The organism is Streptosporangium sp. NPDC002721 (genome assembly GCF_042888905.1).
Lineage (GTDB): Bacteria > Actinomycetota > Actinomycetes > Streptosporangiales > Streptosporangiaceae > Streptosporangium.
In genome coordinates, this window is sequence record NZ_JBIAQI010000010.1 from 57672 (window position 1) to 288357 (window position 230686).

Here is a 230686-nt window from a genome sequence, read left to right on the forward strand (position 1 = left end):
ACGAACCGCCTCTACGAGGAGGGCCTGTACTTCACCGACTTCCTCGACTTCTGCGCCGAGGCGGAGGGCAGGCTGCCCGCCGGACGCCCGGCCAGGGCACCGAAGCGCTTCGAGCGGATCACCGCCGAGGACGTCGTCTTCACCTACCCGGGTTCCACCGGCCCGGCGCTCCAGGGGCTCACGGTGACCATCGGCAGGGGCGAGGTGATCGCCCTCGTCGGGGAGAACGGCTCGGGCAAGACCACGCTGGCCAAGATCCTGTCCGGGCTGTACGAGCCGGACGGCGGCCGGGTCAGCTGGGACGACACGGACCTGGCGGACGTCGACCCCGACGACCTGCGCGACCGCATCGCGGTCATCGCCCAGGACCACACGCGCTGGCCGCTGACCGCCCGCTACAACATCAACATGGGCACCGACAAGGGGGAGGCCGCGCTCGTGTCGGCGGCCGAGGTCGCGGGCGCCGACCAGGTGGTGGCCGAGCTGCCGAACGGTTACAACACCCTGCTCGACCGGCGTTTCAAGGACGGCCACGAGCTGTCCGGCGGCCAGTGGCAGAGAATCGCGGTGGCCCGCGGTTTCCACCGCGACGCCCCGCTGCTGATCTGCGACGAGCCCACCGCGGCCCTGGACGCCCGCGCCGAGCACGCCCTGTTCGAACGCATCCGGCGGCACGCCGACGGACGCACCGTGCTGCTGATCACCCACCGGCTGGCGAGCGTCCGCTACGCCGACCGGATCTACGTCCTCGACCACGGCAAGGTCGTCGAGCACGGCACCCACGACGAGCTCATGACCCTCGGCGGCCTCTACGCCGACCTCTACGGCCTCCAGGCCAGGGCCTACTCGACCTGACCCCGGGGAGACCTCTGCAGTCCGGTCCGACCATCGAGGCGACCGCGACAGGTTTTTCAGGGCGGGCTCCGTTCGGTCTGGCCATCAGGGCGACCGCGACGCCCTTCCGAGGCCGGGCGCCACTCGGTCTGACCGCCCAGGAACACGGCGCCACTCGGTCTGACCGCCCAGAAACGTGGCGCACTCGGTCTGACCACCCAGGAACGCGGCGCCACTCGGTCTGACCGCCCAGGAACGCGCTGCTACTCGGTCTGGCCGCCCGGGAACGCGCTGCTACTCGGTCTGGCCGCCCAGGAACGCCTCGATGACGGACCTGGCGATGGGGGCCGCCACCCGTCCGCCCGGCCCGCCGCCCTCGACCAGGACCCCGACGGCGATCCGGGGGGAGACGGCCGGGGCGAAGCCGGTGAAGATCGCGTGGTCCTCGCCCGAGACGGCGTTCTCCGCCGTGCCGGTCTTCCCCGCGACCTTCACCCCCCGTACGGCCGCGGCGGCACCGGTCCCTCCCCTCCCGGTGACGGCGATCATCATCTCGGTGAGCCGTTCCGCCTCCTCGGCGCCGAGCGCGCGACGGTACGGCGAGGGCTCGGTCACGTCGATCACCGTGCCGTCGGCGAGGCGGACCTCGTCCACGAGGTGGGGGCGCATCAGCGAGCCGTCGTTGGCCACCGCCGCCGCGATCATCGCGATCATGAGCGGGGTGGCCCGGACGTCGAACTGGCCCAGCGCCGACAGCGCGGTCTGCGCGTCGTCCAGCGCGGGGGGATAGACGCTCCTGGCCACCGGCATGGGCACCTGCAGGTCGTCGGTGTCGAACCCGAAGGCCTCGGCCTGCTCGCGCAGCGCGTCCTGGCCGAGGTCGACGCCCATCTTCGCGAAGGGGGTGTTGCACGAGAGCCTGAACGCCTGGAGCAGCGGAAGCGCGCCGCCACCGCAGGCGCCGCCCCCGAAGTTGCGCAGGTAGGTGGAGGTGCCGGGGAGGCGGAAGGCCTTCGGGGCGCTGACGCGGGTGTCGAGGTCGTAGCGCCCCGAGCCGAGCGCCGCCGCACCGGTAATGATCTTGAAGGTGGAACCCGGCGGGTAGTTCCGCTGGATCGCCCGGTTCAGCAGCGGGTCCTCGGGGTCGCCCTGCAGCCGCTTGTCCACCCGGTCGAGCTTGGCCGCGTCGAAGCTCGTGTAGAGGTTCGGATCGTACGAGGGCAACGAGACCATGGCCAGGATCGCGCCGGTGCGAGGGTCGATCGCGACGACGGCGCCGGGCCTGCCCGTGGCGCGCAGCCCGTCGTAGGCGGCCCGCTGGGCGCCGCGGTCGACGGTGAGCCTGAGCGTGGCGCCGCCCCGGGTGCCGTCGACCAGCCCGCGCACCTTCACCCGGGGGTCGTTCCCGGACAGCAGGGCCTCCTCGGCCTGCTCGACGCCACCGGTGCCGTAGAGCGAGAAATGCCCGGTGACCGCCGCGTAGAGCGGGCCGCCGGGGTAGACCCTGCGGTACCGGTACGTGGCGCTCCTGGCCTTGCGGCTGGCCGCGACGACCGTGCCGTCGCGGAGCAGGATCCTGCCCCGGGGGCTCTCGAAGCGCGCGATCATGGTCCGCTTGTTGCGCGGGTCCTCGTTGAGCCGCTCGGAGTCGAGTGCCTGGATGTAGGTCACGCCGGCGAGAAGGGCGAACAGCATTCCCCCGCACATCAGTGCGACGTGGCGCAGCGGAACGTTGATCCGGCGCGCGCGCGGTGCGACCATGGCCCCTCCCCGGACACCCGACCTCGGTATCCGGTTTAACAGCCGGACCGAAAAGGGCACCTCGACCAGGGGCAAAGCCGCCGTACGGCTTCCGAACGACCATAAGCCTCAGGGCTCACCGGGGCACGAACCGCGCACCCGTCCAGCCTCACACCGACACGAGTCACACGGTTTCCGGCCTCACACCGACGCGGACCGTGTGGTTTCCGGCTTCACACCGACGCGGACCGTGTGGTTTCCGGCTTCACTCCGGCGCGGGCCGCGCGGTCGCTAGTCGACCACCGAGTGGTAATACGCGATCTTGTTACGGATCGCCACCTGCTTCTCGCGCAGGTTCTCGATCTGCTCCTCCACCCGCCGGTCATGGGCTTCGAGCAGCGCGATGCGGTCGCGTACCGTGTGGTCGCCCGCCCTGGTCATCTCCGCGAAGCGGAGCATCTGCGCGATCGGCATGCCGGTGTCGCGCAGGCAGCGGATCATGCCGAGCCAGCCGACGTCCTCCTGGGTGAACCTGCGCTGCCCGGCCGCGTTGCGGCCGATCGACTCAAGCAGCCCGATCCGCTCGTAGTAACGAAGCGTGTCGAGGCTGAAGCCGGTCTCCTCCACCACCTGTCCCGGTGTGTACACACTCACATCGAGCAGCATTTCACCTGGAGCCCGCTCAAGGTCAAATCCCTTGTTTTCCGGCGGCCCGCTTGCCCTGGAGTCCACTCCAGCATCCAGGGTGGTCTTCATGACACGCATCCCCCTCGCCCTGGGCACCATCCCCTTCGGCACCGTCCTCGACGACAGGACCGGCTTCGCGATCCTCGACCGGTTCGCCGACGCCGGGGGAGCCCTGCTGGACACCGCGAACAACTATCCGTTCTGGAACGAGGGCGCCACCGGCGACGAGAGCGAGCTGGCCATCGGGCGCTGGCTCGCCGCCCGGGGCAACCGTGACCGGATGGTGCTGAGCACCAAGTGCGGCGGGCGGCCGACCGTCCCCGGCGACCGGACCCTGGACTCCGCCGAGGGCCTGTCCGCCACGGCGATCGCCGCCGCCGCCGAGGGCAGCCTGCGGAGGCTGGGCACCGACCACGTCGACGTGTACTGGGCGCACATCGAGGATCGCTCCGTCCCCCTGGAGGAGACCCTGGGCGCCTTCGCCGAACTCGCCCAAGCGGGCAAGGTGCGTGAGATCGGCGCGAGCAACGTCCCGGCCTGGCGGCTGGAGCGCGCCCGCGCCACCTCGCGGGCGAACGGCTGGCCGCTCTACACCAACGTCCAGCTGCGCCACACCTACCTGAGGCCCCGGCCGGGGGTGCGGCTGCCGGAGGCGGGTCACGTCCTGGTCCAGGACGACATGCTCGACTATCTGCGCTCGGAGCCCGGCCTGACGCTGTGGGCGTACAACACGCTGATGTTCGGCGCCTACACCCGCGAGGACCGGCCGATCCAGGACATCTACCGTCACCCGGGCACCGAGCGGGGGCTGGCCGTGCTGCGGGAGATCGCGGGCGAGCTGGGCGCGACCGTGAACCAGGTGGTGCTGGCCTGGCTGATCGGCGGTGACGTGATGACGGTCCCGATCGTCGGCGTGAGCTCCCTGGCCCAGCTGGAGGAGGCCCTGGGCGCCCTGGACCTCAAACTCGACGACGAGCACCGCGCCCGCCTGGACGCCGCCCGCTGACGGCCCGCCTCCGCACGGACGCCGCCCGCCGCTCGCCGTCGACGGGCGGTATCCAGGCGGCGGGCGGCGCCGTCACTCCTGCGGCAGGTGCGCCGACAGGTAGCGGCGGACCAGGTGCTTGCACTCGGCGATCAGCTCGGGATCCCCGTCGGGCATGGAGCGGAAGGCGAGTTTGAGCACCGCGTCGGCGGCCTCGACCGCGACGAAGAGCACCCGGTCCAGCTCGGGGCCGAGCGGGGCGCCGAGCAACTCGACGACGATCGTGCGGAGCCGGTCGGCCACGATGGCGTTGTTCTCCAGGGCGGCGTCGAGCATGCGGCGGGTCCCCACGAGCAGGGGACCGCCGGGCGAGGCGAGCACTCCCCCGAAGTCGACGACCGCGAACCCCGGCGTGGACCGTTTCATCGCGACGAACTCGTCGATCGCGAGGTCGACCATCTCCGTCCACTCGGACAGCTGCACCTCGGAGAGCCTGGCCGTGACCCTGTCGAGGAACGCCTCCAGATTGCGTAGCGCCAGCGCGCGTACAAGCCCCTGTTTGTCGGGAAAGAACTGGTAGAAAGTGCCGATCGGAACCTCCGCGCGGCGCGCGACCTCCTTGGTGGTCAGTGCCTCGTAGCCGACCTCGTCCAGTAACCGCGCACACTCGTCCAGCATGCGCTCCACCCGTTCCAGGCTGCGGCGCTGAGCGGGTTGGCGGCGAAGCGTTCCCCCGGAGACGTTCGTCATCTCCCCATCATCCCCCACGACAAGCCCGGGGGATTAACATGAGCCAGACTCACGCTAATTGGAGGCCGGGATGTTCCTCTGGGGTACGGCGACCGCGTCCTATCAGATCGAAGGCGCCGTCGCCGAGGGCGGGCGGGGCGCCTCGATCTGGGACACCTTCACCCGCGAGCCCGGCCGCGTCCGCGACGGCGACACCGGCGACGTGACCTGCGACCACTACCACCGCTGGCCGGAGGACGTCGCGCTGATGTCCGGCCTCGGGGTGAACTCCTACCGCTTCTCCATCGCCTGGCCGCGCGTCCAGCCCGACGGGAAGGGCGCGATCAACCGGGCGGGTCTCGACTTCTACGACCGGCTGACCGACGCGCTCCACGAGAGGGACATCGTCCCGGCCGCCACGCTCTTCCACTGGGACCTGCCCCAGCCCCTGGAGGACGAGGGCGGCTGGCTGAACCGCGACACGGCGTACCGTTTCGCCGAGTACGCCGCGGCCGTGGCCGACAGGCTCGCCGACCGGATCCCCCTGTGGATCACCCTGAACGAGCCCTTCATCCACATGGTGTTCGGCTACGCCCTGGGCACCCACGCCCCCGGCAGGACCCTGATCCTGGACGCGCTCCCGGCCGCCCACCACCAGCTGCTCGGGCACGGCCTGGCCGTACGGGAGCTCAGGGCGCGCGGCGCGGAGAAGGTCCTGATCACCAACAACTGCACGCCGGTCTGGCCCGCCTCGCAGGACCCCGCCGACCTGGCCGCCGCCGACGCCTACGACATCCTGCACAACCGCCTGTTCAACGACCCCGTGCTCCTCGGCGCCTATCCCGACCTGTCCGCGTACGGGGTGAGCCTCGACTGCGTGCGCGACGGCGACCTGGAGCTGATCGGCGCCCCCCTCGACGGCCTCGGGATCAACTACTACAACCCCACCCGGATCGTCGCGCCCACCGGCGAGGGGCTGCCCTTCGAGGACGCGGGCGTCACCGGCTACCCCACCACCGCCTTCGGCTGGCCCGTCGTCCCCGACGGCCTGCGCGAGCTCCTCACCGGCCTCAGGGCCCGGTACGGCGACGCCCTCCCCCCGGTCTACGTCACCGAGAACGGCTGCTCCCAGCCCGACGGGCCCGGCCCCGGCGGGACCGTGGACGACCAGGCCAGGATCGCCTTCCTGGACGGCCACATCGAGGCCGTCGAGCGGGCGCGGGCCGAGGGGGTGGACGTGCGCGGTTACTACGTCTGGTCCCTGCTGGACAACTTCGAGTGGGCCGAGGGCTTCAGCCAGCGCTTCGGGCTCGTGCACGTCGACTTCCCCACCGGGACGCGCACCCCGAAGGCCTCCTACCACTGGCTGCGCGACCGCATCTCGCGGGGTCTGGACGGCGCGCCCTCCCGGCCGTAGTCCGAAAGGTGTACGGCGGCTTCGGCGTCACGCAGGAGGCCGGGCGGGGTCCGGCGCCGGATGATCGGAGGCGAGGAAAGAGGAAACCGGAACCCAGCCGACCATCCCCCGTACCCCCGCCTCCACGGTCGCGGCCGAAAGCAGCCGAAAGCGGCTGGAAACGATCGAGAACGGCGCCGGGCGCGGGCGTGCGGGGCCACCGCGCCCCCGGCGTCACCGACGGAGAACGAAGTTGACCACCGAACTGGTACTGACCCTGGCGGCCCTGGCGCTCGTCGACAGCACGAGCTTCGGGACCCTCGGCATCCCCGCCTACCTGCTGCTCGCCTCGGACCGGTCACCGGCCGGACGCCTGCTGGTCTACCTCGCCACGGTCGCCGTCTTCTACTTCGCCGTCGGGGCCGGGCTGATGCTCGGGCTGGCCGCGGCCCTCGACGCCTTCGAGGAGGCCCTGTACAGCCGTACCGCCTACTGGATCCAGCTGGTGATCGGCGTGGGGCTGTTCCTGCTCAGCTTCCGTTTCGACTCCAAGCGGCAGAAGGAGAAGGAGGGGCCGAGCCGCTGGGAGCCCCGCCTCGGCGGGCCGGGGGCGATGGTCCTCCTGGGGCTGACCGCCGCCCTGCTGGAGGTCGCGACGATGATCCCCTATCTCGGCGCGATCGGTTTCATGACCGGCGCGGACCTGCCCGCCGTCCAGTGGGTGCCGCTGCTCGCGTGCTACGTGCTCGTGATGATCCTGCCGCCGCTCGTACTGCTCGGCCTCAAGATCGTCGCCGGAAGCTGGCTGGACCCGAAGCTGGAACGGCTTCGCGCCTGGATGCGCAAGCACTCGGCCTCCGCGATCGGCTGGACCCTCGCCATCGTCGGCTTCCTCATCGCCCGCGACGCGGCCGGGCGCCTGTTCTCGGGCTGAGCCCGGCACACGACGGCCCGCCTCGTCTCACCTGACGGGAGCCGGTGGAAAACCCGTTGCGAGGCGGCGAGACGGGTCGTACCGTCTAGGGCCATGTGCTTGTACTTCGCCTGCCACATGGTCGGCTACGTGATCCGTCCCCGCGACAGCCGGGCTCTGGCCCGCTAGGGACGCGTCACCCCCTTCTCCGTTCCCACGCGTCCCCGATGCGCGCCCAGGGCCTCCGAGACCTTCCTTCACCTCGGACCCGAAAGGGCGAAAGCTGTGGCGCACTCCTTCGCGCACGGAAACCATTCACACACCCAGAGAAAGGTCAGGAACGGCGGTGGCCGCGGTGACCGCGACCGGGCCAGGCGCGCCCTCTCGCAGAACTTCCTCGTCGATCCGCACGCCGTCCGGCGGATGGCGGACGCGGCCGGACCGCACGAGCTGGTCCTGGAGCCGGGCGCGGGCGAGGGCGCTCTCACCCTCGCCCTCGCGGGAAGCTGCGCCAGGGTCGTGGCGTACGAGATCGACCCGCTGTACGCGGGCAGGCTCGCCGCCCGCACCCGCGACGACGGGCGGATCGAGGTGGTCAGGGGTGACTTCCTGACCGCGCGGGTCCCGCGCGAGCCGTTCGCGGTCGCCGGGAACATCCCGTACTCGATCACCTCCAGGATCGTCGACTGGTGCCTGCGCGCGCCCGCGCTCACCTCGGCGACCCTGCTCACCCAGCTGGAGTACGCGCGCAAGCGGTCCGGCGACTTCGGCCGCTGGAGCAAGCTGACCGTGCTGACGTGGCCCGGCCACTCCTGGGAGCTGGCCGGGCGCGTCGGGCGCGAGAGCTTCCGGCCGGTGCCCGCCGTCGACTCGGCGATCCTGCGGATCACGTCGCGCCCCGTCCCGCTGCTGCCCGGCGGCCGGGACGCGGCCTGGCGGGAGTGGCGGGAGTTCGTCGAGTACGGCTTCACCGGGCTGGGCGGTTCGCTGCACGCCTCGCTGCGGATGCGGTACGCCCCCCACCGGGTCGACGCCGCGTTCGCGGAGGCGCGGGTGGACCGTGACACCGTGGTGGCGTTCGTCCACCCCGACCGGTGGCTGACGCTCTTCGAGCTGCTCCACTGAGACACCCGTCCGGTTCCACCCGGTACCACCCGGGTCCGGCCCGCCCCCTCGGCCGGACCCGGGCTTCCGTCTTCACGACGAGCGGGAACTACCCCTCGGTGACGTACGGGCGGTCGCGCCGGGCGTCGCGCAGGACCGAGCCCCACCACAGGAGCTGGTCGAGCAGCACCTTCGCGGCGCGGTCGGGGCCCTCGGGATCCTTGAGGGTCCCGTCGGGGCCGAACAGCTCGTAGTAGCGGGGGAAGCTGACATAGTCGCGGACCGTGTGGGCCTGCAGCTCGCCGAAGACCTGGCGCAGGTGCTCCACCGCCAGGATGCCCCCGCTCCCCCCGCTGTAGCCGACGAAGCCGATCGCCTTGGCCCGCCACTCGGTGTAGTGCCAGTCGATGGCGGCCTTCAGCGAGGCGGGGAAGCTCCGGTTGTAATCCGGCGTCACCACGACGATCACGTCGGCCGCCCCGATCCGCCGGGTGAGGCCGGCCATCTCCGCCGGACGGGCCATGTCGGGTTGGAGCGCCGGTGGCAGGGGCGGCAGTTCGAGCGGCAGCGGCGTGTCCGCCAGGTCGACGAGGTCCACCGCGAAGCCGCCGTGCCGCTCGGCCCGTTCGGTGAACCAGTTCGCGACCACCGGGCCGAACCTGCCCTCCCTGACGCTGCCGATGATCACTGCGAGGTTGAGGGTCTCACTGGGCATGACTGTGCTCCTGGTGGAGAGGCGGGATCCGGGGGCGACCGCGAAGGTCGCGTTCCCCAACCTGCCGGGCGGGGCGGAGACCAGGAAGACCGGGCCGAGACTGGTAGTGACAGAGCCACGACCCCGGCGGCCACGGCTGTTACGTTCGGAACGTGAGCGACAACGAGCTGGGCATGTTCCTGCGCATCCGCCGCGAAGCCGTCACCCCCGCCGAGGTGGGGCTGCCCACCGGCCCCCGCCGCCGCACACCGGGCCTGCGCAGGGCCGAGCTGGCCACGCTCGCCGGGGTCAGCGTCGAGTACCTGACCAGGCTCGAACAGGGACGCGACCGCCACCCGTCCGCGCCCGTCCTCTCGGCCCTGGCCTCCGCGCTACGGCTGACCACGAGCGAGCGCGTCCACCTGCACCGGCTCGCCAAGTCGGCCGACGGCGCCTTCACCTGCATGGGCGCCGCGACGCCGGCCCGCGAGGTCCGTCCCACCGTGCGGGCGCTGCTCGACCGGCTGGAGCCCGCCCCCGCCCTGCTGCTCAACCGGCTGAGCGAGATCCTCGCCTGGACGGCGGGGTACGAACGGCTGGCCCGGCCGATCGGCCTGCTGGACGGCGACCCGCCGAACCTGGCCCGCTTCGTGTTCACCGACAGCCGGGCACGGACCGTCTACCCCGACTGGGACCATGTCGCCGACGAGCAGGTCGCCGCCCTCAAGCAGGGGCCGTTCCGGGCTGACTGGCACATCGCCACCATGGCCGACGAGCTGGCCGTCACCGCCGGGGTGGCCTTCACCCGGCGGGTGGACACCCTGCCCGGCCTCCCGAAGGCCGGCGGCGTCACGCGGCTGGTCCACCCCGACGCGGGCGAGCTGTGCCTGGCGTACGAGACCCTCGAACTGCCCGCCGACGACGACCAGCGTCTCATCGTCCATCTCCCCGCCGACAGCGCCACCTCCGCCGCGCTCGACCGCCTCGCCGGCCGCCACCCGGGCGCCCTGCGCGCGGTCTCCAGCTGACCCGGAACACGCCGTACGCGGGCACGGGCCGGGTCCGCGGGCCTGTCAGCTCTGTCAGCCCTCTCAGCGCTGTCAGCGTGGCTCCCTCCGTTGTGCGCCCCAACCGGCATAATCGAGACGATCAGCCTGGTCAGGCCGCACATGTGACGTCCCCATCCGGGGCGTCCCCGGGCAGGTCCCCTCCACCGACATTCATGTCACGCCATGCGACGGCCCTGCAGCGACCCGGGCGTCCGGCAGGAGGGCAGGAGGAACGTATGCGTCTCGCCGTACGAGTCGGAATGGCCGCCGCCCTCCTGGCGGCCCCGAGCGGCCCGGCCGGGCCATCCGGACCGGCCGAACCGGCGGGACCGGCGGGACCGGCCGCGCCCACGCCCTCACCCGCACCGGCGTCCGCCCCGTCCACCCCCAAGCCCGCGCCCGCCCCTGCGACCAAGCCCGCACTCGCCCCCGCCCTCAAGCCCACCCCCAAGCCCGCGCTCGCGCGCCTCCCCGGGCCCGCACGCGTCTCCGCGGTCAAGGTCACCGCGACTCCCACCCCTGCCCCCACCCCCACGCCCGCCGCGGCCGACGCCACCCCCACTCCCACCCCCGTGGTCAGCGCCAGTTCCAGTGCCGCCGCGACCGCGACCGCGACCCTCACCACCAGGACCGACCACACGGTCTCGCTGCCTCCCTTCGGGGGCAGGAACACCATCCCCCCGTGGCTGAAGAAGGTCCCGTCGCTCCGCGTCCTCCCCCTGTGGCCCCGCCAGGCCAGCCACGTCCGGATATTCGTGCACTGCCCCCCGAAGTCGAACCACGCGCTCATCGGCTCCACCGCGTTCAACCTGAAGGGGTCGAGACGCATCTACCGGGAGGTGGGGCTGGGACTCTCCGACCGGGGGCTGGGGCACCGCGCCGCGTCCATCTCCTACTACGCCCTGCCGGGATTCCACGAGGCGTGCCTGAAGTGCGTGAAGGTCACGATGAACCAGCAGACCCGCATCAGGCGGATCCGGGTGCTCGGCCAGGACTCCACCCCCCTCTACGTGCGAAGGTTCAGCATCTGGCAGTTCTTCGACTAGCGCGTGCCCCGCCCCCCGCCCGGCGTGCGTGGCCGGCCGGGAATCGGACGGGCCGGGTCACGATCCGCCGGTCGGGCCGGTGTCCGGCCGCCAGATCCAGTTCTGCCGGTCGTACAGCGGCCGCAGCCCGGCCGCGAGCATGTTGTTCAGCGACGGGTTGGCCGAGCCCTCCGCGGGCAGCCCGGCTTCGGCGACGAGCCGGCGGCAGCCCGCTTTCGCGGCCTCCTCGGCGCGGGCCGCCAGCAGGGCCGACTGCGCGCCCCGGTTGCGGTGGCCGGGCAGCGTCGAGGCGGCGTTCAGGGAGCCGATCTCCCCGTGGACGAAAAGGTTGGCGCCGGCGACCATGTCGTCGCCGTCCCAGGCCGCGAACGGCCGGAAGGCCGGGTGCCCGGCGCTGGCCGCCATCATCTCGCCGAGCCCCTCCTCCGGCATGCCGAACCCCCGCAGGACGACCGAGGCCCACTCCTCGGCCTCGCCGGGACCGACCGGCCCGACGCGCAGCGCGGTCCGGCCCGGCCGGAAGTCGTCGATCGGGCACGTCAGCTTCACCCAGGCCGATCCCGGGACGATGCCGTGCCCGGCGCGGATGTCGTCCCAGTCCGGCGGCAGCGCGGACGGGGCGATCTGGATCACCGCGCCCTCGCTGTCCTCCGCGCGGTAGAAGTCCACCACGCGGTCGATCAGGTCGCGGGTGACCGGCTCCTCCACCCCGAACCCGAGCGCCTTGCTCCAGTAGCCCGTCACGTCGTGCCGCATCGACAGGGCGACACCGCCGCCGATGCGCGTGGTGGCGATCCCGAGCGTGGACCTGGCGGACGGCGGCGCGGACGATTCGTACTGGTACATGAACTCCGCCTCGGCGCCTTCGGCGAGAGCGGTCAACCGGTCCTGCGACATGCTGTCTCTCCTCGGATAGATCGGGTGCCCGGTACGCCCCGTGGCCGCGTCTCGCGTCCCGGGGCCCGACACCCACGAGACGCAAGATGCGGCGGTCACACCGGAAGTTCGATCCGTTCGCGAATTCGCCAGGATTCGCCAGGATTCGCTGGAATTCGGCGGAACCGGCCCGACGCCGTACTCCGCCGTACTCCGCCCTGGAGGATCAGTGCGACGCGCCCGGGACACCGGTGTCACGCGGGAGGTGGAACAGCCGGAACCGCCGCACCCGGCCCGCCTCCAGGAACTGCACCCACGCGGCCGCCGGCGGGCAGTGGAAGGGGTCCTCGGGCGGGTTCTTCAGGTCGGTCTCCCAGATGACCACCTCGCGACCGGCCACGACGTTGGTCAGGCTCTGGCGCACGCCGTCGTCGAGATCGCGCTCCATCGCCCGTACGAGATAGTCGAAGCCCTTCGTGCGCTTGCCCCGGGACCAGGTGACCTCCACCTCGGGGGACCAGTGCGCCGCCAGGGCCTCGGCGAACGAGCCTTGGCGCGCGGCCCGCAGCGTCTCCTCGGCCTCCCTGCGGCGCGCCTCGGTCAGCACCGCCACGTCGTCGTGCGCCAGGTTCGCGGTCGCCAGCAGGGCCTCGGACAGTTTGGCGCGTGCCTGGCTGAGGCGGCTGCGCACCGTGCCGACCGGCACCCCGCACAGCTCCGCGATGTGCTCGTAGGCCGTCACCTCGGTGAAGTAGCGCAGCATCGTCACCAGCCGCAGGTTCGGGGACAGCTCCTCCATCGCGCGCCAGACCCAGTCCCGCGTGGCGTGTCGGTCCAGGATCTCCCCGGGGTCGGGCTCGCCGCGCGGCGGCACCAGCGGCTCGAGATCGGCGACCGGCACCGCCTTCCTGGTACGAAGGTGCATCCGGCAGGCGTTGCGGACGACCGTCCGTAGCCAGGGCGCCACCGCGTGTGGATCCCGGACGTCCCCGATGCGGCGCAACGCGATCAGGGCGGCCTCCTGGACGACGTCGTCGACCTCGGGGCAGTAGCCCAGGATGCCCAGCGCCACCGCGCGCATGTCCGACCGGTGCCGGGCCAGCAGCAGCCCGAGAGAGGCGACATCGCCGGACTGCGCCTCTCGGACCAGATCGACTTCGGCCGGTGCCGCTTCCCCCATGCCCTCAAGACTACAGAAAGCCGTCCCACCTGCGACGATCGGTGCCGGTACGCCCTGCGGACGGGGCGTTCGCCCGCGTACGAAAGAAGGATTTCACCTCACCGAAACCTAAGGCGACATCACGCTGGGTAGATTTCCGCCATCCTCGACAACGTTGACCCCTTCATCGGCACAGCGGCCACCGACCTGCCCCGGGCACGCGGTCTGGCCGCCACCTGGTGGTGGCCGAAACCGCAGGTGGGCAACACCCACCCGGGCGCCACGTCGCCGCTGGGCATGGTGTCGGCCTGCGCCTACTCCGGCGCGTACCCGACCGGCTACGGCAGGTACACCAAGAACACCGAGGGCGTGCCCGAGGAGATGTTCGGGCGGTCGCAGGCGTCGGGGTTCAGCCATTTCCAGCAGTCCGGCACCGGCGCGATCCGCAAGTACTACAACTACGTCCGGGTCACCCCGATGGTGCAGCCGCTGGACGCGCTGGGAGAGGCCTGGCCGCTGCGCGACGAGGTGGCGGAGGCGGGCTACTACGCGGCGACCCTGGGCACCGGCGTCCGCTGCGAGCTCACCGTGGGCGCCAAGGTCGCCGTCCACCGCTACACCTTCCCCGAGCACGGCAGCGCCCGGGTGGTGGTCGACCTGTCCTGCGGCGGCCTGGCCATCGAGCACGGCCGCACGGTGCCGTTGCGGGCGCAGGTGGAGAGCATGGGCCACGGCCGGGCCCAGGGCACGGTGGTGATGGAGGGCGTCCCGCTCTCGGTGTACCTGGAGGTCGACAGCCCGGCCTGGCGGCAGATGCTCTGGTACGACCGGCGGCTCATCGACGGCGGCACCCGCCTGGACTTCGACAGCATCCGGCACACCACGCTGCGGCCCTTCGGCATGCTCTTCATGGGCCCGGCCGAGCCCGGGCAGACGATCGAGGTGCGGCTGGGGTTCTCGCTGCGCGGCTGCGAGCAGGCACGGCGGAACCTGGAGCGCGAGTGCGGGGACGCGCGGCCGGCGTTCGACGCGGTGCGCTCCGGGACTAGGGCCCGCTGGGGCGACCACCTCGGACGTGTCCAGGTCGAGGGCGGCACGCCCGCCCGCCGCACCGTGTTCGCGACGGCGCTCTACCACTCGCTGGTCAAGCCGTGCTTCGCCGACGACGAGAGCCCCTTCTGGCCGACCTCCGGGCCGTTCGCGTTCGACGTGTGCACCATGTGGGACATCTACAAGACGCAGCTGCCGCTGCTCGCGGCCATCGTCCCGGAACGGATCGCGGACCTGCTGGAGTCGCTGATCCGGGTGTGCGAGGAGGAGGGCAACTTCCCCGTCGGGTACCGGATGGCCCGCGGCGCCGACCGGTTCCACCGCCAGGCCAGCGCGCTCGCGCACACCGCGCTGGCGGACGCCCACGCCCTCGGCCGCACGCGCCTGGACTGGAACTGGGCGCTGGTGCACATGGTCGACGACCTGCGCCGCCTGTACGGCGAGGAGTTCTTCGAGCACGGGGTGGTGCACCCGATCACCCACACCCTCGACCTCGCCTACGGCCACCACTGCACGGCACAGGTCGCGCGGGCGCTGAACGACCGGCGCCTGGCCGACGACCTGGAGGACCGGGGCCGCCGGTGGGTCAACGCCTTCGACCCGGGTACGGGCCTGCTGCGCGACTCGGAGTTCTACGAGGGCGGCAAGTGGAACTACTCGTTCCGGCTGCTGCACGACATGGCCGCGCGGATCGCGCTGGCCGGTGGTGACCACGCCTTCGTCGGCATGCTGGACAGGTTCTTCGGCTTCGGCGCCGCCCCGGTGAGGCAACCCGGCCTGCGCCCCCCGGCGGCGGAGATGGCGGCCGGATACGCCCTGAACCGGTTCGAGGGGCTGAACAACGAGCCGGACATGGAGGCGCCGTGGGCGTACCACTACGCGGGACGGCCCGACCGCACGGCCGAGGTGGTCCAGGCGGCGCTGACCTGGCAGTTCGGCACCGGCCCCGGTGGACTGCCCGGCAACGACGACTCCGGCGGCCTGAGCTCCTGGTACGTCTGGGCGTCGCTGGGGCTGTTCCCGATCGCCGGGCAGAACCTGTTCCTGGTCAACGCGCCCGCGTTCGCCAGGTCCGTACTCAGGACCGGTGACGGCGAGTTCGTCATCGAGACCAGCGGGCACCGCGAGACGCCGATCGGTGTCGACGGCATCGATCGCGACCCGCCGGCGCAGTACGTCCAGTCGGCGACCCTCGACGGCGAGCCCCTGCACGCGACGCACCTGAGCGCCGCCACCGTGCACCGGGGCGGCGTGCTGCACCTGCGGCTGGGCCCGGAGCCGTCGGGGTGGGGGCGGGAGGCCCGCCCGCCGTCCCTTTCCGATCCACCCGCCAGACAGAAGGAAACACGATGACCAACCCCCGCCGCCGTCTCGTCATCGTGGTCAGGGCCGACCCGGTCGTCTGCGGCCACTCCGGCGAGGCCCGCAACCTCGCCGAGGTGGCGCTGACCCGCGGCTTCGACGACGTACGTCTGCTGACCTGGCCGATCCCGACGCTGCAGGCGGCCGGGCTGCCGCTCAAGCCGCTCGACCGGCTGCTGCCGTACAGCCCGGGGATCACCGTGGAGCGCCCGGAGGCGGTCGGTGACTACCGGGTGCCGGACGGGCGCCACCAGGCCGGTCTCACCGGCCGTCTCGTCGAGCTGCTCGCCGAGCCGGTGCCCACGACCTGCCTGTCCATGTACCTCGTCCCGCACACCTCGGTGGTCATGGACGCGGTCGGGGCCGCGCGCGCGGCCGGGTTCGCGCCCGACGTGCGCACGGTCGCGAAGGCGGTCGGCTCCGACGTGACCAACGTGATCCGGTCGTGCCTGCGCGAGGGCCGGTTCGGCGCGGCGACCGTGCTGTTCACCACGTTCCTGGCCAACGACGAGGTCGTCGCGGTCTCCGAGTACACCCGCGAGGAGATCGTCGCCTCGGCCGAGCAGGTGGATGCCCGCTGCGGCACCCGGTTCGCCGAGCAGTGCCGGCGCCGCGTGACCGTCAGCTACCCGCCGATCGACTCCGCCGCCTTCCTCGACCCGGATCCGGCGCGGGTGGACGCCGCCCTCGCGAGGCGCGGCCTGGAGCGTGACGGGTACGTCCTCTTCCTGTCCCGGGTGACCCCGGCCAAGGGCGTCGACGACCTGCTGGCCGCCTACGGCCGGACGCGCTGCCGGTCACGCGTGAAACTGGTCGTCGCCGGCACCGGGACCTCGCTGGAGCAGGTACGGGCGATGGCCGAGAAGGACGACCGGGTGGTGCTCCTCACCGACGTCGACGACACCGAGAAGCCGCTGCTCATGCGCGGCTGCGCGGCCTACGTCCTGCCGACCAGGCCCGAGCCCGACTTCGTCGAGACGTTCGGCATCGCCCTGGCCGAGAAGATGCTGGCCGGCGGCGGGCCGATCGTCACCACCGCGACGGGCGGGACCCTGGAGGCGGTCGGCGACACCGCCGTCATCGTCGAGCCCAGGGACATCGGCGGCCTGGCCGCGGCCGTGGACCGGGTGGTCCTGGAGATGCCCGCCGCCGAGCGGCGGCACCTGGAACTCCGCGCCCGCACCCGTGCGATGGCGTTCGACCGGGCCGCGGTGTTCGACGGCCTGTTCCCCCGGGAGGCCCTCACCGCCGGGGATCCCCTGCCCGCCGCGGCCCGCTGACCGCTGGGGTCCACTGACCACCGGAGTTCGCTGCTCGCTGCGGCCCGCTGACCACCGGGGTCCACCAACCAGCGCAGCCCGCAGGCCGCCGGGATCCGCTGACCGCCGAGGCCCGCCGACCTCGGACAGGACCCCGGCGGCCTGCGGTTCTCCGACCTCGGCCTCGCTACTCGCCGGGCAGCAGGTACCGCCAGGAGAGCACGAAGAGTTCCCCCGAGCCGGTCTTGAACAGCGACCGGCTGTGGCCCTGCCAGGCGGGCACCGCCTTGGTGATCGCGCTCACCGCCGCCCCCTCGACGTCCTTCTGCCAGACCGGGTCCACCGTGCCGGAGGGCTCCGGAGCCCCCGCGGGCCACGGCTCCGGCTTCTCCGTCGCCGACGCGGCCCCTTCGGCGACCACCCGGACGCGGGTGGCGACGTAGTCGGTGCCCGTCTCGGCGGCCTTGGCCGCCAGGCCGTCCATCAGCTTCTTCGCCTCCAGGAGCTGCTTCGGGTAGAAGCCCGCGACCTGGTCCAGGGCCGGGACCCGGACCTCCAGCATCTTGCCGTCCTTGCCCCGTACGCCGAGGACGGTGGCCGGCACGTCCGTCACCATCGGCGCGCCCGGCCTGGGTGTCGCGGTCGGCGACTGCCCGGTCAGGTACGTCTCCATCGACACGACCGTCTTGTCCCTCTCGGCGTCGGTGAGCTTGAGCTGCTTGCTCGCGTCGACGATCACCAGGCCGTCGCTGTACAGCACCACCCTCGGCGGGCGCAGCACGTTCGTGGTCGCGGTCACGAACCCGCCCTCGGCGCCCCACAGGGCGACCGGCTTCGCCGGCCCGTCGTCGGCTGGGGTCGCGGATATATCGGGTTCAGCCCCTCCGCAGGCCGCCGCCAGGGACAGCAGCGCCACGAGCAGGGTCATTCGTAGTCTCATGCCCCAGAAACGTCCCCTTCCTCCCAATGGTTCACCCAGCACGGCTCCCCGGACGTGAACTTCTGTGGTGGCCCCCATCTCCGAAGATTCATCTTCTATGGGCGAATTGCGCCACATAGGGACGGTTTACTCCCGGGTGATCGATTCATCGGACAACCGGAGGAAACCCTGTCCAGGAAGCACGCGAACCGGGGACACAGGACGGCGCTGGCGGCGCTCGTACCCGCGTTGGTCCTCGGGCTCGCCGGAACAGCGAACGGGGCACCGGCGTCCCCCGCCGATCCCACCCCCGTCGCCGACGCCGCGCTGCGGGCGTCTCTCGCCTCGTCCTACCCGCCGGCGTTCACCCCGCTGCTCGACGCCCCGAACACCCCGGCCGCTCGGTCACAGGGGACGCCGGGCAGCCCGATCGAGACGTACAGCACCGGCCGCCCCGTGGCCCCCGGCGTGCGGCTCGACTCGCTCGACACGCTGGACGCCCGCGGCTGGCAGCGGTCCGACGCGCTGTCCATCGACCTCACCAAGGGGTCCACCGTCGGATACCTCGACAGCGGCGCGGTGGCCAAGACCGGCCTGATCTCTCAGCTGGCCGACGCCAAGGGCGCGGTCGCCGCCGTCAACGGCGACTTCTTCGACATCAACAACTCCGGCGCCCCCGTCGGCGCCGCCGTCGCCGACGGCAAGCTGGTCAAGTCGTCGTCGGGCCGCGACATCGCCGCCGGGTTCGACACCTCGGGCGCCGGCCGCATTCTCGACATCCTCTTCGAGGGCAGCGTGCGCGTACCGGGCGAGGAGCGGCCGATACCGCTCGCCCGCCTCAACAGCCACGACCTGCCCGCGGACGGCATCGGCGCCTACACCTCCCTGTGGGGCCCCTACACGCGTACCCGCGCCGTACAGGGCGTGAGCAAGGTGACCGAGGTACTGGTCGCCGACGGCAAGGTGCGGAGCGTCACCCAGGGCGCGGGCGAGGGCCGGATCCCGGCCGGCGCGACCGTGCTGCTCGGCCGGGACGCCGGGGCGGACCGGCTGGCGAAGCTCGTCCCGGGCGACGCCGTCCAGGTCGACCACCGGCCCAGGACATCGGACGGCTCCGAGCTCGCCACCGCGATCGGCGGCGGCACCCTGCTGGTCAAGGACGGCGTCGCGCAGAACGTCGACGACTCCACCATGGCCGCGCGCATGGCGATCGGCTTCAGCGCCGACGGCCGCAGGATGTTCCTCGTCACCGTGGACAACCGGACGATCGACAGCCGGGGCGCCACGCTGAGGGAGATGGCCGGCCGGCTCGTCAAGATGGGCGCCCACGCCGGGCTGGAGATCGACGGCGGCGGCTCGGCGACGATGGTCACCCGCAAGCCCGGCGCGGACAAGGTACGGATCGACAACGAGCCGAGCGACGGCGAGGAGCGGCTGGTCGCCAACGGCCTCGGCGTCTACCGCGAGCAGGGCAGCGGCAAGGTGAACGGCGTGTGGGTCGAACCCGCCGTCGACCCGGCCGCCGCCGCCGGGACCGGCCCGGTGCCCGGCGGCCGTCCCGATCGCGTGTTCCTCGGCCTCACCCGCACGGTGACCGCCACCCCGCACGACGAGGTGTACGGCCCGGTGCGCGGCGAGCCCGCGGTGCGCTGGACCGCGACCCACGGCGACGCGAAGAACGGCGTCTTCCGCGCCAAGCTGCCCGGCACGGCCACGGTCACCGCCTTCTCCGGCTCCAAGCACGGCAGCACGAAGATCGAGGTGCTCGGTCCCGCGGTACGGCTCGACGCCACCAACCCCTCGGTGAACGTCGCCAACGCGACGGCCACCGCGAGCTTCGGCATCGTGGGCTACGACCGGCACGGCAACTCCGCGCCGATCGAGCCGTCCGACCTGCGGCTGGAGTACGACGAGACGCTGCTGAAGGTGACCCCCGGCGCGGCCGGCGGCTTCACGGTCGCGGCCGCCAGGGAGTCCGGCGCGGGCCTGATCACGGTCCGGGCCGGCGAGCTCACCACCGTCGTGGCCGTCACGGTCGGCGTGGAGAAGAAGGTCCTCGCCGACTTCGACGACGCCGCGAAGTGGACCGCGGGATCGGCGCGCGGCACCGCCAAGGTCACCCCCGTGGCCGAGGGCGTCAACGGGCAGGGCATGAGACTGGAGTACGACTTCACCCAGTCCACCGCCACCCGCACCGCCTACGCCAACGCCCCGCAGCGCCTCGGCGTGAGCGGGCAGTCGCGGGCGTTCGGCGTCTCGGTGTACGGCCACGGCCAGGGCGAGTGGACGGCCTTCACGATGATCGACGGCCTCGGCAGGTCGACGTCGGTGTACGGCCCCTACGTCACCTGGGAGGGCTGGCGCGAGGTCGAGATCCCCGTACCGGCCGGGCTGACCCAGCCGGTCAGCGTCAGCCGCTTCTACACGATCGAGATCAAGGCCGACCGGAGCTACCGGTCCGAGGTCCTGCTCGACGACCTGTACGTCAAGGCCGCGCCCTCGATCGAGGCGCCGCCCGCACCGCGCGTCCAGGACCGGCTCGTCGTCACCGACGGCACCGTGGACGGCGAGCCCTGGCGGTTCGCGGTCATGTCGGACGCCCAGTTCGTGGGCCGCAGCCCGGACTCCCCGATCGTGGCCACGGCGCGCCGGACCATGCGGGAGATCAGGGCGGCCAGGCCCGACTTCATGATCATCGCCGGTGACCTGGTCGACGAGGCCTCGGAGGCGGACTTCCAGCTCGCCAAGCGGATCCTGGACGAGGAGATCGGCGACGCCCTGCCGTACTACTACGTACCGGGCAACCACGAGGTCATGGGCGCGAGCATCGAGAACTTCACGAAGTACTTCGGTGCGACGAACCAGACCTTCGACCACAAGGGCACCCGGTTCGTGACCCTCAACACCTCGCTGGGCACGCTCAACGGGAGCGGGTTCGACCAGCTCGAACGGCTCCGCCAGGCGCTGGACGACGCGGCGGGGAACGACCGGGTCAACTCCCTCGTCCTGGTGGAGCATCACCCGCCGCGCGACCCCACCCCGGCCAAGACCAGCCAGCTGGGCGACCGCAAGGAGGCGGCGCTGATCGAGAGGTGGCTGGCCGACTTCCAGCACGAGACCGGCAAGGGCGCGGCGTTCATCGGCGGCCACGTGGGCACGTTCGACGCCTCGCGGGTGGACGGCGTGCCGTACCTGGTCAACGGCAACTCCGGCAAGGCCCCGTCCACCGAGGCGGCGAACGGCGGCTTCACCGGCTGGTCCATGCTCGGCGTCGACCCGGTCTCCCGCGCGGAGCGGCTGCTGGCCCGGCTGCTGCCGTTCGGCGGCGGCCCGACCTGGCTCACCGCCCAGATCCGCCCGCACGTGGACGCCCTCGCCGTCACCGCACCGGCGCGACTCGCGCCGGGCACCTCGGCGAAGGTCACCGCGACCGTCACCCAGGGCGACCGCCAGGTCCCGGTGGCCTACCCGGTGAGCGCCGACTGGAACGCCGGCTCGAACGTCCACGTCGGCGACCCCGGCAGGGCCCGCCCCTCCCACATCGCGACCTTCGACCCCACCACGGGAACGCTGACCGCCCGCCGCGCGGGTGAGATCGTCCTGTCCGTGACGGTCAACGGCACCAGGCAGGAGGCGACGATCCGCATCGCTCCCTGACCGTCCCGGCGAGCGACACGGGAACGGGTGGGGGCCAAGCGCCTCCGCCCGTTCCACCTGCTTCCAGGCACCGAGCCCGTCACCAGACGCCGAAACCGCCTCCAAACGCTGAGCCCGTCGCCAGATACCGAACACCGTGTCCCGGCTCCGGGGATCTCCGGCGAGCCTTCCGCGACGGGATACCCACCTCGGCGATAGTTGTACGTCGTCCCTCGCCCCGTATCGTCCCCACCAGTGGTCCCGGCCGCGCGAGGAAGGATCGGCATGACCGACGACGTGGCGCGACGCGTCTTCCACATAGTCGACTCGTTCGACCCCGACGAGTTCGTACGGTTGCTGGCCGAGGACGCCACGCTGGTGTTCGGCAACGCCGAGCCGATGGCGGGCCGCGAGGCCATCGCCGCCGGGCTGCGGGCGTTCTTCTCCACCATCGCCGGCCTGCGGCACCGGATCGTCAGGAGCTGGCAGGTGGACGCCGACGTCATCGCCGAGACCGAGGTGACCTACCGGCGGCTCGACGGCAAGGAGGCGAGCGTCGTGGCCGTGTCGATCTGGCGCACCCGCGACGACGGCCTGATCACGGACTACCGCATATTCGTCGACCTCGCCCCGGTCTACGCCCCCTGAGGCCCCAGCGGGAGCACGTGGACCGGCTCGTGGTGCCCGCCTACGCGCCCCAAGGCTCCAGCGAGACGACATTCACCGGCGCGGCATCCGGCTTCTTTCGTGAGGCCGCCCGGAGACGAGCCGCCCGCCGGGGACCACCACCGTCGCCCGCGGAACCGTGCGAAAATCGCCCGACCACACCTCCGAGCGAGAACCACACCCGCGAACTCCCCACCGGTTCCCGCGCTCTCCCGGGACAGGAACGGAGACCGTTCAATGGCGATTCCCAAGAAGGGCTCGCGGCTCATCACGGTCGACGGCGTCGCCTACCGCTGGCGGGTCCGCCACAAACCCACCTACTCCCAGGGGAACGCCTGGGGCCCGCTGACCTTCGCGGTGGAGCCGGCCGACGGATCGGGACGCGTTCTCCTGGTGTCGCTTCCCTGCTCCCGGCCGGACGCGTGGCTCGGGGAGCGGTCGATGACCATACGGCCGGCGCTCGTGACGGCGACCATACGTAGAGCCCTCGATCACGGCTGGGATCCACGGCGAACAGGGAGCGCCTTCCTCCTCGGTATCACCGAGGAGGAGCTGACCGGGCCGATGGACAACGAACCCCCCTCCCACAGGGTCACCCTCATGGGCAGGTGACCGGTTCCGAAGGTCTCACAACGAGAGCACTTCATCGCCCGAGTTCCAGGCCGTGTCGAAGGAGTGGCGGTGGCTCTCCCACTCCGGACTCAGGATGGCCTCCAGCACCGCCATGGACCGGCACAGATCACGGAGCACCGGGACATCAGGGAGCAGACGGGCCACGTCATGAGCGGTCATACGCCCATTCAACCGACGAATCGCCCCAGGCACATCAAAACCGGGGCGGTTCAGCTGCGGGAACCGGTTCCCAGAGAGTTCTCAGGCGAAGTTTGTAGCACTTTCAACTTAAATTTACGACTATGGGACGATGGAGCGCGTGCCGCAGGAGGCCGACGCGGCCGAGGCTCGGGGAGCCGCGGCCGGGAGGGTCCGGCGGTTCGCCGCCGGGGGTGGCGCGCTCGTCGTCGTGGCGCTGCTCGCGTACTGGCTGGGAGGCGGCGGCGGGAACGGCGGGGAGGCCGCGCCCGGGCCGCGCGTGACGCCGACGCCCAGCGCGACGCTCACGGTCCCCGACGTCTTCAGGAGGGTCGGGCCGTCGGTGGTGGTCATCCAGGCCGGGAAGTCGCTCGGAACCGGGGTGATCGCGGCCGAGGACGGGACGATCCTGACGGCGTACCACGTCGTCGAGGACACCTCGAACAAGGGCGGTTCTGACAAGAACGCCGCGAACGTCACCGTCACGTTCGCCGACGGCACCAGGACGAAGGCCGTCGTCGCCTCGTCGAACCCCAAGCTCGACGTCGCGACCCTCAAACCCGCGAAGCTGCCGGAGATCGTCGTCCCGGCGACGCTCGGCGGCGCGGCGACCGTGGGCGCGCCCGTCGTGGCGATCGGCAACCCGCTGGGCCTGACCTACAGCGTCTCCACCGGCGTCGTGTCGGGCCTGAACCGGACCTCCAAGGAGGGCGCCCTGAACGGGCTCATCCAGTTCGACGCCTCCGCGAACCCGGGCAGCTCCGGCGGTCCCCTCCTGGACGCCCGCGGCCTGGTCATCGGGATCGTCGTCTCGATCGCCGACCCGGGAGGCGACGAGGCGTTCGCCGGCATCGCGTTCGCGGTGCCGATCGGCGCGGCCCTGGGCGGAGGCGAAGGCGACGGGCCGCCGGGCGGGCCGCAGATCTGACCGAAGCGTCACGAGAAGGAACACATATGACCTCGACCAATTCCTCCGAGTCGGCCCATCCGCTCGAACATGTGCTGTTCGAGGTCAAACGCACGATCGTCGGGCAGGACGTCCTGCTGGAGCGCATGGCCGTCGCGCTGATCGCCGACGGCCACCTGCTCGTCGAGGGCGTGCCGGGCCTGGCCAAGACGCTCGCGGTGAGGTCGCTCGCCGCCGCGATCGCCGGGAGCTTCCAGCGCGTCCAGTTCACCCCCGACCTGGTGCCCGCCGACCTCGTGGGCACGCGGGTCTACCACCAGCACTCCGGGGAGTTCAGAACCGAGCTCGGCCCGGTCTTCGCGAACCTGCTGCTGGCCGACGAGATCAACCGCGCCCCCGCCAAGGTGCAGAGCGCCCTGCTGGAGGTGATGCAGGAGCACCAGGTGACGATCGGCCGCGAGACGTTCCGGGTGCCCGAGCCGTTCCTGGTCATGGCGACGGAGAACCCGATCGAGTCGGAGGGCACCTACCCGCTGCCCGAGGCGCAGGTCGACCGTTTCATGATGAAGGTCATCGTCGACTATCCGACGCAGGCCGAGGAACAGGCGATCGTCGTACGGGCGCTGCGTCCGCCCGAGCCGCCGCGGCCGATGGTGACGGCCGAGGACCTGGTCGCGATGCGAGCCCGCGCCCGGCAGGTGTACGTCGACCCGGCGATCGTCGACTACGCGGTACGGCTGGTCTCCGTGACGCGTTCACCGGCGATGGCCGGGCTCGGCGAGCTGGAACGGTACGTCACCTACGGGGCGAGCCCCCGGGCCTCCATCGCGCTCGTCACGGGCGCCCGGGCGCTGGCGTTCCTGCGCGGCCGCACCTACGTCCTGCCGCACGACCTGTCCGAGCTCGCCCTCGACGTGCTGCGCCACCGCGTCGTGCTGTCGTACGAGGCCCTCGCGGACGACATCGACGCCGACACGATCATCAACAGGGTGCTCGGGGCCGTCCGGACGCCCGACGTCGTCCTGCAGAACCGCTGAGCCGTCATGGCCACCGCCCCCGAGAGGCTCCTGCTCCGCCTGGAGTGGAAGGTCGTCCGCAGGCTCGACGGCCGGCTCCAGGGCGCCCACCGCACCGCGCACCGCGGCTCCGGGATCGACTTCACCGGGTTGCGCCCCTACGGTGACGGCGACGACGCCCGGCACATCGACTGGAACGTGACCGCCCGGCTGGACGAGCCGCACCTGCGGGTGTTCACCGAGGACCGCGAACTGACGGTGTGGCTCGTCCTCGACCGGTCGGCGTCGATGACGGCCGGCCGTCCGGGGCGCGGCAAGCACGACGTACTCGCCGAACTCACGCTCGTCCTCGCCCGGCTGTTCGGCCGGGGCGGCAACCGCGTCGGCGCCCTGCTGTTCGACACCGGGACGCCGCGCGTCGTGCCGCCCGGCACCTCCCGGCGGCACGCGCTGCGGATCGGCGCCGAGCTGGAACGCACCTCCAGTACGCGCGGCGACACCCCCGAGGCACGCGGCGGCACCACCAAGGCGCGTGGCGGCATCTTCAAGCCGCGCAGTGGCACCTCCAAGGCGCGCGGCGGCATCTTCAAGAGGCGCGGCGGCACCTCCGAGGCGCGCGGCGGCACCACCGACCTGGCGGAGATGCTCGACGCGGCCGGACGGCTCGCGCGCCGCCGCGCGCTCATCGTCGTGCTGTCGGACTTCATCGGCGACGGCGACTGGGAGCGCTCGCTCCAGCGCCTGGCCCGGCGGCACGAGGTGGTCGCCCTGCGGATCGTGGACACGGCCGACGACGTGTTGCCCGAGGCCGGTCTGATCGTGGTCGAGGACGCCGAGACCGGCGAGCAGCTCGTCGTCGACTCCGCCGACCCGCTGCTGCGGGTCCGCCTCCGCGCCGCCGTCGACGCCCGCGACGCCCGGCTCCAGGCGGGCATGCGCCGGGCCGGGGTGCCCGTCCACCGCATCGACACCGACCGCGACCTGGCCGAGGCACTCGTCGAGGTCGTCGCCCGGACCGGGGACCGATCGCCATGACCGAACTCGCCCCCCGGACCGGAAACCGACCCAAACCCCACCCCACCGAGACCGCCCCCCAGGCCGAGAGCCGGCCCACAACCCATCCCGCCAAGGCCGTCACCCGGACCGGAAACCGACCCAAACCCCACCCCACCGAGACCATCACCCGGACCGGAAGCCGACCCAAGCCCCGGTCCACCAAGACCGCCCCCCAGGCCGGGCGCCGATCCACAACCCAGCGGCTCACCCACGCCGTCAACGGACACACGAGGCCGGCGAAGGAGGCCTCATGACCCTGTCCTCCTCGCTGCCGCTGGTCGTCGGGCTGCTCGTCACGGCGGCGCTCGCCTGGGCGGCCGTCGTCTCGGCGCGCCGCCGTACGGCCGCCCTCACCGCGGCCGGGGTCGCCGTACCGGGCGGGCGCCGGGCGTACCTCGGCACCGGCCTGACGATCGCCGGCGTCGGGGTGCTCGCGGTCGCCACCGCCGGACCGACGGCCATGGTCCCGGTCCCGCGGACCGCGGGCACCGTCATCCTCGCCATCGACGTCTCCAACAGCATGGGCGCCGACGACGTCACGCCCACCCGGCTGGCGGGCGCGCAGCGGGCGGCCCGCGCGTTCGTGGCGGCCCAGCCCGACAGCGTCGACATCGGGGTCGTCGCGTTCGAGCGGGGCGCGCTCACCACCGCCCGGCCCGACGCCGACCACTCCGTCGCGCTCAAGGCCATCGACCGGCTGAAGATCACCGGTGGCACCTCGCTGGGGACGGCCATCACGGCCTCCCTGTCGGCGATCACCGGCAAGCAGGTGGCCCTCGGCCGCGACGGCGCCCCGCCCGACATCGGCTACTGGCCGTCGGCGACGATCGTGATGTTCTCCGACGGCCAGAACCAGGGCCCGGACGTCGAGGAGGCCGCCACCCTGGCTCAGGGCGCGGGTGTCCACATCCACACCGTCGGGGTCGGCACCACGGCCGGGGCGACGGTGAAGGTCGACGGCTACCACCTGCAGACCTCGCTCGAAGAGGACACCCTCACCTCGATCGCGCAGACCACCGGCGGCGCCTACCACCTCGCCTCCGACACCGCGCGGCTCGACGGGATCGCCGACACGATCGACCTGCGGCTCACCGTCTCCGACGAGCCGCTCCCCCTCGCCGGCGGGCTGATCGGGCTCGCCCTCGCGCTGCTCACCGCGGGCGCGGCGCTCACCGTGCTCCGGTCCGGACGGGTGATCTGAATGTCCTTCTCATGGCCGTGGGCACTGCTGTCCCTCCTGGTCATCCCGCTGATCCTCGCCATCCGCGAGTGGTCGCGGCGCCGCCGCCGACGGGCCACCGTGCGCGTCACCTCGATCGCGCTCGTACGCGGCGCCCTGCCCGGCCGTACGCTCTGGACGCGGAAGATCCCCGTGGTGCTGTTCATAACCGGACTCGCGCTGCTCGCGGTCGGGGCCGCGCGACCGCAGGCGTCGGTCCCGGTGCCGCAGACGGCGGTGACGATCCTGCTCGCGCTCGACACCTCCGGCTCCATGTGCTCCACGGACGTCGACCCCAACCGCCTCACCGCCGCGAGGAAGGCCGCCACCGAGTTCATCGAGTCGCAGCGAGGCGGGCCGCGCATCGGCCTGGTCACCTTCGCGGGCACCGCGGGCCTGCTCGTCCCGCCCACCGACGACACCGACTCGCTGATCGAGGCGCTGGACGGCCTCACCGTGTCCCGCGGCACCGCGATCGGGCAGGCCGTGCTCACCTCGATCGACGCTATCGCGGAGGTCGACCCGTCGGTCGCCTCCACCGGCGCGGACCCCGTCGGCGGCGGATCGGGCTACGCCGGTGCCGCGATCGTCGTGCTCACCGACGGCGCCAACACCCAGGGCGTCGACCCGCAGCTCGCCGCCCAGGAGGCGGCCCAGCGCCGCGTCCGCGTCTTCCCCATCGGCTTCGGCACCACGAACCCGGCCCCGATGGTCTGCGACAACTCACAGTTCGACGGCCGCGGATTCGGCCGCTGGGGCGGCGGCTCCGGCGGCCGGGGCGGATTCGACAGGGGCCGCAGCCCCCGTGTCATCGACGAGCCCTCACTCAAGCGGATAGCCCAGACCACCGGCGGCTCCTACCACCGCGCCGAGAACGCCGACCAGCTCCAGAGCGCCCTCGACGCCCTCCCCGGCAGCTTCACCGTCATCCACCAACGAGTCGACACAGCCCCCGCCTTCGCCGCCGGCGGCGCCCTCCTCATCACCACGGCCCTGTCCCTCTCCCTGTGGTGGAACCGCCCCCGGCCCCCGACCCGCTGACGTACCCGTGGCCGCGACGCCTTCGAGGGCAGGCCGCGGGCGGTGCGCGTACGACCGCCCGCGGCCCGGTGGGGCTCACGTCAGCCGCGCAGGCTCCACTGCTGGTTCGTGCCGCCGTTGCACGACCACAGGATGAGCCTCGTACCGTTGGCGGTGCCGCCGCCGAAGGCGTCCAGGCACAACCCGGACTGCACACCGGTGATGGTGCCGTTGGCGTTGAGGTTCCACTGCTGGTTGGCCTGTCCGTTGCAGTCCCAGATCACCACCTGGGTGCCGTTCGAGGTGCCCTGGTTGTTGGCGTCCAGGCACTTGTTGCCGAACACCTGCAACTGCTTGCCCGACGTGTACGTCCACCGCTGGTTGGTGCCGCCGCCGCAGTCCCACAGCTGCGCCTGGGCGCCGTTGGTCGCCGTGCCGCCGGTGACGTCCGCGCATCGGCTCGACTGGCCGCCCACGATCGTGACGTTCTGCTGGCCGCCCCCGCTGTTCCCCTGCCTGACGAGCGACTTCGACTCGGCCGACCGGTTCCCCTGGGCGTCCACGACATAGAGCCGGTACTCACCGGCCGACGCCGGGACGGCGATGGAGGTCGCGGTCCCGCCTGCCCTGGTCATCGTGTTACCGGCGACGAAGGACGTCGTACCCGAGGGAGCCAGCCAGACCGTCCTGCTCGCGTCGCCGGCGCCCCGGATGGGGATCGACGTCACACCGGCGCCGACGAAAGTGCTGGCGGGCAGGACGTAGTCCGGCAGGGAAAGATTGCCCTGAGGAATGATGTTCCTGTACGCGTCCTCCAGTCCGGAGTTCACCGCGATGCCGTAGGCCTGCGACGGCCAGACGTAGTCGGAGGACACGAGGATGTCCTGGACCGTGCTATTCGGCAGGTTCTTGTTGGAGACCTTGTTTATAGGACCGTATGTCTGCGTGATGCTCAGATCATGCTTACGCCCGAAGTCGTCGGAGTTGATGAGCCACGTGATGTTCTTGTCCACGCTCAGGAGGTTGTCGCGGAAAGTGATGTTCCCCGAGCCCTCGTCCGGGTGGAGTCCGTACTTGTGGCCGGACGGGACGCCCTGCATGTAGTTGTTGGTGATCGTCGTTCCCGGCTGGTTGCCCAGCGTGTAAACGGGGGCCGTGTCGCTCAGGCGCTGCACCGTGTCGATGAAGTGGTTGTAACCGATGGTGTTGTTCTTCGCCGTGGTGGTCGGCCGGTTGGGCGCGATCGAGCCTGACGATCCGTCGAAGTTCCACCACCCCCAGCCGAGCGTCACACCGGACCACGGGGTCTTCTCGATGCGGTTGCGCTGAATGGACAGGCCGTCGGCGAAGTACGCCGAGATGGGGCTGTGCCCGTTGAACAACACGGCACTGTCGTAGATGTAGTTGTTCTTTATCTCGATGTTCCTGGGCGCCCCTTCGACCTGGGCGGAGTACTTCTCACGATTCGTCGCGGTGTGGTCCCCGATGTAGACATGCTGGGGATGCCCCACGGCGATGGCGGATCCGGCGATGTCGTTCGTGTAGTTCCCGATCAACTTCGTGTTCACCACGTCGTTGACCATGTTGATCCCGTCGACGCCGGTGTGCTGCACCCGGTTGTTCTGCAGGACGAGCCCGTCGGCGTTCTCGATCTGGATGATGCCGGGCGCCATGTCGACGTTGCGGTAGTAGTAGACGTGGAAGTTCTGCTTGGCGTACGCCTGCGCACCGAGGTTGCCCTGCTGGGCCTGCTTGAGCACCGAGCCGGCCACGTTGAACAGGTTCCAGTCGGAGTGCTGCACCGTGAGGCCGGAGAACGTGATGTTCCGGGCGCGGGCGCTCGTGGAGGTGCCGGCGACCCTGATGAGGGTGGAGACGTTGTTCGGCGCGAAGACCGTCGCGGTCGCCATGTTCTCGGAGCTCGCCTTGTAGTAGTACAGCGTCCGGCTCGTCTTGTCGAAGAAGAACTCGCCCGGTGTGTCCAGGAACTCATAGGCGTTCATGACCTTGTGGGTGCCGCCGACCTGGGCGTTCCCGTTGAAGGCGCCCTGGGCGATGGCCGCTCCCGGCTGCTGGAACCGGGCTATACGGTTCGTGCCGTCAGAGGTGACCTGCTGGACTCCCACGATGGCCGTGGTCCAGGTCGTCCCCGTCTCTATCTCGATGTCGTCCTGATTGCCGGCGATGGCGGGAAAGTCATTCAGACCGTACTTCGCCGCCGCGCACTGCGAACCCGACTCCCACGCCCAGGACGCCTGCCCCGCGGTGACGTTGTAGGTTCCGGAGCACCCCGCCGAGCTTATTGTCTTCGACGCCATGTACGCCCGCTTGTCGTTGACGTAGAGCGTACGCAGCTTGTTGCCGCGATTCAGCGGGGCTTTCCAGATGTTGCCGCTGTGCTGCGCCCATCCGGTCACCTGAACGCCTCCGCTGAGGATCGGCGTCTCGTTCTGGTACGCGGCGTATATGACCCGGTAACCATTCGTCCCGGAGTCGGCCGGCGTGAAGTCGATCGTGCCGCCGACCGAATAGTTGCCCCCGCGAAGATACACATTGATGTCGTCCGTCATGTTGGCGTTCACCGTACGGACGACGTCCCTCGCGCGCTGCAGGGTTCTGAACGGTGACGTGAGCGTTCCGGGGTTGGCGTCGTTGCCGTCGGGGGCGACGTAGTAGGTCGCCTGAGCCGCCGAGGCCGAGGCACCACCCGCGAAGGCCGGCGGCGACACGGCGGCGACGAACACCGCGAGCGCCGCCAACACCTTCCCGGTGGTGGACGAGGCTGACTTCACGCTCTGTTCCTTTCGCTGGTTCCGAGCAGAGTGTTCGCCGCGCGATCACCTCGCCGTGGCAGAACCCGTCGGGGTGTGCCGTCGCGCGGACGTGGCGCCTGTCTGGCAGTCGGGGACATCGATCGGAGGGCCACGCACGTTTACGTGCCGAGGGGCCGGCCGCCCTCACGCCGTGCGCGGCGATCGCCGGTGGAGCGTGGCCCTCGGCAGACTCGTCGCCGGTGAGGCCGGATGTCCATGCCGCAAGACGGACGGTGCCGGCCGACCTTGCGCACCGGGCGTTCGCCACCGGCGGCTCATGCGTCCTCCGGTACGCGAAGGACGAGCTCGCCGACGCCGAAGGAGCCCCGGTCGTCCGCCCCGGCGCCTCGCTGACGAGGGTCACCGCCGCCGGGGCACGAGAGGTCTTCTCATGACACGCCCCAAGGATCCGTGGCAGACATGGCGTTACCATTTTGTAACGTATGACGTATGCCGAATGACGTCTGGGAGTAATGTCGCATTAACAGGGGTTTCCCGCAATAGTTGATAGAGCAGAGGAAAGCGCGCCTTCGCCCCCCAGCGCCGTGACGCCGGGCGATCTCCCGCGACATGGCGGGCTTCCCGCGGGTCGCGACGGGTCGCCGCCGGTCACGCGTACAGTGCGACCCGACAGCTCACGAGCCCGATCCGCCAGGTCACGGGCCGACGCTCCCGTCACCGCACCGGTCGCCGGCGGCTCGGCGCGACCCTCCACCCGGCGCCCGCGGCGCACCGAACTCCCGCCGGACCGTCCCGCGTTCCGGACAGGCCGAGGAAGGGAATCGATTGCATCAGCAGTGATGGATCACCTCTGTCGATGTAACTTTCATCAGCGAACGTGATCACACTCGCCGGTTCACTCAGTCGCCACCGGTCACGGAAATGATCGGCGGCGCCGGACGGCCCACAGCAGCGCGCCTACGAGGCGGCGCAGCCACAGGTACGAAGTCACCAAGGTCACGGTGACGAAAGCTTGAAGATCAGCAGCGCTCTTCCGGCTTCTCAGTCGACGGCGAACGAATACCGGCACGCCGCGAGGTCCTCGGCGAGATCCTTCAACGTGAGGTCGGCGTTCAGCACGGTGACCACCGCCTGCGTCAACGGACGCAGGGCATGGACGTGCCGCACCGCGTCAAGGTCCACCGGCACTTCGTAGTAGTCCTCGGCGAACCGCCGGAACGCCTCCGCGGACGGATCCACGAGCAGCTCGAACAAGTGCGCCGCCCCGTTGGGATCGCGCTCACCATCCGGATACTCGATCTCACCCACCCGCCAGCGATCGTCGCCGGCCTCACGCCACAGGCAGGCGGTCACGGCCGGCATGCCGTCCTCCTGGCAGAACGCGGGCTCCTCGACGCAGTGGCGGAAAACAGCGGGGACCGAGTCGAGCACCCCCGGCCACGGCCCGTCGTTGGCGTACGGACTCATCACCGCCTCGTGATCGAAGCCGCGGATGTACGCGCCCGCCGCCGAGAAGACGATGGCGTATTCGTCTCCCGAGCCGTTGCGCATCGAGGCCATCTCCTCCCCCGGCCTCCAAGCCGCGTCGAAAGAGTGGTAACGGCTCTCCCACTCCGGATTCAGGACGGCCTCCAACACCGCCATGGACCGGCACAGATCACGAAGCACCGGGACACCAGGCAGCAGACGGGCCACATTATGAGCAGTCATACCCCCCAGCGAACGCCGGCGACTGGATCGTCCCAGGTTTCCGGGGGGCTTCGATGTGCCCCGAGAGAGGCTTATATCGAGGTCGCCGCAGGTCAGAAGCTTGGCAGCTCAGAACATCGAGATATGCACGTGGTCGATGTGGTTCGCTGTGTTGCCGCCTCGGTTGGACATCATCTTCCAGCCGGCGCCGGTGCGGACGTCGTAGTACTTCTGCTGCCAGATGATGTACATGACCCCCAAGCGGTTGCCGTTGTCGATGGCCCACTGGGCGAGGCGGTTGCCGCGGTCCAGGGCGTCCGACGCGGGGACGCTGCCGCCGGAGCTCATCATGAAGTCGCAGGCCCGGCCGCTGCCGTGTTCGCCGGGGTCGCCGGGGCGCAGGCAGCCGTAGCCGTACGGCATGGGGAAGTTCTGCAGCACGAGGTTGCGCATGGTGACCGTGCGGGGGGTGAGGCCGCCGTTGCCCGTGGGGGTCTGGAAGCCGTACTTGGCCAGGAGCCTCTCGATCCTGACCCGCTGCCGCTTGAGATCGGCGATGTCCTTCTTGAGCTTGACGATCTTCGTGTCGGCGGACCTCTCCGCGGCCTTGGCCTTCTTGATGAGGTCCTTGACCCGGTTGAGCTGGGTGGCGCGGCGGCTGGCCAGGTAGGACATGGTGGCGGCCTGGCCGAGGGCCAGGTTGGCGTCGCCCTGGAAGCTCAGCAGGTTGCCGTCGTCGAGGGCGCCACCCATGTAGGCGGTCTGGGCGAAGCGCACGACGTCGGTCTCGGCATTGGCCAGGGCGCGTCTGAGGCTCTTGGCGTTGGTCGTGGCCTTGCCCGCCTGGACCCGGGTCTCCTCCAGGCTCTGCACCTGGCCGCGGTAGCTCTTGTTGATCTCGGCGGCCTCTTTGGTCAGCTTCTTGAGCTCGGCCTCGGGGCTGGGCCTGGCGGTCTGGAGGGGGGTGGCGCCGGCGACGGCGGGCGACAGGAGCAGCACGGTGAGTACGGCAGCCAATGCGGCTGCGCGAGTCGGCCTCACGCTTCGCTCACCTCCGGAGCCCCCTCATGGACGGAGCGAAACTATAGAAGACGATCTTGAGGCTCGCCACCGGAACGGAGGAACTCGCGCACCATTGGTGAACTATCTACCCCTTTAGGGTGATTTAAGCAGGTACTGCAAGACATGTCACTCCGGCCACTCCGGCAAATCCTCGCACAGAACGCACCACTCCACTTGCGTGGCGAAGACATCTCAAATCTGGAGTGCAAGGACATCTCACCCCAGGCTTCGACCCAGAACACCAGGGCATCTCCACCTACGGAGCGAAGACGTCCCGACCCGGGACACGAAGACACCGGCGACCCTTGTCATCTGCGACAGAACATGATTCGGTCTCAAGCAGCGGTGGGGCGCGTGGCGCCCTTCCTCGCCGAATGAAACGGATGAAACCGTCCGAGATTCGAGACTCTGGCCCGCCCACCAGGAGGCAACACATCATGCGCCAGCACGACACGCTCTTCATCGGAGGCGACTGGGTGGCCCCCGCCGGGACCGGCATCATCGACGTCGTCTCCCCTCATACCGAGGAGGTCGTCGGCCGGGTACCCGACGGCACCCCCGCCGACATGGACCGGGCGGTGGCCGCCGCCCGCCAGGCGTTCGACCACGGTCCCTGGCCCCGGATGACGATGGCCGAGCGCTCGGCCGTCGTCGGCAGGCTCGCCGAGATCTACGCGGCCCGCCAGGGCGAGATGGCCGAGCTCATCACCCTGGAGATGGGCTCCCCCATCACCTTCTCCCAGATGGCGCAGGCCCCGCAGCCGCTCGGCATGCTCCAGTACTACGCCGAGCTGGGCAAGACCTTCCCCGTCGAGGAGGAGCGCCCCGGCACCTTCGGCACCGTGACCGTCCGCCGCGAGCCGGTGGGCGTGGTCGCCGCCGTGGTCCCGTGGAACGTCCCGCAGTTCGTCATCATGATCAAGCTGGCCCCCGCCCTCGTCGCGGGATGCACGATCGTGATCAAGCCCGCGCCCGAGACCCCGCTCGACTCCTACCTGCTGGCCGAGATGGTCAAGGAGGCGGGCATCCCCGACGGCGTCGTCAACATCGTCGCCGCCGGGCGCGAGACCAGCGAGTACCTGATCTCCCACCCGGACGTGGACAAGGTCGCCTTCACCGGTTCCACCGCCGCCGGGCGCCGCATCGCGGCGATCTGCGGCGAGCAGCTCAAGCGGTGCACCCTGGAGCTGGGCGGCAAGTCCGCGGCGATCATCCTCGACGACTGCGACCTGCCCTCCGCGATGGGCTTCCTGTCGATCGCCTCGCTGATGAACAACGGCCAGGCCTGCGTCGCCCAGACCCGCATCCTCGCCTCGCGCAACCGCTATGACGAGGTCGTCGACGCGGTCTCGGCGATGGTACGGGGCATGCAGGTCGGCGACCCGTCCGACCCGGCGACCGGCATCGGCCCAATGGTCGCCCAGCGGCAGCAGGAGCGGGTCGAGAGCTACATCAAGATCGGCATCGACGAGGGCGCGAAGCCGGTCGTCGGCGGCCTGGAGCGCCCCCACGACCGCGGCTGGTACGTGGCCCCGACCGTCTTCGCGGGCGCCACCAACGAGATGCGCATCGCCCGCGAGGAGATCTTCGGCCCGGTCCTGGCGGTGATCCCGTACGAGGACGAGAAGGACGCGATCCGGATCGCCAACGACAGCGACTACGGCCTGGCCGGGACGGTGTGGACCGCCGACACCGAGCACGGCATGGACATCGCCCGCCAGGTGCGCACCGGCACCTACGGCGTCAACCTCTTCATGATCGAGAACAGCTCGCCCTTCGGCGGCTTCAAGGGCAGCGGTCTCGGCCGCGAGCTGGGCCCCGAGGGACTGTCGTCCTATCTGGAGTACAAGTCGATCGCCCGCCTGGGCTGAGACCGGTCTCGTGGGGGACCCCAGGTGTGCCCGTACGGTTCGTACGGGCACACCGCCGGGCGGACCGCCCAGCGCACCCCCGCGACGCTGGGCGACCGCCCGACCACAAGAAGTATGTCCCACGACGATCGCCGAGCGATGATTCGGGCCTCGCGGACTTCTCCCGGCGGATCGCATTCATCCGCTGCCGTAGTAGACGTCTTTCATCCGCGATTGGTTCGGGAAACGACGGAAAGAGTCTGGCGGGCGATCTCGAACTCCTCGTCCGTGGGGATCACCGCGACCTTCACGGCCCCGCCGTCGGCGGAGACGAGCGTGTCGCCGCGCGCGTTGCGCGCCGGGTCCACGGTGACGCCGAGCGCCCCGAGACCGGCGAGCGCCCGCTCCCTGATCAGGGCGGAGTTCTCCCCGACGCCGCCGGTGAAGGCGATGACGTCGACCGTGCCGAGAACGGCGTAGTAGGCGCCGACGTACTTGCGAAGCCGGTGGCAGTAGACCGACACGGCCAGCTCGGCCTCCGGGTCGCCCTCGGCCAGCCGTTCCGTCACCGTGCGCATGTCGTTGTCGCCGCTGAGACCGAGCATGCCGCTGCGGCGGTTGAGCAGCGTGTCGACCTCGTCGAGGGACATGCCTCCCGCGCGCGCCAGGTGGAGGACCACCGCCGGGTCCAGGTCACCGCTGCGGGTCCCCATGACGAGGCCTTCGAGTGGGGTCATGCCCATGGAGGTGTCCACGCACCGCCCGGCGGACACCGCCGAGGCGCTGGCCCCGTTGCCGAGGTGCAGGACGATCACGTTGGCCTCCGGCCCGCCCGCGAGGAGGGCGGCCTCGCGGGAGACGTACGCGTGTGAGGTTCCGTGGAAGCCGTAGCGCCGCACCCCCAGCCGCGCGGCCACCTCGCGGTCGATCGCGTACGTCGAGGCGGCCGGGGGGATCGTGGCGTGGAAGGCGGTGTCGAAGACGGCGACCTGCGGCAGGTCGGGGCGGAGCCTCCGGGCGACCTCGATGCCCGCCAGGTTGGCGGGGTTGTGCAGGGGCGCGAGCGGGACGAGCTCCTCGATCCCCCTGACCACCTCGTCGGTGATTAACGTGGGCCGGGTGAAGGCCGTGCCTCCGTGCACCACCCGGTGCCCGATCGCGGTGAGCTCGGGGGAGTCGAGCCCCAGGCCGTCGGCGGCGAGCCGGGCGGCGACGGCCTCCAGTGCCGCCCGCTGGTCGGGTACCGGGGAGCCGGGCTCGCCGATGCGCTCCACCGTCCCCGAGGCGAGGCGCTCGGCGCCGGACAGGAGCCGGTACTTCAGCGAGGAGGACCCCGAGTTGAGGACCAGCACCCGGCCGGGAAGACTCCCGCGACCCGGCTCCCGGCCCGGATTCCCACCCGGCTCCCCCGCCCGGCCCGAACCACTCCCCCCGGAGGTCCCGGCCACCACCGAGCCGGCCACTTCGAAGGCCCCCTCGGAGGTCCCGGCCGTCCGCGCGTCTCGCTCGTCGCTCACGGGGTGACCTCCTGTGCCTGTACGGCGGTGATGGCGACGGTGCTCACGATGTCGGTGACCAGGGCCCCGCGCGACAGGTCGTTGACCGGCCTGCGCAGCCCCTGCAGGACCGGCCCGACCGCGACGGCTCCGGCCGAGCGCTGCACGGCCTTGTAGGTGTTGTTGCCGGTGTTCAGGTCCGGGAAGATCAGCACGGTCGCCCGCCCCGCGACCTGCGATCCGGGCAGCTTGGCGGCCGCGACCCTGGCGTCCACCGCCGCGTCGTACTGGATGGGCCCCTCGACCAGCAGGTCGGGCGCCCGCTCGGCGACCAGGGCGGTGGCGGCGCGGACCTTGTCGACGTCGGCGCCGCTGCCCGACTCGCCGGTGGAGTAGGACAGCATCGCGATCCTCGGCTCGACGCCGAACCGCCTCGCCGTACGGGCCGAGGAGATCGCGATGTCGGCGAGCGTCTCGGCTCCGGGATCGGGGTTGATCGCGCAGTCGCCGTAGACGAGCACTCGGTCGGCCAGGCACATGAAGAACACCGAGGAGACGACCGAGGTGTCGGGAACCGTCCTGATGATCTGGAAGGCGGGCAGGATCGTGGCCGCCGTGGTGTGCGCGGCCCCGGAGACCATGCCGTGCACCAGGCCCCGGTGCAGCATCATCGTGCCGAAGAAGTTGACGTCGGCGACCACGTCCAGGGCCAGCTCGGCGGTCATCCCCTTGTGCGCCCTCAGCTCGGCGTACTCCTCGGCGAACGACTCCCGCAGCGGCGAGGTGAGCGGGTCGGCGACGGCCGCCCCCGACAGGTCGAGGCCGAGGTCGCCGATCCGCCGCCGCACCACGTCCTCCCTGCCGAGGAGGGTGATGTCGACGATGCCGCGCCGCAGCAGGATGTCGGCCGCCCGCAGGATGCGGTCGTCCTCGCCCTCCGGCAGCACGATGTGCCGCCGGTCGGCCCGCGCCCGCTCCAGCAGGGTGTGCTCGAACATCATCGGGGTGACCCGCTCGGAGCGGGTCAGCTCGATCCTGTCGGCCAGGCCGGCCGCGTCCACGTGCGCCTCGAAGTGGCCGAGGGCCGTCTCGATCTTGCGCGGGTTGTCGGCGGTGAGCCGCCCCTCCAGCCCGGCCAGCGTGGTCGCCACGGTGAAGCTGTCGTCCTTGGCCGCGAGCACCGGCACACCGGGCGCCAGACGGGCTGTGAGCTCCCGTACGGCCTCGCTGGGCCTCTCCCCCACCGTGAGGACGACCCCGGCCGGTCTCGCCGTACCGGCCGCCTCGACCGCCAGCGAGACCAGCAGCAGGTCCGCGCGGTCACCCGGCGTGATCACGAGCGCGCCGTCGACGAGGTGCTCCAGGAACAGCGGGAGCGTGGCCCCGCCGAACACGAACCCGAGCACGTCGCGCGGCAGGCCGTCCTCGCCCTGGATCAGCTCGGCGTCCACGGCCCGCATGACCTGCCCGACGGTCGGCGCCGACAGCGACGGATGCTCGGGCACGGCGTAGCAGGGCACCGGCAGGTCGCACTCGATGACCGTGCCCTCGGGCACCCGGTTGGCGATCACCGCGAGCACCGTGCAGCCCAGGTCGGAGAAGACCTGGTAGCCGGTACGCATCTCCGTCGCGATCTCCTCGGCGTCGTCGCCGTGCGCGCCCACCACCACGATCACCGGGGCGCCGAACTCGGCGGCCAGGCGGGCGTTGAAGGCCAGCTCGCGCGGCAGGTCGTCGGTGTCGAAGGAGCTGCCGAGCACCAGCAGGGCGTCGCACTCGCGCTCCAGGGTGTGGAAGCGGGCGACCAGGTGGCCGATGAGCTCCTCGGCGCCTCGCTCGGCGTAGATCTCCGCGGCGTCCTCGGCGGTCACCCCGGTCGCCGAGGCGGCGGGGCGGTATCTGGCCCTGAGCAGCTCCAGGGTCCGGTCCTCGCCACCCCTCGTGATCGGCCGGAAGACCCCCGTGCGATCTACCCGCCCGGTCAGCAGCTCCATCAGGCCCAGCTCGACGATCTGCCTGCCGTCTCCCCGCCCGAGACCCGCAACGTAGATGCTCCGCATGCGTCCCTTTTCCTCGCCTCTGCCCGCCGCCGTCACATCGACATCAGGTCAATCTTCATGAGGATAGACATCTCCCGAGGAGCCGGGACGGGCCGCGGCCCATCTCCCGATGCGACGGACCAGATCCGGGGTGGCCGCCGACTCCGCGTGGCCGAAGCCGGGCTCGATCCACAGCTCCCTCGGCTCGTTCGCGGCCTCGTAGATCTGGTACGCGTGGTCGAGGGGGAAGAACCGGTCCGCGTCGCCGTGCACGACCAGGAGCGGCACCGGCGAGATCTTCGCGGCCGCCTCGTACGGCGCCAGCGGCAGCGGGTCCCACACGCCCTTCATGATCCGGGTGCGCTTGCCCAGCCGCGCGGCCAGCCGTCCCATCGGCCTCTCGATCGCCCAGTGCACCTGGCGCATCGGCCTGGTCCCCCGGTAGTACCAGCGCGCGGGCGCGCTCACCGACACCACCGCGTCCACACCGCCGAGCACCCCCGCGTGCCGTACGGCCACCGCCCCGCCCATGGAGAACCCGACGGTCACGACCCTGCGGTAGCCGACCGTCCGCGCGTGCCGCACCGCCGCCTCCACGTCGAGGATCTCCAGATCGCCCACGGTCGACCGGCCTCCCGAACGGCCGTGTCCCCTGAAGTCGAACGCCACCACCCCGCCGAACCCGCTGAGCACGTGGGCGATGCGGCGCGTCGGGCGCTGCCTGAACGACCCGGTGAAGCCGTGGGCCAGGACGATCCCGAGGTCGTCCGCGCCGCGGGAGGGGGTGTGGGCGGCGTCTATCCGCAGGTTGTCACGGGTTCTGAGCATCACGGGAAACGATGGTGCGAGAGGCATGGATCCGAGCTTAGGGAGTGCCCGCGACCTGGCCGCGCCCCGCCCCGCGCGCCCTGCCCGCGCCCCTTTCGCGATACACGCCATGTGCCCCCGGAAGGGGGGCACGAAGGTGTCCGGAGGGTGAATTGGCGCACTTCATCTGCCGGAGGCGTGAGAGCGATTGTCCGGATCAACTAAAATGGGAAGGCCGCACAGTCCGCGGCCAGCCTCCACGATCACAGAGTGAGACTCCATCATGCCTTTGAACAGCCGCGACGACCTGCGGAACATCGCGATCATCGCGCACGTCGACCACGGCAAGACCACTCTCGTGGATGCCATGCTCTGGCAGTCGGGCGCCTTCCGCGTCAACCAGGACGTGGACGACCGCGTCATGGACTCCAACGACCTCGAACGCGAGAAGGGGATCACCATTCTCGCGAAGAACACCGCCGTCAAGCACGGCGGCATGACGCTCAACATCATCGACACCCCCGGCCACGCCGACTTCGGCGGTGAGGTCGAGCGGGGCCTGTCCATGGTCGACGGCGTCGTGCTCCTGGTCGACGCCTCCGAGGGGCCGCTGCCGCAGACCCGCTTCGTGCTGCGCAAGGCGTTCGCCGCCAAGATGCCGGTCATCCTGTGCATCAACAAGGTCGACCGTCCCGACGCCCGGATCAAGGAGGTCGTGGACGAGGTCTACGAGCTCTTCATCGACCTGGACGCCACCGAGGAGCAGATCGACTTCCCGATCGTCTACGCCTCGGCCAAGGCCGGGCGCGCCTCGCTCAACCGTCCCGAGGACGCCGGGATGCCGGACTCCGAGGACCTGGAGCCTTTGTTCGAGGTCATCAAGAACACGATCCCGGCCCCGCTGTACGACCCGACGGCCCCCCTGCAGGCGCACGTCACCAACCTGGACGCCTCGTCCTACCTGGGCCGGATCGCGCTCTGCCGCGTCCACCAGGGCACCATCAAGAAGGGCCAGCAGGTCGCCTGGTGCCGCACCGACGGCACCATCCAGCGGGTGAAGATCACCGAGCTGCTGATGACCGACGCGCTGGAGCGCAAGCCCGCCGAGGAGGCGGGTCCCGGCGACATCATCGCGATCGCCGGAATCCCGGACATCATGATCGGTGAGACCCTCGCCGACCCCGAGGACCCGCGCCCGCTGCCCCTCATCACGGTCGACGAGCCCGCGATCTCCATGACCATCGGCACCAACACCTCGCCGATGGTCGGCAGGGTCAAGGGCTCCAAGGTCACCGCCCGCATGGTCAAGGACCGGCTCGACAAGGAGCTCGTCGGCAACGTGTCGCTGCGCGTCCTGCCGACCGACCGCCCCGACGCGTGGGAGGTGCAGGGCCGTGGCGAGCTGGCGCTGGCCATCCTGGTCGAGCAGATGCGCCGCGAGGGCTACGAGCTGACCGTCGGCAAGCCCCAGGTCGTCACCAAGCTCATCGACGGCAAGGTCCACGAGCCGGTCGAGCGGGTGACCATCGACTGCCCCGAGGAGTACCTCGGGGCGATCACCCAGCTGCTCGCCGTCCGCAAGGGCCGCATGGAGCACATGACCAACCACGGCACCGGCTGGATCCGCATGGAGTTCGTGGTCCCGGCCCGCGGCCTGATCGGCTTCCGTACCGAGTTCCTGACCGAGACCCGCGGCACCGGCATCGTGAACCACGTGTTCGAGGACTACGAGCCGTGGTTCGGCGAGCTGCGCACCCGCAACAACGGCTCGCTGGTCGCCGACCGGCCCGGCCCGGTGACCCCGTTCGCCATGCTGAACCTGCAGGAGCGCGGCGTCCTGTTCGTCCAGCCGACCACCGAGGTCTACGAGGGCATGATCGTCGGTGAGAACTCGCGCTCCGACGACATGGACGTGAACATCACCAAGGAGAAGAAGCTCACCAACATGCGCTCCTCGACGAGCGACACGACGGAGACGCTGATCCCGCCGCGCCAGCTCTCGCTGGAGCAGGCGCTGGAGTTCATCCGCGAGGACGAGTGCGTGGAGATCACTCCGGAGAACGTACGCATCCGCAAGGTCGTCCTCGACGCCTCGACCCGCGCCCGGACCACCGCCCGCGCCAAGCGGGCCAACTGATCGCTCCACCCCGCGCCGAGCGGATCGGCTGACCGCACCGCGCCGTACCACCGTGTCACCGCTCCACCCCGTCCCGCCGGGCACACCCGGCGGGACGGTTCCGTCTTCACCCGGCCCGGCCCGGCCCGGTCCCGTCCGGCCCGGTCCCGCGTTGAGACGGCCGCGCGTGAAAGGCCCCTTCTCGCGGTCCGGCCTCGTGTGAGGCAGCCCCGTACACCGCGCTTTCCCCCGGTCAGCCCCCGTGCCGGACGCCCCCTCCCCGCACGACTTCGCGAGGTGAGACGGCGTGGCACCCCAGGTTCCCTCCCCCTCCTGGGGTAGGAACCCTGTGCTGGCCGCTCCCCGTCACGGCAGGGGAGCCCAGGACTCGTACGGGGGATATCTCATGCTTCACAGGACCTTTCTCGCCCTGACCGTCGCGTTCGGCACGGTGACGGCCGGAGCGGGCACCGTGCCGGCCGCCCAGGCGGCCTCGCGGGCGCCGCAGATCTCACAGGGCTCGGAGTCGGCGCCGTCGGCCAGGGCCGTCATCAAGAACACGGCCGGGACGAACATCGGCTTTCTGCGCATCGACCAACAGGCGGGCGACAAGACCAGGCTGACCGTCACCGTCACCGGCCTGCGCGCCGGTTACCACGGCTTCCACGTCCACGCGAAGGGCGTCTGCGACCCCAGGGCGATCGACCCGGTCACCCGCAGCCCCTTCGCCAGCGCGGGCCCGCACTTCACCATCCCGCCGACCACGCACAGCGGGCACTCCGGCGACCTGCCCAACCTGCTCGTCGCCGCCGACGGCACCGGCGAGGCGACCGTCGTGACCGACCGCTTCCGGGTGGGACAGCTGTTCGACAGTGACGGCAGCTCCATCGTCATCCACGCGCTACCGGACAACCACTCCAACATTCCCGACCGCTACAGCCACCAGGGACCCCCGAGCGGCGTCGGCCCGGACGCGGAGACCCTCAAGGCGGGAGACTCCGGCGGGCGCGTCGCCTGCGGTGTGATCACCAGGAACCGGTGATTCCCGGCCATCCCGGGGGCGGCTCGGCACCCCGTCCGCCGGCACCTCGCCCGGCGACACCCTGTCCGCCGGCACCCTGTCCGCCGGTCCCGTGCCGCCCCCGATCACCGTCCCGCCTCGGCCTCCGTCCCAATCGCCCTTTCACCCTCTCGCCCTCTCGCCCTCCCATCCCGATCACCGTTTCGCCTCGTGTTCACCTTGTGACGGCCCTCAGCCGCCGAGCTCGCGCTTGCGCCGCAGCAGGGCCGCGCGTTCGGCGCGGGCCCTGAGCAGGACGGCCACCGCGAGCACGACCAGCGTCGCGGCCACGGCGACCCCCGCCGTACCCGCCCAGGTGCCCCTCGTGGCCGCGACCGCGGCCGTTCCCGCCGTCAGCAGGCCCGTCGCGGTCACCGCCAGCCAGGCGGCGATCACCCGGTCGAGAGCGAACAGCGGCGTCCTGCGGGTCAGCGCCCAGGCCCCGTAACCGGCCCAGGCCAGGCCGAGCGCGACCAGCGCGCCGAAGGCCAGGTGTGTACGGCCCGGCAGGGCGGGCTCCGTGGCCCACAGCAGGCCGACGAACAGTGCCCCGCCCAGGCCGCCGAGCAGTGCCACGACGTTGCCGATCCGGCGGCGCAGCGACAGCGGCCCCGACAGCCTGCCGATCATGTCATCGGAGTTCATCCTCGGTATCCCTTCTCCGTGAGCCGATCGCGCAGCATGCGCCGCGCGCGGGACAGGCGTGACTTGACCGTGCCGACGGGGACGGCGCAGACCTGCGCGCAGTCCTCCAGGGAGAGGTCTCGCAGGTAGAACAGCACCAGGACCTCCCGTTCCCTGACCGGCAGCTCCGACAGGCCCGCGAGCAGGCCGGCGCGGTCCACGAGGGCGTCGGCGGGGTCGCCGGACGCCCGCTCCTCCTCCATCGGTATTTCCGGCCTGGCGTACTCCTCGCGGAGCCGGTCGGCCACCGCGCGCCTGGCGATCGTGAACAGCCAGGGCGCGAACCTGCCCGGCTCCTTCAGGCGCGGCAGCCCGCGCACCACGGCCACCCAGACCTCCTGGGCCACGTCGTCGGCCCGCGAGGGCCCCAGCATGCGCCGCACGTAGTCCCGTACCGGATCGTGCCAGGTCCTCACCAGCTCGGCGAACGCCTCACGCTCACCGAGCCGGCACCGGACCACCAGCAGTTCGTCAGTCACCCTGCCTCCTCACCCGGGACAGTCGGGAAACGGACGCGGCGGGTTCACGCCTCTTCCGGACAGGTTCACGCCTTTTCCGGAAGGTTCACGCCTCTTCCAGGCAGGTCCCACGCCTCTGCCAGGCAAGGTCCACGCCCCTCCTGGGCAGGTCCACGCCTCTTCCGCCCTCAGGGGCCGCCGTAGTATCTCCTCCCCGGCGCGGGACGCCCACCGTACAGCTCGGACAGCGTCACGAACCGGTAGCCCCTGTCCGCGAGCTCGTCCAGCAGCCTGGGGACGGCCTGGACCGTGGAGTGGTGGATGTCGTGCATCAGCACGATGGAACCCGGCCCGGCCCCGGCCGCGCGCCGGGCGACGACCGAGGGGTCCTGGTCACGCCAGTCGAGCGTGTCGACGTCCCACAGGATCTGGGCGAGCCCCAGCTGGCGGCTCTCCGCGGCGACCCTGGCGTCGGTCAACCCGTACGGCGGGCGCATGAGGATCATCGTGACCCCGGTCGCCCGCTTGACGAGCCACTGGGTACGGCCCAGTTCCTCCCTGATCGCGGCCTGTGACAGCAGGGGCAGCTGCGGGTGGTCCCAGGTGTGGTTGCCCAGCTCGTGCCCCTCGGCCACCATCCTGCGAAGCGTGCTCTCGCCGCCCCCGAAGGCCATGCGCCCGACGACGAAGAAGGTCGCCCTGGCCCGGTGCCCGGCGAGGATGTCGAGCAGCGGCTCGGTGTAGGTCCCCGGCCCGTCGTCGAAGGTCAGCGCCACGCACCTGGTCCGCTCGCAGTCGATCCGGCGCGCCCGGGGGGAGACGGGAAGGTCGTCCCGCGCCCAGTGCGACCGTACCGAGCCGGGCCCGAACCCCGGGGTCCCGGCGGCAGAGCCGGGGACAGGAGCGGGAACGGGGACGGGCGGCGAGGGCTCGGCGGCGACGGGAGGCCCCAGGGTCGCCGGTTCCACCGATCCGACCAGGGTGATCGGCGAGGTGCAGCCCCAGATCGCGAACAGCAACGCCACCGGCACCGCCCACACCCGCCACACCCGCATGCTTCCCCCCGAAAGCGTCACGGGGACGGCGAGCGGCCCGGCCGGGTCCCCCCGCAAGATCATGACCAGGTGTTCCACCAGGATGGGACATCAACGGCCGATTGCCCGTACCGACGCGCCACTTCACGCCACATCCGGTGAGATGCGCACCCGGGTGGTCATGTCTCATCCGATGCGGCCAGTTAAAGCCCCAAAACCCTCGGAGGAGGATCAGGAACGGTCGGGCGTCTCCCGGGGCTCGGTCACGACCATCATGAACCGCAGCGGGGTGTCCCCCTCGTTGGCGTACTTGTGCGGCCTGTCGGCGCTGAACACGACCGCGTCGCCCACCTCCGCGACATGGCTCTTGCCGTACACCGAGAGGGTGAGCCGCCCCTCCAGGACGGTCAGCATCTCGCGCGTGCCCGGGGGATGGGCGTCGCCGTCGTGGTGGTCGCCGGGGGCGAGCCGCCAGTCCCACAGCTCCAGGATGGCGGGCGCGTCGGTGCCGACCAGCAGCCGCGCGGTGCTGGAACTCCCGTGCGGGAAGGTGACGACGTCGGCGCCGCTGACCACCCGCACCACGGGCGTGTCGGAGACCTCCACCATCCGCGCGACGGTCACCCCGAGCGCGTCGGCGATGCGGGTGAGCGTGCTGATGCTCGGGTTCGTCCTGCCCTGCTCGACCTGGACGAGCATGCCCCGGCTCACTCCCGAGCGCGCGGCGAGCTCGTCGAGGGTCATCTGCCGGTGCGCCCGCTGTGCCCGCACGTTGTTGGCGACCGCGGCGGTGATCGTCTCTGGATCCATGAGTCCAGTGTAGTGAACTCACTTGGCACTCCATTGCACTTCATATATTGTCCTGTCAGTACACTCCATTGAACTGAGGTGAGTCATGACAGCTGTGGTGCTGGCGACGGCCTGCGCGCTGGTGTACGGCACCGCGGACTTCCTCGGCGGCCTGGCCACCCGCCGGTCGCGGGTGCTCGCGGTGGTGGTCCTCTCCCAGGCCGCCGGGCTGGTCGTGATCGTCGCGCTGCTGCCCTTCCTCCCGGCGGCCCCCACGCCCGCGGCCCTCGCCTGGGGCGCGGTCTCCGGCCTCTGCGGCACCGCGGGGATCGTGCTGTTCTACCGGGCGCTGGCCACCGGCGTAATGTCGGTGGTCGCGCCGATCACCGCGACCGTCTCGGCGGCGCTGCCCGTGCTGTTCGGGCTCGCCGTAGGGGAGCGCCCCGAGCCGGTCGCGCTGGGCGGGGTGGTCCTCGCGCTGCTGGCGGTCCTGCTGGTGAGCCGCGGCTCCCCGGACAGGAAGGCCACCCGGGGGTACGGCCCGGTCCTGGCCTCGCTCGCCGCGGGCGCGGGTTTCGGCGGCTTCTTCGTCATCATCGCCCAGGCTCCGGCGGACGGCGGCATGTGGCCGCTGCTCGGAGCGCGCCTGGTCTCGGTCGGCTCCATCGCCCTGCTGGCCCTGGCCACCGGCCGCGCCCTGCGCCCCGGCCCCGGCACGCTGCGCGTCATCTTCGCGGCCGGGACGCTCGACATGGCCGCCAACGTGCTCTTCGTGCTCGCCCAGCAGCGCGGGATGCTCAGCCTCGTCGCCGTCCTGGTCTCGCTCTATCCGGCGAGCACCCTGCTGCTCGCCCGCCACTTCCTGGGAGAGCGGCTCAACAGGGTGCAGGTGGTGGGAATCGGCTTCACCCTCGCCGCGGTCGCGCTGATCGCCTCCGGCTGACACGACGTCGCCGGCTGACTCTGTTGTGTTGGGACCGGACGCTTGTTACGGTCATCCCCGTGCAGCCCGAGCGGGCGTTCCTCGACTCCGGCGGGCCGTTCGCGCACACGGCTGTCGCGTACGGCTCCGAATCCGGTTTCCTGCGACGCGTCCAGCCCCTGATCGCCGGTGCCCTCCGCGAGAGCCGGCGGGTCCTGGTCGTCACGAGCGAGCGCGGGCTCGACCTGGTCGGTGACGCCTTCGGCTCGGACGCCCGTCTCATCGACCGCCACCCCGCCGAGAAGTGGTACGCCCACCCGACACGGACCCTCGCCGCCTTCCACGACTACGTCCGGCAGCGGGAGCGGCCACTGGTCATCGGGGAGCCGGTGTGGTCGGGCTGGACCGAGCGGCAGGCCCGCGAGTGGGTCCGCTACGAGTCGGTGCTCAACGCCGCCTTCGCCGGGGTCCCGGTCAGCCTGTGGTGCCTGTACGACGAGAGCCTCGCGCTCGACCACGTCCCGCGCACCCATCCCACGGAGCTGACCGGCGCCGGTCTGCGGCGCAGCGACCGCTACGTCTCCCCGGAGCGGTTCGAGCTGCCGGGAGACGACCTCCCCCTCCCCGACCCGCCCCCGGCCGCGGTGGTCACCGACTTCACCCTGGAGGAGCTGGGACGGCTGCGCGCGCTCGTCACCGACCACGCGCGCCGGGTCGGCATGCGGCGCGACCTGGTCGCCTCGCTCGTGCTGAGCGTCTCGGAGATGGCCGCCAACAGCGTGGAGCACGGTGCGGGACACGGCCGGGCGACCATCTGGACGAGCGGCGGCGAGATCGTGTGCGAGATCTCCGACTCCGGCGGCGGCGAGCTGGACGTCCCGCTGCCCGGCTACCTGCCGCCCGAGCCCGGGTCGCCGCGCGGCTACGGGCTCTGGATCAGCCGCCAGCTCTGCGACCTGGTGCAGGTGCGCGGCGTGGACGGCGAGCTGCGGGTCAGGCTCCACATGGCGCTCGACTGACCCTCCCGGTCCCCGGTACACGAAAACGGCCCGCGTCCGGAGCGGACACGGGCCGTACACGAAGCCATGAGGGGGAAGGGAGAGGCCTCAGGCGGCCTGGACCTCCTCGGGCACGCGGAGGCCGCCCTCCTCGCGGGCGTAGTCCTCGAGCATGGTGCGGAGCTGGCGCCGGCCCCGGTGGAGGCGGGACATGACCGTGCCGATGGGGGTGCCCATCCGCTCGGCGATCTCCTTGTAGGCGAAGCCCTCGACGTCGGCCAGGTAGACGGCCACCCGGAAGTCCTCGGGCAGGGCGCGCAGGGCGTTCATCACCGCGCTGTCGGGCAGCTGCTCCAGCGCCTCGGTCTCGGCGGACTTGAGACCGCTGGACATGTGGGACTCGGCGGCGGCGAGCTGCCAGTCCTCGATCTCCTCGGTGGCCGAGAGCTTGGGCGAGCGCTGCTTCTTGCGGTAGTCGTTGATGAAGTTGTTGGTCAGGATGCGGTGCAGCCACGCCTTGAGGTTGGTGCCCTCGCGGAACTGGTGGTACGAGGTGAAGGCCTTGGTGACGGTCTCCTGAACCAGGTCCTCGGCGTCGGCGGTGTTGCGGGTCAGACGCATCGCGGACGCGTAAAGCTGGCTGGTGACCGGCACGACATCACGCTCGAACCAGTCCTGGCGCTGCTCTTCCGTCATCGTGATCATTGGACCCCCCTCGTGCTCTTCCCCCCACTACCGCCCGGCAAAGGTACGACGCACCCTTTCTGACGGCGTACTTGATGCTCGCAGGCACCTTGTAAGGGGGCCGTTAAAAGCTCTACGTGGTCAGGGGACTGATCTATGGCTGTGCCAACAGCGGGTGCGACACGCTCTACAGCCGAACAAGTCTCAGTATCGTAACATCGTTCTCCAGATTCGGTAGAAGGTGTGTCCATCATCACATATCCCCAGGTAGGGGCCGCTTTGGGGTCGTGAAAAACGTCGATCACCACGCCTCCGAAACCCGCCGCCGGACGACCGAGACCGGTTGCCGGACCGAGGCCCGCACCCTGAGAAACTCCGGCACCCATCTCCACGTCTCCCCGCTTCCCGCGTGTTGGGGACTTAATCTCCTCTTCAAGAGACGGCCCGGCACCCCCCCGCGGTTCACCCGGGCATCACCGTCCGGCCCCTTTCGCATATGGGCCGGTAGACGGCGAAAGCAGACCGCCGGTCACGGTCGTGAAGATTTTTCGACGGCACAGTCGCGACAGGCGACGCTCGTCGCCGGGCTCGCGAGCCCGGCGCCGATCACGCACCGGGCGATCGCGGGCGGCACCGCCCTCGACGGCCGGGGCGCACGACGCCGCCGCACGGGGCCGCCCCCCTGACGGCCGGGCAGCCGCCCAGGGCGGCGTCCGAACACCGTCCGGACGCCGCAGGAAGACCCCCGCGAGCCCGTACGTCCGCCCGCGGCGGCAGCAAGCCGGGACGAGATGGGACAGGACGGGCTCAGTCTCCGAGGAGCGCGTCCACGAAGACCTCGGGGTCGAACGGCGCCAGGTCGTCGGGCCCCTCGCCGAGACCCACCAGCTTGACCGGGACACCCAGCTCGCGCTGGACGGAGATGATGATGCCGCCCTTGGCGGTGCCGTCGAGCTTGGTCAGGGCGATACCGGTGATGTTGACGACCTCGGCGAACACCTGGGCCTGGCGCATGCCGTTCTGGCCCGTGGTGGCGTCGAGGACGAGCAGGACCTCGTCGACCGTGGCCTTCTTCTCGATGACTCTCTTGACCTTGCCGAGCTCGTCCATCAGGCCGGTCTTGGTGTGCAGCCGCCCCGCGGTGTCGACGATCACCACGTCGGCCTTCTCGCTGATGCCCTCGGCGACGGCGTCGAAGGCCACCGAGGCGGGGTCGCCGCCCTCGGGCCCGCGTACGACCGCGGCCCCGACGCGGTCCCCCCACGTCTGCAGCTGGTCGGCGGCGGCGGCGCGGAAGGTGTCGGCGGCGCCCAGCACGACCTTGCCGCCGTCGCCGATGAGGACGCGCGCCAGCTTGCCGGTGGTGGTGGTCTTGCCGGTGCCGTTGACGCCGACCACGAGGACCACCGCGGGACGCTCGCCGTGCGGCGTGACGTGCAGCGTACGGTCCAGGTCGACACCGATCTGGGCGAGCAGCTGCTCCCTGAGCAGGGCGCGCGCCTCCTCGGGCGTCCGGCTGCCCAGCACCTTCACCCGGGTGCGCAGCTCCTCGACCATCGCCCGGGTCGGCGTCACACCGACGTCGGCGGTGATCAGGGTCTCCTCGATCTCGTCCCAGGCGTCGTCGTCCAGGCGGTCACGGGAGAGCAGCTCCAGGAGCCCCTTGCCCAGCGTGCTCTGCGACCGGGCCAGCCGGGCGCGGAGCCGCACCATCCGCCCGGCGGACGGCGGAGGAACCTCGATCACCGGGGCGACGACGGTGACCTCCGCGGGCTCCACCGGCCTGGCCGGCGGCGGCACGGTGGTCGTCGTCGCGTCGTCGTCCACGACCGAGCCCCGGCCGGGGGCCTTCGTCTCCTCGGGGATCGACGGCGCCTGGGGCGGCTCGACCCGCGGCGGCGCGGCCTTGCCCCCCGACCTGAACAGCAGGAGCATGCCGCCCGCCGCCAACAGGGCGATGACGACGATGATCGCGATTATGCCGAGATAGGCTTCCACAAGAGCACAGTTTTCCAGACGCCCCGGGATGCTCCGACACCCCGGTGCTCCGGACCGGCTCGCGATCCCTCACCGGCGGTCACCGCCCGGCCCCGCGCCCCCGCGATCCCCTGAGAAACCGCTTCCCGGACTCGCGCCCCGGCGCTCCCCCGAGGTCCCAGAAGCCGCGCCCCCGCGCTCTCCCGGGAACCGCCTCCCGAACCCGCACCCCGCGCACCCTCAGGAACCGCCCCCAAACCCGCGTCCCGCGCTCCTCCGGGAACCGCCCCCTCGAACTCGCGCTTTCACCGTCTCGTCCGGGGAACCGGCTCCTCCACGGGAAGCGCCCCGAGCCCCCGGCGGCTCAGACGGACTCGTGTTCCCTCAGGCGCTGGCTGATGACCTGGGTGACGCCGTCCCCGCGCATCGAGACGCCGTACAGCGCGTCGGCGATCTCCATGGTGCGCTTCTGGTGGGTGATGATGATGATCTGCGAGGTCTGCCGGAGCTCCTCGAAGAGGGTCAGCAGGCGCTGGGTGTTGGTGTCGTCCAGCGCGGCCTCGACCTCGTCCATCACGTAGAACGGCGAGGGACGCGCCTTGAAGATCGACACCAGGAAGGCCACCGCGGTCAGCGACCGCTCGCCGCCCGACAGCAGCGACAGGCGCTTGACCTTCTTGCCCGGCGGCCGGGCCTCGACCTCGACGCCGGTGGTCAGCATGTTCTCGGGGTCGGTGAGCAGCAGCCTGCCCTCGCCGCCGGGGAACACCCGCGTGAAGATCGTCTCGAACTCGCGGGCCACGTCCGCGAAGGCGGCGCCGAAGACCTGCTCGACCCGGTCGTCGACCTCCTTGACCACCAGCAGCAGGTCGCGGCGGGTCTTCTTGAGGTCCTCCAGCTGCGAGGTGAGGAACGAGTGCCGCTCCTCCAGCGCCGCGAACTCCTCCAGCGCGAGCGGGTTGACCTTGCCGAGCTGGGCCATCTGGCGGTCGGCCGCCCTGGCCCGCTTGAGCTGCTCGTCACGGTCGTAGGGGACGGGGTCGCCGTCGGCCGTCGGGATCGGCTCGTCGGGGCCGTACTCGGCGACGAGGGTGTCGGCCTCGACGCCGTACTCCTCCACCGCGCGGCTCTCCAGCTGCTCCAGGCGCAGCCGCTGCTCGGTGCGGGCCACCTCGCTGCCGTGCGCCCGGTTGACCAGCTTGTCCAGCTCGCCGGTGAGCTCCCGGACGCGGATCCTGACGGCCTTGAGGGAGGCGTCGATCTGCCCGCGCGCCAGATCGGCCTCGTCGCGCTCGCCCGCGGCGGCCTCCAGGGAGGTCTCCAGCGTGCGCAGCGCCAGTTCGGCACCCCGGACGACCGCCTGGGCCGTACGAGCCTGCCTGCGCCGCCACTCGCGCCGCTCGGCCGCTCTGGAACGCTCCTCGCGCTCGCGCTCGGCGGCGCGCGTCAGCTCGTCGGCCCGCCCCTCGATGCCCCTGACCCGCTCCTCCGCCGTCCGTACGGCGAGGCGGACCTCCATCTCGTCCTGCCTGGCCGTCGCGCAGATCTCGGCGAGCTCGTCGCGCAGGTCGGTGGTGGGCTCGGTCTCCAGCTCCTCGGCTCCGACGGCCGCGGCGAGCCGCTCCTCCAGCTCAACAAGACCGGCCGCGTCACGGTCGCGCGCCTCTTCGGCGGCCCGTACACCCCCGGCCAGGCGCTCGCACTCGTCGCGGGCCGCCTTGGCCGCGGCACCCAGCTGGGCGAGCCGCTTGGCCACCGCGGCGACCCGCTGGTCGGCGTCGCGCTGCCTGGCCCTGACCCGGTCCAGGGCGGCCTGCGCCGCGTTCACCCCGGCCTGCGCGTTCTGCACGCCCGTCTGCGCCTCGGCGACCCGCGCCTGGGCGGTCTCGACCGCGAGCTGCGCCTCCGCCTCGGCCTCGGCGCTCTCCTCCAGCTCCGTCGCGGCCAGCTCGGCGGCGACCCTCGCCTCGGCCAGGTCCGCGGCGGCCTCGTCGAGGGCGGCCCGCATCTGGAGCGCGGAGGTGCCGCCCGCCGAACCTCCCTTGGCGGTGTGGGCGCCCAGGAGGTCGCCTGCCCGGGTGACGGCCCGCAGCTCGGGGCGCTGCTCGACCGCCTTCCTCGCGGTCGCGAGGTCGTCCACGACCAGCACGTCCGCGAGCAGGTGGGAGGCGGCGGCCCGCAGCTCGGCGGAGACCGTGACCAGGTCGATCGCCCACTCGGCCCCGGCCAGCGGCACCCGCCCCGGCGAGCCCGGCGCGCCCGCCGCCCCGCCCGAGGCGATGACGAGGGTGGCGTGGCCGCCGTCGTGGCCCCTGAGGAACTCGATCGCGTCGGCGGCGCTCTGCAGCGACTCCACGGCGACGGCCTCCGCGGCGGCCCCGAGCACGGCCGCGACGGCCACCTCCGCACCGGGCCGCACGGACAGCATGGTCGCCACCGGGCCGAGCACCCCGGCCAGGTCGGCGGCGAGCAGCGCGGCGCCGCCGTCGGCGCCACCGGCCAGGCCCAGCTCCAGCGCCTCGAACCTGGCCTCCAGCGCGGCCACCTGGCGCTGCGCCTGCTGGTCGGTCTTGCGGGCGGCGGCGAGGGCGGCCCTGGCGGCGCCGAGCGCGGAGTTGGGGGCCGCGACGGCCGCCTTGGCCTCCTCGACCCCGGCCCTGGCCGACTCGACGGACTCCCTGGCCTGCTCGACCGTCTCCAGGGCGATCTCCAGCTCCTCGGCGAGGGCGGGGTCGGCGGACGGCTCGGCGCGCTCCTGCCCGTCGTGCTCGGCCCTGGCCTCCTCGGCGCGCTGCTCGGCCTCCCGCAGCGATCGCCGCAGCCTGCCGATCTCCTCCTCGGCGGCCCCCGCCCGGCTGCGCGCGGCCCCGACCTGGCCCCTCAGCCTGGCCAGGCCCTCGCGCCGGTCCGCCGCGGCCCTGGCCTCCGCGGCCAGTCTCCGCTCCTCGGCGGCGAGCGCGGCCTCGGTCTCGGCGCGCCGGGCCACCGCTCCGGCGAGCGACTCCCGCTCCCCTTCGAGCAGCTCGGCCAGGACCCGCTCCTGCTCGCGTACCTCCTCGGCCTCGCGCTCGAAGTCCTCGGGGTCGCGCCCGCGCCGCTCCACGGCGGTGTCGGTGGCGTGCCGGTGCCGCTCGGCGGCGAGCCCGGCCAGGCCCCTGAGGCGCTCGCGGAGGGAGGAGAGGCGGAAGAACGTCTCCTGCGCGGCTGCCAGCCGGGGCTGGGCCTCGGCCTCGGCGGCCTCCAGCTCGGACTCGGCGACCTGGCCCTGCTCCAGCTCGACCTCCACCGCGGCCCTGCGGGTCAGGACGGCGGCCTCGTCGGCCATCTCCCGTTCCAGGGTGGTCCGCAGGGTGAGCACGTCGTCGGCGAGCAGCCGGAGCCTGGCGTCACGCAGGTCGGCCTGGATGACGGCGGCCTGGCGGGCGATCTCGGCCTGGCGGCCCAGCGGCTTGAGCTGGCGGCGCAGCTCGGTGGTGAGGTCCTGGACCCGGGTCATGTTGGCCTGCATGGCGTCGAGCTTCCGCAGCGCCTTCTCCTTGCGCTTGCGGTGCTTCAGGACGCCCGCGGCCTCCTCGATGAACGCCCTGCGCTCCTCGGGGCCGGCGTGCAGCACCTGGTCGAGCTGGCCCTGCCCGACGATGACGTGCATCTCGCGGCCGATGCCGGAGTCGGACAGCAGCTCCTGGATGTCGAGCAGGCGGCAGGTGTCACCGTTGATGGCGTACTCGCTCTGGCCGGCCCGGAACATCAGGCGGCTGATCGTCACCTCGGTGTAGTCGATCGGGAGCATGCCGTCGGTGTTGTCGATGGTCAGCGTGACCTCGGCGCGTCCCAGCGGGGCCCGCGAGGAGGTGCCGGCGAAGATGACGTCCTCCATCTTGCCGCCGCGCAGCGACTTGGCGCTGTGCTCGCCCATCACCCAGGCCAGGGCGTCGACCACGTTGGACTTGCCGGACCCGTTGGGGCCGACGACGGCGGTGATGCCCGGCTCGAACCGGAGCGTGGTGGCGGAGGCGAAGGACTTGAACCCGCGCAGGGTAAGGGTCTTGAGATACAAAGAAACCCCCCATCCACGGCGCCGCCGCGCCGACCGGCGTCTCACGCGCCGTGTCCCGGGCGCCGGTGAACGCGTCTTGCCTTGTCAGCCCACGGTCAGCCCACGGTCAGCCCACGGCTTCGGTCACGCGGGAAGACTACCGTTCTTCACCCGCGCCCGCCCGCGCACCGCCTATCGTGCCCTGCATGGACGCGGAACGCGGTGGGGGCGAGGCTCCATCACACCCATCGGGCGGCGGGGGGCTCCTCAGGCGACGCGCCTTCCTCGTGGGCGGCGGGCTGGCCGTGCTCGGCCTCGGCGGCGCCGCCCTGGCGGCCGGTCCCGAGGGCTTCAGGGACGCGTACGCCCAGATCGTCTGCGGCGCGATCCCCGAGCCTCCGGTGACCTCGCCTGGAACGCTCCAGCGCAGCCGGGTCGACCGGCGGCGGGTGATCGTCGGGCTGCCGCCGGGAGCGGAGGACGGGCTCCCCGTGGTGATCATGCTTCACGGCGCCGCGGGTGACGCGCGCACGCCGTTCGACGTCTACGCGATCGACCGCTATCTGGCCGCGGGCGGCGGGCGCTTCGCGCTGGCCTCCATCGACGACTGGCCCTCCGCCGACATCCCGGGCGCGCTGCTGCCGTACCTGAGCATGAACGGGATGGACACCGCGAAGATCGGGCTGATGGGCTGGTCCTCCGGCGGCGCCGGGGCGCTGAGGCTGGCCGCGGAGCTGGGCCCCGAGCAGGTGGGGGCGGTGGTCGCGGCCTCACCCACGGTGAGCGCGGCTCAGGCGCCGCTGCGCGAGCTCGTGGACATCCCGGTCTGGCTGGGGTGCGGGGAGCGCGACGCGTGGGCCCGGCAGACCCAGACCATGCTGAAGGGTCTGAAAGCGCTGGGCGCCACGGCCGAAGGAGGGATTACCGAAGGGTGCCAGGACACGGCCTACCGCCGCAGGGTGTTACCCGAGCAGCTGGCCTTCCTGGCACGGCATATAGGACGCACGTGACGGTTGTGACGTGCGTATCGATATGACAAGGGACGCCCCGATGAGGCGTCCCTGGACAGTGTTCCGCCCCGGCCCCCGTTAGGTGAGGGCCGGCTCACGATCCTGCAGACGGTTGAACTCCTCGTCGCGGGTGCCGGCCGCGAGTTCGTCGTTCTGGGCCTGGAGCCGGGTGAGCTCTCCCTCGAGATCACGGATGCGCTGCTGAAGACGACGCATTTCCGAGACCATACGAGGGTCGGGACCGCCGACGTGGCCGAGTAGAGCCTTCGCCATAGTAAAGGGTCCTCCACGCTGAGTGACCAGACTGGTTCGCGCACTTCTTTGCCGCGGGAGGGGTGCGCGTGGTTCTTTATCAAGAGTCGCACCGGTGAGGGAGACGGTCAAGTTGAACGCTCCGGATGGATGCACCAGTAGGCACTCTCGACGGTCAACTATACCTTATTTTGGGCGGTTTGGGGAAGTGGTCAGCGCTCGACAAAACCCCGGAGACCACCTTTGGTCTCGCTCCAGCGCTCGACGACCGCGTCGACCCGTCCCGGTGTGTTCCCGCCCCTGAGCAGGCCGAGCAGCTCGGCGCAGGAGGTCTCCGGGCCCTGCGCGACCACCTCCACCCGGCCGTCGTCCGTGTTGCGCGCCCAGCCGGCCAGGCCGAGCTCGAGGGCCCTGGCACGCGTCCACCAGCGGAAACCCACACCCTGCACCCGGCCCCTGACCCACGCCGTCAGCCGTACGTCCGTCATGCCGGGACCCCTCTCGGCCTGGGCTGGCAGCGAGGGCAGCTGTAGGACGAACGGTTCATGAACGACTCACGAACGATCGGGGTGCCGCATCGGGGGCAGGGCTCGTCGCGCCGACCGTAAACCGCGAGGGAACGGTCGAAGTAGCCGCTCTCCCCATTGACATTCACGTAAAGACTGTCGAAGGATGTGCCGCCCTCGGACAGGGCGGCGGCCATCACCTCCCGGGCCGCGGCCAGCAGCTCGGCCACCTTCGGCCGGGTCAGCGTCGCGGTCGCGCGGGCGCCGTGCAGCCCGGCCCGCCAGAGCGCCTCGTCGGCGTAGATGTTGCCGACCCCGCTGATCAGCGACTGGTCCAGGAGCGCCCGCTTGACCTCGGTCTGCCGGGCGCGCAGCCGGTGGGCGAAGCCGTCGTCGTCGAAGTTCTCCTCGAACGGGTCGGCCGCGATGTGCGCGATCGGCTCGGGCACCGCGCGGCCACCGGCCTGCGTCATTGCGGTCACCAGCACATGGCCGAAGGTCCGCTGGTCGACGAAGCGCAGCTCGGGGCCGCCGTCGGTGAAGCCGATCCGGACGCGAAGGTGCTTCTCCGGTGCCGTGTCCGGCTCCACGACCAGCAGCTGGCCGCTCATCCCGAGGTGGGCCAGGATCGCGTCGGAGCCGCCCAGGGGCAGCCAGAGGTACTTGCCCCTGCGCTCGGCGGGGCCGACCGTGCGGCCCGCCATCCGGGCGGAGAACTCCACGGCGCCGGGGACGTGCCGCCTGATCGCCCTCGGGTGGAGCACCTCGGCTCGGGCGACGACTCGGCCGGAGACCCATCGCTCCAGGCCGCGGCGTACCACCTCGACCTCGGGCAGCTCGGGCATGCGTCTCTCCTAGAACGACTCGGGTGACCTGGGCGGCGAGGCCCGGCGCGCCGGCCGGATCCGCCGTGGCCCCGCGCGGGCAGCGGTCGCCGGTCAGCAGGTTAGCCAACCACGCGCCCGCCGCGGTCCCTTTCGGGGGCGGGCCGGCCGGTCAGCTGGCCTCGCGCCTCTCGCGGTCCTCGCGGATGCGGTTCCAGGCGGCCTCGGCGGCCTGCTGCTCGGCCTCCTTCTTCGAGCGGCCCGACCCCGAGCCGTACGCCTCGCCGCCGACGCGGACGACCGCGGTGAAGGACTTGGCGTGGTCGGGGCCGCTCTCCTCGACATGGTATTCGGGCACGCCGAGCGACTCGGACGCGGTGAGCTCCTGCAGGGAGGTCTTCCAGTCGAGCCCGGCACCGAGCGAGGCGGAGCGGGTGATGAGCGGGTCGAAGAGCAGGTGGACGACGCGGAACGCCTCGTCCAGGCCCCTGTTCACGTAGACCGCACCGATGAGCGCCTCAAGGGTGTCGGCGAGGATCGAGGACTTGTCGCGGCCTCCCGTGCCCTCCTCGCCCCGGCCGAGCCGCAGGAAGCGGCCCAGGCCCAGCGAGCGGGCCACGTCGGCCAGGGCGCGCATGTTGACCACCGCGGCCCTGAGCTTGGCCAGCTGCCCCTCGGGCAGGTCCGGGTGGTTGCGGTAGAGGGTGTCGGTGACGACCAGGCCCAGCACCGAGTCGCCGAGGAACTCCAGGCGCTCGTTGGTCGGCAGGCCGCCGTTCTCGTAGGCGTAGGAGCGGTGCGTCAGCGCCCGCTCCAGGATGGCGACGTCGAGGCGCACCAGGAGGAGGCGCTCCAGCTCTTCCTTGACGAACTCGACGGCGACCGGCTTGACGCTCGTACCCACGGCTTCTCCTCGCACGTTCTCTCAGCGAATGCGCGATGGCGAAGGAAGGAACGAGAGATGCCCGAAGATGTGGTGGGCGCCGGGAGGGCACGCGTTCTACCGCGAACCCCGGCGTCCACCACAGCCGCGGGCGGACCGCCATCGCAGGGGGTGCAGACGGTGACGCCGGCCGGGGCCCGTGGAGGACCCGGCCGGCATCCGTCGGTCAGAATGCGATCAGGCGGAGGGCTCGATCACCTGACGGCGGTTGTAAGTGCCGCAGGTCGGACACGCCACGTGCGGACGCTTCGGCGAGCGGCACTGGGGGCAGCTCACGAGCGAAACCGCGGCGGCCTTCCACTGCGACCTGCGGGAGCGAGTATTGCTCCGCGACATCTTGCGCTTGGGGACAGCCACGTCAGCTCTCCTGATCGTTGTTATGTTCCGGAATCAGACCTTGCAGCTTCGCCCAGCGGGCGTCGATCACCTCGTGGCCGTGGTCAGGCTCGGCATCGGCCAGCCTGACGCCGCACTCCACGCAGAGCCCGGCGCAGTCTTCACTGCAGACCGGGCTCAACGGCAGTGTGAGCACGACCGCGTCGCGAAACGCGGGTTCGAGATCGAGCAGCTCTCCGTCGAGAAGCGAGTCACTCTCGGCAGCATCCTCTGCCGAGTAGAAGAACAGCTCCTGGAAGTCCACCTCGGTTCGCGAGATGACCGGCTCCAGGCAGCGTGCGCACTCCCCCCGCAGCGGGGCTTGCGCAGTGCCCGTGACGAGCACACCCTCCATGACCGCCTCAAGCCGGATGTCCAGCTCGACGTCGGCGTCCTTGGGGACGCCGATCATGTCGACGCCGATGTCCGCCGGTGCCGGGAGGGCGAGATTCATCCGGCGCATCGACCCGGGTCGCCGCCCCAGATCATGGGTGGAGATCACCCATGGGGCGCGGGGGTCAAGGTGCTGAGTCATTTCGCTCTCGTTAGGCATGGCGCATCATCGCCGTCGTGCAAGGCCGAAATAAGAGAATAGCAGGGCCTAGCCCCTGAGCCGTTCGACCAGGAGTTCCTGCACAAGATCAGGCACCAGCCCGGCCACGTTCCCGCCGTACTTGACGATCTCCTTGATGCGGCTGGACGACAGGAAGGAGACCTCGGGGCCGGTGGCCATGAACAGGGTCTCCACCCCGGACATCCGGTAGTTGAGCTGCGCCATCTGGAGCTCGTAGTCGAAGTCGCTGACCGCGCGCAGGCCCTTCACGATGGCGGGGATCTCCTGCTGCTTGCAGTAGTCGACCAGGAGGCCGTGGAACTTGTCCACGCGGACGTTCCCGTACTCCTTGGTGACCGTCTGGAGCGTCTGGATGCGCTCCTCCACCGTGAACAGGCTCTTCTTCTCGATATTGATCAGTACGGCCACGACGACCTCGTCGTACTGCCGGGAAGCCCGGCCGATGATGTCCAGATGACCGTTCGTGACGGGATCGAACGATCCCGGACAGACAACGCGACGCAAGGTGGACCCCCTGCTCTAAGGATTCCCGGCGGCGCGACCGTACCAAACGGACGCTTCGCCGTAACGACGGACCCTCTCCTCTTCGTACCCCGGGGGCCAGACCAGATCCTTCCCCCTGCTCTCCCGCTCCACCGCGACCAGCGCGTCCTCGGCCAGCCAGCCCCGGTCGCGCAGCAGCCCGAGCACCGCGTCCACCTCCTCGGCGCCCAGCGCGTACGGCGGGTCGGCGAGGACGAGGTCGTACGGCCTCCCGGCGGTCCCGGTGTCTCCGGTGTCCCCCGTGCCGCCGGGGCCCCTGGCCAGCAGTCGCTCCACCCGGTCGGCGGCGAGCTCGGCCCCCGGAAGGCCCAGCGAGGCGATGTTCTGCCTGATCGTCCGGATCGCCCTGGCGTCCGACTCCACGAGGAGCGCGTGATCGGCCCCCCGGGAGAGCGCCTCCAGCCCGAGCGCCCCGGAGCCCGCGTAGAGGTCGAGCACTCTGCACCCCTCCAGCGGGCCGATCAGCGACCCCACGGTGGAGAAGATCGCCTCCCTGGCCCGGTCGCTGGTGGGGCGTGTCCCCCGTCCCGGCGGCACGGCCAGCCGCCGTCCTCCTGCGCTTCCCGCGATGACTCGGCTCACCCGGCCATCCTCTCAGTGCCTCCCGGCGCGGCTCCCGCCGCCGTTCACGCTCCCGCCCCGGGACGCGCCGCAGGCAGCACCGGCGTGTCGCGACGCATCACATAACCGCAGGCCAAAAGGGTCCTGGTAGGTGATCTAGGTCAAGAGTGGGCAAGGAGTGGCGACGAAAGCGTAAGGGTCGTTCCGTCCGGTGCCGGTCCCTTGCATGATGATTCCTGCGGCCTCCAAGTGACCCAGGGGGAGGCCGACCGGCGTGATCGTGAGCCCTTCCGCACGCCGGTGCTCTCGGCACCTGACCCGGGAGTGGGCCCAAGCGGGGACGGCATTCGGGGGGAGGCCGTCCCCGCAGTTGGGCCCGGGGGACGACGCCCCCGCTCCGTCAGGTCCTCCGTGGATACCGGAGGACGACGATCCCGCCCCATCAGCTCCTCCGCGGGTATCGGAGGACGACGCCCCCGCTCCGTCAGCCCCTCCGCGGGTGTCGCGGGACGACGGTCCCGCTCCGTCAGGTCTTCTCCAGGTATTCGGCGCGCTCGTCCGCGAGAAGCCTGTCGATCTCCGCGCGGAGCACGGGATGGCCCGCCAGCTCGGGATCGGCCTCCAGCATCGCCTCGGCGTCCAGGCGCGCGGCGTGGATGACGTCCTCGTCGCGGAGGAGCCTGAGCATCTTCAGCGACGATCTGCGCCCCGACTGGGCCACACCGAGCACATCACCCTCCCTGCGCTGCTCCAGGTCGACACGGGACAGCTCGAAGCCGTCCAGGGTGGCCGCCACCGCGTCGAGCCGGGCCCTGGCGGGCGTGCCGCCCGGGGAGTCACTCACCAGCAGGCACAGGCCGGGCAGCCCGCCGCGCCCGACCCGGCCGCGGAGCTGGTGCAGCTGGGAGACGCCGAACCGGTCGGCGTCCATGATGACCATGACCGAGGAGTTGGGGACGTCGACGCCGACCTCGATGACCGTGGTCGCCACCAGCACGTCGATCTCCCCCCTGGTGAAGGCCTTCATCACCGCCTCCTTCTCCTCCGGCGGGAGCTTGCCGTGCAGCACCTCCGTACGGAGCCCGTGCAGCGGCCCCTGCGCGAGCGTCTCGGCCACGTCGAGCACCGCCAGCGGCGGCCTGCGCTCGTCGTCCGCCTTCGACATGTCGCCCTCGTCGCCCTCCAGGTCGCCGATGCGCGGGCACACGACGTAGGCCTGGCGGCCCAGCTCGATCTCCTCGCGCAGCCGCGTCCAGGCCCGGTCGAGGAAGTGCGGCTTCTCCGCGGCGGGGACCACGTGCGTGGTGATCGGGGCGCGGCCCGAGGGCAGCTGGGAGAGCGTGGAGACCGTGAGGTCGCCGAAGACCGTCATCGCGACGGTGCGGGGGATGGGCGTGGCGGTCATGACGAGCACGTGCGGGCGGCCGCCCCCGGCCTTCTCGCGGAGCGCGTCGCGCTGCTCCACGCCGAACCGGTGCTGCTCGTCGACCACGACCAGGCCGAGGTCGGCGAACTGGACGCGCTCCTGCAGGACCGCGTGGGTGCCGACGACGATGCCCGCCGCGCCCGAGGCCGCGTCGAGCATGGCCGAGCGGCGGGCCGCGGCGCCCAGCGAGCCGGTCAGCAGGGCGACCGCGGTGCCGCCGAACATGCCGCCGGTGGCCAGGTCTCCGAGCATCGCCGAGATCGACCGGTGGTGCTGCTGGGCGAGCACCTCGGTGGGGGCGAGCAGCACGGCCTGCCCCCCGGCGTCGACCACCTGGAGCATCGCCCGCAGCGCGACGATGGTCTTGCCCGCGCCGACCTCGCCCTGGAGCAGCCGGTGCATGGGGTGGGGCAGCGCCAGGTCCGCCGCGATCTCCTCGCCCACGTCGCGCTGCCCCTCGGTGAGCTCGAACGGCAATCGCCCGTCGAAGTCGGCGAGCAGCCCCCCGGAGATCGCGGGCCGGGGCATGGCGGGCCAGGAGGCCGCGGCCATCCGGCGCTGCAGCAGCACCGCCTGGAGCAGGAACGCCTCGTCGAACCTGAGCCGCTTGCGCGCCCTGGCCACGTCGGCGTGGTCGCGGGGGCGGTGGATCGCCAGCAGGGCCTCCGCCAGGCCGGGGAGCCGGTGGCGGGCGCGCAGCTCCGCGGGGAGCGGGTCGTCGAGCTCGCCCATCGTGTCGAGGACGACGCCCAGCGCCCTGCGGATCGCCCAGGGCGTCACGTCCTTGCCCGCCGGGTAGATCGGCACGAGCGCGGCGGCGAACTCCTCGGCGCCCGTCTCGCTCTCCTCGATCATCTCGAACTCGGGGTGGGAGAGCTGCCACTTGCGTTTCTCGCCCTGGCCGAAGGCGCCGACCTTCCCGGCGAACATGCCGCGCCTGCCCGGCTTCAGCCGCGTCTCGGCGATGTGGGACGTCTTCCCGAAGAACGACAGGTAGATCTTGCTGCCCCGGGCGTCGACGACCTCGACCTCCAGCCAGGTGCCGCCCTTGTTGCGCATCGGCCTGCGCATCGCCCTGGTGACCTCGCCCACCACGGTGACGTGGTCGTCCACCTGAAGGTCGTCGAGGTCGGTCAGCTCGCCCCGCTCGGCGTAGCGCCGCGGGTAGTGCCGCAGCAGGTCGCCGACGGTGCGCAGGTCGAGAACGCTCTCCAGCAGCTTGGCCGTCTTGGGGTCAAGCGCCTTCGCCAGCGGCTCGTCGAAGCTCGTCACCCCCGTTTTCTACCGTGCCCGGGCGACAGATTTCACCAGCCGCGGCGTGTCCGGCCGCCCGGCACCGGCTCACTCCACGCCGATCAGCAGCGGGTAGCCGCCCTGCCCACCCTCGTACGTGACCACCTCGATGTCCGGCCTGGTGCCGGCCAGGTGGTCCTGTACGACGTGGGCGAGCCCCTCGGGGGCGTCGGCGCCCTCCAAGAGGGTCACCAGCTCGCTGCTGGAGGAGATCATGCGGCGTACGACCTCCAGCGCGGTCGCCGCCAGATCCGTGTCGATCAGCGCGGCGTCGCCGTCGACCACGCCCAGGACATCGCCGGGGGCGGTCAGGCCCGCGCTCGTCATGACCTCGCGGTCGGCCACCCAGACGTGCCCGTGGCGGGTGTGCGCGGCGGCCTCGGTCATGGCCACCACGTCGTCGTCGAAACGGCGTAGCGGGTCGTGGACGGCCAGCGCCGACAGGCCCTGCACCGAGGCCCTGGTCGGGATGACGCCGACCACCAGGCCCTGCTCCCTCGCGATCTCGGCGGCGGCGGCCGCGACCTCGCGCGTGTCGCTGTCGTTGGGCAGGACCACGACCTCGGACCCGGCCTCGCGGACGGCGGCGAGCACCGCCGCCAGCGGGGGGCTGGAGCCGGGCTCGCGCCGGACGACCACGGCTCCCGCCTCCTCGAACACCGCCGCCAGCGCGGGCCCCGCGGCCACGGCCACCACGCCCCTCCCCCGCGCGACCGGGTGGGTCCTGCCTGAGCCGACCAGGTACGTCACCCTGATCCGGTGGGGGCGGCCCAGCCTCATGGCCGCCTCGATCGCCGCGCCCGCGTCGTCCACATGGACGTGGACGTTCCACAGGTCGTCCCCGCCCACGATCACCAGCGAGTCGCCGAGCGCGTCGAGCTCCTCGCGCAGCGCGGCGACCTCCCGCGCCCCGGCGTCCAGCAGGTACATGACCTCGTATCCGGGACCTTCCCCGCGCCCCCCTGCCTCTCCGGGAGGCTCGGGGACGACCCGGTGGGCCGGGGCGGGGATGTCCACCCGGCCGGTGTAGGAGTCGGTGACGACGGCGGCGAGGCTCTCCAGGATGATCGTCAGGCCCGCTCCGCCCGCGTCGACCACCCCACCGCGGGCCAGCACGTCGAGCTGTTCCGTGGTGCGGCGGAGCGCGGAGCGCGCCTCCCCCGCGGCCTTCCTCGCGACCGAGGCGAGATCCTCCCGCCCGTCGCACACCGCCGCGGCCACGGCCGCCAGGACGCTCAGGATCGTGCCCTCGACCGGCCTGGACACCGCGGCGCGGGCCAGCTCGGCGGCTCTGACCAGGCCGCGCCCGAGGTCGGCGCCGCGTCCCTCGGCCTCCCTGAGCACCTCGGCGAGGCCGCGCAGCGCCTGGCTGACGATCACTCCCGAGTTGCCCCGGGCGCCGAGCAGCGCCCCCTGGGCGAGTGCCCGCCAGGTGGCCTCGGCCCCGGCGTCGGCGGGCAGCCCGTCGAGCGCCTCGGCGGCGGAGAGCATGGTCAGGTGCAGGTTGGTGCCGGTGTCGCCGTCGGGCACGGGGAAGACGTTGAGCGCGTCGATCTCCTCGCGTGCCCTCCCCAGCGTCTCGGCGGCCAGCCGCGACCATCTGCGCACCGCGAGCGGGTCGAGAACCTGCAGCATTCCTGCCCTCCTGCTCCCCAGCTCCTGCTCCAGGTCCTGATTCAGTGCCCGGTCCGGGCCCTGCTCGCGTCCGCCGGACGCCCTCACCGGCCTCCGGACGGCTCCGGTTCCGTTCTCCGGTCCGGTTCCCCGGTGCCGCGCTCGGGGTTCGGTCCCGCGGAGGAGAGCCGCCGTGGCGTGTCCTGGAATGCGCTACGGTTGCCTCCGGAGATTATCCCCGTTCGACCGTTCACGGCGGCTCGCGTTCGCCGCGGGGCCGGACATCGGATATCCTCGTGTGGCCAGCCGGTCGTCCCGGCGTGCCCGATGACCGCCGCCAGTGCGGCGGATCGAGCCTCTCGACTGATTAAAGGAGCGAACCGTGGCTTCCGTCTGCGACGTTTGCGCTAAGAAGCCGACCTTCGGCAACAACGTCTCCCACTCGCACCGCCGCACCCGCCGCCGCTGGAACCCGAACATCCAGCCCGTGCGCGCAGTGGTGAACGGCACGCCGAAGCGGCTGAACGTGTGCACCTCCTGCATCAAGGCCGGCAAGGTCACCCGCTAGCCAGACCTTCGCGAAGCCCGCCGTCCCCTCGAAGGGGCGGCGGGCTTCGTCGTTTCCCGCGGGCTTTCGTCCTGTCCGGGAAACCGTCCCGTCTGGGAAACCGTCCCTTTCGGGAGGTCGCCCTGTTCGGAAGCCTTTCCCGTCCGGGAAGGCCGTCTCGTTCGGAGAGCCGTCCCGTTGGGGCGCGGTTCAGGGAACGCGCAGGCGCCAGGCGTGGTCCACGGGGCCGATACCCGCTCCCAGGGGGAAGCCGTGCGCGATCGCGCCGGTGACGTACGCCTTCGCCTTCTCCACGGCGGACGGGACGTCCTCGCCGAGGGCGAGGTGGGAGGCGATCGCGGAGGCGAGGGTGCAGCCCGTGCCGTGGGTGTGCCGGTTGTCGTGGCGCTCCGCGGTGAAGCGGAACTCCCGCGTGCCGTCGGTCAGCAGGTCGACCGGGGCGCCCGGCAGGTGACCGCCCTTGACCAGCGCCCACGCGGGCCCGAGCTCCAGGATCGCGTCGGCGGCCCGGCGCAGGTCGGGCTCGTCCTCGACCTTCACCCCGGTGAGCTGCAGGACCTCCCACAGGTTGGGGGTGACCACCGTGGCGGTGGGCAGCAGGCGCGTCTTCACCGTCTCCACCGCCTCGGGGGCGAGGAGCGCGTCGCCGTGCTTGGAGACCCCGACGGGATCGACCACGACGGGCACGTCCAGCCCCGCCAGGACCTCGGCCACCGTCTCCACCAGCGCCGGTGAGGCGAGCATCCCGGTCTTGACCGCCTGGGCCCCGATGTCACCGAGCACCGAGTCGAGCTGGGCCCGTACCGCCTCCGGGGGGAGCTCCCAGTAGCCCTGCACGCCGACCGAGTTCTGGGCGGTCACCGCGGCGATCACGCTCATGCCGTGCACGCCGAGGGCGAGCATTGTCTTCAGGTCGGCCTGGATACCGGCGCCGCCTCCGGAGTCGGAGCCGGCGACGGTCAGCACGCGAGGGGGGGTCGAAACGGTCATGTTCCCCATCCAACCAGCCCCCCCGGCCCGCGAGGCACTCCCCCGGCTTCCCGGCCTCCACCCGCGTCCGGAGACCGGAACGGCCTCTCGACCGGCTTCCGGCCACCCTTTCAGGGCCTGGACGCGGCCCGGGCGGTTCGGATCAGTGCCGGATCGGTGCGGATCGGTGCGGATCAGTGCCGGATCGGTGCGGATCGGTGCGGATCAGTGCGGATCGGTGCGGATCGGGCCGGTTCTGTCGCGGCGACGCGCACCGGGTCAGGCGACGGCGCATTCTCCCTGGTCGCTCCGGCAGCTCCGCGGGATCTCCGCGTCGCCGCTCGCGGTGAAGGTGACGACGAGTTCCTCGTCGGCGCCCAGACCCTCCGGCGACTCGATCAGCAGGTTGTCGCCGACCTGCTCCCAGTCGGCCCCGCTGACCGAGGTGACCTCACTGCTGACCGGCACGCTCACCTTGAGGCGCTCGACGCTCTCGTCCGCGGCGACCACGAGCTCGACGGTGTAGGTCCGCGCCCTGTCGCTCACGATGTCGGCGCCGACCGTGATCGCGGCGCCCCCGGCGAGCGGGGGCGTGCTGGAGGTCGTCTCGCTCGGCACGGGATCGGGCTCGGCGCTGCCCAGGGGCTGCTCGGGAGCGGGCGTCCGCTCACCGACGACGAGAGGCTCCTGGGTGGGGGTGGGGGCGGGCTCGTCGGCGGCCTCGTCGGAAGCCGACGACTCGTCGGTGTCCGACGGCGCGCGGGTGGGCTTCCGCGTCGGGGTGGGCCGGGGGGTGGAGGCATTCTCGCCTCCGCCACGGGTGGAGGGGCGGTCGGGGACCGGCGTGGACCTCGCCCTCTCGTCACCCGGCCGCGGCGTCTCGTCGCCCGTCTCCGAGGGCTCGTCGTCGGACGCCGGTTCCTCCGCCGGCTCCTCCGTCACGGGCTCGTCGGCGGTGTCGGCCTCCGGCGCCGGCTGGTTCGACGCCGCCGCGACGCAACCGGAGGGCGGGCAGTCGGCGGGGGTATCCGAGCCGGCGAGGGAGCGGACACCGACCACGGTCCCGCCGAGCACCACGGCCACCGCCGCGACGATCAGCACCGTCTTCCTGATCCGCCCGCCGGACCGCTCCTCGTCCTCGGGCCATGGGTCGTACGTGGTGGACGTCCTGGACGGGCCGGATGAGTCGGACAGCTCGGACTCCGAGCTCCATCCCGATCCCAGGAAACCCGTCCGGGTCTCGGTGCTCACCGACTCCTCGGGACGGAGCCGGCGCCCGATCGGCTCGTCACCCCAACCCGCTTCCGGAGCGGACTCCGGCTCGCGTTTACCCCGGTTCGGGGAAACCTCTTCCCCGTTTCCACCGTGGCGGCCCATATGGCCCCTTTCTCGAAGGGAATCTCGACCGCCCATCTTCATACCAGTTAGGTAAACGTTTGTCGCAATTTTCACAGATGTCGCAGGAAGTGGTAAGGATCACTCCCGGAAGTGGTCCCAGCCCCCGCGGTCGAGCGAGAAGCCCTTGACCTGCACACCCTCCCCCTCAACGACGTGACCCACCACGTTCCAGCCCTCCGGGAGCCGTACGTGGGCCGGGAAAGTGGCGGCGAGCGCGTGGTCCTCGCCGCCGGAGAGCACCCACTCCAGCGGCTCGGCGCCGAGCAGCCGGGCGGCCTCACGCATCGCGGGCGGGAGGGGGAACGCCTCGGGGTCCAGGACGAGCGCGACCCCGGCCGCCTCGGCCACGTGGCCGAGGTCCTGGAGCAGGCCGTCGCTCACGTCGAGCATGGCCGTCGCGCCGAGTCCGGCCGCCTCGGGGCCGCGCGCGTAGGGAGGGCACGGGCGGCGGTGGGCGTCGATCAGCTCCACCGGCCCGTCCAGGCCCGCGCGGAGCAGCGCGAGACCGGCGGCGGAGTGCCCGAGGCGACCGGCGAAGGCGACCACGTCGCCGGGGCGGGCCCCCGACCGCGTGACGGGCGCCCGGCCGCCCAGGTCGCCCAGGGCGGTGACCGCGATCATGACGAGGTCGCAGCGGGTGATGTCGCCACCGACCACGCTGGCGCCGACGAGGTCGCACTCGTCGCGGAAGCCGTCGGTGAGGTCGTCCAGCCATCCGGTGGCGGCGTCCGCGGGCATCCCCAGGCCGACCACGATGCCGGTGGGGCGGGCTCCCATCGCCGCGACGTCGGAGAGATTCTGCGCCGCGGCCTTGCGGCCGATGTCGTAGCCACTGGACCAATCGCGCCGGAAGTGCCTACCCTCAATCAACAGGTCAGTCGTCACGACGACCCGCCCGTCGGGAGCGCTCACCACCGCGGCGTCGTCCCCGGGGCCCAGTAACACGGTCCCACCTTGTGGCAAACGTCCGGCAATACGTGCAACAACCCCGAATTCGCCGAGATCTCCGACTGTGATGACACACCTCCCGTTCATCACAGGGTACGGTGGCCCTTCGGCACTGATCCAATCGCCCGGGAGGTCGTTATGGTGCAGGCCTATATCCTCATCCAGACCGAGGTCGGCAAGGCCGCGAGTGTGGCTTCGGCGATCTCCGGCATCGCGGGTGTCACGCAGGCCGAGGACGTCACCGGACCGTACGACGTCATCGTGCGCGCCGAGGCCCGCAACGTCGACGAGCTGGGGAAGCTCGTGGTGGCGCAGATCCAGGGTGTGGAGGGGATCACGCGCACGCTGACGTGCCCCATCGTCCATATCTGAGATCTCGTCCGAGCCCGGATCCGGGCGTGACAGTCGCGCCCGGACTCGTGTTCGGGTCCTCACCCGAACGTCTGGAACGTGACATGCCACTGCGGTTCGCCCGCCTGGCGGGGTGCGCCTGCGCCCTGCTGATCCTGGTGGGGTGCGGAGGCGCCGTCCGGGTCGAGCCCCCGGTCCCCGATGCGCCCGCCGCCGCCGCGTGCCGGGTGCTCGCCGAGCGGCTCCCGGCGAAGCTAGACGGCGCCGACCGGACGGAGTCGACCCCCGCCTCCCCCTACGTCGCCGTATGGGGGGAGGCGCGCATCGCCCTGCGCTGCGGGGTGCCGCGGCCGGTGACGATGTCACCGACCGACCAGGTGCCCGAGATCGACGGGGTGGCGTGGTACGCCGACCCGGCCAGGCCGACGCTGTTCACCGCGATCGGCAGGGAGGCCTACGTCGAGGTGACGATCGCGCGGGAGCACGTCCCGCAGAACGTGCTGATCGACCTCGCGGCCCCCATCAAGAGCGCCCTTCCCCAGACCGGCTGAGCGTCTACCTCAGGAGCGCCTCACCGCAGGCCGGGTGAGCGTCCGAGCGCGAGCTGGATCAGCCGGTCGACCAGCTCGGCGTAGGGCACGCCGGTGGCGGCCCACAGCTGCGGCGCCACCGACATCGCGGTGAAGCCCGGCATGGTGTTGATCTCGTTGACGATCAGCCGTCCGTCGGGGGTGTAGAAGAAGTCGACCCGCGACAGGCCCTCGCAGCCCAGCGCCTCGAAGGCGCGGACGGCCATCGCCCGCAGCTGCTCGACCGTCTCCTGGGGGATGTCGGCGGGCACCGACAGGGACATGTCGTCCCCGATGTACTTGGCCTCGAAGTCGAAGAACTCGTGGTCGCCGTGGACCAGCACCTCGCCGGGCAGGCTCGCCCTGGGCGCCTCGTCGCCCGGCGACTCCAGCACCGCGCACTCGATCTCGCGGCCCGTGATGGCGGCCTCGACGAGCACCTTGGGGTCGTGCTCGCGGGCGAACTCGATGGCCCGCTCCAGCTCCTCCAGGTCGGCGGCCCTGGAGATGCCCTGGCTGGACCCGGCGCGCGCGGGCTTGACGAAGACCGGCCAGCCGAGCTCCTGGACCTCCTTGAGGACCCGGCCGCGGTCGGTCCGCCAGTCGCGGTCGCGGATCACGACGTACGGGCCGACGGGCAGGCCGGCGGCGGCGAGGACCAGCTTCATGTACGCCTTGTCCATGCCGACCGAGCTGGCCAGCACCCCGGAGCCGACGTAGCGGACCCCGGCCATCTCCAGCAGTCCCTGGATCGTGCCGTCCTCGGCGAAGGGGCCGTGCATCACCGGAAAGACGACGTCGACCTGGCCGAGCTCGACGGGGATGCTGCCGGGGTCGTACGCCACCAGCGAGCCTCCTCCGGAGGCCAGCGCCAGCGTCGCGCCCGCCGCGTCGACGGCGGGCAGGTCGCCGCTCTCGATCTCGTAGCGCTGCTCCCCCGAGGCGAGCACCCACCGGCCGTCCGTGGCGATTCCGATGGGGATCACGTCGTACTTGGATCTGTCGATGGCCCCCAGCACGCTTCCCGCCCCGAGAATGGAGACGGCGTGCTCGGAATTGCGACCGCCGAAGACGACGGCGACCCTCGGTAGAGGTTCGTGCTGCTCACTCATGATGACCGAATGTACCCCCTGTTAGGGGGCAATCCGGCTGTTAGACGCGCCTACCTACCCGATGCGGGTAGTGAGTCGAGTGCCTGGGTGACGTCCATGATGAGGTCCTCGGCGTCCTCCAGCCCGATGGAGAACCTGACCGCCGCCGCGTCGATCCCCGGTTCCTCACCGGTCCGCCGATGGGCGGCCGAGGCCACGTGGGCGGCCTTGGTGCGGGTCCCCCCGGCGGAGGTGGCGATCGAGACGAGCTTGAGCGCGTCGGCCAGGGCCACGCCCGCGTCGTAGCCGCCGCGCGGGGTGATCGTCACACCGGCGCCGTATCTCGTGCCCTCGGGACCGGAGTCGAACAGGTGCCTGGCGAGCTGGTGGCCGGGGTGACCCGGCAGCCCCGGGTAGTCGACCCGGCGTACGGCGGGATGCTTGGCCACGGCGGCGGCGAAGACCATCGCGGTGGAGCACATCCGGCGGACCCGCAGCGGCAGGGTCTCCAGCCCGCGGCGGAGCAGGAACGCGTCGTCGGGGGAGAGCGTGCCCCCGGTGTCGATCCGGACCTCGCGCAGCTGGGCGATCAGGTCGGGGCGGCCCACCGCCACGCCCCCGGCGCAGTCGTCGTGGCCGCCGAGGTACTTGGTCGCGGAGTGGATCACCAGGTCGGCGCCGTGTTCGAGGGGGCGGCACACGATCGGGGTGGCGAAGGTCGAGTCGACCACCAGGAGCGCCCCCGCGGCGCGGGCGATCCGGTAGAGGCCCCGGATGTCGGAGACGGCCATGGTGGGGTCGGCCAGCGTCTCCGCGTAAATGATCTTCGTGTTGGGCTTGATCGCCGCCTGCACCCCGGCCAGCTCGCCATAGCCGACGAAGTCCGCGTCGACCCCGAACCTGGCCAGCACGTTCGTGATCAGCGAGTGGGTCCCGCCGTGCATCGGGGCGGGGGCCACGATGTGCGCGCCCGCGCGCAGGAACGTCATCAGGACCGCGTTGACGGCGGCCATCCCCGAGGCGAACGCCTGCCCCGCCACGTCCTCGGGCGCCGCGGCGCCCTCCAGGGAGGCCACCGCCGCGGCGAAGGCGGCGGTGGTGGGGTTGTCGATCCGGCCGTAGGCGTGTCCGGAGCCCTTCTCGTCGAACACCTCGGCGTACTCCGCGGAGTCGCCGAAACCCCACGCGGAACTGCGCCACACGGCAAGGCCGAGGGGAGGTAACCGGGGCGTCTCGGGAGCCGGCAGGTGCACCGACCGGGTGTTCTCGCCCTTACGCCTGCGTATCCGTCTGTTCATCGACCACGCTGTCCGTTCACAGGCCGTACCGTTCCGGCTTGGGGGTCCGCGACATCAGGAGCACCCCGGCCTCGCTGGGGGGCATCGCGTCGTGGACGACGGCGACGACCACCTCGGTGATCGGCATCTCCACGTCGTGCTTTCTGGCCAGTTCGAGCACCGACTCGCAGGATTTGACCCCCTCGGCGGTCTGTTTCGTCGCGGCGATGACCTCGTCCAGCGTCATACCTCGCCCGAGATTCTCCCCGAAAGTACGGTTCCGCGACAATGGGGACACACAGGTCGCCACAAGATCGCCCATGCCCGCGAGGCCCGCGAAGGTGTGCGGGTCGGCGCCGAGCACCGTGCCGAGCCGGGTGATCTCGGCCAGCCCGCGCGTCATCAGCATCGCCCCGACGTTGTCGCCGAGCCCCATGCCCGCCGAGATGCCGACCGCCAGGGCGATCACGTTCTTGACGGCCCCGCCGAGCTCGACCCCGATGACGTCGGGGTTGGTGTACGGGCGGAACCAGGGCGGCAGGTAGCAGGCCGCCTGGAGGCGTTCCATCGCCCGCTCGTCGGTGCAGGCGACCACGGTGGCGGCCGGCTGGCCCCGGACGATCTCGCCGGCCAGGTTGGGGCCCGACACCACCGCGACCCGCTCCTGGGGCACCTCGGCGACCTCGCAGATCACCTCGCTCATCCGCTTGGTGGTGCCCAGCTCGATGCCCTTCATCAGGCTGACCAGCACCGCCTCGGACGGCAGGTGCGGCTTCCAGCGGGTCAGGTTCTCCCTCAGGGTCTGGGAGGGCACCGCGAGCACCACGAAGTCGGCGCCTTCGAGGGCCTCGGCGGGGTCGGTGGTGGCGCGCAGCGTCTCGGGCAGCACCGCGCCCGGCAGGTAGTCGGGGTTCTCGTGCCGCTTGTCGATCGCCTCGACGACCTCCGGCTTGCGTCCCCACAGCGTCGTCCGGGTGCCCGCCCCGGCGAGGATCATGCCGAAGGTCGTCCCCCACGAGCCCGTGCCGAACACGGCCGCCTTGGTCATCGGTTCTCCTCGGACGTGGGGACCCCTGCCCGAGGGCTGGGGAGGGAACACGGCGCGGCGCCGCCTCCGGCGGTGACGGCGACGCCCCCGCCGCCTGGCCGGCGGAGGGGCGGGACGCCTGTGGAACTGGTGTGGAACCTCAAGGGATTTCTCCTGGCGGGCGACCGGCGGTGAATCGGGAACTCTCACGGGCGACCGTGGGAATCCCCTTCCATCGGGAAGGGGAGGATGTCAACACCGTACGCCGAAGTCAGTTGTCCGACGGTCGCCTGAACGGCGTCACGGGAGCCTTCTCCCCGCGGATCTCGGCCAGCTGGGCCGTGATGGCCGCCATGATGTCGGCGGTCGCCTCGCGCAGGACCTCGGCCGAGAGCGGCTCGCCCTCGCGCCCGGCGTACTTCGACAGGTCGACCGGCGGGCCCGTCTGCACGTGGAAGGTCTTGCGCGGCAGCAGGCGGGGCCTCCTGGCGCCGTACGGCAGGATCGCCTGGGCTCCCCAGTGGGCGACGGGGATCACCGTCGCGCCGGTGGCCAGCGCGAGCCTGGCCGCGCCGGTCTTGCCCTCCATCGGCCAGAAGTGCGGGTCGCGGGTGCAGGTGCCCTCCGGGTAGAACATCACGCACGCCCCGGCGGCGAGCCTTCGCCGCGACTCCTCCAGCGAGCGCGCCGCGTCGGCGCTCCCCCGGTAGACCGGGATGGCCTGCAGCGCCCTCACCAGGGAACCGACCAGCGGCACCGAGAACAGGCCCGACTTGGCGAGGATCACCGGCCAGCGGCCGTGGTTGTAGAGGAAGTGCGCGACGAGGATGGGATCCAGCCACGACAGGTGGTTGGTCACCATGATGATCCCGCCCGTCCTGGGAAGGCGGTCGCCGCGACGCCAGTCCTTCTTGACCAGGAGCCACGAGATCGGCTTGACGATCACGACGGCGAAGGCCACCCAGAATCGCGAAGGCCATCCGGGGCGTCTCATGGGCTCCTCCATATGAGCGGTATGCGCCCCAAGTCTCCCGGTTGGCTCCCGGGGATGTCGAGGCGGGATGCTTAAGGCTATGTCTGCTTCGGAAAGCTCCGGCTGGACCCTCGTCGTCCCGGTCAAGACGCTGGTCGCCGCCAAGACCCGCCTGTCGGCCGCGGCGGGCCCGCACCGGGCGGAGCTGGCCGTGGCGATCGCCTGCGACACCGTCGAGGCGGCGCTGAGCTGCGCGCTCGTCGCGCGGGTGGTCGTGGTGACGGGCGACCCGGTGGCCGCGAAGGCGCTCGGCGAGGTCGGCGCGCACGTGGTCGGCGACCCGGAGCGGGGGCTGAACGCCGCCCTGCGGCACGGCGCCCTCGAAGCGGTGCGGCTGGCGCCCGGCGACCCCGTCGGCGCCCTCCAGGCCGACCTCCCCGCCCTCCGTCCCGCGGAACTGGCCCGCGTGCTGGCCGCCGCCGCGGAGTTCGGCCAGATGTTCCTGCCCGACGCCGCCGAGATCGGCACGACCTTCTACGGCGTACGGCCGGGGGTGCCGTTCACGCCGGGCTTCGGCGGCGAGTCGCGGGACCGGCACCTGCGGGGCGGCGCCAAGGAGCTCTTCGTGGAAGGGGTGGAGTCGGTCCGCCACGACGTGGACACCCCGGACGACCTGCGCCTGGCCCTGGCCCTCGGCGTCGGCCCCCGCACGCTGGCGATGGCGAGGCGGATCTCGGCGTCGAGCCCGGAGGGCGGAACGGGAACCGCGGACGGGGCGAGGGCCCCGCGGGAGCCGGATCTCGGGTGAGGCATCTCGGGTGAGGCATCTCGGGTGAGGCATCTCGGGTGAGGCGAGGGCCTCGGGCGCGGGACGGGCGGCCGGACGGGGGTTAGGCTGGGCGGGTGCAGGCGACGGTACGGAACTTCGACCCGGCGACCCGGTCGGGGTCGGTCTTCCTGGACGACGGGACCGAGATCCCGTTCGACGCGGCGGCGTTCGACGCGGGGCCGCTGCGGCTGCTCAGGTCGGGCCAGCGGGTCAACATCGTCATGAACGGCGACGACGTCACCTACGTCACCCTCTCGACCTTCCCCGTTCCCGGATAGACGGCTCCGGGCGGTCGGCCCCCTGGTCGGGCGGCCCGGACGGACGGCCCCGTTCGGATGGCTCCGACGGTCCGGACAGGCGACTCCGGATAGACGGTCCGGACAGGCGGCTTCGTACGGAAGGTCCGGTGAGCGGTCCCGGCACGATCCGGGGAAATCCGCGGGCGGGTGTCCTCACCTGGCGAAGGCGCCGGAAAAGCCGGACGCCCGGCCTCCCCTCGCGGGAGTCCGGGCGCCTGTGCCCGAGGCCTACTTCTTCTTGGACGCCTTCTTCCCGCCGGTGTTGACGAGTTCCTTGAAGTCGGAGCCCGGCCGGAACTTCGGCCCCCAGCTCTCGGCGACGCGAATCTCGGCACCCGTCGAGGGGTTGCGGGCGGTGCGGGCCGGCTTGTGCACCATCTCGAAAGCGCCGAACCCCGTGATCGAGACCTTGTCGCCATTCGCGACGGCGGTCTGGATGGCGTCGAGCACCGCGTTCACGGCCTCGGTGGCCGTCTTCTTGTCGCCCACCCGATCCGCGATGGCGTCGACGAGTTCCTTTTTGTTCATAAGGTTGCTCCCCCTGCTTACCGATGTCCGGGAGTGGGTCACGAGGCAGAAAACCCGTCTCACCCGATTTGTCACGGCGAGGGGTCTCATCACAGATCTCTCATCAACGATCACGATGAGAAACCCCTTGCCCGCTTGAAATTAGGGGACGGAGCCGTATGACTCAATCACCTTCCGCAATGTTTCCAGTGCTTGGCGTATCTGAAACCACGACATCAATACTGAGAAGGAACAAATCAAGACGCCCGGCGGCGTGTTCGAGGTCGCGTTTGGCCATATCGCAGATGGCCACCAGACGCCGGGCGAGACGTTTTCTCTCCTCGGCGGGGACGGGCAGGGACCGGACGCGGCGGTGCGCCTCGCGCAACCGCCACGCCAGCTCGTGTTCTGAACTCGTCAGACGGTCGTCGGCAGCCATGGCTGCCGACCATTCTCGTATGCCCCTATGGCGTCGGCGTTGCGCAGGGTCAGCCCGATGTCGTCCAGGCCCTCCGTGAGCCGCCAGCGCGTGTAGTCGTCGATCTCGAAAGCGACGGCCTCGCCGCCCCAGCGGACCTGGCGTTCTCCCAGGTCAACGGTGATCTCCAGGGCGGGGTCGGCCTCCACCGCGCTCTGCAGGGCCTCGACGGTCTCGCCCGGCAGGACGACCGGGAGCAGTCCCATCTTGGTGGAGTTATTACGGAAGATGTCCCCGAAGCGGGCCGCGATCACGACGCGGAAGCCGTACTGCTGCAGGGCCCAGACCGCGTGCTCGCGGGAGGAGCCGGTGCCGAAGTCGGGTCCGGCGAGCAGGATCGTGGCGCCCTCGTGGGCGGGGTTGTTCAGGACGAAATCGGGGTCCTCGCGCCAGGCGGAGAACAGCCCCTTCTCGAAACCGGTCCGGCTGACCTGCTTGAGCCAGACGGCGGGGATGATCTGGTCGGTGTCGACGTTGCTGCGGCGCAACGGCACGGCCCGGCCGGTGTGGGTGACGAACGCTTCCATGGCGGGGACTCCTTACAGGTCGGCGGGCGCGGTGAGTTTGCCGGTGACGGCGGTCGCGGCGGCGACCTGCGGGGACACGAGGTGCGTACGGCCGCCCTTGCCCTGGCGTCCCTCGAAGTTGCGGTTGGAGGTCGAGGCGCTGCGCTCGCCGGGGGCGAGGGTGTCGGGGTTCATGCCCAGGCACATGGAGCAGCCGGCCTCGCGCCACTCGGCGCCCGCGTCCTTGAACACCTCGTGCAGGCCCTCCTGCTCGGCCTGGAGCTTGACCAGCATCGAGCCGGGCACGATCAGCGTGCGCGTGACGACCTGGCGCCCGCGCAGCACGTCGGCCACGGCGCGCAGGTCCTCAAGGCGCCCGTTGGTGCAGGAGCCCACGAAGACCGTGTCGACCTGGACCTCGCGGAGCGGGGTGCCCGCGGTCAGGCCCATGTACTCCAGGGCGCGGGCGGCGGCGGCCGGGTCGTCGGTGTCCTCCGGGCGCGGCACGGCCGTCCCCAGCGGGGCGCCCTGGCCGGGGTTGGTGCCCCAGGTGACGAACGGAGTCAGCGTCGAGGCGTCGATCTCCACGACCGTGTCGAAGACGGCGTCCTCGTCGGTCACCAGCGACTTCCAGTACGCGACCGCGGCGTCCCAGTCGGCGCCGGACGGCGCGTGGGGGCGGCCCTTGAGGTACTCGAAGGTGGTCTCGTCCGGGGCGATCATGCCCGCGCGGGCACCCGCCTCGATGGACATGTTGCAGATGGTCATCCGGCCCTCCATGGAGAGCTTGCGGACGGCCTCGCCCCGGTACTCGACGATGTAGCCCTGGCCGCCGCCGGTGCCGATCTTGGCGATGATCGCCAGGATCAGGTCCTTGGCCGTGACGCCGGGCGGCAGCTCGCCGGAGACCTCGATGGCCATCGTCTTCGGCCGGTAGGCGGGCAGCGTCTGGGTGGCCAGCACGTGCTCGACCTCGGAGGTGCCGATGCCGAACGCGATGCCGCCGAAGGCGCCGTGGGTGGAGGTGTGAGAATCACCACACACGATCGTCATGCCGGGCTGGGTGAGGCCGAACTGCGGGCCGATGATGTGGACCACGCCCTGCCCCGCGTCGCCCATCGGGTGGAGCCGGACGCCGAACTCCGCGCAGTTCTTGCGCAGCGTCTCGACCTGCACCCGCGACACCGGGTCGTCGATGGGACCGCGTACGGTCGGGACGTTGTGGTCCTCGGTGGCGATGGTGAGCTCGGGCCGCCGGATCGGGCGATTGGCCAGGCGCAGGCCGTCGAACGCCTGCGGGCTGGTGACCTCGTGAATGAGGTGCAGGTCGATGTAGAGCAGGTCGGGCTCTCCGTCGGCGCGTCGCACGACGTGCTGCTCCCATACCTTCTCCGCGAGTGTGCGGCCCATGTCGCCTCCTTGCGATCGGCTGTCCCACTCCCACTTGCTTTCTCATATGTCGAGACGGCAGTATCGGTGTATGGACAACTCTAGCGGAGTCGGCGTACTCGACAAGGCCGTCCTCGTGCTCAATGCCCTCGAAGCAGGTCCGGCGTCCCTCGCCCAGCTCGTCCAGGCCACCGGCCTGGCACGGCCCACCGCCCACCGGCTGGCCGTCGCGCTGGAGCATCACCGGATCGTCTCCCGCGACACACAGGGCCGGTTCGTGCTGGGCCCACGCCTGTCGGAGTTGTCCACGGCCGCCGGCGAGGACCGCCTGCTGGCCGTCGCCTCCCCGGTCCTCACCCAGCTCAGGGACCTGACCGGGGAGAGCGCCCAGCTCTACCGCCGCCAGGGCGACGAGCGGGTCTGCGTGGCCGCCGCCGAGCGCGCCAGCGGGCTGCGCGACACCGTGCCGGTCGGCTCGGCGCTGCCGATGCTCGCCGGTTCCGCGGCGCAGATCCTGCTCGCCTGGGAGGAGCCCGACCGCCTGCACCGGGGCCTGCGCGGGGCCAAGTTCACCGCCGCCACGCTGGCGAGCGTACGGCGCAGGGGCTGGGCGCACAGCGTCGGCGAGCGCGAGCAGGGCGTGGCCAGCGTCTCGGCGCCGATCAGGGGCGCGGGCGGCAAGGTGGTGGCCGCGGTGTCGGTCTCCGGCCCGATCGAGCGCCTGACCCGCACCCCCGGCCGCCTGCACGCCGCCCCCGTGGTCACCGCCGCCGAGCGGATCACCGAATCGATGCGCCGCGCCAACTGAGAGCTGACCGAGGTCCGGCCTGGGGCCACCGGGAGCGGGCCGGGGCAGGCCGGGAGCCGCTCCGGGCCCGGTCGGCGTCCGGCCGGTGGCGGGCGGACGCCACGCGCCGGTTGACACCGGCCGACCTGAGGGCGATATGGGGAGGCGAGCACCCCTGCGGCCCCCTAGGCTGGGAAGGTGACAGATCGCATCGAGGCAGCCGCGGCTGAACTGCGTCCCCTGCTCCAAGACTTCATCCTCTGGGCGCGTGAGAACGCACCCGGCAGCGATTCCAACCTGGTCGGCTCTGTCGCCCTGTGGCACCGTCTGATCGCCTCCGACGACGTCGGCCGGTGGAAGCAGTCCGACCTGCGCACGGTGCTCCTCGACCGGATGCCGCAGGTCGTCGAGGACCCCGACGCCGCCGCCGACGGCATGGTGCCCGCGATCCGCGCCTACCTGACCTTCCTGTCGGAGTCCGACCGGCTGGCCAAGGGCTCCGCCTCGCTGGGCGACCTGCTCGCCGAGCTCGACCGCCTCGAGGACGACTTCGTCGACGCCATGGAGGACCTCGTCGTCGAGGACGACGACGAGGACGAGGAGTACGACGAGGAGGAGTCCGAGGGGCTCGGCGACTTCGAGCCGTTCGCCGACGAGCTCTCCGAGCTGCCGACGATCCGGCTCCGCCCCGACAGCGAGCTGGCCGCGGCCACCCGCGGGGCGACCCTGATCGCCAAGGCCCGCGACCTCGCGGTCTGGGTCGGCTCCGAGCGCCGGGTGGGCGAGACGAGCCTGCTCGACGACACCGAGATCGTCGAGGCCCTGGGGGTCCTGGGGTTCCCGGTCCCCGAGAAGGACGGCGCGTCGCTGGCCGACTCCGTCCCCGCCCTCTGGAACATCTGGAACCTCGCGATCGACCTCGACTTCCTCCAGCCCGAGGGGGAAGACACCGTCAGCGTCGACGCCGACACCGCGGAGTGGCCCTTCGAGGAGGACGACGACGCCCTCGACGCGTGGATGGCGGGCCTGCACTCCATCGACTACGGCGACCCCGAGCTGGAGGACGAGGAGGCCACGATCGCCCTGTCCGGGCTGACCAGGGCGCTGCTGGTCCGGGTGCTGCTCGCGACGGGTTCCAAGCCGCTGGCCGAGCTCCGCGCCGAGCTGGCCGAGGCCGCCGCCGAGTACGACGACCTGGGCGCCGAGGCCTGGGCCGCCGCCACCGCGCAGTACGGCGACCCGCTCAACCCCGTGCTCGACTGGCTGGCCGGATACGGCATGGTCGAGGTGGAGCACGAGCAGGTGCGGCTCACGCCGCTCGGCATGGAGGGCGTGGTCCACCTCGTGGACGACGCCGACATCGAGCTGGACGCCCGCCCCGCCATCGACGCGATGACGGCCCTCGACCTGCTCTCGTTCGGCGCCGAGCTTCCCGAGGAGGAGGCGGACGCCGAGTTCGCGGCCTGGATGGAGCTGCGCGCCCCCGAGCAGGCCGCCAGGGACCTGCTGGAGGCCGCCGCCGAGGACGACGCGGACGCGCTGATCCGGGTCCAGGCGGCCAGCATGGTCGGCTCTCTCGGCGACGTGGCCGTGCCCGCGTGGCGGGAGGCCCTCGACGAGCCGTCCCTGCGCCCGTACGCGGCCACCCACCTGGCCCAGCTGGGCGTCGAGGACGCCCCCACGCCCACCCAGGCCGACACCCACTGGCTCATCCTCGACATGCTGACCATCTCCGCCGGTCTCGGCCGCCCGGAGTTCGTCAGCAGCCTCGACGACATCGGCAACGTGCCGAACCTGGTCAGCCTGCTCGAAGTGATCTGGAAGGTGCCGCACCCGCACCTCGAGGAGCTGCTGGAGGCGATCGGCAAGGCCCACCCCGACAAGCAGGTGGGCAAGGCCGCCAAGCGGGCCCTGTTCAAGGCCCGCTCGGGACAGAACTAGCCTTCCGGTCCCGCTCCGGAGCCCGGGCCGACCGGCTCCGGAGCGGGAAGCGGCCGGATACGGATCAGCGCATCGGGAAGACCGCGCAGGTCGTGGTGGCGTGAGCGTACAGCTTGCCGTTTTCCTCGCCCACGACCCGCGCCTCCGAGGTGGCGACGGTCCTGCCGACGTGCAGGGTCCTGGCCTCGCAGCGCAGCGGCCCGGTGCTCGCGTGGACCGGCCGGACCATGTTCACCCCGAGCTGGACGGTCGTGTACGCCGTACCGGCCGGAAGCTCCGTCATGACCGCGCACCCGAGGGCCGAGTCGAGCAGGGTGGCGAGATAGCCGCCGTGCACGCTTCCGAGCGGGTTGTAGAGGTGTTCGCCGGTCTCCCCCACGAAGACCGCCACGCCGCGCTCGACGTGGGTTATCCGGAAGCCGAGCGTGCTCGCGATCGGCGGCGGCGGGATGCGGCCGTCGACCAGCCGCTCCAGGAACTCCAGGCCCGACAGTTCCGCCACGTCGGCTGGGACCACGGGCGGCGACCACGAGTGGGTCCGCGAGGTCGTCGGCTGGGTCTGGGGCGTCGTCGACATGGGCTCCACCATCGTGAGGGGACATACCTGAGTACGGATTTCGTACTCAGCAGGGTATTGGATGGACCCGCCCGCCGGGGAGGGGGCCCGCTCCCCGAGGTCCGTCCGGGCGCGGAGCGTGACCCGCGCCGAAACGTGAGGGGGAAACATCGGGAAGGGCCGGGAACAGGCGGGAACGATCTGGAAGGGGAGCGCGGGAATTTCCCGGAACCCGGAAATGCGAAAACCCCGGAAGCGATCGCTTCCGGGGTTTCGCGATGTAGCCCCGACCGGATTCGAACCGGCGCTACCGCCTTGAGAGGGCGGCGTCCTAGGCCACTAGACGACGGAGCCTTGCGAGAGACAGTGGTAGTCCCGACCGGATTCGAACCGGCGCTACCGCCTTGAGAGGGCGGCGTCCTGGGCCACTAGACGACGGGACCCTACACACTGTCATCAGATTCGGAGGGGACCGAATCTGCGGCATCTTCCGAAGAAGATGCAGCTGGGGTACCAGGACTCGAACCTAGAACAACTGAACCAGAATCAGCCGTGTTGCCAATTACACCATACCCCACCGCGCTGGACCCCCTTGCGGGACTCGCTGGCGACTCCGAAAGAATAGCCCAGGTTGGGGGTCAAGACCAAAACGATTGCCGTAGGCCGAATCGCGGTATCACCCGGCCGCCGCCACGAAGGTCCACTGTGTAACGCTGCTGGAGAGATCCAGCCGCATGTGAGGAGTTCCCATCTTGATCGACAACCCGTTCTTCACCCCCAGCGAGCTGCCCTACGGGCTGCCGCCGTTCGCCCGGGTCAGGGAGGAGCACTACCTTCCCGCCTTCGAGCGGGGCATGGCCGACCAGCTGCGTGAGGTGCGGGAGATCACCAACGACCCGGAGCCCGCGACGTTCGCCAACACGATCGAGGCCCTGGAGCGCTCGGGACAGATTCTCAAGCGAACCGTGACCGTCTTCTCCACCATCTCCGCCTCCGACTCGACCGACGGCATCCGGGAGATCGAGACCCAGGTCTCCCCCAGGCTGACCCAGCACGCCGACTCCATCCGCCTGGACCGCGCCCTGTACGCCCGGATCAAGCAGGTGGCCACCGACGACGCCGAGGAGGCGTGGCTGCTGGAGAAGTACCGCGTCGACTTCGTCAGGGCCGGGGCCGACCTGTCGGAGACCGACCAGGAGCGTCTCAGGGGGCTCAACGAGGAGCTGAGCAGGCTCTCCACGACCTTCTCCCAGAACCTGCTGGCGGCCTCCACCGCCTCCGCGCTGGTCGTCGAGGACGTCAGGCTGCTGGACGGGCTCTCCGAGAGCACGATCAAGGCGATCGAGAAGGACGGCTCGTACGTCCTGGCGCTGTTCAACCACACCAACCAGCCCGCCCTGGCCGAGCTGACCGACCGGGAGACCCGCAGGAGGCTGTACGAGCTGTCCACGGGCCGGGCGCCGGAGAACTTCGAGCTGGCGGCCAGGATGGCGACGCTGCGCGCCGAGCGGGCGGCGCTGCTCGGCTACCCCAGCCACGCCGCCTACTCCGTCGCCGACCAGACGGCCAAGACCACCGACGCCGTCGAGGAGATGCTCGGCAAGCTGGTGGGCCCGGCGGTGGCCAACGCCCGCCGGGAGGCCGAGGCGCTGAGCGAGGAGGCCGGTTTCCCCATCGAGCCGTGGGACTGGTCCTTCTACGCGGAGCGGGTGCGCAAGGCCCGGTACGACTTCGACGGCGCCGACCTGCGCCCGTACTTCGAGCTGGGCCGGGTGCTGCGCGACGGGGTCTTCCACGCGGCGGGCGAGCTGTACGGGATCACCTTCTCCGAGCGCGACGACCTGGAGGGCTACCACCCGGACGTGCGGGTCTTCGAGGTTTTCGACGCCGACGGCTCGCCGCTCGGGCTGTTCCTGTTCGACGCGTACGCCCGGCCCTCCAAGCGTGGCGGCGCCTGGATGAACAACCTGGTCGACCAGTCGCACCTGTTCGACGAGCGGCCTGTGGTGATGAACAACCTCAACATCACCAAGCCCGCCGAGGGGCCGACTCTGCTCACCTTCGACGAGGTCAACACCGCCTTCCACGAGTTCGGCCACGCCCTGCACGGCCTGTTCTCCGACGTGCGCTTCCCCCGGGTCTCCGGCACGGCGGTGCCGCGCGACTTCGTGGAGTACCCCTCGCAGGTCAACGAGATGTGGGCCACCTGGCCGTCGATCCTCGCCAACTTCGCCAGGCACCACGAGACCGGCGAGCCCGTGCCCGCGGAGCTCCTGGAGAAGATGAGGGCCGCCGAGAAGTTCAACCAGGGCTTCGGCACCGTCGAGTACCTCGCGGCGGCGCTGCTCGACTGGTCCTGGCACAAGCTGGCGGCGGGCGAGACCGTCCAGGACGCCGAGGCGTTCGAGAACGCGGCCCTGGAGCGCGCGGGGATCGCCTTCGACCTCGTCCGCACCCGCTACCGGACCAACTACTTCGCGCACATCTTCTTCAGCGGGGTGGGCGGCTACAGCGCCGGCTACTACTCGTACATCTGGAGCGAGGTGCTCGACGCTGAGAGCGTCGACTGGTTCGAGGAGAACGGCGGGCTCGGGCGCGGGAACGGCGACCACTTCCGCTCCACCCTGCTGTCGGTGGGCGGCTCGCGGGACGTGATGGACGCCTTCCGCGACTTCCGCGGGCGCGACCCGCGCATCGAGCCCCTGCTGAAGCGCCGCGGCCTGCTGGCCCAGTAGCCCCGCGGGACGACCCGCCCGGTGATCCCGCGCGGCGCCGCGTCCGCCGGGGTTCTCCGGGGTTCGCTGGGGTTCGCCCGGGTTCTCTGGGGTTCGCCCGGGTTATCCGGAAAACTTTTCGAGGGGTCTCGGAGGGTACCCGGAAGGTCTGCGGGGGGTGTGGCCTGCCGGTGTACGCCTCGGCGCACCGCCGGGGTGTGGTTTCCCGCACCCCGGCCGGGGACGCAGAGCCAGTGCGCCCGGCTCGGCCGCAGGGCATCGTAGAGATCATGAGACGACCACGGAACACGACGGGCGCCGCGCTCGTCGCCGGTCTGGCCGGCGCCCTGCTGCTGGCGACGGCGAGCCCCGCGACGGCACAACGAGAGACGGCCCAGGCGCGGCAGGCCGCCCCCGTCGCGACCTCCCCGGCCTCCCCGACCCCCCTGACCTCTCCGGCCTCCCCCGCCTCCTCTGCCGCGGGCGACAGGGACGTGACGGTACGTACCGACGCCGGATGGGTGAAGGGCGTGCGGGCCGGCGGGAACCGGCTCTTCCACGGCATCCCGTACGCCGCGCCGCCCGTCGGGGAGCTGCGCTGGCGGTCGCCGCAGGCCGTCACCCCGTGGCAGGGAGTACGCGACGCCGGGACGCCCGGCAGCCGGTGCGCGCAGACCGCCGACAACTGGGGACTGCCGGGGAGCGAGGCGGAGGACTGCCTCTACCTCGACGTGACCACGCCCGCGCGAAGCGCGGGGAACCGCCCCAGGCCGGTCATGGTGTGGCTGCACGGCGGGGGCCTGATGAGGGGCGCGGGCAGCGACTACGACGCCCGCAGGCTCGCCGAGCGGGGCGACGTCGTGGTGGTGAAGGTCAACTACCGGCTGGGGATCTTCGGGTTCTTCGGCCACCCCGGGCTGGAGAACGCCGGGGCCTTCGGGATCGAGGACCAGCAGGCGGCGCTGCGCTGGGTGCGGCGCAACGCGGCGGCGTTCGGCGGCGACCCGCGCAACGTCACCCTGGCCGGCGAGTCCGCGGGGTCGCACTCGGTGTGCGCGCAGCTCGCCTCCCCCTCGGCGGCGGGGCTGTTCCACCGGGCGATCACCCAGAGCAGCCCGTGCGGGGCGGGGAGCTTCGAGGGCACCCCGCTGAAGCCGGTCCTGAAGGTGCCCCTGTGGCTGCCCAAGGCCTCCCACGAGGGCTACGGGCAGTATTTCGCCACCCTGGTGGGGTGCGCCGACCCGGAGACCGCGCTCGCCTGCCTGTACGGCAAGCCGGTGGCCGAACTGCTCGCCCAGGACCCCCTCCCGCTGCCGGGGTACGGCAACGCGGTGCTGCCCGAGGATCCGGCGAAGGTGCTCCAGGAGGGCCGCTTCCACCGGGTGCCGGTGCTGACGGGCATCACCCGGGACGAGGGCACCTTGTTCGCTCCGGCGCTCTTCGAGGAGCCGCTGACGGCGGAGGACTACGAACGCGAGGTCAACGACGAGTTCGGCGCCGCGGGGCCCGAGGTCCTGGCTCGGTACCCGGTGGGCACCCACGACGGCCCGCCCCTCCAGGCGGTGGCGGCCATCATGAGCGACCTGGACTGGGCCTGGGTGGCGCGCGACACCGACCTGCTGCTCGCCCGGTACGTACCGACCTACTCCTACGAGTTCACCGACCGTACGGCACCCCCGCTCTTCCCGCTGGCCCACGGGGTCAAGCCGCTCGCCGCGCACGGCTCGGAGCTGTCGTTCCTCTTCGGGGTCGGCTGGGAGTCCGCCCCGCTCACCGCCGAGCAGCGGAGGCTCGGGGACAGGATGATCGACTACTGGACCGCGTTCGCCGCCACCGGCGACCCGAACCGGCCGGGCCTGCCCGCCTGGAAGCGCGTGCGCCCCGGCGACGGCACGCCGTACGTGCAGGGGCTGGCCCCGGGGCGGGGCGGCGTCGGGCCCTTCGACCGGGCCTCGGCTCACAACCTGGCCTTCTGGGACGGGCTCGCCACGCGGGGGACGGAAGCCGCCTCCTCGTCCTGAGGCCCTCCCCGGCCCTCGGGAAGCGATGAGAGAACGCGACGGCCCGCCCCCGGCGAAGACCCGGGGGCGGGCCGTCGTGCTGGAGGCCCGTCCGGAGCCGGAGCTCCGGACGGGCCTCGTCGCCTTGTGAATTCCCGGCGAAGCGCTCGGGCAGGCGTGGTGGCCTCCCGGCGCGCGGGGGCCGGTCGCTCCTCGGCCCGCCAGCGCGAGGCCTACGCCCGGTGGCCTCCCGCGCGTGGGGGCCGGTCAGGCCTGGAGCTTGGCGAGGGCGGCGCGCAGGCGCTCGACGGAGCGCTCGCGGCCGAGGACCTCGATCGACTCGAACAGCGGCAGGCCCACGGTCCGGCCGGTGACGGCCACGCGCACGGGGGCCTGGGCCTTGCCGAGCTTGAGGCCCTGCTCGACGCCGACCTCCTCCAGCGCGGTCTTCAGCGACTCGGGGTCCATGTCGACCGTCTCCAGGCGGGCGAGGTAGCCGCTGAGGATCTCCGCCGCGGAGTTCTTCATCGCCTTGTCCCAGGACGCCTGGTCGAAGACGGGCTCGTCCAGGAAGAGGAAGTCGACGTTCGCCGTGATCTCGGACAGGACCGCGATGCGGGTCTGGGCGAGCTCGGCGACCCTGGCGAAGGTCGCGCGGTCCCAGCCGGGCTCCAGCCACGGCTCGCAGCGGGCGACGAACTCCTCCAGGGGCAGCGCCCTGATGTACTCGCCGTTGAACGCGCGGAGCTTCTTCTCGTCGAAGAACGCCGAGGAGGGGTTGACGTTCTCCAGCTTGAACAGCGGCACCATCTCCGACCAGGGCATGATCTCCCGGTCGTCGCCGGGACCCCAGCCGAGCAGCATCAGGTAGTTGACCATCGCCTCGGCCAGGTAGCCCTCCTCGCGGTAGGACTCCAGGGCGACCTTGTCGCGGCGCTTGGACAGCTTCTGGCGCTTCTCGTTGACGATCACCGGCACGTGCGCCCAGGTGGGCGGGGTGAGGCCGAGCGCCTCCCAGAGCAGCTGCTGCTTGGGCGTGTTGGACAGGTGCTCCTCGGCCCTGACCACGTGGCTGATCCGCATCTCGACGTCGTCGACGACGTTGGCCAGCACGAACAGCGGGGAGCCGTCGCCGCGCGCGACGACGAAGTCCTCCATCGCGTTGTTGGGGAACTCGACGACGCCGCGGACCAGGTCCTGGACCACGGTGACGCCCTCGTCCGGGGTGCGGAAGCGGACCGCGCCCTCGGTCAGGCCGCGGTCGCGGCAGAAGCCGTCGTAGCCCTGGTGCTCGGAGCCGGTGCGCGCCTTGACCTCGTCGCGGGTGCACGTGCAGTAGTAGGCCCGGCCGCCGGCGACGAGCCCGGCCACGGCCTCGCGGTGCTGCTTCTCGTACGACGACTGGAAGTGGGGGCCCTCGAAGAGCGGGCTGTCGCCGTTGATGCCGATCCAGGCGAGCGCCGAGAGGATGCCGTCGGTCCATTCCGGCCGGTTGCGCGCGGCGTCGGTGTCCTCGATGCGCAGCACGAACCTTCCGCCGGCCTGCTCGGCCAGGGCCCAGTTGAACAGCGCGGAGCGGGCGCCGCCGACGTGGAACATGCCGGTCGGCGAGGGGGCGAAACGAACCCTAATCACGGGAGACCACCCGGTTGCTGAGAGTGCCGATTCCTTCGATGAAGACGCTGACCTCATCGCCGATGGTAAGCGGGCCGACCCCTTCGGGGGTCCCGGTGAGGATGACGTCACCGGGGATCAGGGTCATGACCGCGCTCACGTGGGCGATCAGCGCGGGGATGTCGTACATGAGCTTGGAGGTGCGCGAGTCCTGCTTGACCTCGCCGTTTACCGACGTGACGATGCCGACGTCGCCCGGGTCGAGCTCGGTCTGGATCCACGGGCCGAGCGGGCAGAAGGTGTCGAAGCCCTTGGCCCGGGTGAACTGGACGTCCTTCTTCTGCAGGTCCCGTGCCGTGACGTCGTTGGCGCAGGTGTAGCCGAAGATGACCTCGTGGGCCCGCTCGCGGGGCACCTCTCGGCAGAGCCTGCCGATCACCACCGCCAGCTCCCCCTCGAAGTCGACCCGCTGGGAGAGCGTCGTCGGGTAGGCGATGGCCTCGCCCGAGCCGATCACCGAGGTCGACGGCTTGAGGAAGACCAGCGGCTCGTCGGGGACCTCACCGCCCATCTCCTTCGCGTGGTCGGCGTAGTTCTTGCCGATCGCGACGACCTTGCTGGGCAGCATGGGCGCGACCAGCCTGACCTGGGAGAGCGAGAACCGCTCGCCGGTGAACTGGATCGGCCCGAACGGATGTCCGGAGATCCCGGAGATGAACTCCTCCCCCGGGCCTCCCTCGACCACCCCGAACCCGACACCGTCTCCTGTGGAGAACCTCGCTATACGCACATGACAAGGCTAGTCGCGCTCGGGGTCCCGCCGGACCGTGCCCGCGTCTCCTCACTCCACCGCTCGGAGCTATCGCACCATATATAGCCAAAAATGTCGGTAAATCCGTTTTTATCGATAGCGCCATGTTTGCTTCAAGAAAAGCTATGTCCTGATTTAGAGGCATATGGGGGGTATGACCGCCTCAGAAGCATCGGGGAGGCCAGAAGGCCTTTCTGCGGGGGAAGGAACGGACGTGACTGAAGCCAGCACGGTGAACAGGCCCCAGGGCGACGAGGCCACGGTGCCCCGGGCACGCACCGACAGTCCCGGCTCCCAGAGTGGCCTGATCACTCCCAAGGGGACCACCACCATCGACAGCGGGGTCGTATCGAAGATCGCGGGCCTCGCGGCCAGGGAGATCCCTGGCGTATACAACATGGGCGCGGGCGCGGCACGCGCTCTCGGCGCGGTACGCGGCATGGTGGGCGCCGACAAGAGCGCCACCCAGGGGGTCTCGGTCGAGGTGGGCGAGCGGCAGGCCGCCGCCGACCTGGAAGTGATCGTCGAGTACGGGATCGCCATCCCCGACCTGGCCGCCGCCGTACGCCGCAACGTGATCACGGCCGTCGAGCGCATGACCGGGCTGGAGGTCACCGAGGTCAACATCAAGGTCTCCGACGTCCACATGCCCGGCCAGGACAGGGACAGGTCGGAGGAGTCGTCCGAGTCGGGGCCTCGCGTCCAGTGAAGGGCCCGGCAGGCGGTGCGGCGGGAGCGGGCCGCGAACCGAGAGACCCGGCCCGCGAGACCGTGACGCCCCCGGCACCGGCCGCGACGCCCCCGGCACCGGGAGAGTCCGGCGGACGTGGGCCTGGAGAGTCCGGCGGACGTGGGCCGGAGGAACCCGCGAGGAGGGCCGTCCCGACACCGGCGACGGCCATACCCGCGCACCGGCCGGACGATCCGTCCCGCAGACCGGCCGCCGTACCCCGGCAGAAGGCCGCGCCCGCACCGGCGGGCACCGCCCGCGGACCGGCCGGTCAGAGCCGGGAGGCGAGCCGCGGGCAGGGTGGCCAGGGTGGGCAGGGGAGCGGACAGGGAACGGGCCGTGGCCGGGAAGCGGGCCGTGGCGGGGAGACCGGGGAGACAGCGGGACCACCGCGCGAGCCGGGGGACCCGGCCCGGGGGGCGGCAACCGCGACCCGGACGGCGCCGGGACCCGCACGCGAGACGGCCGTCGTCACCCGCGGACCGGAGGACCCGGCCCTCGGACAGGCCGGCCTCGCGCACAGGATCGCCGACGCCGTACTGCGCTGCCCCGACGTCGCGGACCTGTCGGGCGGGCCGTTCGGGACCGTGGCGACCTACCTGCCCGGCGAGCGGTTGCCCGGTGTCGCGCTGCGCGAGGACGAGGTGGAGGTCTCGATCGTCGTCAGGCTGGGACGGCCGCTACCGGAGATCGCCGACGAAGTGCGAGCGGCGGTCGTCCCGATGGTGGGTGACCGGCCGGTGAACGTCCATATCGGAGGTTTGACATGAGTAATTTCCCAGTGTGGTCCGTGGTCGGCACGATCGTCGGTGTCCTTCTGGGCTTCGCGGCTGCCTTCGGCGGCCTCGGCGCGTTCCTGCTGGTGCTCGTACTGGGCGCCGTCGGATTCCTGCTCGGCCGCTTCGCGGAGACCGGAGAGGTCGACCTGTCCCGGCTGGCGGCGAAACGCCGATGAACACTCCCGTCGAGCACCGTCCCGCGTCCTCCGGGGCGACCGGGGATCCGGACCCTCCGCCCTCGCGGCAGGCGGGTTCCCTTCCCGCGGAAACCGGGCGATCCACGCGGTCCGCCGTCCCCGCCCAGCCGTCACGGCAGGCCGTACCGGCCGAACGACGTGGCAGGACCGACATATCCGACCGGGTGGTGTCGCGCATCGCGGCCCGCGCGGCCGGGGAGGTGGCACGGGTACGGGAGGTCGGCGAGCGGGGGCCGCTGTCCTTTCGCGGTGGCACCCGCGCCACCCTCGACGGTGAGCTCGCGACACTCCGGCTGGACGTGACGGTGGAGTACCCGACCCCGATCCGCGAGGTGGCCGAGGAGGTCAGGCGGCACGTCGCCGAACGGGTCATGGTCCTCACCGGCCTGGACGTCGGCCACATCGACGTCCTCGTCACCAACGTGACCCCCGCCGACGACGATCACGGCGGTCACGGGGCCTCGCGGGCCGGGGACGTCGTGCCGGCCGGAGGAGAACTCGCGGGCGGCGCCGGACGGACCGGCGCGGGTGCCCGGGACCGGGCCGCGACGCCCGTCGACGACCCCGCCGACAATCCCACCGAGGACATCGTCCCGCTACGTGAGGAGCGATGATGGCCAGGCAGGTACCCGACCCGGCGGAACCGGTCCCCAGCCCGGAACCGACCGGCGAGACGACGAACGCGCCCCGCGCGCAACCGCCGGAACCGGCCGCGCCACCGGCGTACGGCACGACGGAACCGGCTCCTGCGTACAGCGCACCGGCCCCTGCGTACGGCACGGCGGAGCCCTCTCCGTCGGCGTACGGAACGGCCGGCCCATCCTCCCCGCCGCCGATGTACGGCACGGTGGCGAAGGACGCCTCCGCGGACCGCGCGGCGGTGAGGGCGTTCCGCCCGCGCCGGGTGCTCCCCTCGGTGATCACGGCCGTCCTGATGACCCTGCTCGGCCTCCTCGTCGCGCTGGAGGTCATCTCCGCGCTGCTGGGCCGCCCGCTCCGCCTGGTGCCGTACGACCGGATCCTGTCCTGGGCCACGTCGACGCCGTGGAACGACCCGCGGGTGATGGCGGGCGCGGGCCTGGTCGGCCTGCTGGGCCTGCTGCTGGTGCTGCTCTCGCTCGTTCCCGGCCGGCCCACGCTGATCCCGGTGAGGACGGGCGACAGGGACCTGGCCATCGGCATGCAGCGCCGGGGCTTCACCCGGTCGCTGGCCCACGCGGCCGAGCAGGTGCAGGGCGTCGAGCATGCCCGGGTGCGGCTGCGCGGCAAGGCCGTGCACGTCGCGGCCGACAGCGGCATGCGCGACGTCCGCGGGCTGGCCGACGCCGTACGGGAGGCCGTGAACCTGCGGATCACCGCCCTCTCCCCCGTCGGGAAGTACCCCGTCAGCGTGTCCCTGCGAGAGAAGTGAGTGCCATGGACGACAAGACCGCCCGGGGCAACCGGCTGGGGTTGCTGATCGTGGGACTGGCGCTGATGGTCCTCAGCGCCCTGGCCCTCGCGCGCGGCGCGGGGGCGTTCCGGCAGCAGGCGCCCGCGCGCAGCCCTCTCGTGGACGGCACGGTACGCCAGCCGTTCGCCACCTACGACCCGTGGCTGTGGTGGGTGATCGCGGCGGCGGGCATCGTGCTCGCGCTGTTCGGCCTGCGCTGGCTGCTGGCCCAGGGACGCCGCGGCAAGCTGGGCGGCATGCGCCTGGACAGCGGCCCCGACGGGGTCACCGAGGTCGACACCGGCAGCGTCACCAACGCGGCGGCCGCCGAGGCGGGCACGCACCCCGCGATCATCAACGCCACCGCCGACATGATCGGCACGAGCCGGCACCCGGCCGTGCGGATGAAGGTCGTGGTCGCCGAGGACGCGCCGATGAGCGCGGTCCGCGAACAACTGGGCGGGGTGGTCATCCCGCACATGCGCCAGGCCCTGGAGACCGAACGCATACCCGCCGTCGCCCGGGTGAGCCTGGAGGACGCGCCACGCCGCCCGAGGACCGTCGCCTGACCCGCGTGACGGAGCGCCGATCATAGAGTGATCAGGGAAACCAACGCTTCGAGGAGACGATGTGCCTTCGGTCGTGAAGATAAACGCGCTGACGGTGTCCAAGGAGATGCGCGAGCAGCTGGAAAGCCGCTTCTCCAGTCGTGCGGGGATCGTCGAGTCCGCGGACGGGTTCGAGTGGTTCGAACTGCTCCGCCCCGTGGACGGCACCGACCGGTACCTGGTCTACACCCGCTGGCGCTCGGAGGAGGACTTCAGGCGCTGGACCGAGAGCCAGGCCTTCCAGCGGGGCCACGCCCAGGCCGCCGCCGAGGCCGGCCGGGGACCGGGACACGACAACCCCCACAGCGCGGCCCAGGGCCACGGGCACGGCCAGGGCGGCCCCGCTCAGGGCCCCGCCCAGGGACACGGCCACGGGCAGGGGCCCGCCGCCACCGGGGCCGAGCTGTGGTCCTTCGAGGTCGTCCAGAGCACCGGCCCCGCACCGGGAGCCTGACCCGCGAGAGGCCAGGGCCCCTCAGCGGTCCAGGGGGTTGGCGGCGATGCGCTCGGCGGCCCCCGCGCGGACGAAGCGCGCGGCTATGCTGTCCGGCTTGCGTTCGGCCTGGTCGACGAAGCACGCGGTGAACTCCGGGCCGATCCCCAGGCGGGGGTAGTGACGCAACACCTCGGCGCGGAGTTCCGCCGGGAAGTCCTCCGGCCGCCGCCCGGAGATGTCGAGCGCGGTGGACAGTTCGAGGAGGAACCCCTCGGGGTCCTCCTCGGGGTCGACCCTGTCCCACATGTGGCGTACGACGATCTCCGACGCGCGCACGCGGCGCTCGACCGGCCATCCGGCCCCGGCGGCGAAGACCCACGCGACGTGGCCGCCCGCCTCCTCGAACGGCACGGTGTGGCTGTCGAACTCCTTGACCAGGCCGATGTCGTGCATCATCGACGCGACGTACAGCAGCTCGTCGTCGAAGGCGACTCCGTTCATCGCGCCGTAGGCCGCCGCGAACAGGTAGGCGCGGACGGAGTGGTTGAGCAGGGCGGGCGAGCAGTATGCGGTCGCCACCTCCAGCGCGCCTCGGGCGGCCGGTGTGTCAGGGATGACGATGTCGGCGAATCTCATGCCGTCCAGCCTGCCGAAGCGCGACGGCGCCCGCGAGTGTCAGGAGGGACATCCGTCGACGAAATCCCGCCACGGGCGGGATAGACGAGCACCCGCAGGCGTACGGGAGGGACGGAAAGCTGCGAGAACGGTGTGCGTCCCGAGAACAGCGCGAGCAGCGCGAACGCCGTGAACGCCGTGAACGCTGTGAGCAAACTGGGAGACCCGCATCTAGTTGCTAACGATGTTTCAGAAGAGACCATCCCAGCTTGACCGGTTTGTTGGGATTCGGACAGCATGATCCGCCCCCCTCGTTCGGCCCGGAAGGAACTGGCGTGCGCCGCCGCACAAAAGCACTCGCTCTCTCCCTCATCCTCCTGATGACCTGCGGCGTCACGGTCGGTACGGCGGAGGCGAGGGAGGCGAGACGTACCGCCGAGTGCCAGGGCGACTGGCTGCCCGCCACGCCGACGGCGACGGACATCATGAACGGCCAGGTCGACTTCCTCGACCTCGCCCCGGTGAAGGTCGGCAAGGACGTCGACTGGCGCACCGACCCCTACCGGAACCGTTCGTGGAGCATGGTCTTCCACTCGCTGCGCTGGATGGGCCGTCTCGTCGCCGACTACGAGACGAACGGCAACGAGGCGTACCTGGCGAGGGCCGTCGAGATCGCGAAGGACTGGGTGGCCGACAACCCCCGCGGTGGCGCCAGGACCAGCCCGTACGCCTGGCAGGAGCACCCGATCGCGCTGCGCGCCCCCGCGCTGGTCTGCCTCAGCAAGCACGTCAGCGGCTCGTGGCTCTCCGGCAGCCTGGCCGAGCACGCGAAGATGCTCTCCGACCCGAGGCTGTACGAGAAGGGCCACAACCACGGCATCGACCAGGACATCGCGCTGCTCGGCATCGGCTGCCGCTACGGCCGCGACCAGTGGTCCAGCCTCGCGATCAGGCGGCTCACCGAGACCGTGAGGCTCGACGTCGACTCCCAGGGCGCGCTGCGCGAGCAGGCACCGCGCTACGCGCTCTACGTCTACGAGCGGCTGAAGGTCGCGATGGACAACATCAGGGCGTGCAAGCGGAAGGTGCCCGGCGACATCTCCCGGCGGTGGGAGTCGCTGGAGGGCTTCATCTCCCACTCCACCCAGCCCGACGGGTTCATGGTCCCCATCGGCGACGGCGGCGCGGACGTGCGCCCGGTCGGCTACGACCACCCGAAGAAGACCGTACGGGTGTTCGGCGGCGGCTACGTCTACGGGCGCACCGCCTGGGACAAGCCCGAGTCGGCGTTCTACTCCATCCGCTTCGGGCCCGGCATGAAGTATCACGGCCACGAGGACCACCTGGGCGTGACCTACTACGCCCAGGGCCGTGACGTCCTGGTCGACTCCGGCTTCGACTCGTACGAGAACAGCGCCTACCGCGACTGGACGATGTCCCCCGAGGCGCACAACACGTCGATGGTGGCCGGGAGGAAGTTCCGCGGCAAGACCGCCACCGCGCTGAGCAGGTCCTCGATCGGGCAGGACCGGCAGAGCTACCGGCTGACCGACAGGGCCTACGGCACGCCCAGGACCCGCTCGGTGCTCGTCAACCACCGCCAGGACGTGATGGCCGTGCTGGACACGGTCCCCAAGGGCTCCAAGGTACGCAACGTCTGGCACTTCTCCCGCGACCTGTCCACCGTCTCCAGCGGTGGCGGCCAGGTCGTGGTGAAGGACAAGGCGGGCTGGAAGGCGACGCTCGTCCAGGTCTCGATGCCCTCCTGCCGGCCGGTCGCCGGGCTGAAGGTGGTCCGGGGCCAGAAGAACCCGTACCAGGGCTGGGTCTCCTCCGCCTACCTGCAGAGACACCCCGCCCCCGCGGTCGTCGCCCCCGCCTCGGGCGCCTCCGTGCTGACCGTGGTGGTGCCCGGCAGCGGGAAGCCGTCGCTCTCCTGCTCCGGCGGCAAGGTCAGCCTGGAGACCTCCGAGGGCCCGGTGAGCTTCCGCGTCGGCGGCGCCGACCTCTCCTGACGGGTCTCTCCGGCCGTTTCCCGCTGCTTTCCGGCTGGGAAACGGCCGGTGACCTGACCACGGGCCGGGGCAGGCGCGTCAGGCCCGCGTACAGGAGTACAGGAGACCGCAGGCGCGTCAGGCGGTGTGGCCCGCGCGCAGGAGGCCGTAGGTGACGGCCTGCTCCAGCGCCTGCCAGGAGGCCTCGATGATGTTCTCGTCGACGCCGACCGTGGACCACTCCCCGGCCGCGTCGCTGGAGGTGATCAGTACGCGCGTGACGGCGTCGGTGCCGTGCGTACCCTCCAGGATGCGCACCTTGTAGTCGATCAGCTCGACCGCCGCCAGCTCGGGGTAGAGCCGCTCCAGCCCCAGCCGCACGGCCCGGTCGAGGGCGTTGACCGGGCCGTTGCCCTCGCCGGTGGCGACGATCCGCTCCCCCTTGGCGTGCAGCTTCACGGTGGCCTCGCTGACGACCTCGCCGCCCCGGGCCTGCTCGACGATCACCCTCCAGGACTCGACCTGGAAGTGACGCCTGCGCTCGCCCGCGACCGTGTCGCGGAGCAGGAGTTCGAAGGAGGCGTCGGCGGCCTCGAAGGTGTAGCCCTTCGACTCCATCTCCTTGACCCGGTTCACCAGCTCCCGCGAGGTGTCGGAGGCCAGCTCGTAGCCCAGCTCGCGGCCCTTGAGCTCCACCGAGGCGCGTCCGGCCATGTCGGAGACGAGCATCCGCATGTCGTTGCCGACCTCGGCGGGGTCGATGTGCTGGTAGAGGTTGGGGTCGACCTTGATCGCGCTGGCGTGCAGCCCGGCCTTGTGCGCGAAGGCGGAGACGCCCACGTAGGGGGCGTGGGAGTTGGGGGTGACGTTGGTGACCTCGGTGATCGCGTGGGCGATCCTGGTCATGTCGGCCAGCGCCTCCCTCGGTACGAGGTCGAACCCCCGCTTGAGCTGCAGGTTGGCCACCACGGTGAACAGGTTGGCGTTGCCCGAGCGCTCGCCGTAGCCGTTGGCGCAGCCCTGCACGTGGGTGGCCCCGGCCTTCACCGCGGCGAGGGAGTTGGCGACCGCGCAGCCGGTGTCGTCGTGGCAGTGGATGCCGATCCTGGCCGACGTCCCGACGGCCGCGTGCACGACCTCGGCCAGCTCGTCGGGGAGCATGCCCCCGTTGGTGTCGCACAGCGCGATGACCGAGGCTCCCGCCTCGGCGGCGGTGCGCAGCACCTCCAGCGCGTAATCGGGGTTGGACTTGTAGCCGTCGAAGAAGTGCTCGGCGTCGAGGAAGACCCTCTGGCCCTCCGCACGAAGGTGGGAGACCGTGTCGCGGATCATCGCGAGGTTCTCCTGGAGGGTCGTGCGGAGGGCCAGCTCCACGTGCCGGTCGTGACTCTTGGCGACAAGGGTCACGACCGGCGCTCCGGATTCGCGCAGTGCGGCCACCAACGGGTCGTCGGCTGCCTTCGCACCTGCCCGGCGGGTCGCGCCGAACGCGGCGAGCTGCGCGTGCTTCAGGTCGAGCTCTGTTTGGGCGCGCCTGAAGAATTCCGTGTCCTTGGGGTTGGCGCCGGGCCAGCCTCCCTCGATGAAGCCGACGCCCAGACCGTCCAGGTGACGCGCGATGGTCAGCTTGTCGGCCACCGTGAGGTTGAGCCCCTCCTGCTGGGCACCGTCACGCAGAGTCGTGTCGTACACGTGGAAGCGATCGTCGGCCATGTCGTTCGTTCTCCTTCGCGGGTTCGATGATTCGCCGCGCGCTCATCCGGCTTCTGGAAACAAAAATGACCCCTCACGGACGTGAGAGGTCTGCGCGCTGGCGGTGTCCCTTTTCAGCCAGCGCGCCTGCCGATAATGAGCAGACCGTAGAACATGATGGTTCGGAGTCTGCCATACGCCGACACCATCTGACACATCGATCTCAGGATCCGAGACCCGCGGCGTGTCGGCGCACCCCGAGGACAGGCCCTGATCAGGACCGGAGCAGGACCGGGAACAGGCCCGGAGCAGGGCCTGATTCAAGCTTGGAACCGGGTTCGGACGGGACTGCGGAACGGTCCGAAAAGATCTACCGGCGTGATTCCGGGTACGGGCCGGACCCGAGCCCGGACAGGTCCCGGACACGGGCCGGACCAGAACCACGCAGGCCCGGACCCGGACCATGCGGGCTCAGGCACGAACCACGACGCATGCCCGGACCCGAACCACCCGGGCTCGGGCACGAGCCGCGCGCCGACGCGACAAGATCTGAACAAAACCCGAGCGAGATCCGAACAGGATTCAAACAGGACCCCGACGAGTCCCGGACACGACCCGAATCACCCCCCGCGGCCGTCCGGCACGGGCGAGAATGGGCCCCATGAAGGCGACTTATCTCGACCCCACCGTGGGGCAGTATCTGCTCGCGCACACCACCCAGCCCGACGACGTCCTCGACGCGCTCGCCCTCGAGACCCGCGAGCTGACCGGCAACAACGCGTCGATGCAGATCTCCCCCGACCAGGGGCGCTTCCTCACCATGATCGCCCAGCTCGGCGGCGCCAGGAACGCGGTGGAGGTGGGCACCTTCACCGGCTACTCCTCCATCTGCCTGGCCCGCGGGCTCGCCCCCGGCGGCGGGCTCACCTGCTTCGACGTGAGCGAGGAGTGGACGGCGATCGCCAGGAACTACTGGGCCAAGGCGGAGGTCGCCGACCGCATCGAGCTGAGGATCGGCCCAGCGGCCGAGCGGCTGCGCGAGCTTCCCGAGCACCCGGCCGTCGACCTGGCGTTCATCGACGCCGACAAGGTCAACTATCCCGTCTACTACGAGATCCTCATGTCGCGCCTGGCTCCCGGCGGGGTGATCCTCGTCGACAACACCCTGTGGAGCGGCCACGTCGCCGACCCCAGCAGGGACGACGAGGCCGTCAGGAACATCCGCGAGTTCAACGACATGGTCAGCGCCGACGAGCGGGTCACCTCGATCATGCTCCCCATCGCCGACGGCCTCACCATGATTCGAAAGCACTGACGAGAACTTTCCCGAATCGCGAGCACCCGGAAATCTTTTCGATTACTTTGGGTGACGTGACAAACACGTTGCGCCCGCTCGCGCGGAGGGAAGGATGACCTCATGGCCAAGACCCTGGACCGTCGCGAGGCGAAGCCCATGTCCACCAACCACCAGGAGCTCGAACGGCACTACCAGAAGACCTGCGATCAGTGGCCCGACCGTAAGGTCGAGCTCATCAACGGCCGGATCGTGGTGAGGGAGTTGCCGACGCTCAACCACGCCAAGATCATTTTGCAGCTGCTGATCCAGCTCATCCCGTTCGCCACGGCCCAGGGCTGGCACCCCGTTTACGACGTCAAACTCTTCCTGGGCGTCCAGAAAGATCGCTATCGGCCCGATCTCCTCGTCGTGCCCAAGTTCCCCCGCATGTGGGACGACGAGAACGTCCACGCCGAAGAGACGCTGCTCGTCGTGGAGGTGGTCTCCCCCAGCAGCCGGGACGACGACCACGTCACCAAGCCCGAGAACTGCGCGATCGCGGGCGTCCCGCTCTATCTAGTGATCGACGCCTCCCAGAATCTCGCCCGGCTCCTCAGCCACCCCGGGGAGCGGGGATACCAGCAGCAACTCCAGGTGACCCTCGGAGAGACCCTTGAGCTCCCCGCGCCCTGGGACCTCACGATCGACACCGGCAAGCTGATCGAGGGATAGCCCCGCCCGGAAGAAGGCCCCGCACAGGGGCACGGGATGGCGGACCGGGTCTCCTCCGCGTGGGGACCGGCCGGCACTCCGGCCGACCGGCCCCCACGGACCTCCTCCTTCGTACGGGACCCACGAATCCCGTACGGGTCTGATTCGGCACAGGGGCGACGGACCCCGTGCGCGACTAGCAGATCTTGTGGACCCAGCTGTGCGGGTCGGGGCGAGACCCGTACTGGATGCCCACGAGTTCCTCGCGGATCTTCGAGGTGACGGGACCCTGGGTGCCGTCGCCGATCGTCCAGGCACGGTCGGCGCCCTTGACCGAGCCGACCGGGGTGACCACCGCGGCGGTGCCGCAGGCGAAGACCTCGGTGAGCTCACCCGTCTCGCAGCCGCGCTGCCACTCCTCGACCGACAGGCGCCCCTCCTCGGCGTGCAGGCCGAGGTCGGAGGCGAAGGAGAGGATCGAGTCGCGGGTGATGCCGGGCAGGAGCGTTCCGGTGAGCGCCGGGGTCAGCAGGCGGTCGCCGTAGACGAAGAACAGGTTCATCCCGCCCATCTCCTCGACGTAGCGGTGCTCGCTCGCGTCGAGCCAGACCACCTGGTCGCAGCCCTGCTCGACGGCCTGGCGCTGGGCCACGAAGGCCGCCGCGTAGTTGCCGCCGCACTTGGCGAAGCCGGTCCCGCCGGGGGCCGCGCGGGTGTACTCGGTGGAGAGCCAGACGGTGACGGCCTTGCCCCCGCCGAAGTAGGCCGCCGCCGGAGAGGCGATGACCATGTACTTGTAGGTCCTGGACGGGTAGTTCACGCCGAGCGCCGGCTGCGTCGCGATCATGAAGGGGCGCAGGTAGAGGCTGTGTCCCGGCGTGGTCGGGACCCACTCGCGGTCGGTCTGGACGAGCAGCTCCAGCGACTCGACGAACGTCTCCTCGGGCAGCTCGGGCATGGCCATCCGCGCCGCGGAGGTGTTGAAGCGCGCGGCGTTGGCCTCCGGCCGGAAGGTCACGATCGAGCCGTTCTCCTGGCGGTAGGCCTTGAGCCCCTCGAAAAGCTCCTGCGCGTAGTGGAAGACCGACGTCGCGGGGTCGAGGCTGAGCGGGCCGTACGGCACCAGCTTGGCGTCGTGCCAGCCCTGGCCCTCGGTGTAGTCGATCGAGATCATGTGGTCGGTGAAGACCTGACCGAACCCCGGGCTCGCCAGTACCTGCTCGCGCTCTTCCGCGGTGCGAGCGTGGTCGGAGAGCTGCACGTCGAAGCTGAGCTTCTGAGCGGTGGTCATCGCACGGATCCTTCTCTTGGTGTCTGGCTTACCCTTGGGTCCATTCTGCGTCGGACCGGGTAACGGGAAACTACTCCATCCATGCCGAAAACCGGCAGTGCTGGAGAAACAAAAACGCACCTGGCGGCTCGGATGAGCCGCCAGGCGCGTCGGGGTCGAGGAGGGCGGCTTCCTCAGCCGGCTACTCGGGCGGTGATGTCGTCGCCGATCTCGCGGGTGCTCCGGCCGGCCCGGCCGATCGGCCGCTCGGCCAGGTCGTCGGCGACGGCCCGCTCGACCCTGGCGGCCTCGTCGGCCAGGCCCAGGTGGTCGAGGAGCATCGCGACCGACAGGACCGTGGCGGTCGGGTCGGCCTTGCCCTGGCCCGCGATGTCGGGGGCGCTGCCGTGCACCGGCTCGAACATGCTCGGCGCGGTGCGGTCGGGGTTGACGTTGCCGCTCGCCGCCAGGCCGATGCCACCGGCGACCGCCGCGCCGATGTCGGTGAGGATGTCGCCGAAGAGGTTGTCGGTGACGATCACGTCGAAGCGCTCGGGCTGGCTGACGAAGAACATCGAGGCCGCGTCGACGTGGCAGTAGTCGGTCCGGACGTCGGGATACTCCAGGCCGACCCGCTCGAAGGTGCGGGCCCAGAGGTCACCGGCGTAGGTGAGCACGTTGGTCTTGTGGACCAGCGTCAGCTTCCTGCGGGAGCGGCCCTGCGCCTTGTCGAAGGCGTAGCGCACCACGCGCTCGACGCCGTACGCGGTGTTCAGCGACTCCTGGGTGGCGATCTCGTGCGGGGTGCCCCGGCGCATGACGCCACCCGCCCCGGCGTACGGGCCCTCGGTGCCCTCGCGGACGACGATCATGTCGATGTCCTCGGGGCGGGCCCTGCCCAGCGGCGTCTCGACGCCGGGGAAGAGCTTGACCGGGCGGAGGTTCACGTAGTGGTCGAGCCGGAAGCGGAGCTTGAGCAGCAGGTCGCGCTCCAGGACGCCCGGGGGCACGCTGGGGTCGCCGACCGCGCCGAGCAGGATCGCGTCGTATCCGCGCAGCTCGTCGAGGACCTGGTCGGGCAGGGTCTCGCCGGTCTCGTGGTAGCGCTTGGCACCGAGGTCGTAGGTGGTGGTCTCCACCTTCGTGCCGACCGCTTCGAGGACCTTCAGCCCCTCGGTGACGACCTCGACCCCGATTCCGTCCCCGGGGATGACCGCCAGGCGAATGTTACGCGAATCCATGCAGGCACCCTACCGGTCCGTCTCGGTGATCGAACACCGGTCTCACCCTCCGGACACATTCGCCCATCAGGACTTTTGATCGTTTTGTCCTTCTTTGCTTGGTATTGACCGTTTCGTGAGGTTTCGTTATGGTCCTCCCATTCACATCACTGCCTAATCCGTACGGGCCATCCCCTTACCGGGCCCGTACGGAGCCGGGGACCCACTCTTTACGGGATCTACCTGGCGCCGGGCGGCTCGCTCCTCCCCCGGAGCGCGTTCCCGGCCGTCGTCAGGTGGATTCCTTGGGGCGAATCAGCGCGTTCTCGCGCCGTAGGGCGGCCTCCACGCCCGAGCCCGACAGCTCACCCGGCCGGCCTTATGGAAGGAATCATCCTGTCCGGCACAGTTCTCCCCCGTGTCCTGTCCATCTCCGCCTCCGTAGCCGTCGCCGGCGCCGCGATGTTCGCGACCTCGACCGCCGCCCTGGCCGCCTCCCCTCCCCCGGCCCCCGGCCCCGCCGCCCTCCACACCCCCGCGCTGAAAGAGGCGCTGAAGGCCGTGGCCGTCAAGCCCGCCTGGCAGAAAGCCGTGAAGTGGGCCATGTCCAAGCGTGGAACGCCCTATGTCTGGGGCGGCACCGGCCACGGCGGCTTCGACTGCTCCGGCCTGGTGCTCCGCGCCTACGGCGCCGCCGGGATCAAGCTCCCCCGCGTCACCGACGACCAGTACGCCGCTTTCTCCAAGAAGATCGCCTGGAAGGATCTCAAGCCCGGTGACCTGGTCTTCTTCAGCGGCCTCGGTCACGTCGGCATGATCACGAAGCCCGGTTACATGGTCCACGCCCCGAGGACCGGCGACGTGGTCAAGGAGGAGAAACTCGACTCCTGGCGCCGCGAGTCCTTCGCCGGCGCGGTGCGCCCCGACCCGCAGGGGGTTCAGCTGGCCAAGCGGGTCGAGCTCGCGACCGAAACGGTGACCAGCGGATGAGACACGCCGGCGGATCACCGCCGGGAGGCCGTGAAGATCCCGGCGGCGGCGAGAGCGGGTTCAGCGGGTGGGGGCACCACCGTTGTCCCTGCGGTCCAGAGCGGTCTGGAGCGCGTCGGTGGCCTCGTCCTCGGTCTCGTCGGGACGGTTCCAGGGATACATGTCGTACATGGCGAATCTCGTCTCGTTCGCATGCCAGCAAGGAAGGTGGTCGAGACTCCGGTCGGGACTCCGACCAGGCCTGATGTCGCGGGTCCGGATCACGGATCGGCGACGGGAGCTTGGAGCCGGCACGCGCCACGACACCGCGGCGAGTCGCCGGCCTGCCCCTGTCAGGCCTCGCCGCGGCAGGTAGGAATTACGAGAACCTGGCGCATTTCATTCCAGGCTACCTGGCCACGGGAACAGCGTCTCGCCCGGCGTACACACTTCTCACATGCTGAGACGAGCTGTGGCCGCCGCCCCGGTCTCCGGGACGGCGGCCACATCGGCGGGACGGCTAGTCGGCCAGGTCGACCGAGCGGCCGCTGTCGGCGCCGATCTCCGTGCCGATCTGGTCGATCACCTCGGCCGGGATGGCGGTGTCGACGGTGAGCGCGATGAGCGCCTTGCCGCCCTTGACGTCACGGGCCACCTGCATCGAGGCGATGTTGATCGAGTGGTCGCCGAGGATGCGGCCGACCACGCCGACGATGCCGGGCCGGTCGGTGTAGGTGAAGAACGACAGGTGGTCGGTCGGCTCGATCTCCATCTGGTAGCCGTTGACCTCGACGATCTTCGTGATCTGCCTCGGCCCGGACAGGGTGCCGGAGACCGAGACCGCGCGGCCGTCGGCGAGGACGCCGCGGACCGTCACGACGTTGCGCCAGTCGGGGCTCTCGGAGCTGGTGACCAGCTCGACCGACACGCCGCGGTCCTTGGCCAGCAGCGGGGCGTTGACGTAGGTGACCGAGTCCTCGACGACGTCGGTGAAGACGCCCTTGAGCGCGGCCAGCTCCAGCACGCGCACGTCGTGGGAGGCGATCTCGCCGCGCACCTCGACGTCGAGCTTGGTGGCGACCTCGCCCGCGAGGGCGGTGAACACCCGGCCGAGCTTCTCGGCCAGCGGCAGGCCCGGCTTGACGTCCTCGGCGACGGCGCCGCCCTGGACGTTGACCGCGTCCGGCACGAACTCCCCGGCGAGCGCGAGCTTCACGCTGCGCGCGACCTGGGTGCCGGCCTTCTCCTGGGCCTCGTGGGTGGAGGCGCCCAGGTGCGGGGTGACGACGACCTGGTCGAGCTCGAAGAGCGGGCTGTCGGTGACCGGCTCCTTCGGGAACACGTCGATGCCGGCGCCGGCGACGCGGCCCTCCTTGATCGCGGAATAGAGGGCGTTCTCGTCGATGATGCCGCCGCGGGCGACGTTGATGAGGCGGACGTTCGGCTTGACCGTGTGGAGCTCCCGCTCACCGATGAGGCCGATGGTCTCCTTGGACTTGGGCAGGTGCACGGTGATGAAGTCGGCCTCGCTCAGGGCCTCCTCCAGCGAGACCAGCCGGACGCCCATCTGCGCGGCGCGGGCCGGCTGCAGGTAGGGGTCGTAGGCGATCAGCTCGACGCCGAACGGCTGGAGGCGCTGCGCGACCAGCTGCCCGATCTTGCCGAGGCCGAGGATCGCGACGACCTTCTCGTCGAGCTCCACGCCGGTGTACTTCGAGCGCTTCCACTCGCCGCCCTTGAGCGCGGAGTGCGCCTGGGCGACGTTGCGGGCGGAGGCGAGGATCAGGGCGACGGTGTGCTCGGCGGCGCTGGTGATGTTGGAGGTCGGCGCGTTGACGACCATGACACCGGCCTTGGTGGCGGCCTCCACGTCGACGTTGTCCAGGCCGACGCCGGCGCGGGCGACGACGCGGAGCCGGGGAGCGTTGGCGATCGCCTCGGCGTCGACCTGCGTGGCGCTGCGCACGATGAGCGCGTCCACGTCGGCGAGGGCGGGCAGGAACTGGGCACGGTCGGCGCCGTCGGTGTGGCGGACTTCGAAGTCCGCGCCCAGAACCGCGAGACCGGCCTCGGAAAGTTCCTCAGCGACCAGTACGACGGGCTTGTTCACAGGCTGGATCCTTACTAGACGGTGAGGGGTGCACGGACCTCACGTAGTCTATCGGCGCTTGTGAACGCGTTCACGAGTGTCCCGCGATCCGAGACGCTTCGCGCCGCCCTGGGAGCCTCCCGGCGGCTCCCGGAGCCTCCCGCAGGTTTCGGGGCGGCTGGTGGGACGTGAGGGAAGCTGGGGACACAGGAGGCGGTTACCCGTTCTTGACAGATCTCATGCGCCCAAAATTCAAGTTGGTATTGATCCCAGGAAAACTTCGCGATTACCCTGATAAGCCGTGGTCCACTACCTATCGTTCCTCATATGAGCATCGGGAACCCCGCTCTCGGCAACGTGCTCGCGCAGCACGGCGATCCGCACCGGCTGCTCGCGGCGCTGGCCGAATGGGGACTCCTGGTTGCCGTGCGACCCGACCGCTCCGTCGTGCTCGGCACGACCCAGGCCGGTGATCGTGTCCTGCTCGGATACACCTCGGCGGACACCTACGCGCGGCACCGTGGCAGCCACTCGCTGTCGGCGTGCGACGCCGACACCATCCTCGACATCCAGCGCGTCACCGGCGTGCGGGAGATCGTGATCGACGCGGCGGGTCCGGCCGCCGCGGCCGTGCCGATCGAGGATCTCCAGCGCTACCTGCTCTCGACGCGCAGCGGCCCCACGCCCGCGCTGTCGAGCACGGCGCCGACGGCGTACGCGACCGGGGCGATGGCGACGGTCTCGCGTCCCGCGCCCGCGCGCCCGCCGAGAGCGCCGGTGCCCGCCGCGCCCTCCCAGCCGTGGATCCCGGCGCCCCGGCCGCACCTGTCGGGCCCGATGCAGATGGTGGACCCGGGATACCGCCGGTGCGACCACCCGATCCTGCCCGCGCTGCGCGCCGCGATCTCGCAGCTGCTCATGGACTACCCGCTCGTCCACCACGTGTGGATCTCCGAGGCCAGCACCTCCTCGGGCGCACCGGGAATCATGCTGCACGTGAAGGTGCACATGTCGGCGGCCGAGGACGTGGTCAGGGACATCCATCGCGGGGTACGGGCCCGGCTGCCGCAGCTCGCCGCGAGCGAGGCGCCGATCCTGATGGCCAGGGTCGCCGACGCGCGCAGCGAGCAGCGGATGGTCGAGCTGGGCGCCCACGTGGTCTGCGCCGACGTCACCGACTGAGCGCTCCGACCGGCCGGGCGGGGCGCGGGGGTGACACCCGCGCCCTGCCCGGCCGCCCGCGGAGCGCCGGGCGACGTCCGGGCAGGCCCGGAACGGCGGGTCAGGTCAGGCGGCGGGTGAGCACCACCCTCGTCCGGACGCACGATCCGGCCAGCAGCGCGGTCAGCAGGGGCAGGCCGACCAGCACGCCTCCCAGCAGGAGCCAGGGCGCGTCGACCGCGAAGGTGACCAGGTCGGGCGGCACCCTGTCCATCGCCGTGCTCCCGGGAGCCCATTGTCGGTAGAACCTGCCGAGGACGCTCGCCACCCCGGCGACCAGCCCGACGAACATCCCCGCTCCCACCCCCAGGCCGGAGACGAACGCGGCCTGTCCGGCGACGAGAAGGCGCTGGACGCGGCCCGCCGCCCCCACCGCCGCCAGCGTGGCCCGGTCGGGGCGCCCCTCCGCCACCGCGAGGCCGGTCGCCGCGAACGTACCCCCGAGAACGAGGACCGCCGCGGCGGCGGCGAAGGCGAGGAGCGTCGCCGTGTCGTCGTCACGGAAACCCCGCTCGACCTCGGCGGCGGTGGTGGAGTTGACCTCCCGGACGGCGGCGTGCAGCCGCTCCTCCTGCTGCGGCGTCGTGCTCACCGCGGCCGGATCGGCGATGAGGGTGTTGTAATCGACGGTGAGGCCCAGCTCGGCCGCCAGTGAGACGGGGAGTACCGCGGTCACCAGCGGCTCGCCCCGGGGCCGCCGGACGACGGCGGGCACCGAGTGCGTGACGCGTTTCGTGATCTTGGTCGTGAAGACCAGCTTCCCCTCGCGCAACACCCTCGGGTCGAACACCACCGCCTTGCCCTCGGCGAGAGCGGCCTCGGCGGCGGGGTCGGGGCCACGCAGGAAATAGCGGACCAGGTCGGCACCGCCCACCGGCGGGGGGTGGAACGACGCGCGGGAGAGGAACGCCTCGCAATTTCTCCCGCAGCCGGGCTGGACCACGACGTTGACGGGTTGCGAGTCCGGCCCGGCGAGCCTTCCCGCCTCGATCAGCGGCACTCCGGGCAGGGCGGAGGTGACGACTCTCCTGATCTCCCGCCAGGCCGCGGGTTCGGGCGCGTAGGAGGACACGACGGTGCTCCCCCTCACGTACTGGGGCAGGTAGTGCTCTCGCACCAGGGCGGTCTGGCTGGAGACCATCACCGCCGCGGTGGCGAAGACGGCGGTCGCGACGAGCACCGCGGCCACGGCGGGGGCCGTGCGGCCACTGTTGCGCACGGCGTCCCTGGCGGCCATCCGGAACGGCAGCGGCGACCGCGCGGCCAGGCGCGCGGCGACGCCGACCAGCCACGGCGTCAGCAGGACGAGCCCGAGCTGCCCGAGCACCGCGCCCAGCAGCAAACTGACCGGCTGCCACGCCCCGTACTGCACCCACCGCCTCGCGAAGGCGGCACCGAGAAGGACGAACGCCATCGCCACCACCAGGAGCGCCACGCCCAGCACCGGCAGGCCACGGCGTTCCCTCGCCCGGCCCCGGCGGCCGGCCAGCACCTCCGCCACGTCGGCCCGCGACGCCTGGACGGCGGGGACGATCGCCGCGAGCAGCGCGCTCACCACCCCCAGGAGCACGGCGAGCGCGATCAGGCCGACGGGCACCTCCAGGGGGCCGCGGTGGGCGAACGGCGCGACGGCCGCGCCGATCCCGATCCCCCCAGCGGCTCCGAGCAGGGAGGCCGCGAGCCCGAGGGTGAGCCCGTCCGCGAGGACGACGCCGCGCAGGTGGCGGGGTGAGGCGCCCTGCGCGGCGATCAGCGCGAGCTCGCGCCGGCGTCGCCGGATGCCGACGGCGAACGCCGGTCCGGCCAGGAAGACGACCTCCAGCACGACGACGACCGCGCCGAGGGCGACCATCACGACCTCGGAGGCCTGCGCCGACCCGTAGGGGAGCGGATCCCTCGGGCCGTCACCCGCGGGAGGCGGATCGTTGACCACCGCTCGCGAGAGGACCCTGACACCATGCTGGTTGATCTCGCGAACCCGCTGCCAGGAGACGGGGGCGGGAGTGTCGACGAGCCAGCTCGTACCGACCTTCCCGGTGTCGTCGAACACGGTTCCCGGGGGCGCGACGATCTCAAGGTTTTCCGGCGCGCGCCCGGACTCGACGACGCCGACCACGGTGACGACGGTGCTCGTACCGGCCGGGGTCAGGGTTCTCCCTTCCCGCAGCCTCAGCCCGGCGCTCACCACGACCTCCCCCGCCACTCGTGGCAGGCGCCCTGACCGGAGCGTGTACATGCCCGCGGTGATCGGGTCGTGCAGGTCGATCTCCCAGAGGTCGGCCTCCCGGTAGGCGCCGGAAGTCTCGTAACCGGTCCAGAGGCCGCGCAGGGGGACCGCGCGGCTGCCCGGCCCGAACAGGGTGAGGACCTCCCGTTCCGTGAGGGCTCGCTGCTCTAAGCCGCGGCCCTTCAGGCGGAAGTTCTCGGCGTCGACGCCCTGCCGCACCGGCCTGTCGAAGGCCGTGCCCCGTACGTGCGCGTCGGCCGTTCCGATGTTCCAGTCCAGCCCCTCCCTGAGCGTGACGTCCCCGGTGGCCTGCCAGGTCAGGCCCGCCGTGAGGAGCATGACCGGCAGGCCGATCATGACCATGATGAGCGCGCTGCGTCCCCTGGCCCGCCCGATCTCCCGGCGGGAGAGGCGCAGGGCGGCGAGGATCGCGCTCACTCGGGCGCTCCTGCTCGCCGTCGGAGATCCTCTTGTCGGAGATCCGCGGGTGCGCTCGGTGGGTCCGGTCGCTCGCTCATCGGGCACTCTCCAGAGGGGCGGCGGTGGAGTCGGCGATCTCGCCGTCGCGCAGGAAGATCACGCGGTCGGCCCAGGCGGCGTAGCGAGGTTCGTGGGTGACGAGCAGCACGGCGGCTCCCGCGTCGCAGCGGGTGCGCAGGAGCCGGAGGATGTCGTCGCCGGTCGGGGTGTCGAGCGCGCCGGTGGGCTCGTCGGCCAGGATCAGCCGCCGCTCCCCCACCAACGCGCGGGCGATGGCGACCCGCTGGCGCTGGCCGCCGGAGATCTCGTCGGGGAAGCGGTCGGCGACCTCGCCGAGACCGACCTCCGTGAGCACCTGCTCCGCCTCGCGACGGGCGTTCCTGAAGGCGATCCCGTCCAGCTCGCGCGGGAGGGTCACGTTCTCCAGCGCGGTGAGCGACGGGATCAGGTTGAGGTCCTGGAAGACGTAGCCCACGTGCCTGCGCCGGAGCCCGGCCAGTTCCCCGGCCGGCAGGCTCGCCAGCGGCGTGCCCTCCACGACCACGGAGCCGGAGGTGGGCAGGTCGAGGCCCCCGGCGAGGTTGAGCAGGGTGGACTTGCCGGACCCCGAGGGGCCCATCACCGCGACGAGCTCTCCGGCGCCGACGTCGAGGCTCACCCCGCGCAGCGCCGCCACGGTCTGCGGCCCGTCGCCGTGCGTGCGGGTCACGTCCGCGAGCCGTACGACCGGGTCGGGGGTCATCTGGGTACCTCCGGCGTGCGGGTTCCCGGGTGCGGCCGTGGCCGTGGCCGTGGCTGCAGTCGTGGCTCTGGTCGTGGGGAGGGTGTCAACTGTCCGTCTCCTGCGTCTGGGGATCACGTGTCGGGAGATCACGCGCGTGGGGATCTCGTGGCTGGGTGCTCCGTGGCCGGGTATTCCGTGGCCGGGTGTTTCTGGTTCGGGGCTTATGCGTTCGGGTGCTCCGGGGTCGGGACATCCGTGGTGAGGTGTTCCGCGTCCGCGGGTCCTTGTGGCCGGGTGGCGGCCGTGAGCACGGCCTCGCAGTGGTCGAGCCAGCGTTGCTCGGCCTCGGCCTGGAAGATCATCGAGTCGAGCACCAGCCGCTGGGCGGGGTTCTCGGCGCTCGCGTGCCTGGCGCGGACGAACGCCTGCAGCGTGCGCATGGTCGCGGTGCGCTGGGCCTGGATGATCGGCCGCACGTCCGTGACGGCGGTGACCGCCAGGGCGAGCTTGATGACCAGCTCGTCCCGAGGCCGGTCCGACTGGGCGACGGGGGTGCCGAACCATCGCTCCATCTCGGCCCGACCGGCCTCGGTGATCGAGTAGACGACCCGGCCCTGCTCGTCCTGCTCGCCGGGGCTCACCAGGCCGTCGCGTTCCAGGCGGGAGAGCGTCGTGTAGACCTGGCCGATGTTGAGCGGCCAGGTCGCCCCCGTCGACGCCTCGAACTCGGCACGCAACTGGTAGCCGTAGCGAGGCCCCTGACTCAGCAGGGCCAGGAGCCCCTGTCGGATCGCCATGGATACTGAGTATGCATACTCAGTATCCAACGGGCAAGAGATCTGCATATTCTGGACAGGTTCCGCCCCTGGGGCCGATACTCGGAGGATGAGCTCGACGCACCCCCCGGCCCGCGCCTCCGACGGGGACCGCGATCGCGCGATCAACGAGCTGCGTGACCGTGCCGTCGAGGGGCGCCTGTCGCACGACACCTTCCTTGGCCGTGTCGACATGGCCCTGCGTGCGCGCAACCAGGGCGAGCTCGACAACCTGGTCGCCGACCTGCCGCAACGCGGCCGGTTGCGCCGCATGGTCACCGAAGCCGTCGCCTCGGCCTCCGACTTCACCAAGCGTGTGGAGTCGGCCTGGCGGCGCCCCAGGCTGCCCCGGCTCGCGCTGCCCGGCGACGGCAGGACCCGCTACGTGGTGGGCCGCGGCTCCGCCTGCGACCTGGTCCTCGCCGACCTGACCGTCTCACGGGTGCACGCCGAGCTGCGCCGGGACGAGGAGGGCTGGGTCCTGGTCGACCTCGGCTCGCTGAACGGCACCCGGCTGAACGACTGGCGCCTGGTCGGCCCGGCCAAGGTCAGGCCGGGCGACGTCGTCTCCTTCGGCGACTGCGGCTTCCTGATGATCACACCTCAGATGCTCTGACCGGCCGCGCCCACGACGTTCCGAGCCACGCCCAGGTCGTTCCGCCCCGCGTCACGGTCGTTCCGGACCGCGCCACGGTCGCCTGGGACGTGGCGCGGGATCCGGACGGGAGCAGCCTCAGCCCTCCTTGGCCTCGGCGACGCCGGTCGCGGTCTCGGCGGCGGCGTCCTGGGCCTCCTTGATCTGCGCGGCCGTCAGGGTGTAGCGCGTGATCAGCAGGATGCTGACCGCCATCAGGACCGCGGGCAGCAGCGTCGTGCCGTACAGCACCGCCGTGGTCGCCGACGTGACCTGCGCGACGGGGTTGGAGGGGTCGGACTCGACGAAACCGGTCGCGGCCAGCAGCCAGCCGAGCACGAGCGCGCCGAACGCGAAGACCACGGTCTCCGCGGCCGTCCAGAGTCCGGTGAACACCCCGGCCCGGCGCTTGCCGGTGACCAGCGCGTCATGGACGATCACGTCGGAGAGCATCGAGAACTGCAGCAGCTGGAACCCCGCGTAGCCGATGCCGACGAGGAGCACGCACGCGTGCGCGTACGCCGAACCGAGCGAGCCCGAGAAGAACATCGCCGCGGTGCCCACCAGGAACAGCGCCGACGACAGGATCATCGCGCCGCGCTTGTCGTAGCGCTTGGACAGCCAGACCCAGAGTGGCATGGTGATCAGCAGCGGGCCGACGATGCCCAGGAAGAGCGTGGTCGTCGCCCCCGGGTCGCCCAGGGTATAGGTGGCGAAGTACGGGGCGCCGGCCAGCATGACACCGGCCGAGAACATCTGGGCGCAGCTGAAGCCGAGCAGCACCATGAACGTCTTGTTCGAGCGGGCCGCGGTGAACTGGGCGGCGATCGACGGCTCCGCCTCGGCCCGCGCGATCACCGGGGCGCTTGCCGTACCGAAGAAGGAGGCGAGCATCGACAGCAGCAGCACGACGCCGATGATCATCCCCATGGTCCGGTGACCGGCGACGTCGTTGCCCGCGATCGCCGGCGCGCCCGCCCCGGCGAGCAGGATCCCCAGGCCGACGAAGACCATCTTCCACTGCAGGAGTGAGGAGCGCTCGTGGTAGTCGTCGGTCATCTCCGCGGGCATCGCCTTGTACGGGACCTCGTAGAAGGCGTAGGCCGTCGCGGTGAGGAAGTAGAAGAAGGCGACGTACAGGGCGGCGGAGACACCGGTGAGAGGGGGGCCAGCGAAGGTGAGGGCGAACGTCACCGGCAGGGTGACCGCGCCCAGGAGCATCCACGGGCGCCGGGCGCCGAAGCGGGAGACCGTCCGGTCGGAGCGCTGGCCCACCCAGGGGTTGATGAACATGTCCCAGAGCTTGGGCAGGAAGACCACCACGCCGGCGAGCCAGGCGGGAACCGCCAGCATGTTCGTCATGTAGAACAGCAGCAGCAGTCCGGGGACCGTGGAGAAGGTGGCGGTGCAGATTGAGCCGACACCATAGCCGACGCGCACGCCGCGCGGCACTGTGACGACGGCGAGAGAGGGCGCCGGGGAGACCATGCCACATTCAATCGCAGCGGGTCGGGCGCCCGGTAGGCCCTGAGGCAGAGCGGTCCGCCGAAAGACGAGAATATTTCGGCTCCTCCCGGCCGAGACTCCGGGCGGGCGCGGCCCTCCTCCGGCCCGCGCGATCCAGCGGAACGTCTCTCGTTGATAACGACGTATGTCCAGCTCAGGGCCCCTATAGCAGGAAATATCCGGATTAAGGGGGCCGTAGCGCGAGCCCGGACACCGGTGGCCCCAGACGCCTCTGCGACCACTCTGGTTTACCTGGGGCCCACAGTTAATGTCCGGAATTTGCTGACAAGACCGATCCGTCCCCGACAGAATGCGGAGTCGTCCAGCGTCTAACCAACTGGAGGAACCGACATGCGTAGACCGCTAGGGGCGCTGCTCTGCCTCGGGAGCCTGGCGGCCCTCAGCACGCCGATCGCCACGGCTCACGCCGCGGCCGCTCCCCAGGCCGAGTGCCGCGTGTACGCCGCCAAGCCGTACGTCACCCCCGCCGGACGGATCCAGGCCTCCGCCGCGCGGCTGGGCTGCGACGACACCGCCCTGGTCCGCGTCCGTATCAAGCGCGCCGTGCCCGGGAACGACCCGATCGTCAAGAGCGCGTCCCGCAAGGGCACCAACGGGCGGGTGACGGTGAAGCTGCGTTGCGCCCCCGGTGTCTACTACGCCGTCGTCACCGACTACCGGGGCAACATCGGCCGCTCCAAGGCCGTCAGGCTCAACTGCTCCCCCACCGGTACCCCGACCCCCACCCCCACGCCGACCGGCAGCACCTCGCCGACCCCGAAGCCGACCCCCTCGGCCAGCACCTCCCCCAGCACGCCGCCCACCACGCCCCCCGGCTCCAACCCGGGATCCTCCCAGTCCGAGGAGGTGGTGCGCCTGACCAACGTCGAGCGGCAGAAGAACGGGTGCGGCCCGCTCGTCTCCGACCCGCAGCTGCGCTCGGCCGCGCAGGGCCACTCGGACGACATGGCGGCCAAGAACTACTTCAGCCACACCTCGCAGGACGGCCGTGACATGACCGCCCGGATCAGGGCGAGCGGCTTCAGCCCGATGCGGGCCTGGGCCGAGAACATCGCCAGGGGTCAGCGCACCCCGGCCGAGGTGGTCACCGGCTGGATGAACAGCCCGGGTCACCGCGCCAACATCGTGAACTGCGCCTACACCCACCTCGGGGTGGGCGTGGCCAACAGCCCCCAGGGCATCTACTGGACCCAGAACTTCGCCAGGCACTAGCCACGGACGACCGGGCCGCCGGACGGCCGGCGGCACCCGGGTGACAGAACGGCCCGTGCCCTCCGCGACGCTTTCACGTCGCGGAGGGCACGGGCCGTTGTCTCATCTGTCTCATCCGGGCGCGGCCACCTGACCGCTGTGGCCCGAACGCCGCGAACCGGGCGCCGGGAACCCCGGCGCCGTGGATCCGAGGCGCTCGAACCCGAACACCACGGATCCGGGCGCGGTGGGCCCGAGCTCAACGAGCCCGAGCGCCCTGGATCCGAGCGCGGTGGGTGCGAGCGCCTTGGATCCGAACGCCGTTACTTGAGCCAGCTCATCATCGGGCGGAGCTTGGCGCCGGTCTTCTCGATCGGGTGCTCGGCGATCTCCTCGCGGTAGGCGGTGAACTTCTTCTGGCCGCCGTCGAACTCCTCCACCAGCTCCTTGGCGAACTCGCCGGACTGGATCTCGGCGAGGATGCGCTGCATCTCCTTCTTCGTCTCCGGCGTCACGATGCGCGGGCCGCGGGAGTAGCCGCCGTACTCGGCGGTGTCGGAGACCGACCAGTACATCTTCGAGATGCCGCCCTCGTACATCAGGTCGACGATCAGCTTCATCTCGTGCAGGCACTCGAAGTAGGCGACCTCGGGCTGGTAGCCCGCCTCGATCAGCGTCTCGAAACCGACCTTGATCAACTCGGACACGCCGCCGCACAGCACGGCCTGCTCGCCGAACAGGTCGGTCTCGGTCTCCTCCTTGAAGGTGGTCTTCAGCGCCCCGGCGCGGGTGCCGCCGATGCCCTTGGCGTACGACAGCGCGAGCTCCAGGGCGTTTCCGCTGGCGTCCTTCTCCACCGCGACGAGACACGGCACGCCGCGGCCCGCCGTGTACTGGCGGCGCACGAGGTGACCGGGACCCTTGGGGGCGACCATGGCCACGTCCACACCCTCGGGCGCCTCGATGAGGCCGTAGCGGATGTTGAGGCCGTGCCCGAAGAAGAGCGCGTCGCCCTCGACGAGGTTCGGGGCCACGTGGTCGGCGTACAGGTGGCGCTGGATGTGGTCCGGCGCGAGGATCATGGTCAGGTCGGCCTCTTCGACGGCCTCCGAGGGCGTGAGCACGCGCAGGCCGTCGGCCTCCGCCTTCTCCCGGCTCTTGGAACCCTCGGGCAGGCCGACCCTGACGTCCACGCCGGAGTCACGCAGCGAGAGCGCGTGGGCGTGGCCCTGGCTGCCGTATCCCAGGACGGCGACGTGCCGGCCCTGGATGATCGACAGGTCGGCCTGGTCGTCGTAGAAGATCTCAGTCACTTGCTTAACCTTTCGGGTTTCTCGTACGCGTTACGCGGTCCGGTCCAGGGCCCGGAGAGAACGGTCGGTGATGGAACGGGCGCCGCGGCCGATGGCCACCATGCCCGACTGGACAAGCTCCTTGATGCCGAACGGCTCCAGGACCTTGATGAAGGCCTGCAGCTTGTCCGGCGTGCCGGTGACCTCGATGGTCACCGCGTCCGAGGAGACGTCGACGCAGCGTGCCCGGAACAGGTTGACCAGCTCCAGCACGCTGGAACGGTTCTCCGCGTCGGCCCGCACCTTGATCAGCGTGAGCTCGCGCTGCACCGACTGCGCCGGGTCGAGCTCCACGATCTTCAGCACGTTGACGAGCTTGTTGAGCTGCTTGGTGACCTGCTCCAGCGGCAGGTCGGCGACGTTGACCACGATGGTCATCCTGGAGATGTCCGCGTGCTCGGTCGGCCCCACCGCCAGCGAGTCGATGTTGAACCCTCTGCGGCTGAACAGCGCCGCGACGCGCGCGAGCACGCCCGGCTTGTTCTCCACCAGCACGGAGAGCGTGTGCCTGCTCATGCCTAGTCCTCGCTGTCCCAGACGGGCGCCATGTCGCGCGCGAACTTGATCTCGTCGTTGCTGGTACCGGCCGCGACCATCGGCCACACCATGGCGTCCTGGTGCACCACGAAGTCGACGACCACAGGCACGTCGTTGATCTCCATGGCCTTCTTGATCGTCGCGTCCACGTCCTCCGGACGCTCGCACCGCAGCCCCACGCAACCGTACGCCTCGGCGAGCTTGACGAAGTCGGGGATCCGGCGGACCGTCTGCAGGTCGGTGTTGGAGTAACGCTGGTTGTAGAACAGCGTCTGCCACTGCCTGACCATGCCAAGGTTACCGTTGTTGATGACGGCGACCTTGATCGGCACGCCCTCGATCGTGCAGGTGGCGAGCTCCTGGTTGGTCATCTGGAAGCAGCCGTCGCCGTCGATGGCCCACACCGTGCTGTCCGGGCGGCCCATCTTCGCCCCCATCGCCGCCGGGACGGCGAAGCCCATCGTGCCCGCGCCGCCGGAGTTGATGAACGTGCCGGGGTTCTCGTAGCCGATGAACTGCGCGGCCCACATCTGGTGCTGGCCGACGCCCGCGGTGTAGATCGCGTCCGGGCCGACCAGCGAGCCGAGCCGCTCCATGACGTACTGCGGGGCGAGGGAGCCGTCCTCGAACTCGGTGTAGCCCAGCGGGTAGGTCGCCTTGTAGGCGTTGAGCGCCGTCCACCACTCGCTGTAGTCGCCCTTGCGCTCCTCGTTGCGCACCGCGCCGATCAGGTCGGAGATGACCTCCTTGCAGTCGCCCACGATCGGGACGTCGGCGTGCCGGTTCTTGGAGATCTCCGCCGGGTCGATGTCGGCGTGGACGACCTTCGCGTGCGGCGCGAAGGTGGACAGCTGGCCGGTGACGCGGTCGTCGAAGCGGACGCCGAGCCCGATGATCAGGTCGGATTTCTGCAGCGCGCCGACCGCCGACACCGACCCGTGCATGCCGGGCATGCCCATGTGCTGCGGGTGGCTGTCGGGGAAGGTGCCCCGCGCCATCAGGGTGGTGACCACCGGGATGCCGGTCAGCTCGGCGAACTCCAGCAGCTGCGCCGACGCCCCCGCCCGGTGCACGCCGCCGCCCACGTAGAGGACGGGCCGCCTGGCCTCGGCGATCAGCTTCGCCGCCTCGCGGATCTGCTTGGAGTGCGGCCGGGTCACCGGACGGTAGCCCGGCAGCTGCATGACGACCGGCCACTGAAAGGTCGTCCTCGACTGGAGCGCGTCCTTGGCGATGTCGACCAGCACCGGCCCCGGACGCCCGGTCGAGGCGATGTGGAACGCCTCCACGATCGTCCTGGGGATGTCGTCCGCATCGGTGACCAGGAAATTGTGCTTCGTGATCGGCATGGTGATGCCGGAGATGTCGGCTTCCTGGAAGGCGTCCGTGCCGATGGCGTTGCTGGCCACCTGGCCGGTGATCGCGACCATCGGGACCGAGTCCATGTACGCGTCGGCGATCGGGGTGACCAGGTTGGTCGCGCCGGGACCGCTGGTGGCCATGCAGACCCCGACCCTGCCCGTGGCCTGCGCGTAACCCTGGGCCGCGTGACCCGCGCCCTGCTCGTGCCGTACGAGCACGTGCCGGATCTTGACCGAGTCGTAGAGAGGATCGTAGGCGGGGAGAATCGCGCCGCCCGGGATCCCGAACACAGTGTCGACCCCGACGTGCTCCAGCGCCCTCACGAGGGCCTGGGCTCCTGTCATCTGTTCGGTCATCGGCTCGTTCCTTGTGGCTGAGCATGCTGATGGCATAAAAAATGCCCCATTCCGCCTGGACGGCGGAGCTGGGGCGGCGCGCGGGTCGGGAGTACTCGGCTCAGCGACCAGCGCGCCGGCGAAGTACTACGAGAATCCCACGGTGAAGCTGCATGGCTCCACCATGGCCGACGGGGTACCCCCGCGTCAAATTCATGGGACACATATCTCAGAGTCCGAGATGCGAATCACGCGGGAGTGCCGAGGCTGGAGAGGCTGGTGCGCATCAGCGAGTCGACGCCGCGCGCGGCCATCGGGCGCGCCACCAGGAACCCCTGGCCCCGGGTGCAGCCCATCTCGCGCAGCAGTTCCAGCTGCTCGGGCCGCTCGATGCCCTCGGCGACCACGATCAGCCCCAGGTCGTGGCCGAGCCGCACGATCGTGCGGGTGAGCAGGGTCAGCGTCTCGTCACGGCCGAGCCCGGACACGAAGGACGGGTCGATCTTGATCATGTCGACCGGGAGCTGCCGCAGGAACGCCAGCGAGGCGTAGCCGGTGCCGAAGTCGTCGATGGCCAGCCGGACCCCGAGGGCGCGCAGCTCCGAGAGGCGGGTGATGATCTCCTCCGCGTCCTCGACCAGCATCTCCTCGATGACCTCAAGGGTGAGCGCGCTGGGCGGCAGCCCGGTCTCGACCAGGACGGCCCCGACGGTCTCCACGAAGCGCGGCGCCATGATCTGCCGGGCCGACAGGTTGAGCGAGAGCCCGATCTCCCAGGCGGAGGCGCGCCAGGTGGCCACCTCCCGGCAGGACTCGCGCAGGATCCACTCGCTCAGCGGGACGATCAGGCCGGTGTCCTCGGCCGGGCCGAGGAACTGCTCCGGCGGGACGAACTCGCCGCCCCTGCACCAGCGCACCAGCGCCTCGACGGCGGTGACGCGCGAGGTGGCCAGGTCGACCACCGGCTGGTACTCGATCGCGAACTGGTTCTCCAGCAGGGCCCGCTGCAGGTCGGCGGCGAGCTCCAGGCGTCGTACCACGTCGGCGTGCATGTGCGCGGCGAACACCTCGACCCTGCGCCCGCCCAGCTCCTTGGCCCTGGCCATCGCCACGTCGGCGTTGCGGATCAGGTCGGCGGAGGAGACGTCGTCGGCGGCGAAGGCCACCCCGACGCTCGCGGTCAGCGCGATGTCGCGGTCGGCCACCCGGAACGGCTCGGACGAGACCGTGCGGACCAGCCGTTCGGCCAGGTCGACCGCCGTCTGGGCGTCGACCGGCGCCTCCAGCAGCACCGCGAACTCGTCGCCGCCCCAGCGCGCCAGGGTGTCGTCGGCGCGTACGGTGGCGCGCAGCCTGCGGGCCGCCTGGCCGAGCAGGTAGTCGCCGCTGGCGTGACCCACCGAGTCGTTCACCGCGGTGAAGCCGTCGAGGTCCAGGAAGACCACCGCGACGTTGCTCGCGCCCGGACGGGCCAGCACCTCGCGGGTGCGCTCCTCGAAGTAGGCCCGGTTGGGCAGGCCGGTGACGCCGTCGTGGAAGGTCAGGTGGGCGACCTGGCTGCGCAGGGCCTCCTGGTCGCTGATGTCGCGGGTGGTGACGAGCAGCAGGTCCTCGCCGCGCACGTGCCGGGTGGCCACCGACTCGGCCGGTCGCCAGGTCCCGTCGGAGGCCCGGACCCGGCAGGCGACCATGCACGCGCCCGGCCCTTCTTCGGCCTCCTCCTCCAGGCTCATCGCGCTCAGCGCCGCCTGGATCCCCGGCACGTCCTCGGGGTGGATGTAGTCGAAGATCCTCCCGCCGACCAGGTCGTCGGGGCGGTAGCCGTAGGTGATCTCGACGCCCTCGCCGATCTGCCGCACCACGCCGTCGTAGTCGCACAGCAGGACCACGTCGCCCGCGCTCTCGGCGAGGTCGTGCAACTGCCGCTCGCCGAGGTGGAGCAGGCTCCGCAGCCGCCCGGTCTCCAGCAGCGTCACGAACAGGCGTACCAGCAGGACGGCGACGATCGACGCGCACACCGAGGCCAGGACCGCCGGCGGCCCCTGCACCCCGCCGCTGATCACGCGCAGGAGCACCACGACGGTGGCCACGGCGACGAGGAAGAGCGGCACGGCCGCGATCAGCGACGACGTGCTCTCGCGGACGGCCGGCTCGTCGGCGGCGGGCTTGAGCGGCCGGGTCGCGGGCCCGCTCCACGGGACCGCGGCCAGTACGAGGAACGCCGCGGGAGCGAGCCACACCCAGGTCAGGGACGGCGTGTCGCCGCCCACCCGGGCCAGCGCGGTGATCGTCTCGGAGGTCGCGACGGCGGCGAGCACGGCCAGCGCGGCCAGGCCGACCGGCCAGGCCGACCGCCGGATCGGCACCACCGCGGGGCCCACGACGCAGGCGAGGATCAGGCAGAACAGCGGGGAGGCGAAGCTGACCGCGGCGTCGCCCGCGTCACCGGCGTCGCCGTACACCGGGCCCACCAGCGACACCCAGAGGATCACCATGATCGCGGCGGCGCACACGTAGGAGTCGGCGAGGTCGCGCAGCAGGGCGTGCCCGCGCGCGGGCCTGGCCGCCGACAGCGCGGTGCCGACCGCGATCATGGCCGTACCGGCCAGGAGCACCAGGTCGGCGAAGGTCACCACGAAGGGCGCGCCGTCCGCGATCGGCCGCACCCCCACCCCGGCCAGCCAGGTGACCGAGCCTCCCGCCAGCCAGCGCCAGGCCAGCGCCCTGCGCCGGTTGACCGCCCTGGAGGCGGCGGCGAACAGCGAGCCCGCGGCGGCCGCGGCGGTGACGACGCCCGCCACCGCCTCGACGACCACGGCGGGAGCGCCGCTGACCAGAGCGGCAACGAGCCCCACCACGCCGACGGCGGCGGCGGTCAGCGGTACCCGGGGGTCACGCCAGCGGATCAATGTCGTCTGCCCATCAGTGTCGTTTGGTGTGTCTCGTCGATGTGTTTCGCTTTCGCAGCATCCCTTGCTCGCCGCATTCGCGGTGCCCGCGCGAGCACGTCGTCCTTCGTCCTCGGCGCTCGCACCGGCACAGGGCCAGTGTGTGCCGTCCGGTCCTCGCGAGGGGTGACAACGCCATAGTCGTCACCGATCTGATAACCGCGCGGGCCACGGAGATCACTTATTACCGACGGTACGCACCGCAGGTCACGAGGTAGCCACGGTCCGGATTCCTTTGCCGGTCAGTAGGAACCCGTGATCACATTTTTGAGCGGTTCGCCCGCGAGGTAGCGCAGCAGCTGGGATCGGAGCAGCTTCAGCGTGCGGCGTACCGAGGCCGGATTGCTGCCCGCGACGTGCGGGGTGACGAGAACACCCGGCGCCGTCCACAGCGGGTGGTCCCCGGGCAGGGGCTCGGGGGCGGTGACGTCGAGCGCGGCGAGGATCCTGCCCCTGCGCAGCTCGGCGACGAGGGCGTCCGTGTCGACGACCGTGCCCCTGGCCGCGTTCACCAGCAGGGCGCCGTCCTTCATCGCGGCCAGGAACCCGGCGTCCACCATGCCGGTGGTCTCGGGCGTCGAGGGGACGAGCAGCACCACCACGTCCGCTTCGGGCAGCAGGGCGGGCAGCTCGTCCAGGCCGTGCACGCCGGGCCTCGCGGTCCTGGCCACCCGGACGACGTCGACCTCGAAACCGTCGAGCCGCCGCTCCAGCGCCTCGCCGATCGAGCCGTAGCCGACGACCAGGACCGTGGAGTCGGCCAGCACGCCGGTGTGGTGGTAGGTCCACTCGCCCCGGAGCTGCGCGCGGACGAACCCGGGGAACTCCCGGAGCACGGAGATCATCGCGCCCACCACCCACTCGGCGGTGCCCGCGTCGTGCACGCCCCTGGCGTTGCACAGCGTCACCCCCTCACGCAGGTGCGGCCGGTAGGCGTCGACGCCCGCCGTGACGGTCTGCAGCAGCCGCAGGCCGGTCATCCGGGCGAGCAGCCCGGGAAGGTCGGCCACCGGCATCAGCGGCGGGATCCAGACCTCGGCCTCCTCCGCCCCCTCGGGCACCGGCTCCGTGCCGTCGTAGACGACGCACTCCACCTCCGGGAGGTCGCACAGGACATCGGCCGCGGCTTTGGAGGGGACCCAGATCTTCATGGACGCATTATCCAGCCGCGTCACCCGTGCCGCCGCCTCGCTACTCGGGCTCGCACTTCAGGTCGAGCTCGGGGCGGTAGACCGTGGTCTTCTTGACGCGCTTGATCTCCTTGCCGTCCTGCTTGAAGACGCGCCAGACGTCGATCGTGAAGCCGTTCTGGCCGACCATCTCGATGCAGTCGGGACCGCTGTCGGTGTCGCTCTTGAACGGGGTGACGTCGTATCTCTCGGACGAGATCGACTCGATCTCGTAGCGCTTGGTGCTCCAGAAGGCGACGGTGACCCCGCTGTCGTTGAAGGAGGTCTTCACCAGCACCCCGTACGGCGAGTCGTTCTTCCAGCGGAAGTCGGGCTCGGGCCAGGAGACCGTGGACTCGCGTCCGGCCGGGTAGCGGGAGATGTAGAACTCGTGCGCCACGTGCTGGACGTCCTCCAGGCCACCGAAGTAGACCGCGTTGTACATGGTGGTGACGAACTGGGAGATGCCGCCGCCGACCGAGTCGACCAGCCTGCCGCCCTGGATCATGGGGGCGGGGACGAAGCCGCGGGCCGTGTCGCGCTGGCCGATGACGCCGTTGAGAGAGAAGGTCTCGCCCGGCTTCACCAGGTAGCCGTCCAGGAGCTTGGCGATCGTCCTGATGTTGGTGACCCGGGGCGGGCAGCAGTCGTAGGGGGTGGTGAACTGGCTGATGCGCTCCTTGACGCCGAGCTTGCGCGCCTCGGCGTCGGACATCCGCGGCTTGACGGTGGCCAGGAGCACCGGGATCGTCCGGTCGCCATTGCCGTTGATCATCTCGGCCACGTCTGATGCGAGCCGCTCGTCGTCGATGCCCTTGCCCTTGCGGCCGGGCACCAGCTTCGGCTTCCCCCCGACGATCTGGAACGTGGGGTCGCGCGGGGCCAGGACGGGGTCGACGAGGTCCCCCTCCACGGAGGCCACGGCGCTCCTGGCGTCGAACTCCGGGGTCATGCCGCCGGTGCCGTCCGGCTTGAAGGACAGGTGGGCGGCGAGGGTCTCCACCGGCAGCTGGACCTGTTTGCCGGCGAAGGTCAGGGTGACCGGCCCGGACAGGGCCTCGGCCGCTCCGGCCGCGGCCTTCTTGACCGCCTCCTGCCCGGCCATCGGCTTGATCACCGAGACGGGGAGGCGGACCTCCTTCGACGGGCCGAGGAAGGCGTCCGTGATCGCGGTGACCGCGGCCTCCCGCTCCAGCTCCCTGCCGTCGCGGGGCGTCACGACGACGGGCTTGACGCCCTCGAACGTGACCGAGCCCTGGCGCACCTTGAGGTCGATCCTCTTGGCCAGGCTCGCGACCGCGGTTCGCATGCTCTCGGCGTCGGCGGAGACCTGGGGCTCCAGGTTGGTGGTGCCGGTGAAGGCCCGCCAGACCTGGGAGGGGCTGGGGAAGTCGCTGGGCGCCTGGTTGATGGTGGCGACCACGTCGAACTCCAGCCCCGACTTGACGGGGTCGAACTCGTAGCGCTTGCCCGCCGCCAGGAGGGTCATCTTCCCGGAGGCCACGCCCGTCAGGCGGTCCCTGAGCTTGTCGGCGGCCTCGGTGGCGGTCAGGCCGCCGATGTCGATGCCCCGCACGGTGGTGCCCGGCAGCATCCTGCCGGACATGATGACCGCGGGCACCGCGTAGGCGAGCCCGACGACGAACAGCACGGCGAAGACGATCAGGAAGAGCCTGCGGGCCCCGCGGCGGCGCGGGGGCGGCTCCTCGTAGCGGAGCCCGTCGGGCTGCGGGAACCCCCCGTCGCCGCCGGGGACGAGCGAGGGCTCGTCGCGGTGGGAGGGGCGCTCCGGCGGGTGGGCCATCTGCCAGGGCTGCGGAGGCCGGGGGGCGGGCGGGAGCGTCGTCCCGCGGGGCGGGGCGGGGGGACCCCCGGGACCGGGAGGGCCGCCGAGGCCGGGGGGACCGCCGAAACCGGGGGCGCCGGTGGGGCCGAAGATGTCGGGCGAGACACCCGGCGGGAGACCCGAGCCGCCCTGGGGGTGGGCGGCCTGGGGACGGTTGCCCTGGGGAGTCTGGGGACGGTTGTTCTGGGGGCGGGCGGCGGCCTGCTGACGCGGGTCGCGGGCGCCCGGCGGGACGGGGCCCGGAGGAAGCGGCACTGCCTCAAAGGGGTCCGGCGGCGGGTTCACAGGCGCTCCGGCGTTCCGCACGGCCTCCGTATCCTCCTGCTTCGCAACTTCCACCTCCGGCAACCTTAAACCACATTGGTCAACCGCCGTCCCAAAAGGAGTAACAAATCAGCCTGTCCAGCGGTAGCGGTGTTCCGGCCTTCCCGCGGTGCCGTACTTCGGGCGGAGCTCCGCCTGGCCCGCCGCGCACAGGTGTTCCAGGTACCGGCGGGCGCTGACCCTGGACAGGCCGGTGAGTGTCGCCGCCTCGGCCGCCGACAGGTCGCCGCCGCTCTCTCTGAGGGCCGCGGCGACCAGGGAACACGTGGTGCCGGACAATCCCTTGGGCAGCGGCGGCGGGACCCCCCTGACCGCGCCGAAGAGCCGGTCGATCTCGTCCTGGCGGGCCTCGTCCCCGAGGGTGGCGAGCTGCCTGCGGATCTCGGCGTACTGTTCGAGGCGCTCGGCCAGGGCGCGGGCGGTGAAGGGTTTGACCAGGTAGTTGACAGCGCCGCCGCGCATCGCCGCCCGGACGGTGGCCACGTCCCGCGCGGCGGTGATCACCAGGATGTCCACCGGGTGCACGGCCTCCCTGAGCTTCGCGAGGACGTCGAGTCCTGACATGTCCGGCAGGTAGATGTCGAGCAGCACCAGGTCGGGCCTGCGCGTCGCGGCCGACGCGATCGCGGCGCCCCCGGTGTGGACGACGTCGGCGACCGCGAAGCCGGGCGTCCTGGCGACGTAGCCGCCGTGGATCCTGGCCACCATGAAGTCGTCGTCCACGACCAGGACGCGAATCTCTCCCGCGTGCCCGTTCCCGGTCAACTCGGCACCTCCCGTTCCACGGACCCTCCGGCAGGCGGGAGCACGGGCTTCCCGGCGGGCAGGGGGGCGGGCTCCTCGGCGGGCGGGAGGGTGAGCTCCCCGGTGAGCGAGGGCGTGGACTCCCCCGTGGGTGGGAACGCGGGCTCCCCCGTGGGCGGGAGCGCGGGCTCCCCCGTGGGCGGGAGCGCGGGCTTTCCGGCGGGCAGGAGGGCGGTGAAGACGGCTCCGCCCGCGTTGTGCACCCGCACCCAGCCGCCCCGGCGCGAGCACGCCTGGCGGGTCAGGGCCAGGCCCAGGCCGCGCGGCCCGGCGTGGGCGGCCTTGGTGGTGAAGCCCTCCCTGAACACCTCGTGGACCAGGCCCGGGGTGATCCCGGGACCGGAGTCGCCGACCCGGACGCGCAGGCCGTCCGCCTCGGTGCGGACCGAGACCTCCACCGTCCCCCCGGTCTCCTGCAGCGCGTCGAGGGCGTTGGCGACCAGGTTGCCGACCACCAGGACCGCGTCGTGCGGGTCGCCGAGCATGCCCGCCTCCACCCGGGAGTCGTCGGACAGCACCAGGGTGGCGCCCCGCTCGGCCGCCTCGGCCGACTTGGCCAGCAGCAGCGCGGCCAGCGTCGGGTCGGCGACCTTCTCCCTGACACCCGAGGCGTGCCTGCTGTAGGCCTCGGTGGTCTGGGTGATGTAGCTGACGGCCGTCTCGTGCTCGCCGAGCTCCAGCAGGCCGACCACGGTGTGCATCCGGTTGGCGAACTCGTGGGCCTGCGCGCGCAGCGCGCCGGTCGTGGTGCTGGCCTGGTCGAGCTCGCGCGCCAGCCGCACCAGCTCGGTGCGGTCCCGCAGGGTGACCACCCAGCCGCTCTGCCGCTCCCGTACGGCCACCGGGGTCCGGTTGAGCACCAGCACCCGGTCGCGGTGGAGCACCACCCGGTCGTCGCCGGGGTCCACGCCGTCCAGCACGTCCCGCATCCGTTCGGACAGCGGCATCTCCCGCAGGCTGCGGCCGACGTCGTGCTGGGAGAGGCCGAGCAGGTCGCGTGCCGCGTCGTTGACCAGCGTGACCCGCCCCTGGAGGTCGAGGGCGAGCACGCCCTCCTTGACGCCGTGCAGCACGCCCTCGCGCTGTTCGAGCAGGGCCGCGATCTCCCCCGGTTCCAGGCCGAACGTCTGGCGGCGTACCCGCCGGGCGATCAGCGCGGCGGCGGCCGACCCGGCGACGAGGACCGCGAGGACCGTCCACAGCAGCGGCGGGAGCGCATCGCCGAGTTCGTCGGCGACGGTCCCCTCCAGTATCCCGACCGAGGCCAGGCCGATGACCTGCCCCGAGGAGCCGAAGATCGGGGCCTTGCCGCGTACCGAGCGGCCGAGGGTGCCCGTCTGGATGCCGGTCCAGTGCCGCCCGTTCGTCATGACCTCGGAGCCGTCGGTGGACAGCCTCTTGCCGATCAGGGCCGCGTTGGGGTGGGCGTAGCGGATCTGGTCGCGGTTCGCGATCACCACGTAGTCGGCGCCGGTGGCCGCCTGCACCCCGAGCGCGATCGGCTGCAGGCTCAGCTCGGGCCTGGGCAGGCCGAACGCCTCACGCACCTGGGGAAGGCCGGCCACCGACTCGGCGATCGCCAGGGCGCGCTGCTGGTACTGGCGGTCCAGCAGGACGCGGGTGTGCTCCATCCAGACGCCCGCCGTACCGCCCACCGCGAGGAACACGATCACGGTCTGCAACACGAAAAGCTGGGTACCGAGCGAGGCGTTGAGTAAGCGTCGCACGAGTCAACTCCCTGATCAGGGCCTCGATGAAAGCAGTCCGAGGTAACGGCGAGGTCGCGAAAAGGTGTGACCAATATGACCGATACGACGGCAAACACGCAAAGGATCGACAGGGTGGCCTCCTGAAGTCACCATCCTCACCACGCTTTGTTCATATTTGTTTGGAGCAGACCATGCGTCTTCGGAGACTGGCCGCCCTCGCGGTGCTGTCCCTCGCCGCCCTCACCGCCTGCGGTTCCGACGGCGGCTCGGGGACGAGCGCGCTGAGAATCATGGCGCCGGCCTCGCCGGGAGGCGGCTGGGACCAGACCTCCCGCGTCGCCGGGGAGGCGCTCAAGGCCGCCGACCCGTCCCGCAAGATCGAGGTCTACAACGTGCCCGGCGCGGGCGGCACCATCGGCCTGGCCCAGCTCGCGGGTGAGAAGGGCAACGGCGACCTGCTGATGACCATGGGCCTGGTCATGGTCGGCGCGATCGAGCAGAACAAGTCGAAGGTCACGCTGGCCGACACCACGCCGATCGCGAAGCTCACCGAGGAGTACGAGATCGTCGTGGTTCCCGCCGCGTCGCCGTACCAGACGCTGGGCGACCTGGTGACGGCGTGGAAGGCCGACCCGACGAAGATCGCCATCGCGGGCGGTTCCGCCGGGGGCACCGACCACATCGTGGCGGGCCTGATGGCCAAGGCCGCGGGGATCGACCCCAAGCAGGTCAACTACATCGCCCACTCCGGCGGCGGCGAGGCGCTCAACGCGCTGCTCGGCGGGAAGGTCGCGCTGGGCGTCTCCGGCATCGGCGAGTTCGCCGAGCACGTGAAGTCCGGCAAGCTGCGCGCCCTCGGCGTCAGCTCCCCCGAGCGGCTCGGCAACGTGGACGCCCCGACCCTCAAGGAGGCGGGCCTGGACGTGGAGCTGGCCAACTGGCGCGGTTTCGTCGCGCCCGGCGGGCTGGACGACGAGGCGAAGAAGAGGCTCACCGACCTGGTCACCAAGATGCACGACTCCCCGGCGTGGAAGGACGCGGTGATCAAGAACGGCTGGACCGACGTCTTCCAGACCGGGCAGCCGTTCGCCGACTTCCTCACGGCGGAGCAGACCAAGGTCAAGGCCGTCATCGCGGAGATGGGCCTCGTCTCCTGATGCCTCCCGCAGAAGACCCTTCCGGTCCCACCGGCAGCGGTCCCACCGGTCCCGGCGCCGCCGGGGCCGGGACCGGTCCCCTCCCGGGCTCCGGGGGCGACGCGGACCCGCCTCCCGGCACGGCGCGCGAGGGCGAGGCAGGGTGGTCGTGGCGGCGGCCCGAGCTGGGGCTGGCGGTGCTGGTCCTCGCGCTGGGGGCGTTCGTGATCGTCGGCACCGCCGACGTGACCGCCGCGGGCTCCGCCCTCGGTCTCGGGCCCCGGTTCTTCCCGGCCCTGGTCGGCGGGGCGATGCTGCTGATCGGGCTGTTCTACGTGGTCGACGTGCTCAGGGGAGGCCGTGGCGACCCCGAGGAGGCCGAGGACATCGACTCCGGCGCGCGGGCCGACTGGCGGACGGTCGCGCTGGTCAGCATGATCTTCCTCGCCTTCGCCGGGCTGCTCGACCTGCTCGGCTGGGTCATCGCGGGCGCGCTGCTCTTCTTCGGCCTGTCCGTGACGCTCGGGGCGGCCCACAAGCTGCGCGCGGGCGTCATCGCGATCGTGCTGTCCACTCTCACCTACCTGGTGTTCGTCAGGGGCCTCGGCGTGACGCTGCCGGCCGGACTGCTGTCCGGGGTGATCTGAGTGGACTCCTTCCAGCTGTTGATGGACGGCTTCGCGACCGCCCTCACCCCGATCAACCTGCTCTACGCGCTGGCGGGCGTCACGCTGGGCACGCTGGTGGGCGTTCTGCCCGGCATCGGCCCGGCGATGACCGTCGCGCTGCTGCTGCCGATCACGTTCACCGTCCCCCCGGCGAGCGCGTTCATCATGTTCGCGGGCATCTACTACGGCGGCATGTACGGCGGGTCGACCACCTCGATCCTGCTCAACACGCCGGGCGAGAGCTCCTCGATGATCACCGCCCTCGAGGGCAACAAGATGGCCAAACGCGGCCGGGCCGCGCAGGCGCTGGCGACGGCCGCGATCGGCTCGTTCGTCGCGGGCACCATCGCCACCGCGCTGCTGGTCGTCGCGGCGCCCCTGGTGGTGGACTTCGCGATCTCCTTCGGGCCCGAGGACTACTTCGCGCTCGCCGTCCTGGCCTTCACCGCGGTGTCCTCGGTGCTGTCCCGCTCCGTCGTACGGGGGCTGGCCTCACTGAGCCTCGGCCTGGTCATCGGGCTCGTCGGCATCGACCAGCAGACCGGGCAGGCCAGGCTGACCCTGGGCATCCCGCAGCTGCTCGACGGCATCGACGTGGTGATCGTCGCGGTCGGGCTGTTCGCCCTGGGCGAGGTGCTCTACGTCGCCTCGCGGCTGCGGCACGGCCGGCCCGAGGTGGTCCCGGTCGGCCGGGCGTTCCTCGGCCGCTCCGACTGGTCGCGCTCCTGGCGGCCGTGGCTGCGCGGCACCGCGCTCGGCTTCCCGTTCGGCGCGCTGCCCGGCGGCGGCGCGGAGATCCCGACGTTCCTGTCGTACTCGATCGAGAAGCGCCTGGCGCGCGGGGTCGCCCGCGAGGAGTACGGCAAGGGCGCCATCGAGGGGGTCGCCGGTCCCGAGGCCGCCAACAACGCCTCGGCGGCGGGCACGCTCGTCCCGCTGCTCACGCTGGGCCTGCCCACCTCGGCGACGGCCGCGATCCTGCTCGCGGCCTTCCAGCAGTACGGGCTGCAGCCGGGCCCGCAGCTGTTCGACCACAACCCGGCGCTGGTCTGGGGCATGATCGCCTCGCTGTTCGTGGGCAACACCATGCTGCTGGTGCTCAACCTGCCGCTGGCCCCGCTCTGGGCACGGGTGCTGCGCATCCCCCGGCCGTACCTCTACTCGGGGATCGTGCTGTTCGCGGCGCTCGGCGTCTACGCGCTGAACTCCTCCTGGGTGGAGCTGGTCATCCTCTACATCCTGGGGCTGCTCGGTTTCGCGATGCGCCGCTTCGGCCTGCCGGTGGCCCCGGCGGTGATCGGCCTGATCCTGGGCCCGATGGCCGAGATCCAGCTCCGCCGGGCCCTGGCCATCGGCGCGGGCGACGTGACGGTGCTGGTCAGGAGCCCGATCGCGGCGACGCTGCTGGTCGTCTCGCTCCTGGCGCTGTGCACGCCCCTCATCAGGAAGGTGGCCGCCCGCCGTCGCGGCGCCTGAACGGAAGGACGCCTGGACGGCGGCACGCGGGCACGGACCTCCGTCCGTGCCCGTTTCCGTTTCGGTCTTTCCTCATCTTTCCGCCGCGCGTTCTCCCGTACGGGCGCACGACCCGGCCCCACAACGGGAACGGCCGCCCGGCCGTGGGGAGCCGGGCGGCCGGGCTCATCCCGGGAAAGGGGCTATTCCCGCAGGGTGTCGACGGCGGGACCGGTGAACTTCTGGCCGTCCTCCCTGGCCAGGTAGGTGCACGAGACCCATCCCGTGGTGCCGGAGGGCAGCCCCGAGGCGGACCTGGCGCCCAGCCGGAACCTGCACCAGCCGCCCGTCGTGCCGACGATCTGCCCGTAGTCGCCGTAGTAGAGGTAGCCGATGACCGTCGATCCTCCGGCACTCGACCGCAGGCGCACCCCGTCGGCGACCACCACCGCGTCCACTCCGGGGGCCGCCAGGACGACGGGAGCGTCGTTCACGGGAGCCGCCTGGGCGGGAACGGCCGCGACGGCGATTCCCGCGACGGCCGCCAACGTCACGGCGGCGAATGTCAGAAGCCTTTTCATTGAGCGCTCTTCCGATCGTGAGGTCAGGTCATGTCGGAGTGAAAGCTGAGACTGCAGTGATTACTGTGCAAGTTGTTAAGAATTTCGTCAACACTTATTCAATTCCAGAAATGTGAATTACCACATCAAAAAGGCCCCTCCGATTACCGGAACGCACACGACCGAAAGGAGCCGCGCCCTTCACTCCTCGAACCGGGGGGCGCGGCGCCCCCCGGGGAGCCCGCGCCACACCTCCCACCAGGCCGTTTCGTCCGGAGCGGGCGCCGCGACGCCATCCATACAAGCTGTCTATACATGGTGTATGGTCTGCGCGTACGACGCCGCCGACCAGGACCGCCTCCGGCGCGCACGACCCCCGCGCGGGCGGTCACGGGTCGCCCGAGGTGGACATGTCCTCTCCGGCATGGACCACCGAACAAGGAGATCTCTTGCAGGAAATCGCGAACCGCGCCACGTTCCTTCTCGTGCACGGGGGCCATCACGGGCCGTGGAGTTGGGAGAGGCTGCGGAACGTGCTCGACGAAAGGGGCTGGGCGAGCCGCGCGGTGAGCCTGCCCAGCGCCGTCGAGGACGCGTCCGGCGCCGAACCGCTCCCCGGCATGTACGACGACGCCGCGGTCATCCGTAAAGCCGTCGACGACATCACCGGACCGGTGATCGTGGTGGCCCATTCGTACGGCGGAGTACCGGCCACCGAGGCCGTCGCCGGTGCGGACAACGTCGCGCACATCGTTTACGTGGCCGCTTACATGCTGGACGTCGGTGAGGGGATGTTCCAGACGCACGGGGTCCCCGTTCCGGATTCCCTGGACGGACTGCGGCCCCCGGAGAATCCCGACCTCAACCTGCCCGCCGCCTTCTACGACGGCGACGCGACGAATCCGGAGACCGCCGAGGCGATCTCCCGCCTGGTCCCGCAGACCGTGCGCGCCGACTTCGAGGTGGTGACACGGGCCGGCTGGCGTACGACGCCGAACAGCTATGTCATTCCGGACGCGGACGTCTCCCTCACCGGGAGCATCGCGGAGCGAATGGCCGCGCGCGCGGAAACCGTCTACCGCTGCCCGGGACACCACGCGCCGTTCCATTCGAATCCCGGGGAGTTCGCGGACATCCTCATGGACGTCGCCGCGCGGTCGTCCGCGGCCGGATAGGCCGTCCGCGCGCGACCGGCCGGCCGGGGTGCCGGGGCGTCTTCGCAGGTGGCGAAGCCCGCCGGGACACGATCCGTACCGGCCCTAGTATGTGGCCATGACCTCTGTGACCCGCAGGCGCAAGGAGGGTGCCGAGCGACCGGCCCCCGCCGAGGCGCAGCTCCTGGCCGCGGTCGAGCGGCTCCTCAAGAGGGGTGAGGTCTTCACGGAGATCAGCGTGCGGCAGATCCTTGAGGAGGCGGGCCTGTCGCGCGCCACCTTCTACGCGCACTTCCGCGACAAGTCCCAGCTGCTCGTCCGGCTTTCCGACGCCCTGAGAAGCAGGCTGGTGGAAATGGCCAGGAAATGGGACCCGAGCGCCGGGGAGGACGGCGCGGCCAGATACGCGGAATTCTTCATGGAGGTCATCGCGATCCATCGGGAGAATTTCGCGATACTGTCCGCGATGAGGGAGCTGGCCTCCTACGACCCGGCCGTACGGGACTTCTACACCGCCGATCTGGAACAGTTCGACGAGGCCGTCCACAAGACGCTCGTCGACGAACAGGCGTCGGGCTCGACGCCCCCCGACCTGGACGCCACGGCGGCGAGCCGGGTGATCGTCTGGGGTGGCGCGCAGGCGATCGCCCGGCACATCGGCGTGGACGACGGGAGCGGCGACGCGGTCTTCGCGCGCGAGCTCGGCAGGATCTGGTGGTACGGCGCCTATCGCCGCCCCGGCGAGCAGCCCGCCCCGACCTGACCGTCCCGAACCGACCGTCCCGAACCGGTCACTCCGAACCGGCCGTCCCGAACCGGCCTTCCCGAACCGGCCGGCGGCGCTCCGGGCCGCGATCGCGACCGCCCGCCCTCACATGACCGCGGCGTGCCCTCACGTGGCCACGCGCCAGGTCCCGGGCGCCTCAAGCGGAGCACAAGTGGTCCACAAGTGATCGTTCCTAGATTCCTCCGTACAGCCGGGGACCGAACGCGGAACCCGGCGCCCGGCTCTCGGCACCGAGGCCGGAGGACAAGCGGGTCGCGACCACGCGGCCGAGAGGAATGATCATGTCGAAGATCACGATTGACGACCTGCCCTTCGAGGGCGCCGAGCTGGCCGAGGCCGAGCTGGGCCAGGTCTCCGGCGGCAAGTGGTCGGTCAGCGCCTGGAAGAAGGACCTGCCGTGCGAGTGGTGGCAGTACTAGTCCTCGCGTACCACCACTCGACCTCATACCGCCGATAGGTACGGCACGGCGGAACGGGAGACCCGTTCCGCCGCGCCTTCGAGACGGGACCGGACAGTGATTCTGATCATCAGCAGGCGAGGGGACGGGGCGGTCGAGCGGGTCATGACCGCGCTCCGGCGGCGCGGCGCCCGCCTGATGGGGCCGGACACCACCGCCGCCGGCGGCGGGACGCCGGTGCTGTGGTGGGACACCGGCGACTTCCCGGGCCGCAGCCGGATCACCGCCTCGTTCTCCGGCGGGGAGCGACGGCTGCTGCTGGACACCGGCACCGAGACGATCGACCTGTCCCGCGTCACCGCGGTCTGGCGCAGCCGCCCCGGCGCGCCCCGCGCGGCCGGCACCGTGACCGAGCCGAGCCACCGCGCACACGTCGACCATCAGGCGGAGTTCATGCTGGACGGGGTGTGGAGCCTGCTGCCCGCGCGCTGGCTGCCCGGCCGCCGGGCGGACGAGCGCCGCGCGCACAACAAGATCTTCCACATGGCCCGCGCGATCGAGCTGGGCTTCTCCGTACCCGACACGGTCTACACCAACGACCCCGCGGAGCTGGTGGGCGCGTACGAGTCGGCGGAGCGGCTGGTCGCCAAGCAGATCACCGCCGAGCCGTTCCAGGTCGACGGCGCCGAGCACCGCGCGTTCACCACCGTGGTCACCCGCCGCCACCTGACCTCCCGGCACCGGGTGCAGCACGAGCCGGTGATCCTGCAGCCCTACGTTCCCAAGGCGGTCGAGCTGCGGGTGATCGTCGTGGGCGAGCGGGTGTTCGCCGCGGAGATCGACGCGTCGGCCTCCCGGGCGGCGAGGGACGACTGGCGGCACTACGACAACGACCGCGTCAGGTACGGCGCGCACGAGCTGCCCGCCGAGGTGGCGTCGCGCTGCGCCCTGCTGGTCGCCGACGTCGGCCTGACCTACGCGGCGCTGGACCTCATCGTCACCCCCGGCGGCGAGTACGTCTTCCTGGAGCTGAACTCCAACGGCGCATGGGGGTTCGTCGAACTGTGGACCGGGCTGCCCGTCAGCGACGCGATCGCGGGCTGGCTCATGGACGGAGGAACGCCGTGACCGATTTCGCGATGGCCCTGCAGTCGGGGGCCTCCCTGCTCCGTACGCTGCCCCGCAGGAACGCGGGCGTCGCCGACGCTCGCCGCGCGGTCGGCGAGTGGGCGGCTCGGCATCCGGGCGTCCGTGCGCAGCTCGTCGTCGACCGGCGCCCCGGAACCCCGGTGGTCGACTACGACCTGCTGCTCGACCATCCCGACGGCGGCACGGTCGCGCTGACCGCCCCTCCCGAGGACGGGGTGCCCTGGCTGATCGACCACTCGACGCACTGGGCGGCCGGACACCTGGTCAGCGTCAACGAGGTGGACGTGACGGTCCCCCAGGCGCTGACGATGCTGCGCTCGCTCTCCCGGCGGGACGCGTCGCCGTACCAGGAGATCATCGACCAGTGCCTGCTCGTCGAGGCCGCCGGGGACACCGGGGACGCTTCCGGGAGCGCGCCGCTCACCGCCGCCGACCTCCAGGCCACGGCCGACGAGTTCCGCAGGGGGCGTGGGCTGCACGACCGCGCCTCGACCCTGGCCTGGATGACCGAGGCGGGCATGTCGGGCGAGCAGTTCGAGGCGTACATCACCGAGATCGCCCGCCGCCGCCGGTTCCGCCGGGACAGGGAGGCAGAGCTGGCCCCGGGCCACCTGGCCGCGAACTCCGGTGACTTCGCCCGGGTCGGGGCCGTGTGGGTCACCGGCGAGGAGAAGGTGACCGCCGACACCACGACCGACCTCCTCACCGTCCTCGCCTCGCTCGGAGAGACCTCGGGGACCTCGCTCACGGAGACGGTGTCGCCCTCACCCGAAAAAGCCTCGGGGACCTCGTTCACGGAGACCTCGGTGACCTTCGCGACCCGCTGGGAGGCGGAGCTGCCGGAGGCACTGCGCGGTGTGGAGCCCGGACGGGTCGTCGGCCCGGTGGAGCTGCCCGACGGCGGCTTCCTGACCGGCGCCGTCCTGTCCAGGAGCCCGGCCGGTGACGACGCGGAGACGCTGGCCGCCGCCGGGCGCGCCGCCTTCACCGGCTGGCTGGCGGAGCGCCGCGCCGCGGCCACGATCGAGTGGCACTGGTGATGATCGACCCGGACCGCACCCAGGCCGTCCCCGCGTCCGGCCGGCACAGGGTCAGACACTGGGAGGACGCCGAGGGGTACCGCACCCGGCCCCCCTACGCGCCCCCCGCCGCCGCCCAGCCCTCGGCGACCGCTTCCGGACCCCACCCGCAGCCCCCGACCACCGCTTCCGGACCCCACCCGCAGCCCCCGGCCACCGGCTCCGATTCCCGCCCACAGCCCGCACCGCCCTCCTCCGATTCCCGCCCGCAGCCCTCGCCGTCCGGCTCTCCCGCCGGGAGCGCTCAGGGGCAGGGTCGGCTCGTCTACCGGGAGGAGGCGATGCGCCGGCACGTCCAGGCCCGCGCCGCCGCCCGGATGCCGCTGGTGATCAGCGGTCCGTCGTTCCTGCTGCTGTGGATCGCGGTCGCCGCCATCCTGGTGGCCGGAGCCGTGCTGCTCACGTTCGCGCTGGGAGCGGGCCGATGAGGAGCCGCGTACCGGTCCTGCTGCAGAACACCGTCACCGAGTGCGGCGCGGCGTGCCTGGCCATGGTGCTCTGCCACCACGGCCAGCGCACCACGCTGCACCAGGTGTCCGAACGGCTCCAGGTCGGCAGGGACGGGCTGAGCGCCAAGGCCATCGTGGAGGGCGCCCGCGAGCACGGCCTGAAGGCGCGCGCCTTCTCCCTCGCGCCCGAGGACCTGGCGCGCGTGCCGCTCCCCGCGGTCGCGCACTGGGAGTTCAACCACTTCGTCGTGGTCGAGCGCTGGTCTCCCGACCGGGTGGACCTCGTCGACCCCGGCCGGGGCCGCCGCCGCCTCACCCCGGAGGAGTTCAGCGCCGGGTTCACCGGCGTGCTGCTGGTCTTCGAACCCGGCGAGGGTTTCCACCGGGGCACGTCCTCGATGGCGAGCGCCTGGCGCCGCGAGTTCGTCCGTACCCTGTTCCGGCGCCGGCGCGGCCTGCTCGCGCAGGTCATCGCGGCCTCGCTGCTGCTGCAACTGCTGGGGCTGGCGCTGCCCTTCCTGTCCCAGCTGCTGATCGACAGGGTCATCCCGTCGCGGGGAGCGGACCTGCTGCCCCTGCTGGGCGGAGCCGTGCTGCTGGCCGGGGTGGCCCAGTTCGTGATCGGCTACCTGCGGGCGGCACTGCTGGTGGCCGTACGGGCCCGTGCCGACCAGGAGCTCACCGAGGGGGTGATCGGCCACCTGGTGGCGCTGCCGTACCGCTACTTCGCGCAGCGCGGCAAGGGCGACCTGCTGACCCGGGCCGCCAGCGTCGCCACGCTGCGCGACATCCTCACCGGCCAGATCGTGGCGGCGCTGCTGGACGGCCCGCTGGCCGTCGGCTACCTCGTGCTCGTGTATGTCTGGGACCCCGTCTTCGGGCTGGCGCTGACCGGGGTGGTCCTGGTTCAGGGACTCCTGGTGCTGGCCAGCACCCGGCGGATCAACATGCTCACCCAGCAGGAGCTGGCCGCCTTCTCCGCGTCGCAGAGCAGCCTCATCCAGGCGATCACCGGCATCGAGACGCTGAAGGCGTCCGGGTCCGAGAAGCGGGCGGTGGAGCAGTGGTCGGCCCACTTCACCCAGCAGCTCAACGCCGACGTGCGCAGCGGCCTCACCCAGGGCCTGGTGGAGGCCGCGCTGTCCGCGATCCGGGTGATCGCCCCGCTCGGCCTGCTGTGGCTCGGCACGTGGCGGGTCCTCGACGGGGAGCTGACCGTGGGCGCGCTGATCGCTCTCAACGCCATCGCGCTCGGCGCCCTCACCCCGCTGGGCTCGCTGATGACCGGCCTGCAGAGCCTGCAGCAGGCGGGCGCGCACTTCGACCGCCTGTCCGACATCCTGGCCTCGGAGCCCGAGCCCAGCGACGGCATCGAGGTGCTGCGGCTGCGCGGCGCGGTGGAGCTGCGCGGCGTGGGCTTCCGGCACGACCCCCGCGGCCCGTGGGTGGTGCGGGACGTCTCGGTCTCCATCCGGCCGGGGCAGAAGGTCGCCCTGGTGGGCGCCTCAGGGTCGGGCAAGAGCACGCTGGCCAGGCTGCTGCTGACGCTGCACACCCCGGTCGAGGGCGAGATCCTGTACGACGGCGTCCCGGCCTCCGAGCTCAACCTGCGCACCCTGCGCCGCCAGTTCGGCGTGGTCAGCCAGGACCCGTCCCTGTTCAGCGGCTCGATCCGGGAGAACATCGCGCTGAACTCCCCCGACGCGCCCCTGGAACGGGTGGTCGCCGCGGCCCAGGTGGCGGCGCTGCACGATGAGATCATGGCCATGCCGATGGGGTACGAGACGATGCTGACCGACGGCGGCGGCCTCTCCGGCGGCCAGCGCCAGCGGCTCTCCCTGGCCCGCGCCCTCCTGTCGCGGCCGAAGATCCTGCTGCTCGACGAGGCCACCAGCAACCTCGACAGCGCCACCGAGGCGACCATCGAGTCCAACCTGTTCTGGCTCACCCAGACCCGGATCGTGATCGCCCACCGGCTGAGCACGGTCCGGGACGCCGACCTGATCCTGGTGGTCGACTCCGGCCACGTGGTGGAACGCGGCACCCACGACGAGCTGATGGCCGCGGGCGGCAGGTACGCCGAACTCGTCGCCGCCCAGACCACATCCGCCTGACCTCACTCACCCCGTGCGATATGGAACCAGCGTAAGTTGATCGGAATCTCAAAGTGGCGCAGCCAAATGGGTAGCGGGCCGCATTCCAAGGTATGTGGCCCTGACCAGCGGGACGTTCCCATGACATGGCGAAGGCCCCGGACATAGCCTGAGGTCGTCGAGACCATTACGGAAACGTGCGGGGCCTGCTCATGCGTGATGACGGTGCGAATACCCCCGCCGAAGAGCGAATCGGGCGGCGGATCGCCCAGGCCCGCAAGCTTCGCGGCCTGACGCAGCAGCAGCTCGCCGATCGCGTGCCCTGCTCCAAGAGCCTGATCGCCCAGGTCGAACGGGGGCACAAACCGGCCACTCAGGCCCTCGTCACCGCCGTGGCCCGAACCCTGCGGATCGGGCTCGGCGAGCTGACGGGCCAGCCCTATCTTGATCCCGAGGCGCGCGAGAACCGGATTCACCAGCGCGTCCCCGAGCTCCGGCGCGCACTCCTCACCTGGGATCTGCCCGACGAGGACATCTCGCCGCCGTCGATGGAGAGGCTCCGGGCGGACGTGCGCCGCGCGTCCACTCTGGGCAGGCAGGCTCGGTACGCCCAGCTGGGAGAGATGCTTCCGGGACTCCTGGAGGAGCTGACGAGAGCCGCGCACGTCAGCGAGGGCGCACGGAGCGAAGAACTCTTCGGGCTGCTGTCCGAGGCGTACACCGGGGTGACGGCGATCGCCTACACCCTGGGGTACTTCGACCTGCGAAGCTCCGCCATGGATCGGGTGGCGTGGGCGGCCCAGGCGTCCCAGGATCCGCTGCGCGTCGCCCGCACGCAGTGGCAGCGTTCGACCCTGTTCCTGGCGACGGCCACCTACGACAAGGGCCTGATGCTTCTGGATCGGGTTCGACGGGACATCGGTGAGGATCTTGGCCACCTGGCTCCCGCCGAACTGAGCGTGTACGGCGCGGCTCACCTCCGCTCCGCGATCTTCGCCGCTCGTGCGGCGGACCGGCAGACCGCGTTCGACCACATCGAGCACGCACGCGAGGCCGCCCGCGTGCTGGGCGGGGACGCGAACCACTATGGCCTCGAATTCGGGCCCTCCAACGTGAGGATGCATGAGGTCGCGGTCGCCGTGGAGATGTACGACGGCGGCGAGGCGGTTCGTCGCGCCCGGCACGCCACGTTCCCCTCGACGATCGCGCCGGTCCGTCTCGGCCATCACTACATCGATCTGGCGCGCGGCTGGCTCTACCACGGTGATCGCCAGAAGTCCCTGGAGATGCTGCTCGCCGCCCGCCGTGTCGCCCCCCAGCAGACGCGCAACCATCCGATGGTCCGTGAAACCGTCCGGATGCTCGTCGACCTGGAACGGCGGCGTCCCCGGGACCTCAGTGGCTTCGCGAGCTGGCTCGGCCTGCCGTAGCCCGTACGGGTTTCACAACCCGTGATACTTCACCACCCCTCGCGACGGTGACGCTTCGTACATGCACCGGAACACGGAATCACCACACGCGCCGCGCGTCGAGAGTCCGCCTCTCCTGCTGACCAAGGATCAGGCCGACGCGCTCGTCATGGCCATCGGCCACGCGTTCCCGCCCTGGAGGATCTGGCGGGCAGGCGACATCTGGTACGCCACCGGCCCGTGTCCGGTGCCGGGCTGCGTCTGCACCCGTACCCTGCACGCCCCTGCCCCGAGCGGCCTGTGCCGTCAGCTCGACGAGCACGAGCGGCAGGTCCGTACCCGGCACACCTTCACCGCTCCCTGAACAACCGCGACGGCACGGACTTCTCCACGTGTCGTCGTACATGAACTCCCGCGAGCGGTGGTGCGGACGGCCAGGGGCCGCTCGCGGGTCGTACGCGGCCGGACGGCGCTCCGGGTCTGGCGTCGTCGAGCACCGGTCGCGGCGGTGCCCCCGCCCGGAGGGGCGGGGGCACCGTTCACATCGTCCGGCCGGTGAACTACCCGGAGACGCCGAGGCGCTCCAGGATGAGCTCGCGGGCGCGGCCCGCGTCGGCCTTGCCCCGGCTGGCCTTCATGACGCCGCCGACCAGGGCGCCGACGGCGGCGACCTTGCCGTTGCGGACCTTGTCGGCCGCGTCGGCGTTGCTCGCCAGGACCTGGTCGATGATCTCCATCAGCTCGCCCTCGTCGTTGACGATCTGCAGGCCGCGGGCGGCCACCACCTCGTCGGGAGAGCCCTCGCCGTTCAGCACGCCCTCCAGCACCTGGCGGGCCAGCTTGTCGTTCAGCGCTCCCCCGGCGACCATCGCGCACACCCTGGCGATCTGGTCGGGGGTGATGCTCAGCGCGCTCAGCGGGAGCCCGGCCTCGTTGGCGCGGCGGGCCAGCTCGCCCATCCACCACTTGCGGGCGTCGGCCGGCGGGGCGCCCGCGGCGACCGTCGCCTCGACCAGGGAGATGGCGTCGGCGTTGTGCATCGCCGCCATGTCCAGGTCGGACACGCCCCACTCCTGCTGGAGCCGCTTGCGCCGCGCGCCCGGCAGCTCGGGCAGGGTGGCCTTGAGCTCGGCGACCCACGCCGGGTCGGGGGCGATCGGCACCAGGTCGGGCTCGGGGAAGTAGCGGTAGTCCTGCGCCTCCTCCTTGGACCGTCCCGAGGTGGTGGTGCCGGTGTTCTCGTGGAAGTGGCGGGTCTCCTGGATGATCCGGCCGCCGTCGGCCAGGATCGCGGCCTGGCGCTCGATCTCACCCCGCACGGAACGCTCGACGCTGCGCAGCGAGTTGACGTTCTTGGTCTCGGTGCGGGTGCCCCACTCCGAGGAGCCGCGCGGCATGAGGGAGACGTTCACGTCGAAGCGCATGGAGCCCTCCTCCATGCGCACGTCGGAGACGCCGAGGCCGCGCACCAGCTCGCGCAGCTCGATGCCGTACGCGCGGGCGACCTCGGGGGCGAGCCTGTCGGTCCCCGGGATCGGCTTGGTGACGATCTCCACCAGCGGGATGCCCGCCCGGTTGTAGTCGACGATCGAGTAGTCGGCACCGTGGATGCGGCCGGTTGCGCCACCGACGTGGGTGGACTTGCCGGTGTCCTCCTCCAGGTGGACGCGCTCGATCTCGATCCTGACGGTCTTGCCGTCGACCTCGACGTCGAGGTAGCCGTCGAAGCAGAGCGGCTCGTCGTACTGGCTGATCTGGTAGTTCTTCGGCATGTCCGGATAGAAGTAGTTCTTCCGGGCGAAGCGGCACCACTCGGCGATGGAGCAGTTGAGCGCCAGGCCGATGCGGATGGTCGCCTCGATCGCGGCGGCGTTCGCCGTCGGCAGCGAGCCGGGCAGCGCCAGGCAGACCGGGCAGACGTGCGTGTTCGGCGGGGCGCCGAACGTGGTCGGGCAGCCGCAGAACATCTTCGACGCCGTGCCCAGCTCGACGTGCGTCTCCAGGCCCAGCACCGGCTCGAAGCGCTCCAGCGCCTCGTCGTAGGGCATCAACGTCTCAGCGCTCATCGTCGCTCACCATTCCCTGCTTCATAGAACTTCACAGATAACCAAGTCCCTTCAACGCGTTCCTCGTCTCGGCCACCCAGTTCGCGTAGGCGGGCACCTGGGCCAGAACGGCGAGGTCGATGTTGCGTCCTATGTACTCGAAGTAGTCACGGGCCGGCTTGCCGCGCCGGGGGACGGTCGTGGCCAGCACCCCGGCGGGGTCGGAGATCCTCTCGACGTCGCGGGGCCGCGCCGGCAGCCTGCTGAGGTCGCTGCCCTCCAGTTTCGCCCACGCGGCGGGGTCGGCGAGCAGCCAGCCCTCCGTCTCCCCCAGCCCGATCACCGGCACCAGGTAGTGCGAGTGGTAGCGGACGCCGTCCCTGCGGCGGCGCTCGCGCTCGTCGTCGTGCGTGAAGAGCAGGTGGCAGTCGGCCGCGAGCTCCTCCAGCGCGGTGACCAGGTGCTCCCGGTCGCAGGAGACAACCTCCGTCGCCTCGACGTCGACGGCGTACGGCGACATCCAGGTGAGCTCGCGCAGCTGCCTGGAGATCACGATGCCGAGGAAGCCCTCGTCGGTCTCCCCCTCCGCGATGAGCCCAGGGACCAGCGGCCGGCTGCTCATGCCGCCGCGCCCAGGTACTTGCGGACCTGCCGGGGCGAGACGAACGTGCCCGGCTCGCCGTCCGGCTGGATCGGCTTGGCCACGGTCACCCGCGACACCCGGTCGTTGTCGGGGTCGACGCGGACCGCGGTGTCGAGGAAGGTCAGCGCGTCCGGCTCGGTCCGGTAGACCTCCGCGACGACGATCGGGGACTGGCTGGTGAGGATGAGCTGCCGCGGTGGCTCGGCACCCCCCGGCGCGGTGATCCGGCGGCGCACCCGCCGGAGCAGCTCGCCGAGCCGGGCCGGATGGACGCCGCTCTCGATCTCCTCCACCAGCAGCGTGCCCGGATGGTCGGGATCGTGCAGGGCGGCGAGCAGGCCGACGATCCGCAGGGTGCCGTCGGACAGCAGCGCCGCCGGGACCACCCCCTGGCCGTCGACGAGCAGGTCGAAGGTGCACTCCCCGCGCTCGGCGCGCGGCACCAGCCCGACGACGTCGGGGACCACCCCGGCGAGGTCGGCGGCGAGGTCGGCCAGCGCCTCCGTACCCGCCATCCGCCCGAGCACCGCGGCCAGGTTCGAGCCGTCGGCCGCGAGCGGCCCCCGGTCGGCCGAGGGGCAGCGGCGGCGCATCGCCGCGGGTGACGGCGAGTAGCGGCGCCAGGACTGGACCGTACGGCGCGGCGTGCCCTCCGGGTCGGGGTCCTCGACCATGAGCTCCAGCAGCTCCTCGGGGATGCGCTGGACCGCGTGGCTGACGACGGCCCCGCTGGACCTGGGGATCTTCAGCACCATCTCCGCGCCCACGTCGAACCTGATCGGCACCACGGAGCCTGGCTCCGGGGTGACCAGCGCCTCCACCGAGACGACGAACCCGGGCACCGCCGAGCCGTGGGCGACCCGGTGGAACTGCTCGCCCGGCAGCCCGCGGGTCGCCCCGAGCAGCCCGCCGGAACCCTCGATCTCGGCCGCCACGAAGCCCACGGCGTCGAAGAGGTTCGACTTGCCGCTCGCGTTGGGGCCGACCAGCGCGAGGAAGGGCGGCACATCGAGATCGAAGCTCAAGAAGGACTTGAACCCGTCGATCTCGATACGAGTGATCATGCCGCCGTTCTCCCTGTCACCTGTCGCCCCCTCGTCCCCGTCCCGAAATCCCGGAAAAGCCCTACAGCTCCGGGGCTCTGGACAGCAGGCCGCCGCCCCACCGGCCTTCGAGGGCCCTCTCGACCGCCGCGCCGACCCGGTAGCAGCGGTCGTCGCCGAGCACCGGGGCCATGATCTGCAGGCCGACCGGCAGGCCGTCCTCGTCGGCCAGGCCGCACGGCACGGAGATGGCCGCGTTGCCCGCCAGGTTGCTCGGGATGGTGCACAGGTCGGCCAGGTACATCGCCATCGGGTCGTCGGCGCGCTCGCCGATCGGGAACGCCGTGGTGGGCGTCGTCGGCGAGATGAGCACGTCCACCTGCTGGAAGGCGGCCTCGAAGTCGCGCGCGATGAGCGTGCGGACCTTCTGCGCCTGCCCGTAGTAGGCGTCGTAGTAACCGCTGGACAGCGCGTACGTGCCCAGGATGATGCGGCGCTTGACCTCGGGGCCGAAGCCCTGGGCCCGGGTGAGCGCCATGACCTCCTCGGCGCTGCGGGTGCCGTCGTCGCCGACGCGCAGGCCGTAGCGCATGGCGTCGAAGCGGGCCAGGTTGGAGGAGCACTCCGAGGGGGCGATGAGGTAGTACGCGGGGAGGGCGGTGGTGAACGACGGGCAGGAGACCTCGAAGACCTTCGCGCCCAGCGACTCCAGCAGCTCCACGGTCTCGTTGAAGCGCGCGAGCACGCCCGCCTGGTAGCCGTCGCCGCCGAACTCCTTGACCACGCCGATGCGCAGCCCCGCCACGTCGCCGTTGCGGGCCGCCTCGACGACCGAGGGCACCGGGGCGTCGACGGAGGTGGAGTCCATGACGTCGTGCCCGGAGAACGCCTCGTGCAGCAGCGCCGCGTCGAGCACGTTGCGGGCGAAGGGCCCGGGGGTGTCGAGCGAGCTGGCGAAGGCGATCAGGCCGTAGCGGGACGAGCCGCCGTAGGTCGGCTTCATGCCCACGATGCCGGTGACCGCGGCGGGCTGACGGATCGAGCCGCCGGTGTCGGTGCCGGTGGACAGCGGGGCCTCGTACGCGGCGACCGCGGCGGAGGAACCGCCGGAGGAACCGCCGGGGATGCGGGTCAGGTCCCACGGGTTGTGGGTGACGCCGTACGCCGAGTTCTCGGTGGAGGAGCCCATCGCGAACTCGTCGAGGTTGGTCTTGCCGAGGATCACCAGCCCGGACTCGCGCAGGCGGCGGGTCACGGTCGCGTCGTACGGCGGCCGCCAGCCCTCGAGGATCCTCGACCCGGCCGTGGTCGGCATGTCCCGGGTGGTGAAGACGTCCTTGTGCGCGATCGGCACCCCGGCCAGCGGGCCGAGCTCCTCGCCGGCGGCCCTGCGGGCGTCGACGGAGCGCGCCTGCTCCAGGGTCGTCTCGGCGTCGACGTGCAGGAAGGCGTTGACCTTCGGCTCGACGGCGGCCATCCGGTCGAGATGGGCCTGGGCGACCTCGACGGCGGAGACCTCTCCGCTCGCGATCAGCGCGCCCAGGTCGGCGGCGGACTTGCGGATGAGGCTCATGCTTCCTCCCCGAGGATGCGCGGGACGCGGAAGCGGCCGTCCTCGACCGCGGGGGCGCCGGACAGCGCCTCCTCCGGGGTCAGACTGGGTCGTACCTCGTCGGGGCGGTAGACGTTGGTGAGCGGGAGCGCGTGCGAGGACGGCGGGATGTCGTCGGCCGCCACCTCGGCGACGCGGGCGACCGCACCGATGATCACATCGAGCTGGGCGGCGAAGTGGTCGAGCTCCTCGTCGGCCAGCGCCAGCCGGGACAGCCGGGCGAGGTGAGCGACCTCGTCGCGGGTTATGGCGGACATGAGTCGTTGAACCCGTTTCGTGGAATGGCAATTGGACACTGTCATCCTATGGCTCGCGACCTGAGGGTCCCGACTCATTAACACCCTCGCAACCAAGCGAAGATCTCTTACTCCCAGCGGCCGGAGCACATAGGAGCGTACTTCTTAGAAGTACGCTCCTATGTTCGCTGGAGATACTATCGCTGGCGATAGTATCTCCAGCGATAGTATCTCCAGTGGAAGTATCGGAGGCGCATGGGTGAGTTCATCGGCAGGAAGCAGGAGCTGGCGGCTCTCGGTTCCCTGCTCGACCGCGTCCGGGCGGAGGCGACGACCGGGCGTCCCGGGCAGTGCGTGCTGATCCGGGGACGCAGGCGGATCGGCAAGTCGGCCCTGGCCGAGGAGTTCATCGGCCGCAGTGGCCTGCCGTCGCTCTTCTACACCTCGGCGCGGGCGGACGCCCGGAGTGAGCTTCTCCAGTTCACGGCGGACGTCGAGATGTCGGACCTGCCGGGCCGGGACGCGTTCGCCGAGGCCGCACCCGGAACCTGGAACGGAGCGCTGCAACTGCTGGCGGACGCGCTTCCCGATGACAGCCCGTCCATCGTCGTGATCGACGAGGTCCCGTATCTGATGGACCGCGTCGACGCCTTCGAGGGGCTGCTCCAGCGCGCCTGGGACCGGTTCCTCAGCCGCAAGCCCGTCCTGCTGATCCTCATCGGGTCCGACCTGTCCATGATGGAGGCGCTCAACAGCTACGAGCGGCCCTTCCACCAGCGCGGCACCGAGATGATCGTCGGGCCGCTCAACCCCCGTGAGATCCAGCGGATGCTCCGTCTCACGGCCGCCGACGCGTTCGACGCGGCCCTCGTCACCGGCGGCCTCCCGCTCGTCTGCGGGGAGTGGCCCCGCGGCGCGTCGCTCTGGGAGTACCTGCACGCCGCCCTGACGAACCCGGTCTCGGCCCTCCTGGTGTCCGCCGAACGCTCCCTGGCGGCCGAGTTCCCCTCCGCCGCGCAGGCGAGCGAGGTGCTGCGGGCCATCGGAAGCGGCGAGCGCACCTTCACCAACATCGCCAGGAGCGCGGGCGGGATCTCGCACAGCACCCTGTCCAGGGCTGCCGAGCTCCTGGCCTCCAAGGGGATCGTGACCGGCGAGCTGCCGCTGTCCACCCGCCCCTCCAAGGAACGCCGGTACCGCGTGACCGACGCCTACCTGCGCTTCTGGCTCCACTTCCTCCGGCCGCACATGCCCGAGATCGAGCGCCGCAGGGGTGACCTGACCATGCGGCGGGTCGCCGCGCAGTGGAGCAGCTGGCGGGGCCGGGCCGTGGAACCCCTCATCCGCGAGTCACTGGCCCGCCTGCTCCCCGACGACAGGCTGCCGGAGGCACCCGCGATCGGCTCCTACTGGACCAGGAGCAACGACGTGGAGATCGACATCGTGGGCGCGGACCGAGGGCCGATCGCCCGGCGGCTGCGCTTCCTGGGGTCGATCAAGTGGCTGGAGAGCGCCCCGTTCGACGACCGCGACCTCGCCGCGCTGGCCAGGCATCGGGCGGCCCTGACGGACGAGCTGATCCCGCTCGTCGCGGTCTCGCGCGGCGGGGTCTCCTGCTCCGGCCTCACCGCCGCGTACGGCCCCGACGATCTCATCCGGGCGTGGAACTAGCTCCGGACGAGATCACCGAGGCCTGACTAGGCCCTCTGGGGGTCGAGGATCTCGGTGCGGCGCAGGAAGCCGAGGTCGTGCGTGGCGAGGGCTCGATGTTTGCGCAACCATATGGTCGCGTCGGCGGCGGACATGGGTTCGGCGAACAACCAGCCCTGGCCCAGGTCGCAGCCCATGTCGGCCAGGCGTTCGGCCACCTCCGCCGACTCGACGCCCTCGGCGACCGAGCGCAGGCCGAGGGAGCGGACCAGGTCGACGATGGAGCGGACGATCCGCTCGTCGTCCTTGGACTCGCCGATGCGGCGGACGAAGGAGGAGTCGATCTTGACCTCGGCGACCGGCAGGCGCTGCAGGCGGACCAGCGAGGAGTAGCCGGTGCCGAAGTCGTCCAGCGCGAGCGGCACCCCCAGCGCGGTCAGGGCCCGGACGGCCCCGTCGGTGTAGGCCTGGTCGGTCATCAGGATGCGCTCGGTGACCTCCAGCTGGATCGCCTTGGGCGGCAGCCGGTAGCGTGCCAGCCCCTCGCCCAGCTGGTCGGAGAGGGCGCAGTCGAGGAGGTCGCGGGCCGAGACGTTGACGGAGATCTGCTCGTGCAGGCCGGTGTGCCACCAGTGGGCGGCCTGCTCCAGCGCGGCGTCGATGACGTACCCCGTGAGGTGCCGCATCAGGTACGACTGCTCGGCCATCGGCACGAACTCGTCGGGAGGGATGAGCCCCCGCTCCGGGTGGCGCCAGCGCAGCAGCGCCTCCACCCCCCGCACCTGCCCTCCGGCCAGGTCGAGCTTGGGCTGGTAGTGCAGCCGCAGCTCGGAGCGGTCGATGGCCCTGCGCAGGTCTCCGAGGAGGTTGAGCCGCTCGGGACTGTTGCGGTCCTTGTCGGGGGAGTAGATCTCGACCCCGGTCCTGCCCTCCTTCGCCAGGTACATCGCCACGTCGGAGCGCTGCAGGAGCATCTCGAAGTCGGGCGCGTGGTCGGGGTAGATCGCGATGCCGAACGAGGCGTCCAGGTCGAAGCTCATGCCCTCCAGCCGGACCGGCTCGGTGATCGCCACCCGCAGCCGCGCGGCCACCTCCCTGGCCGCCGCGGCGTCCCTGACCGAGGGCAGCAGGACGGCGAACTCGTCGCCGCCGAGCCTGGCCACCACGTCGCCGGGACGGACGCTGTGGGTGAGGCGGTGGGCGACCAGTTGCAGGAGCCGGTCGCCGACCGGGTGCCCGAGGGTGTCGTTGATCTCCTTGAACCGGTCGAGATCGAGCAGGAACAGGCCGACCCGCTCGCCGTCGCGCGCCTCGGCGAGCGCCTCCTCGGTGCTGAGCACGAGCATCTTGCGGTTGGGCAGCCCGGTCAGCACGTCGTGCGTCGCCTGGTGGTCGCGGCGGACCGACATGGTGGCGGTGAAGTAGACCGCCACGATCGGCGCCAGGAACAGCGGCACCAGGGCCGGGGAGTGGTTCATCACCACCACGACGAGCGGGGCCAGGCCGAGCAGCCCGGCGTAGACGAGGCTCTGGTGGCCGATCGTGGTCCTGATCACCCGGCGGATCGACCTGCGCTCGTGCAGCGCCACCGCGCCGGAGACCAGCAGGGCCCGGACCACGAAATAGGCGAGCCCGGCCAGCCCGATCGCCAGCAGGTCGGAGCCGTCGGGCACCCAGGAGGTTACCGCGAGGGACCGGTCGCCGAACAGCCCGAGCACCAGCCCGGCCGCGCCGCAGGCCAGCGTCACCTGCGCGATGTTGAACATGACCCGGTGGTACGCCTTGCGCGTGACGGCCCCGTTGACGACCATGGCCACCGCCTGCAGCAGCACGGCGACCGGCAGGCCGTAGTGGAGCAGCGCGGCGAAGGTGAACATGGTCGACGGGTAGGTGCCACCCACCGTCATCGACGACGACAGGACCACCGGTCGCAGCTCGCCCAGCACGACCAGGGCCGCGAGCATCCAGAACAGCGGGCTGCGGACGAGCTCCGCCGCCTCGGCCACGTCTATGCGCAGCAGGGACACGACGAGGGCGGTGAACCCGATCGTGATGACGGCGGCGAGGTAGGCCCACAGGGGCGTTCCCGGTCGCGGTCCGGTGTCGCGGGTGTCGGTTGGGTCGGCCATGAGTAACAAAACCCCCATTAGTTCATTATGGGAGAGTACGGCCTGCGGGCCACTTCGCGAAACCGATTGCGCACGTTCCGTCACGGTCAATTCGCACGTTTTCAAGACACAGCGCTTCGAGGCACCGGCAGGACGGCCCCTACTCCTCGGGTCTGACCGTCATCTCCGAGGCCGCCTCGGGCCCCTCGGCCAGCAGAACCCGCAGGCCGTCCTCGTCGAGGATCGGCACGCCGAGCTTGACCGCCTTGTCGAACTTGGAGCCGGCGTTCTCCCCCACCACCACGAAGGAGGTCTTCTTCGACACCGACGCCGAGACCTTGCCGCCCCGGCCGGCCAGGGCCTCGCCCGCCTCGTCGCGGGTGAGGCCGGCGAGCGTTCCGGTCACCACGAAGGTCAGGCCCGCCAGGGTCTGCGGGAGCTGCTCGGCCGGGGGGTCGTCGACCATCCGGACCCCGGCGGCCGCCCACCGGTCGACGATCTCCCGGTGCCAGTCGACGGTGAACCAGTCGTGGATCGCCGCGGCCACGCGCGGGCCGACGCCCTCGACGGCGGCGAGCTCCTCCTCGGAGGCCTCCATGATCGCGGGGATCGAGCGGAACTCGTCGGCGATCGCCTGGGCCGTCGGGGGGCCGACGTGCCGGATGGAGAGCGCGACGAGCACCCGCCAGACCGGCTGGTCCTTGGCCTTCTCCAGCTGCTCCAGCATCTTCTCGGCGTTCTTGCTCGGCTCGCCGCTCTGGTTGGCGAAGAAGGTGACGACCTTCGGCTCGCCGCTCTCCGGATCGGTCTTGGGCAGGCCGGTGTCGGGGTCGCGAACCACCGACCTGATCGGCAGCAGCTGCTCCATCGTGAGGTCGAACAGGTCCGCCTCGGTGCGGAGCGGCGGCTCCTGCGGGGGCAGCGGCTGGGTCAGCGCGGTGGCCGCCACGTAGCCCAGCCCCTCGATGTCGAACGCCCTGCGCCCGGCCGCGAAGAAGACGCGCTCGCGAAGCTGGGCGGGGCACGCCCGGGTGTTGGGGCAGCGCAGGTCGGCGTCGCCCTCCTTCTCGTACGCCAGCCCGGTGTCGCACTCCGGGCAGCGATCCGGCATCACGAACTCACGCTCTGTGCCGTCGCGCAGGTCGGCGACCGGGCCGACGATCTCGGGGATGACGTCGCCCGCCTTGCGCAGCACCACGGTGTCGCCGATCAGCACGCCCTTGCGCGCCACCTCGGAGGCGTTGTGCAGCGTGGCCCGCTCGACCGTGGAACCGGCCACGACGATCGGCTCCATCACGCCGTACGGCGTGACCCTGCCGGTGCGGCCCACCGCGACCTGGATGTCGTGGAGCTTGGTGTTGACCTCCTCCGGCGGGTATTTGTAGGCGATCGCCCAGCGCGGGGCCCGGCTGGTGGAGCCCAGGTTGTTCTGCAGCTCGATGCGGTCGACCTTGACCACGACGCCGTCGATCTCGTAGGCCGGGTCGTGGCGGTGCTCGCGGTAGAACTCGATGAAGGCGTTGATGCCGTCGAGGTCGTCGACGATCTTGTAGAGATCGCTGATCGGCAGACCGAACCCCTTCAGCCGCTCGTAGACCTCCGACTGGGTGCGGGGCGCGGTGGCGCCCTCCCACCTGCCGACGCCGTGAACGATCATGTAGAGCGGCCGCTGCGCGGTGACGCGCGGGTCCTTCTGCCGCAGGGAACCGGCGGCGGAGTTGCGCGGGTTGGCGAACGGCGCCTTGCCCGCCTCGACCAGCTGCTCGTTGAGCTTCCCGAACTCCTCGACGGGAATGTAGACCTCGCCCCTGACCTCCACCACGTCGGGCACGTCGTCGCCGGTCAGGCGCTGCGGGATGTTGGCGATCGTGCGGACGTTGGCCGTCACGTCGTCGCCGACGCGGCCGTCGCCCCTGGTCGCGCCCCTGGTCAGGCGGCCCTTCTCGTAGAGCAGCGCGATCGCCAGGCCGTCGATCTTCAGCTCGCACAGGTAGGGGGCGGGGTCTCTCTCGGCCAGCCGCTCGGCCCGCGCCTGCCAGGAGGCGAGGTCGTCGGCGTTGAAGGCGTTGTCGAGGCTCTCCATCCGCTGCAGGTGCTTGACCGGGGTGAAGTCGCTGGAGATCGGCGCGCCGATCTTCTGGGTGGGCGAGTCGGGCGTGCGGAGCGTCGGGTGCTCCTCCTCCAGCTCGCGCAGCTCGCGCATCCACCCGTCGTACTGGGCGTCGCTCACGGTGGGCGCGTCGAGCACGTGGTAACGCCAGTTGGCCTGCTCGACCAGCTCGGTCAGCTCCGCGTGCCGCTCCAGCGCCGCCACCGGCACACCCTCGACCTCAGCGCCCATCGCCCGCTTCTCCCCTCGTCGTCGCCCGGGACGAACATATCTTCGGGCACCGACAACGCGATCGTGCCATTGCCCCGAGTTGGACAAGCCCACGCCGCTCCCGTACGACACCTGCCCGGTGCGGTCCGGGCAGCGCGCGGGAGCCGTGCGGGATCACTCGCCGGGCTCGTCCTGCAGCACCCGGGTGGCCTTGCGGCAGGCGGCCAGGGCCGCCCTGGCGTAGGCGGGCGAGGCACCGGCCAGGCCGCAGGCGGGGGTGAGCACGACCTGCGAGGCCAGGGTCGAGGAGGGGAAGCCGAGGCGTCGCCAGAGCTCGACGGCGGGCTTGGCGATCACGTCGACGTCCGGGAGTTTCGCGTCCACGCCCGGTACGACACCGAGGAACAGGGCGGTCCCGGCCTCGACGGTCTCGCCGATCGCGTCCTCGTCGCGCCTCCTCATGAGGTGGGCGTCCAGCGAGACGCCCCCCGCGCCCGCCGTGCGCAGCACTCCGAAGGGCACGCCGGGGGCGCAGCAGTGCACGACCGTGAACGTGTCGGCGGGGAGCACCGCCCCGAGCCGGTCGGCGACGATCTGGCGGTCGACGGCGGCGAGCCGCCCGAAGCCCGAGGCGGTCGGCACGGTGCCCATCAGGACGCCGGGCAGCCCCGGCTCGTCGATCTGGACCACGATCCGCGAGGCGCCCGGCACCCTGCGGCGCACGTCGGCGACGTGCGCCGCGAGCCCCTCGGTCAGGGAGTCCACCAGGTCGCGCACCGCCCCCGGGTCGGCGAGCGTCTTGTCGCCGTGCCGGAGCTCGATCGCCGCCGCCAGCGTCCACGGCCCGCACACCTGGATCTTGAAGGGGCCCTCGTAGTCCTGGGCCACCTCCTCCAGGCCGTCGAGGTCGCGTACGAGATGGTCGCGGGCGCGCTTGGAGTCGCGGCCCGGCCTGTCGGCGAACCGCCAGCCCGACGGCTGCACCTCGACGGGCATCTCAAGCAGGAGCGACGCGGTGCGCCCGATCATGTCGGCGCCGACGCCGCGAGCGGGCAGCTCGGGCAGGTACGGCAGCGCGGGCGACTCGCCGAAGGCGACCCTGACCGCCTCCGCGTGGTCCTCCCCCGGATGCGACCCGATGCCGGTCGCGGTCGCCTCGCCCCATGGGTACTGGCTCAAAGACTGCTCCTGGTCTCGCGGGCTCGTTGTCTCGCGTCGGGACGTGAACGGAATCCACCGGTGTCCGCCCGGCTCGTCCGCCCAGCCCAGCTTATGACCGCCGGATCGCGCCTCCGGCCGGGAGAATCCCGCCGCGTCGTGACGGCACGCGATCAAGCTGAGTAGGGTGCTGCCCGGTATTCACCCGTTTCTGGGGCCTCGTCGCCCCGGAGGCGTCTCGGCATGGGGGCCGTTTCGCCCGGGAGCCGGTTGTTCTGGGTCGTTCTGGGGGCGCTTCGTGATCGGTCGGATGCTCGTCACGGTGCTGGTGCTGTCGGCGCTCGCGGCGCCACCGGCCGTGGCCGGGGTGGGGGCGGGGGCGGCCCTGGCGGGGGCGGGGGCCTCGGGGACAGGGGGCTCGGGGGCGGGCGCCGCGCCGGTCAGGTGCAATCCCGAGCGCGGTACGACCAGCATCGGGGAGTCCTGGGCCCAGCGGCGGCTCAGCCTCCCCGAGGTGTGGGAGCTGACCAAGGGGGCCGGGGTGACCGTCGCGGTCGTCGACAGCGGGGTGGACGCCAGGCACCCCCAGCTGAGAAGGACCCGGCCGATCGACCTGACCGGCGCCGGCGCGCGCGACTGCCTCGGCCACGGTACGGCGGTGGCGGGCATCATCGCGGCGGCCGAGATGAAGGGGGTGCCCTTCACCGGGGTCGCGCCGCAGGCGAAGCTGATCTCCATCAAGCAGACCGAGGACGGCACCGGCGACGTGGGCCGGCTCGCCCTGGCCATCGTGCGGGCCGCCGAGATGGGCGCCGACGTGATCAACGTGTCGGTCGAGGCCCGCGACCACGCCGACCTGCGCAACGCGGTCACCTACGCCCTCGCCATGGACGCCGTCGTGGTGGCCGCGGCCGGCAACGTGCAGAAGGAGGACGGCAGCCCGGGGCCCGCCTACCCGGCCGCCTACGAGGGGGTCCTGTCGGTCGGGGCCGCCGGTCCCGACGGGGTGAGGGCCGACTCGTCCAACGCCATCACCCCGGTCTCCGTCCTCGCCCCCGGCAAGAACGTCACGAGCACCTGGGCCGGGCGGGCCTACCGGGAGGACCTGGAGGGCACCAGCTTCGCGGCCCCGTACGTGGCCGGGGTGGTCGCGCTGGTCCGCGCCCGCCACCCGGGGCTGGACAACGTGCGGGTACGGCGGCGCGTCGAGCTGACCGCCGACGGCGGCGCGGGGGCGGGCACCGGGGCGGGGATGGTCAACCCGCTGCTGGCGGTCTCGGCGATCCTGCCGTCCGAGCAGGTGGCGCTCGCGCCCCGCCAGCCGGCCCCGCTGCCGGGCAACGCGGTGCGCCCGGCGCCCCCCGAGGATTCCCGGGCCATCTCGATCTCGCTCTGGGTCGCGCTGGGGGCACTCGCCGTGGGCGTCCTGGTCACCGTGGCGGGCATCGCCGTCCCGATGGGACGCCGGAGGGGCTGGCGGCCCGGCTCCATCGAGAACCAAACATGACAAACGTATTAAAAACCCGTTCTAGTGCGCCAAATTTGGTTGGATGGTGCCCGATTAGCTTAAAGCGGCTTTATTGACAGCTGTGCTGGAAGGAACGCAATGGGGTATTTGCACCCATTACTGCCTGAAGATCCCAAGCGTATCGGTGTGCACATCCTGGTCGGCCGGCTCGACCCGGATCCAGAACGCGCCGTCTACTTGGGACATCTTCCCGACGACGACACCATCCGTGTCATCCGCCTCCTGGCCGCCGAGCCGGAGGCCCCCGACCCCCGGGTGCGGGAGCGGATCACGAACGAGCTGCACGCCGCCAAGCGCGCGTCCGGGGCGCACACCGCCAGGCTGCTGGAGGTCGGCTGGTTCGACGACCGCCCGTACGTGGTCCGCGAGCACATCGAGGGACCCACGCTGCGGCAGGCCGTGGCCGAGGACGGGCCGCTCACCGGTGACGCGCTGGAGCGGTTCGCCGTCGGCACGCTCACCGCGCTGACCGCCCTCCACCTGTCCGGCCTCGCCCACGGGTCGCTCACCCCCGACACCGTGCTGCTCGGCCCGGACGGGCCCCGCGTCTTCGACATCGGGCTCGACCCCGCCACGGGCGAGCGGGAGCCGGACTACCGCGCTCCCGAGCACATCCGCGAAGAAGTCGCCTCCTCAGGCCCCTCGGACTCCTCGGGCCCCTCAGGCCCCGTCGCCTCGGCGCCGGAGGCGAGCAGGCCCGCGGACCTCTTCGCCTGGGCGGCCACGGTCGTCTACGCCGCGACCGGGCGACCGCCCTTCGGCGGGCGGCCGGAGAAGGTCCTGGAGGGTCCCGCGGACCTGACCGGCCTGCCCGCGGAGCTGCGGCCCGTCCTCGCCTCCTGCCTGGACAAGCGACCGCAGGAGCGCCCGGACACCAGGGCCGCCATGCTGCGCCTGCTCGGTGAGCCCGAGGCTCCGGACGCGCCGGTCCCCCTCCCCGGTGCCGCCGCCGACCCCGCGCTCCCCTCCCTTCCCGGCCTTGTCTCCGGCACCGTCTCGGGTGCCGGAATCCCGGGTGGCGGGGTCCCGGGTGGCGGGGTCCCGGGTGGCGGGGTCCCGGGTGGCGGGACGAGTATCGGTACGGGGGCCATCGGCGGGAACGACGTCCCGGCGGGCGGGAACGCCCCCGGCGCGGCCGTACCTCGGCAGGCGGAGCCCGCGACGTCCGTCTGGGGAGCTCCGCAGCTTCCCCAGGGCGCGTCCCCCGTTCCCGGTGCCCCGGCCCCGGAGCCGGCGAAGGCCTCCGGGAGCCGTCCCAGGACGGGCAACTTCTCGATGGCGCTGGCCGCCTGCGTCGGCGTGATCGTCCTGCTCTCCGGGCTGGGGCTGTGGGCCGCCGGACGGTACACCGCCCTGAGCGAGCTGGAGCGGGCCTCCGCCGACGGCGCGGTCCCCGAGGTGTCGCTCGGGCTGGCCGACCAGTCACGGGACGAGCCGCAGGGGCAGGACCCGGTGCAGAACACCGGGGACGACCCCGCGGGCAAGGTGACCGTGCCCTGGGGGACGACTCCCGATCCCCAGGTCCCGGAGGTGGGGCCGCTGCAGCTGCCCAGCGACTCCCCCACCGTCCTGCCCCAGGTCCCGACCATCAGCGCGTACACCTATCCGCCGGTGCCGGTGCCGACGGCGCCGCTCACCACGGTCCCGACCGCGCCCGTGGCCCCGACTCCCACGACCGGGGTGCCCTCCGCCGCCGCGTCGTCCACCACGGCGGTCCAGCCGACCCCGACCCCGTCGCCGTCGCTGACCGTCGAGCCGGAGGCGCCCCCGACCGGGACGCCGACCCCGGCCCCGAGCCCCACCCCCACCCCGGCCCCGCCGGGCACCCCGACGCCGACCCCGACGCCGACGCTGCCCCAGGGAACCCCCGGCCTGACCCCCACCCCCACCCCCACCCCCACTCCGACTCCCACTCCGACCCCGACCCCGACGCCCGTCCCGGCCAAGCCGTCCGCCAAGCCCACGCAGCCCGCCAGGCCCACGCAGACGGCCAAGCCCACGTCGACGGCCAAGCCCACGTCGACGGTCAAGCCGACGTTCCGGCCGTCCACGCCGGCGGCCCCGAGGCCGTCGTTCTCCGTCCCGGCGACCCCGAGGCCGTCGTTCTCCATCTCGGCGACCCCGAGGCCGTCGTTCTCCCCGCCGCCGGCGCAGCGCGCCAACCCCCACACCGCGGAGAAGGTCTGCGGGCTGAACTACTCGGTGCAGCGGCAGGCCCCGTTCAAGGGCGGGACCGTCTACCAGCTCTTCAACAGCGTCACGAAGAACACCTGCGTGGTCGCCCTGAAGAGCGAGAACGTGGGAGTCGCGTCCCCGGTCTGGGCCACCCTTGAGGTCCAGGGCGGCCCGACCAAGAGCGCCCGCCTCAACCACGAGTACTACGCGGGCCCGGTCGTCCTTCCCGCGCAGGGCAAGTGCGTGCGCTTCAGCGGCGGTGGCTCCGCCGGTTCCACCGCTCTCGATTGGGGGAGCTGCAAGTAATGCGTGGTGAGCGAGAGAGCGTGCCGGGCGTGTCCCGCGAACCGTACTCACCGACCGGTGATCCGGAGGCGGACCGGCTTCTCGCGATGATCGGGGAGCAGACGACCCGGATGGAGGAGGTCGGCCAGAACCTGGCCGAGGCCAGGGGACGCGGTGAGGCGGCCGGCGGTCACGTGTCGGTGGAGGTGCTGGCCGGCGGCTCGCTGGCGGCCCTCCGCATCGACCCGCGCGCCCTGCGCCTGGGCTCCGAGGCCCTCGCGGAGGCGATCCTGGCGGCCTCGGACGAGGCCGTCAAGGACGCGGCCGAGCAGGCCGGCACGCTGCTGAACTCGCTCCTGGAGGACACCTTCGGGGATTGACCCGAGTACGGGGTCCGGCCCCGGGCGAAGGCCCGGGGCCGGACGTTGGGGATCGGAGTTCAGAAGCGCCGTCGGGGTCGCACGGCGGGAAGGGCCGTCGGGGGCCGGACGTCGGAAAGCGCCGGAAACGACGGCCCCGGCTCAGGCGACCCGTTCGAACGGCCCGTTCAAGCGCGACCCGCTCAGGCGGCCCGTGCGAGCGGCCGCCCCGCTCAGGTAGGCGGCTTGAGCGTGCGGGAGCCGTGCACGAGGATCTTGGCGAGCATCTGCTCCATGCTGGGGAGCCCGGGATCCCCCTGCAGCGTGTTGTCCGCCACGGTGTACATCGTCGAGCCGACCAGCCGGGAAAGCAGGTTGCTCACCGCCTGGTTCGGGGCCGGTATCTGGAGCAAAGCGCGGAGATCGTCCAAAGGCTTGCTCACAGAGTTGATCCTGGTCGGGTCCAAGGCGCCGTTGAAGCCCACGCGGAGATCGTCCAAAGACTTGCTCACAGAGTTGATCTTGGTCAGGTCGTAGGCGCCGTTGAAGGCTATGTTGCTGGCGAAGCCCCGGGCGAACTGCTTGAAGTTCTCGCCCGCGCCGGTGACGTCGTTACCGGTGAGGTCCTTCTCGACCCCGGCACGATCGAAGATGAACCACTGGATCGCCTGCTGGCCACCCGCGTAGCCCAGGCTGTCGCCGAGGTAGTAGAACGAGTTGTAGATGATCTTCTCGACACTGATCTTGAAGAGCTTCATCTGCAGGATCGCGCGGCCCTTGAAGAACCTGTCCATGATCTGCTTCTGCACGGCCGCCCCGACGTACGCGGTGCCCCAGCCCCAGGCCACCGTGAAGACCATGTTCGCCCAGGCCTGGATCGCGAGCACGATCAGCACGTACCGGGTGACCTCCACGGCGTGGGCGTAGTCACGGCAGGCCTGGGCGATCGCCCGGCAGAATTTGGCGACCTCACCGGGGTAGGGCCGGAACGTCCCCGTCCACAGCGTCCTGAACTCTCCCACGGCCGCGCCGCCGTTGTTCTTCCAGACCTGCTCGGCGACACCGTTCGCGTCGTTGCCGGTGCGTTCGACGGTGTCGGCCAGGCCGTCCCAGATGTCCGCCGCCGCGCGCAGCTTGTCCGGGTCGCCCTCCGGCCAGCTCACGCCGAGCATGGACGTGACGAACGCGGCGCTGCCGAGGGAGCCGATCCCCATCGCGCCCATGAACGGGTTTTTCGTGATCGCCGCTCCCAGACGGCTCATCTGAGCTCGGCCTTGTTGGTGACGGTGATCTCGGGGCCGACGACCGCTTTGACCATCCCCTCGACCGTGGCCCAGTTGGCCCCGGTGACGTTGTCGCCGACCAGGCCCAGGTTGTCGCCGATCTTGCGGTAGCCGTCCCTGATGCCCCCGACGTGACTCCTGGCCTCGTCCCGTGCGGCGAGGTAGCCCGTGCCTCCCGCGGCGCCCGCGAACTTCTGCCCGACCTCGTCGTTGCCCCAGAAGGCCCCCAGGGCGTCCAGATCGGCCATGGCCTTGGTGAAGGCCGCGCCGAGCTCGTCGCTCTCGGCGTGGAAGTTTTCCTTGCGCTTTTTCAGATCGGCCGGACTGATGTCCGTCGGCTCCGGCGGAAATGACAAGACAGCCCCCCTGAACGTGACACACGTTTAGAGAGTGATGTTAGTCATCTCTTGTTACTAAAAAACACCCTTTAAGTCGATTCCTGTTCACTTCTCGGCGTCGGGCTGGGAGACGAACGCGGTCTGGATGAGGCGCACGCCGTTCCTCCGATCGGAGAGATAGGCACGTCCCGGCGGCAGCGCGTGGGGGCGCACCCCGAACACCACTCCCTCGTCCTTGTGGCCCGACATCATCACGGCCGGGGTCGCCATGTCCTTGAGTCGCTGGAGCACCGGGTCGAACATCGCCCGTCCCGCACCGCCCATCGCACGGGCCAGCACCAGGTGCAGGCCGATGTCGCGGGCCTGGGGCAGCAGGTCCAGCAGCGCCCCGAGCGGGTTGGCTCCCGAGGCCACCACGTCGTAGTCGTCGACCACGATGTAGATGTCCGCCCCCTTCCACCAGCCGCGCGACCGCAGTTCCTCGGGCGAGAGGTTCGCCGGGGGGAGCCGCTGGATGAGCGACTCCCTGATCTCGGCGATGAACTCGGTGGCGGCGGTCGAGGAGGCCGCGTACCCGATGCGGTGCTCGGTGTAGGCGGCGTCCAGCAGCGAGCGGCGGTAGTCGATGACGACGAGGCGGGCCCGCGCGGGCTCGTGACGGGCCACCACCCCCTCGGCCACCAGGCGCAGCAGGTTGGACTTGCCGCTCTCGTTGTCGCCGAAGACGACCAGGTGGGGATCGGCGTCGAAGTCGGCGAGCACCGGCGAGAGGATGCTCTCGTCGATGCCCAGCGGGATGCGCGCTCCGGTCTCCTCCGGTCCGGGCAGGCTCTCCGGCGCCAGGACGGCGGGCAGCAGCCGCACCCTGGGGGCGGGCGGGCCCTGCCAGGCGGCGGCGACGGACTCGACCATGGCCCGGGTGGCGACGGGCAGGTCGTCGCTCCGGTCGCCGCCGTCGACGCGGGGCAGCGCGCTCAGGAAGTGCAGGCCGTCGCGGGTCAGGCCGCGCCCCGGCACGCCCTCGGGAACCGCCAGGGCGGTCCTGCGGTTCACCTCGGACTCGTAGGCGTCGCCCAGCCTCAGCTCCACGCGGGAGCCGAACAGGTCGCGGATGGACGGCCGGAACTCCGACCACTTGTTGGTCGCCGCGACCACGTGGATGCCGTAGCCGAGGCCGCGGGCGGCCAGCTCGGTGATCGTGGGCTCCAGCGACTCGAACTCCTGGCGGACCGTGAGCCAGCCGTCGACCACGAGGAAGACGTCCCCGAAGCCGCCGGGATCGACGGTCCCCTCGGCGATCCGGCGCCGGTAGGTGGTGATCGAGTCGATGCCCAGCTCGGCGAACTCGCGCTCCCGCCGCGCCAGCAGCGCGGTGACCTCGGCGACGGTACGGCGGACCCGGTCGGCGTCCAGCCGGTTGGCCACCCCGCCGACGTGCGGCAGGCCCTCCAGCGAGGCGAGGGCGCCGCCGCCGAAGTCCAGGCAGTAGAACTGCGCCTCGGCCGGGGTGTGGGTGAGGGCGAGACCGGCGATCAGCGTGCGCAGCACGGTGCTCTTGCCGCTCTGCGGGCCCCCGGCCACGGCCAGGTGCCCGGCCGAGCCCGACAGGTCGAGCCAGTACGGGTCGCGCCGCTGCTCGAAGGGACGGTCGACGACGCCGAGCAGCGCGTGCAGCCCCCCGCGCCCCTGCCAGTGCGCGGTCGTCAGCCCGTGCCGAGGGGTGACGGACAGCGGCGGGAGGAGCCGGTCCAGTGAGGGCGGCTCGGCCAGGGGCGGCAGCCAGATCCGGTGCGCGGGCGGGCCCTGCCCGCCCAGCCTGCGGACCACGACGTCGAGCAGCGTGTCGCGCCCCGCGCTGACGACCTCCGGCTCCTCCTCCGGCTCGGCCTGGACGGGAGGCGCGACGTAGGCGGGACCGTAGGGGACGATCTGCCGCCCCTCGGCGCGCTCGCGCCGCACGACCCGCCGCTCGGGGGTGTAGGGCCCGGAGACGTACGCGGCCTTGAAGCGGACCATCCCGGTGGTGTCGAACTTCAGGTAGGCGTTGCCCGGTGCCGAGGGCAGCTCGTAGGCGTCGGTCACGCCGAGCACCACCCGGCTCTCCATCGCCGAGAAGGTCCGCAGGCCGATCCGGTACGACAGGTGGGTGTCCAGGCCGCGCAGCCTGCCCTCCTCCAGCCGCTGGGAGGCCAGCAGCAGGTGCACGCCCAGGGACCTGCCGAGACGGCCGATCATCACGAAGAGCTCGATGAACTCGGGCTTGGCCGACAGCAGCTCGCTGAACTCGTCCAGCACCACGAACAGGGTCGGCATCGGGCGCAGGTCGGCCCCCTGCTCCCTGGCCTGCTCGTAGTCGCGCAGCGAGGCGTAGTTCCCGGCGGCGCGGAGCAGTTCCTGGCGCCGTACCATCTCGCCGTGCAGGGCGGCGTGCATGCGGTCGACCAGCGGCAGCTCGTCGGCGAGGTTGGTGATGACGGCCGCGACGTGCGGCAGGGAGTCCATGCCCAGGAAGGTCGCGCCGCCCTTGAAGTCGACGAGCACGAAGTTCAGGACCTCCGACGAGTGCGCGACGGCCAGGCCGAGCACCAGCGTGCGCAGCAGCTCGCTCTTGCCGGAACCGGTGGCGCCGATGACCAGGCCGTGCGGGCCCATACCGCCCTGCGCCGACTCCTTGATGTCCAGCTCGACCGGGCGCCCGTCGGTGCCGACGCCGATCGGCACCCGCAGCCGGTTGCGCGGCGCCCGGGGACGCCAGAGCAGCGCCGGGTCCAGCCCCGCGGCGTCGCCGAGCCCCAGCAGCTCGGCCAGCGTGGTGTCGGCCGCGAGCGCGTCGCCGCCCCCCGCCCCGGCCGGTGAGCCGCGCAGCGGGGCGAGCCGCCTGGCGAGCCCGTCGGCCTGCAGGTACGAGAACCGGTCGGGCTTGCCCAGCGGCGTCACGACCTCCTTGCCCGCCTGGTCGGTGGTGACCCGGCTGAACAGTTCCTCGGTGACGCGCAGCCTGAGCATCGTCTTCTCACCGGCGGGGGTGGTGGTCCCGTCGAGGTCGATGAGGGTGACCCCCTCGATCGCGTCCGCGCCCAGCGGGGAGTCCTGCGGGACGTGCCCGCCGTCGATGATCACGATGTGGTACGGGAGCGCCTCGGCGGAGACGCCCGGCCTGAACCGGGCCCGGTTCTTGAAGTCGGCGCCCAGCAGCCGGTCGAGGTCGCCCAGGTCGTCGGTCATGAGGCGGACGGGCCCCGCGGCGTCGGTCTCGTGCGGGTGCAGGGCGTGCGGGAGCCACTTGATCCACTCCCAGTGGGCCATCCACTCCTTGGACGCGCACACCGCGATCCTGAGCTCGTCCGGCGAGTGGAAGACGGCCAGCTGGCCGACGAGCGCCCTGACCATGTCGCGCACGGCCGACTCCGGGCCGGTGGGCCTGACCCTGGCGAAGGAGTGCAGGGAGATGGCGATGGGCAGGTCCGCCACCGTCGAGTGGCTGCGGACGAAACGGCGCAGCGCCCCGGCGGACATCGCGTCCAGGTCCTCGACCGGTTTGGACTCCGGCGGGATGAGCTGGACGGCCAGGCGCTGGGAGCCGGTGCCCACCCGGACGGCGCCGAAGTCGGCGTCCGAGGGCCGCCGCTCCCACAGGCGGGCGCTCAGCGCGATCGCCCAGAGGGCGTCGGGGTCGGGGCCGTTCCAGTTGAGCGCCTCGCGCTGCCTGCCCGCCGCGCGCCTGACCTTGGCGCGGGTCTGGGACAGGTAGCGGAAGTAGTCGCGGCGCAGGCCGTTGAGCCGCTGCTTGCGCTCCCCGCCCGCCCGGCCCATCTGGCCGATGGTCATGCCGACCATGGAGAGCGCGAACATGCCGCTGGCCACGTACATGATCGGGTTCCCGCCGCCGCCCCCGGCGAACATCAGCCCCATCGCGGCGCCGCCGGCCACCATCGGCAGGTACATGAGCACCTGCGTGAACCCCGCCGAGACGGTCTCGGGGATCTCCGGCGGCGACTCCAGGAGGATCTCCCCGCGTGGTGGCGCCGGAGGCGGACGCCGCTCGGGACGCCGGACGACCACTATGCCCACTTCGCCCCCGATGTGAGTTAAGCCAGATATTCCCCAGTCCGGGCTTACCGTAGCGAAACCGCCCCCCTGGGTTCGACGCAATCTTCGAGAACGCGTCGGGACCGATACCGGATCGCGGAAACGGACCCCGTACCGCACGAGCCGGTGAGCGCGAGACGAACACCGGGTGATCGCGGAAACGGACCCCGTACCGCACGAGCCGGTGATCACGCGGTGAACACCGTGAATCGCATGCCCCCGGCCGATACCGGGTGATCGCGGAGGTGACTACCATGCGCCCTGTGAACCAGGTGACCGCAATCCCCCTGTGCCGCATCACCGTCGTCACCCCGCGCCGCCGGGTCGACCTGGCGGTGCCCTCGGACCTCCCCCTCTCCCACCTGCTGCCCGACCTGCTCGCCGCCACCGGCGAGAGCGCCGAGGAGGTCGCGCCGGCCGGCGGCTGGGGGCTCCAGCGGATCGGCGCGGCCCCCATGCCCCCGGGCGCGGGCCTGTCCGAGCTGGGCATCAGGGACGGCGAGGTCCTCTACCTGCTGCCCCGCTCGTCCCAGCTGCCCGAGGCGATCTTCGACGACGTCGCCGACACCGTGGCGACCGGCGTCAAGGAGCGGACCGGCCGCTGGGGGGCCGCGCACACCAGGGGCGTGGGACTGGGCGCCGCGGCGCTGTCGATGATCGCCGCGTTCGCGGTGCTCGTGGCGAGCGGGCCGCCCTGGGCGCCGGTCGTCGCCTTCGCCGGGGCGTGCGCGATCTTCGCCGTCGTGGCGGGCGCCGCGCTCTCCAGGGCCGTGGGCGACGGCCGGGCCGGGGCGATCATCGGCTACACCGCGCTGCCCCACGCCTTCCTGGCCGGAGCGTGCGTACCCGCTCCCCCCGCCGGTCCCGCCGTGTTCGGGGCACCCAACCTGCTGGCCGGGTTCGCGGTGACCGCGCTGGTCGCCACCGTGACCGGCTGGATCGTCGCCGAGGGGCTGCCCAACTTCTTCGGTGTCGGGCTCGCCGCGGTGATCGGGACGATCTGCTCGGCGGTCGTCATGCTCACAGGGGTGCCCGCCCCCGGCGTGGCCGCGCTGGCCGCCGCGATCACCCTGGCCTGCGCTCCCCTCATCCCGACGATGTCCTTCCGGCTGGCCCGGCTCCCGCTGCCCGCGCTGCCCACCAACGCCGAGGAGCTGCGCGACGACACCGACGACATCGACGGCGCGGACATCCGGCGGCGCGCGGCGGAGGCCGAGCGGTTCGCGACCGGCCTGACCTCGGGCGTCGCGCTGGTGGCGCTGGGCACGCTGCCGGTCCTGCTCGCCGCGAGCGGGTGGACCGCCCCCGCGACCCTGGTCACGCTCTCGCTCGCGCTGCTGATGCGCGCCCGCGTCTTCCAGGGGACCGGCCAGCGCCTCTGGCTGCTCGGCTCGGGGCTGGCCGGGCTGCTGGCCCTGATCCTCGGCGTGGCGTTCACCGTGCCGGACTCGGCCTTCGCGGTGACGATCGGCCTGGTGTGCGCCGCGGCGCTGACGGGCGGGCTGGCGCTGTTCCTCCCCCGGCGGCGCCTGTCCCCGTTCTGGGGACGCGCGGGGGACATCGTGGAGTTCTGCCTGATCCTGGCCCTGATCCCGCTCGCGCTCGGGGTGATGGACGTCTACGCGGCCATCAGGGGCCTGTCGGGCTGACCCGGCCTCCACCGGCCCGCCGGGCGGGCCGGTGGACAGGCGACCGGTCAACCGCGTGTCAGGTCGTCCAGGGTACGGACCAGATCCTGGCCGATGTCCTCGAAGCGGCGGCGGGCCTCGCCCATGTCCAGCGGGAGCGGGTCGCCGCCGGTGGCGGCGCGGAGCAGCTCCTCGTTCGCGCGCCCGGCGGCCTCCTGGGCGGCGCGGACCGCCTCGGTCACCGCCTCGGCGACGGCCTGGCTGTCCAGGCGCATGATGCGCGGCTCAAGGGTGATCTCCTTGATCCGCCCGGCGCCGTCCACCAGGGCGCGGGCCAGGCCGTCGGCGCCGGCCCCCTCCCCGGTGACGGTCTCCAGCTCGCCGAAGACGCCGCCGAGGCGCCGCAGCGTCTCCTCGCTCTGCCGTACGACGGCGTCCAGGTCCTCCAGGCGCAGGTTGTCGAGGTTCTCCAGGCGCGGGCTCTCGGGGGTGCGGTCGCTCACTTGTACGGCTCCGGCATCTCTTTCTTGGGGGACAGCCACTCGAACGTCCCGCCCTTGGGCAGCTGGGGCACCTGGCCGGGCGCCCCCGTGGGCGCCTGCCGGTACGGCAGGAGCGAGGGGTCGATCCTGGCCTTGGTGAAGTCGACCTTGGCCGAGCCGGTGGGCTCCAGGTTGAACGACTGGACCCACGCCTTGCCGGAGAAGTAGACCGACATGCTCCCGGCCACCGAGGCGACGAGCTTGCCCAGCGCGCCGGTCGAGACGGCGATCACCTGGCTGGCCAGGGCGCCCAGCATCCTCAGGTTGACCATCGCGTTGGCCGCGTACGGGGTCGCGAGCATGGCCGCCGCGATCGTGGCGAGGGCCAGCAGGGTCGCCGCGATCTTGGCGATGGCCAGCCAGTACGCGCGGTAGGCGTCCCCCAGCTCGTCGACGATCCCGGCGACGTTCTTGACGTAGGCGCGCAGGCTCTCCAGCGCCTCCTGCATCCGCTGGACGGCGTCGTCGAACGCCTCCCTGTCGTCGGCGATCCAGCCCTCCTTCTCCTTGGTGAGCAGGATGGCGACGTAGCTCTTCACCGCGGTGTCCAGGCGCGAGTGAATGGACTCCCAGTTGTTGTAGGCGTCGGCCATGCCCGGCACGTTCGCCACGGCGGTGCCCGCGATCGCCACGCCCGCCCAGGCCGTGGGCGCCAGCCTGGCGCCGCCCTTGAGGGTGGACAGGACCTTGGTGGAGTTCGTGATCACCCCCTTGGCGCTCTTTCCCGCCGTCAGCGGGCTCGGCCTCCCGCCCGATCTCGCGGTCACGTCGGATTCCCCCGTCCCCGGCTCACTGGTACACGACGGTGCTGTTGTCCTCCGCGGTGCGCCAGTTGACGCGGGCGGTGGTCAGCGCGACCGTCCACGACTCCAGCACCTCCACCGCGGCGTCGAACTTCTCGCCCACGTCCCGCTGGACCTCCCGGTAGCGCAGCCCGACGCCGACCTCGCCGACCGCCCCCCAGCCGGGGAACCCGACCGTCGTGTCGCCCAGCATCGCGTGCATCTCCCTGATCCTCGGGATGATGTCCTCCTCGATCTCCTTGCGAATGCTCTCGATCGCCTTGGAGGTGACGTACTTCTCCTGGGTCATCCGGCCTCCGTGATCACGTGTTCCCGGACATCTCCTACCATCCCGATCCGGCTCTCCCCTCCCCTTCGAGAGCCTGTTCACGGGGTCGCCGACGACCGGAAACGTCCGGTACCACCGCCGTTCACCGTCGGCGCCCCGTGCACCGATCGGTGATCACGCTTCTATGCTGTCGGCGACCACGCACCCGGCGAGGCGGAGGTGGGATGCAGACCCGTCGTGATCTCTATCAGGCGCACCGGCTGATGACCCAGCGTCTGGGCATGGCCCTGCTCCAGGGCGAGCCCGACGTGCCCGAGTCGCCGATGCGCAGGCACAACGTCGCGACGTTCTGCGGCGTGCTGGTCGCGGTGCTGGTGGCGGTGGGGTTCGGCATCTACGGCCTGCTGAAGCCCGGCGGCGCCACCGCGCTCACCGCGCCGGGGACGGTGATCGTCGAGGAGGAGACGGGCGCGACCTTCGTCTACAGCGCGACGCGGGGCCAGATGATCCCGGTCGCCAACGTCACCTCGGCCCGGCTGCTGCTCGGCGGCGGCCAGGGCGTGACGGTCCGCGCGGTCACCACGGCGTCGCTCCAGCGCTTCCCGCGCGGGCTCCTGGTCGGCATCCCCGGCGCCCCCGAGTCCCTGCCGCCCCGCGCGCGGCTGGTCCGCGCCCCCTGGTCGGCCTGCGTGGTCGAGGGCGTCGACACCGCCGGGACACGCACCCCGCACACCTCGCTGATCGGCGGCTTCGCGGTCGGCGGCACCCCGATCGGGCGGGACACCGCGATGGTCGTGGAGGAGGGCTCGCAGACCTGGCTGCTCTGGTCGGACCGGCGGATGCGGGTGCCGCAGGAGAGCCTGCGGGCGCTGACCGAGGAGCAGCCCCGGCAGGTCCCCGCGGCCTGGCTCAACGCGCTGCCCATCGGCCCCGACTTCCGCGCCCCCGCGCTCTCCGCCCGCGGCCGGGTGGTGCGCGGCCCCGACGGCAGGCGTTCCGTCGCGGGCCGCGTCTACACCGTGCGGGCGGCGTCGGGCGGCGCGGCCAAGTGGTACGTCCTGCTCCCCGACGGCCTCGCCGCCCTCACCGCCGCCCAGGCCGACCTCCTGCTCCAGGACCCGGCCAGCAAGAAGGCGTACGGCAGGGCGCCGGTGCGCGCCCTGGAGATCGACGCGGCGACCGCGAACGGGATGCGGCGTTCGGCCACCCGCTTCGACCCGGCCGGGCTTCCCGCGACGATGCCCCGGGTCGTCGCCCCCGACCCCGCCTCGCCGGTGTGCGCGGTCTACGCCGACACCGAGCGCGGATCGACCCGGGCGCGGCTGACCGTCGGCAGCACCATGCGCATCCCCGCGCCTCCGGCCGGGCGGTTCGACCAGGACTCGGTGGACCAGGTCGTCCTCCCGCCGGGCACCGCGTCGCTGGTGGGCGTGCTGCCGGGGAACGGCAGGCTCGACTCGGTCGCCTCGGTCTTCCTGATCAGCGACCAGGGGCGGCGGCACGCGATCACCGCGACGGAGTCGCTGGCGAGCCTCGGCTACACCGCCGCGGACGTCGCGCCGCTGCCGGCGCACATCGTGCATCTGATCCCACAAGGGCCCGCGCTCAACCGGACGGCCGCCGGAATCCCGGTGCCCGTGGGACAACCGTGATCCCCGTTACCAACGGTACATTCGTTCGTTATTGGTGAGAGACGTAACGACTGTCCACTTTGTAATGATCGAAAGTCCCATGCCAGTCGAGCACCATGGAGGTGTCACGTGGTTCAGAAGACCTCCGCGTACCATTCGCGGCTTGGCGAAGCGTCACAGAAGACCGACGACGCCAAGAACACGATCAACCAGATCAAGACCCAGCTCGAAGGCCACCGGGGCGAGCTGCGCTCCGGCTGGGACGGCCAGTCCGCGGTCTCCTTCGACGGCGTGTTCAACGCCTGGAGCACCGAGATGACCAACATCCTGCGCGAGCTTGAGGGCCTGTCGATCAAGCTCAAGAACATCCAGAAGAACTACGAGACGGCCCAGGAGAACCAGAGCGCCGTCTCCAGGCGCCTCGGGGCCGACATCAACAGCTGACGGATTCGGAACGGGGATCACCATGGCTAGCGACTTCGACCGCACTCTTGTCGACTTCGGCCAGATGGACCGCTCTGCCGGCGACTTCGCCCGGCAGTGGCAGATGCTCGAAGGCACCCTCCAGAACCTGGAGGGGGACCTCGACCGGTTGCTCGGCGACTGGGAGGGCGACGCCCGCACGGCCTACTACGGCGCCCGCGCCCAGTGGGACGCGGCGTCCGGCCGGATGGCCGCGCTGCTCCAGCGCCTCGGTGGCGTCATCGAGATCGGCAGGGAGAACTTCGCGATGACCGAGAAGGTCAACGTCACGATGTTCGACGGACGCTGACCCCAGGAACCGGGTGGGCCACGGCGCTGCCGCGGCCCTCTCCGTGGCGGGGAGAACCAACCGGGTCGCGGCGGTGTCGCGGCCCCTTAGCAAGCGGGGAGAGAGGTATGGCACCTCTTGATGACAGAGCCACGTCCCCCTGGCCGGGCCTCGACAAGAACCGCCCGGCCGTCGAGATCAAGCGCGACCGGATCAAGCAGCTCCTCAAGGCTCTGGAGGAGGACGTCGCACGCCTGGAGGGCTCGAACGAGGGAGCCCTGCAGGACATGCGGTCCATGACCAACCTGACCGAGGCGCACTTCGGCACCTGGGACACCGCCAAGGACGTCGCCAGGACCACGGGCAAGGCCCACATGAAGATCGGCGTGGTCTACCAGGACACCATCGCCAAGTATCGGGCCGCGATCGAGCTGCTGCGGGTCGCCGCCTACAACTACGGGGACGCCGAGCAGGCCAGCACCACGAACAAGGCGGGCTGAGGCGATGGGCAACGACCACGCGCTTCACCACATCAAGTTCGACGGTGAGGGCCCCCCGGGAGTCGGCAGCCGTGGCCACTACAGCGGCTACAGCGGCGAAGAGATCAAGATGATGCTGGAGGCCACCAACCCGCGGGCCATCGAGGACGCGGGCCACGCCTACAGCTCCGCGGCGGGCACGCTGCGCGACAGCCACCTCCTGCTCAGGCAGGTCGCCGGCGAACTCGCCCAGGTCTGGAGCGGCGACGCCTCGATCGAGGCGCAGAACGCGCTCCAGCTGGTCCACAAGACGGTCAACGAGCTGGCCACCCGCTGCGGCCAGCTCGGGCCACCGCTGACCCATTACGGCAGGGATGTCCTTCCCCAGTACATCGAGGCCGCCCGTAACAGGCCGTCGCTGGGAGGGTTCCTCGACGCGGTCGACTTCCTCCCGGGGGACGACCTCTCCTTCGGGAAGATCGGCAACACGTACCTCTTCAGCAACAAGTCGAACAACGACTTCGCCCGCGAGGGCCTGATGGCGCTCAACCGGGAGCTGGTCACCCTCTACGAGAGCATTCCCGCGACCGTGGAGAAGGACCTGCCCCAGCTGAGCGGCGCGGCCGATCCCCCTCTCACCAACCAGAACTACCCCGGCGTCGGGGGCTACCCGGGCGCCGGCGGTTACCCCGGCGGCGCGGGCGGTTACCCCGGCGGTTACGGCGGTGACTACGGCGGCGGTTACCCCGGCGGAGGAGGCGGTTACCCCGGCGGAGGAGGCGGTTACCCCGGCGGCGGGGGAGGCTACCCCGGCGGGGGCGGCTATCCCGGCGGCGTCAAGGTGCCCGGCTATCCGGGAGGCGGCGAGTATCCCGACGTCTCCAACCCGGCCTATCCGGGCGGTCCCGGCACGGGTGTTCCCGGTGGCGGCGGTCCCGGCACGGGCGGCCCCCCGGGGAACGGCACCGTCCCGCCCGGCTACCCCACCGATCCGCCGGGCCTGAACCCGAACGACCCGAACGACCCGAACAATCCGAACAACCAGAACCCGGGCCTGAACCTCAACAACCCGAACAACCCGGGCCTGGATCCGAACGACCCGCGCAACACCAAGCTGGCCGGTTTCGAGCCCACCCTGCCGGGCGGCCCCGGCACGGGAGCGGGTCCCGGCACCGGTCTCGGTCCCGGAACGGGCCTCGGTCCGGGGACCGGCCCCGGCACCGGCCTCCCCTACACCGGGAGCGGCGGCGGAGGTGGCGTGGGCCCCATCAACTCTCTCGGCCCGAACGGTACCGCGGGGCCGACCTCCTGGGTCGGCAACGGCGGCACCGCCGGACCCGGCGGCGGCTTCGGTGCCGCCGGCGGCCCGCGGGCCGACGGGCGCGGCGGCATGGGCATGGGCGGCATGCCGTTCATGCCGATGGGCGGCGCGGCGGGCGAGGGGAACCAGGACCGCGAGCGCTCCACCTGGCTCGTCGAGGACGAGGACGTCTGGGGCGGTGACGGCCGCACGGCACCGCCCGTGATCACCTGACCGGACCGCGCGGGGGGCGCCGCCCTCCCGGGCAACCCCCCGCGCGCGTCCCGTCCCCCGGCCTATCCCCGCGAAGCCCCGAAGCCCGTGAAGCCCTGAAGTTCACCGAGCCCGTACGTCCCCGCACGGGACGCCCGCCCTCCGCGGCACGGACACGAGGCCATGATCCGGCACGTCCGTAAGGTGAGGGGATGAGACTCACGAAGTTCGGGCACGCGTGTGTCCGCCTGGAGAAGGACGACTCCGTCCTCGTGATCGACCCGGGCTCCTTCAGCGGGGAGTCCGTGCTCGACGGGGCACAGGGCGTGCTCATCACCCACGAGCACTTCGACCACGTGGACGCCGATCTGCTGCGCCGGGCCGCCGAGGCCGACCCGTCCCTGCGGATCTGGACCAACGAGGGTGTGGCCGCCGCCCTCGCCGACGTTCCCGCGAAGATCCAGGTCGTACGGCACGGCGACACCTTCGAGGCGGCCGGTTTCGGGGTGAGGGCCGTCGGCGAGTGGCACGCCCCCAACCACCCGGACCTGCCGATCGTGCGCAACGTCGGCTTCCTGGTGGACGAGGAGGTCTTCTACCCCGGTGACGCGTTCACCCCGCCGGGTGTCGAGGTGCCCACCCTCCTGGTGCCGACCAACGCGCCGTGGATGAAGGCGTCGGAGATGGTCGAATATCTCCGGCAGGTCCGTCCCGCCCGCGCCTTCTCCACCCACGACGGCCTGCTCAACGACATCGGGCTCCGGCTGGTCGACATGTGGCTGGAGATGGAGTCGGACAGGCAGAAGGCCGACATGCGCCGTCTCAAGCCCGGCGAGTCGGTCACCCTGCCCTGAGCGCCTCGACACCTCGGCGCCTCGGCCTGACCGGCCCGCCCGTGCGGGCAACCCGGCGCGCCGGACACCGGGCCCGCGTCCGTCCCGCGGCGAGGCCCACACGGGACGGGACGCGACGCGACCGTCACGACGGCCGGACGCGCTCGGGAAGCGGGCCCGGCTCAAGGAACACGTCCGGCTCGGGGAACACGCTCGGAGAGTGGGCTCAGGAGGCCGAGGCGATGGTGGCCGAGCCGATCACGGTGTCGCCGAGATAGAGCACGGCCGCCTGGCCCGCCGCGACCCCGGTGGCCGGGCCGTCCAGCGTGATGTGGACCTCCCCGCCGGAGAGCTGGGCACGGCAGCCGTACACCTCGCCGTGGGCGCGGAGCTGGACCGTGCAGGCCAGCGGCTCGCGCGGCTCGTCCACCGGGCCGTTCCAGACCGGCCGCTCCGCGACGATGGTCGTGACCTGGAGGGACGAGCGCGGTCCGACGGTGACCGTGTTGGAGACCGGTTCGATGGACAGCACGTAGCGCGGGCGGCCGTCGGGGGCCGGGCGGTCGATGCGCAGGCCCTTGCGCTGGCCGATGGTGAAGCCATAGGCGCCCTCGTGGTCGCCCACGACCTCGCCGGACTCGTCGACGATCGGCCCCCGCTCCGCGCCGAGGCGGTCGGCGAGGAAGCCCCGGGTGTCGCCGTCGGCGATGAAGCAGATGTCGTGGCTGTCGGGCTTGTCGGCCACCGTCAGGCCGCGCCGCGCTGCCTCCTCGCGGACCTGGGCCTTGGTGGAGTCGCCCAGCGGGAAGATCGCGTGACCGAGCTGCTCCCTGGTGAGCACGCCCAGGACGTACGACTGGTCCTTGCCCTGGTCGGGGCTGCGGCTCAGGACGCCGTCCGCGACACGCGCGTGGTGCCCGGTGGCCACCGCGTCGAAGCCCAGCGCGAGGGCCCGGTCGAGAACCGCCTCGAACTTGATCTTCTCGTTGCAGCGCAGGCACGGGTTGGGCGTGCGCCCGGCGGCGTACTCGCTGACGAAGTCCTCGACCACGTCGCGGTGGAACCGCTCGGCCATGTCCCATATGTAGAAGGGGATGCCGATCACGTCGGCGGCCCTGCGGGCGTCCCGCGAGTCCTCGACCGTGCAGCACCCGCGGGCGCCGGTCCGATAGGACTGGGGGTTGGCGGAGAGGGCGAGGTGGACACCGGTGACGTCATGGCCCGCCTCGGCGATGCGGGCGGCCGCCACGGCGGAGTCGACGCCACCGGACATGGCGGCAAGCACACGAAGACTCATAACCCCCTGAGCGTACCCGCGCCGGGGCCCACCTCGTCGATCCGGGAGGCCCCGGGCACCGATCAGCTCAGGCCCGCGCGGCGGGCGCGTTCGACGACGAGGCCGATGACCTCGGCCAGCCGGTCCACGTCCGCCTCTGTCGAGGTGTGACCGAGGGAGAAACGCAGCGAGCCGCGTGCCCGGAACCCGTCGGCGCCCATCGCGAGCAGCACGTGGGAGGGCTGCGCCACCCCCGCCGAGCAGGCCGAGCCCGTCGAGCACTCCACCCCCTTGGCGTCCAGGAGCATGAGCAGGGCGTCGCCCTCGCAGCCGGGGAAGGAGAAGTGGGCGTTGCCGGGGAGGCGGTTCACCGGGTCGCCGTTGAGGATCACGTCGGGCACCGCCTGGCGGACCCGGCGGATGAGATCGTCGCGGAGCCCGGTCAGCCGGGCGGAGTTCTCGGCCTGCCGGGCCACCGAGGCCCGTACAGCCGTGGCGAACCCGGCGACGGAGGGGGCGTCGAGCGTGCCGGAGCGGACGTCGCGCTCCTGCCCTCCGCCGTGCAGCACCGGCACCGGGTCGACGCCCCGGGCGAGCAGCAGGGCGCCGACGCCCATCGGGCCGCCGACCTTGTGCCCGGAGATCGTCAGCGCGTCGACCCCCGAGTCGGCGAAGACCACGGGGAGCTGGCCGACGGCCTGGACCGCGTCGGTGTGGAAGGGGATGCCGTACTCCCCGGCGATCGCGGCGAGCTCGTGGACCGGCTGGACGGTGCCGACCTCGTTGTTGGCCCACATGACGCTGACCAGGGCGACCCCGGCCGGGTCACGCTCGATGGCGTCGCGGAGGGTCCGCGGGTGCACCCGGCCGAGCTCGTCGACCTCCAGCGGCTCGACGGTCGCGCCCTGGTGGGCGCTGAGCCAGTGCGCGGGGTCCAGGGCGGCGTGGTGCTCCACCGCGCTGATCAGGATCCGGCCGGCGCCACCGGCGCGACGGGCCCAGTACAGGCCCTTGACGGCGAGGTTGTCGGCCTCGGTGCCGCCCGCGGTGAAGACGACCTCGCTGGGCCTGGCGCCGAGCGCGGCGGCGATGGTCTCCCGCGACTCCTCGACGACCTGGCGGGTGCGACGGCCGGCCGCGTGCAGGGAGGACGCGTTGCCGACCTTGCCGAGTTGGGCTGTCATCGCCTCGATCGCCTCGGGAAGCATCGGCGTGGTCGCCGCGTGATCGAGATAGGCGGACTTCACGGCCGCATTCCCCTCCCCCAACTCGCTGTCAACCTTCCAAGCGTATCCGCGCCCGTGGAGAGCCCGATCCCCGGAGTTGACCACTAAACCGTCCAGACGGTACAGTAACCGGCATGAGACGGGAAGAGCTGTTGGACGCGGCAGAGGATCTGCTCTGCGACCAGGGCTCCCAGGCGCTCACCCTGGCGACCGTCGCGGAACGCGCCGGATGCAGCAAGGGCGGCCTGCTCTACCACTTCGGTACGAAGGAAGCCCTGATCAAGGGCATGGTCGAGCGGCTGATCGAGGAGTTCGACGAGCTCGTCGCGGCCCAGGGCCACGACACCTACACCAAGAACTATCTGGCGGCCACGTTCGCCGCCGTGCGGAGCGGCAGGCTGCGGCGCTGGGCCGTGGTGACCGGGGCCTCCGGCAACCTCTATCTCCTGGCGCCGCTGCGGGAGGCGATGGCCCGCTGGCACCGCGAGGGGCTCGACAGCGAGCCCGACCCGGAGGCCGCGCAGATCGTGCGCCTGGCCTGCGAGGGCCTGTGGGACGTGGCGAGCCACGACCCCGACCTCTACGACGCCGAGCACTTCGAGGTGCTGAAACGGCGTCTGCTGGCCCTGCTGCCCGCCTGACGACACTGCCCGCTTGACCACCCGGTGACAACCCCGGCGCCTCGACGCGCCGCCCGGCGGGCACCCGTCTGATCATTCACCTGACCAGGGGAAACACTCACAAAGATTGGTGGTCGCTTTCGCACGCGCGAAAGCGACCGGTTTCAATGTGCCCGCTCCCCGGTTTGTCAAAACATTTATTGAAGGGATTGAGTCATGACCCGCGACCTGAGAGCGGCTCGAACCGGAGCGGTTCTCACATTCGTGCTCGCAGGCCTGCTGTGCGGATCGATGACCGTGCGCATTCCGGCGCTCTCCGACAAACTCGGACTCTCCGCGGCGTCGGTGGGTGCCGTCCTCCTCGTGTGGGGGCTGGGAGCGCTTATCACCATGCAGTCGATGCGCGGGGTGATGACGCGCTTCGGCAGCCGGAGCATTCTGCGGGTCGCGGCTCCCCTGACCGCGACCACCCTGGCGCTGCTCGCGGTGGCGCCGTCGTTCCCCCTGGCGCTGGCCGCGAGCGGCCTGTTCGGCATGGCGTTCGGCGCGGTGGACGTGGCGATGAACGCGCAGGGATCGACGGTCGAGCGCGCCTACGGGCGTCCGCTGATGAACGGCATGCACGCCGGCTGGTGCGTGGGGGCGATCTCCGCGGGCCTGCTGGGCACCGCGGCGATCGCGGCGGGACTCTCGATCACGGTCCACCTGGCCCTGGTCGCCCTGCTCGCGCTCCCCGTGGCGGTCCTCGTCAGCCGCTCCTACCTGCCCGACCCGGTCACGGCCGGCGGCCGTTCCGCCGGGGGCCGGGGCACGGCACGGCGCCGGATGCCCCCGGTGGTCTACCTTCTCGGCGCGATCGCCTTCTGCGCGTTCATGGTGGAGGGTACGGTCGCCGACTGGAACGGCCTGTACCTGCGGAACGTGCTGGGCGCGCCGGAGGCGCTCGCGGCGCTGGGGTATCCGATCTTCGAGGCGGGCATGCTGGCCGGGCGTCTCACCGGTGACCGTGTCCGGGCCCGCTTCGGCGCCCGCGGCATGATGGTCGCCTCGGGCCTGGCCACCGCCGCGACCTTCGGCGTGGTCCTCGCGGCCCCCACGGCGCCGATCGCCCTCTCGGCGATGCTGTTCGTGGGCGTGGCCGTGGCGACGGTCTCGCCGATGGCCATGTCCCTGGCGGGCGGTGCGACCGGCGACCCCGGACCGGCCATCGCCCAGACCGGCGCGATGGGCTACGCGGGACTGCTGCTCGGCCCCGTGATCATCGGCTTCCTCTCCGACCTGGTCACGCTCAGGGTGGGCCTCGGCATCGCCGTGGTGCTCGGCGTCCTGATCGCCGTGGCCGCGTGGTTCCTGCCCCGCTCCCGCGCGGTCGTCGTCCCGCTGGAGACCACCAGGCGCGAGCTCTCCGTCGCGGCCTGACCCCGGCGGGCCCGCGAACCGGCAGGGGGTACGGGCACACCGTGCCCGTACCCCCGAATACGCCGTGACCCCGGCCGGGTCACTTGCGCTTGGTGACCTCCTGGGTCAGCTGCGGGACGATCTGGTGCAGGTCGCCCACGACGCCGTAGTCGGCGAGCTCGAAGATCGGCGCCTCGGGGTCCTTGTTGATCGCGACGATCGTCTTGGCGGTCTGCATCCCGGCCCGGTGCTGGATGGCCCCGGAGATGCCCGCCGCGATGTACAGCTGCGGCGAGACGGTCTTGCCGGTCTGGCCGACCTGGAACTGGTGCGGGTACCAGCCGGCGTCGGTGGCGGCGCGGGAGGCGCCGACGGCCGCGCCGAGCGAGTCGGCCAGGTCCTCGATGATCGAGAACTTCTCGGCCGAGCCGACACCCCGGCCACCGGAGACCACGATCGCGGCCTCGGTGAGCTCCGGGCGCGCGCCCTTCTCCTCCTTGACCCGCTCCACGATCCTGGCGCCCTTGGCGGCGTCGGACACGGTGAAGGTGACGCGCTCCTCGGTGCCCGCGCCCGCGGCGGCCTCGACCGGGGTGGCGTTGGGGCGCACCGCGACGATCGGGGTGCCCTTGGTCACGCGCGACCGGACGTTGATGCCGCCGCCGAAGATGGACTGGTCGGCGACCAGGCCGTCCTCGATGCCCACGACGTCGGTGAGCACACCGGAGTCGATCTTGATGGCGAGACGGCCGGCGATCTCCTTGGCCTCGGCCGTCGCGGCGACGAGCACCGCGGCCGGTGACCTCTCACCCACGAGGTGGGCGAGCAGCTCCGCCTTGGGGGCCACGACGTAGTCGCTGACCTCGGCGGAGTCGGCCAGGTAGATCTTCTCCGCGCCGTACTCGGCCAGCCTGGCCTGGGCCTCGGGAGAGTAGCCCGCGCCCGTCCAGACCGCCGCCGGGGTGCCCAGCTTCCTGGCGAGCGTCAGCAGCTCAAGGGTGACCTTCTTGACCTGGCCCTCGACGTGCTCGACCAGAACGAGAATCTCGGACATTGCAGCTAACCCCCGCTCTCAGACGAACTTCTTCGACGCGAGGAAGTCGGCGGCCTTCACGCCACCGTCGCCCTCGTCCTTGACGACCGTGCCCGCCGCGCGCGGCGGGGCGACCGCGAAGTCGGCGACCTCGCTCCAGGAGTTGGCCAGGCCCACCTGGGAGGCGTCGATCCCGGCGTCGGCGACGCCGAGCTTCTCGACCGGCTTCTTCTTGGCGGCCATGATGCCCTTGAAGGACGGGTAGCGCGGCTCGTTGATCTTCTCCACGACGGAGACGACGGCGGGCAGCGAGGCCTCCACCTTGTCGTAGCCGTAGTCGGTGACGCGCTGGATGGAGATGGCGTCCTTGCCCTCGATCTTCACCTGGTTGGCGAAGGTGAGCTGCGGCACGCCGAGGCGCTCGGCCAGCATGGCGGCGAGGACCCCGGTGCGGGCGTCCGTCGACTCCGAGCCGAGCACGACCAGATCGAAACCGATCTTCTTGAGGGTCTGTGCCAGGGCGTGGGAGGTGCCCAGGGCGTCCGAGCCGTGCAGCGCGTCGTCCACCAGGTGGACGGCCTTGTCGGCACCCATGGCCAGGGCCTTGCGGATGGTGTCGCTCGCCTTGGCGGGGCCCATGGTGAGGACGGTCACCTCACCGCCGTGGGCCTCCTTCAGGCGGAGCGCCTCCTCGACCGCGTATTCGCACAGCTCGTTGATGACGCCGTCGGCGGCGTCGCGGTCGAGCGTATTGTCATCGGACTTCAGCTTGCGCTCGGTCGCCGTGTCGGGGACCTGCTTCACGCAGACGACGATGTTCATGGCCGGTGGCCGACCTCCCGTGTTCGCCTGCGCCACCGCGTCGCTGCGGTTGACGCCGGATGCGGTACGTGCACGCGGGGTACGTGCACGCGCTGCCAAGACTGCCAGGTGCCCTCGGGCGGCGTGGCAGCGGGTGGCCCGGTCGGTACGTGCCCGCCCCGGCCCCCCGCAATTATGTTACCCGTCGGTAGCTTAGGTGCAAACCGCCAGGTTGCACGGCTTGCGCCGCGCGGCCGTAACCTTCCCCGAGGACCGCCACCCCTACCTTACCGAACTATGTTCCGGTATTCGCGTGCGGGTTCCGCGCCACGCGCACGCCCCCGCCCCGACTCAGGCCCCGGCCCGCTCAGCTGGCCACCAGGATCGCGATCAGGACGAAGAGGACGGTGCCCAGCGCGAGCGCCAGGGTGAACGTGCTGAAGAACGTGCTGAGGGCCGCCCCCAGCGCGACGGCCCCGGCCCCGGCCGCGAGGTCGAGGATCATGCGCCCCCGGTCCCGGCGGGCGAACAGGGCGATGCCCGCGTCCACGAGCATCACCGAGCCGTACCCCGTCAGGAGCAGCAGCGCCACCTCGGGCAGCGGTTCCCTCGCGGTCGCGGCCATCAGGGAGACGAGCAGGCCGGTGCCGACGACCCAGCGGCGGTGCAGGACGGCCCTGCGGCGCTCGCGGGCCTCCTCCGGCGAGGGCCTGCCCGTCGTCGGGCGCGGTTGCCCCGGCCGCCACTCGCGGGTGCCGAGATCCCGCATCCCGGTGTCCGGGGAGTCGCGGGGCCGCCTGGCCTTCGGCACCGGAAGGTCATGGGACCGGGGGTGCGGGAGCCCCGCGAGGTCCGGGGTGTCCGCCTCCGCGAACGGCGGGGGGTCGCGGAACGCCGCCGCCCGCCGCCACCCGCCCTCGGCCCGGGCGGCCTTCCAGGATTCGGCGGGGGTGCGGTGCTCCCCGGCCGGCCGGATGACGGGGGTGCCGCCCACCCGCGCCAGGAGCTCGTCGGCGGGCGGCCGGGCGGCGGGATCGCGCAGCAGGCACTCGCCGAGCGTCGGCCCCAGCCACCCGGGAACGCCGTCGAGGTCGGGAGGGTGGTGGACGACGCGGTAGCCGATCGCCGACGCCGGGCCGGTGCCGTAGGGGTGCCGCCCCGTGGAGGCGTACGCCAGCGTCGCCCCGAAGGCGAAGACGTCGGCCTCGGAACCGGCCTCGGAACCCTCCAGCACCTCGGGCGCCAGGTAGCCGGGCGTGCCGAGCACGGCCCCCGAGGCGGTGACCGAGGGCGAGTCGAGCGCGGAGGCGATGCCGAAGTCGATGACGACCGGCTCCCCGTCGGTCAGGATCACGTTGGCGGGCTTGAGGTCGCGGTGCACCACCCCGGCGGCGTGCACGGCGGCCAGGGCCTCGGCCAGGCCGCGCGCCAGCCGTACGAGCGCGTCGCCGGAGACCGGCCCGTCGGCGGCGACCAGCGCGCCGAGCGGGCGGCCCTGCACGTAACGGGTGACCAGATAGGGGCGGGCCCCCTCCAGGGAGGCGTCCAGGATCTCGGCGACGCGGGGGCCCTGGACCAGCCGCATGGTCTCGACCTCGCGGGACAGCCTGGTCAGGGCCGTCTCGTCGGCCGCGACATGCGGGTGCAGGATCTTGACCGCGACCGTGCGGCCCTGGGGGTCGAGCGCCAGGTGGACCTCGCCGAAACCTCCGGCGCCCAGTCTCGACAGCAGGCGGTAGGGGCCAAGACGTTCACCGTCCGGCGCAACCATGCGACTCCTTCCGGCGGGTCCCCTCCATCGTGCCGCAGAGAGGGCCGTCGCGCACCGGTCGGCGGCCGGGAAACACCCGGCGGGACCGTTACTTCCAGAATGTCAGGAATCCCAGGCCGAGGCTCTTCATCAGCTCGTCGAAGAGGCCGCCGACGAGGTCGAGCACGCCCATCGCGCCCTCGTTCGCCGACTGCCGCCACTGCGCCGTGAGGCTGTCGACGACGTCGGTCGGGTTGCGCCACGGGGAGAAGGACGGGACCACGCTGAACGCCGCCATCACCGCGAAGAACGCGAGCGTGCCCAGCACGATCGTGGTCACCATGCCCGCGCCGGGGCTCCGGATGACCCCGCTCAGCGTACGGGCGACGGCCTTGCGGGGCTTGCCGCCACCGGGCAGCACGAACAGCCCGGCCACGAAGGCACCGGCGGCGTAGGCGGCGGCGAAGTTCTTGTTCATGTCGCCCGCGTAGACGAGGAACCCCCACACGCACATGCCGAACATGGCGGACAGCACCGCGCTGACCACCGTCCCGAACGCGGACCTGATCAGCGCCCACGGGGTGCCGAGCACCGCGAGCAGGGGGTCGCCGGCGCTGCTGCCCCGGATGGAGCGACGCTGGGCCAGGTCGCCGAGCAGGTGCTCGCCCACCCGCAGGCACAGCGCGGCGACCAGCGCGAACGCGCTCACCACCACGGGCAGCACGCAGGCCAGCGCCACCAGGATCGTGAGCAGCAGCATCGAGGCCAGCGGGTGGGCGGCCCGGTAGCGCTCCTGCGGAGGGGTGCGGGGCGCGGGCACGGGCGCGGGCCGGTTCCGGTCCTGGGTGGGGGCCTCACGCCGCGCCTGGACCGGCGGCGGGTAGGGCCGCGCCTGGCCGGTGGGCGGCGGCGCGGGATACCCCGCCACCCGCTGGTCGGCGAGGGGCGGCGGGGCCGCGGCCCTGGCCTGCGCCGAGGGCGGCGCGGGGACGTAGGGCGGCGGCTTGGCGGCCGGGACGTACGGGGGCGGGGCCGTCGCGGCGGACCCCTGGCCCTGCTCCTGCCTGGGCCTGCGCTCGCGCCGCTCGGGCTTGGCGTACTCGACCGGCGGGAGCAGGTCGGAGTAGGTGGCGTCCTGCGGCAGCGCGCGGGTGCCGTCGCGCGGCGGCGAGGAGGGCGAGGCCGGTGCGGGAGCGGCCTGGGACGAGGACGTGGTCTGGCCGTCCAGGACCCGGGTGCCGTCGGCGTTGAGGACCTTCGTCCCGCCCTCGATGATGGAGGTGGGCGGCGTCTCCTGGAAGGCCGTCACCCTCGGGTCGAGGGCGCGGGCCATCCGGTGCAGCTCCGGCGCGGACGGCCGGGTGACGGGGTCGACGGCCAGGGCCCGCCGCAGCCAGCCCCGCAGCCACGCGGGGGCCAGGTCGACGTTCGCCCGGCCCTCCATGATGTTGAAGCAGACGACCTCGAAGCTGCCCGTGCCGAACGGCGGCTTGCCGGTCGCGCCGAAGAAGACCGTCGAGGCCAGCGCGTGCACGTCGGCGGCCTGGGTGATCTCGGAGTCGCGGATGATCTCCGGGGCGAGGTAGCCCGGGGTGCCGACGAACATGCCGGTCTGGGTGAGCCGGGTCGCGTTGACCAGGTGGGCGATGCCGAAGTCGATGACCAGCGGGTCACCGTTGACGATCATCACGTTGGACGGCTTGAAGTCGCGGTGGATGACGTCGGCGGCGTGGATGGCCACCAGCGCCGCGCACATGCCCTGCGCCAGCCGGATGACCTCGTCCGCGGGGAGCGGGCCGTCCTCCAGGACGGTCTCCTCCAGCGTGCGCCCCGGCGCGAACCTGGTCACGATGTAGGGCTGCTTCGCCGTCAGCTCGGCGTCGAGCACCTCGGCGACGTGCGGGCTGCGCACCCGCCGCATGGTCTCCACCTCGCGGGTGAGCCGGTCGCGTGCCTTGAGGTCGGCGGCCACGTGCGGGTGCAGGACCTTCACGGCCACCTCGCGCCCGTCCTCGTCGAGCCCGAGGTGGACGACGCCCATGCCGCCCTCGCCGATCTTCCTGAGCAGGCGGTACGGACCCAGCCTCTCGGGCGCCCGCGTGTCCCCGGTCATCACGCCGCCTTCTTTCGTAGGTCCTTCAGTTCCTGCACCACCGTTTCGACGTCGACCGGCGTCCACACCGCCTGCCGTGCCTTCTCTCCCACGGTGCCGATCGCCAGGAAGACCATCAGCGCCGCCACCGCCGCCAGCCCCGCGGCGGCGATGATGGCCGCGCCGCGTGACGGCAGCAGTGATGCCAGCGTACGTCGCATCTGGCGGCTTGGGCCTTCCACGCCGGGTCCGGCGCACACGGTCCAGAGCGCGACGGCCACGCCCCAGCTCAGCGCGTTGGTCGCCGGCATGCCCCCGACCAGCACCGTGAGCAGGAGCGTCACCGGCAGGCCGAGGATCAGCGCGTACGGCACGAGGGCGATGGTGATTCCGATGGACTTCAGGAGCGCGGCCGGCTGGACGAGCACCCGGAAGACGTCGGCCGCGGCCTCGCCCGCGCCCCTCCTGCCGTTGAACGCCGGCTGGGCGATGTCGGCGGCGCGCAGCAGGATCGCGACCGGGATCGCCAGCGCGGCGACGACCACCGGGGCGATGACCGCCGCGCCCGTCATGACGACCAGCATCAGCACGCTCGCCACCCCGTACGCCTTGGAACGCTGCAACGCGTGTCCCGGACGCTGGCCGGGGTGGAGCGCCGACGGCACGGGCTGCTGGGGCTGTTGCTGGGGCTGGGGGTGCGGATAGGGGTAGGGGGGCGGGGTGGCGGGGGTGCGGACGTGCGGGGTCCGCTGCTGGTCGAAGGGGGCCTGCCGCTGCGGGTAGGGCGGCGGGGGCTGGCCACCGGGCAGCGGTGACCGGCCCTGCTGACCGTGCTGGCCCGGCTGTGCCTGCTGACCCGGCTGTGCCTGCTGACCGGGCCCGCCGGGGCGGCCCGGCTGGTCGGTGTACTGGCGGATGTATTCCTGCAGGTCCTGGGGACGGACCCGCTGGGTGGGGATGTCGCCGTCGGAGACCGGGGCCGTGGCGCCGTCGTCGGCCCGCGCCCCCTGCCGGTCGCGGGCGGCGGGGGTCTGCTGACCGGGGACAGGCCCCGGGGCGGGCCCCCGGGTGGGGACGTCCTCGGGGGCGAGCATGCCGGTGGGCAGGTCGTACGCCGCCTGCTGGGCCGCCGCGGCCTGGCGCAGTTCCTCGGGCGTCACCCGGCGGGTGGGCCACGGGTCGGGCTGCTCCTCGCCGAGCAGCGAGACGTACTCCTGGGGCTGGGCGACGGGGGCCGGGGGCCAGGAGGTGGGCTGCCGGCCCGCGGGGCGCGACGCCACCGGGGTCGGCACGTCGCCCGGCCCGCCGGTCTCGGGGCCCTGGCGCCCGGGGACGCGCGGGCCCGGGGCACCGGGGACACTGGGGGCACCGTGGGGACCGGAGGCGCGGGAGCCGGTGACGGGGTCGTCGAACTCCGAGACCGTGGTGATCTCGTCGGGCACCCGGGACCTGGCGGGGCCGGTGCCGCTGCTGGGCAGCAGGCGCGCCACCTGTGCCGCCAGCTCGGCGGCGGCGGGCCGCCTCGCCGGGTCGCGCTGCAGCGCGGCCCGCAGGACCGGTTGGAGCGCCTGGGGGACGGCGTCGACGTTCGCCTTGCCCGCGGTGATGTTGTAGAAGATCATCTCCAGCGTGCCCTTGCCGAAGGGCGGCAGGCCGGTGGCGGCGAAGACCAGGGTGCCCGCCCAGGCGTGCACGTCGACCTCGGGCCCGGCCTCGTGTCCCTCGATGATCTCGGGGGCGAGGTAGCCGGGGGTGCCGATGAACATGCCGGTCTGGGTGAGCCTGGTGGCGTCGACGGCCTGCGCGATGCCGAAGTCGATGAGGACCGGCTCGCCGTCCAGGATGAGGACGTTGCCGGGCTTCAGGTCGCGGTGGATCACCCCGACCGAGTGGACGGCGGCCAGCGCGGACGCCACCCCGTGCGCGACCCGCAGCAGCGCGGGCAGCTCCATGGGGCCGTCCTGCTTGATGACCTCGTCCAGCGGCCTGCCCGCGACGTAGCGCGTCACGATGTAGGGGCGGTGACCGGTCACGTCGGCGTCGAGGACCTCCGCGATGTACTCGCTGCGCACGCGGCGCATCGTCTCGACCTCACGCGAAAGACGGCGGCGCGCGACGTCGTCGCCCGCCACCTCGGCGCGGAGGACCTTCACCGCCACCTGCCGGCCCTGCGGGTCGACGGCTAGGTGGACCACGCCCATACCGCCCTCACCGAGCCGCCGTAGCAGCCGGTAAGGGCCCAATCGGTCGTCCTGATTCATGGCATGAAGCACCATATCGGCTTAGACCTCGCCCACGAGATGAACCATCGGGCCACATTTTCCGACTGAATAACGTTCACAGAACCCCGACGGTTTCCCGATTCCCGCTATCACTTAATCTCATTTCCGCTTCAGTTGGCCAGGTGGAGAACCTGCGCCGTCTTCAACCCGGCCAGCAGGGAGCCGGGAACGGCCAGCTTGGAGCGGCGGACGCCGCTGCCGATCACGACCCCGGGGTGGGCCGCCACCGCCTCGTCGACGAGCACCGGCCAGTCCTCGGGCAGGCCGAGCGGGGTGATCCCGCCGTACTCCATGCCGGTCAGCGCGACCGCGTCGTCCATCGGCGCGAACGAGATCTTCCGCGCGTCCAGGTGGCGCCGGACCACCCCGTTGACGTCGGCCCTCATGGTGGCGAGCACCATGCACGCCGCGTAGCGGATCTCCCCCGCGCGCCTCGCCGCCACGATCACGCAGTTGGCCGACTCGCCCAGGCCCACGCCGTAGCGCTCGCAGAAGGCGGCCGTGTCGGCCAGCTCCGGGTCGATCTCGGCGACGGTCACCGTGCCGAGCCCCCCGAGCCCTCCGAGCCCTCCGATCGCCCGCGCCACCGGCTCGGCCAGCAGGTCCGGCCGCTCCGCGGCACCCGTCCAGTCAAGTGTCCCGATCGCCATCGCCGTCTCGCCTCCCTGGGAATTCCTTCGGGGATTCTCTCGCACCGGAGACCTTACGGCGGCGGGGTGACACTCAGGAGGTCGTCTGGAGCGCCCGCCGGTGCAGATCGGTGACCGCCCTCCTCGCGGACTCCATGGCACCGGCCTGCCAGGCGGTCAGGTGCGTGAGCCAGTCGCCGGCGAGGTAGACCCGGCCCGCCGGGCGCTGCAGCAGGTCGAAGGCGGCGTCGAAGGAGGGCCAGCTCGCCCAGCCGCCCTCGATGTACGGCTGGCGCTTCCAGGCGATCGAGACGCTGGAGCGCAGCTCGGCGCGGTACTTCTCCCCGTGGATCTTCTTGCCCTGGGTGAGCGCGCGGTTGCGCCGCTCGCGGTGGGACAGGCCGGTGTACGCCTCGGCGTTCTCCTCGACGTTGTAGTAGCCGACCACCAGGCCGCCCTCGGAGTGGAAGCCGTAGGAGGGGTACCAGATGTGAGTGATGTCCAGGTCCGTCTCGGAGGCGCCGCCGTAGATGCGGTCGTCGATCTCCCACCAGCGTCTCCCGTACTCCAGCCCGATCTTGCCGGCGGAGACGGGCACGGGCGTGCGGAGCGCGGCGGTGACCGGGGCGCCGAGGTTGTGCGGCAGGCGCGCGAGCAGGTGGGGCGGCATGGTCACGACGCAGTAGTCGGCGCGCACGACTCCGTTCCCTTCGCCGTCCCGGTAGGTGACCTCCACGCCGTCGGCCAGGTTCCTGATCCCGGTGACCGGCGTGCCCGTCCTGATCCGGTCGCGGCCGACCGCGTCGGCGAGCGCCTCGGTGATGGCGTCCATGCCGCCCACCGGCTGGAACATGGGCATGACCTGGTCGTAGCCGAAGTCCATGGTGACGTACCTGCCGGTGCCCGCGGCGAGCACGTCGCGCATCGAGGAGGCCGGGCCCACGGGGACGCCCTCGCCCACCCCGGGGTAGGTCTCGAATCCCCGCCGCCTGGAGTCCCGCCGGTAGGCGAGGTCGGGGCCGAGGTCGCCGAAGCGCCGCAGGAACTCCGCCAGCCGCTCGCGGTCGTCGGCGGTGAGGCGGCGGTTCAGCGCGCCCGCGTTGCTCGCCTTGGCCAGCAGCTCCGCGACGTAGCCGTACAGGTCCGCACGGGCCGCGCGCGCCCGGGCCGGGGCGGCCATGCCCCGCGTGTAGACGTACGCCGAGGCGTTGTTGTTGACGAAGATCTCGACGGGGACGCCCAGCTCGCGGCAGTAGTCCATGGTGACCATCCAGGGCGCGATCCGCGCGGCCCCCGCGTTGAAGTAGACGCCCTCCGCGAACTCCGCGGTCTGCGTCTCGCCGCCCAGCTCGTCCAGCCGGTCGCCCGCGCGCAGCGTGAGGTTCCTGCCGCCCACCCGGCCGGACGCCTCCAGGACCGTGCAGTCGTACCCGGCCTTGCCCAGCTCGTAGGCGCAGGTCAGCCCGGCGACGCCCGCGCCGATGACGACCACCTCGGCCGCCGCCCTGCCGGTGAGGGAGAAGTCGGAGCGCTGCGGGGGCGTGAAGTTCCTGTCCTGGGACTCCGGGACGAGCCCGAGCGCGCCCATGGCCGCGAACATGGCCCCGGCGCCCCCGGCCGCGCCCACGCCGACCAGCAGCGCCCTGCGCGTCAGGCCGCCTCCCTTCGCGGACGCGGCTTTCGCGGGCGCGGTCTCGGCGGTGGGTGCTTCGGCGGTGGGGGTCACCGCGCCGGGAGCGGCGTCGTCGGCCCGCGCGGGGCCCGTCTCGTCACTCATGGGGGTCGTCAGGGGACATCGGGCACCGTCGGGTCGAGGAGGGTCGTGAGGGCGAGGAGAGGCGTCGGGTCGAGGGGCCCTGGGCGGCGGGCGGGGAGGACATCGAGGGGGATCGGGAGGTCAGCCGTACGCGCCGCTGCCGCAGGCGATGTGGCCGCCGATCGTGGCGAAGATCCCCAGCAGGGCCATGATCTGCGAGAAGTCGTCGGTGGTGAACTCCGTGTGCCGAGGGCCCGCCGCCGTCACGCCGGGGATGATCGCGCATCCGGCGGCGATGGCGGTGGAGTTCCACTCGACGCCGAGGGTGAACGGCGGCTCGGGGGCGCAGAGGCGGAAGTCGGCCACCCGGTCGAGCGCGCGGGCGGCGGCCTCGCGGATGCGGGCGTGGGCGACGGCGGGCGGCAGGAGCTCGGCGGCGAACCTGTCGACGCCCTTCTTGACCGCGACGGTCTCCACGTCGCCGAGCAGCTCCCTGGCCTCCTCGCAGACGGCCTCGTCCCCGGTCACCAGGATCACGGGGACGCCGAGCGTCCCGGCGAAGGAGGCGACGAGACGGGTCTCCCCGCAGACCTCGCCGTTGAGGTAGACGTTGTGGATCTCCTTGCCCATCCAGGTGTGGTTGAGCACCCCGTGCTGGACGCCGGCCCGCGCGTGGTAGCCGACGAAGCAGGCCGCCCGGTGGCTCGCGTCCAGCCCCTGCCCCATCCGCAGCGGCTTGCCGGGGCCCCGCAGCAGGGTCGCCCGCTCGTCGAGCAGGTCGATCCTGAGGTTCTTGGTCGAGCCGTGGGCGTCGTTGACGCGCACGGCGGTGGCCCCGGCGTCGAACACCCCCTCGACGGCCGCGTTGGCGTCGCCGGTCATCAGCTCGCAGCCGCGCTCGTAGCCCCGGCCCCCGGCGTGCATCTCCTCGGGGTCGGTCAGGCCGGTGACCCCTTCCATGTCGACCGAGAGATAGACCTTCACGTCATCCCCCAGGTCTCGACGCGACGCGCCTCTTCCTCGCTCATGAAACCGATCTCCCCGTCCACGAAGTCGTGAACCTGCTTGCGCCACGGTTCGGGGATCTCCGCGACCGCGGGCGGGTAGCAGCGGTCCAGCCAGGCGGTGGAGGACTCGGTCGCGCCGAGGTACCGCGCCGCCGCGGCGAAGACCGTGTCCTCGATGCCGGGCACCCGGGCGCAGCCGTACTCGATCATCTCCTGCCCGCCGTACGGGGGCGGCTCCTGCCACTTGCGGGCGACCGGGCGGCCCGCGGTGATCGTGGTGCGCAGCGGGCGGCGCTCGACGGCGGCCTGGATGAGCTCCTTGTACAGGCACTTGCCGCAGGTCCCGCAGGGGCCGCCCACCCCGCGCAGGCACCAGCGGAGCTGCTCGCGCAGATCGGAGTTCAGGGCGAGCCGCATCGTGACGGCCTCGCTCACCCCGCCCACCGGGAGCACGATGTGCAGCCCGGCGGCGGCGAACGCCCGTCCCCAGGCGCCGTGCGGGGCCCACATCAGGTTGTCGGGCGTGTAGCGGTGGATGTAGCGGGCACCCCCCAGCCAGCGCGACCCCAGCTCGTAGCCGAAGGCCAGGCCGCCCAGATCGAGCTCGTCGGCCATGAGCAGCGCGCCCGCGGCGACCGCGTGGTGCTCGGGGTAGCCGGGCCGGGGCTCGGCGAGGGTGAACTCCAGGTCGGAGCGGACGACGGTCAGCTCGCGGCCGGTCTCCTTCGCCAGCGAGGCCAGCACGTCGGAGCGGTAGTGGGTCCACCGGTTGGGCACGCGCGGGTGGGAGACCCGCTGGAAGTGCACGAACGGCGCGTCGGGCAGCATCGCGGCCACCGCGACCGAGTCGGCCCCGCCGCTGTAGGAGATCGCCAGCCTGCCCCCGGAGCGCGGTCGCGTACCGGTGGGACCGGCCTCGATCCCCCAGCCGTCGCCGATCGCCCCGGCGAGCTCCGGCGAGATCGGCCGGTCGAAGGTGACGCGGCGCCGGGTCCACGGCGCGACCACGGTCCACGCGGTGAGGGCGAGCAGGTCCGGGTGGATGTCACGCGGCGCCCGGGGCAGCTCGACCCTGAAGGTGTTCGTGGCCAGCTTCAGGGCCGCGCCGTCGGCGCAGTGGCCGGTGACGCCGTCCTCGGGGTCCAGCCGGAACTCCAGGCGCCAGGTGCCGCCGTCGGCCGTCCAGGCCACTCTCACGCCGTCTCTCCCCTGTCTCCCCTGCCCGCCGTGCTCACCGTGCCCGTCGCGCGCCCGGTGCTCCCTGCGCCCTCCGCGCCGCCCGCGCCGCCCGCGCCGCCCGTGCTTCCCGTGTCTCCTGGGCCCGTCGCGCCCGCGGTGGCGCGGTCCACGGCCTGCCAGAGCAGCACCTCGTTCTGGAGCACCCCGTCCAGCGCGACCGCGGTCTCCTGGGCGAGCCGGTGGGTGTCGTCCCAGCGCTTGGCCCGCGCCGGGTCGAGTTTGACCCCGGCCACCCGCGAGCGGAGCTCGACGACCTCCGCGCGCAGCGCGGTGACCTCCCTGGCCAGCGTCTGGACCTCCCAGAGCGCGTCCTTGACGTCCTGCCTGTGGTCGGCCCTGGAGATGTACCGGGAGTCGAACCAGCCGAGAACCGCCCGCCGCAGCGGGGCGGGCACCAGCGCACGCTTCACCAACCGCACCATAACCCGGCACGATACCGGCATTCCTCGATCATCCAGGACCAATCCCCCACAAGCTCCACCTCGACCGGCGAACGGATCAGCGACCGGTGAACTCGGCCTTCGACTTCTCGGAGAAGGCCCGCATGCCGATCCCCGCGTCGTCGGTGGCGAACAGCCCGGAGAACTGCAGGCGCTCGATCTCCAGGCCGGTGTCGAGATCGGTCTCCAGGCCGCGGTCCACGGCCTTCTTGGCGGCGCGCAGCGCCAGGGCGGGCCCTCCCGCGAACCGGGCGGCGTACGCGAGGGCCTCGGTGTACACGTCGTCGTCGGGCACGACCCGGTCCACCAGGCCGATGCCCAGCGCCTCGGCGGCGGACACGTGGCGCCCGGTGAAGATGAGGTCCTTGGCCCTGGCCGGGCCGACCAGCCGGGGCAGCCGCTGGGTGCCGCCCGCCCCGGGGATGATGCCCAGCAGGATCTCGGGCTGGCCCAGCTTGGCCGACTCCCCGGCGATCCTGACGTCGGCGCACAGCGCCAGCTCGCAGCCGCCGCCGAGCGCGTAGCCGGTCACGGCCGCGACGACGGGCTTGCCGATCCTCGCGACGGCGGTGAAGCAGTCCTGCAGGGTCTGCGAGTGGACCGCCATGTCGGCGTACGACATGGCGGCCATCTCCTTGATGTCGGCCCCGGCCGCGAAGACCTTGCCGCCGTAGAGGACCACGGCGTTCACGTCGTCGTCGGCGTCCACCTGCCGGGCGCACTCGGCGATCTCCAGCTGGACCTGCCGGTTGAGCGCGTTCATCTTCGGCCGGTCGAGCCTGATCGTCGCGACCCCGTCGGCCGCCTCCACCCGTACGAACTCGCCCATGGACGTCCTTCCGCCTTCCGCCGGGAGCCGCGGGCCGCGCCGCGGTCCACCGTGCCGCGATCCCTGTCGATCCCGGCGCCGCGAACCACCATAGGGCGCGTCTCAGTTGACGGGCGTGGCCAGGTCCCTGCTCTCCCCCGCGCTCCGGCCCGCGGGCTCCCCCACCCGCCTCGGCAGCCCGGCGATCGTCCTGCGGTAGATCGCCTCGTACGCGCGGGCCATCACCTCCACACCGAAGAAGCGCTCCACCCTGGAGCGGCAGGCACGCGGGTCGAGCGCGCCCGCCGCCTCGATCGCGGCGGGCAGCTCCGAGGGGTCGCTCCGGATGAACCCGGTGACCCCGTCCACGACCACCTCGGGCACGGCGCCCCTGCAGAGGGCGACCACGGGCGTGCCGCAGGCCATGGCCTCGATCATGACCATGCCGAACGGCTCCTCCCAGACGATCGGGAAGATCAGGCACCGGGCCGCCCCCAGCAGCTCGTGCTTGCGCGCGGTGCCGGCCTCGCCGACGTACTCGGCGTCGGGGCCGAGCCGGGGCCTGACGTACTCGTCGAAGTAGTCGTACTCGATCTTCTCGGTGAGCTTTCCGGCGAGCAGGATGCGCCGTCCCGCGGCGCGGGCGGCGTCGATGGCCAGGTGGGCGCCCTTGTCCTCGTTGAAGCGGCCCAGCCACAGCGCCCAGTCCTCCTTGCGCTCCCTGAAGGGGAAGGCCGTGACGTCGACCGCGTTGTGGACCACCCCCGCCCAGTTGAGGTCGGGGGCGACGCGCCGCTGGGCCTCGGAGATGGCGACCATCGAGACGGCCCCGCCCAGCACCCGGTAGTACTCGCCGTACTCGCCCCCCACCTCCCCGTGGCAGGTGATCACCGTCGGGACCGCCTGCGCGGGCGCGGTCAGCGGCCCGGCCAGGGTGTGGTCGTGGATCACGTCCACCACGAGCTTCGAGGTCATCGCGTACGCCTTGGCGGCGTGCAGGACCTCGGGCAGCGGCTCGCCGATCCGCTCCGAGGGCGCCCGCCCGTAGGTGCTCAGGAAGCGCGCGGAGGTCCCCGCCCGCCCGGCCCCGATCAGCGTGACGTCGTGCCCGCGCCGGGTCAGCCCGGTGACGAGCCCGGCCACCATCGACTCGATGCCCCCGTAACCCCGGGGCGGCACGTCGTACCAGGGCGGCGCGACCATCAGGACACGCATGCCCTCCGACCATCCCGGGACATTTCTGGAAGAAACCATGGCCACCTCACTGAAAAGACACCGAAAAGACACGGAACCTGGGAAAACGCGGGAGAGACGATCAGTGGGCCCGCCGCAGGGCGGCGGTCAGCGGGCTGCGCGGCTCGTTGATCAGGGTGACCCCCTCGGGCAGCCCGGTCACGACGGCGCCGTCCGGGCCGACCTCGATCGTGACCCTGGAGCCCGCGAGCGGCAGCCCCTGGATCCGCAGGCCCTCCAGGTTGACGGGGTCCAGCCACACCCGCCCGTACGGGATGCACGGCTCGAAGCGCAGCAGGCTCCTGACCAGCTGGACGGGGCTCGCCGCGGCCCACGCCTGCGGGGAGCAGGAGGTGGGGTAGGGCACCGGCCAGGTGAACTCGCTCCGGTCGAACCCGCAGAACAGCTCGGGCAGCCGCCAGCCGAAGACCTCGGCCGCGTCCAGCAGGCCGAAGGCGAGCCGCTGGGCCTCGTCCGTGAAGCCGTAGCGCATCAGCCCGGCCGCGATCAGGGCGTTGTCGTGCGGCCAGACCGAGCCGTTGTGGTAGCTCATCGGGTTGTAGGCGCCCATGGTGGTGGCGAGGGTCCGCACCCCGTACCCGGTGAACATCTCCGGCGAGAGCAGCCGCTCGGCCACGCGGGGGGCCCGGTCCTCGTCGACGATGCCGGTCCACAGGCAGTGGCCCATGTTGGAGGCGAGGCTGTCGACGGCCCGGCCGGCGCCGTCGAGGCCGATGGCGTAGTAGCCCCGGTCCGGCAGCCAGAAGCGCTCGTTGAAGGCGTCCCTGAGGCGTTCCGCGCGGGCCGTCCACTGCTCCTCCAGGACGCTGTCGCCCGCCTCGTGGGCGAAGTGGGCGCGGGTGACGTAGGCGGCGTAGACGTAGCCCTGGACCTCGGCCAGGGCGATGGGAGGGCTGGCGATGGTGCCGTCGGCGAAGTTGACGCCGTCGAAGGAGTCCTTCCAGCCCTGGTTGATCAGCCCGTGGTCGGTCTTCCTCCGGTAGGACAGGAACGGGTCGGCCGACCTGCGGATCCAGTCGAGGGCGGCGTCGACGTGCGGCATGAGCCCATCGACGGCCTCCCCGTACATGCCCCACCGGCGCAGCTCGCCCATCACCATCACGAACAGCGGGGTCGAGTCCACCGAGCCGTAGTAGGCGCGGCCCGCGTGCGGCGAGGCGCCGGTCCGCGTGCCGAAACGGAGCTCGTGCAGGATCTTGCCCGGCTCCTCCTCGGTGAGCGGGTCGTCGACGGTGCCCTGCAGCCTGGCCAGGCGCCTGAGGGTGCCCAGCGCCAGGCACTGGTCCATCTGGAGCGCCATCCAGGAGGTCAGCAGCGAGTCACGGCCGAACAGGGTCATGAACCACGGCGCGCCCGCGGCGATCGTCGGCGGCTCGTCCGGCTTGCCGGACTCGAAGAGCCGCAACGCCCCGAGATCCTCCTTGGAACGCTCCAGCACCTGGGCCAGGACGCGGTCGGAGGTGACGATGTTCGGGCTGAGGCGCTCCCAGTCGGCCCGGCGCCTGGCGGGCGCGGCGTGCTCCAGGGGGTGGTGGGTGGAGAACCACGCGGGCGACTCCTCGCCCTCCAGGATCGGGTTGACCTGCAGGCTGGCGGTCCACTCGCCCCGCGCGGGCACGACGACGCGGAAGATGAGCATGCCGGGCACGGCGAACGGCGCGGGATCGGCCACCACCCTGGTGCCGCGCGAGCGGCAGGCCGAGACGATCAGGAGCCCCGTCCTGTCGGCCGTCATCTCCACGTCGGCCACGTGCCTGATCCGGCCCGCCTTCACCTCGAACAGGTCGGCCACGTCGGAGGCGACGTGGATGTCGACCACGCACCCGGCCGGTTCGCCGCCCAGGTTGCGCAGGGTCAGGTCCTCGCGCAGGCCGCCCCCGACGTAGCGGTCCCTGATGATCAGCAGGCTGCTCTCGGCCCGTCCGGGGCGGGGGGCCGCCTTGCTGAGGAACGTCGCGTGGTACGGCTCGGCGGGCAGGACCCCGAGGTCCTCCACCGGCGTCTCGTCCACCCTCAGCTCCCAGCGCGACAGGATCCGGGTGTCGGCGTGGTAGACCCCCTGCGCCCCGCCGGGGAGGATGTCGCCGTTACGGGCGCACACGCAGAAGGAGCCGCCCTCGACCAGCGTGACCGTGGTGTCGCCCAGCGCGCCCGGCTGGCCCTCGAACGTCCATGCGTCCACTGTTCTCCCCAGGATGTACGAGATGTCGGCTATATAGCCATTCCCGCCACAAACAAGAAAGAACTACATAAAAGACGTACATAGTCGCTTTTTGCCCTATAACGGAGGTTTTCTCCAGGTCAACCCGCAGGGTAGCCCACCGGCGGGACCGCCCCCTGGCGAGCGAAGGGGCCTGACAAAAGCCGCGAAAGACGAGCCGCGCACGAACGGTTGGAGTCACAACCGGAAAGATCCTGGCACGCCCGGACGTGAACCGATAGTAGTCATGCAACTACTTACAGTCACGAAGAAAGGGAGGATGTCGTGCCAGGTATGAACCGGCGGGGATTCGCCAGGTTGGCCGGGCTGGGCGCCGTGGGAGTGATGGGCTCGGCCGTGGACCCGGCGGTCGCGGCGGCGGCCTCGCTCACCGATCCGGCTCCCGCCCGCACCGGGCGGGAGCCGCGCGACGCGAGGCGCTGGGACGTCTGCACCCGGGTCGCGCGGGACCTGCTGCTCGTCGGCGAGGACGGCTCGGACCTCAAGCTCGAATACCTCAAGGTGCTGATCGACGACGGCCTGCCCAGGACCCGCTCCCCCAAGCGGATCCTCGTCGTCGGCGCCGGGATCGCCGGGCTGGCGGCCGCGACGCTGCTGAAGCGCGCCGGGCACCGGGTCACCGTCATCGAGGCCAACGGCAACCGGATCGGCGGCCGGATCAAGACCTTCCAGACCGGTTTCGCCGACCGGTCCCAGTACGCCGAGGCCGGGGCGATGCGCATCCCCGACTTCCACCCGCTCACCCTGGCGCTGATCGACAAGCTCGGCATCTCCCGCCGCCTGTTCTACAACGTCGACGTGCGGCCGGGCGACGCGGCGACCGGCCCCGTCCCGCCCGTCGTCTACACCCCGCGCAGCGGGCCGGCCTGGCGCTCCGGCCCCTCCCGGGGGGAGTTCACCGCGCCCGAGCGGGCCAACCACACCCTGATCCGGGTCAACGGCATCACCCAGCGACGCGACGAGTACGCCAGGAACCCGCGCGAGATCAACGCCTCGTTCGGGCTGCGGGACGGCAGGACCGCCGGGAAGATCCTGGACGACGCGCTCGACCCGGTCAGGGACTACTTCTCCGTCGTCCGCGGCTCGCAGCGGGTCGACAAGCCGCTGCCGCAGCTGATCGAGGGCTGGGCCCGCGTGCTGTACGACTTCGACGACTACTCCATGAACCGCTTCCTGCGGGAGCACGCCCGGCTGAGCGACGCGGCGATCGACGCCATCGGCACCCTGGAGAACCTCACCTCCCGGTTGCCCCTGTCGTTCATGCACACCTTCCTGACCCGGAGCCTGGTCAGCCCCTCGGCGACCTACTGGGAGATGGAGGGCGGCAGCCGGGAGCTGCCGTACAAGCTGGCGCCGGGGCTGCGCGGCGACATCCGGATGGACCGGCGGGCCGTGCGGATCCGGCACACCGCCCGGGGCGTGCGCGTCGAGACGGTCACCGAGACGGGCAGCACCGAGTCCGACTTCAGGGGCCAGGGCAGGGGCGAGACCTTCGAGGGGGACCTCGCGATCATCACGATCCCGTTCTCCGCGCTGCGCCACGTGGAGATCGCCCCGGCCCTGCCGTACCCGAAGCGGCGCGCGGTGATCGAGCTGCACTACGACTCCGCGACCAAGGTGCTGCTGGAGTTCCGCAGGCGCTGGTGGGAGTTCGACGAGAACGACTGGAAGCGGGAGCTCGGCGCCCGCTACCGCCCGGGGCCCGCGGCCCACGTGACGGGCGGCGGGTCGGTCACCGACAACGCCAACCGGTTCGTCTACTTCCCCTCCCACCCGGTGCCCGGCAGCGAGGGCGGCGTGGTGCTGGCCAGCTACGCCTGGGCCGACGACGCCACCCGCTGGGACTCCATGGACGACGACGAGCGCTACGGCTACGCGCTGCGGGGGCTGCAGGAGGTGCACGGGGAGCGCGTCGCCGACTTCTACACCGGCCACGCCCGGACCCAGAGCTGGATGCGCAACCGCTACGCCTTCGGCGAGGCCGCGGTCTTCACCCCCGGCCAGATGACCGAGATCCACCCCGCCATCGCCGCCCCCGTGGGACGGCTGCACTTCGCGGGCGAGCACACCTCGCTGAAGCACTCCTGGATCGAGGGGGCCCTGGAGTCGGCGGTCCGCGCCGCCCTGGAGGCCAACGCCTGACCCCTCGCCCCCGCCACGGGGTCCTTCCGCGTGGCCCGCGGGACCGGCCTCTCGCTCCCCGCCACGGGGTCTCTCCGCGTGGCCCGCGGCGTCGAGTCACGGAGTCCCTCCGCGTGGCCCGCGGCACCGACCTCCGCGGGCCACGCGCCACCGGGCCGCCGTACGAGCGGGCGCGCTCCGGGGTCACGGCGCCGGGATGCTCTCTCGGGCGCCAGGGATCGAGTGCTCAACCCTACCCACCGGACCCCGCGACGTGCCGGCACGCGGGCACTTCCGGGCCCATCCGCGCGGCCGTTCGTCCCCCGGGAAAGACCGTTCATCCCCGGGAAAGAGAGGACCCCCGTGCCCCTCACCGGAGAACGGGAGGGGCACGGGGGTCTCGCCGCCCGGCGCGCGCGCCGGGCGGTCACGCGGTCAGCGCAGGGTGCCGTTGGTCATGCCGACGGGCTCCTCGGGCACCGCGACCAGGCCGAGCTCCGAGGTCGAGGCCACCAGCGGGTGGTCGGGGACGACCCGGACGGTGTAGCCGAAGGGCCCGGTGCGGTCGAGCGGGATGGTCCCGGCGAAGACGGCCCTGCCGTCGTCTCCCTCGGACTCGACGGTCAGGTCGGCGTAGGAGGGGGAGGCCAGGTCGTCGTGGTCGCCGACGCGGCCGTAGGCCGCCTGGACGCGGATGTCGCCGGGCACCAGCTCGCCGAGGGCGATGGTGGCCCTCAGCTCCAGGGACGTCCCGAGCTCGGGGGTGCTGTCACCCAGGCCGGAGGCCTCCACGTGCTCGACCCGCACGCCCGGCCAGGCCCTGCCGACCTTGAGCTTCCACGCCGCGAAGCTCCTGGCCTGCTCGTACCCCTCGCCGGAGAGGGCGCGGGCGGACCTGGCCGCCGGGGCGTAGAGGTCGACCACGTAGTCGCGGAGCATCCGCCCGGCGAGCACCTTGGGGCCGAGCGAGGCCAGGGTGTGCCTGACCATCTCCAGCCAGCGCCGGGGCAGCCCGTCGGCCCGGTCGTAGAACCGGTCGGCCACCTCGTGCTCGATCAGGTCGTACAGCGCGGCGGCCTCCAGCTCGTCGCGGCGGTCGGGGTCGGCGACGCCGTCGGCGGTGGGGATGGCCCAGCCGTTGGTGCCGTCGTACCACTCGTCCCACCAGCCGTCGCGGATGGACAGGTTGAGGCCGCCGTTGAGCGCGGCCTTCATCCCGGAGGTGCCGCACGCCTCCAGCGGGCGCAGCGGGTTGTTCATCCACACGTCGCAGCCCTGGACGAGCAGCTGGCCCAGGGCCATGTCGTAGTCGGGCAGGAAGACGATGCGGTGCCGCACGTCCTCGGAGTCGGCGAACTTCACGATCTGCTGGATGAGCTTCTTGCCGCCCTCGTCGGCCGGGTGGGCCTTGCCCGCGATCACGATCTGCACCGGCCTGACGGGGTCGAGCAGCAGCGCGCGGAGCCGGTCGGGGTCGGACAGCATCAGGGTGAGCCGCTTGTACGAGGGCACCCGGCGGGCGAAGCCGATGGTGAGCACCTCGGGGTCGAGGGCGTCGTCGATCCAGCCGAGCTCGGCCGGCGAGGCGCCCCGGTTGATCCACGACTGGCGCAGCCGCGCGCGGGCCGCGACGACCAGCTTCTCGCGCAGCCGCCCCCGGATGCCCCAGACGTCACCGTCGGAGATCTTGGAGATGCTCTCCCAGCCCTGGGCGCGGTCGACCAGGGTGGGCAGCTCCTTGCCGGCCAGCTCCATGATCTCCCGGCCGACCCAGGTGGGGGCGTGCACGCCGTTGGTGATGAACCCGATCGGGATCTCCTCGGTGTCGAACCCCGGCCACAGGCTCTGGAACATCTCCCGGCTCACGGCGCCGTGCAGCTCGGAGACGCCGTTGACCCGCTGGGCGAGCCGCATGCCCATCGCGGCCATGTTGAACTTGCCGGGCTCCTCCTCGGCGCCGAGCGCGAGGATGCGGTCGACGGGGACCGTGGGCCAGGCGTTCTCGCCGCCGAACTGGCGGCCGATCATCTCGGCCGGGAAGCGGTCGATCCCGGCGGGCACGGGGGTGTGCGTGGTGAAGACCGTCCCGGCCCGCACCGCCTCCAGGGCCTCGTCGAAGGAGAGCCGGGCCTCGGTGAGCTCGCGGATGCGCTCCAGGCCGAGGAAGCCGGCGTGGCCCTCGTTGGTGTGGAACACCTCGGGCTCGGCGTGCCCGGTGACCCGGCAGTAGGCGCGGATGGCGCGGACGCCGCCGACGCCGAGCAGCAGCTCCTGGAGCAGCCGGTGGTCGCCGCCGCCGCCGTACAGGCGGTCGGTGACGTCGCGGGCGGCGGTGTCGTTCTCGGCCACGTCGGAGTCGAGCAGCAGCAGCGGCACCCTGCCGACCTGGAGCACCCAGACCTGGGCGTGCAGCGTGCGGTGCTCGGGCAGGCTGATCTTGATGCGTACCGGGGTGCCGTCCTCCTCCCGCAGGAGGGTGAGCGGCAGGCCGCCGGGATCGAGGGAGGGGTAGTGCTCCAGCTGCCAGCCCTCGGGCGAGAGGGACTGGGTGAAGTAGCCGTGGCGGTAGAGCAGGCCGACGGCGAGGATGGGCACGCCGAGGTCGCTCGCGGCCTTGAGGTGGTCGCCCGCGAGGATGCCGAGCCCGCCCGAGTACTGCGGCAGGGCGGCGGCGATGCCGTACTCGGGGGAGAAGTAGGCGATGGCCCCCGGCGCGTCGGCCATGGTCTGGTACCACCGCGGGGCGGTCATGTACTCACGAAGATCGTCGGCGGCGTCGGCCAGCCGCCTCAGGAAGCGGCGGTCGGCGGCCAGCTCACGGAGCCGGTCGGCCTCCACGGCGCCCAGCAGGGCGACCGGGTCGTACCCGACACGCCCCCAGATGGCCGGATCGACCTCGCCGAACAGGTCCAATGTCTCCGGGTGCCATGACCAGCGCAAGTTGAGGACGAGCTCGCCGAGGGAGGCCAGCTCCGGCGGCAGGACGGTGCGGACGGTGAACCTGCGGATTGCTCTCACGGTGCCAGACCCTAGTTACTCAGCGCCACGAGGGCGACCCAAACACTCACGCGTCTCCCTCTCACCGCTATCAATCCACCCCAAACACATCAAAGGCAGGTGATCAACTGTTAGGACAGCTCGCGGAAGAGTAAGAGGTGCCGCACTCTATCCAGCGGGACGCATGAAGCTGGACTATTAGGGCACCGGACATACGAGCCAGAACGTACTGCCCTCGGGAACCGGCCGTCCCATCAGGGCGGGCTTCCGCCTGCCCCGGGACCGGCCATCCGGTGAACGCTTGAAAAACGAAGATCCTTCCTTGCTGACTTCCCCGGCGGTACCGGGCGTGCCGCCGCTACCTTGAGACGCGATGATCGGACGAATCCCAATCCAGGACATCCACCCCACGGTCGACTGCGGGCGCCGCCCCGCCAAGGCCGCCGCGGGTGAGACCTTCGAGATCTCCGCGACCGTGTTCCGGGAGGGACACGACGCGGTCGCGGCGGGGGTCGTGTTGACCGGCCCCGGCGGCGTGCGCGGCCCCCTGCTGCCCATGGGCGAGCTCGCCCCGGGCACCGACCGCTGGGGCGTGGAGGTGACGCTGCCCACCGAGGGTGAGTGGCGTTTCCGGGTGGAGGCGTGGAGCGATCCCGTGGCCACCTGGTTGCACGACGCGGGTATCAAGATCCCGCGTGACCTGGACGCCGACCTGATGTGCGAGGAGGGCGCCCGGCTCTTCGACCGCGCGGCGAGGGCGGTGCGGGCCGCCGACTGCGCGCCGGCGACCGGCCCCGCCGGCGCGACGGCCGCGACCGGCAAGCCGGTGAACGGCAGGACCCCGGCGTCGAAGGCGGCCAAGGGCACCAAGGTGGCGCAACAGCAGCACGTCTGCGGGCACCGGGCCGCGCTCCAGGCGGTCGCGGCGAGGCTGCGCGACCCCGAGATCGACCCGCGCGCCCGGTTCACCGTGGCCCAGATGCCGGAGACGGCCGCGATGCTGCGCGCCCACCCGCTGCGCGACCTGGTGACGAGGTCGGCCCCGCGCACGGTCCTGGTGCACCGCCGCAGGGCGCTGTTCGGGTCGTGGTACGAGTTCTTCCCGCGCTCGGAGGGCGCGATCATCGAGCAGGGTGTCGCCCCCAAGTCGGGAACCTTCGCCACCGCCGCCAAGCGGCTGCCGGCCGTGGCGAAGATGGGCTTCGACGTCGTCTACCTGCCGCCGATCCACCCGATCGGGCACAGCTTCCGCAAGGGGCGCAACAACACCCTCACCCCCGAGCCGTACGACCCCGGCTCACCATGGGCGATCGGCTCGGAGGAGGGCGGCCACGACGCCATCCACCCCGACTTGGGCACGTTCGAGGACTTCGACGCCTTCGTGGCCAAGACCCGCGAGCTGGGCATGGAGATCGCCATCGACCTCGCCCTGCAGTGCGCGCCCGACCATCCGTGGGTCAAGGAGCACCCGGAGTGGTTCAACATCCGCGCCGACGGCTCGATCGCGTACGCGGAGAACCCGCCGAAGAAGTATCAGGACATCTACCCGCTGAACTTCGACACGGACCCCAAGGGGATCTACGAGGAGATCAGGCGGGTCGTGCGGCTCTGGATGGACCACGGGGTGCGGATCTTCCGGGTGGACAACCCGCACACCAAGCCGGTGGCCTTCTGGGAGAAGCTGCTGGCCGACGTGCACACCACCGATCCTGACGTATTGTTCCTGGCGGAGGCGTTCACCCGCCCCGCCATGATGCGGACGCTGGCCAAGGTCGGCTTCCACCAGTCGTACACGTACTACACGTGGAAGAACTCGCGCCCGGACGTCGAGGACTATCTGAGCGAGCTCTCCCACGAGACGTCGCACTACATGCGGCCCAACGTGTTCGTCAATACTCCGGACATCCTCCATGAATACCTTCAACATGGGGGAGTCCCGGCGTTTTATATCAGAGCAGTACTCGCGGCCACGGCGATGCCGACCTGGGGCGTGTACGCCGGATATGAACTCGCGGAGAATGTACCGGTTAGACCGGGCAGTGAAGAATACCTTGATAGCGAGAAATATCAATATAAGCCCCGCAATTGGGTAGAGGCCGAACGAGAAGGTCGTAGCCTCGCCCCGTTCATCACACAACTCAACTTGTTCCGAAGAGCACACCCGGCGCTCCAGGAACTGCGTAATCTACGGTTTCACAGCGTCAACAACCCGGATGTGATCTGCTTCTCCAAGCGGTTGCCCGGCGCCTACGACACGGCCACACGACGGCACGGCCTGGGCGACGTTGTCCTCGTCGTCGTGAACCTGGATCCGCACAACACCCACGAGGCGACGGTGTCGCTGGACATGCCCGCCCTCGGGCTCGACTGGCAAGCCGAGTTCGTCGTGGACGACGAACTGTCGGGCGAGTCGTATCGCTGGCGGCAGGACAACTACGTGCGCCTCGATCCCCACATCCACCCAGCGCACGTCTTCACTCTGCGTGCCGCGGCGGCGAACCAGCGGTGAGCCGGCCGGGTACGCCATACCGGCAGAACAGCGGGGAGTCACTGGTGAGTCAGCTACCTGAGCCAATTCCGAACACCTTCGACGAGGAGAAACCGCGCGACCCGTACTGGTTCAAGCGCGCTGTCTTCTACGAGGTTCTCATCCGGGGTTTCGCCGATTCCAACGGTGACGGCACCGGAGACATCCGCGGTCTCATCCAGAAACTGGACTATCTCCAGTGGCTCGGTGTCGACTGCCTCTGGCTGCTCCCGCTGTACGAGTCGCCGCTGCGCGACGGCGGGTACGACATCGCCGACTTCATGAAGATCCTTCCTGATTTCGGCGACCTCGGGGACTTCGTGAAACTGGTCGACGAGGCGCACAAGCGCGGCATGCGCGTCATCGCCGACCTGGTGATGAACCACACCAGCGACCAGCACCCGTGGTTCCAGGCCTCCCGGCACGACCCCGAGGGGCCGTTCGGCGACTTCTACGTCTGGAACGACAACGACGAGCTCTACAAGGACGCCCGGATCATCTTCATCGACACCGAGACGTCCAACTGGTCCCACGACCCGGTCCGGGGCCAGTACTACTGGCACCGCTTCTTCTCCCATCAGCCGGACCTCAACTACGAGAACCCGGACGTGCAGGACGCGATGCTGGAGGTGCTGCGCTTCTGGCTGGACCTGGGCATCGACGGCTTCCGCATGGACGCCATCCCCTACCTCTTCGAGCAGGACGGCACCAACTGCGAGAACCTGCCCAGGACCCACGAGTACCTGAAGCGGGTCAGGGCGGAGATCGACAGGCTCTACCCCGACCGGGTGCTGCTGGCCGAGGCCAACCAGTGGCCCGCCGACGTGGTCGAGTACTTCGGCGACTCGGCCACCGGGGGCGACGAGTGCCACATGGCGTTCCACTTCCCGCTGATGCCGCGCATCTTCATGGCGGTCAGGCGGGAGTCGCGCTATCCCATCTCCGAGATCATGGCCCAGACGCCGAAGATCCCGGAGAACTGCCAGTGGGGCATCTTCCTGCGCAACCACGACGAGCTCACGCTCGAGATGGTGACGGACGACGAGCGCGACTACATGTACTCGGAGTACGCCAAGGACCCCCGGATGCGCGCCAACGTCGGCATCCGGCGGCGGCTCGCCCCGCTGCTGGAGAACGATCGCAACCAGATTGAGCTGTTCACGGCGTTGCTGCTCTCCCTTCCGGGATCTCCCGTGCTGTACTACGGCGATGAGATCGGGATGGGGGACAACATCTGGCTGGGCGACCGCGACGGTGTCCGTACCCCCATGCAGTGGAGCCCCGACCGCAACGCCGGATTCTCCGATTGCGACCCGGGCCGCCTGTACCTCCCGGTCATCATGGACCCGATCTACGGCTACCAGGCGCTCAACGTCGAGGCGCAGCAGCGCAGCGCGGGCTCGCTGCTGCACTGGACCAAGCGGATGATCGACATCCGCAAGCGCCACCCGGTCTTCGGCCTGGGTGAGTTCACCGAGCTGAACTCGTCCAACCCGAGCGTCCTCGCCTTCGTGCGCGAGCTCGGCGACGACCGGATGCTGTGCGTCAACAACCTGTCCCGGTTCCCGCAGCCGGTGGAGCTCGATCTCCGCCGCTTCGAGGGATCGGTCCCCGTGGAGACGATGGGCGGAGTTCCTTTTCCAGCGATTGGTGAGCTTCCGTATCTTTTGACTCTTCCTGGGCATGGGTTCTACTGGTTCACCCTGCCACCAGCGTCCCAGGAGGCGTAAAGCCGTGTTGACGGAGCTCCTTACCGGTTGGATCACTCAGCAACGATGGTTCGCCGGTAAGGGGCGCCCGATCGACGATCTCGTCGTCGACTCGGACGTGGAGCTCTCCCCGCGCCTGCGCCACCTGATCATCTCCGTGCACCAGGCCGGGGCACGCGACCGCTACCAGCTGCTGCTCGGCAGCGAGGCGCCGGAGTGGGCCCGTTTCAAACCGGCCCACATCGGCGGCGGCTACTACGACGCCGCCTACGACGCCGACCTCACCGGCGTCCTGCTGGAGGGCATGGCCTCCGGCCGCGACCTGGGCGCGCTGCGTTTCCGCCACCTCGACGGGGTGGAGATCGACACCTCCATGCGCAGCCTGGTCCTCGGCGCCGAGCAGTCCAACACCTCGCTGGTGTACGGCGACACCTACATCTGCAAGCTGTTCCGCCGCCTGACCGCCGGGGTGAACCCCGAGCTGGAGATCGTCACCGCGCTGGCCCGCCGTGACGGCACGCACATCGCCCAGCCGTACGGCTGGATCGAGACCGACCTCGACGGCGAGGTCACCACGCTGGCGATGACCCAGGAGTTCCTGTCGAACGCCAACGACGGCTGGGCCCTCGCCCTGGCCAGCGTCCGCGACCTGTACGGCTCCCTCGAACCCTCCGCCTCCGACGCGGGCGGCGACTTCAGCTCCGAGGCCTACCGCCTCGGCGTGACCACCGCCACCGTCCACCGGGAGATGGCCGCCGCCTTCCCGACCGACGTGATCGAGTCGCAGGAGGTCAAGCGGATGGTCGAGGAGTTCCACCGCCGCCTGCGCGTCGCGGTGGAGGAGGTGCCCGCCCTCGGCGAGTACGCCCACGTCGCCGAGGAGGCCTACCAGCGGGTCTCGGACGTGGCCGGGGAGATGTCCGTCCAGCGCGTCCACGGCGACTACCACCTCGGCCAGGTGATGCGCACCAACAACGACTGGATCATCCTCGACTTCGAGGGCGAGCCCGGCCAGCCCATCGCCGAGCGCCGCGCCCTGTCCTCCCCGCTGCGGGACGTGGCCGGGATGCTCCGCTCCTTCGACTACGCCGCCCGCCACCTGCTGGCCGACCACTCCAACGCCGACGAGCTGCGCCCCCGCGCGGTGGAGTGGGCCGAGCTCAACCGCTCGTCCTTCCTCGCGGGCTACTCCGCCGGAGGCGGCCACCTCCGGGCCGAGGACGCCGTCCTGCTGCGGGCCCTGGAACTCGACAAGGCGGCGTACGAGGTGGTGTACGAGTCCCGCAACCGGCCGGCCTGGCTGCACATCCCGATGTCGGCCTTCCAGCTGGGCCGCTGAGGTCGTCGCCCCCGCCCCGCGGCCTCCGATCAACCGCCGCGCCGGAGCGGTACACGGGGTGACCGGGACGCCGCGTCGCCCTCCGGCACGGAGACGTCGTCCACCCCGGTGGCTCGATCACCATGCGAGGGGACGACGTCCGCCGGTGGACCCGGGGCGGGGACCGCGCCGACACGGCCCTGCGAGGCACGCGGCGACGGGGCCCCGCCGGCCCCTGGACGCCGGTGGGCTACCAGCGGCCGCCCTTGACGAGCTGGCCGCGGACCGCGCCGTCGGGGAACTGCTTGGTGTGCAGGTTGGCGTACCAGTTCCTCGGGTTGCTCTTGATGCCCTTGAGCAGGCTGGAGTCCTTGACGACGACGGAGCCGAAGCTCGTGTTGCCGCGGATCCTGCCGTTGGACAGCAGGTCGATGACGACGGGGCCGTTCTTGCCCGCCTTGCCCTTGTGGATGTGGAAGGCGCTGGGCTTGCCGGTCCGCTTCCACTGGACGAAGTAGTAGAAGCGGTTGCCCTGGATGCGGAACTTCGCGACCGCGATGCCGTCCCGGTCGTTGACCTTCTTGCCCGGCTCGGGGACCTCGTTCCTGCCCAGGAGACCGGCGGCGAAGTAGTACTTCCTGGCCGCGCTGCTGTGGGCGTCGCCGTGCGAGGCGGGGGCCGCGCTCGTCGCGCCGGTGTGGGAGTGGCCGTGGCCGTGCGGGGCGGGGGTCGTGACCGCCGCCCCGGCCGGCACCGCCAGCGCCCCGGCGGCCAGCGCCACGGTCGCCGCGCCCACCGCCGCCCGGCCCATCACGCGCCGCCAGGAGACACGCCCGCCGTTGACCTGTTCGAAAGCATTCATGTGGACCTCCGCCTCATTTTCGCCGTGCCGCTTTTCCCTGACACTGCGGACCTTTTTTCCGGACACCGCAGACCCTAGGAAGTCAGCCCCCGTTGTTATGCGTACAAATCCACACAGCCGGCAAGCGTGGTCAAGGTCACACGAACGTGCTCGCGGTCCCCTCGGACACGCCCGTGCGTGGCGGGGTACGGCCAAGACGGCACGCACCCCCTTGCGACTCCAAGGCCCCGGAAGGTGTTTCCGCAGGTCGGCCGGTACCTTTGTGCCGGTGGGTCGCGTTCCTGTACGACGCTCTTACACGGCCTGTGACACGCTCTGCGCAAAGCGGATGTTGAGGATCGGGTGGGTGTCAGGTGTCATCAGGTAGTGGGGGATCCGTGTGGCGGCGTCCCGGCCGGATCATCGCCTCGATGGCGGGGGTCGTCGCGATGGCGCTGCTGGCGGCGGGGTGTTCCTCCGACGACACCGCCGAACAGGCGGCTCCCGTCGTACGGCAGCCGGCCACCGCCTCGCCGACGGCGCCCGCGACCGCGGCCGCGATCGGGAAGGTGCCGCCGGTCGACCCCGCGTGGCCCCGCTGGGGGCTGACCCACACCGGGGTGAGCGCCAACAACGTCACCCGGGAGTTCGAGCAGGTCGTGGCCGGTGCGCTGGCCCGGACCCCGATGCTGCAGAACCAGCACATCATGGGGTTCGGCGCGCTCAACCCGCAGCCCCGCCCGAACGAGTTCTACTGGGAGGACCTCGACAGCCGGACGAACCTGATGAGGAAGTCCGGCGGCACGCAGGTCATCACGCTCTGCTGCGCCCCCGACTGGATGAAGGGCGGCCCCGAGGGCCCGACCTCGGACGTGGGCTGGGACGAGCACCTGGAGGACGCCCCCTACCCCAAGCACTTCGACGACTTCGCCAAGCTGTCGGCGGCCGTCGCCACCAAGTACCGCGACGTCAAGTACTTCATGGTCTGGAACGAGTTCAAGGGCTTCTGGAAGGACCACTCCAAGCCCGCGGACTTCAAGGGCTACACCACGCTCTACAACAAGGTCTACGACGCGGTGAAGGCCGCCCGCCCCGACGCCCTGGTCGGCGGCCCCTACCTCGGCTTCGACAGCAACAGGACGGGCAAGTCCGAGCTGCGGGGCAAGTGGGGGGTCGTCAACCAGAACGCCCTGGACGCCTTCGAGTACTGGTTCGAGAACAAGAGGGGCGCCGACTTCGTCGTGGTCGACGGCGCCTCGCTGACCGACGCCCACGAGATGCTGCCCGACGCGTTCGGGGCGCTGAGCAAGTTCGGCGCGGTCACCACCTGGCTGCGGGAGAGGACCGGCGACATGCCGGTCTGGTGGGCGGAGTGGTACTTCGTCCCCGAGGACGACACCGTCTGGCCCGAGCCGATGCGGCTCGCCGTCCAGGCCGCCTCGATGATCGAGTTCGCCGAGAGCGGCGCCGCCACGGCGCTGTACTGGAACCCGCAGACCAAGGAGGGCACCTGCCAGGGGTGCATGTGGGACCCGAGGACCGGCGCCACGCTCCCCACCGGCAAGCTGGTGAGCGACTTCGCCACCTGGTTCCCGGCCGGGGCCGAGCTGGAGAGGGTCACCTCCTCCGACCCCGGGGTCCGGGTGCTCGCGCAGCCGAAGCGGATGGTGATGGTCAACACCACCAAGGCCCAGGTCACCACGACCGTGGACGGCGAGGAGTTCACCCTGCGGCCGTACGAGATCAGGTGGAGCGACCGCTGACCCTCCGGCGGCCCGCCCTCGATGTCTGGATTCTCCCGATGGCCGGGGGTGGGGTGACGCTATGGTGGGTCCGCTCGATGATCTGCTTCCGTGGTCGCCCCGCGCCGTCGGCCGAGGGCTCCCCGCCGTGCCTCCGCCCGGTGGACGGCGGGCCGGAGCCGGAGACCGGCGGATGCGGAGCAGGGACGTCCGCGACCCGCGACTCGCGGCCAGACAGGGCCGACGCCCCGCGACACGGTAAGGCGCCATGTTCGACAGAATCGACGTCCTCCCCCTCGGGGGCGACGACCCCCGCCGGATCGACCGCTACGGCATCGAGGGACGCCTGGGAGTGGGCGGGCAGGGGGTCGTCTACCTCGGACGCGCCCCGGACGGGCGCCCGGTCGCCGTCAAGGTCCTCAGCGGCGGGCTCCCGACGAGAGAGGTCCGCGCGCGGTTCGTCCGGGAGCTCGCCGCCGCCCGCCGCGTCCCGCAGGCCCACACCGCGGCGATCCTCGACGCCGACGTCGAGGGCGAGCGCCCGTACATCGTCAGCGAGTACGTGGCGGGGCCGTCGCTGCAGGAGGCGGTCGAGAAGAACGGCGTGTTCGCGGGGAACGCGCTGGAACGGCTGGCCACCTACACGATCACCGCGCTGGCGGCGATCCACGGTGCCCGGGTGGTCCACCGGGACTTCAAGCCCTCCAACGTCCTGATCGGACCGGACGGGCCCCGCGTCGTCGACTTCGGCATCGCCCGCGCCCTCGACTCCGGTGAGCAGACGACGAACTCCCTCATCGGCACCCCGCCCTACATGGCTCCCGAGCAGTTCGGCGGGCAGCCCGCCGGGCCGCACACCGACGTCTTCGCGTGGGCGGCCACGATGGTCTTCGCCGCGACGGGGAACCCGCCCTTCGGCAGGATGTCGTTCGCCGCGGTGGCCAACAGGATCCTCAACGAGAGTCCCGACCTGGCCGATCTCGCCTCCCCGCTGCGGGACGTGCTCGCGCGCTGCCTGGCCAAGGATCCCGCCGACCGGCCCACCTCCATCCAGGTGCTCCAGGCGCTGGTCGGTCACGACACCTTCGCCGGCCCGTACCCGTCCCCGGTCGCGGGCCGCGGCGAGTCCGCCGCCGTCCCGTGGCGGCCTGCCGGGGGCGTACTCCCGGGCGTCGAGGGCGGCGAGACCGGACCCACCGGGACGGGCGCCCCGTGGTTCAGGAGAGGCTCGGTGATCGCGGCCCTGACCGCCGCCACGGCGGTCGCCGTCGCCGTCTCCGTCGTCACCGTGATCAACCTCCGGGACGGCGGCGAGGCGGGCGCCGCGAGGCGTCCCGTGGAGACGCCCCGTCCCGCGGAGACGACCGCCGTCAGCGGGCTGCCCGCGGGACTGGCCGGATTCTGGGACTTCGGCGAGCGGGCGGGATCCAGCGCGGCGGACTCCACGGGCGGCGAGGGGCTACTTCTCAGCCGGGGCGCGAACTGGGAGGCGCACCCGCCGCCGGCGGCGAAAGGCGCGCTGTACCTCGACGGGGTCAAGGGGTACGCCGCGACCGACGACAGGCCCGTCGTCGATTCGACGGAGAGCTTCACCGCCACGGCGCGGGTCCGCATCGACCGCTCCCCCAGCGACTTCTACTACGCCGCCGCGGCGAGCCAGGAGGCGACGGACGGGTACTACTCGTTCGCCGTGCAGTACATGTCCTGCACGGCCCGGGCGGAGCCGGACTCCACCTGTCCCGGCCGGGGTGAGCACTGGTCCCTCTCGGTGTACGGGGAGAGCGGGCAGGTCGAGCGGCTCGTCTCCTCGACGAAGGTCAAGCCCCTGACCTGGGTGCACCTCGCGGCCGTCCACGACAGGGAGGCGGGAGCCGCCGGTGAGGTCCGCCTGTACGTCGACGGGCGGCTCGAAGACGCCAAGCCCCTGAAGGAGCCGATCCGTCCCTCCAGCGGTCCCTTCTACGTCGGCCGCTCCACGTACGGCGAGCCGGTGGACTTCTGGCCGGGTGCCGTCACCAATGTGGCCCTCTGGGACAGGGCGCTCTCCGAGGCGGACGTCCGAAGCGTCGCTGTCCGGAACTGACCGCCTGAAGATGGAAACTTTCACCGAGGAACACGGCTCGGCTCCGTCGCTTCCGACCCCGAAGATGTTTCTCACCTGCGCGAAACCCCGCCGGAAGGAAGGCACACGCCGGACGGGCCTCCATGCCCCCACCCCGGTGATTGAAAATTTCGGCAAACAATTTTAACTTTCGGCGACAAGTGTGAGGTGCCGGACGCCGGAGCCACGACGGTCAGGGGGCTCCGGTGGCCGACCGTAGCCGAGAGGAGATCGACGATGTCCGGCAGCGATGTTCCACACCGGGTCCGGCGGGGGCCGGGGAACGGTCGGATGAGAACGGCCCTGCGAACGGTGTGCGCGGTCCTTCCCCTCCTGCTCGGTCTCGCGCTGACGATCTCGACAGCGCCCTCCGCGTCCTCCGCGTCCCTGGTGGAGGTCACCGGTTTCGGGACGAACCCCAGCAACCTGCGGATGCATCTCTACGTCCCGGACCGGGTCGCGCCCCGGCCCGCCGTCCTGCTGGCGGTGCACTACTGCACCGGTTCGGGGCCCGCCTTCCACTCCGGTACGCAGTTCGCCTCGCTGGCCGATCAGCACGGGTTCATCGTGATCTATCCCTCGGCCACCCGCAGCGGGAGCTGTTTCGACGTCTCCTCCCCCGAGGCGCTCAGGCGCGGCGGCGGGAGCGACCCGGTCGGGCTCATGTCCATGGTGACCTACGTCCAGCAGCGCCACAACGCGGACCCGTCGCGGGTCTACGTGACCGGCGCCTCCTCCGGCGCGATGATGACCGAGGTCCTGCTGGGTCTGTACCCGGACGTGTTCAAGGCCGGGGCGGCCTTCATGGGCGTGCCCTTCGGCTGCTTCGCCAGCTCCTCGGGGTGGAACAGCGAGTGCGCCAACGGCACGATCATCAGGACCCCGCAGGAGTGGGGCAACCTGGTGCGGGCCGCCTATCCCGGATACACCGGCGCCCGGCCCCGCGTACAGCTGTGGCACGGCACCGAGGACTCCACCCTGCGCTATCCGAACCTGGGCGAGGCGGTCAAGCAGTGGACCGACGTCCACGGCCTGAGCCAGACGCCGACCTCCACCGACACGCCCCGGGCGGGCTGGAACCGCAGCCGCCACGCGGACTCCGCGGGCACCGTCAAGGTCGAGTCCTACAGCCTGCCGGGTGTGGGGCACAACCTGCCGCAGAGCGGGATGGCCGAGTCCGCGATCCAGTTCTTCGGCCTGGACACCCCCGGCCCCTCCCCCACACCCACCCCCACACCGACCCCGACGCCCACGCCCACCCCGACCCCCGGCACCTCCTCCTGCCGGGTCGCCTACGGCGCCAACAGCTGGAACACCGGCTTCACCGCCACCCTGACCGTCACCAACACCGGCACCTCGGCGATCAACGGCTGGGAGCTGAGGTTCACCTTCCCCGGCGACCAGCGGGTCACCCAGGGCTGGAACGCCACCTGGACGCAGTCCGGCCAGGTCGTGACCGGCCGCAACGCCTCCTACAACGGCACCCTGAACCCCGGCCAGTCCGTCGGGATCGGTTTCAACGCCTCCTACAGCGGTACCAACACCGCCCCCGGCTCGTTCACCCTCAACGGCTCGGCCTGCGGCTGACGCCGCGCCCCGATCCGGCCTCTTCACCAAGCCCCCGACGGACGAAGCCGGTCTCCGGAGGAGACCGTCCCCATCGGGGGCTTCACCCCCTCCCTGCCGGTACGGGGTGACCCGGGCGATCCCATGGGCGCAGGGTTCGGCCAAGCGGGACTTCAGCGGGCGCCAAGGCGGGCGCGCCAGCATGGCCGGTATGCCGTTCCTACCGAGGACCCACGAGATCCCCGCCGGTGTGAAGCACGAGAGGTTCCACATCCGGCCCATCACGATCCACGACGCGGTGCGCGACTTCGACGCCGTGATGAGCAGCGCGGCCCGGCTGCGAGAGCGCTTCCCGCTGTGGGGCTGGCCGCCCGGCGACATGACGCTGGAGGACAACCTGATCGACCTGGCCTGGCACCAGAAGGAGGCCCTGCTGCGCAGGTCGTTCAACTACGCGGTCATGAGTCCCGACGGGTCCCGCCTGCTCGGGTGCGTCTACGTCGACCCCCCGGAGAAGCGCGGGGCCGACGCCGACGTGTCGTTCTGGGTACGGGCCGACGAGGAGGGCACGGGCCTGGAGGAGGAACTGGAGCCGGTGGTCCGCGCCTGGCTGGACGAGGCGTGGCCGTACGCCTCGGTGCGCTGGCCGGGCAGGGACATCTCCTGGGAGGAGTGGGACCTCCTGCCGGACGTGCCTCCGGCGGGCGGGTGAGACGCCCGCGCCACCGGCGGCGGCCGCCGATCGACGGACCGGCGGCCGCGCGGGCGTACGGGCTCACGGGCGCACGGAGGCGCGGGAGGCGCGGGACGCGATCAGGGGGTCCTGGTGATCCTCACCTTCTCCCTGCGGTAGTTGTCGCCGTGACCGTCCGGCCGGTAGCCGTTCTCGACGTTCCCGGCGATGTCGACGGCGAACCAGCGCACCTCGGTGTCCCTGGTGACCGTGATCCGCTGCGCGCCCTCGCGCATCCCCGCGGCGGCGAGCTTGGTGGAGCCCAGCGTCGGGCGGCTGCCGTCCAGCGTGTAGTACACGTTGGCGGGCTCGTCGGTCGCGAAGGTGAACGTGGACGAGGTGGTGGTCCGGCCGGTCCTCTTCAGCTCCGACCTGGGACGGTCGTCGTCGTCGGCGAAGGACCTGGCGATCTCCAGGATGCCGATCTGGCCACTGGCGAACTCCATCGCCTCCTCGTGCCCCTCGGCGAACTCGGGCTGGAAGCCGACCGCCCGGAACTGCTTGGTCACCGGGTCGTAGACGTCCGCGCCGACCTCGAAGTCCCAGCCGATGATGCCCCGGTTGTACCAGTGCTCGTCGGCGCTGTTGCCGGCCGCGGAGTACAGCACGTCCGGCACCGGACCGGTGCGCCCCGGCCAGATCCCCGTACCGCGCCATGACTGGACCGCGGAGAGGATGTGGTCGGAGGCCTCCCAGAAGAAGTTCTCCGTGCCGTGGTCGACCCGCGGCAGCAGCTCGCGCCCGGCGGCCTTGTACGCGCCCGGAGGCCACATGAAGTAACCGCCGTAGGAGTGCGTGTTCATCGCGAACCTGATGTTCGGGTACCGGGTGGTGAGCCAGACCTCGTTGCGCGCCTCCGGCTCCGACAGCTCGGCCGGGCCCGCGAAGGTGTCGCTGGTGCAGGTGGTCGAGGCGCCGCTGTAGCCGTCGAAGAGGGAACCAACGGAGAAGTTGCGGTTCAGGTCCACGCCCCAGGAGTTGCGCCGCGCCGGGTCGGCCGCGTTCGCCGGGCAGTGGTTGGTGAGGTTGCGGCGCTGCATGTTGTAGTCGTACATGCTGTAGTGCCCGCCGTCGGGGTTGGCCGTGGGCAGGACGAAGATGTCGAGGTCGTCGACGAGCTTCCTGGTCCGCCCGTCGCGGGCGTAGTTGCGCAGGAGCCGCTCGGCGGTCTCCAGGCAGACCAGCGGGGTCACCCATTCGCGGGCGTGCTCCTGGCAGTAGAGGAACACGCCGGTCCTCGACCCGTCGCGCTTCTTGCCGATGCGCAGCGCCTTCGTCTGGAACGGCTCGCGCGAGACGGTCGCCGGCGCCTTCAGGTTGTCGGTCAGCCTCGTCGCCGCCACCGCGTCGACGAGGCCGCCGCCGGCGTTGCCCCGGTAGGTGGCGGCGGTCAGCAGCGCGGACGCCGCGCCGTCGCCGTTGAGCGCCTCGACCACCTGGGCCGCGGTGCTGCCGATCGCGGAGGACGCGTCCGTGCCGAGGCTGACCACGACGTCCTTGCCGCTCACGGAGACGCCCAGCGGGCTGGAGGCGGCGTCGGGTCTCACCAGGGCGAGGCTGATGTCGTTGCCGCCCTCGTGCCCGTACGCCTTCGAGCTCGCGTAGAACGTGCTCGCCGCGACCGTGCCGAACTGCGCCTGCGCCGCCCGCCGGTAGCCGTTCGTCCTGTGAGGCAGGTCGACGATCTGGCTGATCTTCGGGAACTCCGCGGCCAGGGCGGTGATCCGGCCGGTGATCTCGGTCGGGTCCATGTAGCGGTCGACGAAGTCGGCGACGTAGTGGGGCTTCGGCGCCTTGCGCGGGGATCCCAGCCACCTGGTCACCGGGACCGTGACCGAGCCGCCGCGGCTGCTCGTGATCGTGACCTTACTGGGGATCGCGGTGAGGGAGAGCGGCGCGCTGAACCGGTGGTACATGTACTGGCCGGCGTCGGTGAAGCGCGACATCGTCGTGGTGCCGCCCGAGTCGGGGGGCGTGTTCCTGCCGCTGTCCCAGGCGGCGGTGAGCACGGTCTCCGCGTCGACGGCGCTCGACTTCACCTCCACCGACAGGAAGCGCCGGTCGTCGAGGCTGGTGAACCACTCGGCGCGGAGCGGGGTCAGCGTGTCGACCTCCGCCGCCGCCTCGGCGGCCTCCTTGAGCGCCTCCCGCCGCTCCGACCTGTTCTCCGCGACGTCGCTCTGGTCGGAGATGGCGTCGCGCACGTCGAAGCCGAGGTCACGCAGCCGCTGGGCCTCCGGGGGGCTCAGCACGGCGTGGACCTCCAGGCCGCCCTCGACGGACTTCTTGTACTCGGCGAGGTCGACGTCCAGGGAGTTGAGCCGGTCGACGGCCGCCTGGTCGGGGACGATGACGCGCAGCAGCGCCACGCCGTTCTGCTCGGTGGTGGACCGCCGGTCGGGGGCGACCTCGCTGACCGGCGGGGACGGGTCGGCGAGGACGGGCATCGAGCTGAGGCCGAGGGCGAGGGGCAGGGCGAGCACGACCGCGGTACGGGCGGCTCTCCCGCCGGTGAGGGAGCTTCTCATGAAGGATTCCTCCAGTTGGCGCACGGCTCAGGTCGCTGGTCACCTGGAAACAAGTGCGCTGTCTGCAAGATCTTCGCTATGGGCCCAATATCCGTCAAGAAGCAAAATATCGGCGCAAGTCACCAAAATTAGCCACTTGACGCCAGCAGGCATCGGCCGAGGAGAACCACGCCCCCGCCCCCATGTCCCCCGGCTCGAAATATGGAGCAAACGCTCATAAATGCCAACAACATAAACCAAAAGTGCAATACGCCTTTGGACCCGCCGGGACACTCACCGATCGCTACTCTTCGCAATGAAATGTCAACGGTGCGTTAAGAGGGTGCTCATGGGGCGAAGACTTATGGTGATGGCTGCCGCGGGGGCGGGGGTGGCCGTCGTCGCCGGGGCGGTGCTGTTCCTCCCCGGCGAGCAGGGGTCGCAGGCCGCGAGGTCCGCCCGGCGGATGCCCGCGCTGGAGGACCCGCTGACCGGCCAGGAGGTCGCCCGGGCCACCACGATCGCGGCGGCGGGGTCCAGGTCGCACATGGCCGCCGGGCGGATCAAGCTGCTCTACGTGGAGCGCGACGACGACAAGGACTCCTCCGGCCGCCGCGCCGACGCCTACCTCTACGACTACGGCGGCGACAGGCTCATCGTGCGGACCGTCGACCTCGGCCGGGGCGAGATCGTGCGGGAGACCGTGGCGCGCGGGGTGCAGCCGCCGCCGTCGAAGGAGGAGGAGACGACGGCCGCCGGGCTCCTGCTGTCCCACCCGGCGTACGGCAAGGTGGCGCGCGACGCGTACGTCAAGGCGGGGGGCGGGCCGCCGAGGTCGGCGGCGGACCTGGGGCTGCGCGGGCTGATCTTCGTCCCGTCCGGCGAGAGCGGGCCCGCCGGGGAGTGCGAGGTCCACCGGTGCCTGCGGCTGTTCGTCCGGCTGCCCGACGGCACCTGGCTGGACACCAGCCGGATGGTCGTCGACCTGTCCGCCAAGAAGATCCACACCCTGGAGTGGTAATCCGTGTTCCTCCGCCTCACCCTCTCCTGCGCCCTGCTCGCCGGATGGCTCGCCGCGCCGCCCTCCGCGCCCGGCGCGCCGATCCCCCCGCTGCCGTCGCTCACCTCGCCCGGCCGCCCGGCCGAACCACGGGCGACGGCGGAACCACGGGCCACGGCGGGGGCCGGCGCGCGGCCCCCGGCGGCCCCCTGCAACGCGCCGTACCGCGTCGACAAGACCCTCCCCAACGGGGCGCGCTGGCAGCTGTGCTGGGAGATGCGCAACGTCGAGGGGCTCACCCTGACCAGGATCGTCTACACGCCGAGGGGCCAGCGGCCGACCACCGTGCTGCGCAGCACCTCGCTCGCCCAGATCCACGTGCCGTACGACAGGGGCCGGCCCCGCTACCACGACATCGGGTCGCTGGGCTACACCGCCGTCCCGCTGCGGGCCGCCGACTGCCCGCTCGGCGAGCGTCGCGAGCAGTTCGTCTGCGTGACGACCAGGGCTCGCGGCCACGCGCACCTGAAGGCCGTCCCCGAGCAGCTGAACGTGACGGCCCAGGGGCGTGACCTGGTGGTGTTCGCCGCCTTCCAGGTCGGCTGGTACACCTACCTGGCCGAATGGGCCTTCTCCGACGACGGCTCGATCACCCCCAGGGTGGGGGCGACGGGGTCGCTGGCCGGGTTCACCACCACCCCCGAGCACGGCTGGCCCATCGGGGTGGGCGCCACCGGGTTCGAGGCGAGCCACACCCACAACATCTTCTGGCGCCTGGACTTCGACGTGGCGGGCCGCGCGGACGACGTCGTGGAGCAGTACGACTTCAGCGGCTCCGGCACCGCGACCCGGAAGATCGAGCGGACGGCGTTCGCGGCGGAGGCGAAGGCCGTCAGCAGGCCGATGCGCTGGTGGCGGGTGGTCGACGGGAAGGTGCGCAACGCCGACGGGCACCGCGTCTCCTGGGAGATCAACAACTCCGACACCGCCCAGTACCGCGGCCCCGCCGACGAGGCCTTCACCCGGGCCGACCTCTACGTCACCGACTACCGATCCTGCGAGCGCCTGGCGACGGTCAACCCGTCCCCCCGGTGCGCCCGGTCCGTCGACCGCTACACCAACGGGGAGCGGCTCGCCGACCCGGTCCTGTGGGTCAACGTCGGCTTCCACCACGTCCCCCGCGACGAGGACGCCGACCCCATGCCGAGCCACTGGCAGGGGTTCCGCATCACCCCGCGCGACGTCACGGCCAAGAACCCGTACTGAGACCGTGCTGGACGACACCGGTCACCGGCGGCGGCGCGAACCCGCGCGCGACGCCGCCGATGATCGGATACGGTCGGCGCACGGCGTTGTGATGGGCCCCACATAACCGACAACCGTGACTTTTCTCTCGCTTGGATCCGCACGTTTTCCCAACACGCATGGTGATAGCGGACAGGGGCATGGGTTCGGTCACCCGAGTAGGGCAAGGTAGGGGCTATCGATCTACGGGAGTAAGCCATGAACGCGCACTTGGACCTGGACCGGCTCGCGGGCGGAGCGCATCACGATCCGCACTCGATCCTCGGGTCGCACCTGGGTCCCGAGGGCGTGACGATCCGGACGCTGCGCCCCTTCGCGCGGAAGGTCCAGGCGCTCGTGGACGGCGAGGCCCACGACCTGAGGCACGTGGCCCACGGCGTGTTCGCGGTGACCCTGCCCGGGTTCGACAAGATCCCCGACTACCGGCTCCGGATCACCTACGCCGACGCCGAGCCGTACGAGACCACCGACCCCTACCGGCACTGGCCCACGCTGGGCGAGGTGGACCTGCACCTCATCGGCGAGGGGCGCCACGAGCGGCTCTGGGAGATCCTCGGCGCGCGGGTCATACGGCACGAGGACGTGGACGGCACGGCCTTCGCGGTGTGGGCGCCCAACGCGCGCGGCGTCCGGGTCATCGGCGACTTCAACCACTGGGACGGCGGCGCGTACCCCATGCGCTCGCTCGGCAGGTCGGGCGTGTGGGAGCTGTTCATCCCCGGTCTCGGCCCCGGTGACCGCTACAAGTTCAGCATCCTCGGCGCCGACGGGGTCTGGCGGGCCAAGGCCGACCCGATGGCCAGGCGCACCGAGGTGCCGCCCGCGACCGCGTCGGTGATCGAGAAGTCGGAGTACGTCTGGCGGGACGACGAGTGGATGCGCCGCCGCGCGGAGGGTGACGCCCTGCGGGAGGCGATGAGCGTCTACGAGGTGCACCTCGGCTCGTGGCGGCCCGGCCTGTCGTACCGGGAACTCGCCGTCGAGCTGGTCGACTACGTGGTGGACATGGGGTTCACGCACGTGGAGCTGATGCCGGTGGCCGAGCACCCGTTCGGCGGCTCCTGGGGCTACCAGGTGACGTCCTACTACGCCCCGACGTCCCGCTTCGGCTCCCCCGACGACTTCCGCCACCTGGTCGACAGCCTGCACGAGGCGGGCATCGGGGTGCTGGTCGACTGGGTGCCCGCGCACTTCCCGATGGACGAGTGGGCGCTGGCCAGGTTCGACGGCACCCCGCTGTACGAGCACGCCGACCCCGCGCGGGGCGAGCACCCCGAGTGGGGCACCTACATCTTCGACTTCGGCCGCAGGGAGGTGCGCAACTTCCTGGTCGCCAACGCGGTGTACTGGCTGCGCGAGTTCCACGTCGACGGGCTGCGCGTCGACGCGGTCGCCTCGATGCTCTACCTCGACTACTCGCGGCGCGAGGGCGAGTGGACGCCCAACGAGTACGGCGGCAGGGAGAACCTCGACGCGGTCGCGTTCCTCAAGGAGATGAACGCGGTCGCCTACCGGGAGGCGCCGGGCATCATCACCGTCGCCGAGGAGTCGACCGCGTGGCCGGGCGTCTCGCGGCCGGTGCACCTGGGCGGGCTCGGCTTCGGGTTCAAGTGGAACATGGGCTGGATGCACGACACGCTCGCCTACCTCAAGCACGAGCCGGTCTTCCGCCAGTACCACCACCACCAGATGACGTTCTCGCTGATGTACGCGTACTCGGAGAACTTCACGCTGCCGCTCTCGCACGACGAGGTGGTGCACGGCAAGGGGTCGCTGCTCGGCAAGATGCCCGGCGACGAGTGGCAGCGGTTCGCGAACCTGCGGGCGCTGTTCGCCTTCATGTGGGCCCACCCCGGCAAGCAGCTGCTGTTCATGGGCGGCGAGTTCGGCCAGGGCTCGGAGTGGTCGGAGGAGCGCGGGCTCGACTGGTGGGTGCTCGACTTCGACGGGCACAGGGGGGTGCAGCGGCTGGTCCGCGACCTCAACCGCGTCTACAAGGAGTCCCCCGCGCTGTGGAGCGTGGACGCCTCCCCCGACGGCTTCCGCTGGATCGACGCCGACGACGCGACGGGCAACGTGTTCTCCTTCCTGCGCTACGCCGAGGACGGCTCGGTGGTGGCGTGCGTGGCCAACTTCTCCGGGGCGCCGCACGACGACTACCGTCTCGGGCTGCCCTTCCCCGGCGCGTGGGAGGAGGTGCTCAACACCGACGCCTACGACTACGCGGGCAGCGGCGTGGGCAACCTGGGCGCCGTCGAGGCCACCGAGGAGCCGCGGCACGGTCTCCCGTACTCCGCCACCCTGCGCGTCCCGCCCCTGGGCGCCCTCTGGCTGCGCCACCCGGGCGAGCTCGAACCCGCCGTGGACGAGCGCGCGGTGAAGATCGTCGAGGCCGAGGAGAAGGAGATCGCGCGGGAGCGGCTGGAGGTCGTACGGGAGGCGCCCGGGGCCGACGGGCCGGAGGAGCCCGAGGAGCGCAGGGAGGCCGAACCGGCCTGACCGGCGGGCTTTCTCAGCCAGGCTCTTTGGGCCGGGCTCTCTTGGCCGGGCTCTTTCACGGACCGGCCGGACTCACGGACAGGCCGGACTCACGGACAGGCCGGACTCACGGACAGGCCGGACTCACGGACAGGCCGGACTCACGGACAGGCCGGACTCACGGACAGGCCGGATTCTCTGACAGGCCAGGCGGAAACGGGCCGGTCGCGTGTTCGCGCGACCGGCCCGTTTCGCGCTCCGCGCCTCCGGCACCGCGCCGCCGCCCTGCCGACCGCCCTGCCGACCGCCCTGCCGACCGCGCGGCCGACCACCCTGCCGACCGCGCGAGCTGCCAGCCGCCCGCCCGGCTGGCCGGCCGGCCGGCCGGCCGAAAACCTTAAATCGGCCTTATATCCCCCAACAAGGCATTGACCGTCAGCGAACAAGAACCTACGCTCAGGAAATTAATAGGAAACTTTCCTATGAATACGGGGACTTGGCACTCTCTGACCTGGAGCGACCCTTGCGACGAATTACCATCGGCTCCTTCATCGCGGCGGCGGCGCTGCTGGTCCCCCTCGGGATCGGCACGGCCACGGCCGCCACACCCGCCACCGCGACCTACTCCACCACCTCGAACTGGGGCTCCGGTTTCGAGGGCAAGGTCGTCGTGAAAGCCGGGACGAGCGCGCTGACCAGCTGGAAGGTCGAGTTCGACCTGCCCGCCGGCACCTCGATCAGCTCGTCCTGGGACGCCGACCTGACGAAGAGCGGCAACCACTACACCTTCGTCAACAAGTCGTGGAACGGCGCGCTCGCGGCGGGCGCCTCGACGAGCTTCGGTTTCAACGGCGCGCCCGGCGGCATCACCGGCGTGCTGAACTGCAAGCTCAACGGCGCCGCCTGCACCGGCGGCACCACCCCGGACCCGACCCCCACCCCGACGCCCACGGTCACCCCCACGCCGACCCCGACCCCGACGGTCACCCCCACCGTCCCGCCGCCCCCCGGCGGTAAGAAGATCGTCGGCTACTTCACCCAGTGGGGCGTCTACGCCCGCAACTTCCACGTGAAGAACCTGGTCACGAACGGCTCCGCCTCGAAGCTGACGCACATCCTGTACGCCTTCGGCAACACCACCGGCGGCCGGTGCACCATCGGCGACTCCTACGCCGACTACGAGAAGGCCTACACCGCCGACCAGAGCGTCGACGGCGTCGCCGACACCTGGGACCAGCCGCTGCGCGGCAACTTCAACCAGCTCCGCGAGCTGAAGAAGGCCTACCCGAACATCAAGGTCATCTGGTCCTTCGGCGGCTGGACCTGGTCCGGCGGCTTCACCCAGGCCGCGCAGAACCCGGCCGCGTTCGCCGACTCCTGCTACAACCTGGTCGAGGACCCGCGCTGGGCCGACGTGTTCGACGGCATCGACATCGACTGGGAGTACCCCAACGCCTGTGGCCTGACCTGTGACAGCAGCGGCCCGAACGCCTTCAAGAACATCATCTCCGCGCTGCGCACCAAGTTCGGCGCCAACGCCCTCGTCACCGCGGCGACCACGGCCGACGGCTCCAACGGCGGCAAGATCGACGCCGCCGACTACGCGGGGGCCATCAACAACCTGAACTGGCTCATGCCGATGACGTACGACTACTTCGGCGCCTTCAACGCTCAGGGCCCGACGGCTCCGCACTCGCCGCTCACCTCCTACACCGGCATCCCGCAGGCCGGGTTCAACTCCGACGCGGCGATCCAGAAGTTCAAGGCCAAGGGCATCCCGGCCAGCAAGCTGCTGCTGGGCATCGGCTTCTACGGACGCGGCTGGACCGGCGTGACCCAGGCGGCTCCGGGCGGCTCCGCCACCGGCGCGGCCCAGGGCACCTACGAGGCCGGGATCGAGGACTACAAGGTCCTCAAGACCAAGTGCCCGCCCACCGGCACCGTCGGCGGCACCGCCTACGCCTTCTGCAACGGCAACTGGTGGAGCTACGACACCCCCTCCACCATCGCCGGGAAGATGACCTACGCCAAGAACCAGGGTCTGGGCGGGGCCTTCTTCTGGGAGACCAGCGGCGACACCACCAACGGTGAGCTCATCACCGCTATCTCCAACGGCCTCAAGTAATATTTCGACCACTCGACCCTCCGTGTGCGCTACGCCGCGGGGGGTCGAGCTTTTCTCCGAAGATCCTCCAAATCTGGGGCAAAGTATTCACGCGACGCATACGGCTGCTTAGACTCCGAAACGCCCGTTTGATCCCCCCGGAGGACGTGTGCGACTTCGAGCGCTCGTAGCCATGGCGTTGGTTCTCACCATCGCGCCCGCGGTACCCGCCTTCGCCGAGGATTCCCCGGCGCCGCCGGCGGCCTCCGAGAGCGCGAGCCCACCCGTGACGCCAGGTGACGGAACCGGAGGGACACCCGCCACGCCGGCCCCACCCCCGCCCCCGCTGCCGAAGCTGGAGGCGGGACTCGCCTCCGACGACGACGGGGCCCGGGTCATCGTCGAGCTGGCGGCCCCCGCGGAGGCGGCGCCGGTGGCCGGGGAGGCGCGGCAGCTGCCCGACGCCGAGGTCGTCCTCGAACCGGCCGACACCTCGTTCATCGTGGTCGAGGGGACCGGCGAGTCACTCGCCAAGCTGGCCGAGGACCCGCGCGTACTGTCCATCCGCCGCGACCGCACGTACTCCCCCACGTCGCTGAAAGCACTGAACTCGGGCTCGCTCGCCACCAGCCTGCAGGTGGTCGGCGCGGACAAGGCGCACGCCGCGGGCACCAAGGGCCAGGGCCAGACGATCGCGATCATCGACACCGGGATCGACGCCGCCCACCCCGACTTCGGCGGCAAGGTCGTGGAGCAGGCCTGCTTCTCCGCGACGGACGACGGCGCGCAGTCCCTGTGTCCCAACGGGCAGACGAGCGACCCCGGGTCCGCCGACGCCAAAACCCCCGCCTGCGTCAACGGGCAGGTCAACCTGTGTGACCACGGCACCCACGTGGCGGGGATCGCCCACGCCGTCGCGCCCGACGCGGACATCGTGGCGATCCAGGTCTTCAGCAGGATCAACGACTGCTCCGACGAGGGCGGGGTCTGCCTGACCGCGTTCGAGTCCACGCTCCTGCTCGCCCTGGAGCACGTCGCGAAGCTCAAGGACGGCGGCAGGAACATCGCCGCGGTGAACCTCAGCCTCGGCGGCGGCCTGTACGAGGGAACGTGTGACGCCGAGCCCGAACTCTCCGCGATGAAGACCCGGATCGACGACCTCCGCGCCAAGAACGTGGCCGTCGTGGCCGCCGCGGGGAACGAGGGCGTGCCCGGCGCCGGGGCTCCCGGCTGCTTCTCAGGGCCGGTGACGGTGGGCGCGACGGGCGACGACGACACCGTCCCCTACTGGTCCAACTACGGCTCCGTGCTCGACCTCTTCGCCCCCGGCCTTGAGATCGACTCCGCGGTGCCCGGCGGCGGCCACCAGGTCTACAGCGGGACCTCGATGTCCACCCCGTTCGTCACCGGCGCCCTGGCCCTGGCGGCCCAGAAGGCCCCGGGCACCCCGGACGCGCTGGCGGAGCAGCTCAAGACGACGGGCCGCCCGATCACCTACGGCACGGTGACCACCCCGCGCCTCGACCTGAACGCCGCGCTCGCCGGGGGCACCCCCGGCCCGCCCGTCACCCGGACGCCCCTTCCCGAGGAGCCCCCCGCCGACTCCGACAACCCGTCCGAGGAGCCTACGGAGGAGCCGTCCGAGGAGCCCTCGGAGGAGCCCAGCCCCGATCCCAGCTCCGGCCCCTCCCCCTCGGCCACGCCGAGCGACCCGGTGCCGTCGCCGATCCCGCTGCCGACGGTGACGATCACCGTGACCGTGACCGTCCCCCCGACGAAGGCGGCGGCCGCGCCCACGGTGTGCACCCGCGGCAAGTCCACGAAGACGCTCAGCGCCGCGCAGTGGGCGGTGGAGGTCACCCGGGGCAAGGGCAAGATCAAGGACGCGACGCTCAGCTGCTATCTCGGCCTGGTGACCAAGGCCAGCAAGGTCTTCGCCGAGGTCACGCCCGCCGCCACCCTCGGCGGCGCGTACAAGGTGCTCAAGCCCGCCAAGAAGACCTCGAAGGCCAAGCTGGAGAGCGAGCTGCTGGCCGCCTGGCTGAACTGGGCGAACGGCGGCGTGAACTTCACCGCCAAGATCAAGGAGACGGCCACCCTGAAGACCGTCCTCACCTCGGTGGAGAAGGCCCGCCTGAAGGGCAGCTCTCCCGCCGCGTCCACCTCGATGCTCAAGAAGCAGGTGAACGCCCGCCGGATCGCATAGGCGCCTCCCGGGGGTCGAGCAGACCCCCGGGGCCCTCGGAGGCCGGAAAGCAGGTGAACGCCCGCCGGACCGCATAAGCCCGGTATGTGTCGCTTAGGGTGAGGGGCATGGACGCGACCAAGGTGATCATCGACACTGTCGACCGGTTCAAGCAGCGGCGTACCGCTCCACTGGTTCTCGAACTCGACCTCACCGAGGGCCTGACCGACGGCAGTCCCCCGGCGGATCCGCTGAGCGCCGTCCTGGCGATGCGCAAGACGAGCCTGACCGACGTGCTGGCCGGGCTCAAGCGCGCCAGGAAGGACGACCGGGTCAAGGCGCTGATCGTCAAGATCGGCGGCCAGCCGCTGGGCCTCGCGATCGTCCAGGAGCTCCGCCAGGCCGTGATCCACTTCCGGGCCTCGGGCAAGCTGACGGTCGCGTTCGCCGAGACCTTCGGCGAGCTCGGCGGGGGCACCGTCCCCTACTACCTGGGCAGCGCCTTCGAGCGGGTCTACCTCCAGCCGTCCGGCGACGTCGGGCTGACCGGCGTCGCGATGGAGCAGCGCTTCCTGCGGGGCGCCCTGGGCAAGCTCGGCGTCGAGTACCAGATCGGCCAGCGGCACGAGTACAAGACGGCCGCCAACACCTTCACCCAGGACCACATGACCGAGGCCCACCGCGAGTCGATGGGCCGCATCACCGAGTCGATCACCGAACAGGTCGTGGCCGGCATCGCCGACGGGCGCGGGCTCGAACCGGCCAAGGTGCGCGAGCTCATCGACCAGGGCCCGTTCATCGGCGCCGAGGCGGTCGAAGCCGGGCTCGTCGACCGGCTGGCCTACCGCGACGAGGTCTACGACGAGGTCAAGGAGGCCTTCGGCGACAACACGCTGCTGCTGTACGTCGGCCGCTACGCCAAGGCACTGTCCGCCAAGAAGCTCCCGCACCCCGGCGAGCAGACCGTCGCCCTGGTCCGCGGCAACGGCCCGATCCGGCTCGGCCGCAGCGGCCGCAGCCCGCTGGGCGGCGGTGGCGCCATGGGCTCCGACACCATCTGCGCCGCCCTGCGCGCGGCCCGCCACGACGACAACGTCAAGGCGGTCGTCTTCCGGGTCGACAGCCCCGGCGGCTCGTACACGGCCTCCGACGCCATCTGGCGCGAGGTCGTGCTCACCCGCAAGGCAGGCAAGCCCATCGTGATCTCGATGGGCGACCTGGCCGCCTCCGGCGGCTACATGGTCTCGATGGCCGCCGACGCGATCGTGGCCCAGCCGGGCACGCTCACCGGCTCCATCGGCGTGTTCGGCGGCAAGGCGGTCATCGGCGGCCTGCTGGAGAAGATCGGCGTGTCCTCGGAGACCGTCGGCGAGGGCGCCAACTCCGGGATGCTCTCCCCCACCAACGCCTTCTCCGAGGCGCAGTGGGCGCGGGTCAACGCCTGGCTCGACCGGGTCTACGACGACTTCGTGAACAAGGTCGCCGAGGGACGCGGCCTGTCCCGCGAGCGGGCCCACGAGCTGGCCAAGGGCCGGGTCTGGACCGGCGCGGACGCCCTGGAGGGCGGCCTCGTCGACGAGCTCGGCGGCCTGGAGGACGCCCTCGCCCTCGCCCGCAAGAAGGCCGGGCTGCCCGTCGACGCCCCGGTGCGCGTCTACCCCAAGCTCAGCCCCCTGGAGCGGCTGCGTCCCCCGGAGTCCAGCGAGGACAGGACCGCCGCGACGGCCCGCGTCCGCGTGGAGGCCTGGGGCCCCCTCGCCCACCTCGCCGGCGAGCTGGGCCTGCCGTCCTACGGACCGCTGATGCTCCCGGGCTCGTGGAAGATCCGCTGACCTTTCTCACCCTTCGGTGAACCCGTTCTTCGGTGAGGGAGCCGCCGCGTTCGGACGCGGCGGCTCCTTGCGCAGGAGACCCTGGTCAGCGGTAGCGGCTCCTTCCGCAGGAGAACCGGGTCAGCGGTAACGGCTCCGGTAGCGGGCCAGCGGCAGGACCGCGGCGTCGACGTAGTCGACCCCGAGCACCTTGGCGATGAAGAGCGTGTGGTCCCCGGCCGGGACGACCTTGACCGTCTCGGCCTCCAGCGCGGTGACGCCGCCGTCCACGACGAGGGCCTCGCTCAGCTTTCCCCGGTGGTGCGGCGTGCCCGCGAGCAGCAGCCTGGCCCCCGGACGGCCCGAGGTGGCGAAGCGGCTGGCGATCGCCTTCTGCCCCGCCGACAGCACGCTGGCGGCCCAGCGGTCGTGGCGGAGCAGCAGCTCGTTGAGATACCCGGCGTTGTCCAGGCTCACCATCACCAGCGGCGGGTCCAGCGACAGCGAGGTGAAGGTGGCGACCGTCACCCCCACGTCGTCGCGCCCGTCCTTCACCGTGACGACCGTCACCCCGGTCACCACCTGAGCCATGGCCTCGACGAACTCGTTCATGGGGCCATCATCCCGGACCCGGACAGGTGGCCGGCCCGGCGCGGTGTGCCACGAATCACATCGGTCCACGCCCTCGTCACCGCCGCCCCCGCCACTCCCCGTCCGCGACAGGTCGCCTTCCATGCGGGCCAGGACGCTTTCCACCCCGAAAAGAACAGGGCCGGACACAGCTTTCCCACCGGTTTTCCCGGAGGGCCGCAGCAAGGCCGGGACACGGCGAGCGAGAGGTGTTTCCCCTGGGGCTCAACGCTGCTTTCCGCGCGACAGCCAGATGGTACAGTCGCGACCGACAATGCGGTCTTCCCGGTCCGGGCGAACGATTCGGCGTGGCAGTATCCGGCGATATCCAGCCCCTGCGCTTTCTCGTTCCACACCGGAAACCACAAACTCCGCGCCGGCCGAAGTCCATCGGGAGCACCTATCGAACACGAGGTCGGGGCGACGACCGGATCATCTCCGGCCCCGGCCGCACCGAAGCCGCAGAAGGCACACTCCCCGTCGTCGAAACTGGTGACGGACCCCGTTGCCGTCGCGGTTTTTTCCTGGTTGCTCGCCTTCATGGCCCTGAGGCTCGCCAAAGCGCTGGAGAACCAGGTATGTCACTATTCTCCGCCACCGCTCTCGGAGCGGGACGCGAGGCTTTGCGAACAGATGCTTTTCCGGTCTGACCTGAGCATCCTGTGGTGGCTTCTCACTCCGATCCCCGGTGGGCTGATATGGGTGTTCGCCAGGACCCTTCTCACACGGTCGGCGCGTGCACACCTGGCGGCTCTCTGGATCATCCCCCTGCTTCCTCTCGCGGGGATCATCGGCGCTTTTCTGGCCGGCCACCCCTACTGGCTTTCACTCGAATGGCAGACATTGGTCACCGCCGTCACAGACTGGTAGACCCCGGAAAGCCGAATCCCCCGAAGCGACGAGACGCCTGTCGACACCGGCGGTTTCTCGGTGGCGTGAAACGATGTTCTTCGACCCCGTACCAACGGAGCGAGAGCTCGTCCCCGCCCCGGTCTGCTCCCCGTTCGCCCGGAGCGCCGGACCGCGCGGCGGGGCCCGGCCGTCCGCTCGCTGCCGCGGCCGGGCGTGCGGGCCCGGCGACGACCGGTGAGAACGCCGGAAGGCGGGTGGACGTCCACCCGCCTTCCGTTGGTACTACTGCTGAGACCTAGAGCAGGGCGTTCTGGGTGAGCCAGTCCTTGGCGACCGCCTCGGCGTCGTCCTTGTCGACCGCGATGCGCTTCATCAGGGCGACCAGGCCGGCGGTGTCGAGCTTGGCGGAGACCGCGTCGAGGGTGGTCTTCACGGTGTCGTTCACGCCGGCCTTGTTGACCAGGGGGGCGATGTTCTCGGCCGCGAAGGCGCTCTTGTTGTCCTGGAGGGAGACCAGGTCATTGACGATGATCTTCGGGTCGGTGGTGAAGACGTTGCCGACCTGGACGGTGCCGTCCTTGATGGCGTCGGCGGTGGCGTCGCCGGTCTTCTTCCACTCCTTGAACTCCAGGCCGTAGGTGTCCTTGAAGTTCTTCTCCTGGCGGGTCTGGAACTCCGGCGGGCCGCCCACCGAGTAGTTCTTGGCGACCTTGACCAGGTCCTCGATCGTGGTGAGGCCGTCCTTGGTGGCGGTCTCCTTGGTGACGGTCAGCGAGTTGTTGTCCTCGGCCGGGGCGGGGGTGAGGACCTCCAGCTCGGCGGGAAGCTTCTCCTTGAGACCGGCGACGACGTCGTCCTTCGACTTCGCCGTGGTCGTGTTGTCGACGAAGGCGAGGAGGGAGCCGATGTACTCCGGCAGGATGGTCAGGCCGCCGCTCTTGACCTGGTCGTACAGGACCTCGCGGCTGCCGATGTTGAACTTCTCCTCGACCTGCACGCCCTTGGCCGCCAGGGCCTGGGAGTAGATCTCGCCGAGCAGGACGTTCTCCGGGAAGTTGGCCGACCCGATGACGACCTTCCCCCCGGCCGCCGGAGCGGAGGCCGACCCGGACTCGACCGGCGCCGGGGAGGCGCTGGTGAGCGGGTCTCCGCCGCCGCACGCGGTAAGTGTGAGCGCCGCGGACAGGAGGACCGCCGCGGTGCTGATCAGGCGCTTCATGGTGCTATTCCCTTCCAAAACGGGGGGTAAAGAAGACTATCTGATGGTCTGGCGCTCGCTCACCCCCGGGGAGACCGTCACGCGCTGCACCAGAGTGAACCCGAGCTGGACGAGAAGCGCCAGCAGTGCTACGAGGACCGCCCCGCCGATCGTGCTCGGGAAGTTCTTGGTCGCGAGACCGTCGATGATGAAGCGGCCGAGGCCGCCCAGGCCCACGTAGGCGGCCACGGTCGCGGTCGCCACCACCTGGATCGCCGCCAGGCGCAGGCCCAGCAGGATGAGCGGCAGCGCGACCGGCACCAGCACCCGCCCGAGGACCTGCCCGCCCTTCAGGCCCATGCCGTACGCGGCGTCGCGCAGGTCGGGGTCGACCCCTCGGATGCCCTCGTACGTGTTGACCAGGATGGGCGGCACGGCCAGCGCCACCAGCGGGATGAGCACCGGCAAAATGGTACCGACGCCCATGAACAGGACGATGAGGACCAGCAGGCCGAGCGTCGGCAGGGCGCGGGCCGCGTTGGCGGTGAGGATGACGAGCGTCGCGCCCCTGCCGGTGTGGCCGATCAGCAGCCCCAGCGGGAGCGCGATCAGCATGGCGAGGAAGAGCGAGAGCCCGGCGAACTCCAGGTGTTCGAGCAGCCGGTTGGGAATCCCGTCGGGTCCCGACCAGCTGGCCTGGTCACCGAAGAAGTCGATCAGCCAGTTCACACGGCCTCCTTCTTCGTCCGCGATCCGATGAGCCTGTCCGTACGGACCGTATGAGGCCCGATCAGCCCGTTCACGCGGACCCCCTCGCCTGTGACCACGGGGTGAGCAGGCGTTGCGCCAGGACCAGCAGCAGGTCGGCGATGCCCGCGAGCACCACGACCAGCACGATGCCGACGACGATCGGGGTGTAGAACTGCCGCTGCCAGCCGTCGATGAACAGGTAGCCGAGCCCGCCCCTGCCGACCAGCGCGCCGACGCTCACCAGGCTGACGCTGGCGACCGTGGCGACCCTGAGCCCGGCCAGCACGACCGGTACCGCGATCGGCAGCTCGACCTGGAGCAGCCTGCGCAGCGGGGTGAAGCCCATGGCCACCGCGGACTGCCGCACGTGGTCGGGGACCGAGCTCAGCCCGTCGACGACCGCGGGGATGAGCACCGCCATGGCGTAGAAGGCGAGCGGGACCATGACGGTCGTCCGCGTGGCGAGGCCGGTGAGCGGGATGAGCACGATGAAGACGGCCAGCGAGGGCAGCGAGTAGATCACGTTCATCACGCCGACGGTCGGCTGGTAGAGCCAGCGCCACCGCACCCCGGCGAGCCCGAGCGGGAGCGCGATGATCAGGCCGATGACGACCGGCACCAGCGCCATCACGATGTGGTCCTCCAGCAGGCCCTGGATCGTGGGCCAGTTGCGCCCGATCCAGTCCCAGCGAACCAGCGGCTCCTCATCCATTGGCACCTCCCGCCGAGCCACCAGAGCCTCCGGTGCTCCCGATGCCACCGGAACTCCCGGCGTCCCCGGCACCTCTCACGGAGGCGTCGCTGCCCCCGGCGGAGCCGCCGACACCTCCCGCCGGGACATCGCCGTCCACCGGAACAGCTCTGCCCACCTGGACATCTCCGCCCGCCTGGACGTCGCCGCCCCGCGCCGGTCCGCCGACGTTTCCCGCGACCCTGGTCAGCGCCTCGTCCAGCGCCTCGCGGGTGGCGACGCCCACCGCCCTGCCCGACCCGTCCACCGCGACGGCGTGGCCCGACGGGGAGAGCAGGGTCGCGTCCAGCGCGGCGCGCAGCGAGTCGTGCCCGCTGACGAAGGTCCCGTACGGCGCGAGCTCCGCGTCGGCGAGGGTGCCCGGTTCCGGCAGGTCCTTGACGGCGGCCCAGCCCAGCGGCCGGCCGCCCTCGTCCGTCACGGCCAGCCACGGCTCCCCGGTGGCGCGCGCCGCGGCGGCGTCGGTGGAGAGGGGCACGAGCAGGTCGGTACGGAGCCGCACCCCCTCGTCCGAGACGAACGACAGCCGCCGGATGCCCCGGTCACGCCCCAGGAACTCGCGGACGAAGTCGTCGGCGGGCCGGGCCAGCAGCGTCGCGGGGTCGTCGAGCTGGGCCAGGCGGCCCCCCACACGGAGCACGGCCACCCGGTCGCCGAGCTTGACGGCCTCGTCGATGTCGTGGGTGACGAACACGATGGTCTTGTTCAGCTCGGCCTGGAGCCGCAGGAGCTCCTCCTGCAGGCTCGTACGGACGATCGGGTCGACCGCGCTGAACGGCTCGTCCATCAGCAGCACGGGCGGGTCGGCGGCGAGCGCGCGGGCCACGCCGACGCGCTGCTGCTGCCCGCCGGAGAGCTGGAAGGGATAGCGGTCGGCCATCTTGAGGTCGAGCCCGACCCGTTCGAGCAGCTCCATCGCCCGGTCGCGCGCCTTCTTCTTGTCCCAGCCGAGCAGCAGGGGCACCGTCGCCACGTTGTCGACGATCTTGCGGTGCGGGAAGAGCCCCGCTTGCTGGATGACGTAGCCGATGCCCCGGCGCAGGGTCGGCGGGTCGATGGTCTTGACGTCCACGCCGTCCAGGAGGATCTGGCCGTCCGAGGCGTCGATCATTCTGTTGATCATGCGGAGGGACGTCGTCTTACCGCATCCCGAGGGACCGACGAAGACGGTTATCTCCCCGGTCGGCACCTCAAGGCTCAGATTGTCCACGGCGACGGTCCCGTCGGCGTAGCGCTTGGTGACACCGTTGAATGTGATCATGCGCAACCTCTTGTTTTCGCAGGGTTACGACTCCCCTGCCCCAACCGCCCCCATGATCCCGCACGGGTCAGCCTATGCCCCACTTATCCGATCTGTCTTCTAGGCTTTCCCGAACCAGCCCCGAAGCAGATCCACAAGTGTATTTCTCAACAAAAGGGCATTGAGTAGTGCGGGAGGTGCCCATGACTTGACATGATTACCCACATCGCCGGAGTTGACCCCTCCAGCACCGTACGTCACAGGCCTCACGGCCGCTCCGCCCCTCCACCCCGCTCGCCGAACCACCAGAGGAACCGGTCCCGTGACCCAACCGCTCCTCGGTCAGCGCTCGCGCGTCGAACTCATCGCCGAGCTCTATGACCGCCACGCAGCAGGGCTGTTCGCCTACTCCCACGACCAGCTGGGCAACGCGGACTCGGCCTCCGACGTCCTGGTGGCCGTCCTCTCGGGCGTCTCGGACGCCGAACCGCCGCGCGCCGCGCTGTACGCGCTCGCCCGCCGCGAGATCTTCCTGCGCGACATCGTCTACGCGCCCCCCGGCGTCGGGCTCGACCCGGCCGCGGCCCTCGTCGAGCGCGTCCTGGGTGACCTGCGCACCCACCAGCGTGAGGTGCTGTACCTGTCGGGTGTGTGCGAGATGGACGCCTCCGAGCTGTCCTGGGTGCTCGACGTGGCCGTCGACACCGCCGACGAGCTGACGGTGAGCGCCTGCCGCCGTTTCGCCCAGTCGCTGGGCTACGCCCTGGCCGGGGCCAGGATTCCCGAGGACATGACGGAGGTGTTCGGCGCCCTCGCCGTCGCCCCGGTCCGCGACGTGCTCAACCTCGCCCGCTGGGCCATTCCCCCGGCGGGACTTCGCGCCGCCGTGCTCGGACCCCAGGCGCCGCCCGCGGTTCCCGCCGCCAGGCGGTCGACGTCCCCGCTGCTCAGGCAGCTGTGGCCGACGACGCCCGCGTGGCCGCTGCCGCTCGCGGAGACCGGCCTCCCGGCCGGTCCGCAGGCGGGCCCTCCGGCGGGCGCCTCGGCCTTCCCCGTGCCGGGCCTGCCGGACCTGCCGGACCATATGGCGGACGACCGCTTCCCCGACCCCTTCGCGCCGCGGGACCCCGACGCCGTCTCCACCCACGAGGCCACCACGCAGCCGATGCCCAGGCTCGGCGACTCGGTGCTCACCGCCCTGGACACCGCGGCCCTGCGGCCGCGCCGCCGCCTCCAGCGTCCCCGGCCGCGCCGGGTGTCGTCACTGCCGGCCCCGATCCCCGGGGACGTGCTGGACGACGCCCCCGGGCGGGAAGACCTCTTCCGCCCGCTCAGCCCGGAGGCGCGGGCGGCCCGCGTCTACACCGACAGGCTCGTCGCCGCCGCCCCCCGCGCCGAGACGCCAGGGAGTCCGCTCCCCGCCGCCGAGACCTCCCGCACCCCGCTCGCCGGCGTCCCGCCCCTCACGAACCCGGAGAACCTCGGGGACGTGCTGGACGACGGCCTCGGGGACGTGCTGGACGACAGCCTCAGGAATGTGCCGGGCGACAACCCCGGGGACGTGCTGGACGACAGCGTCGGAAACGTGCCGGGTAACGGCTTCGGGAATGTGCCGAGCAACGGCCCCGGCGACGTGCTGGACGACGGTCCCGGTGACGCACCGGCCGCCGCGCGTCCCCTCCCCGGCTGGCCCCTGCAGACCGACCAGCTCGACGCCCTCGCCGACCGCGAGCGCCACCGCCCCGCCCGCGCGTCCTCCCCCGCCCCTTCTCCGGCCCCCTCCCCCGTACGGGGGGCCGGGCGGCACGCGGCCTCCACCGACAACCACCGCCCCCGGCTCACGCTCCCCGTCTGGGCCACGCGGACGGAGAACCCCGCGCCCTCGGTGGAGCGCGCCGAGCCCCCGCGTCCCGCCCCGGCCCCCCGGGCCGCCGACCCCGGCCGGTTGCCGGACGCCGCTCCCTCCGACGCCCGGCCGCAGGGGATCCCGACCGCCCTTCCCACCTGGTCCCCCCGGACCGACCACCTCCGTACCCCCGCCGGTCGCGCCCAGTTGCGCCTGCCCCGCTGGGTGATGCGCGAGGACGCGCCCGACGACGCCCCCCGGACCGCGCCGCCGAACCACACCCTGACGCCGTACGACGCGCCGCGGGACGACGCCGACACCGTCCCGGGGAACGGGTTCCCGGCGATACCCCCGATGCCTCCGGCCCCCGAGCCGTCCGGGCTGTCAGGGCTGTCAGGGCCGTCCGGGTCTGCCGCCCCTCCGGCGCTCGGGGGCACCGGTGTGGTGCTCTCCCCTTCCCGCCGGAGCGCGGCCCACGGGCGCAAGGGTGACAAAGAAGACAAAACGCCGCGCAGTCATAAGGCGATCAAGGACGCGACCCACCACGACTGGGCCTGGGAACTGATCGGTTTCGTCATCGCGGTGGCGATCGCCATGATCGTCTTCTTCGCGGTACCGATGATGACCACCCCGTAGAGCCCCGGGGCCGCCGGACGCTCAGAGCCAGTGTTCGGTGGCGACGCGCCAGGCCAGCTGCATGCGGGTCTGGGCGCCGGCGAGTTCCATGATGTTCGAGACGCGCCGCTGCACGGTCCGGTGGCTCACGCCCAGCTGGGTGGCGATCGACTTGTCCGGTACGCCCGCGACCAGCAGCGAGACCAGGTAAAGGTCGTCGGAACCGAGCGGGCAGGACCTCGTCCCCTCGGCGAGGGCGCCGTCCTCGGCGATCCGCAGCGGCGTCGCCCGCTCCCAGCAGCCCTCGAAGAGGGCGATGAGCGCCTCCAGCAGCTGGCCGCCGCGGACCAGCGCCGCCGTCGGCTCGGAGACCCCCGCCTCCTGCACCAGCGGGATCACCGCGACCTCCCGGTCGACGATCGTCAGCCGCACCGGCAGGCAGGGCGCGGCCCTGGCCTGCTCGCCCAGCTTGACCCCGTACGCCACGTTGGCCTGCATGCCCGGCTCCTCCAGCAGGGTCCTCTCGTAGACCACCCGGTACTCGACCCCGCGGCGCAGCGCGTCCGGCTCGGCGAGGTTCTCCTCGGCGGGCAGCGCGATCGCGCGGCTCCGGCACAGAGAGAGGACCTCGCGGCGGGCGTTCTCCTGCAGGTGGTCGAGACGCTCCCGCAGCACGCCGCGGTCCGGCAGGACCTCGACCAGCCGCCCGGCGTCGCGGCGGCGGGCGTTGTCCCGGTACTCCTCGGAGAGCCGGTCCACCTCGCGGCGGGCCCAGTCGAGCGCCTGCTGGCGGCGGAGGAGCTGCGAGCCCAGCACGATGTCCGGGGCCACGACCGCGAACCGCCGCCTGCCGGGACCGACCGTCCTGACCAGCCCTCTGACCCGCATGGACACCAGCACCGTCTCGGCCGTCTCGG

General features: G+C 71.5%; 188 protein-coding genes, 3 tRNA genes, 1 pseudogene and 1 riboswitch (2 of these 193 only partly in view). Of the genes and pseudogenes, 88 read left to right on the forward strand and 104 right to left on the reverse strand.

The window, feature by feature from the left end:
* Window positions 1–855, forward strand: the end of a protein-coding gene (locus ACFYWM_RS15655; protein ID WP_389914602.1) for an ABC transporter ATP-binding protein. It extends 1023 nt beyond the left edge of the window; 855 of the gene's 1878 nt are visible here — the last part of the coding sequence; its start codon lies off the left edge, out of view; the stop codon is at window positions 853–855.
* Between the two features lie 273 nt (window positions 856–1128).
* On the opposite strand, the gene ACFYWM_RS15660 is transcribed toward ACFYWM_RS15655, so the two are convergent.
* Together ACFYWM_RS15660 and ACFYWM_RS15665 are read right to left on the reverse strand one after the other, a co-directional pair.
* Entirely contained in the window at window positions 1129–2595 is a 1467-nt protein-coding gene (locus tag ACFYWM_RS15660) for a peptidoglycan D,D-transpeptidase FtsI family protein (RefSeq protein ID WP_389914605.1), read from the reverse strand.
* Between the two features lie 270 nt (window positions 2596–2865).
* Window positions 2866–3228 (reverse strand): MerR family transcriptional regulator, encoded by a 363-nt coding sequence (locus ACFYWM_RS15665; protein ID WP_389914608.1) that lies wholly within the window; start codon window positions 3226–3228, stop codon window positions 2866–2868.
* Between the two features lie 100 nt (window positions 3229–3328).
* On the opposite strand from ACFYWM_RS15665, the gene ACFYWM_RS15670 reads away from it, so the two are divergent.
* Window positions 3329–4267 (forward strand): aldo/keto reductase, encoded by a 939-nt coding sequence (locus ACFYWM_RS15670; RefSeq protein WP_389914611.1) that lies wholly within the window; start codon window positions 3329–3331, stop codon window positions 4265–4267.
* A gap of 72 nt (window positions 4268–4339) precedes the next feature.
* On the opposite strand, the gene ACFYWM_RS15675 is transcribed toward ACFYWM_RS15670, so the two are convergent.
* Complete coding sequence (locus tag ACFYWM_RS15675) at window positions 4340–4996, reverse strand: TetR family transcriptional regulator (RefSeq protein WP_389914614.1); 657 nt, start codon at window positions 4994–4996, stop codon at window positions 4340–4342.
* A 70-nt stretch (window positions 4997–5066) separates the two neighbouring features.
* Between ACFYWM_RS15675 and ACFYWM_RS15680 the strand changes: the two genes are divergently transcribed.
* The 3 genes from ACFYWM_RS15680 (at window position 5067) to erm (ending at window position 8409) form a co-directional block, all read left to right on the forward strand.
* Window positions 5067–6392 (forward strand): GH1 family beta-glucosidase, encoded by a 1326-nt coding sequence (locus tag ACFYWM_RS15680; RefSeq protein ID WP_389914617.1) that lies wholly within the window; start codon window positions 5067–5069, stop codon window positions 6390–6392.
* 232 nt (window positions 6393–6624) lie between these two features.
* Window positions 6625–7305: a GAP family protein gene (locus tag ACFYWM_RS15685; RefSeq protein WP_389914620.1), complete on the forward strand. Its 681-nt coding sequence runs from the start codon at window positions 6625–6627 to the stop codon at window positions 7303–7305.
* A gap of 264 nt (window positions 7306–7569) precedes the next feature.
* Window positions 7570–8409, forward strand: a complete 840-nt coding sequence (erm, locus tag ACFYWM_RS15690) for an ErmE/ErmH/ErmO/ErmR family 23S rRNA (adenine(2058)-N(6))-methyltransferase (RefSeq protein ID WP_389914623.1) — start codon at window positions 7570–7572, stop codon at window positions 8407–8409.
* Window positions 8410–8497: 88 nt separating this feature from the next.
* On the opposite strand, the gene ACFYWM_RS15695 is transcribed toward erm, so the two are convergent.
* Window positions 8498–9103: an NADPH-dependent FMN reductase gene (locus ACFYWM_RS15695; protein WP_389914626.1), complete on the reverse strand. Its 606-nt coding sequence runs from the start codon at window positions 9101–9103 to the stop codon at window positions 8498–8500.
* Window positions 9104–9255: 152 nt separating this feature from the next.
* Between ACFYWM_RS15695 and ACFYWM_RS15700 the strand changes: the two genes are divergently transcribed.
* Window positions 9256–10110 carry a helix-turn-helix domain-containing protein gene (locus ACFYWM_RS15700; protein WP_389914629.1) on the forward strand — a complete coding sequence of 285 codons (855 nt, stop codon included), beginning with the start codon at window positions 9256–9258 and terminating at the stop codon, window positions 10108–10110.
* Between the two features lie 257 nt (window positions 10111–10367).
* The gene (locus ACFYWM_RS15705) at window positions 10368–11177 is read left to right on the forward strand and encodes a hypothetical protein (RefSeq protein WP_389914632.1); all 810 of its coding nucleotides are present in this window, start codon (window positions 10368–10370) and stop codon (window positions 11175–11177) included.
* A gap of 57 nt (window positions 11178–11234) precedes the next feature.
* On the opposite strand, the gene ACFYWM_RS15710 is transcribed toward ACFYWM_RS15705, so the two are convergent.
* Window positions 11235–12074, reverse strand: a complete 840-nt coding sequence (locus ACFYWM_RS15710) for a GNAT family N-acetyltransferase (RefSeq protein WP_389914635.1) — start codon at window positions 12072–12074, stop codon at window positions 11235–11237.
* A gap of 205 nt (window positions 12075–12279) precedes the next feature.
* The gene (locus tag ACFYWM_RS15715; protein ID WP_389914638.1) at window positions 12280–13233 is read right to left on the reverse strand and encodes an RNA polymerase sigma factor; all 954 of its coding nucleotides are present in this window, start codon (window positions 13231–13233) and stop codon (window positions 12280–12282) included.
* A gap of 141 nt (window positions 13234–13374) precedes the next feature.
* Here ACFYWM_RS15715 and ACFYWM_RS15720 point away from each other — a divergent pair, with 141 nt between their 5' ends.
* Entirely contained in the window at window positions 13375–15615 is a 2241-nt protein-coding gene (locus ACFYWM_RS15720; protein ID WP_389915203.1) for a GH92 family glycosyl hydrolase, read from the forward strand.
* Window positions 15612–16904, forward strand: a complete 1293-nt coding sequence (locus ACFYWM_RS15725) for a glycosyltransferase (RefSeq protein ID WP_389914641.1) — start codon at window positions 15612–15614, stop codon at window positions 16902–16904. The genes ACFYWM_RS15720 and ACFYWM_RS15725 overlap by 4 nt, the downstream gene beginning before the upstream one ends.
* A gap of 166 nt (window positions 16905–17070) precedes the next feature.
* Here the strand turns inward: ACFYWM_RS15725 and ACFYWM_RS15730 are convergent, their stop codons facing one another.
* Entirely contained in the window at window positions 17071–17811 is a 741-nt protein-coding gene (locus ACFYWM_RS15730; RefSeq protein WP_389914644.1) for a hypothetical protein, read from the reverse strand.
* Between the two features lie 240 nt (window positions 17812–18051).
* Between ACFYWM_RS15730 and ACFYWM_RS15735 the strand changes: the two genes are divergently transcribed.
* The 3 genes from ACFYWM_RS15735 (at window position 18052) to ACFYWM_RS15745 (ending at window position 22716) form a co-directional block, all read left to right on the forward strand.
* Window positions 18052–21459 carry a phosphodiester glycosidase family protein gene (locus tag ACFYWM_RS15735; protein WP_389914647.1) on the forward strand — a complete coding sequence of 1136 codons (3408 nt, stop codon included), beginning with the start codon at window positions 18052–18054 and terminating at the stop codon, window positions 21457–21459.
* Between the two features lie 264 nt (window positions 21460–21723).
* Window positions 21724–22086 (forward strand): nuclear transport factor 2 family protein, encoded by a 363-nt coding sequence (locus tag ACFYWM_RS15740; protein WP_389914650.1) that lies wholly within the window; start codon window positions 21724–21726, stop codon window positions 22084–22086.
* Between the two features lie 255 nt (window positions 22087–22341).
* Window positions 22342–22716 carry a hypothetical protein gene (locus ACFYWM_RS15745; RefSeq protein ID WP_389914653.1) on the forward strand — a complete coding sequence of 125 codons (375 nt, stop codon included), beginning with the start codon at window positions 22342–22344 and terminating at the stop codon, window positions 22714–22716.
* 15 nt (window positions 22717–22731) lie between these two features.
* On the opposite strand, the gene ACFYWM_RS15750 is transcribed toward ACFYWM_RS15745, so the two are convergent.
* Entirely contained in the window at window positions 22732–22896 is a 165-nt protein-coding gene (locus ACFYWM_RS15750; protein WP_389914656.1) for a hypothetical protein, read from the reverse strand.
* Between the two features lie 130 nt (window positions 22897–23026).
* On the opposite strand from ACFYWM_RS15750, the gene ACFYWM_RS15755 reads away from it, so the two are divergent.
* The 5 genes from ACFYWM_RS15755 (at window position 23027) to ACFYWM_RS15775 (ending at window position 28153) form a co-directional block, all read left to right on the forward strand.
* Window positions 23027–23842: a S1C family serine protease gene (locus tag ACFYWM_RS15755; RefSeq protein WP_389914659.1), complete on the forward strand. Its 816-nt coding sequence runs from the start codon at window positions 23027–23029 to the stop codon at window positions 23840–23842.
* A gap of 26 nt (window positions 23843–23868) precedes the next feature.
* Window positions 23869–24858, forward strand: a complete 990-nt coding sequence (locus ACFYWM_RS15760) for an AAA family ATPase (RefSeq protein ID WP_389914662.1) — start codon at window positions 23869–23871, stop codon at window positions 24856–24858.
* A gap of 6 nt (window positions 24859–24864) precedes the next feature.
* Complete coding sequence (locus ACFYWM_RS15765) at window positions 24865–25872, forward strand: DUF58 domain-containing protein (RefSeq protein WP_389914665.1); 1008 nt, start codon at window positions 24865–24867, stop codon at window positions 25870–25872.
* Window positions 25873–26143: 271 nt separating this feature from the next.
* Window positions 26144–27094, forward strand: a complete 951-nt coding sequence (locus tag ACFYWM_RS15770) for a VWA domain-containing protein (protein WP_389914668.1) — start codon at window positions 26144–26146, stop codon at window positions 27092–27094.
* Entirely contained in the window at window positions 27095–28153 is a 1059-nt protein-coding gene (locus tag ACFYWM_RS15775) for a VWA domain-containing protein (protein ID WP_389914671.1), read from the forward strand.
* An 80-nt stretch (window positions 28154–28233) separates the two neighbouring features.
* Here ACFYWM_RS15775 and ACFYWM_RS15780 read toward each other — a convergent pair whose 3' ends face one another.
* Window positions 28234–30924, reverse strand: a complete 2691-nt coding sequence (locus tag ACFYWM_RS15780; protein ID WP_389914674.1) for a ricin-type beta-trefoil lectin domain protein — start codon at window positions 30922–30924, stop codon at window positions 28234–28236.
* Window positions 30925–31178: 254 nt separating this feature from the next.
* On the opposite strand from ACFYWM_RS15780, the gene ACFYWM_RS15785 reads away from it, so the two are divergent.
* Window positions 31179–31340, forward strand: coding sequence for a hypothetical protein (locus tag ACFYWM_RS15785; RefSeq protein WP_389914677.1), 162 nt, complete (start codon window positions 31179–31181; stop codon window positions 31338–31340).
* 607 nt (window positions 31341–31947) lie between these two features.
* Here ACFYWM_RS15785 and ACFYWM_RS15790 read toward each other — a convergent pair.
* A complete protein-coding gene (locus ACFYWM_RS15790) occupies window positions 31948–32574 on the reverse strand; it encodes a hypothetical protein (protein ID WP_389914680.1) in 627 nt (208 codons plus the stop codon).
* A gap of 150 nt (window positions 32575–32724) precedes the next feature.
* Window positions 32725–33636: a hypothetical protein gene (locus ACFYWM_RS15795; RefSeq protein ID WP_389914683.1), complete on the reverse strand. Its 912-nt coding sequence runs from the start codon at window positions 33634–33636 to the stop codon at window positions 32725–32727.
* A 458-nt stretch (window positions 33637–34094) separates the two neighbouring features.
* Here ACFYWM_RS15795 and ACFYWM_RS15800 point away from each other — a divergent pair, with 458 nt between their 5' ends.
* Entirely contained in the window at window positions 34095–35528 is a 1434-nt protein-coding gene (locus tag ACFYWM_RS15800; protein WP_389914686.1) for an aldehyde dehydrogenase, read from the forward strand.
* 203 nt (window positions 35529–35731) lie between these two features.
* On the opposite strand, the gene ACFYWM_RS15805 is transcribed toward ACFYWM_RS15800, so the two are convergent.
* Genes ACFYWM_RS15805 through ACFYWM_RS15815 form a run of 3 tightly spaced genes read right to left on the reverse strand, consistent with a single transcriptional unit; the run spans window position 35732 to window position 39870 of the window.
* The gene (locus ACFYWM_RS15805) at window positions 35732–37024 is read right to left on the reverse strand and encodes an acetate/propionate family kinase (RefSeq protein ID WP_389914689.1); all 1293 of its coding nucleotides are present in this window, start codon (window positions 37022–37024) and stop codon (window positions 35732–35734) included.
* On the reverse strand, window positions 37021–39063 hold the full coding sequence (gene pta, locus ACFYWM_RS15810; RefSeq protein ID WP_389914692.1) for a phosphate acetyltransferase: 2043 nt from the start codon (window positions 39061–39063) through the stop codon (window positions 37021–37023). The genes ACFYWM_RS15805 and pta overlap by 4 nt, the downstream gene beginning before the upstream one ends.
* A gap of 48 nt (window positions 39064–39111) precedes the next feature.
* Window positions 39112–39870 carry an alpha/beta hydrolase gene (locus ACFYWM_RS15815; protein WP_389914695.1) on the reverse strand — a complete coding sequence of 253 codons (759 nt, stop codon included), beginning with the start codon at window positions 39868–39870 and terminating at the stop codon, window positions 39112–39114.
* 262 nt (window positions 39871–40132) lie between these two features.
* Here ACFYWM_RS15815 and typA point away from each other — a divergent pair, with 262 nt between their 5' ends.
* The gene (typA, locus tag ACFYWM_RS15820) at window positions 40133–41986 is read left to right on the forward strand and encodes a translational GTPase TypA (RefSeq protein ID WP_389914698.1); all 1854 of its coding nucleotides are present in this window, start codon (window positions 40133–40135) and stop codon (window positions 41984–41986) included.
* 385 nt (window positions 41987–42371) lie between these two features.
* Window positions 42372–43007 (forward strand): superoxide dismutase family protein, encoded by a 636-nt coding sequence (locus ACFYWM_RS15825; protein WP_389914701.1) that lies wholly within the window; start codon window positions 42372–42374, stop codon window positions 43005–43007.
* Window positions 43008–43217: 210 nt separating this feature from the next.
* Here the strand turns inward: ACFYWM_RS15825 and ACFYWM_RS15830 are convergent, their stop codons facing one another.
* The 4 genes from ACFYWM_RS15830 to ACFYWM_RS15845 form a co-directional block, all read right to left on the reverse strand.
* Window positions 43218–43670 carry a hypothetical protein gene (locus tag ACFYWM_RS15830; RefSeq protein WP_389914704.1) on the reverse strand — a complete coding sequence of 151 codons (453 nt, stop codon included), beginning with the start codon at window positions 43668–43670 and terminating at the stop codon, window positions 43218–43220.
* Complete coding sequence (locus ACFYWM_RS15835) at window positions 43667–44188, reverse strand: RNA polymerase sigma factor (protein ID WP_389914707.1); 522 nt, start codon at window positions 44186–44188, stop codon at window positions 43667–43669. Before ACFYWM_RS15835 ends, ACFYWM_RS15830 begins: the two co-directional genes overlap by 4 nt.
* A gap of 167 nt (window positions 44189–44355) precedes the next feature.
* Complete coding sequence (locus ACFYWM_RS15840; protein ID WP_389914710.1) at window positions 44356–45285, reverse strand: polysaccharide deacetylase family protein; 930 nt, start codon at window positions 45283–45285, stop codon at window positions 44356–44358.
* Window positions 45286–45432: 147 nt separating this feature from the next.
* Window positions 45433–46011, reverse strand: a complete 579-nt coding sequence (locus ACFYWM_RS15845) for a helix-turn-helix domain-containing protein (RefSeq protein WP_389914713.1) — start codon at window positions 46009–46011, stop codon at window positions 45433–45435.
* A gap of 85 nt (window positions 46012–46096) precedes the next feature.
* Between ACFYWM_RS15845 and ACFYWM_RS15850 the strand changes: the two genes are divergently transcribed.
* Both ACFYWM_RS15850 and ACFYWM_RS15855 read left to right on the forward strand, forming a co-directional pair.
* A complete protein-coding gene (locus ACFYWM_RS15850) occupies window positions 46097–46933 on the forward strand; it encodes an EamA family transporter (protein WP_389914716.1) in 837 nt (278 codons plus the stop codon).
* 59 nt (window positions 46934–46992) lie between these two features.
* Window positions 46993–47931 (forward strand): anti-sigma factor RsbA family regulatory protein, encoded by a 939-nt coding sequence (locus ACFYWM_RS15855; RefSeq protein ID WP_389914719.1) that lies wholly within the window; start codon window positions 46993–46995, stop codon window positions 47929–47931.
* 87 nt (window positions 47932–48018) lie between these two features.
* Here the strand turns inward: ACFYWM_RS15855 and ACFYWM_RS15860 are convergent, their stop codons facing one another.
* The 3 genes from ACFYWM_RS15860 to smc all read right to left on the reverse strand — a co-directional run bounded on the left by ACFYWM_RS15860 (window position 48019) and on the right by smc (window position 54628).
* Window positions 48019–48615, reverse strand: coding sequence for a sigma-70 family RNA polymerase sigma factor (locus ACFYWM_RS15860; RefSeq protein WP_362866749.1), 597 nt, complete (start codon window positions 48613–48615; stop codon window positions 48019–48021).
* 786 nt (window positions 48616–49401) lie between these two features.
* The gene (gene ftsY / locus ACFYWM_RS15865) at window positions 49402–50592 is read right to left on the reverse strand and encodes a signal recognition particle-docking protein FtsY (protein ID WP_389914723.1); all 1191 of its coding nucleotides are present in this window, start codon (window positions 50590–50592) and stop codon (window positions 49402–49404) included.
* A gap of 343 nt (window positions 50593–50935) precedes the next feature.
* Window positions 50936–54628 (reverse strand): chromosome segregation protein SMC, encoded by a 3693-nt coding sequence (gene smc / locus ACFYWM_RS15870; RefSeq protein ID WP_389914726.1) that lies wholly within the window; start codon window positions 54626–54628, stop codon window positions 50936–50938.
* 185 nt (window positions 54629–54813) lie between these two features.
* Here smc and ACFYWM_RS15875 point away from each other — a divergent pair, with 185 nt between their 5' ends.
* Window positions 54814–55617 carry an alpha/beta hydrolase-fold protein gene (locus ACFYWM_RS15875; RefSeq protein WP_389914729.1) on the forward strand — a complete coding sequence of 268 codons (804 nt, stop codon included), beginning with the start codon at window positions 54814–54816 and terminating at the stop codon, window positions 55615–55617.
* A 78-nt stretch (window positions 55618–55695) separates the two neighbouring features.
* Here the strand turns inward: ACFYWM_RS15875 and ACFYWM_RS15880 are convergent, their stop codons facing one another.
* The 10 genes from ACFYWM_RS15880 to ACFYWM_RS15925 form a co-directional block, all read right to left on the reverse strand.
* On the reverse strand, window positions 55696–55890 hold the full coding sequence (locus tag ACFYWM_RS15880; protein ID WP_344748163.1) for a hypothetical protein: 195 nt from the start codon (window positions 55888–55890) through the stop codon (window positions 55696–55698).
* Between the two features lie 191 nt (window positions 55891–56081).
* Window positions 56082–56357, reverse strand: a complete 276-nt coding sequence (locus ACFYWM_RS15885; RefSeq protein WP_389914734.1) for an acylphosphatase — start codon at window positions 56355–56357, stop codon at window positions 56082–56084.
* Complete coding sequence (gene mutM / locus ACFYWM_RS15890) at window positions 56354–57220, reverse strand: bifunctional DNA-formamidopyrimidine glycosylase/DNA-(apurinic or apyrimidinic site) lyase (protein ID WP_389914737.1); 867 nt, start codon at window positions 57218–57220, stop codon at window positions 56354–56356. The genes ACFYWM_RS15885 and mutM overlap by 4 nt, the downstream gene beginning before the upstream one ends.
* 151 nt (window positions 57221–57371) lie before the next feature.
* Complete coding sequence (gene rnc, locus ACFYWM_RS15895) at window positions 57372–58055, reverse strand: ribonuclease III (protein WP_329094214.1); 684 nt, start codon at window positions 58053–58055, stop codon at window positions 57372–57374.
* 264 nt (window positions 58056–58319) lie between these two features.
* Window positions 58320–58499: a 50S ribosomal protein L32 gene (rpmF, locus tag ACFYWM_RS15900; RefSeq protein WP_012894381.1), complete on the reverse strand. Its 180-nt coding sequence runs from the start codon at window positions 58497–58499 to the stop codon at window positions 58320–58322.
* A gap of 1 nt (window position 58500) precedes the next feature.
* A complete protein-coding gene (locus tag ACFYWM_RS15905; RefSeq protein ID WP_389914740.1) occupies window positions 58501–59052 on the reverse strand; it encodes a YceD family protein in 552 nt (183 codons plus the stop codon).
* A gap of 66 nt (window positions 59053–59118) precedes the next feature.
* On the reverse strand, window positions 59119–59595 hold the full coding sequence (gene coaD / locus ACFYWM_RS15910) for a pantetheine-phosphate adenylyltransferase (RefSeq protein WP_362693624.1): 477 nt from the start codon (window positions 59593–59595) through the stop codon (window positions 59119–59121).
* Between the two features lie 15 nt (window positions 59596–59610).
* A complete protein-coding gene (gene rsmD / locus ACFYWM_RS15915) occupies window positions 59611–60216 on the reverse strand; it encodes a 16S rRNA (guanine(966)-N(2))-methyltransferase RsmD (protein ID WP_389914743.1) in 606 nt (201 codons plus the stop codon).
* 505 nt (window positions 60217–60721) lie between these two features.
* Complete coding sequence (gene recG / locus ACFYWM_RS15920; protein WP_389914746.1) at window positions 60722–62893, reverse strand: ATP-dependent DNA helicase RecG; 2172 nt, start codon at window positions 62891–62893, stop codon at window positions 60722–60724.
* 69 nt (window positions 62894–62962) lie between these two features.
* Window positions 62963–64549: a DAK2 domain-containing protein gene (locus ACFYWM_RS15925; RefSeq protein ID WP_389914748.1), complete on the reverse strand. Its 1587-nt coding sequence runs from the start codon at window positions 64547–64549 to the stop codon at window positions 62963–62965.
* Window positions 64550–64910: 361 nt separating this feature from the next.
* On the opposite strand from ACFYWM_RS15925, the gene rpmB reads away from it, so the two are divergent.
* Window positions 64911–65096: a 50S ribosomal protein L28 gene (gene rpmB, locus ACFYWM_RS15930; protein ID WP_012894387.1), complete on the forward strand. Its 186-nt coding sequence runs from the start codon at window positions 64911–64913 to the stop codon at window positions 65094–65096.
* 189 nt (window positions 65097–65285) lie between these two features.
* Here the strand turns inward: rpmB and thiD are convergent, their stop codons facing one another.
* The 3 genes from thiD to ACFYWM_RS15945 form a co-directional block, all read right to left on the reverse strand.
* Complete coding sequence (gene thiD / locus ACFYWM_RS15935; RefSeq protein ID WP_389914752.1) at window positions 65286–66095, reverse strand: bifunctional hydroxymethylpyrimidine kinase/phosphomethylpyrimidine kinase; 810 nt, start codon at window positions 66093–66095, stop codon at window positions 65286–65288.
* A gap of 249 nt (window positions 66096–66344) precedes the next feature.
* A complete protein-coding gene (locus ACFYWM_RS15940; RefSeq protein ID WP_389914755.1) occupies window positions 66345–67316 on the reverse strand; it encodes a hypothetical protein in 972 nt (323 codons plus the stop codon).
* Between the two features lie 225 nt (window positions 67317–67541).
* Window positions 67542–68498, reverse strand: a complete 957-nt coding sequence (locus ACFYWM_RS15945) for a thiamine-phosphate kinase (RefSeq protein WP_389914758.1) — start codon at window positions 68496–68498, stop codon at window positions 67542–67544.
* Window positions 68499–68549: 51 nt separating this feature from the next.
* On the opposite strand from ACFYWM_RS15945, the gene ACFYWM_RS15950 reads away from it, so the two are divergent.
* Both ACFYWM_RS15950 and ACFYWM_RS15955 read left to right on the forward strand, forming a co-directional pair.
* Window positions 68550–68783, forward strand: a complete 234-nt coding sequence (locus tag ACFYWM_RS15950; RefSeq protein ID WP_389914761.1) for an Lrp/AsnC family transcriptional regulator — start codon at window positions 68550–68552, stop codon at window positions 68781–68783.
* 83 nt (window positions 68784–68866) lie between these two features.
* Window positions 68867–69313 carry a DUF3515 family protein gene (locus ACFYWM_RS15955; RefSeq protein WP_389914764.1) on the forward strand — a complete coding sequence of 149 codons (447 nt, stop codon included), beginning with the start codon at window positions 68867–68869 and terminating at the stop codon, window positions 69311–69313.
* Between the two features lie 20 nt (window positions 69314–69333).
* Here ACFYWM_RS15955 and ACFYWM_RS15960 read toward each other — a convergent pair whose 3' ends face one another.
* The 4 genes from ACFYWM_RS15960 to ACFYWM_RS15975 all read right to left on the reverse strand — a co-directional run bounded on the left by ACFYWM_RS15960 (window position 69334) and on the right by ACFYWM_RS15975 (window position 73720).
* Window positions 69334–70443 (reverse strand): D-alanine--D-alanine ligase family protein, encoded by a 1110-nt coding sequence (locus ACFYWM_RS15960; protein WP_389914767.1) that lies wholly within the window; start codon window positions 70441–70443, stop codon window positions 69334–69336.
* 50 nt (window positions 70444–70493) lie between these two features.
* Window positions 70494–71720, reverse strand: coding sequence for a trans-sulfuration enzyme family protein (locus ACFYWM_RS15965; RefSeq protein WP_389914770.1), 1227 nt, complete (start codon window positions 71718–71720; stop codon window positions 70494–70496).
* A 16-nt stretch (window positions 71721–71736) separates the two neighbouring features.
* Window positions 71737–72747: an NAD(P)H-dependent glycerol-3-phosphate dehydrogenase gene (locus ACFYWM_RS15970; protein ID WP_389914773.1), complete on the reverse strand. Its 1011-nt coding sequence runs from the start codon at window positions 72745–72747 to the stop codon at window positions 71737–71739.
* Window positions 72748–72997: 250 nt separating this feature from the next.
* On the reverse strand, window positions 72998–73720 hold the full coding sequence (locus ACFYWM_RS15975; protein ID WP_389914776.1) for a lysophospholipid acyltransferase family protein: 723 nt from the start codon (window positions 73718–73720) through the stop codon (window positions 72998–73000).
* A gap of 79 nt (window positions 73721–73799) precedes the next feature.
* On the opposite strand from ACFYWM_RS15975, the gene cofC reads away from it, so the two are divergent.
* Both cofC and ACFYWM_RS15985 read left to right on the forward strand, forming a co-directional pair.
* Entirely contained in the window at window positions 73800–74507 is a 708-nt protein-coding gene (gene cofC, locus ACFYWM_RS15980; protein ID WP_389914778.1) for a 2-phospho-L-lactate guanylyltransferase, read from the forward strand.
* Between the two features lie 95 nt (window positions 74508–74602).
* Entirely contained in the window at window positions 74603–74806 is a 204-nt protein-coding gene (locus ACFYWM_RS15985; RefSeq protein WP_389914781.1) for a hypothetical protein, read from the forward strand.
* A 249-nt stretch (window positions 74807–75055) separates the two neighbouring features.
* Here the strand turns inward: ACFYWM_RS15985 and ACFYWM_RS15990 are convergent, their stop codons facing one another.
* The 4 genes from ACFYWM_RS15990 to leuC all read right to left on the reverse strand — a co-directional run bounded on the left by ACFYWM_RS15990 (window position 75056) and on the right by leuC (window position 77728).
* Complete coding sequence (locus ACFYWM_RS15990) at window positions 75056–75355, reverse strand: HU family DNA-binding protein (RefSeq protein ID WP_362867883.1); 300 nt, start codon at window positions 75353–75355, stop codon at window positions 75056–75058.
* Window positions 75356–75518: 163 nt separating this feature from the next.
* A complete protein-coding gene (locus ACFYWM_RS15995; protein WP_362867872.1) occupies window positions 75519–75773 on the reverse strand; it encodes a hypothetical protein in 255 nt (84 codons plus the stop codon).
* Window positions 75752–76339: a 3-isopropylmalate dehydratase small subunit gene (gene leuD / locus ACFYWM_RS16000; protein WP_389914785.1), complete on the reverse strand. Its 588-nt coding sequence runs from the start codon at window positions 76337–76339 to the stop codon at window positions 75752–75754. Before leuD ends, ACFYWM_RS15995 begins: the two co-directional genes overlap by 22 nt.
* Before the next feature lie 12 nt (window positions 76340–76351).
* Window positions 76352–77728, reverse strand: coding sequence for a 3-isopropylmalate dehydratase large subunit (gene leuC, locus ACFYWM_RS16005; RefSeq protein ID WP_389914788.1), 1377 nt, complete (start codon window positions 77726–77728; stop codon window positions 76352–76354).
* A gap of 70 nt (window positions 77729–77798) precedes the next feature.
* Between leuC and ACFYWM_RS16010 the strand changes: the two genes are divergently transcribed.
* Both ACFYWM_RS16010 and ACFYWM_RS16015 read left to right on the forward strand, forming a co-directional pair.
* Complete coding sequence (locus ACFYWM_RS16010) at window positions 77799–78515, forward strand: IclR family transcriptional regulator (protein ID WP_329085241.1); 717 nt, start codon at window positions 77799–77801, stop codon at window positions 78513–78515.
* Between the two features lie 177 nt (window positions 78516–78692).
* Window positions 78693–80435, forward strand: a complete 1743-nt coding sequence (locus tag ACFYWM_RS16015; protein WP_389914792.1) for a hypothetical protein — start codon at window positions 78693–78695, stop codon at window positions 80433–80435.
* A 64-nt stretch (window positions 80436–80499) separates the two neighbouring features.
* Here ACFYWM_RS16015 and ACFYWM_RS16020 read toward each other — a convergent pair whose 3' ends face one another.
* From ACFYWM_RS16020 to ACFYWM_RS16035, 4 genes are all read right to left on the reverse strand, one after another.
* Complete coding sequence (locus ACFYWM_RS16020; RefSeq protein WP_389914794.1) at window positions 80500–81012, reverse strand: PaaI family thioesterase; 513 nt, start codon at window positions 81010–81012, stop codon at window positions 80500–80502.
* A gap of 260 nt (window positions 81013–81272) precedes the next feature.
* Window positions 81273–81345 (reverse strand) — tRNA-Glu (locus ACFYWM_RS16025).
* A gap of 13 nt (window positions 81346–81358) precedes the next feature.
* Window positions 81359–81434: transfer RNA gene (locus tag ACFYWM_RS16030), tRNA-Glu, on the reverse strand.
* Between the two features lie 62 nt (window positions 81435–81496).
* Window positions 81497–81568 (reverse strand) — tRNA-Gln (locus tag ACFYWM_RS16035).
* 175 nt (window positions 81569–81743) lie between these two features.
* On the opposite strand from ACFYWM_RS16035, the gene ACFYWM_RS16040 reads away from it, so the two are divergent.
* Together ACFYWM_RS16040 and ACFYWM_RS16045 are read left to right on the forward strand one after the other, a co-directional pair.
* Window positions 81744–83726: a M3 family metallopeptidase gene (locus ACFYWM_RS16040; protein ID WP_389914796.1), complete on the forward strand. Its 1983-nt coding sequence runs from the start codon at window positions 81744–81746 to the stop codon at window positions 83724–83726.
* Window positions 83727–83995: 269 nt separating this feature from the next.
* Window positions 83996–85726 (forward strand): carboxylesterase/lipase family protein, encoded by a 1731-nt coding sequence (locus ACFYWM_RS16045; protein ID WP_389914799.1) that lies wholly within the window; start codon window positions 83996–83998, stop codon window positions 85724–85726.
* 246 nt (window positions 85727–85972) lie between these two features.
* Here ACFYWM_RS16045 and gltX read toward each other — a convergent pair whose 3' ends face one another.
* Together gltX and ACFYWM_RS16055 are read right to left on the reverse strand one after the other, a co-directional pair.
* Window positions 85973–87304, reverse strand: coding sequence for a glutamate--tRNA ligase (gene gltX / locus ACFYWM_RS16050; protein ID WP_389915205.1), 1332 nt, complete (start codon window positions 87302–87304; stop codon window positions 85973–85975).
* 28 nt (window positions 87305–87332) lie between these two features.
* On the reverse strand, window positions 87333–88109 hold the full coding sequence (locus ACFYWM_RS16055; RefSeq protein WP_389914802.1) for a fumarylacetoacetate hydrolase family protein: 777 nt from the start codon (window positions 88107–88109) through the stop codon (window positions 87333–87335).
* Between the two features lie 235 nt (window positions 88110–88344).
* On the opposite strand from ACFYWM_RS16055, the gene ACFYWM_RS16060 reads away from it, so the two are divergent.
* From ACFYWM_RS16060 to ACFYWM_RS16090, 7 genes are all read left to right on the forward strand, one after another.
* Complete coding sequence (locus ACFYWM_RS16060) at window positions 88345–88839, forward strand: Asp23/Gls24 family envelope stress response protein (RefSeq protein WP_389914805.1); 495 nt, start codon at window positions 88345–88347, stop codon at window positions 88837–88839.
* A gap of 608 nt (window positions 88840–89447) precedes the next feature.
* Complete coding sequence (locus ACFYWM_RS16065; RefSeq protein ID WP_389914808.1) at window positions 89448–89630, forward strand: hypothetical protein; 183 nt, start codon at window positions 89448–89450, stop codon at window positions 89628–89630.
* Window positions 89627–89815 carry a hypothetical protein gene (locus tag ACFYWM_RS16070; protein WP_362693899.1) on the forward strand — a complete coding sequence of 63 codons (189 nt, stop codon included), beginning with the start codon at window positions 89627–89629 and terminating at the stop codon, window positions 89813–89815. The genes ACFYWM_RS16065 and ACFYWM_RS16070 overlap by 4 nt, the downstream gene beginning before the upstream one ends.
* Complete coding sequence (locus ACFYWM_RS16075) at window positions 89812–90450, forward strand: Asp23/Gls24 family envelope stress response protein (protein ID WP_389914811.1); 639 nt, start codon at window positions 89812–89814, stop codon at window positions 90448–90450. Before ACFYWM_RS16070 ends, ACFYWM_RS16075 begins: the two co-directional genes overlap by 4 nt.
* Window positions 90450–91247, forward strand: a complete 798-nt coding sequence (locus ACFYWM_RS16080; protein WP_389914814.1) for a DUF6286 domain-containing protein — start codon at window positions 90450–90452, stop codon at window positions 91245–91247. Before ACFYWM_RS16075 ends, ACFYWM_RS16080 begins: the two co-directional genes overlap by 1 nt.
* 5 nt (window positions 91248–91252) lie before the next feature.
* On the forward strand, window positions 91253–91837 hold the full coding sequence (locus tag ACFYWM_RS16085; RefSeq protein WP_389914817.1) for a hypothetical protein: 585 nt from the start codon (window positions 91253–91255) through the stop codon (window positions 91835–91837).
* A gap of 106 nt (window positions 91838–91943) precedes the next feature.
* Window positions 91944–92330, forward strand: coding sequence for an antibiotic biosynthesis monooxygenase family protein (locus ACFYWM_RS16090; RefSeq protein WP_389915208.1), 387 nt, complete (start codon window positions 91944–91946; stop codon window positions 92328–92330).
* A gap of 21 nt (window positions 92331–92351) precedes the next feature.
* On the opposite strand, the gene ACFYWM_RS16095 is transcribed toward ACFYWM_RS16090, so the two are convergent.
* A complete protein-coding gene (locus ACFYWM_RS16095; RefSeq protein WP_389914821.1) occupies window positions 92352–92948 on the reverse strand; it encodes an HD domain-containing protein in 597 nt (198 codons plus the stop codon).
* A 314-nt stretch (window positions 92949–93262) separates the two neighbouring features.
* On the opposite strand from ACFYWM_RS16095, the gene ACFYWM_RS16100 reads away from it, so the two are divergent.
* Window positions 93263–94942: a heparinase II/III family protein gene (locus ACFYWM_RS16100; protein ID WP_389914825.1), complete on the forward strand. Its 1680-nt coding sequence runs from the start codon at window positions 93263–93265 to the stop codon at window positions 94940–94942.
* A gap of 117 nt (window positions 94943–95059) precedes the next feature.
* Here ACFYWM_RS16100 and cimA read toward each other — a convergent pair whose 3' ends face one another.
* Window positions 95060–96634 (reverse strand): citramalate synthase, encoded by a 1575-nt coding sequence (gene cimA / locus ACFYWM_RS16105; protein WP_389914828.1) that lies wholly within the window; start codon window positions 96632–96634, stop codon window positions 95060–95062.
* A gap of 640 nt (window positions 96635–97274) precedes the next feature.
* On the opposite strand from cimA, the gene ACFYWM_RS16110 reads away from it, so the two are divergent.
* Together ACFYWM_RS16110 and ACFYWM_RS16115 are read left to right on the forward strand one after the other, a co-directional pair.
* The gene (locus ACFYWM_RS16110) at window positions 97275–97928 is read left to right on the forward strand and encodes an O-methyltransferase (RefSeq protein ID WP_389914831.1); all 654 of its coding nucleotides are present in this window, start codon (window positions 97275–97277) and stop codon (window positions 97926–97928) included.
* Between the two features lie 102 nt (window positions 97929–98030).
* On the forward strand, window positions 98031–98621 hold the full coding sequence (locus ACFYWM_RS16115) for a Uma2 family endonuclease (RefSeq protein WP_389914834.1): 591 nt from the start codon (window positions 98031–98033) through the stop codon (window positions 98619–98621).
* A gap of 175 nt (window positions 98622–98796) precedes the next feature.
* Here ACFYWM_RS16115 and ACFYWM_RS16120 read toward each other — a convergent pair whose 3' ends face one another.
* Both ACFYWM_RS16120 and ACFYWM_RS16125 read right to left on the reverse strand, forming a co-directional pair.
* On the reverse strand, window positions 98797–99891 hold the full coding sequence (locus ACFYWM_RS16120; RefSeq protein ID WP_389914836.1) for a branched-chain amino acid aminotransferase: 1095 nt from the start codon (window positions 99889–99891) through the stop codon (window positions 98797–98799).
* Window positions 99892–100064: 173 nt separating this feature from the next.
* Window positions 100065–101111, reverse strand: a complete 1047-nt coding sequence (locus tag ACFYWM_RS16125; protein ID WP_389914839.1) for a 3-isopropylmalate dehydrogenase — start codon at window positions 101109–101111, stop codon at window positions 100065–100067.
* 155 nt (window positions 101112–101266) lie between these two features.
* Window positions 101267–101484: riboswitch (cyclic di-AMP (ydaO/yuaA leader) on the forward strand.
* Here ACFYWM_RS16125 and ACFYWM_RS16130 point away from each other — a divergent pair.
* On the forward strand, window positions 101472–102080 hold the full coding sequence (locus ACFYWM_RS16130; RefSeq protein WP_389914842.1) for a C40 family peptidase: 609 nt from the start codon (window positions 101472–101474) through the stop codon (window positions 102078–102080). Its footprint overlaps the riboswitch before it by 13 nt.
* A 499-nt stretch (window positions 102081–102579) precedes the next feature.
* Here ACFYWM_RS16130 and serA read toward each other — a convergent pair whose 3' ends face one another.
* Window positions 102580–104169, reverse strand: coding sequence for a phosphoglycerate dehydrogenase (serA, locus tag ACFYWM_RS16135; RefSeq protein WP_389914845.1), 1590 nt, complete (start codon window positions 104167–104169; stop codon window positions 102580–102582).
* Window positions 104170–104475: 306 nt separating this feature from the next.
* Here serA and ACFYWM_RS16140 point away from each other — a divergent pair, with 306 nt between their 5' ends.
* A complete protein-coding gene (locus tag ACFYWM_RS16140; protein ID WP_389914848.1) occupies window positions 104476–105330 on the forward strand; it encodes a hypothetical protein in 855 nt (284 codons plus the stop codon).
* A gap of 100 nt (window positions 105331–105430) precedes the next feature.
* Here ACFYWM_RS16140 and ACFYWM_RS16145 read toward each other — a convergent pair whose 3' ends face one another.
* The 3 genes from ACFYWM_RS16145 to ACFYWM_RS16155 all read right to left on the reverse strand — a co-directional run bounded on the left by ACFYWM_RS16145 (window position 105431) and on the right by ACFYWM_RS16155 (window position 109597).
* The gene (locus tag ACFYWM_RS16145; RefSeq protein WP_389914851.1) at window positions 105431–108034 is read right to left on the reverse strand and encodes an FtsX-like permease family protein; all 2604 of its coding nucleotides are present in this window, start codon (window positions 108032–108034) and stop codon (window positions 105431–105433) included.
* A gap of 76 nt (window positions 108035–108110) precedes the next feature.
* Complete coding sequence (locus ACFYWM_RS16150) at window positions 108111–108818, reverse strand: ABC transporter ATP-binding protein (RefSeq protein WP_389914854.1); 708 nt, start codon at window positions 108816–108818, stop codon at window positions 108111–108113.
* Between the two features lie 203 nt (window positions 108819–109021).
* Window positions 109022–109597, reverse strand: a complete 576-nt coding sequence (locus tag ACFYWM_RS16155; protein ID WP_389914857.1) for a PadR family transcriptional regulator — start codon at window positions 109595–109597, stop codon at window positions 109022–109024.
* A gap of 88 nt (window positions 109598–109685) precedes the next feature.
* Between ACFYWM_RS16155 and ACFYWM_RS16160 the strand changes: the two genes are divergently transcribed.
* Complete coding sequence (locus ACFYWM_RS16160; RefSeq protein WP_389914859.1) at window positions 109686–110231, forward strand: DUF1707 and FHA domain-containing protein; 546 nt, start codon at window positions 109686–109688, stop codon at window positions 110229–110231.
* A 117-nt stretch (window positions 110232–110348) separates the two neighbouring features.
* On the opposite strand, the gene ACFYWM_RS16165 is transcribed toward ACFYWM_RS16160, so the two are convergent.
* Window positions 110349–111689: an MFS transporter gene (locus ACFYWM_RS16165; RefSeq protein WP_389914862.1), complete on the reverse strand. Its 1341-nt coding sequence runs from the start codon at window positions 111687–111689 to the stop codon at window positions 110349–110351.
* A 417-nt stretch (window positions 111690–112106) separates the two neighbouring features.
* Between ACFYWM_RS16165 and ACFYWM_RS16170 the strand changes: the two genes are divergently transcribed.
* Window positions 112107–112988: a CAP domain-containing protein gene (locus tag ACFYWM_RS16170; RefSeq protein ID WP_389914865.1), complete on the forward strand. Its 882-nt coding sequence runs from the start codon at window positions 112107–112109 to the stop codon at window positions 112986–112988.
* 302 nt (window positions 112989–113290) lie between these two features.
* Here the strand turns inward: ACFYWM_RS16170 and ilvC are convergent, their stop codons facing one another.
* The 8 genes from ilvC to ACFYWM_RS16210 form a co-directional block, all read right to left on the reverse strand.
* Window positions 113291–114271: a ketol-acid reductoisomerase gene (gene ilvC, locus ACFYWM_RS16175; RefSeq protein WP_362693893.1), complete on the reverse strand. Its 981-nt coding sequence runs from the start codon at window positions 114269–114271 to the stop codon at window positions 113291–113293.
* Between the two features lie 39 nt (window positions 114272–114310).
* The gene (gene ilvN / locus ACFYWM_RS16180) at window positions 114311–114835 is read right to left on the reverse strand and encodes an acetolactate synthase small subunit (protein ID WP_389914869.1); all 525 of its coding nucleotides are present in this window, start codon (window positions 114833–114835) and stop codon (window positions 114311–114313) included.
* Between the two features lie 2 nt (window positions 114836–114837).
* On the reverse strand, window positions 114838–116574 hold the full coding sequence (locus ACFYWM_RS16185) for an acetolactate synthase large subunit (protein ID WP_389914872.1): 1737 nt from the start codon (window positions 116572–116574) through the stop codon (window positions 114838–114840).
* 227 nt (window positions 116575–116801) lie between these two features.
* A complete protein-coding gene (locus ACFYWM_RS16190; protein WP_389914875.1) occupies window positions 116802–119462 on the reverse strand; it encodes a putative bifunctional diguanylate cyclase/phosphodiesterase in 2661 nt (886 codons plus the stop codon).
* 281 nt (window positions 119463–119743) lie between these two features.
* Window positions 119744–120652: a 2-hydroxyacid dehydrogenase gene (locus ACFYWM_RS16195; RefSeq protein ID WP_389914877.1), complete on the reverse strand. Its 909-nt coding sequence runs from the start codon at window positions 120650–120652 to the stop codon at window positions 119744–119746.
* A 40-nt stretch (window positions 120653–120692) separates the two neighbouring features.
* The gene (locus ACFYWM_RS16200) at window positions 120693–122771 is read right to left on the reverse strand and encodes a VanW family protein (RefSeq protein ID WP_389914879.1); all 2079 of its coding nucleotides are present in this window, start codon (window positions 122769–122771) and stop codon (window positions 120693–120695) included.
* A gap of 138 nt (window positions 122772–122909) precedes the next feature.
* Entirely contained in the window at window positions 122910–123605 is a 696-nt protein-coding gene (locus ACFYWM_RS16205; protein ID WP_389914881.1) for a response regulator, read from the reverse strand.
* A complete protein-coding gene (locus ACFYWM_RS16210; RefSeq protein WP_389914883.1) occupies window positions 123602–125371 on the reverse strand; it encodes an ATP-binding protein in 1770 nt (589 codons plus the stop codon). The genes ACFYWM_RS16205 and ACFYWM_RS16210 overlap by 4 nt, the downstream gene beginning before the upstream one ends.
* 173 nt (window positions 125372–125544) lie before the next feature.
* On the opposite strand from ACFYWM_RS16210, the gene ACFYWM_RS16215 reads away from it, so the two are divergent.
* Genes ACFYWM_RS16215 through ACFYWM_RS16225 form a run of 3 tightly spaced genes read left to right on the forward strand, consistent with a single transcriptional unit; the run spans window position 125545 to window position 128633 of the window.
* A complete protein-coding gene (locus ACFYWM_RS16215; protein ID WP_389914885.1) occupies window positions 125545–126510 on the forward strand; it encodes a tripartite tricarboxylate transporter substrate binding protein in 966 nt (321 codons plus the stop codon).
* The gene (locus ACFYWM_RS16220; protein WP_389914888.1) at window positions 126510–127136 is read left to right on the forward strand and encodes a tripartite tricarboxylate transporter TctB family protein; all 627 of its coding nucleotides are present in this window, start codon (window positions 126510–126512) and stop codon (window positions 127134–127136) included. Before ACFYWM_RS16215 ends, ACFYWM_RS16220 begins: the two co-directional genes overlap by 1 nt.
* Window positions 127137–128633 carry a tripartite tricarboxylate transporter permease gene (locus ACFYWM_RS16225; RefSeq protein ID WP_389914891.1) on the forward strand — a complete coding sequence of 499 codons (1497 nt, stop codon included), beginning with the start codon at window positions 127137–127139 and terminating at the stop codon, window positions 128631–128633. It abuts the gene before it with no gap.
* Between the two features lie 182 nt (window positions 128634–128815).
* Here ACFYWM_RS16225 and ACFYWM_RS16230 read toward each other — a convergent pair whose 3' ends face one another.
* Window positions 128816–129193, reverse strand: a complete 378-nt coding sequence (locus ACFYWM_RS16230; protein ID WP_389914893.1) for an SH3 domain-containing protein — start codon at window positions 129191–129193, stop codon at window positions 128816–128818.
* A 428-nt stretch (window positions 129194–129621) separates the two neighbouring features.
* On the opposite strand from ACFYWM_RS16230, the gene ACFYWM_RS16235 reads away from it, so the two are divergent.
* From ACFYWM_RS16235 to ACFYWM_RS16275, 9 genes are all read left to right on the forward strand, one after another.
* A complete protein-coding gene (locus ACFYWM_RS16235; RefSeq protein ID WP_389914896.1) occupies window positions 129622–130347 on the forward strand; it encodes an alpha/beta hydrolase in 726 nt (241 codons plus the stop codon).
* 97 nt (window positions 130348–130444) lie between these two features.
* On the forward strand, window positions 130445–131089 hold the full coding sequence (locus ACFYWM_RS16240; protein WP_389914899.1) for a TetR/AcrR family transcriptional regulator: 645 nt from the start codon (window positions 130445–130447) through the stop codon (window positions 131087–131089).
* Window positions 131090–131394: 305 nt separating this feature from the next.
* The gene (locus ACFYWM_RS16245) at window positions 131395–131532 is read left to right on the forward strand and encodes a putative ATP-grasp target RiPP (RefSeq protein ID WP_350969444.1); all 138 of its coding nucleotides are present in this window, start codon (window positions 131395–131397) and stop codon (window positions 131530–131532) included.
* Window positions 131533–131628: 96 nt separating this feature from the next.
* On the forward strand, window positions 131629–132639 hold the full coding sequence (locus ACFYWM_RS16250; protein WP_389914902.1) for an MvdC/MvdD family ATP grasp protein: 1011 nt from the start codon (window positions 131629–131631) through the stop codon (window positions 132637–132639).
* Window positions 132636–133700, forward strand: a complete 1065-nt coding sequence (locus ACFYWM_RS16255) for a TIGR04500 family putative peptide maturation system protein (RefSeq protein ID WP_389914905.1) — start codon at window positions 132636–132638, stop codon at window positions 133698–133700. The genes ACFYWM_RS16250 and ACFYWM_RS16255 overlap by 4 nt, the downstream gene beginning before the upstream one ends.
* Window positions 133700–134167, forward strand: coding sequence for an NfeD family protein (locus ACFYWM_RS16260; RefSeq protein ID WP_389914908.1), 468 nt, complete (start codon window positions 133700–133702; stop codon window positions 134165–134167). The genes ACFYWM_RS16255 and ACFYWM_RS16260 overlap by 1 nt, the downstream gene beginning before the upstream one ends.
* On the forward strand, window positions 134164–136302 hold the full coding sequence (locus tag ACFYWM_RS16265; protein ID WP_389914910.1) for a peptidase domain-containing ABC transporter: 2139 nt from the start codon (window positions 134164–134166) through the stop codon (window positions 136300–136302). The genes ACFYWM_RS16260 and ACFYWM_RS16265 overlap by 4 nt, the downstream gene beginning before the upstream one ends.
* Before the next feature lie 191 nt (window positions 136303–136493).
* The gene (locus tag ACFYWM_RS16270) at window positions 136494–137711 is read left to right on the forward strand and encodes a helix-turn-helix domain-containing protein (protein ID WP_389914913.1); all 1218 of its coding nucleotides are present in this window, start codon (window positions 136494–136496) and stop codon (window positions 137709–137711) included.
* Between the two features lie 61 nt (window positions 137712–137772).
* Entirely contained in the window at window positions 137773–138054 is a 282-nt protein-coding gene (locus tag ACFYWM_RS16275; protein ID WP_389914915.1) for a hypothetical protein, read from the forward strand.
* 196 nt (window positions 138055–138250) lie between these two features.
* On the opposite strand, the gene gatB is transcribed toward ACFYWM_RS16275, so the two are convergent.
* The 5 genes from gatB to gatC all read right to left on the reverse strand — a co-directional run bounded on the left by gatB (window position 138251) and on the right by gatC (window position 143290).
* Complete coding sequence (gene gatB / locus ACFYWM_RS16280; protein WP_389914918.1) at window positions 138251–139756, reverse strand: Asp-tRNA(Asn)/Glu-tRNA(Gln) amidotransferase subunit GatB; 1506 nt, start codon at window positions 139754–139756, stop codon at window positions 138251–138253.
* Between the two features lie 31 nt (window positions 139757–139787).
* The gene (locus tag ACFYWM_RS16285) at window positions 139788–140357 is read right to left on the reverse strand and encodes a hypothetical protein (protein ID WP_389914920.1); all 570 of its coding nucleotides are present in this window, start codon (window positions 140355–140357) and stop codon (window positions 139788–139790) included.
* Window positions 140354–141442 (reverse strand): AAA family ATPase, encoded by a 1089-nt coding sequence (locus ACFYWM_RS16290; protein WP_389914922.1) that lies wholly within the window; start codon window positions 141440–141442, stop codon window positions 140354–140356. The genes ACFYWM_RS16285 and ACFYWM_RS16290 overlap by 4 nt, the downstream gene beginning before the upstream one ends.
* A gap of 61 nt (window positions 141443–141503) precedes the next feature.
* On the reverse strand, window positions 141504–142994 hold the full coding sequence (gatA, locus tag ACFYWM_RS16295) for an Asp-tRNA(Asn)/Glu-tRNA(Gln) amidotransferase subunit GatA (RefSeq protein WP_389914925.1): 1491 nt from the start codon (window positions 142992–142994) through the stop codon (window positions 141504–141506).
* Window positions 142991–143290, reverse strand: a complete 300-nt coding sequence (gatC, locus tag ACFYWM_RS16300) for an Asp-tRNA(Asn)/Glu-tRNA(Gln) amidotransferase subunit GatC (RefSeq protein ID WP_329085297.1) — start codon at window positions 143288–143290, stop codon at window positions 142991–142993. Before gatC ends, gatA begins: the two co-directional genes overlap by 4 nt.
* 234 nt (window positions 143291–143524) lie before the next feature.
* On the opposite strand from gatC, the gene ACFYWM_RS16305 reads away from it, so the two are divergent.
* Entirely contained in the window at window positions 143525–144940 is a 1416-nt protein-coding gene (locus tag ACFYWM_RS16305) for an ATP-binding protein (protein ID WP_389914928.1), read from the forward strand.
* A 26-nt stretch (window positions 144941–144966) separates the two neighbouring features.
* Here ACFYWM_RS16305 and ACFYWM_RS16310 read toward each other — a convergent pair whose 3' ends face one another.
* The 3 genes from ACFYWM_RS16310 to ACFYWM_RS16320 all read right to left on the reverse strand — a co-directional run bounded on the left by ACFYWM_RS16310 (window position 144967) and on the right by ACFYWM_RS16320 (window position 150526).
* On the reverse strand, window positions 144967–147048 hold the full coding sequence (locus ACFYWM_RS16310; RefSeq protein WP_389915211.1) for a putative bifunctional diguanylate cyclase/phosphodiesterase: 2082 nt from the start codon (window positions 147046–147048) through the stop codon (window positions 144967–144969).
* Between the two features lie 139 nt (window positions 147049–147187).
* Window positions 147188–149368 carry an NAD-dependent DNA ligase LigA gene (ligA, locus tag ACFYWM_RS16315; protein WP_389914931.1) on the reverse strand — a complete coding sequence of 727 codons (2181 nt, stop codon included), beginning with the start codon at window positions 149366–149368 and terminating at the stop codon, window positions 147188–147190.
* Window positions 149369–149521: 153 nt separating this feature from the next.
* Window positions 149522–150526 carry a methionine synthase gene (locus ACFYWM_RS16320; RefSeq protein WP_389914934.1) on the reverse strand — a complete coding sequence of 335 codons (1005 nt, stop codon included), beginning with the start codon at window positions 150524–150526 and terminating at the stop codon, window positions 149522–149524.
* Window positions 150527–150803: 277 nt separating this feature from the next.
* Between ACFYWM_RS16320 and ACFYWM_RS16325 the strand changes: the two genes are divergently transcribed.
* From ACFYWM_RS16325 to ACFYWM_RS16335, 3 genes are all read left to right on the forward strand, one after another.
* Entirely contained in the window at window positions 150804–152012 is a 1209-nt protein-coding gene (locus ACFYWM_RS16325) for a S8 family serine peptidase (protein WP_389914937.1), read from the forward strand.
* Between the two features lie 147 nt (window positions 152013–152159).
* Window positions 152160–154514 (forward strand): serine/threonine protein kinase, encoded by a 2355-nt coding sequence (locus ACFYWM_RS16330; protein WP_389914940.1) that lies wholly within the window; start codon window positions 152160–152162, stop codon window positions 154512–154514.
* Window positions 154514–154873 (forward strand): YbaB/EbfC family nucleoid-associated protein, encoded by a 360-nt coding sequence (locus tag ACFYWM_RS16335; protein WP_389914943.1) that lies wholly within the window; start codon window positions 154514–154516, stop codon window positions 154871–154873. Before ACFYWM_RS16330 ends, ACFYWM_RS16335 begins: the two co-directional genes overlap by 1 nt.
* Before the next feature lie 212 nt (window positions 154874–155085).
* Here the strand turns inward: ACFYWM_RS16335 and ACFYWM_RS16340 are convergent, their stop codons facing one another.
* From ACFYWM_RS16340 to eccCa, 3 genes are all read right to left on the reverse strand, one after another.
* Entirely contained in the window at window positions 155086–156114 is a 1029-nt protein-coding gene (locus ACFYWM_RS16340; RefSeq protein ID WP_389914946.1) for a hypothetical protein, read from the reverse strand.
* Window positions 156111–156491, reverse strand: a complete 381-nt coding sequence (locus ACFYWM_RS16345) for a hypothetical protein (RefSeq protein WP_389914948.1) — start codon at window positions 156489–156491, stop codon at window positions 156111–156113. The genes ACFYWM_RS16340 and ACFYWM_RS16345 overlap by 4 nt, the downstream gene beginning before the upstream one ends.
* Before the next feature lie 87 nt (window positions 156492–156578).
* Complete coding sequence (gene eccCa, locus ACFYWM_RS16350; protein WP_389914951.1) at window positions 156579–160544, reverse strand: type VII secretion protein EccCa; 3966 nt, start codon at window positions 160542–160544, stop codon at window positions 156579–156581.
* 272 nt (window positions 160545–160816) lie between these two features.
* On the opposite strand from eccCa, the gene eccD reads away from it, so the two are divergent.
* The gene (gene eccD / locus ACFYWM_RS16355) at window positions 160817–162211 is read left to right on the forward strand and encodes a type VII secretion integral membrane protein EccD (RefSeq protein WP_389914954.1); all 1395 of its coding nucleotides are present in this window, start codon (window positions 160817–160819) and stop codon (window positions 162209–162211) included.
* 47 nt (window positions 162212–162258) lie between these two features.
* Here eccD and ACFYWM_RS16360 read toward each other — a convergent pair whose 3' ends face one another.
* From ACFYWM_RS16360 to ACFYWM_RS16370, 3 genes are read right to left on the reverse strand one after another with little or no spacing between them, the layout of a single operon-like run.
* Entirely contained in the window at window positions 162259–162693 is a 435-nt protein-coding gene (locus ACFYWM_RS16360; RefSeq protein ID WP_389914957.1) for a YbaB/EbfC family nucleoid-associated protein, read from the reverse strand.
* Entirely contained in the window at window positions 162690–163499 is an 810-nt protein-coding gene (locus ACFYWM_RS16365; RefSeq protein WP_389914960.1) for a hypothetical protein, read from the reverse strand. The genes ACFYWM_RS16360 and ACFYWM_RS16365 overlap by 4 nt, the downstream gene beginning before the upstream one ends.
* Window positions 163500–163521: 22 nt before the next feature.
* Entirely contained in the window at window positions 163522–163824 is a 303-nt protein-coding gene (locus tag ACFYWM_RS16370; RefSeq protein ID WP_389914963.1) for a hypothetical protein, read from the reverse strand.
* Between the two features lie 203 nt (window positions 163825–164027).
* Between ACFYWM_RS16370 and eccB the strand changes: the two genes are divergently transcribed.
* From eccB to ACFYWM_RS16400, 6 genes are all read left to right on the forward strand, one after another.
* Window positions 164028–165455 (forward strand): type VII secretion protein EccB, encoded by a 1428-nt coding sequence (eccB, locus tag ACFYWM_RS16375; RefSeq protein WP_389914966.1) that lies wholly within the window; start codon window positions 164028–164030, stop codon window positions 165453–165455.
* A gap of 108 nt (window positions 165456–165563) precedes the next feature.
* Window positions 165564–165878 (forward strand): WXG100 family type VII secretion target, encoded by a 315-nt coding sequence (locus ACFYWM_RS16380; protein ID WP_389914969.1) that lies wholly within the window; start codon window positions 165564–165566, stop codon window positions 165876–165878.
* Window positions 165879–165900: 22 nt separating this feature from the next.
* A complete protein-coding gene (locus ACFYWM_RS16385) occupies window positions 165901–166206 on the forward strand; it encodes a WXG100 family type VII secretion target (RefSeq protein ID WP_344917995.1) in 306 nt (101 codons plus the stop codon).
* A 107-nt stretch (window positions 166207–166313) separates the two neighbouring features.
* Complete coding sequence (locus ACFYWM_RS16390; protein WP_389914972.1) at window positions 166314–166685, forward strand: hypothetical protein; 372 nt, start codon at window positions 166314–166316, stop codon at window positions 166683–166685.
* 4 nt (window positions 166686–166689) lie between these two features.
* On the forward strand, window positions 166690–168198 hold the full coding sequence (locus ACFYWM_RS16395; RefSeq protein WP_389914974.1) for a WXG100 family type VII secretion target: 1509 nt from the start codon (window positions 166690–166692) through the stop codon (window positions 168196–168198).
* A gap of 191 nt (window positions 168199–168389) precedes the next feature.
* Window positions 168390–169031, forward strand: coding sequence for an MBL fold metallo-hydrolase (locus tag ACFYWM_RS16400; protein ID WP_389914976.1), 642 nt, complete (start codon window positions 168390–168392; stop codon window positions 169029–169031).
* A 205-nt stretch (window positions 169032–169236) separates the two neighbouring features.
* Here ACFYWM_RS16400 and mnmA read toward each other — a convergent pair whose 3' ends face one another.
* Both mnmA and ACFYWM_RS16410 read right to left on the reverse strand, forming a co-directional pair.
* Complete coding sequence (gene mnmA / locus ACFYWM_RS16405) at window positions 169237–170307, reverse strand: tRNA 2-thiouridine(34) synthase MnmA (protein WP_389914978.1); 1071 nt, start codon at window positions 170305–170307, stop codon at window positions 169237–169239.
* Window positions 170308–170369: 62 nt separating this feature from the next.
* Window positions 170370–171533, reverse strand: a complete 1164-nt coding sequence (locus ACFYWM_RS16410; protein WP_389914981.1) for a cysteine desulfurase family protein — start codon at window positions 171531–171533, stop codon at window positions 170370–170372.
* A gap of 113 nt (window positions 171534–171646) precedes the next feature.
* Between ACFYWM_RS16410 and ACFYWM_RS16415 the strand changes: the two genes are divergently transcribed.
* Both ACFYWM_RS16415 and ACFYWM_RS16420 read left to right on the forward strand, forming a co-directional pair.
* Window positions 171647–172153 carry a TetR/AcrR family transcriptional regulator gene (locus ACFYWM_RS16415; protein WP_389914984.1) on the forward strand — a complete coding sequence of 169 codons (507 nt, stop codon included), beginning with the start codon at window positions 171647–171649 and terminating at the stop codon, window positions 172151–172153.
* Between the two features lie 195 nt (window positions 172154–172348).
* A complete protein-coding gene (locus tag ACFYWM_RS16420; protein ID WP_389914987.1) occupies window positions 172349–173551 on the forward strand; it encodes an MFS transporter in 1203 nt (400 codons plus the stop codon).
* A 79-nt stretch (window positions 173552–173630) separates the two neighbouring features.
* Here the strand turns inward: ACFYWM_RS16420 and ACFYWM_RS16425 are convergent, their stop codons facing one another.
* From ACFYWM_RS16425 to ACFYWM_RS16485, 13 genes are all read right to left on the reverse strand, one after another.
* Complete coding sequence (locus ACFYWM_RS16425; RefSeq protein ID WP_389914989.1) at window positions 173631–174584, reverse strand: electron transfer flavoprotein subunit alpha/FixB family protein; 954 nt, start codon at window positions 174582–174584, stop codon at window positions 173631–173633.
* Between the two features lie 18 nt (window positions 174585–174602).
* The gene (locus ACFYWM_RS16430; RefSeq protein WP_389914992.1) at window positions 174603–175385 is read right to left on the reverse strand and encodes an electron transfer flavoprotein subunit beta/FixA family protein; all 783 of its coding nucleotides are present in this window, start codon (window positions 175383–175385) and stop codon (window positions 174603–174605) included.
* Between the two features lie 346 nt (window positions 175386–175731).
* Window positions 175732–177135: a protein kinase gene (locus ACFYWM_RS16435; protein ID WP_389914995.1), complete on the reverse strand. Its 1404-nt coding sequence runs from the start codon at window positions 177133–177135 to the stop codon at window positions 175732–175734.
* Window positions 177136–177223: 88 nt separating this feature from the next.
* Window positions 177224–179227, reverse strand: a complete 2004-nt coding sequence (locus ACFYWM_RS16440; protein WP_389914998.1) for a protein kinase — start codon at window positions 179225–179227, stop codon at window positions 177224–177226.
* Window positions 179227–181467, reverse strand: a complete 2241-nt coding sequence (locus ACFYWM_RS16445) for a protein kinase (protein ID WP_389915001.1) — start codon at window positions 181465–181467, stop codon at window positions 179227–179229. Before ACFYWM_RS16445 ends, ACFYWM_RS16440 begins: the two co-directional genes overlap by 1 nt.
* 131 nt (window positions 181468–181598) lie before the next feature.
* On the reverse strand, window positions 181599–182138 hold the full coding sequence (locus tag ACFYWM_RS16450; RefSeq protein ID WP_389915004.1) for a YbaK/EbsC family protein: 540 nt from the start codon (window positions 182136–182138) through the stop codon (window positions 181599–181601).
* A gap of 73 nt (window positions 182139–182211) precedes the next feature.
* Window positions 182212–183894, reverse strand: coding sequence for a flavin monoamine oxidase family protein (locus tag ACFYWM_RS16455; RefSeq protein WP_389915006.1), 1683 nt, complete (start codon window positions 183892–183894; stop codon window positions 182212–182214).
* A 120-nt stretch (window positions 183895–184014) separates the two neighbouring features.
* Window positions 184015–184857 (reverse strand): M55 family metallopeptidase, encoded by an 843-nt coding sequence (locus ACFYWM_RS16460; protein WP_389915009.1) that lies wholly within the window; start codon window positions 184855–184857, stop codon window positions 184015–184017.
* Entirely contained in the window at window positions 184854–186077 is a 1224-nt protein-coding gene (locus ACFYWM_RS16465; protein WP_389915011.1) for a DUF6395 domain-containing protein, read from the reverse strand. The genes ACFYWM_RS16460 and ACFYWM_RS16465 overlap by 4 nt, the downstream gene beginning before the upstream one ends.
* Window positions 186074–186529: a hypothetical protein gene (locus ACFYWM_RS16470; protein WP_389915014.1), complete on the reverse strand. Its 456-nt coding sequence runs from the start codon at window positions 186527–186529 to the stop codon at window positions 186074–186076. Before ACFYWM_RS16470 ends, ACFYWM_RS16465 begins: the two co-directional genes overlap by 4 nt.
* A gap of 88 nt (window positions 186530–186617) precedes the next feature.
* The gene (locus ACFYWM_RS16475; protein ID WP_389915017.1) at window positions 186618–187388 is read right to left on the reverse strand and encodes an enoyl-CoA hydratase/isomerase family protein; all 771 of its coding nucleotides are present in this window, start codon (window positions 187386–187388) and stop codon (window positions 186618–186620) included.
* Between the two features lie 102 nt (window positions 187389–187490).
* Window positions 187491–188582 carry a glycosyltransferase family 4 protein gene (locus ACFYWM_RS16480; RefSeq protein WP_389915020.1) on the reverse strand — a complete coding sequence of 364 codons (1092 nt, stop codon included), beginning with the start codon at window positions 188580–188582 and terminating at the stop codon, window positions 187491–187493.
* Between the two features lie 100 nt (window positions 188583–188682).
* Window positions 188683–190803 carry a glycogen debranching N-terminal domain-containing protein gene (locus ACFYWM_RS16485; protein WP_389915022.1) on the reverse strand — a complete coding sequence of 707 codons (2121 nt, stop codon included), beginning with the start codon at window positions 190801–190803 and terminating at the stop codon, window positions 188683–188685.
* A 312-nt stretch (window positions 190804–191115) separates the two neighbouring features.
* On the opposite strand from ACFYWM_RS16485, the gene ACFYWM_RS16490 reads away from it, so the two are divergent.
* Window positions 191116–192984, forward strand: coding sequence for a flavin monoamine oxidase family protein (locus tag ACFYWM_RS16490; RefSeq protein ID WP_389915214.1), 1869 nt, complete (start codon window positions 191116–191118; stop codon window positions 192982–192984).
* Window positions 192985–193398: 414 nt separating this feature from the next.
* Here the strand turns inward: ACFYWM_RS16490 and glgP are convergent, their stop codons facing one another.
* Window positions 193399–195981: an alpha-glucan family phosphorylase gene (gene glgP, locus ACFYWM_RS16495; protein WP_389915025.1), complete on the reverse strand. Its 2583-nt coding sequence runs from the start codon at window positions 195979–195981 to the stop codon at window positions 193399–193401.
* Between the two features lie 352 nt (window positions 195982–196333).
* Between glgP and ACFYWM_RS16500 the strand changes: the two genes are divergently transcribed.
* Genes ACFYWM_RS16500 through ACFYWM_RS16510 form a run of 3 tightly spaced genes read left to right on the forward strand, consistent with a single transcriptional unit; the run spans window position 196334 to window position 201535 of the window.
* Window positions 196334–198469: an alpha-1,4-glucan--maltose-1-phosphate maltosyltransferase gene (locus ACFYWM_RS16500; RefSeq protein ID WP_389915027.1), complete on the forward strand. Its 2136-nt coding sequence runs from the start codon at window positions 196334–196336 to the stop codon at window positions 198467–198469.
* Between the two features lie 44 nt (window positions 198470–198513).
* Entirely contained in the window at window positions 198514–200217 is a 1704-nt protein-coding gene (gene treS / locus ACFYWM_RS16505) for a maltose alpha-D-glucosyltransferase (RefSeq protein ID WP_389915030.1), read from the forward strand.
* Between the two features lie 4 nt (window positions 200218–200221).
* Window positions 200222–201535 carry a phosphotransferase gene (locus ACFYWM_RS16510; RefSeq protein WP_389915033.1) on the forward strand — a complete coding sequence of 438 codons (1314 nt, stop codon included), beginning with the start codon at window positions 200222–200224 and terminating at the stop codon, window positions 201533–201535.
* Window positions 201536–201764: 229 nt separating this feature from the next.
* On the opposite strand, the gene ACFYWM_RS16515 is transcribed toward ACFYWM_RS16510, so the two are convergent.
* The gene (locus ACFYWM_RS16515) at window positions 201765–202376 is read right to left on the reverse strand and encodes a CHRD domain-containing protein (protein WP_389915035.1); all 612 of its coding nucleotides are present in this window, start codon (window positions 202374–202376) and stop codon (window positions 201765–201767) included.
* 410 nt (window positions 202377–202786) lie between these two features.
* Here ACFYWM_RS16515 and ACFYWM_RS16520 point away from each other — a divergent pair, with 410 nt between their 5' ends.
* From ACFYWM_RS16520 to ACFYWM_RS16535, 4 genes are all read left to right on the forward strand, one after another.
* A complete protein-coding gene (locus ACFYWM_RS16520; protein WP_389915038.1) occupies window positions 202787–204118 on the forward strand; it encodes a xylan 1,4-beta-xylosidase in 1332 nt (443 codons plus the stop codon).
* Between the two features lie 247 nt (window positions 204119–204365).
* Window positions 204366–206180: a protein kinase gene (locus tag ACFYWM_RS16525; RefSeq protein ID WP_389915041.1), complete on the forward strand. Its 1815-nt coding sequence runs from the start codon at window positions 204366–204368 to the stop codon at window positions 206178–206180.
* A 309-nt stretch (window positions 206181–206489) separates the two neighbouring features.
* Entirely contained in the window at window positions 206490–207785 is a 1296-nt protein-coding gene (locus tag ACFYWM_RS16530; protein ID WP_389915043.1) for a PHB depolymerase family esterase, read from the forward strand.
* A gap of 190 nt (window positions 207786–207975) precedes the next feature.
* Window positions 207976–208476: a GNAT family N-acetyltransferase gene (locus ACFYWM_RS16535; protein WP_389915046.1), complete on the forward strand. Its 501-nt coding sequence runs from the start codon at window positions 207976–207978 to the stop codon at window positions 208474–208476.
* A gap of 101 nt (window positions 208477–208577) precedes the next feature.
* On the opposite strand, the gene ACFYWM_RS16540 is transcribed toward ACFYWM_RS16535, so the two are convergent.
* Window positions 208578–211025 carry a M14 family zinc carboxypeptidase gene (locus ACFYWM_RS16540; RefSeq protein ID WP_389915048.1) on the reverse strand — a complete coding sequence of 816 codons (2448 nt, stop codon included), beginning with the start codon at window positions 211023–211025 and terminating at the stop codon, window positions 208578–208580.
* Between the two features lie 328 nt (window positions 211026–211353).
* On the opposite strand from ACFYWM_RS16540, the gene ACFYWM_RS16545 reads away from it, so the two are divergent.
* The 6 genes from ACFYWM_RS16545 (at window position 211354) to sppA (ending at window position 221908) form a co-directional block, all read left to right on the forward strand.
* Complete coding sequence (locus ACFYWM_RS16545; protein ID WP_389915051.1) at window positions 211354–212025, forward strand: hypothetical protein; 672 nt, start codon at window positions 211354–211356, stop codon at window positions 212023–212025.
* A gap of 3 nt (window positions 212026–212028) precedes the next feature.
* The gene (locus ACFYWM_RS16550) at window positions 212029–213270 is read left to right on the forward strand and encodes a copper amine oxidase (RefSeq protein WP_389915053.1); all 1242 of its coding nucleotides are present in this window, start codon (window positions 212029–212031) and stop codon (window positions 213268–213270) included.
* Between the two features lie 237 nt (window positions 213271–213507).
* Window positions 213508–215808 carry a 1,4-alpha-glucan branching protein GlgB gene (gene glgB, locus ACFYWM_RS16555; protein WP_389915056.1) on the forward strand — a complete coding sequence of 767 codons (2301 nt, stop codon included), beginning with the start codon at window positions 213508–213510 and terminating at the stop codon, window positions 215806–215808.
* A gap of 502 nt (window positions 215809–216310) precedes the next feature.
* Window positions 216311–217912, forward strand: coding sequence for a glycosyl hydrolase family 18 protein (locus ACFYWM_RS16560; protein ID WP_389915059.1), 1602 nt, complete (start codon window positions 216311–216313; stop codon window positions 217910–217912).
* A gap of 172 nt (window positions 217913–218084) precedes the next feature.
* Window positions 218085–220097: a S8 family serine peptidase gene (locus ACFYWM_RS16565; protein ID WP_389915061.1), complete on the forward strand. Its 2013-nt coding sequence runs from the start codon at window positions 218085–218087 to the stop codon at window positions 220095–220097.
* Between the two features lie 107 nt (window positions 220098–220204).
* The gene (sppA, locus tag ACFYWM_RS16570; protein ID WP_389915064.1) at window positions 220205–221908 is read left to right on the forward strand and encodes a signal peptide peptidase SppA; all 1704 of its coding nucleotides are present in this window, start codon (window positions 220205–220207) and stop codon (window positions 221906–221908) included.
* Window positions 221909–222028: 120 nt separating this feature from the next.
* On the opposite strand, the gene ACFYWM_RS16575 is transcribed toward sppA, so the two are convergent.
* The gene (locus ACFYWM_RS16575) at window positions 222029–222499 is read right to left on the reverse strand and encodes a flavin reductase family protein (RefSeq protein ID WP_389915067.1); all 471 of its coding nucleotides are present in this window, start codon (window positions 222497–222499) and stop codon (window positions 222029–222031) included.
* Between the two features lie 510 nt (window positions 222500–223009).
* On the opposite strand from ACFYWM_RS16575, the gene ACFYWM_RS16580 reads away from it, so the two are divergent.
* Window positions 223010–223387, forward strand: a complete 378-nt coding sequence (locus ACFYWM_RS16580) for a hypothetical protein (RefSeq protein WP_389915070.1) — start codon at window positions 223010–223012, stop codon at window positions 223385–223387.
* Window positions 223388–223664: 277 nt separating this feature from the next.
* On the opposite strand, the gene ACFYWM_RS16585 is transcribed toward ACFYWM_RS16580, so the two are convergent.
* The 4 genes and pseudogenes from ACFYWM_RS16585 to ACFYWM_RS16600 all read right to left on the reverse strand — a co-directional run.
* Window positions 223665–224588, reverse strand: coding sequence for a glycine betaine ABC transporter substrate-binding protein (locus ACFYWM_RS16585; protein WP_389915074.1), 924 nt, complete (start codon window positions 224586–224588; stop codon window positions 223665–223667).
* Between the two features lie 36 nt (window positions 224589–224624).
* A complete protein-coding gene (locus ACFYWM_RS16590) occupies window positions 224625–225296 on the reverse strand; it encodes an ABC transporter permease (RefSeq protein WP_389915077.1) in 672 nt (223 codons plus the stop codon).
* Window positions 225297–225366: 70 nt separating this feature from the next.
* Entirely contained in the window at window positions 225367–226029 is a 663-nt protein-coding gene (locus ACFYWM_RS16595) for an ABC transporter permease (RefSeq protein WP_389915080.1), read from the reverse strand.
* Between the two features lie 214 nt (window positions 226030–226243).
* Window positions 226244–227329 (reverse strand): annotated as a pseudogene (locus ACFYWM_RS16600) (ABC transporter ATP-binding protein); the annotation flags it as partial.
* A 301-nt stretch (window positions 227330–227630) separates the two neighbouring features.
* On the opposite strand from ACFYWM_RS16600, the gene ACFYWM_RS16605 reads away from it, so the two are divergent.
* The gene (locus ACFYWM_RS16605; RefSeq protein ID WP_389915083.1) at window positions 227631–229790 is read left to right on the forward strand and encodes a hypothetical protein; all 2160 of its coding nucleotides are present in this window, start codon (window positions 227631–227633) and stop codon (window positions 229788–229790) included.
* 21 nt (window positions 229791–229811) lie between these two features.
* Here the strand turns inward: ACFYWM_RS16605 and ACFYWM_RS16610 are convergent, their stop codons facing one another.
* Window positions 229812–230686 carry the 3' portion of a helix-turn-helix domain-containing protein gene (locus tag ACFYWM_RS16610; protein ID WP_389915085.1) on the reverse strand. The gene runs 109 nt beyond the window's last position, so only the last 875 of its 984 coding nucleotides appear in the window; its start codon lies off the right edge, out of view; its stop codon occupies window positions 229812–229814.

Bases quoted from the DNA above. Each gene is read 5' to 3' on its own strand.
- ACFYWM_RS15660 (WP_389914605.1), bottom strand. From the start codon at position 2,595: ATGGTCGCACCGCGCGCGCGCCGGATCAACGTTCCGCTGCGCCACGTC.
- ACFYWM_RS15670 (WP_389914611.1), top strand. From the start codon at position 3,329: ATGACACGCATCCCCCTCGCCCTGGGCACCATCCCCTTCGGCACCGTC.
- ACFYWM_RS15675 (WP_389914614.1), bottom strand. From the start codon at position 4,996: ATGACGAACGTCTCCGGGGGAACGCTTCGCCGCCAACCCGCTCAGCGC.
- ACFYWM_RS15680 (WP_389914617.1), top strand. From the start codon at position 5,067: ATGTTCCTCTGGGGTACGGCGACCGCGTCCTATCAGATCGAAGGCGCC.
- ACFYWM_RS15695 (WP_389914626.1), bottom strand. From the start codon at position 9,103: ATGCCCAGTGAGACCCTCAACCTCGCAGTGATCATCGGCAGCGTCAGG.
- ACFYWM_RS15705 (WP_389914632.1), top strand. From the start codon at position 10,368: ATGCGTCTCGCCGTACGAGTCGGAATGGCCGCCGCCCTCCTGGCGGCC.
- ACFYWM_RS15710 (WP_389914635.1), bottom strand. From the start codon at position 12,074: ATGTCGCAGGACCGGTTGACCGCTCTCGCCGAAGGCGCCGAGGCGGAG.
- ACFYWM_RS15715 (WP_389914638.1), bottom strand. From the start codon at position 13,233: ATGGGGGAAGCGGCACCGGCCGAAGTCGATCTGGTCCGAGAGGCGCAG.
- ACFYWM_RS15725 (WP_389914641.1), top strand. From the start codon at position 15,612: ATGACCAACCCCCGCCGCCGTCTCGTCATCGTGGTCAGGGCCGACCCG.
- ACFYWM_RS15730 (WP_389914644.1), bottom strand. From the start codon at position 17,811: ATGACCCTGCTCGTGGCGCTGCTGTCCCTGGCGGCGGCCTGCGGAGGG.
- ACFYWM_RS15740 (WP_389914650.1), top strand. From the start codon at position 21,724: ATGACCGACGACGTGGCGCGACGCGTCTTCCACATAGTCGACTCGTTC.
- ACFYWM_RS15745 (WP_389914653.1), top strand. From the start codon at position 22,342: ATGGCGATTCCCAAGAAGGGCTCGCGGCTCATCACGGTCGACGGCGTC.
- ACFYWM_RS15750 (WP_389914656.1), bottom strand. From the start codon at position 22,896: ATGACCGCTCATGACGTGGCCCGTCTGCTCCCTGATGTCCCGGTGCTC.
- ACFYWM_RS15755 (WP_389914659.1), top strand. From the start codon at position 23,027: ATGGAGCGCGTGCCGCAGGAGGCCGACGCGGCCGAGGCTCGGGGAGCC.
- ACFYWM_RS15760 (WP_389914662.1), top strand. From the start codon at position 23,869: ATGACCTCGACCAATTCCTCCGAGTCGGCCCATCCGCTCGAACATGTG.
- ACFYWM_RS15765 (WP_389914665.1), top strand. From the start codon at position 24,865: ATGGCCACCGCCCCCGAGAGGCTCCTGCTCCGCCTGGAGTGGAAGGTC.
- ACFYWM_RS15770 (WP_389914668.1), top strand. From the start codon at position 26,144: ATGACCCTGTCCTCCTCGCTGCCGCTGGTCGTCGGGCTGCTCGTCACG.
- ACFYWM_RS15775 (WP_389914671.1), top strand. From the start codon at position 27,095: ATGTCCTTCTCATGGCCGTGGGCACTGCTGTCCCTCCTGGTCATCCCG.
- ACFYWM_RS15800 (WP_389914686.1), top strand. From the start codon at position 34,095: ATGCGCCAGCACGACACGCTCTTCATCGGAGGCGACTGGGTGGCCCCC.
- pta (WP_389914692.1), bottom strand. From the start codon at position 39,063: ATGCGGAGCATCTACGTTGCGGGTCTCGGGCGGGGAGACGGCAGGCAG.
- ACFYWM_RS15815 (WP_389914695.1), bottom strand. From the start codon at position 39,870: ATGCTCAGAACCCGTGACAACCTGCGGATAGACGCCGCCCACACCCCC.
- typA (WP_389914698.1), top strand. From the start codon at position 40,133: ATGCCTTTGAACAGCCGCGACGACCTGCGGAACATCGCGATCATCGCG.
- ACFYWM_RS15825 (WP_389914701.1), top strand. From the start codon at position 42,372: ATGCTTCACAGGACCTTTCTCGCCCTGACCGTCGCGTTCGGCACGGTG.
- ACFYWM_RS15830 (WP_389914704.1), bottom strand. From the start codon at position 43,670: ATGAACTCCGATGACATGATCGGCAGGCTGTCGGGGCCGCTGTCGCTG.
- ACFYWM_RS15840 (WP_389914710.1), bottom strand. From the start codon at position 45,285: ATGATCTTGCGGGGGGACCCGGCCGGGCCGCTCGCCGTCCCCGTGACG.
- ACFYWM_RS15845 (WP_389914713.1), bottom strand. From the start codon at position 46,011: ATGGATCCAGAGACGATCACCGCCGCGGTCGCCAACAACGTGCGGGCA.
- ACFYWM_RS15850 (WP_389914716.1), top strand. From the start codon at position 46,097: ATGACAGCTGTGGTGCTGGCGACGGCCTGCGCGCTGGTGTACGGCACC.
- ACFYWM_RS15860 (WP_362866749.1), bottom strand. From the start codon at position 48,615: ATGATCACGATGACGGAAGAGCAGCGCCAGGACTGGTTCGAGCGTGAT.
- ACFYWM_RS15875 (WP_389914729.1), top strand. From the start codon at position 54,814: ATGGACGCGGAACGCGGTGGGGGCGAGGCTCCATCACACCCATCGGGC.
- ACFYWM_RS15880 (WP_344748163.1), bottom strand. From the start codon at position 55,890: ATGGCGAAGGCTCTACTCGGCCACGTCGGCGGTCCCGACCCTCGTATG.
- ACFYWM_RS15885 (WP_389914734.1), bottom strand. From the start codon at position 56,357: ATGACGGACGTACGGCTGACGGCGTGGGTCAGGGGCCGGGTGCAGGGT.
- mutM (WP_389914737.1), bottom strand. From the start codon at position 57,220: ATGCCCGAGCTGCCCGAGGTCGAGGTGGTACGCCGCGGCCTGGAGCGA.
- ACFYWM_RS15905 (WP_389914740.1), bottom strand. From the start codon at position 59,052: ATGACTCAGCACCTTGACCCCCGCGCCCCATGGGTGATCTCCACCCAT.
- ACFYWM_RS15925 (WP_389914748.1), bottom strand. From the start codon at position 64,549: ATGCTGCAGGTTCTCGACCCGCTCGCGGTGCGCAGATGGTCGCGGCTG.
- thiD (WP_389914752.1), bottom strand. From the start codon at position 66,095: ATGGGGAACATGACCGTTTCGACCCCCCCTCGCGTGCTGACCGTCGCC.
- ACFYWM_RS15945 (WP_389914758.1), bottom strand. From the start codon at position 68,498: ATGAACGGGAGGTGTGTCATCACAGTCGGAGATCTCGGCGAATTCGGG.
- ACFYWM_RS15950 (WP_389914761.1), top strand. From the start codon at position 68,550: ATGGTGCAGGCCTATATCCTCATCCAGACCGAGGTCGGCAAGGCCGCG.
- ACFYWM_RS15955 (WP_389914764.1), top strand. From the start codon at position 68,867: ATGCCACTGCGGTTCGCCCGCCTGGCGGGGTGCGCCTGCGCCCTGCTG.
- ACFYWM_RS15960 (WP_389914767.1), bottom strand. From the start codon at position 70,443: ATGAGTGAGCAGCACGAACCTCTACCGAGGGTCGCCGTCGTCTTCGGC.
- ACFYWM_RS15965 (WP_389914770.1), bottom strand. From the start codon at position 71,720: ATGAACAGACGGATACGCAGGCGTAAGGGCGAGAACACCCGGTCGGTG.
- ACFYWM_RS15970 (WP_389914773.1), bottom strand. From the start codon at position 72,747: ATGACCAAGGCGGCCGTGTTCGGCACGGGCTCGTGGGGGACGACCTTC.
- ACFYWM_RS15975 (WP_389914776.1), bottom strand. From the start codon at position 73,720: ATGAGACGCCCCGGATGGCCTTCGCGATTCTGGGTGGCCTTCGCCGTC.
- cofC (WP_389914778.1), top strand. From the start codon at position 73,800: ATGTCTGCTTCGGAAAGCTCCGGCTGGACCCTCGTCGTCCCGGTCAAG.
- ACFYWM_RS15990 (WP_362867883.1), bottom strand. From the start codon at position 75,355: ATGAACAAAAAGGAACTCGTCGACGCCATCGCGGATCGGGTGGGCGAC.
- ACFYWM_RS15995 (WP_362867872.1), bottom strand. From the start codon at position 75,773: ATGGCTGCCGACGACCGTCTGACGAGTTCAGAACACGAGCTGGCGTGG.
- leuD (WP_389914785.1), bottom strand. From the start codon at position 76,339: ATGGAAGCGTTCGTCACCCACACCGGCCGGGCCGTGCCGTTGCGCCGC.
- leuC (WP_389914788.1), bottom strand. From the start codon at position 77,728: ATGGGCCGCACACTCGCGGAGAAGGTATGGGAGCAGCACGTCGTGCGA.
- ACFYWM_RS16010 (WP_329085241.1), top strand. From the start codon at position 77,799: ATGGACAACTCTAGCGGAGTCGGCGTACTCGACAAGGCCGTCCTCGTG.
- ACFYWM_RS16020 (WP_389914794.1), bottom strand. From the start codon at position 81,012: ATGTCGACGACGCCCCAGACCCAGCCGACGACCTCGCGGACCCACTCG.
- ACFYWM_RS16045 (WP_389914799.1), top strand. From the start codon at position 83,996: ATGAGACGACCACGGAACACGACGGGCGCCGCGCTCGTCGCCGGTCTG.
- gltX (WP_389915205.1), bottom strand. From the start codon at position 87,304: ATGTTCCACGTCGGCGGCGCCCGCTCCGCGCTGTTCAACTGGGCCCTG.
- ACFYWM_RS16070 (WP_362693899.1), top strand. From the start codon at position 89,627: ATGAGTAATTTCCCAGTGTGGTCCGTGGTCGGCACGATCGTCGGTGTC.
- ACFYWM_RS16075 (WP_389914811.1), top strand. From the start codon at position 89,812: ATGAACACTCCCGTCGAGCACCGTCCCGCGTCCTCCGGGGCGACCGGG.
- ACFYWM_RS16080 (WP_389914814.1), top strand. From the start codon at position 90,450: ATGGCCAGGCAGGTACCCGACCCGGCGGAACCGGTCCCCAGCCCGGAA.
- ACFYWM_RS16085 (WP_389914817.1), top strand. From the start codon at position 91,253: ATGGACGACAAGACCGCCCGGGGCAACCGGCTGGGGTTGCTGATCGTG.
- ACFYWM_RS16090 (WP_389915208.1), top strand. From the start codon at position 91,944: ATGCGCGAGCAGCTGGAAAGCCGCTTCTCCAGTCGTGCGGGGATCGTC.
- ACFYWM_RS16095 (WP_389914821.1), bottom strand. From the start codon at position 92,948: ATGAGATTCGCCGACATCGTCATCCCTGACACACCGGCCGCCCGAGGC.
- cimA (WP_389914828.1), bottom strand. From the start codon at position 96,634: ATGGCCGACGATCGCTTCCACGTGTACGACACGACTCTGCGTGACGGT.
- ACFYWM_RS16110 (WP_389914831.1), top strand. From the start codon at position 97,275: ATGAAGGCGACTTATCTCGACCCCACCGTGGGGCAGTATCTGCTCGCG.
- ACFYWM_RS16115 (WP_389914834.1), top strand. From the start codon at position 98,031: ATGGCCAAGACCCTGGACCGTCGCGAGGCGAAGCCCATGTCCACCAAC.
- ACFYWM_RS16120 (WP_389914836.1), bottom strand. From the start codon at position 99,891: ATGACCACCGCTCAGAAGCTCAGCTTCGACGTGCAGCTCTCCGACCAC.
- ACFYWM_RS16125 (WP_389914839.1), bottom strand. From the start codon at position 101,111: ATGGATTCGCGTAACATTCGCCTGGCGGTCATCCCCGGGGACGGAATC.
- ACFYWM_RS16130 (WP_389914842.1), top strand. From the start codon at position 101,472: ATGGAAGGAATCATCCTGTCCGGCACAGTTCTCCCCCGTGTCCTGTCC.
- ACFYWM_RS16140 (WP_389914848.1), top strand. From the start codon at position 104,476: ATGAGCATCGGGAACCCCGCTCTCGGCAACGTGCTCGCGCAGCACGGC.
- ACFYWM_RS16150 (WP_389914854.1), bottom strand. From the start codon at position 108,818: ATGACCCCCGACCCGGTCGTACGGCTCGCGGACGTGACCCGCACGCAC.
- ACFYWM_RS16155 (WP_389914857.1), bottom strand. From the start codon at position 109,597: ATGGCGATCCGACAGGGGCTCCTGGCCCTGCTGAGTCAGGGGCCTCGC.
- ACFYWM_RS16160 (WP_389914859.1), top strand. From the start codon at position 109,686: ATGAGCTCGACGCACCCCCCGGCCCGCGCCTCCGACGGGGACCGCGAT.
- ACFYWM_RS16170 (WP_389914865.1), top strand. From the start codon at position 112,107: ATGCGTAGACCGCTAGGGGCGCTGCTCTGCCTCGGGAGCCTGGCGGCC.
- ilvN (WP_389914869.1), bottom strand. From the start codon at position 114,835: ATGAGCAGGCACACGCTCTCCGTGCTGGTGGAGAACAAGCCGGGCGTG.
- ACFYWM_RS16185 (WP_389914872.1), bottom strand. From the start codon at position 116,574: ATGACCGAACAGATGACAGGAGCCCAGGCCCTCGTGAGGGCGCTGGAG.
- ACFYWM_RS16195 (WP_389914877.1), bottom strand. From the start codon at position 120,652: ATGAAGATCTGGGTCCCCTCCAAAGCCGCGGCCGATGTCCTGTGCGAC.
- ACFYWM_RS16215 (WP_389914885.1), top strand. From the start codon at position 125,545: ATGCGTCTTCGGAGACTGGCCGCCCTCGCGGTGCTGTCCCTCGCCGCC.
- ACFYWM_RS16220 (WP_389914888.1), top strand. From the start codon at position 126,510: ATGCCTCCCGCAGAAGACCCTTCCGGTCCCACCGGCAGCGGTCCCACC.
- ACFYWM_RS16230 (WP_389914893.1), bottom strand. From the start codon at position 129,193: ATGAAAAGGCTTCTGACATTCGCCGCCGTGACGTTGGCGGCCGTCGCG.
- ACFYWM_RS16240 (WP_389914899.1), top strand. From the start codon at position 130,445: ATGACCTCTGTGACCCGCAGGCGCAAGGAGGGTGCCGAGCGACCGGCC.
- ACFYWM_RS16245 (WP_350969444.1), top strand. From the start codon at position 131,395: ATGTCGAAGATCACGATTGACGACCTGCCCTTCGAGGGCGCCGAGCTG.
- ACFYWM_RS16260 (WP_389914908.1), top strand. From the start codon at position 133,700: ATGATCGACCCGGACCGCACCCAGGCCGTCCCCGCGTCCGGCCGGCAC.
- ACFYWM_RS16265 (WP_389914910.1), top strand. From the start codon at position 134,164: ATGAGGAGCCGCGTACCGGTCCTGCTGCAGAACACCGTCACCGAGTGC.
- ACFYWM_RS16270 (WP_389914913.1), top strand. From the start codon at position 136,494: ATGCGTGATGACGGTGCGAATACCCCCGCCGAAGAGCGAATCGGGCGG.
- ACFYWM_RS16275 (WP_389914915.1), top strand. From the start codon at position 137,773: ATGCACCGGAACACGGAATCACCACACGCGCCGCGCGTCGAGAGTCCG.
- gatB (WP_389914918.1), bottom strand. From the start codon at position 139,756: ATGAGCGCTGAGACGTTGATGCCCTACGACGAGGCGCTGGAGCGCTTC.
- ACFYWM_RS16285 (WP_389914920.1), bottom strand. From the start codon at position 140,357: ATGAGCAGCCGGCCGCTGGTCCCTGGGCTCATCGCGGAGGGGGAGACC.
- ACFYWM_RS16290 (WP_389914922.1), bottom strand. From the start codon at position 141,442: ATGATCACTCGTATCGAGATCGACGGGTTCAAGTCCTTCTTGAGCTTC.
- gatA (WP_389914925.1), bottom strand. From the start codon at position 142,994: ATGAGCCTCATCCGCAAGTCCGCCGCCGACCTGGGCGCGCTGATCGCG.
- gatC (WP_329085297.1), bottom strand. From the start codon at position 143,290: ATGTCCGCCATAACCCGCGACGAGGTCGCTCACCTCGCCCGGCTGTCC.
- ACFYWM_RS16305 (WP_389914928.1), top strand. From the start codon at position 143,525: ATGGGTGAGTTCATCGGCAGGAAGCAGGAGCTGGCGGCTCTCGGTTCC.
- ACFYWM_RS16310 (WP_389915211.1), bottom strand. From the start codon at position 147,048: ATGGCCGACCCAACCGACACCCGCGACACCGGACCGCGACCGGGAACG.
- ligA (WP_389914931.1), bottom strand. From the start codon at position 149,368: ATGGGCGCTGAGGTCGAGGGTGTGCCGGTGGCGGCGCTGGAGCGGCAC.
- ACFYWM_RS16335 (WP_389914943.1), top strand. From the start codon at position 154,514: ATGCGTGGTGAGCGAGAGAGCGTGCCGGGCGTGTCCCGCGAACCGTAC.
- ACFYWM_RS16340 (WP_389914946.1), bottom strand. From the start codon at position 156,114: ATGAGCCGTCTGGGAGCGGCGATCACGAAAAACCCGTTCATGGGCGCG.
- eccD (WP_389914954.1), top strand. From the start codon at position 160,817: ATGCGCCCTGTGAACCAGGTGACCGCAATCCCCCTGTGCCGCATCACC.
- ACFYWM_RS16370 (WP_389914963.1), bottom strand. From the start codon at position 163,824: ATGACCCAGGAGAAGTACGTCACCTCCAAGGCGATCGAGAGCATTCGC.
- eccB (WP_389914966.1), top strand. From the start codon at position 164,028: ATGCAGACCCGTCGTGATCTCTATCAGGCGCACCGGCTGATGACCCAG.
- ACFYWM_RS16385 (WP_344917995.1), top strand. From the start codon at position 165,901: ATGGCTAGCGACTTCGACCGCACTCTTGTCGACTTCGGCCAGATGGAC.
- ACFYWM_RS16390 (WP_389914972.1), top strand. From the start codon at position 166,314: ATGGCACCTCTTGATGACAGAGCCACGTCCCCCTGGCCGGGCCTCGAC.
- ACFYWM_RS16395 (WP_389914974.1), top strand. From the start codon at position 166,690: ATGGGCAACGACCACGCGCTTCACCACATCAAGTTCGACGGTGAGGGC.
- ACFYWM_RS16400 (WP_389914976.1), top strand. From the start codon at position 168,390: ATGAGACTCACGAAGTTCGGGCACGCGTGTGTCCGCCTGGAGAAGGAC.
- mnmA (WP_389914978.1), bottom strand. From the start codon at position 170,307: ATGAGTCTTCGTGTGCTTGCCGCCATGTCCGGTGGCGTCGACTCCGCC.
- ACFYWM_RS16415 (WP_389914984.1), top strand. From the start codon at position 171,647: ATGAGACGGGAAGAGCTGTTGGACGCGGCAGAGGATCTGCTCTGCGAC.
- ACFYWM_RS16420 (WP_389914987.1), top strand. From the start codon at position 172,349: ATGACCCGCGACCTGAGAGCGGCTCGAACCGGAGCGGTTCTCACATTC.
- ACFYWM_RS16425 (WP_389914989.1), bottom strand. From the start codon at position 174,584: ATGTCCGAGATTCTCGTTCTGGTCGAGCACGTCGAGGGCCAGGTCAAG.
- ACFYWM_RS16430 (WP_389914992.1), bottom strand. From the start codon at position 175,385: ATGAACATCGTCGTCTGCGTGAAGCAGGTCCCCGACACGGCGACCGAG.
- ACFYWM_RS16435 (WP_389914995.1), bottom strand. From the start codon at position 177,135: ATGGTTGCGCCGGACGGTGAACGTCTTGGCCCCTACCGCCTGCTGTCG.
- ACFYWM_RS16440 (WP_389914998.1), bottom strand. From the start codon at position 179,227: ATGACCGGGGACACGCGGGCGCCCGAGAGGCTGGGTCCGTACCGCCTG.
- ACFYWM_RS16445 (WP_389915001.1), bottom strand. From the start codon at position 181,467: ATGAATCAGGACGACCGATTGGGCCCTTACCGGCTGCTACGGCGGCTC.
- ACFYWM_RS16450 (WP_389915004.1), bottom strand. From the start codon at position 182,138: ATGGCGATCGGGACACTTGACTGGACGGGTGCCGCGGAGCGGCCGGAC.
- ACFYWM_RS16455 (WP_389915006.1), bottom strand. From the start codon at position 183,894: ATGAGTGACGAGACGGGCCCCGCGCGGGCCGACGACGCCGCTCCCGGC.
- ACFYWM_RS16475 (WP_389915017.1), bottom strand. From the start codon at position 187,388: ATGGGCGAGTTCGTACGGGTGGAGGCGGCCGACGGGGTCGCGACGATC.
- ACFYWM_RS16480 (WP_389915020.1), bottom strand. From the start codon at position 188,582: ATGCGTGTCCTGATGGTCGCGCCGCCCTGGTACGACGTGCCGCCCCGG.
- ACFYWM_RS16490 (WP_389915214.1), top strand. From the start codon at position 191,116: ATGAACCGGCGGGGATTCGCCAGGTTGGCCGGGCTGGGCGCCGTGGGA.
- ACFYWM_RS16500 (WP_389915027.1), top strand. From the start codon at position 196,334: ATGATCGGACGAATCCCAATCCAGGACATCCACCCCACGGTCGACTGC.
- ACFYWM_RS16515 (WP_389915035.1), bottom strand. From the start codon at position 202,376: ATGAATGCTTTCGAACAGGTCAACGGCGGGCGTGTCTCCTGGCGGCGC.
- ACFYWM_RS16520 (WP_389915038.1), top strand. From the start codon at position 202,787: ATGGCGGGGGTCGTCGCGATGGCGCTGCTGGCGGCGGGGTGTTCCTCC.
- ACFYWM_RS16525 (WP_389915041.1), top strand. From the start codon at position 204,366: ATGTTCGACAGAATCGACGTCCTCCCCCTCGGGGGCGACGACCCCCGC.
- ACFYWM_RS16530 (WP_389915043.1), top strand. From the start codon at position 206,490: ATGAGAACGGCCCTGCGAACGGTGTGCGCGGTCCTTCCCCTCCTGCTC.
- ACFYWM_RS16535 (WP_389915046.1), top strand. From the start codon at position 207,976: ATGCCGTTCCTACCGAGGACCCACGAGATCCCCGCCGGTGTGAAGCAC.
- ACFYWM_RS16540 (WP_389915048.1), bottom strand. From the start codon at position 211,025: ATGAGAAGCTCCCTCACCGGCGGGAGAGCCGCCCGTACCGCGGTCGTG.
- ACFYWM_RS16545 (WP_389915051.1), top strand. From the start codon at position 211,354: ATGGGGCGAAGACTTATGGTGATGGCTGCCGCGGGGGCGGGGGTGGCC.
- glgB (WP_389915056.1), top strand. From the start codon at position 213,508: ATGAACGCGCACTTGGACCTGGACCGGCTCGCGGGCGGAGCGCATCAC.
- ACFYWM_RS16565 (WP_389915061.1), top strand. From the start codon at position 218,085: ATGGCGTTGGTTCTCACCATCGCGCCCGCGGTACCCGCCTTCGCCGAG.
- sppA (WP_389915064.1), top strand. From the start codon at position 220,205: ATGGACGCGACCAAGGTGATCATCGACACTGTCGACCGGTTCAAGCAG.
- ACFYWM_RS16575 (WP_389915067.1), bottom strand. From the start codon at position 222,499: ATGAACGAGTTCGTCGAGGCCATGGCTCAGGTGGTGACCGGGGTGACG.
- ACFYWM_RS16585 (WP_389915074.1), bottom strand. From the start codon at position 224,588: ATGAAGCGCCTGATCAGCACCGCGGCGGTCCTCCTGTCCGCGGCGCTC.
- ACFYWM_RS16595 (WP_389915080.1), bottom strand. From the start codon at position 226,029: ATGGATGAGGAGCCGCTGGTTCGCTGGGACTGGATCGGGCGCAACTGG.